General features: G+C 71.0%; 212 protein-coding genes, 4 tRNA genes, 3 pseudogenes and 2 riboswitches (1 of these 221 only partly in view). Of the genes and pseudogenes, 65 read left to right on the top strand and 154 right to left on the bottom strand.

All coding sequences use genetic code 11. The features are described 5' to 3' along the window. Window positions 1-1,044, bottom strand: the 5' portion of a protein-coding gene (locus tag ACGF8A_RS11310) for a glycosyltransferase family 29 protein (protein ID WP_393106609.1). The gene continues 462 nt to the left of window position 1, outside the view; 1,044 of the gene's 1,506 nt are visible here — the first part of the coding sequence; its start codon is at window positions 1,042-1,044; the stop codon falls past the left edge of the window. Between the two features lie 285 nt (window positions 1,045-1,329). On the opposite strand from ACGF8A_RS11310, the gene ACGF8A_RS11305 reads away from it, so the two are divergent. Further along, the gene (locus ACGF8A_RS11305) at window positions 1,330-2,493 is read left to right on the top strand and encodes an acyltransferase family protein (RefSeq protein ID WP_393106607.1); all 1,164 of its coding nucleotides are present in this window, start codon (window positions 1,330-1,332) and stop codon (window positions 2,491-2,493) included. Between the two features lie 872 nt (window positions 2,494-3,365). Beyond that, window positions 3,366-4,298, top strand: coding sequence for a class I SAM-dependent methyltransferase (locus ACGF8A_RS11300; protein ID WP_393106605.1), 933 nt, complete (start codon window positions 3,366-3,368; stop codon window positions 4,296-4,298). A 16-nt stretch (window positions 4,299-4,314) separates the two neighbouring features. Here the strand turns inward: ACGF8A_RS11300 and ACGF8A_RS11295 are convergent, their stop codons facing one another. Both ACGF8A_RS11295 and ACGF8A_RS11290 read right to left on the bottom strand, forming a co-directional pair. Further along, window positions 4,315-4,797 carry a Uma2 family endonuclease gene (locus ACGF8A_RS11295; RefSeq protein ID WP_393106603.1) on the bottom strand — a complete coding sequence of 161 codons (483 nt, stop codon included), beginning with the start codon at window positions 4,795-4,797 and terminating at the stop codon, window positions 4,315-4,317. Between the two features lie 69 nt (window positions 4,798-4,866). Next, window positions 4,867-6,447, bottom strand: a complete 1,581-nt coding sequence (locus ACGF8A_RS11290) for a methylmalonyl-CoA mutase (RefSeq protein ID WP_393106601.1) — start codon at window positions 6,445-6,447, stop codon at window positions 4,867-4,869. A 129-nt stretch (window positions 6,448-6,576) separates the two neighbouring features. On the opposite strand from ACGF8A_RS11290, the gene ACGF8A_RS11285 reads away from it, so the two are divergent. Next, window positions 6,577-7,416: a L,D-transpeptidase family protein gene (locus ACGF8A_RS11285; RefSeq protein WP_393106599.1), complete on the top strand. Its 840-nt coding sequence runs from the start codon at window positions 6,577-6,579 to the stop codon at window positions 7,414-7,416. 201 nt (window positions 7,417-7,617) lie between these two features. On the opposite strand, the gene ACGF8A_RS11280 is transcribed toward ACGF8A_RS11285, so the two are convergent. From ACGF8A_RS11280 to ACGF8A_RS11250, 7 genes are all read right to left on the bottom strand, one after another. Then, entirely contained in the window at window positions 7,618-8,748 is a 1,131-nt protein-coding gene (locus tag ACGF8A_RS11280) for a hypothetical protein (RefSeq protein ID WP_393106597.1), read from the bottom strand. Further along, on the bottom strand, window positions 8,748-9,416 hold the full coding sequence (locus ACGF8A_RS11275; RefSeq protein ID WP_393106595.1) for an RNA polymerase sigma factor: 669 nt from the start codon (window positions 9,414-9,416) through the stop codon (window positions 8,748-8,750). The genes ACGF8A_RS11280 and ACGF8A_RS11275 overlap by 1 nt, the downstream gene beginning before the upstream one ends. Window positions 9,417-9,846: 430 nt before the next feature. Then, on the bottom strand, window positions 9,847-10,029 hold the full coding sequence (locus ACGF8A_RS11270) for a hypothetical protein (RefSeq protein WP_393106593.1): 183 nt from the start codon (window positions 10,027-10,029) through the stop codon (window positions 9,847-9,849). A gap of 20 nt (window positions 10,030-10,049) precedes the next feature. Next, window positions 10,050-10,664, bottom strand: coding sequence for an RNA polymerase sigma factor (locus ACGF8A_RS11265; protein ID WP_393106591.1), 615 nt, complete (start codon window positions 10,662-10,664; stop codon window positions 10,050-10,052). A gap of 160 nt (window positions 10,665-10,824) precedes the next feature. Then, window positions 10,825-11,226, bottom strand: a complete 402-nt coding sequence (locus ACGF8A_RS11260; RefSeq protein WP_393106589.1) for a hypothetical protein — start codon at window positions 11,224-11,226, stop codon at window positions 10,825-10,827. Window positions 11,227-11,614: 388 nt separating this feature from the next. Next, window positions 11,615-12,223 carry a hypothetical protein gene (locus tag ACGF8A_RS11255; RefSeq protein WP_393106587.1) on the bottom strand — a complete coding sequence of 203 codons (609 nt, stop codon included), beginning with the start codon at window positions 12,221-12,223 and terminating at the stop codon, window positions 11,615-11,617. 167 nt (window positions 12,224-12,390) lie between these two features. Then, window positions 12,391-13,965 (bottom strand): glycoside hydrolase family 20 protein, encoded by a 1,575-nt coding sequence (locus ACGF8A_RS11250; RefSeq protein ID WP_393106734.1) that lies wholly within the window; start codon window positions 13,963-13,965, stop codon window positions 12,391-12,393. 308 nt (window positions 13,966-14,273) lie between these two features. Here ACGF8A_RS11250 and ACGF8A_RS11245 point away from each other — a divergent pair, with 308 nt between their 5' ends. The 10 genes from ACGF8A_RS11245 to ACGF8A_RS11200 all read left to right on the top strand — a co-directional run bounded on the left by ACGF8A_RS11245 (window position 14,274) and on the right by ACGF8A_RS11200 (window position 22,082). Continuing rightward, complete coding sequence (locus ACGF8A_RS11245; protein WP_393106585.1) at window positions 14,274-14,726, top strand: 2-oxo-4-hydroxy-4-carboxy-5-ureidoimidazoline decarboxylase; 453 nt, start codon at window positions 14,274-14,276, stop codon at window positions 14,724-14,726. Window positions 14,727-14,916: 190 nt separating this feature from the next. Further along, a complete protein-coding gene (gene sdhC / locus ACGF8A_RS11240) occupies window positions 14,917-15,297 on the top strand; it encodes a succinate dehydrogenase, cytochrome b556 subunit (protein WP_393106583.1) in 381 nt (126 codons plus the stop codon). A gap of 5 nt (window positions 15,298-15,302) precedes the next feature. Next, window positions 15,303-15,785, top strand: a complete 483-nt coding sequence (locus tag ACGF8A_RS11235; RefSeq protein WP_393106581.1) for a succinate dehydrogenase hydrophobic membrane anchor subunit — start codon at window positions 15,303-15,305, stop codon at window positions 15,783-15,785. Between the two features lie 22 nt (window positions 15,786-15,807). Next, window positions 15,808-17,562 (top strand): succinate dehydrogenase flavoprotein subunit, encoded by a 1,755-nt coding sequence (gene sdhA / locus ACGF8A_RS11230; RefSeq protein ID WP_393106578.1) that lies wholly within the window; start codon window positions 15,808-15,810, stop codon window positions 17,560-17,562. Beyond that, window positions 17,562-18,332: a succinate dehydrogenase iron-sulfur subunit gene (locus ACGF8A_RS11225; protein ID WP_393106576.1), complete on the top strand. Its 771-nt coding sequence runs from the start codon at window positions 17,562-17,564 to the stop codon at window positions 18,330-18,332. Before sdhA ends, ACGF8A_RS11225 begins: the two co-directional genes overlap by 1 nt. A gap of 726 nt (window positions 18,333-19,058) precedes the next feature. Next, on the top strand, window positions 19,059-19,469 hold the full coding sequence (locus ACGF8A_RS11220) for a VOC family protein (protein WP_393106573.1): 411 nt from the start codon (window positions 19,059-19,061) through the stop codon (window positions 19,467-19,469). Window positions 19,470-19,583: 114 nt separating this feature from the next. After that, window positions 19,584-19,991 (top strand): hypothetical protein, encoded by a 408-nt coding sequence (locus ACGF8A_RS11215; protein WP_393106570.1) that lies wholly within the window; start codon window positions 19,584-19,586, stop codon window positions 19,989-19,991. Window positions 19,992-20,101: 110 nt separating this feature from the next. Then, window positions 20,102-20,593, top strand: coding sequence for a thiol-disulfide oxidoreductase DCC family protein (locus ACGF8A_RS11210; RefSeq protein ID WP_393106568.1), 492 nt, complete (start codon window positions 20,102-20,104; stop codon window positions 20,591-20,593). A gap of 9 nt (window positions 20,594-20,602) precedes the next feature. Then, window positions 20,603-21,373, top strand: a complete 771-nt coding sequence (locus tag ACGF8A_RS11205) for a TetR/AcrR family transcriptional regulator (protein WP_393106566.1) — start codon at window positions 20,603-20,605, stop codon at window positions 21,371-21,373. A 91-nt stretch (window positions 21,374-21,464) separates the two neighbouring features. Then, window positions 21,465-22,082 (top strand): Uma2 family endonuclease, encoded by a 618-nt coding sequence (locus ACGF8A_RS11200; RefSeq protein ID WP_393106564.1) that lies wholly within the window; start codon window positions 21,465-21,467, stop codon window positions 22,080-22,082. Here the strand turns inward: ACGF8A_RS11200 and ACGF8A_RS11195 are convergent. Then, the gene (locus ACGF8A_RS11195; RefSeq protein ID WP_393106732.1) at window positions 22,075-24,477 is read right to left on the bottom strand and encodes an MMPL family transporter; all 2,403 of its coding nucleotides are present in this window, start codon (window positions 24,475-24,477) and stop codon (window positions 22,075-22,077) included. The two genes, ACGF8A_RS11200 and ACGF8A_RS11195, sit on opposite strands and share 8 nt — an antisense overlap. A gap of 167 nt (window positions 24,478-24,644) precedes the next feature. On the opposite strand from ACGF8A_RS11195, the gene ACGF8A_RS11190 reads away from it, so the two are divergent. Then, window positions 24,645-25,334, top strand: coding sequence for a response regulator transcription factor (locus tag ACGF8A_RS11190; RefSeq protein ID WP_393106562.1), 690 nt, complete (start codon window positions 24,645-24,647; stop codon window positions 25,332-25,334). Then, the gene (locus ACGF8A_RS11185) at window positions 25,331-26,797 is read left to right on the top strand and encodes a sensor histidine kinase (RefSeq protein WP_393106560.1); all 1,467 of its coding nucleotides are present in this window, start codon (window positions 25,331-25,333) and stop codon (window positions 26,795-26,797) included. Before ACGF8A_RS11190 ends, ACGF8A_RS11185 begins: the two co-directional genes overlap by 4 nt. Before the next feature lie 172 nt (window positions 26,798-26,969). Here the strand turns inward: ACGF8A_RS11185 and ACGF8A_RS11180 are convergent, their stop codons facing one another. From ACGF8A_RS11180 to ACGF8A_RS11170, 3 genes are all read right to left on the bottom strand, one after another. Next, entirely contained in the window at window positions 26,970-27,371 is a 402-nt protein-coding gene (locus ACGF8A_RS11180) for an ATP-binding protein (protein ID WP_393106558.1), read from the bottom strand. Window positions 27,372-27,858: 487 nt separating this feature from the next. Next, entirely contained in the window at window positions 27,859-29,307 is a 1,449-nt protein-coding gene (locus ACGF8A_RS11175) for a metallophosphoesterase (RefSeq protein WP_393106556.1), read from the bottom strand. Between the two features lie 34 nt (window positions 29,308-29,341). Beyond that, window positions 29,342-29,581, bottom strand: a complete 240-nt coding sequence (locus ACGF8A_RS11170; protein WP_393106554.1) for an SCO4848 family membrane protein — start codon at window positions 29,579-29,581, stop codon at window positions 29,342-29,344. 148 nt (window positions 29,582-29,729) lie between these two features. On the opposite strand from ACGF8A_RS11170, the gene ACGF8A_RS11165 reads away from it, so the two are divergent. Next, entirely contained in the window at window positions 29,730-30,998 is a 1,269-nt protein-coding gene (locus ACGF8A_RS11165) for a D-alanyl-D-alanine carboxypeptidase family protein (RefSeq protein WP_393106730.1), read from the top strand. Between the two features lie 279 nt (window positions 30,999-31,277). On the opposite strand, the gene ACGF8A_RS11160 is transcribed toward ACGF8A_RS11165, so the two are convergent. Beyond that, window positions 31,278-32,207, bottom strand: a complete 930-nt coding sequence (locus ACGF8A_RS11160; protein WP_393106552.1) for a YihY/virulence factor BrkB family protein — start codon at window positions 32,205-32,207, stop codon at window positions 31,278-31,280. Window positions 32,208-32,825: 618 nt separating this feature from the next. Here ACGF8A_RS11160 and ACGF8A_RS11155 point away from each other — a divergent pair. Beyond that, window positions 32,826-33,581 (top strand): decaprenylphospho-beta-D-erythro-pentofuranosid-2-ulose 2-reductase, encoded by a 756-nt coding sequence (locus ACGF8A_RS11155; protein ID WP_393106550.1) that lies wholly within the window; start codon window positions 32,826-32,828, stop codon window positions 33,579-33,581. A 61-nt stretch (window positions 33,582-33,642) separates the two neighbouring features. Here the strand turns inward: ACGF8A_RS11155 and ACGF8A_RS11150 are convergent, their stop codons facing one another. The 3 genes from ACGF8A_RS11150 to ACGF8A_RS11140 form a co-directional block, all read right to left on the bottom strand. Then, complete coding sequence (locus ACGF8A_RS11150) at window positions 33,643-34,221, bottom strand: 2'-5' RNA ligase family protein (RefSeq protein WP_393106548.1); 579 nt, start codon at window positions 34,219-34,221, stop codon at window positions 33,643-33,645. 200 nt (window positions 34,222-34,421) lie between these two features. Further along, on the bottom strand, window positions 34,422-35,435 hold the full coding sequence (gene trpS, locus ACGF8A_RS11145; protein WP_393106546.1) for a tryptophan--tRNA ligase: 1,014 nt from the start codon (window positions 35,433-35,435) through the stop codon (window positions 34,422-34,424). A 395-nt stretch (window positions 35,436-35,830) separates the two neighbouring features. Then, window positions 35,831-37,279 (bottom strand): glycine hydroxymethyltransferase, encoded by a 1,449-nt coding sequence (locus tag ACGF8A_RS11140; protein WP_393106544.1) that lies wholly within the window; start codon window positions 37,277-37,279, stop codon window positions 35,831-35,833. Between the two features lie 41 nt (window positions 37,280-37,320). Next, window positions 37,321-37,412, bottom strand: a riboswitch (ZMP/ZTP riboswitch). 92 nt (window positions 37,413-37,504) lie between these two features. Between ACGF8A_RS11140 and rocD the strand changes: the two genes are divergently transcribed. Beyond that, on the top strand, window positions 37,505-38,749 hold the full coding sequence (gene rocD / locus ACGF8A_RS11135; RefSeq protein ID WP_393106542.1) for an ornithine--oxo-acid transaminase: 1,245 nt from the start codon (window positions 37,505-37,507) through the stop codon (window positions 38,747-38,749). 52 nt (window positions 38,750-38,801) lie between these two features. Beyond that, complete coding sequence (locus tag ACGF8A_RS11130) at window positions 38,802-38,981, top strand: hypothetical protein (RefSeq protein ID WP_393106540.1); 180 nt, start codon at window positions 38,802-38,804, stop codon at window positions 38,979-38,981. A gap of 3 nt (window positions 38,982-38,984) precedes the next feature. Here ACGF8A_RS11130 and ACGF8A_RS11125 read toward each other — a convergent pair whose 3' ends face one another. From ACGF8A_RS11125 to ACGF8A_RS11105, 5 genes are read right to left on the bottom strand one after another with little or no spacing between them, the layout of a single operon-like run. Next, entirely contained in the window at window positions 38,985-39,938 is a 954-nt protein-coding gene (locus ACGF8A_RS11125; protein WP_393106538.1) for an ABC transporter substrate-binding protein, read from the bottom strand. A gap of 1 nt (window position 39,939) precedes the next feature. After that, window positions 39,940-41,874: an ABC transporter permease gene (locus ACGF8A_RS11120; RefSeq protein ID WP_393106536.1), complete on the bottom strand. Its 1,935-nt coding sequence runs from the start codon at window positions 41,872-41,874 to the stop codon at window positions 39,940-39,942. Then, the gene (locus tag ACGF8A_RS11115; RefSeq protein ID WP_393106534.1) at window positions 41,874-42,965 is read right to left on the bottom strand and encodes a glycine betaine/L-proline ABC transporter ATP-binding protein; all 1,092 of its coding nucleotides are present in this window, start codon (window positions 42,963-42,965) and stop codon (window positions 41,874-41,876) included. Before ACGF8A_RS11115 ends, ACGF8A_RS11120 begins: the two co-directional genes overlap by 1 nt. Continuing rightward, a complete protein-coding gene (locus ACGF8A_RS11110; protein WP_393106532.1) occupies window positions 42,965-44,494 on the bottom strand; it encodes a GMC family oxidoreductase in 1,530 nt (509 codons plus the stop codon). Before ACGF8A_RS11110 ends, ACGF8A_RS11115 begins: the two co-directional genes overlap by 1 nt. A gap of 47 nt (window positions 44,495-44,541) precedes the next feature. Beyond that, window positions 44,542-46,077 carry an aldehyde dehydrogenase family protein gene (locus ACGF8A_RS11105; protein WP_393106530.1) on the bottom strand — a complete coding sequence of 512 codons (1,536 nt, stop codon included), beginning with the start codon at window positions 46,075-46,077 and terminating at the stop codon, window positions 44,542-44,544. A gap of 186 nt (window positions 46,078-46,263) precedes the next feature. On the opposite strand from ACGF8A_RS11105, the gene ACGF8A_RS11100 reads away from it, so the two are divergent. Continuing rightward, window positions 46,264-47,145, top strand: coding sequence for a GNAT family N-acetyltransferase (locus ACGF8A_RS11100; RefSeq protein ID WP_393106528.1), 882 nt, complete (start codon window positions 46,264-46,266; stop codon window positions 47,143-47,145). A 153-nt stretch (window positions 47,146-47,298) separates the two neighbouring features. On the opposite strand, the gene ACGF8A_RS11095 is transcribed toward ACGF8A_RS11100, so the two are convergent. From ACGF8A_RS11095 to ACGF8A_RS11080, 4 genes are all read right to left on the bottom strand, one after another. Beyond that, window positions 47,299-48,288, bottom strand: coding sequence for a malate dehydrogenase (locus ACGF8A_RS11095; RefSeq protein WP_393106526.1), 990 nt, complete (start codon window positions 48,286-48,288; stop codon window positions 47,299-47,301). Between the two features lie 773 nt (window positions 48,289-49,061). Beyond that, complete coding sequence (locus ACGF8A_RS11090; RefSeq protein ID WP_393106524.1) at window positions 49,062-50,198, bottom strand: DUF2690 domain-containing protein; 1,137 nt, start codon at window positions 50,196-50,198, stop codon at window positions 49,062-49,064. Window positions 50,199-50,577: 379 nt separating this feature from the next. After that, window positions 50,578-51,033 (bottom strand): DUF3017 domain-containing protein, encoded by a 456-nt coding sequence (locus tag ACGF8A_RS11085; protein ID WP_393106728.1) that lies wholly within the window; start codon window positions 51,031-51,033, stop codon window positions 50,578-50,580. 169 nt (window positions 51,034-51,202) lie between these two features. Beyond that, window positions 51,203-52,057 carry a bifunctional methylenetetrahydrofolate dehydrogenase/methenyltetrahydrofolate cyclohydrolase gene (locus tag ACGF8A_RS11080; RefSeq protein WP_393106522.1) on the bottom strand — a complete coding sequence of 285 codons (855 nt, stop codon included), beginning with the start codon at window positions 52,055-52,057 and terminating at the stop codon, window positions 51,203-51,205. Window positions 52,058-52,318: 261 nt separating this feature from the next. Between ACGF8A_RS11080 and ACGF8A_RS11075 the strand changes: the two genes are divergently transcribed. Beyond that, the gene (locus tag ACGF8A_RS11075; RefSeq protein WP_393106520.1) at window positions 52,319-52,912 is read left to right on the top strand and encodes a hypothetical protein; all 594 of its coding nucleotides are present in this window, start codon (window positions 52,319-52,321) and stop codon (window positions 52,910-52,912) included. A gap of 307 nt (window positions 52,913-53,219) precedes the next feature. On the opposite strand, the gene purH is transcribed toward ACGF8A_RS11075, so the two are convergent. After that, complete coding sequence (gene purH / locus ACGF8A_RS11070) at window positions 53,220-54,785, bottom strand: bifunctional phosphoribosylaminoimidazolecarboxamide formyltransferase/IMP cyclohydrolase (protein ID WP_393106517.1); 1,566 nt, start codon at window positions 54,783-54,785, stop codon at window positions 53,220-53,222. Further along, a complete protein-coding gene (gene purN, locus ACGF8A_RS11065) occupies window positions 54,782-55,420 on the bottom strand; it encodes a phosphoribosylglycinamide formyltransferase (RefSeq protein ID WP_393106515.1) in 639 nt (212 codons plus the stop codon). Before purN ends, purH begins: the two co-directional genes overlap by 4 nt. Before the next feature lie 357 nt (window positions 55,421-55,777). Here purN and ACGF8A_RS11060 point away from each other — a divergent pair, with 357 nt between their 5' ends. After that, the gene (locus ACGF8A_RS11060; RefSeq protein ID WP_393106513.1) at window positions 55,778-56,569 is read left to right on the top strand and encodes a hypothetical protein; all 792 of its coding nucleotides are present in this window, start codon (window positions 55,778-55,780) and stop codon (window positions 56,567-56,569) included. Window positions 56,570-56,667: 98 nt separating this feature from the next. Here ACGF8A_RS11060 and ACGF8A_RS11055 read toward each other — a convergent pair whose 3' ends face one another. Continuing rightward, window positions 56,668-58,845, bottom strand: a complete 2,178-nt coding sequence (locus tag ACGF8A_RS11055) for a DUF6350 family protein (protein ID WP_393106511.1) — start codon at window positions 58,843-58,845, stop codon at window positions 56,668-56,670. Between the two features lie 96 nt (window positions 58,846-58,941). Here ACGF8A_RS11055 and ACGF8A_RS11050 point away from each other — a divergent pair, with 96 nt between their 5' ends. Beyond that, entirely contained in the window at window positions 58,942-60,129 is a 1,188-nt protein-coding gene (locus ACGF8A_RS11050) for a helix-turn-helix domain-containing protein (RefSeq protein WP_393106509.1), read from the top strand. A 153-nt stretch (window positions 60,130-60,282) separates the two neighbouring features. On the opposite strand, the gene sucD is transcribed toward ACGF8A_RS11050, so the two are convergent. The 5 genes from sucD to ACGF8A_RS11025 all read right to left on the bottom strand — a co-directional run bounded on the left by sucD (window position 60,283) and on the right by ACGF8A_RS11025 (window position 70,246). Then, on the bottom strand, window positions 60,283-61,167 hold the full coding sequence (sucD, locus tag ACGF8A_RS11045) for a succinate--CoA ligase subunit alpha (protein WP_365445882.1): 885 nt from the start codon (window positions 61,165-61,167) through the stop codon (window positions 60,283-60,285). Window positions 61,168-61,194: 27 nt separating this feature from the next. Further along, window positions 61,195-62,373, bottom strand: coding sequence for an ADP-forming succinate--CoA ligase subunit beta (gene sucC / locus ACGF8A_RS11040; protein ID WP_393106507.1), 1,179 nt, complete (start codon window positions 62,371-62,373; stop codon window positions 61,195-61,197). A 2,982-nt stretch (window positions 62,374-65,355) separates the two neighbouring features. Beyond that, window positions 65,356-66,537 (bottom strand): VWA domain-containing protein, encoded by a 1,182-nt coding sequence (locus ACGF8A_RS11035; RefSeq protein WP_393106505.1) that lies wholly within the window; start codon window positions 66,535-66,537, stop codon window positions 65,356-65,358. 34 nt (window positions 66,538-66,571) lie between these two features. Continuing rightward, window positions 66,572-69,016, bottom strand: coding sequence for a DUF5682 family protein (locus tag ACGF8A_RS11030; protein WP_393106503.1), 2,445 nt, complete (start codon window positions 69,014-69,016; stop codon window positions 66,572-66,574). Between the two features lie 90 nt (window positions 69,017-69,106). After that, window positions 69,107-70,246 (bottom strand): AAA family ATPase, encoded by a 1,140-nt coding sequence (locus tag ACGF8A_RS11025; protein ID WP_393106501.1) that lies wholly within the window; start codon window positions 70,244-70,246, stop codon window positions 69,107-69,109. 133 nt (window positions 70,247-70,379) lie between these two features. Here ACGF8A_RS11025 and ACGF8A_RS11020 point away from each other — a divergent pair, with 133 nt between their 5' ends. Further along, a complete protein-coding gene (locus ACGF8A_RS11020) occupies window positions 70,380-71,732 on the top strand; it encodes an SWIM zinc finger family protein (protein WP_393106499.1) in 1,353 nt (450 codons plus the stop codon). Between the two features lie 277 nt (window positions 71,733-72,009). Beyond that, the gene (locus tag ACGF8A_RS11015; RefSeq protein WP_393106726.1) at window positions 72,010-73,581 is read left to right on the top strand and encodes a DUF5691 domain-containing protein; all 1,572 of its coding nucleotides are present in this window, start codon (window positions 72,010-72,012) and stop codon (window positions 73,579-73,581) included. A 400-nt stretch (window positions 73,582-73,981) separates the two neighbouring features. On the opposite strand, the gene ACGF8A_RS11010 is transcribed toward ACGF8A_RS11015, so the two are convergent. Continuing rightward, a complete protein-coding gene (locus ACGF8A_RS11010; protein ID WP_393106497.1) occupies window positions 73,982-74,398 on the bottom strand; it encodes a cobalamin B12-binding domain-containing protein in 417 nt (138 codons plus the stop codon). Between the two features lie 647 nt (window positions 74,399-75,045). Between ACGF8A_RS11010 and ACGF8A_RS11005 the strand changes: the two genes are divergently transcribed. Together ACGF8A_RS11005 and ACGF8A_RS11000 are read left to right on the top strand one after the other, a co-directional pair. Continuing rightward, entirely contained in the window at window positions 75,046-75,939 is an 894-nt protein-coding gene (locus ACGF8A_RS11005) for an esterase/lipase family protein (protein ID WP_393106495.1), read from the top strand. 323 nt (window positions 75,940-76,262) lie between these two features. After that, complete coding sequence (locus ACGF8A_RS11000; RefSeq protein WP_393106493.1) at window positions 76,263-77,894, top strand: M23 family metallopeptidase; 1,632 nt, start codon at window positions 76,263-76,265, stop codon at window positions 77,892-77,894. A 64-nt stretch (window positions 77,895-77,958) separates the two neighbouring features. Here ACGF8A_RS11000 and pcrA read toward each other — a convergent pair whose 3' ends face one another. Beyond that, window positions 77,959-80,442: a DNA helicase PcrA gene (pcrA, locus tag ACGF8A_RS10995; protein ID WP_393106491.1), complete on the bottom strand. Its 2,484-nt coding sequence runs from the start codon at window positions 80,440-80,442 to the stop codon at window positions 77,959-77,961. Between the two features lie 366 nt (window positions 80,443-80,808). After that, window positions 80,809-80,978, top strand: a riboswitch (cyclic di-AMP (ydaO/yuaA leader). 7 nt (window positions 80,979-80,985) lie between these two features. Between pcrA and ACGF8A_RS10990 the strand changes: the two genes are divergently transcribed. Continuing rightward, on the top strand, window positions 80,986-82,167 hold the full coding sequence (locus ACGF8A_RS10990) for an NlpC/P60 family protein (RefSeq protein WP_393106489.1): 1,182 nt from the start codon (window positions 80,986-80,988) through the stop codon (window positions 82,165-82,167). A 102-nt stretch (window positions 82,168-82,269) separates the two neighbouring features. Here ACGF8A_RS10990 and ACGF8A_RS10985 read toward each other — a convergent pair whose 3' ends face one another. Next, a complete protein-coding gene (locus tag ACGF8A_RS10985) occupies window positions 82,270-82,623 on the bottom strand; it encodes a hypothetical protein (protein WP_393106487.1) in 354 nt (117 codons plus the stop codon). Window positions 82,624-83,083: 460 nt separating this feature from the next. Here ACGF8A_RS10985 and ACGF8A_RS10980 point away from each other — a divergent pair, with 460 nt between their 5' ends. Next, window positions 83,084-84,151, top strand: coding sequence for an NlpC/P60 family protein (locus tag ACGF8A_RS10980; protein ID WP_393106485.1), 1,068 nt, complete (start codon window positions 83,084-83,086; stop codon window positions 84,149-84,151). A 34-nt stretch (window positions 84,152-84,185) separates the two neighbouring features. Here the strand turns inward: ACGF8A_RS10980 and ACGF8A_RS10975 are convergent, their stop codons facing one another. Further along, the gene (locus ACGF8A_RS10975; protein ID WP_393106483.1) at window positions 84,186-84,380 is read right to left on the bottom strand and encodes a DUF397 domain-containing protein; all 195 of its coding nucleotides are present in this window, start codon (window positions 84,378-84,380) and stop codon (window positions 84,186-84,188) included. Beyond that, the gene (locus tag ACGF8A_RS10970) at window positions 84,377-84,871 is read right to left on the bottom strand and encodes a Scr1 family TA system antitoxin-like transcriptional regulator (protein WP_393106481.1); all 495 of its coding nucleotides are present in this window, start codon (window positions 84,869-84,871) and stop codon (window positions 84,377-84,379) included. Before ACGF8A_RS10970 ends, ACGF8A_RS10975 begins: the two co-directional genes overlap by 4 nt. A 165-nt stretch (window positions 84,872-85,036) precedes the next feature. Between ACGF8A_RS10970 and ACGF8A_RS10965 the strand changes: the two are divergent. Next, a pseudogene (locus tag ACGF8A_RS10965) lies at window positions 85,037-85,393 on the top strand (ATP-binding protein); the annotation flags it as partial. Between the two features lie 102 nt (window positions 85,394-85,495). Here the strand turns inward: ACGF8A_RS10965 and ACGF8A_RS10960 are convergent. Beyond that, window positions 85,496-86,242 (bottom strand): LuxR C-terminal-related transcriptional regulator, encoded by a 747-nt coding sequence (locus ACGF8A_RS10960; RefSeq protein WP_393106479.1) that lies wholly within the window; start codon window positions 86,240-86,242, stop codon window positions 85,496-85,498. Next, window positions 86,239-87,573, bottom strand: coding sequence for a PspC domain-containing protein (locus ACGF8A_RS10955; protein WP_393106477.1), 1,335 nt, complete (start codon window positions 87,571-87,573; stop codon window positions 86,239-86,241). Before ACGF8A_RS10955 ends, ACGF8A_RS10960 begins: the two co-directional genes overlap by 4 nt. 161 nt (window positions 87,574-87,734) lie before the next feature. Between ACGF8A_RS10955 and ACGF8A_RS10950 the strand changes: the two genes are divergently transcribed. Beyond that, window positions 87,735-89,210, top strand: coding sequence for a PspC domain-containing protein (locus tag ACGF8A_RS10950; protein ID WP_393106475.1), 1,476 nt, complete (start codon window positions 87,735-87,737; stop codon window positions 89,208-89,210). Beyond that, window positions 89,197-89,412, top strand: a complete 216-nt coding sequence (locus ACGF8A_RS10945) for a hypothetical protein (protein WP_393106473.1) — start codon at window positions 89,197-89,199, stop codon at window positions 89,410-89,412. The genes ACGF8A_RS10950 and ACGF8A_RS10945 overlap by 14 nt, the downstream gene beginning before the upstream one ends. A gap of 245 nt (window positions 89,413-89,657) precedes the next feature. Here the strand turns inward: ACGF8A_RS10945 and ACGF8A_RS10940 are convergent, their stop codons facing one another. Both ACGF8A_RS10940 and ACGF8A_RS10935 read right to left on the bottom strand, forming a co-directional pair. Further along, window positions 89,658-90,194 (bottom strand): DoxX family protein, encoded by a 537-nt coding sequence (locus ACGF8A_RS10940; RefSeq protein ID WP_393106471.1) that lies wholly within the window; start codon window positions 90,192-90,194, stop codon window positions 89,658-89,660. A gap of 147 nt (window positions 90,195-90,341) precedes the next feature. Continuing rightward, window positions 90,342-91,637, bottom strand: a complete 1,296-nt coding sequence (locus tag ACGF8A_RS10935; protein ID WP_393106469.1) for a hypothetical protein — start codon at window positions 91,635-91,637, stop codon at window positions 90,342-90,344. 213 nt (window positions 91,638-91,850) lie between these two features. Between ACGF8A_RS10935 and ACGF8A_RS10930 the strand changes: the two are divergent. Further along, window positions 91,851-92,548: pseudogene (locus ACGF8A_RS10930) on the top strand (DUF4429 domain-containing protein). On the opposite strand, the gene ACGF8A_RS10925 reads toward ACGF8A_RS10930, so the two are convergent. Further along, the gene (locus ACGF8A_RS10925; protein ID WP_393106467.1) at window positions 92,496-93,350 is read right to left on the bottom strand and encodes a class II aldolase/adducin family protein; all 855 of its coding nucleotides are present in this window, start codon (window positions 93,348-93,350) and stop codon (window positions 92,496-92,498) included. The pseudogene ACGF8A_RS10930 and the gene ACGF8A_RS10925 sit on opposite strands and share 53 nt — an antisense overlap. 143 nt (window positions 93,351-93,493) lie before the next feature. On the opposite strand from ACGF8A_RS10925, the gene ACGF8A_RS10920 reads away from it, so the two are divergent. After that, window positions 93,494-93,967, top strand: a complete 474-nt coding sequence (locus tag ACGF8A_RS10920; RefSeq protein ID WP_393106465.1) for a pyridoxamine 5'-phosphate oxidase family protein — start codon at window positions 93,494-93,496, stop codon at window positions 93,965-93,967. Between the two features lie 3 nt (window positions 93,968-93,970). Here ACGF8A_RS10920 and guaA read toward each other — a convergent pair whose 3' ends face one another. Further along, entirely contained in the window at window positions 93,971-95,545 is a 1,575-nt protein-coding gene (guaA, locus tag ACGF8A_RS10915) for a glutamine-hydrolyzing GMP synthase (RefSeq protein ID WP_393106463.1), read from the bottom strand. A 307-nt stretch (window positions 95,546-95,852) separates the two neighbouring features. Between guaA and ACGF8A_RS10910 the strand changes: the two genes are divergently transcribed. Together ACGF8A_RS10910 and ACGF8A_RS10905 are read left to right on the top strand one after the other, a co-directional pair. Continuing rightward, on the top strand, window positions 95,853-96,146 hold the full coding sequence (locus tag ACGF8A_RS10910; RefSeq protein ID WP_393106461.1) for a chorismate mutase: 294 nt from the start codon (window positions 95,853-95,855) through the stop codon (window positions 96,144-96,146). A gap of 612 nt (window positions 96,147-96,758) precedes the next feature. Then, window positions 96,759-97,784 (top strand): LAETG motif-containing sortase-dependent surface protein, encoded by a 1,026-nt coding sequence (locus ACGF8A_RS10905; protein ID WP_393106459.1) that lies wholly within the window; start codon window positions 96,759-96,761, stop codon window positions 97,782-97,784. 102 nt (window positions 97,785-97,886) lie between these two features. Here the strand turns inward: ACGF8A_RS10905 and ACGF8A_RS10900 are convergent, their stop codons facing one another. The 9 genes and pseudogenes from ACGF8A_RS10900 to ACGF8A_RS10860 all read right to left on the bottom strand — a co-directional run bounded on the left by ACGF8A_RS10900 (window position 97,887) and on the right by ACGF8A_RS10860 (window position 113,259). Continuing rightward, a complete protein-coding gene (locus ACGF8A_RS10900) occupies window positions 97,887-99,665 on the bottom strand; it encodes a GMC oxidoreductase (protein WP_393106457.1) in 1,779 nt (592 codons plus the stop codon). A 45-nt stretch (window positions 99,666-99,710) separates the two neighbouring features. Continuing rightward, window positions 99,711-101,336: a succinic semialdehyde dehydrogenase gene (locus tag ACGF8A_RS10895; RefSeq protein WP_393106455.1), complete on the bottom strand. Its 1,626-nt coding sequence runs from the start codon at window positions 101,334-101,336 to the stop codon at window positions 99,711-99,713. Between the two features lie 172 nt (window positions 101,337-101,508). Next, a pseudogene (locus ACGF8A_RS10890) lies at window positions 101,509-101,733 on the bottom strand (serine/threonine protein kinase); the annotation flags it as partial. Window positions 101,734-101,776: 43 nt separating this feature from the next. Beyond that, entirely contained in the window at window positions 101,777-103,552 is a 1,776-nt protein-coding gene (locus ACGF8A_RS10885; RefSeq protein WP_393106453.1) for a serine/threonine-protein kinase, read from the bottom strand. A gap of 81 nt (window positions 103,553-103,633) precedes the next feature. After that, window positions 103,634-104,692 carry a serine/threonine-protein kinase gene (locus ACGF8A_RS10880; protein WP_393106451.1) on the bottom strand — a complete coding sequence of 353 codons (1,059 nt, stop codon included), beginning with the start codon at window positions 104,690-104,692 and terminating at the stop codon, window positions 103,634-103,636. A gap of 122 nt (window positions 104,693-104,814) precedes the next feature. Beyond that, the gene (locus tag ACGF8A_RS10875; RefSeq protein ID WP_393106724.1) at window positions 104,815-106,425 is read right to left on the bottom strand and encodes a serine/threonine-protein kinase; all 1,611 of its coding nucleotides are present in this window, start codon (window positions 106,423-106,425) and stop codon (window positions 104,815-104,817) included. Between the two features lie 152 nt (window positions 106,426-106,577). After that, a complete protein-coding gene (locus ACGF8A_RS10870; RefSeq protein WP_393106449.1) occupies window positions 106,578-109,289 on the bottom strand; it encodes a protein kinase in 2,712 nt (903 codons plus the stop codon). Between the two features lie 172 nt (window positions 109,290-109,461). Beyond that, on the bottom strand, window positions 109,462-111,468 hold the full coding sequence (locus ACGF8A_RS10865) for a serine/threonine-protein kinase (RefSeq protein ID WP_393106722.1): 2,007 nt from the start codon (window positions 111,466-111,468) through the stop codon (window positions 109,462-109,464). An 84-nt stretch (window positions 111,469-111,552) separates the two neighbouring features. Next, a complete protein-coding gene (locus ACGF8A_RS10860) occupies window positions 111,553-113,259 on the bottom strand; it encodes a glycerol-3-phosphate dehydrogenase/oxidase (RefSeq protein ID WP_393106447.1) in 1,707 nt (568 codons plus the stop codon). Between the two features lie 329 nt (window positions 113,260-113,588). Here ACGF8A_RS10860 and ACGF8A_RS10855 point away from each other — a divergent pair, with 329 nt between their 5' ends. Together ACGF8A_RS10855 and ACGF8A_RS10850 are read left to right on the top strand one after the other, a co-directional pair. After that, window positions 113,589-114,797 carry a nucleotide sugar dehydrogenase gene (locus tag ACGF8A_RS10855; protein ID WP_393106445.1) on the top strand — a complete coding sequence of 403 codons (1,209 nt, stop codon included), beginning with the start codon at window positions 113,589-113,591 and terminating at the stop codon, window positions 114,795-114,797. A 121-nt stretch (window positions 114,798-114,918) separates the two neighbouring features. Further along, the gene (locus ACGF8A_RS10850) at window positions 114,919-115,410 is read left to right on the top strand and encodes a hypothetical protein (protein WP_393106443.1); all 492 of its coding nucleotides are present in this window, start codon (window positions 114,919-114,921) and stop codon (window positions 115,408-115,410) included. Window positions 115,411-115,469: 59 nt separating this feature from the next. Here the strand turns inward: ACGF8A_RS10850 and ACGF8A_RS10845 are convergent, their stop codons facing one another. The 4 genes from ACGF8A_RS10845 to ACGF8A_RS10830 form a co-directional block, all read right to left on the bottom strand. Next, window positions 115,470-116,594: a GuaB3 family IMP dehydrogenase-related protein gene (locus ACGF8A_RS10845; protein ID WP_393106441.1), complete on the bottom strand. Its 1,125-nt coding sequence runs from the start codon at window positions 116,592-116,594 to the stop codon at window positions 115,470-115,472. Window positions 116,595-116,710: 116 nt separating this feature from the next. After that, window positions 116,711-118,216, bottom strand: a complete 1,506-nt coding sequence (guaB, locus tag ACGF8A_RS10840; RefSeq protein WP_393106439.1) for an IMP dehydrogenase — start codon at window positions 118,214-118,216, stop codon at window positions 116,711-116,713. Between the two features lie 144 nt (window positions 118,217-118,360). Further along, window positions 118,361-118,948, bottom strand: a complete 588-nt coding sequence (locus ACGF8A_RS10835; protein WP_393106437.1) for a sigma-70 family RNA polymerase sigma factor — start codon at window positions 118,946-118,948, stop codon at window positions 118,361-118,363. A 618-nt stretch (window positions 118,949-119,566) separates the two neighbouring features. Beyond that, entirely contained in the window at window positions 119,567-120,178 is a 612-nt protein-coding gene (locus ACGF8A_RS10830; protein WP_003948568.1) for a response regulator transcription factor, read from the bottom strand. Between the two features lie 380 nt (window positions 120,179-120,558). On the opposite strand from ACGF8A_RS10830, the gene ACGF8A_RS10825 reads away from it, so the two are divergent. Continuing rightward, window positions 120,559-120,885 (top strand): WhiB family transcriptional regulator, encoded by a 327-nt coding sequence (locus ACGF8A_RS10825; protein WP_393106435.1) that lies wholly within the window; start codon window positions 120,559-120,561, stop codon window positions 120,883-120,885. Between the two features lie 90 nt (window positions 120,886-120,975). On the opposite strand, the gene ACGF8A_RS10820 is transcribed toward ACGF8A_RS10825, so the two are convergent. Beyond that, entirely contained in the window at window positions 120,976-121,872 is an 897-nt protein-coding gene (locus tag ACGF8A_RS10820; RefSeq protein WP_393106433.1) for a LysR family transcriptional regulator, read from the bottom strand. Between the two features lie 79 nt (window positions 121,873-121,951). Here ACGF8A_RS10820 and ACGF8A_RS10815 point away from each other — a divergent pair, with 79 nt between their 5' ends. The 3 genes from ACGF8A_RS10815 to ACGF8A_RS10805 all read left to right on the top strand — a co-directional run bounded on the left by ACGF8A_RS10815 (window position 121,952) and on the right by ACGF8A_RS10805 (window position 124,242). Next, the gene (locus ACGF8A_RS10815) at window positions 121,952-122,620 is read left to right on the top strand and encodes an MOSC domain-containing protein (protein ID WP_393106431.1); all 669 of its coding nucleotides are present in this window, start codon (window positions 121,952-121,954) and stop codon (window positions 122,618-122,620) included. 82 nt (window positions 122,621-122,702) lie between these two features. Continuing rightward, window positions 122,703-123,476, top strand: coding sequence for an SDR family NAD(P)-dependent oxidoreductase (locus ACGF8A_RS10810; protein WP_393106429.1), 774 nt, complete (start codon window positions 122,703-122,705; stop codon window positions 123,474-123,476). A gap of 58 nt (window positions 123,477-123,534) precedes the next feature. Further along, a complete protein-coding gene (locus tag ACGF8A_RS10805) occupies window positions 123,535-124,242 on the top strand; it encodes an ester cyclase (RefSeq protein WP_393106427.1) in 708 nt (235 codons plus the stop codon). Window positions 124,243-124,308: 66 nt separating this feature from the next. On the opposite strand, the gene groL is transcribed toward ACGF8A_RS10805, so the two are convergent. The 4 genes from groL to ACGF8A_RS10785 form a co-directional block, all read right to left on the bottom strand. Then, window positions 124,309-125,937, bottom strand: coding sequence for a chaperonin GroEL (gene groL / locus ACGF8A_RS10800; protein ID WP_393106425.1), 1,629 nt, complete (start codon window positions 125,935-125,937; stop codon window positions 124,309-124,311). Between the two features lie 116 nt (window positions 125,938-126,053). Further along, a complete protein-coding gene (gene groES, locus ACGF8A_RS10795) occupies window positions 126,054-126,362 on the bottom strand; it encodes a co-chaperone GroES (RefSeq protein ID WP_201876789.1) in 309 nt (102 codons plus the stop codon). A 269-nt stretch (window positions 126,363-126,631) separates the two neighbouring features. Continuing rightward, the gene (locus ACGF8A_RS10790) at window positions 126,632-127,429 is read right to left on the bottom strand and encodes a polysaccharide deacetylase family protein (RefSeq protein ID WP_393106423.1); all 798 of its coding nucleotides are present in this window, start codon (window positions 127,427-127,429) and stop codon (window positions 126,632-126,634) included. After that, window positions 127,426-128,283 carry a polysaccharide deacetylase family protein gene (locus ACGF8A_RS10785; protein ID WP_393106421.1) on the bottom strand — a complete coding sequence of 286 codons (858 nt, stop codon included), beginning with the start codon at window positions 128,281-128,283 and terminating at the stop codon, window positions 127,426-127,428. The genes ACGF8A_RS10790 and ACGF8A_RS10785 overlap by 4 nt, the downstream gene beginning before the upstream one ends. Window positions 128,284-128,436: 153 nt before the next feature. Here ACGF8A_RS10785 and ACGF8A_RS10780 point away from each other — a divergent pair, with 153 nt between their 5' ends. After that, window positions 128,437-129,600: a methyltransferase domain-containing protein gene (locus tag ACGF8A_RS10780; protein WP_393106419.1), complete on the top strand. Its 1,164-nt coding sequence runs from the start codon at window positions 128,437-128,439 to the stop codon at window positions 129,598-129,600. Window positions 129,601-129,869: 269 nt separating this feature from the next. Here ACGF8A_RS10780 and ACGF8A_RS10775 read toward each other — a convergent pair whose 3' ends face one another. The 5 genes from ACGF8A_RS10775 to tsaB all read right to left on the bottom strand — a co-directional run bounded on the left by ACGF8A_RS10775 (window position 129,870) and on the right by tsaB (window position 133,570). Further along, window positions 129,870-130,967, bottom strand: coding sequence for an LCP family protein (locus ACGF8A_RS10775; protein ID WP_393106417.1), 1,098 nt, complete (start codon window positions 130,965-130,967; stop codon window positions 129,870-129,872). 102 nt (window positions 130,968-131,069) lie between these two features. After that, complete coding sequence (locus tag ACGF8A_RS10770; protein WP_393106415.1) at window positions 131,070-131,327, bottom strand: hypothetical protein; 258 nt, start codon at window positions 131,325-131,327, stop codon at window positions 131,070-131,072. Then, window positions 131,324-132,409: a tRNA (adenosine(37)-N6)-threonylcarbamoyltransferase complex transferase subunit TsaD gene (gene tsaD / locus ACGF8A_RS10765; protein WP_393106413.1), complete on the bottom strand. Its 1,086-nt coding sequence runs from the start codon at window positions 132,407-132,409 to the stop codon at window positions 131,324-131,326. Before tsaD ends, ACGF8A_RS10770 begins: the two co-directional genes overlap by 4 nt. Next, window positions 132,402-132,911 (bottom strand): ribosomal protein S18-alanine N-acetyltransferase, encoded by a 510-nt coding sequence (gene rimI / locus ACGF8A_RS10760; RefSeq protein WP_393106720.1) that lies wholly within the window; start codon window positions 132,909-132,911, stop codon window positions 132,402-132,404. Before rimI ends, tsaD begins: the two co-directional genes overlap by 8 nt. A 5-nt stretch (window positions 132,912-132,916) precedes the next feature. Beyond that, window positions 132,917-133,570: a tRNA (adenosine(37)-N6)-threonylcarbamoyltransferase complex dimerization subunit type 1 TsaB gene (gene tsaB / locus ACGF8A_RS10755; protein WP_393106411.1), complete on the bottom strand. Its 654-nt coding sequence runs from the start codon at window positions 133,568-133,570 to the stop codon at window positions 132,917-132,919. A 174-nt stretch (window positions 133,571-133,744) separates the two neighbouring features. Between tsaB and ACGF8A_RS10750 the strand changes: the two genes are divergently transcribed. Continuing rightward, a complete protein-coding gene (locus ACGF8A_RS10750; RefSeq protein ID WP_393106409.1) occupies window positions 133,745-134,299 on the top strand; it encodes a hypothetical protein in 555 nt (184 codons plus the stop codon). Window positions 134,300-134,366: 67 nt separating this feature from the next. Here ACGF8A_RS10750 and ACGF8A_RS10745 read toward each other — a convergent pair whose 3' ends face one another. From ACGF8A_RS10745 to ACGF8A_RS10715, 7 genes are all read right to left on the bottom strand, one after another. Next, the gene (locus ACGF8A_RS10745) at window positions 134,367-134,525 is read right to left on the bottom strand and encodes a hypothetical protein (protein ID WP_393106407.1); all 159 of its coding nucleotides are present in this window, start codon (window positions 134,523-134,525) and stop codon (window positions 134,367-134,369) included. Window positions 134,526-134,703: 178 nt separating this feature from the next. Then, on the bottom strand, window positions 134,704-135,216 hold the full coding sequence (gene tsaE / locus ACGF8A_RS10740) for a tRNA (adenosine(37)-N6)-threonylcarbamoyltransferase complex ATPase subunit type 1 TsaE (RefSeq protein WP_393106405.1): 513 nt from the start codon (window positions 135,214-135,216) through the stop codon (window positions 134,704-134,706). Next, entirely contained in the window at window positions 135,182-136,429 is a 1,248-nt protein-coding gene (locus tag ACGF8A_RS10735) for an alpha/beta fold hydrolase (protein ID WP_393106403.1), read from the bottom strand. Before ACGF8A_RS10735 ends, tsaE begins: the two co-directional genes overlap by 35 nt. Window positions 136,430-136,563: 134 nt before the next feature. Next, window positions 136,564-137,766 carry an alanine racemase gene (gene alr / locus ACGF8A_RS10730; RefSeq protein ID WP_393106401.1) on the bottom strand — a complete coding sequence of 401 codons (1,203 nt, stop codon included), beginning with the start codon at window positions 137,764-137,766 and terminating at the stop codon, window positions 136,564-136,566. 216 nt (window positions 137,767-137,982) lie between these two features. Next, window positions 137,983-139,422: an NAD(P)H-hydrate dehydratase gene (locus tag ACGF8A_RS10725; RefSeq protein ID WP_393106399.1), complete on the bottom strand. Its 1,440-nt coding sequence runs from the start codon at window positions 139,420-139,422 to the stop codon at window positions 137,983-137,985. A gap of 175 nt (window positions 139,423-139,597) precedes the next feature. After that, window positions 139,598-139,969, bottom strand: coding sequence for a holo-ACP synthase (locus ACGF8A_RS10720; RefSeq protein ID WP_393106396.1), 372 nt, complete (start codon window positions 139,967-139,969; stop codon window positions 139,598-139,600). A 255-nt stretch (window positions 139,970-140,224) separates the two neighbouring features. Further along, complete coding sequence (locus tag ACGF8A_RS10715) at window positions 140,225-140,395, bottom strand: hydrophobic protein (RefSeq protein WP_393106394.1); 171 nt, start codon at window positions 140,393-140,395, stop codon at window positions 140,225-140,227. On the opposite strand from ACGF8A_RS10715, the gene ACGF8A_RS10710 reads away from it, so the two are divergent. After that, window positions 140,394-140,705, top strand: a complete 312-nt coding sequence (locus ACGF8A_RS10710; protein ID WP_393106392.1) for a CsbD family protein — start codon at window positions 140,394-140,396, stop codon at window positions 140,703-140,705. The two genes, ACGF8A_RS10715 and ACGF8A_RS10710, sit on opposite strands and share 2 nt — an antisense overlap. Before the next feature lie 84 nt (window positions 140,706-140,789). On the opposite strand, the gene ACGF8A_RS10705 is transcribed toward ACGF8A_RS10710, so the two are convergent. After that, complete coding sequence (locus ACGF8A_RS10705; protein WP_393106390.1) at window positions 140,790-141,185, bottom strand: ATP-binding protein; 396 nt, start codon at window positions 141,183-141,185, stop codon at window positions 140,790-140,792. Between ACGF8A_RS10705 and ACGF8A_RS10700 the strand changes: the two genes are divergently transcribed. Together ACGF8A_RS10700 and ACGF8A_RS10695 are read left to right on the top strand one after the other, a co-directional pair. Then, window positions 141,103-141,939, top strand: a complete 837-nt coding sequence (locus tag ACGF8A_RS10700; RefSeq protein ID WP_393106388.1) for a helix-turn-helix domain-containing protein — start codon at window positions 141,103-141,105, stop codon at window positions 141,937-141,939. The two genes, ACGF8A_RS10705 and ACGF8A_RS10700, sit on opposite strands and share 83 nt — an antisense overlap. A gap of 8 nt (window positions 141,940-141,947) precedes the next feature. Next, a complete protein-coding gene (locus tag ACGF8A_RS10695) occupies window positions 141,948-142,172 on the top strand; it encodes a DUF397 domain-containing protein (protein ID WP_393106386.1) in 225 nt (74 codons plus the stop codon). Here the strand turns inward: ACGF8A_RS10695 and glmS are convergent. Continuing rightward, window positions 142,133-143,980 carry a glutamine--fructose-6-phosphate transaminase (isomerizing) gene (gene glmS, locus ACGF8A_RS10690; protein ID WP_393106384.1) on the bottom strand — a complete coding sequence of 616 codons (1,848 nt, stop codon included), beginning with the start codon at window positions 143,978-143,980 and terminating at the stop codon, window positions 142,133-142,135. The two genes, ACGF8A_RS10695 and glmS, sit on opposite strands and share 40 nt — an antisense overlap. Window positions 143,981-144,199: 219 nt before the next feature. Between glmS and coaA the strand changes: the two genes are divergently transcribed. Further along, the gene (gene coaA, locus ACGF8A_RS10685) at window positions 144,200-145,186 is read left to right on the top strand and encodes a type I pantothenate kinase (protein WP_393106382.1); all 987 of its coding nucleotides are present in this window, start codon (window positions 144,200-144,202) and stop codon (window positions 145,184-145,186) included. Window positions 145,187-145,202: 16 nt separating this feature from the next. After that, window positions 145,203-146,144, top strand: a complete 942-nt coding sequence (locus ACGF8A_RS10680; protein ID WP_393106380.1) for a DUF389 domain-containing protein — start codon at window positions 145,203-145,205, stop codon at window positions 146,142-146,144. A gap of 149 nt (window positions 146,145-146,293) precedes the next feature. Here ACGF8A_RS10680 and glmM read toward each other — a convergent pair whose 3' ends face one another. From glmM to ACGF8A_RS10660, 4 genes are all read right to left on the bottom strand, one after another. Further along, complete coding sequence (gene glmM / locus ACGF8A_RS10675; protein WP_393106378.1) at window positions 146,294-147,652, bottom strand: phosphoglucosamine mutase; 1,359 nt, start codon at window positions 147,650-147,652, stop codon at window positions 146,294-146,296. 207 nt (window positions 147,653-147,859) lie between these two features. Next, a complete protein-coding gene (gene rpsI / locus ACGF8A_RS10670; RefSeq protein WP_010036632.1) occupies window positions 147,860-148,372 on the bottom strand; it encodes a 30S ribosomal protein S9 in 513 nt (170 codons plus the stop codon). A gap of 41 nt (window positions 148,373-148,413) precedes the next feature. Next, window positions 148,414-148,857 carry a 50S ribosomal protein L13 gene (gene rplM / locus ACGF8A_RS10665; RefSeq protein ID WP_076087999.1) on the bottom strand — a complete coding sequence of 148 codons (444 nt, stop codon included), beginning with the start codon at window positions 148,855-148,857 and terminating at the stop codon, window positions 148,414-148,416. 274 nt (window positions 148,858-149,131) lie between these two features. After that, window positions 149,132-149,380, bottom strand: coding sequence for a hypothetical protein (locus ACGF8A_RS10660; RefSeq protein WP_393106376.1), 249 nt, complete (start codon window positions 149,378-149,380; stop codon window positions 149,132-149,134). 74 nt (window positions 149,381-149,454) lie between these two features. Between ACGF8A_RS10660 and ACGF8A_RS10655 the strand changes: the two genes are divergently transcribed. Beyond that, the gene (locus ACGF8A_RS10655) at window positions 149,455-150,339 is read left to right on the top strand and encodes a hypothetical protein (RefSeq protein WP_393106374.1); all 885 of its coding nucleotides are present in this window, start codon (window positions 149,455-149,457) and stop codon (window positions 150,337-150,339) included. 9 nt (window positions 150,340-150,348) lie between these two features. Here ACGF8A_RS10655 and truA read toward each other — a convergent pair whose 3' ends face one another. The 34 genes from truA to ACGF8A_RS10485 form a co-directional block, all read right to left on the bottom strand. After that, on the bottom strand, window positions 150,349-151,209 hold the full coding sequence (gene truA, locus ACGF8A_RS10650) for a tRNA pseudouridine(38-40) synthase TruA (RefSeq protein ID WP_393106372.1): 861 nt from the start codon (window positions 151,207-151,209) through the stop codon (window positions 150,349-150,351). A gap of 140 nt (window positions 151,210-151,349) precedes the next feature. After that, on the bottom strand, window positions 151,350-151,850 hold the full coding sequence (rplQ, locus tag ACGF8A_RS10645; protein ID WP_393106370.1) for a 50S ribosomal protein L17: 501 nt from the start codon (window positions 151,848-151,850) through the stop codon (window positions 151,350-151,352). A gap of 181 nt (window positions 151,851-152,031) precedes the next feature. Continuing rightward, the gene (locus ACGF8A_RS10640; RefSeq protein ID WP_003966937.1) at window positions 152,032-153,054 is read right to left on the bottom strand and encodes a DNA-directed RNA polymerase subunit alpha; all 1,023 of its coding nucleotides are present in this window, start codon (window positions 153,052-153,054) and stop codon (window positions 152,032-152,034) included. Between the two features lie 140 nt (window positions 153,055-153,194). Beyond that, window positions 153,195-153,599 carry a 30S ribosomal protein S11 gene (rpsK, locus tag ACGF8A_RS10635; RefSeq protein ID WP_003956432.1) on the bottom strand — a complete coding sequence of 135 codons (405 nt, stop codon included), beginning with the start codon at window positions 153,597-153,599 and terminating at the stop codon, window positions 153,195-153,197. Window positions 153,600-153,666: 67 nt separating this feature from the next. Continuing rightward, the gene (gene rpsM, locus ACGF8A_RS10630; RefSeq protein ID WP_189703407.1) at window positions 153,667-154,047 is read right to left on the bottom strand and encodes a 30S ribosomal protein S13; all 381 of its coding nucleotides are present in this window, start codon (window positions 154,045-154,047) and stop codon (window positions 153,667-153,669) included. A 192-nt stretch (window positions 154,048-154,239) separates the two neighbouring features. Continuing rightward, window positions 154,240-154,353: a 50S ribosomal protein L36 gene (gene rpmJ / locus ACGF8A_RS10625; protein WP_003974245.1), complete on the bottom strand. Its 114-nt coding sequence runs from the start codon at window positions 154,351-154,353 to the stop codon at window positions 154,240-154,242. A gap of 63 nt (window positions 154,354-154,416) precedes the next feature. Further along, window positions 154,417-154,638: a translation initiation factor IF-1 gene (gene infA, locus ACGF8A_RS10620; RefSeq protein ID WP_003948620.1), complete on the bottom strand. Its 222-nt coding sequence runs from the start codon at window positions 154,636-154,638 to the stop codon at window positions 154,417-154,419. A 154-nt stretch (window positions 154,639-154,792) separates the two neighbouring features. Next, window positions 154,793-155,629, bottom strand: a complete 837-nt coding sequence (gene map / locus ACGF8A_RS10615; protein ID WP_393106368.1) for a type I methionyl aminopeptidase — start codon at window positions 155,627-155,629, stop codon at window positions 154,793-154,795. A 130-nt stretch (window positions 155,630-155,759) separates the two neighbouring features. Beyond that, window positions 155,760-156,422, bottom strand: coding sequence for an adenylate kinase (locus tag ACGF8A_RS10610; RefSeq protein WP_393106366.1), 663 nt, complete (start codon window positions 156,420-156,422; stop codon window positions 155,760-155,762). After that, the gene (gene secY, locus ACGF8A_RS10605; RefSeq protein ID WP_393106364.1) at window positions 156,422-157,735 is read right to left on the bottom strand and encodes a preprotein translocase subunit SecY; all 1,314 of its coding nucleotides are present in this window, start codon (window positions 157,733-157,735) and stop codon (window positions 156,422-156,424) included. Before secY ends, ACGF8A_RS10610 begins: the two co-directional genes overlap by 1 nt. A gap of 243 nt (window positions 157,736-157,978) precedes the next feature. Continuing rightward, window positions 157,979-158,434, bottom strand: a complete 456-nt coding sequence (gene rplO / locus ACGF8A_RS10600) for a 50S ribosomal protein L15 (protein WP_023547373.1) — start codon at window positions 158,432-158,434, stop codon at window positions 157,979-157,981. Window positions 158,435-158,436: 2 nt separating this feature from the next. Continuing rightward, on the bottom strand, window positions 158,437-158,619 hold the full coding sequence (rpmD, locus tag ACGF8A_RS10595) for a 50S ribosomal protein L30 (RefSeq protein WP_003974250.1): 183 nt from the start codon (window positions 158,617-158,619) through the stop codon (window positions 158,437-158,439). Window positions 158,620-158,622: 3 nt separating this feature from the next. Beyond that, complete coding sequence (gene rpsE, locus ACGF8A_RS10590) at window positions 158,623-159,228, bottom strand: 30S ribosomal protein S5 (RefSeq protein ID WP_009190144.1); 606 nt, start codon at window positions 159,226-159,228, stop codon at window positions 158,623-158,625. Window positions 159,229-159,268: 40 nt separating this feature from the next. Then, a complete protein-coding gene (gene rplR, locus ACGF8A_RS10585; protein WP_393106361.1) occupies window positions 159,269-159,652 on the bottom strand; it encodes a 50S ribosomal protein L18 in 384 nt (127 codons plus the stop codon). A gap of 3 nt (window positions 159,653-159,655) precedes the next feature. Next, a complete protein-coding gene (gene rplF / locus ACGF8A_RS10580; RefSeq protein WP_393106359.1) occupies window positions 159,656-160,195 on the bottom strand; it encodes a 50S ribosomal protein L6 in 540 nt (179 codons plus the stop codon). Between the two features lie 24 nt (window positions 160,196-160,219). Then, on the bottom strand, window positions 160,220-160,618 hold the full coding sequence (rpsH, locus tag ACGF8A_RS10575; RefSeq protein WP_015658459.1) for a 30S ribosomal protein S8: 399 nt from the start codon (window positions 160,616-160,618) through the stop codon (window positions 160,220-160,222). Window positions 160,619-160,828: 210 nt separating this feature from the next. After that, the gene (locus ACGF8A_RS10570; RefSeq protein ID WP_003948630.1) at window positions 160,829-161,014 is read right to left on the bottom strand and encodes a type Z 30S ribosomal protein S14; all 186 of its coding nucleotides are present in this window, start codon (window positions 161,012-161,014) and stop codon (window positions 160,829-160,831) included. 5 nt (window positions 161,015-161,019) lie between these two features. Further along, window positions 161,020-161,577 (bottom strand): 50S ribosomal protein L5, encoded by a 558-nt coding sequence (gene rplE, locus ACGF8A_RS10565; RefSeq protein WP_030788262.1) that lies wholly within the window; start codon window positions 161,575-161,577, stop codon window positions 161,020-161,022. Beyond that, window positions 161,577-161,900 carry a 50S ribosomal protein L24 gene (gene rplX, locus ACGF8A_RS10560; RefSeq protein WP_030671805.1) on the bottom strand — a complete coding sequence of 108 codons (324 nt, stop codon included), beginning with the start codon at window positions 161,898-161,900 and terminating at the stop codon, window positions 161,577-161,579. The genes rplE and rplX overlap by 1 nt, the downstream gene beginning before the upstream one ends. Window positions 161,901-161,902: 2 nt before the next feature. Beyond that, entirely contained in the window at window positions 161,903-162,271 is a 369-nt protein-coding gene (rplN, locus tag ACGF8A_RS10555; RefSeq protein WP_003998823.1) for a 50S ribosomal protein L14, read from the bottom strand. 102 nt (window positions 162,272-162,373) lie between these two features. Continuing rightward, window positions 162,374-162,658, bottom strand: coding sequence for a 30S ribosomal protein S17 (gene rpsQ / locus ACGF8A_RS10550; RefSeq protein ID WP_004984524.1), 285 nt, complete (start codon window positions 162,656-162,658; stop codon window positions 162,374-162,376). Further along, the gene (gene rpmC / locus ACGF8A_RS10545) at window positions 162,658-162,882 is read right to left on the bottom strand and encodes a 50S ribosomal protein L29 (RefSeq protein ID WP_007494763.1); all 225 of its coding nucleotides are present in this window, start codon (window positions 162,880-162,882) and stop codon (window positions 162,658-162,660) included. The genes rpsQ and rpmC overlap by 1 nt, the downstream gene beginning before the upstream one ends. Then, window positions 162,882-163,301: a 50S ribosomal protein L16 gene (gene rplP / locus ACGF8A_RS10540; RefSeq protein ID WP_029380975.1), complete on the bottom strand. Its 420-nt coding sequence runs from the start codon at window positions 163,299-163,301 to the stop codon at window positions 162,882-162,884. The genes rpmC and rplP overlap by 1 nt, the downstream gene beginning before the upstream one ends. A gap of 5 nt (window positions 163,302-163,306) precedes the next feature. Further along, the gene (gene rpsC / locus ACGF8A_RS10535) at window positions 163,307-164,140 is read right to left on the bottom strand and encodes a 30S ribosomal protein S3 (RefSeq protein ID WP_393106356.1); all 834 of its coding nucleotides are present in this window, start codon (window positions 164,138-164,140) and stop codon (window positions 163,307-163,309) included. Beyond that, window positions 164,140-164,487: a 50S ribosomal protein L22 gene (gene rplV / locus ACGF8A_RS10530; protein WP_003974262.1), complete on the bottom strand. Its 348-nt coding sequence runs from the start codon at window positions 164,485-164,487 to the stop codon at window positions 164,140-164,142. Before rplV ends, rpsC begins: the two co-directional genes overlap by 1 nt. Window positions 164,488-164,528: 41 nt before the next feature. After that, on the bottom strand, window positions 164,529-164,810 hold the full coding sequence (gene rpsS, locus ACGF8A_RS10525; protein WP_053759516.1) for a 30S ribosomal protein S19: 282 nt from the start codon (window positions 164,808-164,810) through the stop codon (window positions 164,529-164,531). Between the two features lie 12 nt (window positions 164,811-164,822). Beyond that, window positions 164,823-165,659: a 50S ribosomal protein L2 gene (rplB, locus tag ACGF8A_RS10520; protein ID WP_217143312.1), complete on the bottom strand. Its 837-nt coding sequence runs from the start codon at window positions 165,657-165,659 to the stop codon at window positions 164,823-164,825. A gap of 51 nt (window positions 165,660-165,710) precedes the next feature. Further along, window positions 165,711-166,130 (bottom strand): 50S ribosomal protein L23, encoded by a 420-nt coding sequence (rplW, locus tag ACGF8A_RS10515; RefSeq protein WP_393106353.1) that lies wholly within the window; start codon window positions 166,128-166,130, stop codon window positions 165,711-165,713. Then, window positions 166,130-166,786, bottom strand: coding sequence for a 50S ribosomal protein L4 (gene rplD / locus ACGF8A_RS10510; protein WP_393106351.1), 657 nt, complete (start codon window positions 166,784-166,786; stop codon window positions 166,130-166,132). Before rplD ends, rplW begins: the two co-directional genes overlap by 1 nt. 8 nt (window positions 166,787-166,794) lie before the next feature. Further along, entirely contained in the window at window positions 166,795-167,439 is a 645-nt protein-coding gene (gene rplC / locus ACGF8A_RS10505; RefSeq protein WP_107465881.1) for a 50S ribosomal protein L3, read from the bottom strand. A gap of 17 nt (window positions 167,440-167,456) precedes the next feature. Then, complete coding sequence (gene rpsJ, locus ACGF8A_RS10500) at window positions 167,457-167,765, bottom strand: 30S ribosomal protein S10 (RefSeq protein ID WP_003948644.1); 309 nt, start codon at window positions 167,763-167,765, stop codon at window positions 167,457-167,459. A gap of 445 nt (window positions 167,766-168,210) precedes the next feature. Further along, window positions 168,211-168,927, bottom strand: coding sequence for a YoaK family protein (locus ACGF8A_RS10495; protein ID WP_393106349.1), 717 nt, complete (start codon window positions 168,925-168,927; stop codon window positions 168,211-168,213). A gap of 30 nt (window positions 168,928-168,957) precedes the next feature. Further along, window positions 168,958-169,251, bottom strand: a complete 294-nt coding sequence (locus ACGF8A_RS10490; RefSeq protein ID WP_393106347.1) for a hypothetical protein — start codon at window positions 169,249-169,251, stop codon at window positions 168,958-168,960. A 115-nt stretch (window positions 169,252-169,366) separates the two neighbouring features. Beyond that, window positions 169,367-169,897, bottom strand: coding sequence for a hypothetical protein (locus ACGF8A_RS10485; protein ID WP_393106345.1), 531 nt, complete (start codon window positions 169,895-169,897; stop codon window positions 169,367-169,369). Between the two features lie 6 nt (window positions 169,898-169,903). Between ACGF8A_RS10485 and ACGF8A_RS10480 the strand changes: the two genes are divergently transcribed. Then, window positions 169,904-170,377 (top strand): hypothetical protein, encoded by a 474-nt coding sequence (locus tag ACGF8A_RS10480; protein WP_393106343.1) that lies wholly within the window; start codon window positions 169,904-169,906, stop codon window positions 170,375-170,377. Between the two features lie 77 nt (window positions 170,378-170,454). On the opposite strand, the gene gdhA is transcribed toward ACGF8A_RS10480, so the two are convergent. Further along, the gene (gdhA, locus tag ACGF8A_RS10475; protein ID WP_393106341.1) at window positions 170,455-171,822 is read right to left on the bottom strand and encodes an NADP-specific glutamate dehydrogenase; all 1,368 of its coding nucleotides are present in this window, start codon (window positions 171,820-171,822) and stop codon (window positions 170,455-170,457) included. Window positions 171,823-172,288: 466 nt separating this feature from the next. Here gdhA and ACGF8A_RS10470 point away from each other — a divergent pair, with 466 nt between their 5' ends. Next, window positions 172,289-173,236: a LysR family transcriptional regulator gene (locus ACGF8A_RS10470; protein WP_393106339.1), complete on the top strand. Its 948-nt coding sequence runs from the start codon at window positions 172,289-172,291 to the stop codon at window positions 173,234-173,236. A 115-nt stretch (window positions 173,237-173,351) separates the two neighbouring features. Beyond that, the gene (locus ACGF8A_RS10465; RefSeq protein ID WP_393106337.1) at window positions 173,352-174,752 is read left to right on the top strand and encodes an alpha-lytic protease prodomain-containing protein; all 1,401 of its coding nucleotides are present in this window, start codon (window positions 173,352-173,354) and stop codon (window positions 174,750-174,752) included. A 709-nt stretch (window positions 174,753-175,461) separates the two neighbouring features. Here ACGF8A_RS10465 and ACGF8A_RS10460 read toward each other — a convergent pair. The 5 genes from ACGF8A_RS10460 to rpsL form a co-directional block, all read right to left on the bottom strand. Further along, the gene (locus ACGF8A_RS10460; RefSeq protein ID WP_393106718.1) at window positions 175,462-176,607 is read right to left on the bottom strand and encodes an acyltransferase family protein; all 1,146 of its coding nucleotides are present in this window, start codon (window positions 176,605-176,607) and stop codon (window positions 175,462-175,464) included. A gap of 336 nt (window positions 176,608-176,943) precedes the next feature. Beyond that, window positions 176,944-178,137: an elongation factor Tu gene (gene tuf / locus ACGF8A_RS10455; RefSeq protein ID WP_393106335.1), complete on the bottom strand. Its 1,194-nt coding sequence runs from the start codon at window positions 178,135-178,137 to the stop codon at window positions 176,944-176,946. A 155-nt stretch (window positions 178,138-178,292) separates the two neighbouring features. Beyond that, entirely contained in the window at window positions 178,293-180,419 is a 2,127-nt protein-coding gene (fusA, locus tag ACGF8A_RS10450) for an elongation factor G (RefSeq protein ID WP_393106333.1), read from the bottom strand. Window positions 180,420-180,458: 39 nt separating this feature from the next. Beyond that, window positions 180,459-180,929 (bottom strand): 30S ribosomal protein S7, encoded by a 471-nt coding sequence (gene rpsG, locus ACGF8A_RS10445; RefSeq protein ID WP_009330725.1) that lies wholly within the window; start codon window positions 180,927-180,929, stop codon window positions 180,459-180,461. A gap of 2 nt (window positions 180,930-180,931) precedes the next feature. After that, window positions 180,932-181,303, bottom strand: a complete 372-nt coding sequence (rpsL, locus tag ACGF8A_RS10440) for a 30S ribosomal protein S12 (RefSeq protein WP_003948652.1) — start codon at window positions 181,301-181,303, stop codon at window positions 180,932-180,934. A 421-nt stretch (window positions 181,304-181,724) separates the two neighbouring features. Between rpsL and ACGF8A_RS10435 the strand changes: the two genes are divergently transcribed. Together ACGF8A_RS10435 and ACGF8A_RS10430 are read left to right on the top strand one after the other, a co-directional pair. Then, the gene (locus tag ACGF8A_RS10435) at window positions 181,725-183,023 is read left to right on the top strand and encodes a hypothetical protein (protein WP_393106331.1); all 1,299 of its coding nucleotides are present in this window, start codon (window positions 181,725-181,727) and stop codon (window positions 183,021-183,023) included. A 474-nt stretch (window positions 183,024-183,497) separates the two neighbouring features. Next, window positions 183,498-183,620 (top strand): hypothetical protein, encoded by a 123-nt coding sequence (locus tag ACGF8A_RS10430; RefSeq protein WP_393106329.1) that lies wholly within the window; start codon window positions 183,498-183,500, stop codon window positions 183,618-183,620. Window positions 183,621-183,724: 104 nt separating this feature from the next. Here ACGF8A_RS10430 and ACGF8A_RS10425 read toward each other — a convergent pair whose 3' ends face one another. From ACGF8A_RS10425 to ACGF8A_RS10385, 9 genes are all read right to left on the bottom strand, one after another. Beyond that, window positions 183,725-187,624, bottom strand: a complete 3,900-nt coding sequence (locus tag ACGF8A_RS10425; protein WP_393106327.1) for a DNA-directed RNA polymerase subunit beta' — start codon at window positions 187,622-187,624, stop codon at window positions 183,725-183,727. Between the two features lie 101 nt (window positions 187,625-187,725). Next, window positions 187,726-191,211: a DNA-directed RNA polymerase subunit beta gene (gene rpoB / locus ACGF8A_RS10420; protein ID WP_393106325.1), complete on the bottom strand. Its 3,486-nt coding sequence runs from the start codon at window positions 191,209-191,211 to the stop codon at window positions 187,726-187,728. A 624-nt stretch (window positions 191,212-191,835) separates the two neighbouring features. Then, complete coding sequence (rplL, locus tag ACGF8A_RS10415) at window positions 191,836-192,225, bottom strand: 50S ribosomal protein L7/L12 (protein ID WP_393106323.1); 390 nt, start codon at window positions 192,223-192,225, stop codon at window positions 191,836-191,838. 114 nt (window positions 192,226-192,339) lie between these two features. Beyond that, entirely contained in the window at window positions 192,340-192,870 is a 531-nt protein-coding gene (rplJ, locus tag ACGF8A_RS10410; RefSeq protein WP_053762845.1) for a 50S ribosomal protein L10, read from the bottom strand. 611 nt (window positions 192,871-193,481) lie between these two features. After that, a complete protein-coding gene (gene rplA / locus ACGF8A_RS10405) occupies window positions 193,482-194,207 on the bottom strand; it encodes a 50S ribosomal protein L1 (protein ID WP_393106319.1) in 726 nt (241 codons plus the stop codon). A gap of 77 nt (window positions 194,208-194,284) precedes the next feature. Then, window positions 194,285-194,719, bottom strand: a complete 435-nt coding sequence (gene rplK / locus ACGF8A_RS10400) for a 50S ribosomal protein L11 (protein WP_006130605.1) — start codon at window positions 194,717-194,719, stop codon at window positions 194,285-194,287. A 168-nt stretch (window positions 194,720-194,887) separates the two neighbouring features. Beyond that, window positions 194,888-195,718 (bottom strand): transcription termination/antitermination protein NusG, encoded by an 831-nt coding sequence (nusG, locus tag ACGF8A_RS10395; RefSeq protein ID WP_393106317.1) that lies wholly within the window; start codon window positions 195,716-195,718, stop codon window positions 194,888-194,890. A 78-nt stretch (window positions 195,719-195,796) separates the two neighbouring features. After that, a complete protein-coding gene (secE, locus tag ACGF8A_RS10390; RefSeq protein WP_393106315.1) occupies window positions 195,797-196,081 on the bottom strand; it encodes a preprotein translocase subunit SecE in 285 nt (94 codons plus the stop codon). A gap of 105 nt (window positions 196,082-196,186) precedes the next feature. Continuing rightward, window positions 196,187-196,259 (bottom strand) — tRNA-Trp (locus tag ACGF8A_RS10385). A gap of 307 nt (window positions 196,260-196,566) precedes the next feature. On the opposite strand from ACGF8A_RS10385, the gene ACGF8A_RS10380 reads away from it, so the two are divergent. Both ACGF8A_RS10380 and ACGF8A_RS10375 read left to right on the top strand, forming a co-directional pair. Then, window positions 196,567-197,793, top strand: a complete 1,227-nt coding sequence (locus ACGF8A_RS10380; RefSeq protein WP_393106313.1) for a pyridoxal phosphate-dependent aminotransferase — start codon at window positions 196,567-196,569, stop codon at window positions 197,791-197,793. Between the two features lie 148 nt (window positions 197,794-197,941). Then, the gene (locus ACGF8A_RS10375; protein WP_393106311.1) at window positions 197,942-198,997 is read left to right on the top strand and encodes an adenosine deaminase; all 1,056 of its coding nucleotides are present in this window, start codon (window positions 197,942-197,944) and stop codon (window positions 198,995-198,997) included. Here ACGF8A_RS10375 and ACGF8A_RS10370 read toward each other — a convergent pair. The 6 genes from ACGF8A_RS10370 to ACGF8A_RS10345 all read right to left on the bottom strand — a co-directional run bounded on the left by ACGF8A_RS10370 (window position 198,987) and on the right by ACGF8A_RS10345 (window position 201,826). After that, complete coding sequence (locus ACGF8A_RS10370; protein ID WP_393106308.1) at window positions 198,987-200,042, bottom strand: UDP-N-acetylmuramate dehydrogenase; 1,056 nt, start codon at window positions 200,040-200,042, stop codon at window positions 198,987-198,989. The genes ACGF8A_RS10375 and ACGF8A_RS10370 overlap by 11 nt on opposite strands. 222 nt (window positions 200,043-200,264) lie before the next feature. After that, on the bottom strand, window positions 200,265-200,693 hold the full coding sequence (locus tag ACGF8A_RS10365; RefSeq protein WP_393106306.1) for a MaoC family dehydratase: 429 nt from the start codon (window positions 200,691-200,693) through the stop codon (window positions 200,265-200,267). Window positions 200,694-200,697: 4 nt separating this feature from the next. Continuing rightward, window positions 200,698-201,150 carry a MaoC family dehydratase N-terminal domain-containing protein gene (locus tag ACGF8A_RS10360; protein WP_393106304.1) on the bottom strand — a complete coding sequence of 151 codons (453 nt, stop codon included), beginning with the start codon at window positions 201,148-201,150 and terminating at the stop codon, window positions 200,698-200,700. 230 nt (window positions 201,151-201,380) lie between these two features. Beyond that, entirely contained in the window at window positions 201,381-201,545 is a 165-nt protein-coding gene (gene rpmG / locus ACGF8A_RS10355) for a 50S ribosomal protein L33 (protein WP_003948671.1), read from the bottom strand. Window positions 201,546-201,634: 89 nt separating this feature from the next. Beyond that, window positions 201,635-201,707 (bottom strand) — tRNA-Met (locus ACGF8A_RS10350). 46 nt (window positions 201,708-201,753) lie between these two features. Then, window positions 201,754-201,826: transfer RNA gene (locus ACGF8A_RS10345), tRNA-Thr, on the bottom strand. 285 nt (window positions 201,827-202,111) lie between these two features. Between ACGF8A_RS10345 and ACGF8A_RS10340 the strand changes: the two genes are divergently transcribed. After that, window positions 202,112-203,398, top strand: a complete 1,287-nt coding sequence (locus tag ACGF8A_RS10340; protein WP_393106302.1) for an amidohydrolase family protein — start codon at window positions 202,112-202,114, stop codon at window positions 203,396-203,398. Window positions 203,399-203,662: 264 nt separating this feature from the next. After that, window positions 203,663-204,319 carry an SDR family oxidoreductase gene (locus ACGF8A_RS10335; RefSeq protein WP_393106300.1) on the top strand — a complete coding sequence of 219 codons (657 nt, stop codon included), beginning with the start codon at window positions 203,663-203,665 and terminating at the stop codon, window positions 204,317-204,319. Between the two features lie 185 nt (window positions 204,320-204,504). On the opposite strand, the gene ACGF8A_RS10330 is transcribed toward ACGF8A_RS10335, so the two are convergent. Together ACGF8A_RS10330 and ACGF8A_RS10325 are read right to left on the bottom strand one after the other, a co-directional pair. Beyond that, window positions 204,505-204,726 carry a hypothetical protein gene (locus ACGF8A_RS10330; RefSeq protein ID WP_393106298.1) on the bottom strand — a complete coding sequence of 74 codons (222 nt, stop codon included), beginning with the start codon at window positions 204,724-204,726 and terminating at the stop codon, window positions 204,505-204,507. Window positions 204,727-204,842: 116 nt separating this feature from the next. Then, a complete protein-coding gene (locus ACGF8A_RS10325; protein ID WP_393106296.1) occupies window positions 204,843-205,844 on the bottom strand; it encodes a hypothetical protein in 1,002 nt (333 codons plus the stop codon). A gap of 243 nt (window positions 205,845-206,087) precedes the next feature. Here ACGF8A_RS10325 and ACGF8A_RS10320 point away from each other — a divergent pair, with 243 nt between their 5' ends. After that, complete coding sequence (locus tag ACGF8A_RS10320; protein WP_393106294.1) at window positions 206,088-206,618, top strand: nuclear transport factor 2 family protein; 531 nt, start codon at window positions 206,088-206,090, stop codon at window positions 206,616-206,618. A gap of 74 nt (window positions 206,619-206,692) precedes the next feature. Here ACGF8A_RS10320 and ACGF8A_RS10315 read toward each other — a convergent pair. After that, window positions 206,693-206,774 (bottom strand) — tRNA-Tyr (locus ACGF8A_RS10315). A gap of 224 nt (window positions 206,775-206,998) precedes the next feature. Between ACGF8A_RS10315 and ACGF8A_RS10310 the strand changes: the two genes are divergently transcribed. Beyond that, window positions 206,999-207,487: a YajQ family cyclic di-GMP-binding protein gene (locus ACGF8A_RS10310; RefSeq protein WP_393106292.1), complete on the top strand. Its 489-nt coding sequence runs from the start codon at window positions 206,999-207,001 to the stop codon at window positions 207,485-207,487. Window positions 207,488-207,626: 139 nt separating this feature from the next. Here the strand turns inward: ACGF8A_RS10310 and ACGF8A_RS10305 are convergent, their stop codons facing one another. From ACGF8A_RS10305 to ACGF8A_RS10240, 14 genes are all read right to left on the bottom strand, one after another. Further along, window positions 207,627-207,893, bottom strand: coding sequence for a GlsB/YeaQ/YmgE family stress response membrane protein (locus ACGF8A_RS10305; protein WP_393106290.1), 267 nt, complete (start codon window positions 207,891-207,893; stop codon window positions 207,627-207,629). Window positions 207,894-208,135: 242 nt separating this feature from the next. Next, window positions 208,136-208,702 (bottom strand): SMI1/KNR4 family protein, encoded by a 567-nt coding sequence (locus ACGF8A_RS10300; protein ID WP_393106288.1) that lies wholly within the window; start codon window positions 208,700-208,702, stop codon window positions 208,136-208,138. A 96-nt stretch (window positions 208,703-208,798) separates the two neighbouring features. Further along, window positions 208,799-209,194 carry a YccF domain-containing protein gene (locus ACGF8A_RS10295; RefSeq protein WP_393106286.1) on the bottom strand — a complete coding sequence of 132 codons (396 nt, stop codon included), beginning with the start codon at window positions 209,192-209,194 and terminating at the stop codon, window positions 208,799-208,801. Beyond that, complete coding sequence (gene htpX / locus ACGF8A_RS10290; protein WP_393106284.1) at window positions 209,191-210,054, bottom strand: zinc metalloprotease HtpX; 864 nt, start codon at window positions 210,052-210,054, stop codon at window positions 209,191-209,193. The genes ACGF8A_RS10295 and htpX overlap by 4 nt, the downstream gene beginning before the upstream one ends. A gap of 348 nt (window positions 210,055-210,402) precedes the next feature. Then, complete coding sequence (locus tag ACGF8A_RS10285) at window positions 210,403-211,926, bottom strand: NADH-quinone oxidoreductase subunit N (RefSeq protein WP_393106282.1); 1,524 nt, start codon at window positions 211,924-211,926, stop codon at window positions 210,403-210,405. Continuing rightward, window positions 211,923-213,497: a NuoM family protein gene (locus tag ACGF8A_RS10280; protein ID WP_393106280.1), complete on the bottom strand. Its 1,575-nt coding sequence runs from the start codon at window positions 213,495-213,497 to the stop codon at window positions 211,923-211,925. Before ACGF8A_RS10280 ends, ACGF8A_RS10285 begins: the two co-directional genes overlap by 4 nt. 6 nt (window positions 213,498-213,503) lie before the next feature. After that, the gene (locus tag ACGF8A_RS10275; protein WP_393106278.1) at window positions 213,504-215,498 is read right to left on the bottom strand and encodes an NADH-quinone oxidoreductase subunit L; all 1,995 of its coding nucleotides are present in this window, start codon (window positions 215,496-215,498) and stop codon (window positions 213,504-213,506) included. Next, window positions 215,495-215,887: an NADH-quinone oxidoreductase subunit NuoK gene (gene nuoK / locus ACGF8A_RS10270; RefSeq protein WP_393106277.1), complete on the bottom strand. Its 393-nt coding sequence runs from the start codon at window positions 215,885-215,887 to the stop codon at window positions 215,495-215,497. The genes ACGF8A_RS10275 and nuoK overlap by 4 nt, the downstream gene beginning before the upstream one ends. Beyond that, entirely contained in the window at window positions 215,887-216,498 is a 612-nt protein-coding gene (locus ACGF8A_RS10265) for an NADH-quinone oxidoreductase subunit J (RefSeq protein WP_393106276.1), read from the bottom strand. Before ACGF8A_RS10265 ends, nuoK begins: the two co-directional genes overlap by 1 nt. Continuing rightward, on the bottom strand, window positions 216,495-217,169 hold the full coding sequence (locus ACGF8A_RS10260) for a NuoI/complex I 23 kDa subunit family protein (RefSeq protein WP_393106275.1): 675 nt from the start codon (window positions 217,167-217,169) through the stop codon (window positions 216,495-216,497). Before ACGF8A_RS10260 ends, ACGF8A_RS10265 begins: the two co-directional genes overlap by 4 nt. A 2-nt stretch (window positions 217,170-217,171) precedes the next feature. Further along, a complete protein-coding gene (locus ACGF8A_RS10255; RefSeq protein ID WP_393106273.1) occupies window positions 217,172-218,140 on the bottom strand; it encodes an NADH-quinone oxidoreductase subunit H in 969 nt (322 codons plus the stop codon). Further along, window positions 218,137-219,864 carry an NADH-quinone oxidoreductase subunit C gene (locus ACGF8A_RS10250; RefSeq protein WP_393106271.1) on the bottom strand — a complete coding sequence of 576 codons (1,728 nt, stop codon included), beginning with the start codon at window positions 219,862-219,864 and terminating at the stop codon, window positions 218,137-218,139. Before ACGF8A_RS10250 ends, ACGF8A_RS10255 begins: the two co-directional genes overlap by 4 nt. Continuing rightward, window positions 219,861-220,517 carry an NADH-quinone oxidoreductase subunit B gene (locus ACGF8A_RS10245; RefSeq protein ID WP_393106269.1) on the bottom strand — a complete coding sequence of 219 codons (657 nt, stop codon included), beginning with the start codon at window positions 220,515-220,517 and terminating at the stop codon, window positions 219,861-219,863. Before ACGF8A_RS10245 ends, ACGF8A_RS10250 begins: the two co-directional genes overlap by 4 nt. Next, window positions 220,508-220,915: an NADH-quinone oxidoreductase subunit A gene (locus ACGF8A_RS10240; protein ID WP_393106267.1), complete on the bottom strand. Its 408-nt coding sequence runs from the start codon at window positions 220,913-220,915 to the stop codon at window positions 220,508-220,510. The genes ACGF8A_RS10245 and ACGF8A_RS10240 overlap by 10 nt, the downstream gene beginning before the upstream one ends. 231 nt (window positions 220,916-221,146) lie before the next feature. Between ACGF8A_RS10240 and ACGF8A_RS10235 the strand changes: the two genes are divergently transcribed. From ACGF8A_RS10235 to ACGF8A_RS10220, 4 genes are all read left to right on the top strand, one after another. After that, window positions 221,147-222,337 (top strand): sensor histidine kinase, encoded by a 1,191-nt coding sequence (locus ACGF8A_RS10235; RefSeq protein WP_393106265.1) that lies wholly within the window; start codon window positions 221,147-221,149, stop codon window positions 222,335-222,337. 416 nt (window positions 222,338-222,753) lie between these two features. After that, on the top strand, window positions 222,754-224,118 hold the full coding sequence (locus tag ACGF8A_RS10230; protein ID WP_393106263.1) for a sensor histidine kinase: 1,365 nt from the start codon (window positions 222,754-222,756) through the stop codon (window positions 224,116-224,118). Window positions 224,119-224,224: 106 nt separating this feature from the next. After that, a complete protein-coding gene (locus tag ACGF8A_RS10225) occupies window positions 224,225-224,902 on the top strand; it encodes a LuxR C-terminal-related transcriptional regulator (protein ID WP_393106261.1) in 678 nt (225 codons plus the stop codon). A gap of 336 nt (window positions 224,903-225,238) precedes the next feature. After that, window positions 225,239-225,423, top strand: a 185-nt coding sequence (locus tag ACGF8A_RS10220) for a hypothetical protein (protein ID WP_393106259.1), incomplete at its 3' end; no start/stop codon positions are given.

The following is a 225,423-nucleotide window of genomic DNA, read 5'->3' as shown; positions in this document are numbered from 1 at the left end:
GTTGAAGCGCACGACCAGGTCGTAGGCGTCGATCTCGGCGCCCTTGCCGCTCTCGCCGACCTTGCCGGAGTTGGCGATCAGGGCGATGGACTTGCCGGCGATCAGGTTGCGGAACTCACCGAGGCTGATCCACTGCAGGCCGCCGAAGGTCGGATCGTCCACCGGGCCGCGCATGCGGTCGCGCCGCTGCTCCGCGAAGAGGCCGATGGCCTCGGTCAGCTCGGGGCTGGGCCGGTGGGCGACTTTGGTGCTCAGGTCCAGGTAGTGGCTGAGCGCCTCCTGGAACTCCTGCTCGGGCGCCTCCGTGCGGTCGAGTGCGACCAGGGCGCCCACCAGCTGCGCCTGGGCTCGGTCCCAGTCCCCGGCGGCGTGCGCCGCGAGGCCCTCGGCCCACACGTCGGTCGCGTGCCCGGCGGCGTACGCGGCGGCGTCCGGGACGGTGCGCTTGAGCAGGGCGAGCAGTTCCCCGCGCTTCTCCTGCGCGGTGCGCAGGCCGGCGATCTTGGCCCGGACGCCGAAGCCGTCCTCCTGGGTGAGCCCCAGGTAGCGCTCGAAGGCGTCGACGGCGGCGGCCGGGCGGCCCATGGCTTCCAGCAGCCGGCCGCGCAGCCGCCAGCCGGCGCGCGAGTTCTTGCGCTGCGACAGCACCGTGTCCGTGATGAGCAGGGCGAGGTTCAGCTCGTCGTCGTAGCCGCAGTCGAGTGCCTTGTTGCCGACGGCGAGGAGCGCGTCCAGCAGTTCGTTGCCCAGGGCGGCGCCGCCGACGGACTTCGCACCGCGCCGGATGAGGTTGCCCGCACCCGCGGCCGCCGACTGGGGCTGGTCCTGGGCGGCCCAGCGGGCGAGCAGCTCACGCAGCTTCTCGGCCAGCGCGATCCGCCGGGGGTCGAGGCTGCCCACGAGCTTGCCGCTGTGCACCGCGCAGGCGCGCAGGCAGTCCTCCACCTCGACCGGAGTGATCTGAGCGGTCGGCGGACCGGCGTCAGTGGCCGCCGATGCCGTGTCCCCTGTTCGGGAACGTGACCATCTGCTGCGAACCGTCATGGTGCTCCTGCTCTGGATGTGACGAAGCAGGCAAGGATCTGCCTCGGTAAACCTGGTGGGTTGGAGAACACTAAGAAACCAATACGACGAAAAGGTGAACCGCTCGGGGCCGGTGGGCAAATCGTCTTTCCGTCGAACGGAATTCCGTCAACCGACGTCCTAGGGTGGCGAGGGCGTCGCAGGGCGTTGACACACATCTCCGGGGTTATGACGGTTGCGGGCGCTTTGGACAGGATGGCGCCCGTGCAGACCCACGGACAGACGAGGTAGCCGAGGTATTCCAGCGTGACCGAGACGGTCGTCAGTACAGCCAAGCCCCACACCGCCGCCGCTCCCTCGCAGCCGCGCGAGGTCACCGGCGTCCGGCCGCGGCCCAGAACGACGGGGGGCAGGCTGCGGGCCCTGGACGGGCTGCGACTGCTGGCCGCGCTGATGGTGGCGCTGTACCACTACGGCGGCCGGGGCGGTGAGGTCACCCACGCCTGGGGGTCCTCGCCGAAGGTCCAGTTCCCCTCGCTGCACTCATGGTTCGCCTACGGCTGCCTCGGCGTCCAGATCTTCTTCGTGATCAGCGGCTTCGTCATCTGCATGAGCGGCTGGGGCCGGCCCCTGCGCTCCTTCTTCGCCTCCCGTGTCGCCCGCCTCATGCCCTCCTACTGGGTGGCCGTCGCCTTGGTGACGGCCGTGTTCGCACTGCCCGGCGTGGCCTACGAGGCGGTGTCACCGAGTGACGCGCTGGTGAACCTGACCCTGCTCCAGCAGCCGCTCGGCGCCGACCGGGTGCTCGGCGTGTGCTGGACGCTGTGGGTGGAGATCCGCTTCTACGCGCTGTTCGCCGTGTGCATCGTCCTGCCGGGGGCCAACCGGCAGCGGGTGGTCATGCTGTGCGCCGGCTGGACGCTGCTCGCGGCCATCACCCAGGCCGCCGGCCAGCCGTTCCTCGACCTGGTCGTGATGCCGGAGTACGCGCCCTTCTTCATCGGCGGCATGGGCATCTACCTGCTGCACCGCAACCGGCGGGACGTCACCGCGTGGGGCATCGTCGTGGTGAGCTGGCTGACGGGGCAGCACCAGGCGGTGTCCAACCTCTGGCACAGTCCGCAGCCGGACCAGTTCTCGTACCGCTCCGCCTCGGTGATCATCCTGATCGTCACCTTCGGCTTCGTCGCGGTGCTCGCGGTGGCGCTCGGCTGGCTGAACTGGGCCGACTGGCGCTGGCTGACGGTCGCGGGCGCGCTGACGTACCCCTTCTACCTGGTCCACGAGCACCTGGGGTGGCCGGTCATCGAGGTCCTGCACCAGGACTTCGGGCTCGCCTCATGGCTGACGATCACCGCGACGCTGACGACGATGCTGGCGCTGGCGTGGCTCTTCAACCGGTATGTGGAGGAGTGGGCCACACCGTTGCTGCGGCGCTCGCTGACGCGGATTCAGGCACCGAAGGGCTGATCCCGGCTCAGCCGGACGACGCGGCGGCCGTGCGCAGGGTCGCCGCGACGCCCTCGGTCACCGCGCGCAGGCCCGCTCCGAAGCCACGGTCGCGGTCCCGGAACATCCGACTTCCGGCCGCGGCCGGCACTGCGGACCGGTTCCGCGAGGGGCGGATATTCCTCGCCGGGGACACCGGCGCACGTCCATTCGCCGGCCGGCGCGGCAGGACACCGCACGCTGGGCCGGAAGGCCGCCGCGTCGCTGCGCGGCCACGCCCCGGACGCACTGCCCGACACCTGTGAGGAGGAGCGGCGCCCCGATGCCGCCCGGATGCCCGGCCTGCCCACCGGCGTCCACCGCGGCGAGGTGCGGCGCGGCGACCCGCCGGCCCGGCATCGGCCACCGCGCCTCCTCGCTGAGCGAGGAGACCCGCACCGACGCCGGCAGCGGGGTGCGGCGACCGGGCAGTGCACGGAACCCCGGACCAAGTACCGCTGTTCGACGCCTGCCGGGGGCCGTACCGGACACCGCCGGCCGTGGGCACCGGGGCGGAAATCCCGGCGCTGCCCGTTCCCACGCTGCGGATTCCGGCGTACGGTCCCTACGGCTCCGGCGTGTGCTGATCCGGCCCGACGGTCATGCCGGCCGGGCGGGCGCCTCGGGCGCGGGACTCGCCGAGTACGCGGCGCGTACGGGGGGTAGCCGAAGCATCCCGGTAATCGTTCACCGGGCGTGGCGCCGTTCGCGTCACGGGCACGGCCGAGAGCGCGTACCTTACGTAGGGAATTGTCCCGGTATTCACCTTGTCCGTGCTTTGGGCTGGTTGTCCGCCCGGGCAGGCGCCGGGCAGCTCCTGACCGCACACCGCAACGAGGAAGTGCTCGCCTTTCATGACCACTGCACATGAGGCGCCCCCGCGGCCCCGTCGGCTCGACGACGTCCCAGGCTGGTTCCCCGTACTCGACCAGGTGCTCTTCGACTGGCTTCTGAGCCGGCAGGAGGCCGCGGGCTTCCGCGGTGACCTGCTGGAGGTCGGGGTCTACATGGGCAAGAGCGCGATCTTCCTGGGCCGCCATCTGCGGGAGGGTGAGCGGTACACCGTGTGCGACCTCTTCGAGGGCGACGCCCCGGACGACGCGAACCGGGCCGAGTCGACGAAGTCGTACAGCGCGCTCACCCGCCAGGTCTTCGAGACCAACTACCTCTCCTTCCACGACGAACTGCCGCGCGTCGTGCAGGGCCCCAGCTCGCTCGTGCCCGGCGAGGTCGAGCGGGACTCCTGCCGGTTCGTCCACGTCGACGGCTCGCATCTGTACGAGCACGTGTACGACGACATCGGTGCCGCACGCGATGTCCTGCTGCCGGACGGGATCGTCGTCCTGGACGACTTCCGCTCCGAGCACACTCCCGGTGTCTCGGTCGCCGTCTGGGAGGCCGTGCTCAGCCGGGGACTGCGCCCGATCTGCCTGACCACACAGAAGCTGTACGGCACCTGGGGCGACCCGGAGCCGGTGCAGGAGGAGCTGCTGGCGATGGTCCGCGGGCGGGACGACTGCGCACTCAGCGTTCAGCAGGCCGCCGGGCACCGGCTCGTCCGGCTGAAGTCCAAGGGCATGAAGGCGCCCGGCTTCCCGCCGTCCCGGCACGCGGAAGAGGCCTCCGAGCCCACCGTGCCCAAGCCCGCCGCTCCCGAGGTGACGCGCCCCGCCCCGCCCCGCCGCCCCCGCAGCCGCGCCCGCCGCCTGGCGGCCGACCTGCTGCCCCCGCTGCTGACCCGGGCGATCCGCAAAGCCCGCGCCGCCGGACCGTCGGCAAAGCGCTGAGCGGACGAGGAGACGGTCAGCCGTCGAGGAGGGTGTCGACCGGGAGTTCGACGTGAACGCCGACGGACTCCGGCACCGGCACCCTCTGACCGCGCTCGAAGCACTGGGGGTGGGGGTACTTGCCGTCGGCCAGGTCGGGGTGGAGGAGCACCTCGTCGTGCTTGCGGTCGGCGACGAGGTAGGCCGGGACACCGGCCTCCGCGTAGCACTCGACCTTGGGACCGAGGTCGTCGGACCAGTTGGAAGACGTCACTTCGACGAGCAGCCGGAAAACGTTCGGGGCGTAGTAGTTCTTCGTGACGTGAGCGTCGCGGAGGTCCTCGTCGACCACGGAGAAGTCGGGGATCGCGAAGTCCTCGGGCGATGTCGGCAGCCAGAGACCGACGCCCTGGACATGGTCGTACCCAGCCTCGACGATCCGGGCAAGCTGGTCGGCAGCCTCGCCCAGGGTCAGCTCCTGCTGCCGTACGGCTATGGCGTCCTCCTTTTCGGGGTCCACTCCGCGACGAGCGTAACCGTGGGTCGAAGGATGCGACTCATGACCACTCATACGGTGTAGCCGCCCAGCTCAGAACGCGTCCGCCGGCACATGGATCCCCCAGACGTCCCGCAGGGCGTTGCACACGTCGCCCACGGTCGCCCGCGCCCGCAGCGCCTCCTTCATCGGCCACAGCACGTTGTCCTGACCCTCGGCTGCCTCGCGCAGTGCCGACAGGGCCGCGTCCACCGCCCGCGAGTCCCGTCCTGCGCGCAGCCCGGCCAGGCGTTCCGCCTGCCGTGTCTCGATGGCGGGGTCGACGCGCAGCGGCTCGTACGGTTCCTCCTCGTCGACGGTGAAGCGGTTGACCCCGACCACGACCCGCTCGCCGGCCTCGGTCTCCCGGGCGATCCGGTACGCGTTGCGCTCGATCTCGCTCTTCTGGAACCCGCGCTCGATCGCGGCGACGGAGCCGCCCAGCTCCTCGACCTTCGCCATCAGCTCGACGGCGGCCGCCTCGACGTCGTCCGTCATCCGCTCGACGGCGTAGGAACCGGCGAAGGGGTCGACGGTCGCGGTGACGTCGGTCTCGTGGGCGAGCACCTGCTGGGTGCGCAGGGCCAGCCGCGCGCTCCTGCCGGTGGGGAGGGCGAGCGCCTCGTCGAAGGAGTTGGTGTGCAGGGACTGGGTGCCGCCGAGTACCGCGGCCAGGCCCTGGACGGCGACCCGGACGAGGTTCACCTCGGGCTGCTGGGCGGTCAGCTGCACCCCGGCCGTCTGGGTGTGGAAGCGCAGCATCGTCGACTTGGGGTTCTTCGCGCCGAACTCGTCCCGCATCACGCGTGCCCAGATCCGGCGGGCGGCGCGGAACTTCGCGACCTCCTCCAGGATCGTCGTACGGGCGACGAAGAAGAAGGACAGGCGCGGGGCGAAGTCGTCGACGTCCATGCCCGCGGCGACGGCCGTGCGGACGTACTCGATGCCGTTGGCCAGGGTGAACGCGATCTCCTGGACGGGGGACGCGCCGGCCTCGGCCATGTGGTAGCCGGAGATGGAGATGGTGTTCCACCTCGGGATCTCGGTCCGGCAGTACTTGAAGATGTCGGCGATCAGCCGCAGGGACGGCTTCGGCGGGAAGATGTACGTCCCGCGCGCGATGTACTCCTTCAGGACGTCGTTCTGGACGGTGCCCGTCAGCTGGTCCGCGCGGACCCCCTGTTCCTCCGCGACCAGCTGGTACAGCAGCAGGAGCAGCGCGGCCGGGGCGTTGATCGTCATCGACGTCGACACCTTGTCCAGGGGGATTCCGCCGAACAGCACGCGCATGTCGTCGATCGAGTCGATCGCGACGCCGACCTTGCCGACCTCGCCGTGCGCGAGGGGCGCGTCGGAGTCGTGGCCCATCTGGGTGGGCAGGTCGAAGGCCACCGACAGACCGGCGGTGCCGTGCTCGATCAGCTGGCGGTAGCGGGCGTTGGACTCCGTCGCCGTGCCGAAGCCCGCGTACTGGCGCATCGTCCAGGGGCGGCCCGTGTACATCGTGGGGTACACGCCGCGCGTGTAGGGGTACGCGCCGGGCTCGCCCAGCCGGACGGCCGGGTCCCAGCCTTCCAGGGCCTGCGGCCCGTACACCGGTTCGATGGGCAGTCCGGACTCCGACTCGCGCGCCATGGTGGTGCCTTCCGCCGAGCAGTGACTCACTCCTTGCCCACCACGATGCCGCGCCGTTCGCGACCCGTCATGCGCGGGAAGGCATCTCAGGTGACACGGCTGCACTTCGGTGAGAAGGCGGGGACTGGTATGCGCAGTGCTGCTGCGAGGAGAGCGGCCGCCGCGCTGGCGGCGCTGGTGACGATGTGCGGCTGCACCGCGCAGGCCGTGGACGCGAACGGAGACCCACGCGGGCCGATCCACATCGACATCACCCGCACGGCGCCCGCGCCGCCGCCCGCCGCCACTTCCAAGGCCCCCGGCCGTCCGGCCGCTCCGGCGCCGGCTCCGGCTCCGCCCCGGGTGCTCTGGGCACCCGGCGACCGTGGCCGGGACGTACGCGAGCTCCAGGCCCGGCTGCGGCAGATCGCCTGGCTGTTCGACGGCCCGACGGGGACGTACGACGACCTGACCCAGCAGGCCGTCCGGGGGTTCCAGGGCAAACGGGGGCTGGCGAGGACCGGCACCACGGACACCGTCACCTGGCAGCGGCTGCTGCGGATGACCCGCGAACCCGGCCGCTGGGACCTCTACCTGATGGGCGGTCAGCCCGCCGACGCGCCCGACCCGCGATGCCTGACCGGGCGGGTGCTGTGCATCAGCAAGTCGAGCCGTACGCTGCGCTGGATGGTCGACGGCCGCACGGTGACGACCCTGCCGGTGCGCTTCGGCTCGCAGTACACACCCACCCGGGAGGGTGCGTTCAAGGTGTTCTGGAAGTCCCGCCGCCACCACTCCACGCTGTACGACTCGCCGATGCCGTACGCCATGTTCTTCAGCGGCGGTCAGGCCGTGCACTACTCGCCGGACTTCGCCGCCCGCGGCTACGCCGGATCCTCGCACGGCTGCGTCAACGTCCGGGACGAGGCGGCGATCGCGCAGCTGTTCGGCGAGGTGAGGAAGGGCGACAAGGTCGTCGTCCACTGGTGAGGTTCGGGGCGCGGGCGGGACCGGGGGAACGTGTCCCGCCCGCGCTCAGGTGCACGAGCCGTAGGTACGGGGGGAACCCCGGCTCAGTGCGACAGCCGATGACCAGTCGGCTCACTCAGTACTGCGCCGGCACGGCCGAAAGTGTCACACCCCTGGAGCAGAAATATCTACGGCACTCTCGGCAGCCTGCGAAACCGCAGGTCAGCGAGGCGGCCAGGGGCGTTTCGGCGTCGGCGGCAGCGACTGTGCCGTGCTGCGCAGCTTGAGGCGCGCGGCCGGCGACCCCGCCGAGGCGCCAGGGGCGAGGGCACCGTCGCGGCCAGGTGCCGTGCCGCCGTCCCCTGCGTTCCGGTCGTCGGTGTCCTCGTCGCCGCCGTCACCGCCGTCACCGCCGTCGCCGCCGTCACCGCCGCGACCGCCGTGCCCTTCGCCGTCGCCCCTGTCGTCGCCCTTGTCGTTCGCGTTGCCGTCGTCGTCCTTGCCGCCCGCGTCCTCGTCGCCGCCCTTGCCGACCCGGTCCCAGCCCTTGTCCCGCCTGCCGTCGAAGTCGCCCAGCACGGCGTCGCAGTACCTGCGCACACTCGTGTGACCGCCCGCCGCCTCCTTCAGGGCACGCCTGCGGTCGCGGTCCAGGCTCCGGCCCTCGCGCAGATCACGGCAGGCCGAGGTGAGCGCGCTCCACCCGCTGCCGGCGGGTCCCGACTGCTCCTCGCGGTCCCCGCCCGTGGACGGGGCGCTCTCGCCGGACGGGCCGGGGCCGCCGTTGGCGGGGCCACCCGTGGTGCCGTCCGGCGTGGCCGTGCCGGGCTGCCCGCGCCGCGTCGGCGGGGACGAGACCTGCGGCTGTCCGGGCGGCTCGGCGGCCGAGACGGATGCGGCGGGGCGCGGCTCGTCCTGGTGGAAGGGCGTCTCCAGCACTCCGGTTCCGGCCGCGACGGCCACACCGCCGACCATGGCGACGGCCAGCGCCGCGGCCAGCCCGAGCCGTACGGGACGGCCCGCGCGCAGGCGGCGGACGGCGGTCGTACGGCAGCCCGTGCGTCCGCCGATGCGCACCAGCCCGGCGTCGGACACCTCCCCGTCACCGGGCGTGCCGAGGGCGCCGAGCTCGCTGTCGCGGTCCGCCCGCACCTTGCGGAAGGCGGCCAGCGCGGCGGCCTCGCCGGGGAGTTCATCGCCGGTCAGCGCGGGTTTCGCGGAGAGTGTGCCGAGGGTGCGGGCGAGCCGGGCGGCCTGTTCGCGGGTGGCGTCGTCGGCAGCCTCCAGTGGCTCTCCGCTCAGCAAACGCTCCGCCGTTTCGAGGTCCAGCCACCTGTACTGCTCGTCGGCCATCACATGTCCTTCTGCGTCCGCGTGCGCGCAGGCGTCACAGTCGCGGACGTCACCGCGCGACGGCGCGGTTCTCGCTGGGGCGGCAGGGCGTCGAGCACCCCGGCAGATTCCGGATCCTCGCCGAGGTCGCCGAGCAGCTCGGCGAGCCGTTTCAGCCCCCGGTGCGCCGCGGTGCGCACCGCGCCCGCCCGTTTGCCGAGCGTCTCGGCCGCGGTGTTCGCGTCCAGGCCGACCACCACCCGCAGCACCACGGCCTCCGCCTGGTCCTGCGGCAGCCGGGCGATCAGCGAGAGGGCGTGGTCGGTGGCCAGGGCCTCGATGGCCTCCCCCGCGGTGTCGGACTCCGCGGCCCGCCCGGTCAGCTCGGTCTCGTCACCGCCGATCGCGGGCCGCCGCCCGCGCATCCGTATGTGGTCCAGGGCGCGGTTGCGGGCTATCCGGGCGGCCCACCCCCGGAACCGGTCCGCGTCGCCGCTGAACCGCTCCAGGTCCCGGGCTATCTGCAGCCAGGCTTCGGACGCCACGTCCTCGGCGTCCGGGTCGCCGACCAGTGTCCGTACGTATCCGAGCAGCCGTGGGTGCACCGCGCGGTACACCGTACGGAACGCGGTCTCGTCCCCGCTCTGTGCCGCGAGCACCGCGGCCGTCAGCTCCGCGTCGTCCCCCACCGCGCGCGCCCTTCTTTGCGCCCAAGCCGGTGCCGCTCTCACGGACCGGGTTCGCACCTCGTCCACGCCCGAGCCGGTGCCGCTCCCGCGGACCGGGTTCTCGCCGTCGTGTTCCCTCAACCGATGGTCGCGGTTCGGGGACCGCTGCGGTCGCGGTGGTCTTCCTGCCCCGCGCTGCGGCGCGAAAGGCACGTTACGTCTTGAAACCGCCTCCCGTCCATGCAGGTAGTCGACGATGCAACTAACTCGTGACGCAGTGAGGTGTGACAGAAAACGCACTCATGACGCTGAAGGAAGTACGGGCCGCCGCGCGGCCCGTGCCGCGCGACGGCCGGGGCCTCTCCTGTGGGGGGTGGCGGCCCCGGCCGTTGCCTTGGCCCCGGCCTCCTCGCGCACCGCGGCCCCGTCTCGTCCCACTCCGCGCCACGCCTCATCGCCCGTCGCCCCGCGACCGCCAGTCGTCCCGGCGGCGGGTACGGGCCCGGAGGGCGCCCGCGTCCCGGACCGCGCGGAAAGCCGCCAGGGCCTGCCGCTCGGCCTCCGGGTCCACAGCGCCGTCACCCGCCATCACACCCAGCAGCGCCGCGAGGTGGCCGCCGCCCTGTCCGTCCACGGACCGTCGTCCACCCGACCTCATGACTCCCCCAGCCTGCGGGGACCGTCCTGCGTCACGCCCTCGGCGCCGAGCCGGCGGGCGAGTTGCCGAAGCCCACGGTACGCGGCCGTCCGCACCGCACCGGGCCGCTTGCCCAGCACCCGGGCGGCGGCCGGGCCGTCGAGACCGACGACCACCCGCAGCAGCACGGCCTCGGCCTGCTCGCGCGGCAGTTCGCGGACCAGGGCCAGGGCGCGCTCGGTGGTGATGGACTCCAGAGCCTGGTCGTGCGTGCTCTGCGGGCCGGGCAGGTCCAGTACGTCCGGCTCGAGCGCCGCGGGCCGGGGCCGTACCCGGGTGCGTCGCAGATGGTCCAGCGCCCGGTGGCGCGCGATGGTCGCGGTCCAGCCGCGGAAGCCCGCCCCGTCGCCCTTGAACCGGCCCAGGTCCCGGGCGATTTCCAGCCAGGCGTCGGACGCCACGTCCTCGGCGTCGTCGCCGACCAGCCCGCGCAGATAGCCGAGCAGTCCCGGCTGCACCAGCCGGTAGGCGACCGCGAAGGCGTCCTCGTCCCCGTCCTGCGCCCGCGCGACCGCGGCACCCAATTCCCCGTCGTACGCCTGGGCGCGACGGGGTTCCCCTCCCTGGCCCACAACCGCCCTCGTTCGCACCGCGTTCGTAGGAAGTCGGCACCGTGCGACACGATCCGGCCCGTGTCGACGCCCCCACGGTCATCAGCGTCGGGTCTCACAGAAGTGTCACAGCTCGTCAGACGCCCCGCGGTCCCCCGACTCACGAGAGCGCGGCTGCCTTTCAGTTCCCGGCGGTCGCGTCCCGGCACAGCAGCCGCAGCGAGCCGTCGCCCGCGAAACAGCGGCGGGCCTCGTCGATGGGGTCCCACAGGCGGCCGTCCGGCGTGCGCACCCAGTGTTCGCCGCCGGCCGTCCACCACTCGGCACCGGCCTGACGGGCGATCACCTCACCCGCGTAGGCCCCGAGCCCGCGCAGGATGTGCTCCACGGCGGCGTACGGCGTGCCCTCCCGGCGCAGTTCGTCGATCATCCGGTCGGCACGCCACAGGGACTGCGCGGAGTAGTCGAGCCGCAGCCGCGCCCCCTCACGCAGGGTCGCCACCGCGTCCGCGGCCCACCGCACCGGCTTCGTCGCGGCCGAGGGCCTGTTCTCGGGGGTCGCCCCCGCCTGGGTCGTCGTCACAGTCTGGGTCGTCACATTCGGAAAAGCGCCCTGCAGCAACGATTCGTCACGCGCATTCGGCCACTGCCCGCAACCGGCGCAGAACCGCCCCACCGCGCCCTGAGGACGGTCACAGGATCCTTGCGCAAGCGCGGGTTTACGATCCCGGATCCGGGGCTCAGGCCCCTGCCCGGCCAGGGTCACCGCACGCACTCACCATCTCCGGGCAGGACCATCCCACCGGGCCGCCGACGCCTCGCCGAACGCACGGCTCCGGGGCCCGAACCCACCGCCCTGGCCGCCATGCCGCCAGGCCCGGATCACCACGCCCACATGCCGAATCCGCCCGAGGTCACAGCGCCGGGGCGTCGGGCCCGGCGCTCGGGCCGCCGCCGGCGCCGCGCGCCGCTCAGGCCTTCCTGGCACGGCGGGAGACCACCGCGCGCAGGACCCTGCGGCCCTCTGTCGACACCTCCAGGGCGCGGCGCAGGCCGGCCGAGCCGTGTTCGGCGAGGAGTTCCAGGACGGCGATCTGGCGGCGCAGTTCGGCGGCGACGAGCGGGGACATGGCGTCCGGACGGCCCGCCACGGGAGCCGTGCCCGCCCGCACGGCGTCCAGGGCCTGCGGGAACGTTTCGGCGGAGGATCCGCCGTCCTCCGCCGGGTCGAGCAGGCGGTGGATCTGGAGCGACGCCACCGAGCAGCCGTCGGCCCACACCCGGGCCTCGGCGGCCGACCGCACGGCGGGGGCGGCGGCCAGCATCCGCCGGACCAGCAACGCGGCCTCGTCCTCGACGTCCTCCGCGTCCATGACGTCGGCGACGCCCAGCTGCACTCGGGCCTTGTCCAGCAGCGCGCCCCACTCGCCGGTGTCCCCGTTGTCCGCCAGGTTCGCCCACAGCGGCCGCAGCACTTCGTCGTCACCCCCAAGGAGGGGAACGCACCGATCCAAACAAGCCAGGGCACTCACGGCCAGCCCGCGTTCGTCGGCCTGCGCGATCAGTTCCACCAGGCTCATCCACGCCTCCCGTTCCGGGGCGCCATTGCTTACGGAGCCCGCACTTCCCCTTACTGCGCGCCATACTGCCGTACTGTCACACCGGCACAACAGCGAGTCGGTGAAGGAACGGGAAGAAGAGCTTTTCGGCCAACGGACAGGATCGCGGCCGGTGCGCCGGGCGGCCCTCAGCCGAGCCGGTCGGCCAGTTCGCTGAACTCCGCCCAGGAGAGCTCCGGTTCGCCCGCGTCCCACAACTTCTGGACGGTCGCCCGCAGCGGCATCCGGATCCCGGCCGCCACCTGCGCCTGCGTCTGGGAGTTCGCGAGATCGCACCACACCGCGAACGAACCGCCGAGAATCTGCCCGTCGTAGTCCGTCGCGACCGGCTGCGTCCCGCGCAGCACCCGCGGCGTCCACTGCTCGTATATCCGCTGTCCCGTCGGATAGACGAAGGTCTGCGGCTGACCGAGGACGTAGTAGAGGAACTCGTCGTTGTAGTTGATGACCTTCCGCCCCGCGCTCAGGTACTCCGCCGGCTGCCGCGCCCCGATCTCCTTGCCCGTCCAGTACGCGACCTCGATGTCCTGGTCCGGCTGGACGGACGTCCCGGCGTAGAAGCCGTCGTTCCACGCGCGCGGCGTGCGGTCGAGGGCCCGGACCGCGGCGGCCCGGTCGTTGAGCCAGCCGGTGGCGAGGTCGGCGACGGTCCCGCCGGGGCCGTACGCCTCGCGCGCGGCGGCCGCGAGCTGCGGGTAGGAGGCCTGCGGGTCGGACACGGTGAGCGCCCGGTACTCGTCGCCGCCGAGGTGCCACCGGGTGCCGGGGAAGAGACCGGCGTACTCCTCGAACAACTCGTCGACGAGCTTCCCGGCCCCGGGGTTCGAGATGTCCACGGCCCCGGTCGCCGCCACGCCCTGCGCGTTGCGCAGCTGCAGGTCCGGGTGTGCGGCGATCACCGCGCCCAGGTGCCCCGGAGAGTCGATCTCCGGGACGATGCTGATGTGCCGGCTCTCGGCCAGCTGGACGATCCTGCGGACCTCGGCCTTCGTCAGGTGCTGCTGCGACACGACCTCGGGATGCGAGTCGGACTCGATACGGAATCCCTGGTCGTCGGAGAAGTGCAGCCCCAGTTCGTTGAACTTGAGGTCGCCCAGCTCCCGCACCCGGTCCTCTATCCAGTCGGCCGTGAAGTGCTTGCGGGCGATGTCCACCATCAGCCCGCGCCGCTCCTTGGCCGGCTCGTCCCGCACGACGCCCTCCGGCGCCGTGCCGCCGTCGCTCACGGTCTGCTTCAGCGTGCGGGTCCCGTAGAAGACCCCCGCCTCGCCGGGCCCGCTGATGCCGACCCGCCCGTCGCGGACGGTCATGGTGTACGACTCCGGGTTCGCCCCCTCGGCCCCGCTCAGCGACAGCCGGACGTCCCCCGCCCGGCTGTCGCCCTTCTCGCCCGCGTAGGCCAGCCCCAGCTCTCCGGCGATCAGCCGCCCCTCGTCCGCCAGCCCCGCGTCGCTCACCACGACCCGCGAGCTTTGCGCGGGACGCCAGCCCGGACCGCGCGCGGGAGAGTGGTCACCGACGGCCGGAATGGTGCGCGGGGCCGTGGACAGGGGGTAGGAGCGGGTGGGCGTCGGGGTGGGGGTCGGTGCCGCCGCGGCGGGTGCCGACGGGTTCGCCGACGTACCGCCCGGCGCCCCTCTGCCGGTCCACAGCCCCAGGCCGAGGCCGACGAGCACCACCGCGGCGGCGACCACCACGATCAGCCACCGCGTCCGTATGTCGCTGCGCGCCGCCGCCCGGCGCCTGTGCTGGCTCACCCTGCCAACGTACGACTTCGAGCGTCCACAGCGCGTCTTCAAACTCTCCCGTCCGGGTGAAACTCAGGCATCGCTCGGACACGCCGTGAACGCTCTCGATAGCGTGACGGCACATCTCCCACCACATCCCCTGCCGACACACGCGACGCCCACGAGGACCCACGCTGCCCGCGCACCGACTCCCAGACCTCCCCGGCCGAGTCGCCATACCGGTGGGGCCCTTCAACACCGCCCCCGCCGAGGACATACGGCGCATGCTGCTGAGCTGCCTGCACAGCGTCCGCTGGGCCCGGCGGGTCGCCGACCACCGCCCGTACCCCGACGCGGACGCCCTGCTCGCGGCGGCGGACGAGGCGGCGTACGACCTGACCGCGGCGGATCTCGGGGAGGCCCTGGCAGCGGAGTCCCTGCCCGAGCTGCCCGACGGCGCGTACTCGGCGGCCCACACGGCACTCGGCGCGGCCCACGCGGCATACGAGGCCCGCTTCGGGCATGTGTTCGTCATCTGCCTGGACGACTTCACCCCGGACGAGGTCCTCGACCAGCTCCTGGCGGCCATCCGGTCACGATTGACGAACGATCCGGAAGAGGAACGGGGGGTCACGGCCGAAGAACTCCGCCGCCTGGCGAGGGGCCGTCTGGTGACGTCCCTCAGGGGCGCGGGGAACCGCGCGACCAGCCCGAACGACACCGCGCCCGGCGCATAGGAAGGACACTCCACCCCGGAAGCCGCAATCCTCGCGCATCCGCGTGCCACATTGATCACACCGCCAGACCCCGGCTCAGCCCGGCGGCAGCGCGTCGCTACGATGCTGGGGGCCGGTGGACCGTACCCGGCCGGGCCCGTCCGACACCGAAGCCGGCAGGCCCCAGTCCCCGCTCCCGGAGGGTTCTTCCGTGCCGGCTGGAACGCTGTACCGCGGCCGGGAAGGAATGTGGTCCTGGGTGGCTCACCGAGTCACCGGCGTCCTCATCTTCTTCTTCCTGTTCGTACATGTGCTGGACACCGCACTCGTCCGTGTCTCCCCCGAGGCGTACGACGAGGTCGTGGCCACCTACAAGACGCCGCTCGTCGCCGTACTGGAGTACGGCCTGGTGGCCGCCATCCTCTTCCACGCGCTCAACGGCCTGCGCGTCATCGCCGTCGACTTCTGGTCGAAGGGCCCCCGCTACCAGAAGCAGATGCTCTGGTCCGTCGTGGCCGTCTGGGTCGTGCTGATGCTCGGGGCGATCTACCCCGTCCTCGGCCACGCCGCTCGTGAAGTCTTCGGGAGCTGACGCGCATGTCCACCACTGAGAAGACCGCTTCCGGCATCGGCCCCGTCGAGGGCACCTCCGTTTACACGGTCGACAACCCTGCGCCGCTCATCGAGCCGCCGCGCCTGCGCACCAGGAAGACCCCGCGGACCACGCGCGGCAACTTCGAGATGGCCGCGTGGCTCTTCATGCGGCTGTCCGGCATCGTGCTGGTCGTCCTGGTCATCGGCCACCTGCTGATCCAGCTCGTGCTGGACGGCGGCGTCTCCAAGATCGGCTTCGCCTTCGTGGCGGGCCGCTGGGCGTCCCCGTTCTGGCAGGTCTGGGACCTGCTGATGCTGTGGCTGGCGATGCTGCACGGCGCCAACGGCCTGCGCACGATCATCAACGACTACGCGGAGCGCGCGAACACGCGCCTGTGGCTGAAGGGCCTGCTGTACACCGCCACGGTGTTCACCATCCTGCTGGGCACGCTGGTGATCTTCACCTTCGACCCGAACATCCGCTAGGCACGGGGCTGAGGTACTACTGATGAAGATCCACAAGTACGACACCGTCATCGTCGGCGCGGGTGGCGCGGGTATGCGCGCCGCCATCGAGGCGACCAAGCGCAGCCGCACCGCCGTGCTGACCAAGCTCTACCCGACCCGCTCCCACACGGGCGCCGCGCAGGGCGGCATGGCCGCCGCGCTGGCCAACGTGGAGGAGGACAACTGGGAGTGGCACACCTTCGACACGGTCAAGGGCGGTGACTACCTGGTCGACCAGGACGCCGCCGAGATCCTGGCGAAGGAGGCCATCGACTCGGTCCTCGACCTGGAGAAGATGGGCCTGCCGTTCAACCGGACCCCGAACGGCACGATCGACCAGCGCCGCTTCGGCGGTCACAGCCGCAACCACGGCGAGGCCCCGGTCCGCCGCTCCTGCTACGCGGCCGACCGCACCGGCCACATGATCCTCCAGACGCTGTACCAGAACTGCGTCAAGGAGGGCGTGGAGTTCTTCAACGAGTTCTACGTCCTCGACCAGCTGATCACCGAGGTCGACGGCGTCAAACACTCGGCCGGTGTCGTGGCGTACGAGCTGGCGACCGGCGAGATCCACATCTTCCAGGCGAAGGCCGTGATCTACGCCTCCGGCGGGACCGGCAAGTTCTTCAAGGTGACGTCGAACGCGCACACGCTGACCGGTGACGGCCAGGCCGCCGTCTACCGCCGGGGCCTGCCGCTGGAGGACATGGAGTTCTTCCAGTTCCACCCGACCGGCATCTGGCGCATGGGCATCCTGCTGACGGAGGGCGCCCGCGGTGAGGGCGGCATCCTGCGCAACAAGGACGGCGAGCGCTTCATGGAGAAGTACGCGCCGGTCATGAAGGACCTCGCGTCCCGTGACGTCGTCTCCCGCTCCATCTACACCGAGATCCGTGAGGGCCGCGGCTGCGGTCCCGAGGGCGACCACGTCTACCTCGACCTCACCCACCTGCCGCCGGAGCAGCTGGACGCGAAGCTCCCGGACATCACCGAGTTCGCGCGCACCTACCTGGGCATCGAGCCGTACACGGACCCCATCCCGATCCAGCCGACGGCGCACTACGCGATGGGCGGCATCCCGACGAACGTCGAGGGTGAGGTCCTGGCGGACAACACCACGGTGGTCCCGGGCCTGTTCGCCGCCGGCGAGGTCGCCTGCGTGTCCGTGCACGGCGCCAACCGCCTCGGCACCAACTCGCTGCTGGACATCAACGTGTTCGGCAAGCGGGCCGGCATCGCGGCCGCCGCGTACGCGCGGAAGGCCGCCTTCGTCGAACTGCCGGAGAACCCGGAGTCCCTCGTCGTGGAGCAGATCGAGCGGCTGCGGACCTCGACGGGCAACGAGCGGGTGGCGACCCTGCGGCGTGAGCTGCAGGAGACCATGGACGCGAACGTCATGGTGTTCCGCACCGAGCAGACGATCAAGACGGCCGTCGAGAAGATCGCCGAGCTGCGCGAGCGGTACAGGAACGTGGCGATCCAGGACAAGGGCAGGCGGTTCAACACGGACCTGCTGGAGGCCGTCGAACTCGGCAACCTGCTCGACCTGGCCGAGGTCATGGCGGTCTCCGCGCTGGCCCGCAAGGAGTCCCGCGGCGGTCACTACCGCGAGGACTACCCCAACCGCGACGACGTCAACTTCATGCGCCACACCATGGCGTACCGCGAGGTCGGCGCCGACGGGTCCGAAACCGTCCGTCTCGACTACAAGCCGGTCGTCCAGACCCGCTACCAGCCGATGGAGCGTAAGTACTGATGGCTACACCCGTTCTGGACAAGGCCGAGACCCCTGGCTCGGAGTCCGCGGCCTCCCCTTACATCACCGTCACCTTCCGGATCCGCCGCTTCAACCCGGAGGTCTCGGCGGACGCGACCTGGGAAGACTTCCAGCTGGAGATCGATCCCAAGGAGCGTGTCCTCGACGGTCTGCACAAGATCAAGTGGGACGTGGACGGCACCCTGACGTTCCGCCGCTCCTGCGCGCACGGCATCTGCGGCTCGGACGCCATGCGGATCAACGGCAAGAACCGCCTTGCCTGCAAGACGCTGATCAAGGACATCAACCCCGAGAAGCCGATCACGGTCGAGCCCATCAAGGGCCTGACGGTCCTGAAGGACCTGGTCGTGGACATGGAGCCGTTCTTCCAGGCGTACCGGGACGTGATGCCCTTCCTGATCACGAAGGACACCAACGAGCCGACGCGTGAGCGGCTGCAGTCCGCGGAGGACCGCGAGCGCTTCGACGACACGACGAAGTGCATCCTGTGTGCGGCCTGCACCTCGTCCTGCCCGGTGTTCTGGAACGACGGCCAGTACTTCGGCCCCGCGGCGATCGTCAACGCCCACCGGTTCATCTTCGACTCGCGTGACGAGGCCGGTGAGCAGCGCCTGGAGATCCTCAACGACCGTGACGGCGTGTGGCGCTGCCGCACGACCTTCAACTGCACGGACGCCTGCCCGCGCGGTATCGAGGTCACCAAGGCGATCCAGGAGGTGAAGCGGGCGCTCATCACGCGCCGCTTCTGACCTCCGTCCCACGCCGTGGGTGAGGGCCCCGTCTGGAGGTGACGCACCGCAGGCGGGGCCCTCGCGCGTCCACAGCCGGCTCAGGACGGTCGGATCGGTGATCCTGGAGTCGTCCGCCGGCATCATGGCCGTGCTGAGGATGACCGTCGGCCTGCGGACGCCCTCGCAGGGCAGGCAGCCGGTAGGTGTGGCGCTCGCCCTTCACCTGGCGGAAGCGGCCCTCCGGCGGGCAGCGGTCGGCCATCGCGAGCCTCGGTATCAGGCGTGCGAGCAGCGCTCGGCGCGTCCCGGCGCTCCGGCCCAGCTCCCCGGAGCCGTACGAGGCCCGGTACGCGCGGAACCGGCCGCCGGGGCCGCCGTCCCGCCACCTCGGGTCGTTGCCGGCGCTGGCGGCACCGACGGACAGGCCGACGGCGCGCAGGGCTTCGGACAGGACGAGGGGCGGGATGCCGGCGAGGGGGACCGGGCCGGCCGGACCGGCTCCGTCGCGCAGCCACATGCGGTACTCGCCGTCGCAGCAGTGCGCCGAGTTCTCCGTGGCGTCGATCGGGTGGAAGCGGACCTGGCCGGTGCGCGGCCGAAGGTAGCTGCCGGACTCGGTGGTGTCGACGCCGTACTCGTCGCCCTCGCCCTCGATCCACTACGTCACGGTTGCCATGCCGACGGCAGTACGGGCCACCACTGACAATGCCGGGGTTCGGCCGCTCGCCCGCCTACGCTGACGGCATGTCAGATGACGAGTCGTACGAGCTGCTCGGTTTCGACAACGTGCTGTTGCCCGTCGGGGACCTGGGCGAGGCGGTGGCCTTCTACGAGCGGGCCGGATTCACGACGGGGTTCCGGATCGACGAGGCCGGGATCGCATTGCTGAGGGTCGGGGGTGAGACGCCCGGCCTCCTGCTGCGCGAGGAGGAGGAGTTCGGGCACCGGCCGCCGCCCTGGCCGTCCCCGCGGGTGTGGCTGGAGGTGCCGGACGCACGGATGGCGGCCGAGGCGCTGACCGCCGCGGGCATCCCGCTGCTCGACGCCCCCTCTCCCGCGGTCACCGGCTGGACGGTCGAGATCGCCGACCCCTGGGGGAACGTCGTCGGGTTCACGGACTACAGCAAACGGCCGGAGCTGGGCCGGATCTCCTGACCCGGGCACATCCGTCGGCGGACGGGGCGCCCACCCGTCTTGAACACGTTCAAAAACAGGGCTAGAGTCACCCCTGTCAGCATTTTGAACGCGTTCAAGAAAGGGTGGGGGGACATGGACCGCACGGTCGTCGCCTACGTCATCTATCTGGTCGTCAGCATCGCCCTGACCGTCTGGGTGGCCCGCACGCTCAGCCGCAACGGGCGGATCTTCCTGGCCGACGTGCTGCACGGCAACGAGAAGCTCGCCGACGCCGTGAACCACCTCCTGGTGGTCGGCTTCTACCTGGTCAACCTCGGGTTCGTCGCGCTGTACCTCAGTGACGACGGGACCGTCACCGACACGCGTGGCGTCTTCGAGGCACTGTCCACCAAGCTCGGTGTGGTGCTTCTGGTGCTCGGGGTGATGCACCTGGGCAATGTGTACGTCCTCAACCGGATCCGGCGGCGGGGTGCGATGGAGCGGGAGCAGCAGCCGCCGGTCCCGCCGCAGGGCTGGGTGGCACCGGCGCCGGGGGCCTGAGCACCGTGGGGGCCACGCAGAGGGGCCGGGACGGGGGCGGCGCCTCCGTACCGCGGGAAGGTCGCGTCGGTGGGGCTTCCGCCTCGGACGGGGGTCGGGACGGAAGCGGCGTGGCCAGGGCCGCCTCGGTGGGCCGGGGCGCGGCACGCGTCCCGGTTCGCCGGCTGACCGTGCTCTACGACGCCGAGTGCGCCCTGTGCGCGTTCCTGCGCGACTGGCTCGCACGGCAACGGCAGCTGGTGCCGCTGGACCTGGTGCCGGCCGGTTCCGCCGAGGCCCGGCGGCGCTTTCCCGGCCTCGACCACCCAAGGACCCTGGCCGACATCACCGTCGTCGGGGACGGCGGGCAGATCTACCAGGGCCCCGCCGCCTGGATCGTCACCCTGTGGGCGCTGCGCGAGCACCGGCCGCTCGCCCACCGCCTGAGCACCCCGGCGGGGATGCGGGTCGCCAAGGGGGCCGCTCTGGCCGCCGCGAAATGGCGCGACGGGCAGGGGGGCGGACAGGCGTACCCGCGCGCGGAAGGGTGGGCGTACGACCCTTCCCTGGGCTGGACGTACCTCACCAAGGGGTGCGCGGACGGCGCCTGTCCCACTGACTAGGCTCTCTTCGTGCCCGCGAACAACGACAGCCCGAACGAACGCCCCGGTGCGGGCGGCGGTACGCCGGCCGAGTCCGAGCTGACCAAGTCCGAGCAGACCCGTGCGCTGATCCTGGAGACCGCGATGCGGCTGTTCCGGGAGCGCGGGTACGACAAGACCACCATGCGGGCCATCGCCCAGGAGGCCGGGGTCTCCGTCGGCAACGCGTACTACTACTTCGCCGGCAAGGAACACCTCATCCAGGGCTTCTACGACCGGGTCGCCGCCGAGCACCAGGCGGCGGTCCGGGACGTACTGAACCGGGAGACCGACCTGGAGGCACGGCTCGCGGGCGTCCTGAAGGCCTGGCTGGACGTGGCGATGCCGTACCACGAGTTCGCGGTGCAGTTCTTCAAGAACGCCGCCGACCCCGACAGCCCGCTCAGCCCCTTCTCCCCGGAGTCGGAGCACGCGCGCGTGGAGGCCATCAGTGTCCACAGGGAGGTGCTCTCGGGTGCGAAGGCGAAGGTGCCGGCGGAACTCCGCGACATCCTCCCGGAGCTGATGTGGCTGTCCCAGATGGGCCTCGTCCTGTACTGGATCTTCGACCGCACGGAGGGACGGGAGCGCAGCTACCGGCTGGCCGAACGGGGCGCGCGCCTCACCGCGCGCGGGGTGGCGCTGGCCCGCTTCCGGGTGCTCCGGCCCCTGGTGCTGGAGGTGCACGAGCTGTTCACGGACTTCCTGCCCGGGATGACCAAGGTGCTGCCGGATCCGGGGGGCAAGGGCCGGGCAGGGTGATCCACGATCGGGTGAAGCCTCGTGACCGGGACGTTCGGATCCTCACCGGCCTACGATGATGCTCTCGACACCTGCCCCTAGGAGGCACGCGATGTCCGCTGCATCCGTCGAGCAGCCCTTCGACGACGACGAGCCGTTCTCGCTCACGGCCATCGCCGACGAGATCATGGAGCGCCATCCGGGCTACCGCGTCGAGATCATCGGAGGCCACCTCCTCGTGACCCCATCACCGGATGCCCCGCACGCCCGTGCTCTCACCGGCCTCATGCTGCCGTTCATTGCCGCTGGACTGCACGGCGCGGAGACCGAAGTACTCCAGAACGTCGGTCTCTGGCTGCCCACCGGGAGCGAGGACTACGCCATCCCCGATCTCGTGGTGGTGGATTCCGACATCGATGATCACTTCGTCGAGAACAACGCGTACGACCCGGTCTGCTTCCGCCTCGTCCTGGAGGTCACGTCCAGCAACTGGAAGGACGACCTGAGGACCAAGCCCGGCGCCTACGCCCAGGCCAAGATCCCCGTCTACCTCGTCGTCGACCGCAAGCATCAGCGGCTCCACGTCCTCACGGAGCCGGCCGGGAGCGAGTACGCGAACCACCGCGTCCACGCTCCCGGCGAGACGATCACGCTGCCCGAGACGATCGGCGCCGAGGTCACCCTCGACGTGGAGCAGATCATCAAGGCCGGGCAGCGGAAGGCTAACTGACGGCGTCCACCTCACCCTCCGCCAGCTCCACGTCGTACACCAACGGCCCCTCACCGACCGCCACATGACCCGCGCGTGAGGGGTGCGTCGCCGCCGTCACCGCCAGCAGATACGTCCCCGGCCCTGGCACCGCCACGATGTACGAACCGTCCGCCAGCGACGTCACCCGGTCCAGCTGACGGCCGCCGCGCGACACCAGTGTCACCACCGCTTCCGGCACCGGCCCGCCGTCCGCCGCGCGGATGAAGCCGTGGACCACCGAGGCGGGGCCGCCCGCATCCTCGGCGGACTCCTCCTCCCGTGGTTCCACCGCCAGATGCGGCAGCCGCTTCTCCAGCCCGGCCGGCAGCCACCAGTTGGCCTTGCCCAGCAGGTGCATCGCGGCCGGCACCAGCGCCGTACGCAGGATGAACGCGTCGAGTGCGACCGCCGCCGCCAGGCCGATACCGGCCATCGCGCCCTCCATGTCGCCGCTGAGCACGAACGCGGAGAAGACGCAGATCATGATCAGGGCGGCGCAGTTGATGACGCGGCTGGTCTCCGCGAGGCCGACGCGCACCGCGCGCGCGTTGTCCTTGGTATGCACCCACTCCTCGTGCATCCGGCTCACCAGGAACACCTGGTAGTCCATCGACAGGCCGAACAGCAGCGACAGCATGATGACGGGCAGGAACGCCGTGATCGGGCCCTCCTTGCCGATGCCGAGCAGTTCCGTGCCCCAGCCCCACTGGAAGATCGCCACCAGGACGCCGAAGGACGCGGCCGCTGCGATCAGGTTCATCAGCGCCGCGGTCAACGGCACCACCAGCGAGCGGAAGGCCACCAGCAACAGAAGGAAACCGAGCGCGATGATCGTCGCGACGAAGTACGGCAGCCGGTCGCCCGTCACCGACGCGAAGTCCTTGAAGACCGCTGTCACACCGCCCACATGGGCCTCGGCGCCGGACGCCGGGATCACCTCGTCACGCAGCACGTCGATCAGCCGGTCCGTCTCCTCGGACTGCGGTGAGGTCGCCGGCACCACCTGGATCACCGTGACGTCGTTCGCGGGCGGCAGCGCGGCCACCTGGGCGACGCCCTCGGCGGATTCGATGCGCGACACCAGCGCGTCGGGTGCCGTGCCGTCCACCACGACCTGGAGCGGGCCGTTGAATCCGGGGCCGAAGCCCTCGGCGAGCAGGTCGTAGGCCTGCCGGGTGGTCTGCGTCTCCTGGTGGTTGCCCTGGTCGGTGGCACCCAGCCGGATGGACAGCACGGGCAGCGACAGCACCACCATGACCGCGAGTGCGAGCGCCGCGATCGCCCGCGGGCGCCGCTGGACGTACGCCGACCAGCGCGCCGCCAGGCCGCTCGCCTCCTCCGGCTCCGGCCCCGCGTGGGCCAGCCGGTGCCGCTGCCGGCGGCTGAGCACCCGCATGCCGAGCAGACCGAGCAGGGCGGGCAGCAGCGTGACGGCCGCGAGGACGCTGAAGACGACGGTGAGGGAGGTCGCGATGACCACACCGTCCAGGAAGCGCAGGTTCATCACCAGCATGCCGGCCAGCGCGATGCAGACCGTGCCGCCGGCGAACAGCACCGCGCGGCCGGAGGTGTTGAGGGCGGTGACGGCGGCCTCCTCCGGCGTCGTACCGCGCAGGATGCCCCGCCGGTGCCGGGTGACGATGAACAGCGCGTAGTCGATCCCGACGCCGAGGCCGATCAGTGAGCCCAGCAGCGGCGCCACGTCGGGCACGTCCGTGGCGTGGCTGAGCAGCATCGTCGTGAGCATGCCGGTACCCACGCCGAAGATCGCCACGACGATCGGCAGCAGCATCGCGAACAGTGAGCCGAAGGCCAGGAACAGCACGATCGCCGCCGCCGCGATCCCGACCAGTTCGGCCGTGCCGGTGGGCGGCTCCTGGGTGCGCGCGATCGCCTGCCCGCCCAGCTCGACCTGGAGCCCGTCCCGTTCGGCCCTCTGCGCGGTCCCGACGACGTCCTCGATCAGCTCCATCGGGACGGCGTTCGCCTGCTCGGTGAAGGTGATCTGGGCGTACGCGATCCGCCCGTCCCGGCTGATCTGGGCCGCGCCCCGCTCACCGGCGTAGGGGCCGACGACCTGGCCGACGCCGTCCATGCCGCCGATCTCCGCCAGCGCCGGCTCGATCCGGGACCGTACCTCCGCGTCCCGGACCGTGCCCTCCTCGACCTTCCACACCACGGTGCCGGTGTCGCCGGCGCTCTCCGGGAAGGCCTTCTCCATCAGGTCGTACGCGCGCTTCGAGTCGGTGTTCGGCAGGGAGAAGACGTTCGCGTAGTCCGTGCCCGCCGTCGTCGCCGTGAAGCCCAGCCCGAACAGTGCCCCCACCCACAGCACCAGGACCACCAGCCGGTGCCGATAGCACCAGCGTGCCAGTGTCGCCACGCTCAACGCTCCTTCGTCGCGGATCGATTGGTCCCCCAGGTCCTGGGCAACAGGATCGGCCGTGCGGCGTGGGTGTGGGCACGACCCGCCCATGACTCTCAAGGAACTCCAAAGCGCATCGGGGCCCCGATGTCAGTGGCCGCGCCGATACTGGGGGCATGACGACGGCTCCCGGCACCGTGCTGGTCGTGGAGGACGAGGTGAGCATCGCCGACGTCCTCGCGATCGCCCTGCGCTACCACCGCTTCGAGGTCATGACCGCGGGCACCGTCCGCGAGGCGCTCACCCTGGCCGAGCGCACCCGGCCCGACGCGGCGCTGCTCGACGTCATGCTCCCGGACGGCGACGGCCGGGCACTGGGCCGTGAACTGCGCGAGCGGCGGCCCGGCCTGGCGCTGGTCTTCCTCACCGCCCGCGACTCACCCGCGGAGATCGTCGGGGCCCTCGGCTTCGGCGACGACTACATCACCAAGCCGTTCAACATCGACGAGGTGGTCGCCCGGGTCACCGCGGTGCTGCGCCGCACCCGCCCCGCCGACGTCCTGCCGCAGCACCCGCCCCTTCGGTACGGCGACCTGGAACTGGACGAGACGACGTACTGCGTGCACCGCGCGGGCAGATCCGTCGAACTGACCCCGACCGAGTACGCGCTGCTGCGCTTCCTGGTGCGCAACGGCGGCCGGATCGTCCCCAAGGAGCAACTCCTGCGGCACGTCTGGCAGTACGAGCACGTGCCGTCCGAGTCGACCGTCGTGGAGACCTACATCAGCTATCTGCGGCGCAAGCTGGACACACTGGGACCGCCGGTGATCACCACCCGGCGCGGCGTGGGATACGGCCTGGCATGACGCGGCCCAGGTGGCGCCGCGCGCGCGGCCCGCGCTCGCTGCGGGGCAAGCTGACGATGGCGAACGTGCTGCTGCTGGCCCTCGGTGTGGTCGTGGCGACGTGTGTCAGCGTGGTGGGCATGCGGCTGTATCTGCTCGACGCCGTCGACCGGGAGCTGATGGTGTCCCGGGACTCGATCGGTGAGACTCCGCTGACCTTCGAGCAGGTCGACTCGCTGACCACGCTGTTCGCCCTGAGCGAAAAGATGGGACCCGGCGCCTCCGGCGCCCCGGCCGACTCCACCGTGCAGGGCTCGCTCTTCGTGGCCGTGGACCGTGACGGACAGGCCCGGACCATCGGCGGCCTCGCCCCGAGCGGCACCCAGCGCGCCCTGGCCGCCGCCGTGGACGACCCTGCGGCCCTCGCCGCCGACACCGAGCCGCACGACCTGCAGGTGCGCGGCGACCACTACCGCGTCACCGCCGGACAGCTCGCCGACGGCACGACCGTGCTGCTCGCCGCCTCGACCGAGCCCCTGCGGGAGGTCGTCGCCCGCGCCCTCAAGCTGGACATCGCCGCCGGCGTCCTGCTGCTGGCCATGCTGGCCTGGCTGACGATGTTCAGCGTGCGCCGCCGGACGCAGCCGCTGGAGGACATGGTCGAGACGTCCACGGCCATCGCCGAGGGCGACCTGACCCGGCGGGTGCCGTCCAGCCGCGAGCCCACCCTGGAGGTCGAGCAACTGCGGCTCGCCCTCAACTCCATGCTTCACCAGGTGGAGTCGGCGTACCGCACCCGCGAGCACAGCGCGGCCCAGTTGCGCCGCTTCGTCGCCGACGCCTCGCACGAACTGCGCACACCGCTGTCCGCGATACGCGGCTATCTCCAGCTGTACGACAAAGGCATGCTGCGCGACCCGGCCGACCGCAAGCGCGCCTGGGAGCGGGTGCTCACGGAGGCCGACCGCATGGGCCGCCTCGTCGACGAGCTCCTCACCCTCGCCCGCCTCGACCAGCAGCCCCAACTGCGGTTCCGCAACGTCGACGTGAGCCGCCTGGTGCGTGAGGCGGCCGAGGACCTGCGGGTGCAGCAGCCGGAGCGGCCGATGTCCGTCCACGCCGACGGCTCGGTGCTGGTGCACGCCGACGAGTCCGGGCTGCGCCAGATACTCGGGAACCTGCTGGCCAACGTACGCATCCACACGCCCGCCGACGTGCCGCTACGGCTCGCGGTGGAGCGGGCGGACGACGGAGCGGTGCGGCTGTGCGTCGCCGACGAGGGGCCCGGACTGGACGCCGAGGACGCGGCCCGGATCTTCGACCGCTTCTTCCGCGCGGGCGGCGGCGCGGGCAGCGGGCTGGGGATGGCGATCGTGCAGGGCGTGGTCCACGCCCACGGGGGCGAGGTGGGGGTGCGTACGGCGCCGGGTGAGGGGCTCTCGGTGACGGTGACACTGCCGCTGCGGGCGCCGGTTCCGGCGTAGGGGTGGGCGGGGCGGTGCGCTCGGCTGGCTCGGCTGCGCAGAGGCGCGGTGCCGGCGCGCTCAAGCGCTGGGCGGGGTACGGGGCGGTGCGCTCGGCGGGGGCGGGGAAGCGTGGTGCCGGGGGGCTGGGCCGGGGCGGCGTGCGTTCGTGCCTGCTGGGGCGTTGCGCGGCCTACCCGTCGGAGTGCACCAGTGCCCACACCGTCTTGCCGTGGCTGCCCCGGCTCCACACGCCCCAGGCCGTGGCGATGTGCTCCACCAGGTGCAGGCCCCGTCCCGCCTCCTGCGCGTCGTCGACCGGGCGGAGGCGGGGTACGCGGCTGCCCTCGTCGGAGACCTCTATGAGGCAGGAGCCGTCGGCGAGCGCGGTCACCGCGATCTCGAACTCGGCCTCCGTGCGTGGCCCGTGACGTACGGCGTTGGTGACGAGCTCGGACACCAGCAGTACGGCGTCGGCCAGCGCCGGGGTGCCTGAGCCCAGCCCCCAGTCGATCAGATGGTCCCGTACCCGGCGCCGGGCGAGACCGACGGAGGCCGGATGCCGGGGCAGCCGGAAGGCGTAGCGTCTCACCACGTTTGCTCCTCACCACGCGCACACCTGCGTCACATGGTGCTGGGTCCGAGGGCTGTCCGGCGTACCTTGGGCGGAACCGGCGGTTGTCAAGGCCGTGGGAACACGCCAGTTCGCGTCAGTGCGCGGGCGACGCCCTGCCGGCGCAGTCGGTGTTCATGGTGGAGCCGCTGCCCGCGGGCAGCGAACCGAAGGTGCTGCGGGCCGGGGTGGCCGGCGACCCGGCCGACGGTGTAAAGGGCACCTCGTGTCCCGGGCACCCCGGGCAGTTGCCGAAGAAGGACGCGGCAATCCGTGAGCGGACCGATCGCATCGGCGCCCTCCCGAAGGCCCACGTGCCGGCTCCCCATGGCGCGGCTCACTCCATCACGGGGCCTCTCGGCGAGGAAGGCGACTTCGCGGAGAGCAGGACGAACATGCCGGTCGGCTTCCTCCCGGGGGTTTCGCACGCTGTTCACGAGGAGACGGCTGCGCGGGAGTTCGCGGACACCTACGTCTGGGCCGACGCCAGCTCGATGACCGTGATGTCCGAGGGGGCACCCACGCGGGTGGGCGGCCCCCAGGCCCCCGCGCCCCGGCTGACGTACAACTGGGTGTCGCCGTAGCGCTCCAGGCCCGCGAGGGTCGGGTTCGCGGCCGCCGCGACGAGGCCGCCGGGCCAGAGCTGGCCGCCGTGGGTGTGACCGGAGAGCTGGAGGTCCACGTGGTGTTCGACGGCCTCGTGGATCTGGACCGGCTGGTGGGCGAGGAGCACGCACGCACGCGTGGTGTCACGATCGCCCAGCGCACTGGTGAAGTCGGGGCCCTGACCCTCGCTCTCGCCCGCGACGTCGTTGACGCCCGCCAGGTCGAACCAGGGCAGCTCCGTCCGCGCGTTCTCCAGCGGGCGCATGCCCAGCCGCCGCACCTGCTCGACCCACTGCCCGGCGCCGGAGAAGTACTCGTGGTTGCCGGTGACGAAGTAGGTGCCGTGCCGGGCGCGCAGTTGGGCCAGGGGCGCGGCGGCGGGACCCAGGTCCTGCACGCTGCCGTCGACCAGGTCACCGACGACCGCGATCAGGTCGGGCTGCGTGCCGTTGATCGTGTCGACCACCTTCTGGGCGAAGCCCCGGCCGAGGACCGGGCCCAGGTGGACATCGCTGACCACCGCGATCCGGAATCCGTGTGCCGCGCGCGGGAGCTTGGCCAGCGGGACGGTCACACGCTTCACCCCGGGGCCGTTGAGAACGCCGTAGGTGCCGGTGCCGACCGTGCCGGCGGCCACCGCGGCGGCGGCACCCGCGACGACCCGGGAGACGAACAGACGGCGGGAAGGCGCGGGGTGCCGCGGTTCGTCGGCCGGGGGCCGCGGTTCGTCGGCCGGGGGCCGCGGTTCGTCGGCCGGGGGCCGCGGTTCGTCGGCCGGGGGCCGCGGTTCGTCGGCGTGGGCGGGCGCCCCCGTCTCCGTCGCGGCGGCCTCCTGGGGCGGCTCGTCGGAGACGGTCCCCGTGGACGGCTGTTCGCTCACGGTCCCTGTGGACGGCCTGTCGCAGACGCCCCCCAGGGGCGGTGCTCCCGCCGGTATCGGCTCGGGCCACCGCTGCGGCCGCGTCACGCCGGCCGCGGCCGGCCCCCGCTGCCGCGCGTCCCGGCGCTCCAGGAAACGCAGCAGCAGCGGTCGTACGACCTCACCGGCGACGACGGCGAGCAGCAGATAGATCGACAGCGCGAGCCACAGGAAGCCCGGCCAGGCGAGGGTGCGCTGGAGCCAGAAGGGGGCGCCGGCGCGTTCGGCCACCAGAGCGGCGATCGCCAGCACCCAGCCTCCCGCGATCAGCACCGCACCGGCACGGCGCAGCGCGCCCGGACTCCGGGTCGTGTCGCGGAACAGGCGGCGCCACAGGTACCAGTTCGCCACGACGAGGACGCTCACCACGACGAGCAGGAAGACGATCACCATGCCGTTGTTCTCTCCTTGGCCGGGGTGCGGATCGCTATGACTTGCGGCGCAGAGCGCGTACTCCGCGCAACCCGATGACCCCGATGACCGTCCCCAATACGAGGGAGACGACGGCGAGCGTGAGATGCACCCAGAAGTACGCCGTCGGTCGGTCGTCCTCGAACGCCAGCCCGCTGCTGTCCTTGATCAGGTTGTTGACGAAAGTGACCCAGATGACCCAGCTCCACACCCCGAAGGCGAGCAGGAACCAGGAGATCGGGTGGCTGAGTTTCATGCGTTCAGTATCACCGCCGAGTGTCCGGTTCGTGCGCCGGGGTGGGGAGGGCGACGGGACTTCCGGGGACCGTACATGTACGTTCTCGGTCGTGCCCGCACCGAAGAAGACCGCCCGCGCACCACGGATGACCGCCCGTGCACCGCAGATGACCGCCAGGCGTTCCCTGCTGCTCGCTTCCGCGACCCTGTTGTCCGTTTCACTGACCGCGCCCGCCGCTTTCGCGGCGCCACGCCCCTCACCGAGTTCCTCACCCAGCCCGTCGGCCACTCCCCCGGCGAACATGTCGACCGTGGGCGGCACGCGACTGGGCCGTCCGGGTACGCAGGTGAACCTTGCCGACGGGGTTCCGGTGCTGCCCAAGGACGTCACCGCACGGTCCTGGATCATCGCCGACGCCGAGTCCGGCGAGGTGCTCGCCGCACACAACTCGCACTGGCGGCTGGCCCCCGCGAGCACCCTCAAGATGCTGTTCGCGGACACGCTGCTGCCGAAGTTCCCCAAGACCATGACCCGCAAGGTGGTCCCCGCGGACCTGGCGGGCATCGGCTCGGGTTCCAGCATGGTCGGGATAAAGGAGAACGAGACGTACACCGTCCACGACCTGTGGCTCGGTGTCTTCCTGCGCTCCGGCAACGACGCCGTGCACGTGCTGTCCGCGATGAACCAGGGCGTCGGCAACACGGTCAAGGAGATGAACCAGCACGCCGAGGAACTCCAGGCCCTCGACACGCACGTCGTCAGCCCCGACGGCTACGACGCCGCCGGCCAGGTCTCGTCCGCCTACGACCTGACACTGATCGCCCGCTCCGGGCTGCAGAAGAAGGACTTCCGCGAGTACTGCTCGACGGTGACCGCGAAGTTCCCGGGTCAGACGACGAAGAACAAGAAGGGCAGGCCGGTCCGCGAGACATTCGAGATCCAGAACACCAACCGCCTGCTGACCGGCGACTTCGGCCTCTCGCAGTACCAGGGCATCGCGGGCGTCAAGAACGGCAACACCACCAACGCCGGCGCCACCTTCACCGGCGTCGCCGAACGCGGCGGCAAGGTGCTGCTCGTGACCGTGATGAACCCTGAGAAGGACGAGCACAACGAGGTCTACAAGGAGACCGCACGACTGTTCGACTGGGGCTTCAAGGCGGCCGGGAAGGTGGAGCCGGTGGGTGAGCTGGTGCCGCCCAAGGGCGCGGCGGGAGCCCCCTCCGGCGCCACCCCCCCGGGCCAGGCGAACGCCGGTGAGGCGGGCGGCGGCTCGGGAACCGAGGGTGAGTCGGACAAGCCCGTGACGAGCGCGACCGCCGGCGAAGGCTCCACCGGCGTCGGGATCGCCTTCGCCGTCACGGCCGGCCTGCTGGCTCTGCTCGCGGGCGGCGCGTTCCTGGTGAACCGGCGGTGGCCACTGCGCCGGCGGTGATCCGAGAAGCGGGGACCGCTGCCTGAACGGGGATCCGAGGGCGACGGGACTGCGGTCCGGACGGCGATCCGAACGCCGCCAGGACTGCCGCCCGGACGGCGATCCGAACGCCGCCAGGACTGCCGCCCGGACGGCGATCCGAACGCCGCCAGGACTGCCGCCCGGACGGCGATCCGAGGGCCGCGGGGTCAGCCGCCCCGGCGGTGCGGCGCGCCCGGGAGTCGTGCTCGGTCCCGTTCCGCTGAGCCCCGGCTCCCCTCCCTCCCCCGGCCGCTCCCCTCATCCCCCGCTCGCCGCAGCCGCGCCCGTCATGCCGTCCGGGCCGATCCCGTCGGCCCCTTCGGCCTCCGCCCGTTCGGCCTCCTTGCTCGGCGTCGCGGTCCAGGCGGCGCAGAAGAGGACGAGCTTCGAGGTGAAGTTGATCCACAGCAGCAGGGCGACGGGGACGCCGAAGGCGCCGTACATGCTCTTCGCGGCCACACCCTGGACATAGCCGCTCAGCAGCAGCTTCAGCAGTTCGAACCCGACCGCGCCGACCAGCGCGCCCACGATCAGCCGCCGCCGGGACGGCTCGACGCCGGGGAGCAGCGTGAGGACGTAGAGCAGGAGCAGGAACGCGGCGAGCACGGCCACGGCGAACGCGGCGGTGCGCAGCAGCAGGGTCCCCCAGCCCTGCTCTTCGAGGCCCAGCCGGCGGGCGCCCCAGCCGACGGCGGCCGAGGCGACGGTGGACGCGGCGAGGGTGACGAGCAGCGCGCCGCCGAGCCCCAGGAGGACGCCCGCGTCCTTGACCTTGCGCAGGACGGGATTGTCCTCCTCGTCCGGCAGCTCCCACACCGCGCGCAGACAGTCGCGCATCGAGCCGACCCACCCGATGCCGGTGAACAGCAGCAGCGCTCCGGCGATGATCCCGATGGTGCCGGCGTTGTCCACCAGGGCGCCGATGTTCAGCTGGTCGGAGATGCCGGGGATCTGCTCGGCGATCTTGTCCTGGATCTCCTTCTGCTGTTCCGTGCTGAGCGTGGCGGCGGCGATCGCGGCGCCCACGGTGAGCAGCGGGAACAGTGCGACGAAGCTGGTGAACGTCATCGCGGCGGCCAGGCGTGTCCACTTCACCCGGTCCAGCCGCTCGAACGACCGCCACGCGTGCGTGGCCATCAGCCGGGTGGCCGCAGGGCCGATGAAGGGGAGCTTCTTCAGCCAGTCCATGATCCGAGCCTGCCCTCCGCCTCACCGCCGATACGGCCGACGCGGCCGCCGGTCTCCCCGGCCCGTGCCGGAACCACTTGTCCTAGTGCCCCGGAACCGCCGGAACGTGACCGGCACCGGCCTCCTGTCCGCATCGACATCCCGGAAATACCGCACGACGGGACGACATCCCATTAATCACCCATTCCGGGTAGTTACCGGATGTTTCGGAATCAATGCGACGCATAGGGCGTTACGGTCACCACCATGCCTGCCGACGCCGCCCCCGACGCGGCCTGCACCCCGGCCCGCATCCCTCGTGCCCCCAGCAGCCCGTCCTGTACACCGCCGGTGGTCCTCCCTCCGCACGGACGGTGTTCCTCCCTGTACGCGGCCGGTGGCCCCCCATGTCCCGCCCTGTGCACGGCCGGTGGCCCGCGCCGTGTCCCGCCCGGTACCCGGTCCGTGGCCGACGGCCCGCCCCGTATCCGGCCGCCGGCCCTCCCGGTATCCCGCCCTGTCACCCGGCCCGTGGCCCGGCCTGCGCCCCGCCCCATGGTCGGCCTTCGACCGGCCCATCGCGATGTGGGTCGGCCTCGCCCCGCCCGCCCCAAGCCCGTCCCTCCCCCAGGAGCTGTCATGAAGGACGCCTTCGGTCTGCCCCGGTCCCTCCTCGTCCTCGGCGGTACGTCCGAGATCGCGCTGGCCACCGCACGCCGTCTGGTCATGCGGCGCACGCGCACGGTGTGGCTGGCCGGACGCCCCTCGCCCGCCCTGGAGAAGGCGGCCGACGGTCTGCGCGCCCAAGGTGCGCGGGTGCACACCGTCGCCTTCGACGCGCTGGACCCCGGGTCCCACGAGACGGTGCTCGGCAAGGTCTTCGCCGAGGGCGACATCGACATGGTGCTGCTCGCGTTCGGGATCCTCGGCGACCAGGCGCACGACGAGCGCGAGCCGGTGAGCGCGGTACGTGTCGCGCAGACCAACTACACGGGAGCCGTCTCGGCGGGTCTGGTCGGCGCACGGGCGTTGCAGTCCCAGGGCCACGGCTCGCTGGTCGTCCTCTCCTCGGTCGCCGCCGAGCGCGCCTGCCGCTCGAACTTCATCTACGGCTCCAGCAAGGCCGGCCTCGACACGTTCGCCCAGGGTCTGGGTGACGCGCTGCACGGGACGGGCGTGCACGTCATGGTCGTACGCCCCGGATTCGTCCGCTCCCACAAGACCAGCGGCCTCGCGGAACCCCCTCTCGCCACCACCCCGGAAGCGGTCGCGACGGCCGTCGAACTGGGCCTGCGCCGCCGCTCGGAGACGGTGTGGGTACCGGGAGCGCTCCGCGTGGTGACGGCGGCCCTGCGCCACCTGCCGCGTCAGGTGTTCCGGCGTATCCCCCTCTAGCCACCGGACCGGCACGCCTCCGTCGGAGGCCGTCCGCAGGTCGTCGCCTGCCCCGGGAGAGCTAGCGGCTGGAGATGGTGCCCCGCTCCACATGCCCCGCCTGCGGAGGCACCACCGCGCCGCCGAACGCGAAGTCCCGCAGCTTGCGCCAGACGTCGTCGGCGCCCTGTTCGTAGAGGGCGAAGCCGGTGCAGGCCCACTCGGCCCGGTAGTCGGCGAGTTCCTCGAAGGCGCGGTCCATGGCCGCCTCGTCGATGCCGTGGGCGACGGTGACGTGCGGGTGGTAGGGGAACAGCAGTTCGCGTGCCATGGGACCCGAGGCGTCCCGGACCTGCTTCTGCAGCCACGTGCAGGCCTGGGCGCCGTCGACGACCCGCACGTACACGACGGGCGACACGGGCCGGAAGGTCCCGGTCCCGGACAGCCGCATCGCGAAGGGGCGCCCGGCGGTGGCGACCCCGGCGAGGTGCGCCTCGACGGCGGGCAGCCGCGAGTCGTCGATCTCCGTCGGCGGCAGCAGGGTGACATGCGTGGGGATGCCGTAAGCCGCGGCGTCGCCGAAGCCCGCGCGCCGCTGCTGGAGCAGGCTGCCGTGCGGCTCCGGGACCGCGATCGACACACCGATCGTTACGGTCCCCACGTCGTCTCCTGTCGTCGTGTCGGGTACGGGTCCCGGGCGGGCACAGGTGGCCGCGATCGCGGCCTTCCGGCTTCGACTGTACGGCTCCGGCCGTCTCCTGGGCAGGCGCAGCCGCAGTGATGTGCAGCGCTGTGCGGGGGTACGGGTGTACGGCCCGGGGTTGGGGGTGTACGGCCGGTTGTACGGGTGTACGGCCCGGCTCAGTGCTTGGCCGGCAGGAAGCCCACCCGGTCGTAGGCCTGTGCCAGGGTCTCCGCGGCGACGGCGCGCGCCTTCTCCGCGCCCTTGGCCAGGATCGAGTCCAGCGTCTCCGGGTCGTCGAGGTACTGGTTGGTCCGCTCCCGGAAGGGCGTCACGAACTCGACCATGACCTCGGCGAGATCCGTCTTGAGCGCACCGTAGCCCTTGCCCGCGTACTTCTCCTCCAGTTCCGCGATTCCCGCCCCGGTGAGGGTCGCGTAGATCGAGAGGAGGTTGCTGACGCCCGGCTTGGCCTCGGGGTCGAAACGGATCACGGTGTCCGTGTCGGTGACCGCGCTCTTGACCTTCTTCGCCGTGGACTTGGGCTCGTCGAGCAGGTTGATCAGGCCCTTCGGCGTGGACGCCGACTTGCTCATCTTGATCGTCGGGTCCTGAAGGTCGTAGATCTTGGCCGTCTCCTTGAGGATGTACGGCTTCGGGACCGTGAACGTCCGGCCGAAGCGGCCGTTGAAGCGCTCGGCGAGGTCACGGGTGAGCTCGATGTGCTGGCGCTGGTCCTCGCCGACCGGGACCTCGTTGGCCTGGTAGAGAAGGATGTCCGCGACCTGCAGGACCGGGTAGGTGAACAGGCCGACGGAGGCGCGGTCCGCGCCCTGCTTGGCGGACTTGTCCTTGAACTGGGTCATGCGGGAGGCCTCGCCGAATCCGGTGAGGCAGTTCATGACCCAGGCGAGCTGGGCGTGCTCGGGGACGTGGCTCTGGACGAACAGCGTGCAGCGCTCGGGGTCGAGTCCGGCCGCGAGCAGCTGGGCGGCGGCGAGCCGGGTGTTGGCGCGCAGGTCCGCCGGGTCCTGCGGCACCGTGATCGCGTGCAGGTCGACGACCATGTAGAACGCGTCGTGGGTCTCCTGCAGAGCCACCCACTGGCGGACGGCGCCGAGGTAGTTGCCGAGGTGGAACGAGCCTGCGGTGGGCTGGATTCCGGAGAGCACACGGGGTCGATCAGAGGCCATGCTCACCATTCTCTCAGAGCTCGGGGACCGCTCGGGGACCCCTCCGGCTCTGGTCGGGAGCTGACCCCGCACGGGTGGGAACCGAATCGCCTTCCGCGGTGCAACGAGAGTGCGGGGACGCGGGAGGGGGCCGCACCGTCGAGGAGGCCGCGGTGATCGCTCGCGTACGCGCCGGAGAGCCGGATACGTACCCGGAGCTGGTGCGGACCCGTATGACGAGGAGCACCGTGGGCACGGCGGCCCGCCCGTGCACGCTCGCCGGCCGCGAGGCGGCGTTCGCCGGGGCCGGGCCGCTGACAGCGGATGCGGCCGGCCCCGCGGTCGCGACGCCCGTGACGGCAGCCGACGTGGCTGTCGCTGGACGGGGTGCCCGTCGCCGCGGCGCGGCGCAGGCGTCAGCCGAGGTCGACCTCCGGGTAGAGGGGGAAGCCGGCCACGAGGTCGGTGGCGCGGTGGGAGATCTCGTCCGCCACCTTCGGGTCCAGCACGTGCTGGGCCTTGGAGGGCGCGCCCTTGCTGGTGGTGCCGGACTCGGTGCTGGTCAGCACGCGGTCGATGAGGCCGGCGACCTCGTCCATCTCGGCGGTGCCCAGGCCCCGGGTGGTCAGGGCGGGGGTGCCGACGCGGATGCCGGAGGTGTACCAGGCGCCGTTCGGGTCGGCCGGGATGGCGTTGCGGTTGGTGACGATGCCGGACTCGAGCAGGGCTGCCTCGGCCTGGCGGCCGGTGAGGCCGTAGGAGGAGGCGACGTCGATCAGGTTGAGGTGGTTGTCGGTGCCGCCGGTGACCAGGGTGGCGCCGCGCCGCGTCAGGCCCTCGGCGAGGGCGCGGGAGTTGTCGACGATGCGCTGGGCGTAGTCGCGGAAGGAAGGCTGACGGGCCTCGGCGAGAGCCACGGCCTTGGCGGCCATGACGTGCGGGAGCGGGCCGCCGAGGACCATCGGGCAGCCGCGGTCGACCTGGTCCTTGAGGGAGTCGTCGCACAGGACCATGCCGCCGCGCGGGCCGCGCAGCGACTTGTGGGTGGTGGTGGTGACGATCTGGGCGTGCGGGACCGGGTCGAAGTCCCCGGTGAGGACCTTGCCGGCGACGAGTCCGGCGAAGTGGGCCATGTCCACCATGAGCGTCGCGCCGACCTCGTCGGCGATCTCGCGCATGATCCGGAAGTTCACGAGCCGGGGGTAGGCGGAGTAGCCGGCGACGATGATCAGCGGCTTGAACTCGCGGGCCTGGGCGCGCAGGGCCTCGTAGTCGATCAGGCCCGTGGCCGGGTCCGTGCCGTAGGAGCGCTGGTCGAACATCTTGCCGGAGATGTTCGGGCGGAAGCCGTGGGTGAGGTGACCTCCCGCGTCCAGGGACATGCCGAGCATGCGCTGGTTGCCGAAGGCCCGGCGCAGTTCGGCCCAGTCGGCCTCGGAGAGGTCGTTGACCTGGCGGACGCCGGTCTTCTCCAGGAAGGGGGCCTCGACACGGTCGGCGAGGACGGCCCAGAAGGCGACGAGGTTGGCGTCGATGCCGGAGTGCGGCTGGACGTAGGCGTGGCGCGCGCCGAAGAGCTCGCGCGCGTGTTCCGCGGCCAGCGATTCGACGGTGTCGACGTTGCGGCAGCCGGCATAGAAGCGACGGCCGACGGTGCCCTCGGCGTACTTGTCGCTGAACCAGTTGCCCATCGTCAGCAGGGTGGCCGGCGAGGCGTAGTTCTCCGAGGCGATCAGCTTGAGCATCTCGCGCTGGTCGGCCACCTCCTGGCCGATCGCGTCGGCGATGCGCGGTTCGACGGCGCGGATCACATCGAGAGCGGAACGAAAGGCGGTGGACTCGGTGGAGAGGGGCTGCTCTGACATCTCGGCCTCCGGGCGGCGTGGCTTGCAGCGGTCACGGTTCACGGTTCGGCCCAGGCGCACGGCACTCGCTCACTGCTCAAGGCCGCTCCCCGATGGTCGGTCCCATCCCAGCGCGCCAGTCACGGCCCGCGATCAGCCTACCGGGCGCGCCGGAGGGTCCGGTTCCCCGGTCCACCATGCGAGCGACGATAAGAAGGGGGTTCAGCCTCATGTTCGGGAGTTGCCGTGACCGCTACGGAAAGCCACGTCGCCGAAGCCGAAGCGCACAGCGCGCACACGTATCACCCGCTGCCCGTGGTCGTGGCCACGGCCGACGGCGCGTGGATGACGGATGTGGAGGGCCGGCGCTATCTGGATCTGCTGGCCGGTTACTCCGCGCTCAACTTCGGGCACGGCAACCGGCGGTTGATCGAGGCGGCGAAGGCGCAGCTGGAACGGGTGACACTGACGTCGCGTGCCTTCCACCACGACCGGTTCGCGGCGTTCTGCGCGGAGCTCGCCTCCCTGTGCGGGATGGAGATGGTGCTGCCGATGAACACCGGCGCGGAGGCGGTGGAGACGGCGGTGAAGACCGCCCGCAAGTGGGGGTACCGGGTCAAGGGCGTGCCCGCGGAGATGGCGAAGATCGTGGTGGCGTCGGGCAACTTCCACGGCCGTACGACGACGATCATCAGCTTCTCCACCGACCCGGAGGCGCGGGCCGACTTCGGGCCGTACACGCCGGGCTTCGAGATCGTGCCGTACGGGGATCTGACCGCGATGCGGGCGGCGATGACGGAGAACACGGTCGCCGTGCTGCTGGAGCCGATCCAGGGCGAGTCGGGGGTGATCGTGCCGCCGGCCGGTTATCTCCCGGCGGTGCGGGAGCTGACCCGGGAGCGGAACGTGCTGTTCGTCGCGGACGAGATCCAGTCGGGGCTGGGCCGGACGGGGCGGACGTTCGCGTGCGAGCACGAGGGTGTGGTGCCGGACGTCTACGTGCTCGGGAAGGCGCTGGGCGGAGGGATCGTGCCGGTGTCGGCGGTGGTGTCGTCGGCGGAGGTGCTGGGCGTGTTCCGGCCCGGGGAGCACGGATCGACGTTCGGCGGGAGCCCGCTGGCCTGCGCCGTGGCGCTGGAGGTGATCGCGATGCTCCGCTCGGGCGAGTACCAGGCACGGGCCGCGGAGCTGGGCGCGCATCTGCACCGGGAGCTGGCGGCGCTGACCGGCACCGGACGGGTGTCGCAGGTGCGGGGACGTGGGCTGTGGGCGGGTGTGGACATCCATCCGAGGTTCGGCACCGGCCGGGAGGTGTCCGAGAAGCTGATGGACCGGGGTGTGCTCGTGAAGGACACGCACGGTTCGACGATCCGGCTCGCGCCGCCGCTGGTGATCAGCAAGGACGACCTGGACTGGGGGCTGGCCCAGCTGCGCGGGGTGCTCGGCGTGGAGGGTTCCGGCGCCGTGGGCTCCGGGCGCGACCGCGGCTAGGTGGGTGCGGCCTCGGCGCAGGCCGGGTCCGGAGGGTTCCAGGTGCGGGTCGATGCCCGGAGGCCGGCTCGACGCGACCGCACACGCGTTCGCCCCGCTGGACGGCAGCGGCCCCTCCCCCGCCGAGCTCGGCAGGAGAGGGGCCACGCGGATCACGTCCGGACCGGGACTCCAGCGCCGCGCCACCGAGGCACTGCGAGGCATCGCGGCCGGGCGCACCGAACGGCGGTGACGGTCACGACAGCCACTGCTTCCACGTGGACTCGTGGCTGTCCGCCCACCTCTTCGCCGCCTCCTCCGGCGTCAGCTTCTGCTCGGCGATCATCAGGGAGACCTCGTTCTGGTCCTCGGTCGTCCACTGGAACTTCTTCAGGAACGAGGCCGCCGCCCCGCCGTCCTTCGCGAAGTCCGCGTTCAGGTACTTCTGCAGGGGCGTGTGCGGATAGGCGCAGGCGACCTTCGCCGGATCGGCGTCGCAGCCCTCCTTGTACGCGGGCAGCTTCACCTCGGTCATCGGGACCCTCTTGAAGAGCCACTGCGGCGAGTACCAGTACGTCAGGAAGGGCTTCTTCTCCTTCGCGAACTGCTTGATCTGCGTGATCTGGGCGGCCTCCGAACCGGCGAAGACCACCTTGTAGTCCAGGTCCAGGTTCTTCACCAGCGCCTTGTCGTTGGTGACGTAGGACGGCGAGCCGTCCATCAGCTGGCCCTTGCCGCCGCTCTCCGGGGTACGGAACCGGTCGGCGTACTTGTTGAGGTTCTTCCAGTCGGTGACGTCCGGGTGCTGCTCGGCGAAATACGTCGGGACGTACCAGCCGATGTGCCCGGTGACCCCGAGGTCGCCGGCGTTCACGATCGTCTTCTTGTCCTTGACGTAGCGCTGCTCCTCCTCCGGGTGACCCCAGTCCTCCAGGAGCGCGTCGACGCGGCCCTGGCTGAGGGCGTCCCAGGCGGGGACCTCGTCGATCTGGACGGTGTCGACGCGATAGCCGAGCTCGCGTTCGAGCAGATACTTGGCGACGGCGACGTTCGCCTGTGCGCCCACCCAGGACTGCACGGACAGGGTCAGGCTCTTCGTACCCTGCGCGTTGGCGAAGGGGGAGGCCTGCCGGGTCATGTCGGCGGCACCGCAGCCGGTGGTCAGGGCGAGCAGCCCCGCCGCCGCGACGACGCTCGTACGCGTACGCATCTCAGGCTCCCTTCTTGGCACGGCGTTCCGTGGGCTGTGTCACCCGGTCGAGCATCAGGCCGAGGCACACGATCGCGCCGCCGGCCACCAGACCGGTCGCCAGATCGCCCTGTGCGAGGCCGAAGACGACGTCGTAGCCGAGGGCACCGCCGCCGACCAGGCCACCGATGATGACGACGGCGAGCACCAGCACGACCCCCTGGTTGACCGCCAGCAGCAGCGCCGGGCGGGCGAGCGGGAGCTGGACCTGGCGCAGCTGCTGTCCGCCGGTCGCGCCGAGCGAGCGGGCCGATTCCAGCGCGGCCGGATCGACCTGCCGCAGTCCCTGGGCGGTGATGCGGACGACGGCGGGCAGCGCGTAGACGACGGCCGCGGCCACCGCCGGTGCGCGGCCCACGCCGAACAGGGCGACGACCGGGATCAGGTACACGAACTGCGGCATCGTCTGGAAGACGTCCAGCACGGGCCGCAGGGCACGCTCGAAGCGCTCGCTGCGGGCTGCCGCGATACCGGTCGCGAAGCCCAGCACCAGGGTCACGGCGACCGCGGCGAGGACCTGGGAGAGGGTGTCGAGGGACGGCTCCCAGACGCCGAGCACGCCGATCGCGGCCATGGCGAGGACGGCGGTCAGCGCGGTGCGCCAGGTGCCGATCAGCCAGGCCAGGGCGGCGACGACGAGCAGCACCGACCACCAGGGCAGCCACTGCAGTCCGTCGCGCAGCGGGTCCAGCACCCAGGTGGTGAAGTGGCCGGCCCAGTCGGCGGTGCCGCCGAACACCGGCACCCCCGAATACAGGTGGTCGGTCATCCAGTCCACGGCGCGGTTGACCGGCTCGGCGATGTTCACGTTCCAGGTCGCGGGCCATTCGCCACGGCCGAGCAGGCCCGCGGCGACCGCCACCGCGACGGCCCCCGCCAGGAGGTAAGGCCCTGCGGCGCGCGGACCTTGACCGGTGCCGCCGCCCGCGGCCGCGGTGACGCGGTCCAGCACGACGGCCAGGAGCACGATCGGGATGCCCGCGGCGAGGGCGGCGCCGACGTCGACCGAGGCCAGCGCCTGGTAGACGCGGTCGCCGAGGCCGCCGGCGCCGATCACGGAGGCGATGACCGCCATGGACAGCGCCATCATGATCGTCTGGTTGAGGCCGAGCAGGAGTTCCTTGCGGGCCAGCGGGATGCGGGCGGTCAGCAGGCGCTGGCGCGAGGTCGCGCCGAGCGACTCGACCGCCTCCAGGACGCCCTTGTCGGCGCCGCGCAGGCCTAGGGCGGTGAGGCGGGCCATGGGCGGGGCGGCGTAGACGACGGTGGCGAGGACCGCGGCGGGGACACCGATGCCGAAGACCAGGACGACGGGGAGCAGGTACGCGAACGCCGGGAGCACCTGCATGGTGTCCAGCAGCGGCCGCAGCGCGCGGTCCATACGGTCGGACAGGCCGGCGGCGAGGCCGAGCAGGGCGCCGACGACGACGGACGCCAGCACCGCGACGACCATCAGGGCAAGGGTCTGCATGGTCGGCACCCACATGCCGAGCACGCCGCAGGTCAGGAACGCGGCGGCCGTGCCGAGCGCGAGCCGCACTCCCGCGACGCGCCAGGCCACGAGGGCGCCGAACGCGGTGACGCCCACCCAGCCGATCGCGAGCAGGCCGAGGTAGACGGCGCGTACGGACAGCACGACCGCGTTGCTGATGTGGCCGAAGAAGTACAGGAACAGGGGGTGGCTGTCCCGGTTGTCGATGATCCAGTCACTGACGCCGGTCAGCGGCCGGGTCAGGTCGACGGTGAGCGCGTCGGGCCAGCTCCCGCTCGCCCAGCGGGCGGCGGCCAGCGGTACCAGGACCGCGGCGGCCAGCGCCAGCAGGGCGAGCTTGGCGACGACGCGGTTCTTCAGCACGGCGGGCACGGTACGGGGAGCCGCGGCTGTGACGGTGGCCATCAAGCCACCTCCTTACGGGGCTCCGGGACCTTACGGGGCTCCGTGCCGGCCACCACCCCCAGCAGCCGCTCGTGGTCGACGACGCCCAGGCACCTGCCCTGCTCCACGACGCGCACCGGGCCGCCGCTGCGCGCGACCGCCTCGATGGCCTCGGAGACCGTCGCCGCCGGGGCCACCGCCGGGCCGGCCCCCGCCTCCTCCGCGGACGCGGGCCGCATGGCGGTGCGGACGGTCATGACCTGTTCGCGGGGCACGTCGCGGACGAACTCGCGCACGTAGTCGTCGGCCGGCGAGCCGACGATCTCCTCGGGGGTGCCGAGCTGGACGATCCGGCCGTCGCGCATCAGGGCGATCCGGTCACCGAGCTTGAGCGCCTCGCTCAGGTCGTGGGTGATGAAGACCATGGTGCGGCCCTCGTCGCGATGCAGCCGGACGACCTCCTCCTGCATCTCCCGCCGGATCAGCGGGTCGAGGGCGCTGAACGGCTCGTCGAAGAGCAGCACCTCCGGGTCGACGGCCAGCGCGCGCGCCAGGCCGACCCGCTGCTGCTGGCCGCCCGACAGCTGGCCGGGCCTGCGCTGCTCCATGCCCGCGAGGCCCACCTTGGCGACGACCTCCGCCGCCTTCTCCCGCCGCTCGGCCTTGCCCACGCCCTGGATCTCCAGGCCGTAGGCCACGTTGTCAAGGACGGTGCGGTGCGGGAGCAGGCCGAAGTGCTGGAAGACCATCGCGGCGCGGTGCCGGCGCAGTTCGCGCAGCCGGGCCTTGTCCATGGCGCGGACGTCCTCGCCGTCGATGGCGATGTTCCCGGCCGTCGGCTCGATCAGCCGGGTCAGACAGCGCACCAGGGTGGACTTGCCGGAGCCGGACAGGCCCATGACGACGAAGACCTCGCCCTTGCGCACGTCGAAGGAGACGTCCCGGACGGCGGCGGTGCAGCCGGTGCGGGCGCGCAGTTCGTCGGCGGGCAGGGCGGTCAGCTCCGGATCGCCGGGCACGCGGTCGGCCTTCGCGCCGAAGACCTTCCACAGCCCGTCCACCGAGAACACCGGGTCGCTGCCGGCGGCATTGCTCACAGTGGCGTTACTCATCACGCACCACCTCCGATCAGTTCAACGGCCCGTTCCCCGACCATCAGCACCCCGATCATCGGATTCACGGCGGTCATCGTCGGGAACACGGACGCGTCGGCGACCCGGACGCCCTCCAGGCCCCGGATCCTCAACTCGGGGTCCACCACGGCCAGTTCGTCGTCGGCGGCGCCCATCCGGCAGGTGCCCGCGGGGTGGTACACGGTGTGCGCGACCTTGCGGGCGTACTCGCTGAGCTCCTCGTCGCCCACGACCTGAGGGCCGGGGCACACCTCGCGCTTCAGCCAGCCGGCCAGCGGTTCGGTCTTCGCGATCTCGCGGGCGACGCGGATGCCGTCGACGAGGGTGCGGCCGTCGTAGTCGTCCTCGTCGGTGAAGTAGCGGAAGTCGAGCGCGGGCTTCTCGTCCGGGTCGGCGCTCGTCAGGTACAGCCGGCCCCGGCTCTTCGGCTTGGGGATGTTGGGGGTCATCGAGACGCCGTGCGCGGGGCGTTCGTAGCCCAGGCGCTCCGGGTTGTCCGTGAAGGGGATCTGGTAGAAGTGGAACATCAGGTCGGGGCCGGCGTGTTCGGGGTCCCGGCGCACGAACAGGCCGGCGTCGGAGTCCATCGCCGAGTTCTCCGGGATGGGTCCGTCGGTCTCCCAGACGATCACCGACTCGGGGTGGTCGAGGAGGTTCTCGCCGACGCCCGGCAGATCGTGCGCCACGGGTATGCCGAGCGCCTCCAGGTCGGCCTTCGGGCCGATGCCGGAGTGGAGCAGCAGCCGGGGCGAGTCGACAGCGCCCGCGCACAGCACGACCTCGTTGCGGGCGCGTACGAGGATCTCCTCGCCGTCCTTGGTGCGCACATGGACGCCTTCGGCGCGGGTGCCGTCCAGCTCCAGCCGGTACGCCCAGGTCTCCAGCATGACCGTCAGGTTGGGCCGCTCGTCCATCACCGGGTGGAGGTACGCCACCGAGGCCGAGGAACGCTTGTTGTTCTCGGGATGGTAGGCGAGGTCGAAGAACCCGGCGCCCTCGGTGAACGGCTTCTTGTTGAAGCCCTCCACGCGGGGGACGCCCAGCGCGGCCTGGGCGGCGTCGACGAAGTCGCGGGCGATGGCGTTGCGGTCCTTCTCGTCGACCGGGACGATGTTGTTCCGGAGCCGGGCGTAGTACGCCTCCATCTGCACCGCGCCCCAGCCCTGGGCGCCGGCCGCCTCCCACTCGTCCCAGTCGGACGGCAGCGGCTTGAAGGCGATGAGGGTGTTGTGGGACGAGCAGCCGCCGAGGACGCGGGCGCGGCTGTGCCGGATGTGGGAGTTGCCGCGCGGCTGTTCGGTGGTGGGGTAGTCGTAGTCGAGCTCGCCGCCGAGCAGGCCCATCCAGCGGCGCAGGGTGAGGACGTCGTCGCGGTCCACGTCACTCGGGCCGCCCTCGATGACGGCGACGGTGACGTCGGGGTTCTCGGTCAGACGGGAGGCGATGACGGAGCCGGCGGTCCCGCCGCCTATGACGACGTAGTCGTAGATATGGGTGTTCTCGGGCATGGGGTGGTACTCCGGTGTTCCGGTGGGGGGTGGGGACAGGGGCGGGCTCAGCCCGCGAACCAGCGCACCGGCTTCGGCGCCAGGTTCTGGTAGACGTGCTTGCTCTCGCGGTACTCGGCGAGCCCCGCGGGTCCGAGTTCGCGGCCGACGCCGCTCTTGCCGAAGCCGCCCCACTCCGCCTGCGGGAGGTAGGGGTGGAAGTCGTTGATCCAGACGGTGCCGTGCCGCAGCCGGCCCGCGACCCGGCGGGCCCGCCCCGCGTCGGCGGTCCACACGGCGCCGGCCAGCCCGTACTCGGTGTCGTTGGCGAGCGCGACGGCCTCGTCCTCGGTGCGGAAGGTCTCGACGGTCAGGACGGGTCCGAAGACCTCCTCGCGGACGACCTTCATCTCGCGGTGGCACTGGTCGAGCACCGTCGGCTCGTAGAAATAGCCGGTGGCGGGCCGGGACTCGGTGGGTTCCGGACGCTTGCCGCCGCAGCGCAGCACCGCGCCTTCCGTCAGCGCGGAGGCGACGTACGACTCCACCTTGGCGCGCTGCTGCTCGGAGACGAGAGGTCCGCACTCGACGCCGGAGCCGGTGCCACGGCCGAGGCGGATCTTCGTGGCGCGGTGGGCGAGTTCGGCGACGAACCGTTCCCTGACCGACTCCTCGATGATGAGGCGCGCGCCCGCGGAGCAGACCTGGCCGCTGTGGATGAAGGCCGCGTTGAGGGCCTGGTCGACGGCGGTGTCGAAGCCCTCGTCGGTGGCGCAGGCGTCGGCGAAGACGACGTTGGGGTTCTTGCCGCCGAGTTCGAGAGCGACCTTCTTGACGGTGGGCGCGGCGGCCGCGGCGACCTTGGTGCCGCTCACCAGGCCGCCGGTGAAGGAGACCAGGTCGACGTCGGGGTGCTCGGCGAGGCGGGCGCCGACCGTGTGGCCGGGGCCGGTGACGATGTTCGCGGCCCCGGCGGGCAGCCCGGCCTCGGCGAGCAGGCCGATCAGGGCGACGGTGGTCATCGGCGTGATCTCGCTCGGCTTGACCACGAAGGTGTTGCCGGCCGCGAGTGCGGGCGCGATCTTCCAGCTGGCCTGGAGCAGCGGGTAGTTCCAGGGCGTGATCAGCGCGCAGACGCCGACCGGCTCGTGCACGACGACGCTGTGGATGTCGGGCGAACCCGCGTCGACGATCCGGCCGGCGCCTTCGGCGGCCACCAGGTCGGCGAAGTAGCGGAATGCGTCGGCCACGCAGTCGATGTCGGCCCGGCCCTCCTCGGCGGTCTTGCCGGCGTCCCGGCTCTCCAGCAGGCCGAGTTCCTCCCGGTCGCGGACCAGCAGGTCGGCGACGCGGCGCAGCACCGCGGCGCGCTCGGCGACGGAGGTGCGGGGCCACTCGCCCTGCCCACCGTCGAAGGCGCGCCGCGCGGCCGCGACGGCCAGGTCCGTGTCCTTCTCGTCCCCCTCGGCGACCACGGCGAACGGCAGTGCGTCCACGGGGTCGAGGATCTCGCGCGTGGCACCGGAGACGGCGGCCCGCCATTCCCCCGCCACGTGGATCGTGTCGCGCGCCTGAGGCACCTGGTTTTCCGCTCTGTCCGACATGCTCGGTCTTGCCTTCCATTCCTGTCCAGGAGTGTGAGCGCCTGCCCGTACCCCTTTCAGGCATGCGCAATCGAGGGTCGAAAGTGTGCTGCCTCACTGATAATCCGGACAAAAGTCGGGAAATCCCTACGTCGGCTCCATGGACCTGCCCGGGTTCCTTTGACTAAAGTCAAAGGAATGCAGGCAGTGTCAGAGAACGTCGCGGCCTTCCGCCGCTTCAACCGCTACTTCACCCGCCGTATCGGCGCTCTGGACGACCACTACCTGGGCCAGAGCCGCCCCCTCGGCGAGGCCCGCCTGCTCTTCGAGATCGGCGACGGCGCCTCCCTGCGCGACCTGCGCGCCCGGCTCGGCCTCGACGCCGGCTATCTCAGCCGGATGGCGAAGGCGCTGCACACACAGGGCATGGTCCGGCTGAGCGTGCATCCCGGCGACAGCCGGCTGCGCATGATCGAACTCACCCCGGCCGGACGTGCGGAGGTCGAGGAGCAGAACCGCCGGTCCGACGCCCTGGTCTCCGGCCTGCTCGACGGGCTCACCCCGGCCCAGCGCGCCCGCCTCACCGAGGCCATGACCACCACGGAACGTCTGCTGCGCCTGGCCGGCATCACCGTCGAACGCGTCGACGGCGCCTCCCTGGACGCCCGTGCCGCCCTCTGCGCCTACGCCGCCGAACTGGACGAACGGTTCCCCGAGGGTTTCGACGCCGATGATCTCGTACGCCCGGAAGAGGTGTCCGGCGACCAGGGCGCCTTCTTCGTGGCGTACGAGGACGCCCGCCCCGTCGGCTGCGGCGGGCTGCGCCGGCTCGCGCCCGGCGTCGGCGAGATCAAGCACGTGTGGGTGCACAGGGACGCCCGGCGTCTGGGGCTCGCCCGCAGGATCCTGGCGGAGCTGGAACGCGAGGCGGGCGCCCGCGGCTTCGGCGCGGTACGGCTGGACACCCACTCCGTGCTCACCGAGGCACGGACGATGTACCGGGCGTCCGGCTACACCGAGATCCCGGCGTACGCCGAGCACGTCTACGCCGGTCACTGGTTCGAGAAGCGGCTCCGGCGGACCGGCTGACCTCGGGCGAGGCCTCCGCGTCCCGCGCCGCCGCCGAGCGCAACCGTCCGACTCGGCGTACGCGGCGGGAAAGCGACGACCCCCGGTCCGTGGCGGCGGACCGGGGGTCGTACGGCTGGTGGCGCCGCAGGTCATACGGCGTGGCGCCGTAGGTCAGATGAGGCCGAGGCCGCGGACCGCCTCGCGCTCCTCCTCCAGCTCCTTGACGGAGGCGTCGATGCGGGCGCGGGAGAAGTCGTTGATCTCCAGGCCCTGCACGATCTCGTACTTGCCGTCCTTGCAGGTGACCGGGAACGAGGAGATCAGGCCCTCGGGGACGCCGTAGGAGCCGTCCGACGGGATGCCCATGGAGACCCAGTCGCCCTCGGGCGTGCCGTTGACCCAGGTGTGGACGTGGTCGACGGCGGCGTTGGCGGCGGACGCGGCCGAGGAGGCGCCGCGGGCCTCGATGATGGCGGCACCGCGCTTGGCGACGGTCGGGATGAAGTCCTCGGCCAGCCACTTCTCGTCGTTCACGACCTCCGCGGCGTTCTTGCCGGCGACCGTGGCGTGGAAGATGTCGGGGTACTGGGTGGCGGAGTGGTTGCCCCAGATCGTCAGCTTCTTGATCTCGGAGACCGGGGTGCCCGTCTTCTTCGCCAGCTGCGTCAGCGCGCGGTTGTGGTCCAGGCGGGTCATGGCGGTGAAGCGCTCCGCCGGTACGTCCGGGGCTGCCGCCTGCGCGATCAGGGCGTTGGTGTTGGCCGGGTTGCCCACCACCAGGACGCGGATGTCGTCCGCGGCGTGCGCGTTGATGGCCTGGCCCTGCGGCTTGAAGATGCCGCCGTTGGCCTCCAGGAGGTCACCACGCTCCATGCCCTTGGTGCGCGGACGGGCGCCCACGAGGAGGGCGACGTTGGTGCCGTCGAAAGCCACGTTCGGGTCGTCGCTGATGTCGATGCCCTGGAGGAGCGGGAGCGCGCAGTCGTCCAGCTCCATCGCGGTGCCCTCGGCGGCCTTGAGCGCCGGGGTGATCTCCAGGAGGCGGAGCTTGACCGGCACGTCCGCGCCGAGCAGCTGGCCGGAGGCGATGCGGAAGAGCAGGGCGTAACCGATCTGGCCGGCCGCGCCGGTGACGGTGACGTTCACGGGAGTGCGGGTCATGGCGTTCTCCGTATGACAGCTGGCGGTGGGGCGTCCCTGCCCCGGCTTTTTGATCGATCTCTTGGCGTCAAGAGATCGATCCAGCGGTCAGGCTATCGCGCCTCCGGTATCGCCGACGTCCGGGTCGATGTGGCCCGGCCCACAGAACAGCCTCCGGAAAGAAGGGCGGCGGCCGCCCGTCCGGGAGAGGAGAGACGGGGCGACCGCCGGGTGGGGGTGCCGTTGCCGGACTCCCGTGGGGGTACTGTGCGCGTGCCCGGGAACGCGGACCGCATGCGCCCTGGACGGCGACTTTTCGACGGCGCCTTCCCCGGCACCCGCGCGGCGCCCTTCCCCGGCACCCGCGCGGCGCCCTTCCCCGGCACCCGCGCGGCGCCCTCCCGCGGCACCCGCGCGGCGCCCTCCCGCGGCACCCGCGCGGCGCCCTTCCGCGGCACTTCCTCCGGCGCCGTCGCGGCACGTCAGCCGGCGCCGTCGCGGCACGTCAGCCGACGCCGTCGCGGCGCGTTCGCCGGCATTCTTGCAACGCCCTCCCCGGCGCGCCAGCAGGCATCCTCGCAGGGCCCCCGCGGCGCGTTCGCCGGCATCCTCGCAGCGCCCCCGGCGCGTCAGCAGACACCCTCGCGGCGCCCTCCCCGGCGCGTTCGCCGCGACCTCGCAGGGCCGCCGCGGCACGTTCGCGGCGCGTTCGCCCGTACCTCTTGCGACTGACTCCCTGCGCAAGGTCACCCGACATGCGCCGCGCCCTACTCGGCACCCCGGTGGCCCCTTCGCTACGGCGTGCAGCCCCGCTCCCCCGACGCGAGTGTCGCGCACGCCGTGGCCTCGCCCGCGTCCCGCACGGCGATCATCGGGGTGTACGCGATGGTGTCGCCCACGGTGGTGACGGAGCCCTTCTCCTCGGCGGTACCCACGGTCACCCGGACCTCGTCGCCCGGTCCGGCCTGGGTGACGCGGCCCCATGCCGTGCCGCAGGTCCTGCTGTGGCGGACCTCGACGACGGTGGTGCCGACGGTCGCCGACCGGGCCGTGGTGACCAGGTTGTCGCTGCACCCCGTGGCCTCCGCGTCCTTGCCCGTGCACCCGTCGCCGACGCACTTCACGCCGGGTGGCAGACCGGCGCCGGCGCTGACGGACGGTGACGGCGAGGGGCCCTTGGTGCCGGTGGCGTCACCTCGGTCGCCGGTGACGTAGTACGCGGCGCCGGCGGCGGCGGCCACTACGGCGGCTCCGGCGAGGAACATCACGAGCCGCCGCCCGCCCGGCGCACCGCCGGAGGGAGCACCCGGCGGGACCGGTGCCGGCGCGCCGGGGCCCGCTGCCCGGCCGGCCGTCGGCGGCCTGACCCCGGTGCCGGCACGGCCGCCCGCCCGGGACGGTCCGGTGTAGCCCGCGAGCCCCCACGAGTTGACGGCCGGCCGGGCCTGGGCGTCCCGGGCGTCGGCGTCGGGCGCCGCCGGCTGGGGCGGCACCGTGGGGGCCACGCCCGCCGGGCCCGCGATGCCCGGTGCCGCCGTGGCACCGCCGCCCCGGCGTGCCGTTCTGCTCTTGGCGGCACCCGGTGGCGCGCCGAACTCGCCGAGCGCCGCTCGCGCCTGCGAGATCCGGATCGCCTCCATGGTCATGTCGTGGCGCATCTCCGAGCGGCTCCAGGCCCGTTCGGCGAGTTCCCACATGGTGGTCAGATGGATCGGGTTGGTCCCGGTGACCTCGGCCAGCGCGACGATCGCGCCCTTGGGCGCGAGCAGGCGCCCGTTGAGATAGCGCTCCCAGGACGTCCTGCTGTATCCGGTGCGGTCGGACAGCGCGGAGACGTTCAGGCCGCTGCGGTCCACGAGCCGCCGCAACTGTCCGACGAACTCCCCGATCTGCGGATCGAGTTCTTCCGGCAAGGGCTTCCAACGAGGCATCTCTTCCCCCTGATTCCCCCTGTGTGTGCCGCTGCACGCGTGGGACGTCCCGGACCATCCCGATCGGGCAGATTAGCCCCGCTGTGCAGTGCCTTGGACCGGCTTTCCCGAAGCTGTCGACACATCGACACAACGGGCACACACCGGTGACCTCCGGCGTCCCGGCGGTACGCGGGGCACACAGACGCAACCGGCCCCCGGCTGTGGCGGGGCGCGGACACCGTAGCGGAACGGTCACTTCCGTGCCACAGCGCACGGACAGCCGTTGAACAGGCCGTTCGTCGTGCGGGAGTTTGGGTGCGACGGCGGCCCGTCCTGACTCGGGGGAGGGGATGGGCCGCCGTTCCGTGCGGGTGACCGGCTGCCGGTCGAGGCACCCCTAGCTGCTGACGGTGAAGTGCAGGGTGTCCTTCAGGAAGGGGACCTCCAGCCAGGGCTTCGGCTGGGCCATCAGCGCCAGGAGGACGATCGCCAGACCCAGGACGCCGTAGGTGGCGATGTCCGTGAAGCGGGATCGGACGGCCAGCATGCCGACGCCGGGCAGCATCCAGCGCATCACGGCGCCGCCGACCAGCGCCACGCCCACCAGCATGGTGCCGATCCTGAACACGTCGAACGCCGTCAGCAGCAGACCGAGACCCACCAGCCCCAGCACGGCGAGCATCGGCCACTGACGCGCGGGCGCGGGCGCGTCCCCGGGCGCCGCCCGGCCACCGCCTTCGGGCCGCGCGGTGTCCTTGGTGAACAGGGGGAAGCGGCGGGTGGCCCGCCGGGGCGTCCCGTCCTCGTCCACGACACTGATCGCGTCCCGCACCACGAGCCCGGCGTCCTCCACGGCACCGTCGTCGTCCTCACGGTCCGGGCCCGGCGCCGGCACGGACCCGTTCTGCGACACGCCGTTGCGTGCCGGGCCGGCGGCCCGCGTCGCGACGCCCTCCTGCGCCGCGGCGCCGTCGCCCGCCGTGGTGCCGTGGCTCTCGGTGGTCCCGTTCTCCTCGGGCGACTCAGCCGGCACTGCGCTCGGCCGCCTCGACCACGTTGACGAGCAGCTGGGCCCGGGTCATGGGACCGACACCGCCGGGGTTCGGGGAGATCCAGCCCGCGACCTCCGCGACGTCCGGGTGGACGTCACCGACGATCTTGCCCTCGGCGCTGCGTGAGACGCCGACGTCGAGGACGGCCGCGCCCGGCTTGACGTCCTCGGGCCGGACGAGGTGGGCGGACCCGGCGGCGGCGACGACGATGTCGGCGCGCTTGAGGTGGGCGGACAGGTCACGCGTACCCGTGTGGCACTGCGTCACCGTCGCGTTCTCGCTGCGCCGGGTGAGCAGCAGCGGCATCGGGCGGCCGATCGTCACGCCGCGGCCGACGACCACGACCTCGGCGCCCTTGATCTCCACGCCGTAGCGGCGCAGCAGCGTCAGCACGCCGTTCGGGGTGCAGGGCAGCGGCGCGGGCTCGTTCAGGACCAGGCGGCCCAGGTTCATCGGGTGCAGCCCGTCCGCGTCCTTGTCCGGGTCCATGAGTTCCAGGACGCGGTTCTCGTCGATGCCCTTGGGGAGCGGCAGCTGCACGATGTAACCGGTGCACGCCGGGTCCTCGTTGAGCTCCCGTACGACCGCCTCGATCTCGTCCTGCGTCGCCGTGGCCGGCAGTTCGCGCTGGATGGAGGCGATGCCGACCTGCGCGCAGTCACGGTGCTTGCCGGCGACGTACTTCTGGCTGCCGGGGTCGTCCCCGACGAGGATCGTGCCGAGGCCGGGCGTGACGCCCTTCTCCTTCAGCGCCGCCACGCGGGCGGTCAGATCGGACTTGATCGCGGCTGCGGTGGCCTTGCCATCGAGAATCTGGGCGGTCATGACCCCATCCTCCCGGATGACCGCCTCCCGGTTCCAATCCGGGTCTCCGGGGGGCCCGGCCCGGCGTATCCCCCATGATCGGCGATGTTGCACTTGCACAACACATAGGGAATGCGGCTGGACAAGCGGACCACGGCTGAAGAACGATTGACGCCACAGTGCCGCGGGCTGTACCGGGGGGACGAACCGCATCTGTAGCAACCTTCCTCCGCATCCGCCGCGCGTCGTCCCCGCACACCAGGCAACGGAGGAAAGACCGCCATGAGCTTCGGCGACCCGAACAACCCCTACGGCGCGCCGCAGGGCCAGCAGCAGGGCTACGGCTACCCCCAGCAGCAGCCCCAGACCCCCGGCTACGGCTACCCCGCCGCTCCGCCGGCCCAGCCCTACGGGGGCTATCCCCCCGCTCCGGCGGTCATGCCCGGCAGCGTCAAGGCCGCCCGCGTGATGCTCTTCGTGCTCGGCGGATTCCAGGCGCTCGGCGGGGTGCTGATGATGGTCGCCAGCGCCTGGTTCGCCGACTACTTCGAGGACGCCGTCTCCTCCGACCCCAGCATCTCCTCGGAGGACGCGGACACCGTCGCCAGTCTCGGTGCGGGCGTCATGATCGTCCTCGGCGTGATCGTCCTGGCGTTCGCGTTCTGGGCGATATTCACGGGCGCCAAGTTCACCACGGGCCGCGGCGGGGTCCGTGTCTCGGCGATCGTCTACGCCTCGCTGGTCGTCCTGTTCAGCCTCGTCAGCCTGCTGGGCGCCAATGTCTTCGCCCTGCTCAGCCTGGTCCTCGGCATTCTGATCATCGTCTTCTGCGCGAACAAGAACGGCAGCTTCTGGTTCAACCGCCCGCGCTACTGAGCGCCCGCGCGGCCTCGCACACGCCCGGTCCGCGCACGTCACACCCGAGGGCCGTGTCCCACCCGCACGAGGGCGGACACGGCCCTGGTGCGTCGCCCTGGCCCTGGCCCTGGCGCACGGCTTCCCTTCGGCCACGTCCCACCCACGGCGCCGGCGACGACGTGGGTGATCACCCGTGAGGCGTGGCGCGAACGCCTCGACCGCGAGGCCGAGTCGCACCGCCGGCGGCAACGGCCGCGGCCTGCGGACCTCCCCGGGGGAGGCCCGCAGGCCGCGGGCCACCGTCACGTCGGTACTCGGCGGGAGGTCAGTGGAAGAAGTGGCGCGTGCCCGTGAAGTACATGGTCACGCCCGCCTTCCGGGCGGCCTCGACGACCTGCTCGTCACGGACCGAGCCGCCCGGCTGCACCACGGCCCGCACGCCCGCCGCGGTGAGGATCTCCAGCCCGTCGGGGAAGGGGAAGAAGGCGTCGGAGGCCGCGTAGGCGCCCTGCGCCCGCTCGGCGCCGGCCCGCTCGACCGCCAGCTTCGCGGAGTCGACCCGGTTGACCTGTCCCATGCCCACGCCGACCGAGGCGCCGTCCTTCGCGAGCAGGATGGCGTTGGACTTCACCGCCCGGCACGCCCGCCACGCGAACGCCAGCTCCCGCAGCTCCTCCGCGCCCAGTGCCTCGCCGGTCGCCAGCGTCCAGCCCTCGGGGTCGTCGCCCTCGGCCTGGAGGCGGTCGGTGACCTGGAGCAGGGCGCCACCGTCGACGGCCTTGACCTCGACCGGGTTCGACGGACCCTCGGGGCAGCGCAGCACGCGGATGTTCTTCTTCTTGGTGAGGGCGTCGAGCGCGCCCTCCTCGTAGCCGGGCGCGACGATGACCTCGGTGAAGATCTCCGCGACCTGCTCGGCCATCTCCTTGCTGACCGGCCGGTTCACCGCGATGACGCCGCCGAACGCCGACAGCGGGTCGCAGGCGTGCGCCTTGCGGTGCGCCTCGGCGACGTCCGCGCCGATCGCGATGCCGCACGGGTTGGCGTGCTTGATGATCGCGACGCAGGGCTCGTCGTGGTCGTACGCGGCACGGCGGGCGGCGTCCGTGTCGGTGTAGTTGTTGTACGACATCTCCTTGCCGTGCAGCTGCTCCGCCTCGGCCAGTCCGCCGCCCGTGCCGTCCACGTAGAGGGCGGCGGGCTGGTGCGGGTTCTCGCCGTAGCGGAGGGTGTTCTTGCGCTCCCAGGTGGCGCCGAGGAAGTCCGGGAACCGCGAGTCGTCGACCGGCGCGTACTCGTCGGCGAACCAGGAGGCCACCGCCACGTCGTAGGCGGCCGTGTGCTGGAAGGCCTCCGCGGCGAGCCGCTTGCGGGTGGCGAGGTCGAAGCCGCCCTCCTCGACCGCGGCCAGCACGTCGCCGTAGCGGGCCGGGCTGGTGACGACGGCGACGGACGGATGGTTCTTGGCGGCGGCGCGCACCATGGAGGGGCCGCCGATGTCGATCTGCTCGACGCACTCGTCGGGGCTCGCGCCGGAGGCGACGGTCTCGCGGAACGGGTAGAGGTTGACCACGACCAGGTCGAACGGCTCGACGCCGAGCTCCTGGAGCTGCTGCCGGTGGTCCTCCAGGCGCAGGTCGGCGAGGATGCCCGCGTGCACCTTCGGGTGCAGCGTCTTGACCCGGCCGTCCAGGCACTCGGGGAAGCCGGTCAGCTCCTCGACCTTGGTGACGGGGACGCCGGCGGCGGCGATACGGGCGGCGGTGGACCCGGTGGACACGAGGGCGACACCTGCCTCGTGCAGGCCGCGCGCGAGGTCTTCGAGGCCCGTCTTGTCGTAGACGCTGACGAGCGCCCGGCGAAGGGGCCGCTTGTTGCTCTCGGCGGTCACTGGATAACTACCTTTCGTCCCTCAATGCGATGGCCGCTGCGGGCGAGCCGCCCCACGACCTCGACGAGCAGCCTTCGCTCGACTTCCTTGATGCGCTCGTGCAGCGCGCTCTCGTCGTCCTCGTCCCGGACCTCCACCACGCCCTGAGCGATGATCGGCCCGGTGTCGACACCGTCGTCGACGAAGTGGACGGTGCAGCCGGTGACCTTGGCGCCGTACGCGAGCGCGTCACGGACGCCGTGGGTACCGGGAAAACTGGGGAGCAGGGCGGGGTGCGTGTTGACGCACCGGCCGCCGTAACGGGTCAGGAAGGCCTTGCCCAGGATCTTCATGAACCCGGCCGAGACGACGAGATCGGGCTCGTACGCGGCGGCGGCGTCGGCCAGGGCGGCGTCCCACTCCTCACGGGTCGCGAAGTCCTTGACCCGGCACACGAAAGTGGGCAGCCCGGCGCGCTCCGCGCGCGCGAGCCCCTCGATGCCGTCACGGTCGGCTCCGACAGCCACGATCTCGGCGCCGTACGCCTCGGCGCCCTCGGTCGCGATCGCATCCAGCAACGCCTGGAGATTGGTGCCGGATCCGGAGACCAGCACGACGAGGCGCCTGGTGCTCCTGGCCACGGGCTTGGCGGCCACGGTGGAGCCCTTTCTCGGGGAAGCGTTTGTATGATCGTACGAATGCTTCGCGCCCCCGGATACGGGGAAGCCTACGAAGCGGTCGACCGTCAGCAACGATACCGGCACACCGGGCGGCCCCCCCGGGACGGGGGCGTGGCCGGGAGGTAGCGTCTGGCACAGCGGTCTCGGGAACGCGGGAGGTGCGCGACGCGTTCATGAGGCGACGGGTTCCGTCGCGATCCGGTCGGTTCCACTCCGGATCCACCGCCGGATCCAGCCGCTCCGGTTCCGCAGATCCACTCGTATCCAGTTGTTTCCAGTTTTTCCAGTTGCCCAGTTGTCCAGTTGTTTCCACAAGGGGAAGACGCTCACTTGATGTCTGTCCGCAGCCTGCGATTCCTCACGCTCCCCCAGCAGCCGGCGCCGCGGGGGGTGCGCGCCGGCGTGCTGCTGCGGGAGCGGCCCACCTCGTCGCCCGACGCCCCCTCGGGCGACGCCGGCGGCGGCCGGCAGGGCGGTTCGGGCCAGGACGACAACCCGTTCGCACCGCCGCCCGAGGGCACGCCGGACCGGCCGTGGCAGCCGCGACGGCCGTCGGGTGACAGCGGCGACTCCGCCGGCTCGGACGGCTCACCAGGCGACGGCGGGCGTCCGGCGTGGGGCAGCCAGTGGAGCGACCGGCAGCCCGGCCGCGCCTCCGGCGGAGGCTTCGGTGACCGGCCCGGGGGCAGCCCCGAGGGCTCCGGCGGCCCGGCCCCGGGTATGCGCTGGGACCCCACGGACCCCGCACAGCGCCGGGCGCGCTACGCACTGCTGGCAGGCATGTGGGCCTTCTTCTTCGCGCTGTTCAGCTGGACGTACGTGGCGCTGCTGCTGGGCGCGCTGGCGCTGTACTGGGGCATCAGCGCCCTGCGCACCAAGCCGCGCACGCCGTCGCCGGACACCCCGGGCGCCGCGACACCGGCCCGCCCGCAGACCGCGGCGGCCGTGAGCGGCCTGGTCACCGCCTCGCTGGCGATCGCGCTCGTCGGCGCGTCGTTCGCGGCGCAGCTCGTGTACCGCGACTACTACACGTGCACCAACGACGCCCTCACGAACGAGGCGCGACAGGCATGCAGCACGCTGCTGCCGGAGCACCTGCGCGAGGTGCTGGGGGCCAACGCATAGGCAGGTGGGGCCAACGCCCGGGGCCGGTGGGGCCAACGCCTCGGCTGGTTCAGGTCTTCAGGTTCGGGTCTTCAGGTTCGGGTCTTCAGGTTCGGTCTTCAAGGGCCGTCTTCGGGCTTTGTGTCCGGCTTGGTGACGTCGGGGGTCTGGGCGGGGGCGGGGGTCTGAGTCGGTTCCGGGGCCTGAGTCGATTCGGGGGTCTGGGATGGGTCGGGGACCTCTGAGGGGTGAATGATCCCTGTGGGGTCGACGGGCCCTGTGGGGTCGATGGCCCCTCTGGGGTCGATAGCCACTGTCGGGGCCGGCCCGTCTGTGGGGGCAACGGCTTCCGGCGATGCCCGGCTTTCCGGGGGTTCGAAGGCTTCCGGGACTTCAGGGGGTTCGGCGCGGTCCGGGAATCCGGTCAGGTCCGGTCGTCCGGTGAACTCGGCGAGCTTGGACGGGGCGGAGGGGTCGGGCCGGGCGGAGGGGTCGGGCCGGGCGGAGGTGTCGCGCAGGTCGGGACGTTCGGGCAGATCGGGGAAGCCTGGGAGGTCTGGGAGGTCAGGCGACTCCGTAGGCTCCAGTGCCTCCGTCCTCGCGGAGACCTCACGCAACGCCGCCCAGCGGGCCTCGCGGGCCGCGTCGCCGTGGGGCCAGGGGGACGGGGGGTCGAAGAGGAAGGGTTCGTAGAGCTCGTAGGCGCTGTCCGCATCGCCCGTCCCGCCCGCGAGAGCGAGGGTGTCGGGGTCGAGGGTGTCGGGGTCGAGGGCCCCGGAGTCGAGGGCGTCGGATCCGGGGGCTTCGGGGGCCTCCGCGTCGGGGCCCTCCGGGTCGGATGCTTCCGGGTCGGGGGTCGACGCCGTGCGGGACGCGGGGAACCGAAGCAGGTCGGGCTGCTTGTCGCCCGGCCCGTTGCCGGCATCCGGCTGCGCCTTCGGCCGCGGGCCCCGTCGCGTTCCCGCCTTGGCCGCCTCCTCTCCCTCCTCGGCCCTCCCCCGGCATTCCCACCACCGCACCACCAGCGCCACCGGCACCCCCACGACCGCCGCCCACACCAGGGTCGCGAGTCCCACCTGCCACCACACCGGCCCGAACCGGGCCAGCGAGTCCACCCCCAGCGGCCCTCCCGCCAGTCCCGCGAGCAAGGCGAGCCAGGCCCCGCACAGCACCGCGGCCAACCCGGCGCACCCCGCGGTACGCCCCCGCGTCCACGCCCCGGCGCCCTGCCGGTCCCTCACCGCCCCCTTGGCCGTGAACCACCCCACCGTCACCCCGGCCGCCACCGGCACCGCGGCGACCGCCCAGTGCGGCGGTGTCATGGCGCCCCCTCCCGGCACCGCCGCGAGCAGCGGGAACGTCGGCAGGGCAGGTGCCGGTCCGGAGGACAGCGGTCCGGCCATATGGCCGGCGCCCAGCGCGAAGCCGGGCCCGAGGGCGTACGCCGCGCCCCACACCGCCGCGTTCGGCACCAGCGCCAGGCACAGCAGGAGCACCGCGAACCGCCCCGACCAGCCCTCCGTCAGCTCCGCGAACGCCACCCGTGCGGCCGTGCCGTGCCACACCAGCGAGACCGCCACCAGCATGGCTCCGCCCCCGACCAGCACCGCGGTCCCGGCCGTCGCCGCCCGCGCCGCGAGGCCGAAACGCTCCCGGGCTCGCGCGCCGAGGAAGGCCCGGCGCAGCGGCCCCAGCAGATTCAGCACGGCGTGCACCGGCCGGCGCGGATGCCCGTACGCGGTCCACGCCCCTGCCCCCGCCGCCCCCACGGCGAGGAGCGGCACGCACACGGCCGTCCCCTCCCAGTCGGGCCGCAGCACACCCCCCGCCGCATACGCCGCGACCGCTCCCCCGACGGCGAGATAGCCGAGCACCACCCCGGCCCAGGCCGTGCGCCCGGCCACCAAGGGGGCCGGTCCGTCCCCCGCGTAGGCCCCGTCCACGGCCTCCCGGGCCGCCCGGTACACCAGCCACATGGGCAGGGCGAGCAGCAGCATGGGAGTGACTCCGACGGGCGCGGGGACGCCGGAGAGTGTCTCGGTGCGGACGAGTTCCGCGCCGTGCGCCAGGAGCCACAGCGCCGCGGCCACGCGCAGCGCGCCGCCCGGCCCGCTGTCGGGGTAGGGCGAACTGATCCACAGCACCATCACCAGCACGGCGAACGAACCCAGCCCAAGCCCCGCCGCCACCACGCCGCCGAGAACACTGGCGGCAAGTCCGGGCGACCGGCGGCGCATCCGGCCGTACCGGGGGGAGAGCGGCGTTCTGCGGTCGGTCATCAGTGTCACGACGGCCATGCTCCCAACGACACGCGCTTTCCCGGCGTAACAGGCGAACCGCCGATGTGTCGCCCAATATGTGCTTATGTGTTTTTTCGTACGAAGGGGGGATCTGTGAAACAGAGCCCTGCAACTCCGCTTCCCCCTCCCGAGGAGCGCCGACGCCTACGGGAGGCAGGTTCCCTGACGCGGGCTCAGGTGGCGGCCCGGGTGGGCGTCTCCAAGGCGACGGTGCGGGCGTGGGAGTCCGGTCGTACGACGCCCGACGGCCAAAAGGCGCAGGTGTACGCGAAACTGCTCGCCTCCCTCGGCGACGAGCCGGTGGAGCAGGTACGCCAGGACGGCACGCCGGCCGTCGCGACCGGGACCGCCGCCGTACGAACCGCAGACCCCACGGCCGACACCGAGCGCGTACCCTTCCCCGACACCGACACCGACACCGACACCGACACCGACACCGGCCCCGACCCCCATCCGCCACCCCGGCCCGAACCGGCGTCCGAGCCTCTGACGCCCGATCAGGCTTTCGACGCGCTCTACGCGTTCTGCGCGCCCGGCCTCGTCCGGCAGGCCTACGTGCTCACCGGGCGGCGCGAGCTGGCACGCGAGGCGGTCGAGCGGGCCTTCCAACTCGCCTGGCAGCGCTGGCCCGAGGTGGCCGTCGACCGGGACCCGGCGGGCTGGGTGCGGGCGGCGGCGTACGAGTACGCGCTCTCCCCCTGGCACCGCTTCCGCCCCCGGTACCGCCACCCGGAGCCCCCACCGGTCGAGCTGCGCGACCGCACACTGCTGAACGTCATCCTGAAACTCCCGCCACCACACCGCCGCACCCTCCTCCTCTACGACGGTGTGGGCCTCGGCCTGCCGGAGACCGCGGCGGAGACGGAGGCGACCACCCCGGCGACGGCCAACCGCCTGCTCTACGCGCGCCAGGCCGTCGCGTCCCGGCTGCCCGACCTCGCCGACCCGGAGAAGCTGCAGCGGCGGCTCGGCGAACTGGCCTCCACGGAGCGGTTGCGCGCGGCCAGACCCCTGGCGGTCCGCACCGGAGGCGAACGCCGGGCACAGTTCTGGACGCGGGCCGCCATCGCCTTCACGGTCACCCTGATCGGCGCCACGGCACTGACCCTGCGGACCGCTCCGACGCAGTACGAGCCACCGGTGGCGCCTGGTGAGACGGTGCGGGGCGTGCCCCCGCGGGCGGCGCCGGGACCGCTGTCGTACGAGCAGCTGGAGCTGCGGGAGAAGCTGCGGCAGGCGGCGGAGAACGGGCCGGAGCGCCTCGTGCCGGAGCCGAGATGAGATGAGATGAGGCGAAGGTGAGATGAGATGGAGGTGAGGTGAGGTGAGCGGGGACGCATGCGGAAGGGCCCGCTCCCGTGGCTGAGGGCCATGGGTGCGGGCCCTGCTGCCGCGCCCTGTTGTGCGCGCGGCGAGCGCTCCTGCGGTGCGGTCTCAGCCGGCGAGGATCTCGCGGGCCAGCTTCGCCGTCTCGGTCGGGGTCTTGCCGACCTTGACGCCCGCGGCCTCCAGGGCCTCCTTCTTCGCCTGGGCGGTGCCCGACGAACCGGAGACGATGGCGCCCGCGTGGCCCATGGTCTTGCCCTCGGGGGCGGTGAAGCCCGCGACGTAGCCGACGACCGGCTTGGTCACGTTCTCCTTGATGAAGGCCGCGGCCCGCTCCTCGGCGTCGCCACCGATCTCACCGATCATCACGATCAGGTCGGTGTCGGGGTCGTCCTGGAAGGCGGCCAGCGCGTCGATGTGCGTGGTGCCGATGATCGGGTCGCCACCGATGCCGACGGCGGTGGAGAAGCCGATGTCACGCAGCTCGTACATCATCTGGTACGTCAGCGTGCCGGACTTCGAGACCAGGCCGATACGGCCCGGCTTGGTGATGTCGCCCGGGATGATGCCGACGTTGGACTGGCCCGGGGTGATGATGCCGGGGCAGTTCGGGCCGATGATGCGGGTCTTGTTGCCCTTCTTGCCGGCGTACGCCCAGAACGACGCCGAGTCGTGCACGGCGATGCCCTCGGTGATCACGACGGCCAGCGGGATCTCGGCGTCGATCGCCTCGACGACCGCGTCCTTCGTGAACTTCTCCGGCACGAAGATCACGGAGACGTTCGCGCCGGTCTTCTCGATGGCCTCCTTGACGGTCCCGAAGACGGGTACCTCGGTGCCGTCGAAGTCCACGGACTGACCCGCCTTGCGCGGGTTCACGCCGCCCACGACGTGCGTGCCGTCGCCGAGCATGAGCTTGGTGTGCTTCATGCCGGTGGCGCCCGTCATGCCCTGGACGATGACCTTGCTGTCCTTGTTGAGCCAGATAGCCATGGTGTGTTGTGTCCTCGTCCTGAGTGCTTACTTGGCGGCGTGGGCCAGTTCGGCGGCCTTGTCGGCCGCGCCGTCCATGGTGTCGACGCGCTGGACCAGCGGGTGGTTGGCGTCGGTGAGGATCTGCCGGCCGAGCTCGGCGTTGTTGCCGTCGAGGCGGACGACGAGCGGCTTGGTGACCTCCTCGCCACGGTCCTCCAGCAGCTTCAGGGCCTGGACGATGCCGTTGGCGACCTCGTCACAGGCGGTGATGCCACCGAAGACGTTGACGAAGACGGACTTGACGTCCGGGTCGCCGAGGATGATCTCCAGACCGTTGGCCATCACCTGGGCGGAGGCGCCGCCGCCGATGTCCAGGAAGTTGGCCGGCTTGACGTTGCCGTGCTTCTCACCGGCGTACGCGACGACGTCCAGGGTGCTCATCACGAGACCCGCGCCGTTGCCGATGATGCCGACCTCGCCGTCGAGCTTGACGTAGTTGAGGTTCTTCTCCTTGGCGGCGGCCTCGAGCGGGTTGGCCGCGGCCTTGTCGTGCAGATCGTCCCAGTCGTGACGGAACTCGGCGTTGTCGTCCAGCGACACCTTGCCGTCCAGGGCGATGACGTCACCGGAGGCGACCTTCGCGAGCGGGTTGACCTCGACGAGGAGGGCGTCCGACTTGATGAAGGTGTCCCACAGCGTGACGAGGACGTTCACGACCTTGTCGGCTACCTCGGCCGGGAACTTGGCGGCCTCGACGATCTCGCGGGCCTTGGCCTCGTCCACACCGTCGATGGCGTCGATCGCGATCTTGGCGACGGCCTCCGGACGGGTGGCCGCCACCTCCTCGATCTCCACGCCGCCCTCGACGGAGGCGATGGAGAGGAAGGTGCGGTTGGCGCGGTCGAGGAGGAAGGAGACGTAGTACTCCTCGACGATCTCCGGAGCGGTCTCGGCGATCATGACCTTGTGGACCGTGTGGCCCTTGATGTCCATGCCGAGGATGTCCGTCGCGCGGGCGACGGCCTCGTCCGGGGTGGCGGCCAGCTTCACGCCACCGGCCTTGCCGCGGCCACCGACCTTCACCTGCGCCTTGACGACGGACTTGCCGCCGAGCCGCTCGGTGATCTCGCGCGCCGCCTCAGGCGTGTCGATGACTTCACCGGCCAGCACCGGTACATCGTGCTTGGCGAAGAGGTCCCTCGCCTGGTACTCGAACAGGTCCACGCGCTTCCGTCCCTATCAGTGATCTCGCGGTTCGTTGGATGCGTGGGCGTGCCGCGAAGGGCAACGTGACGACCGCATGTGTCACAGGGGAAGCGCACACGGTGTCCGAGCGCGCGGCATGTCCGTCTCGCAGGTTATCTCTGCTTGCGGGGGGCCTCTAAATCGCGCGTCACATGTGAGCGGTGATACCTGTCACATGATGTCGGGCTTACTGGCACGGAGTGCCGGTGACGAGCGGCGGGGTGGGGAGCGGGTTGGGGTGGAGCGGGTGGAGGCGGAGTGGGCGAACGGGTCGGGTCGGGTTGGGTCGGGTCGGAGAACGGGGGTGGCGGCGGCTGGGAGAACGGATCGGGTCGGGTCGGGTTGGGTCGGGTCGGAGAACGGGGGTGGCGGCGGCTGGGAGAACGGGTTGGGGGTGGCGCGGAAGAACGGATCGGCTGGGGGCGGGGGAACGGACGGGTCGAGGGGAAGGGCGGGTGCGGGGAGGCCGAGGCGGCACGTGCGGGGCGCGCGGAGGGGTGGATCCGGGGACGCGCAGAGTAGTGGATCAGGGGCTTGGTGAGGGCTCGGGAGAAGGGTGCCGGGTGCGTGCGGGAAGGGTGTAGGCGGGCGGAGGGGGCCGGGGCCGGTACGGCGGAAGCGGGGACCGCCCGGTCGGGGTCAGAAATGGGGGCGCCGGGACAGAGCCGGGCGTGCCTCGGGCGGGACGTGCGTGCCTCGGGCCGGACGTGCCCCGTGCCGGACGTGCCCCGGGCCGGGGAAGGGCGCAGGGCCTCACCGGGCTGGGGTTGACCCGGTGAGGCCCCTTGAGCTGCCCCGACAGGAGACCATCGGGCCCCAGCGGGGCGTCGATCCGGCGATCCCCACCCCAATGGGGACCGCCGGACCCCCTCCGCAGGGGTTCCGTCCGGGCGGCCGACGGTTTTCGACCGCCCGTGCCGGGTGCCTGCGGGGTCGAACGGCACGCCTGAGGGCGTACCGCGTCCTGGGTGCGCGTCTGACGCGCCTTGCGAGGGTCAGCCGCGGTGCCCGCCGCCGCGACGCGCGGCGGGGACTTGATGCCGGTGCTGGGCCTGCCCTGCGCGCCAGAAGCGCGCGACGCCCGCACGACGGAGCACGGCGGAGACGGCCTCACCGGCCACGCGGCCCGCGACGGGTCTGCCCTATCCGGGGAACAGGGGGATGTCCCGATGCCGGTCCCGCGTCCCGTACGCCTCGACACGCACAGCCGTCCCCGGCACGAGCCACACCTTCATGCACTGGCTCACGGCCACCGCGCAGGCGTCACCGTGCCGCAGCGAACCACCGTCCGCCGCAGACCGACTGCGCAGCGCCGCGTCGCCGCCCCCACCGCCGGGAGCCGGAGGCATGGGCGCGTACTCCGCACCGGCTCCCGCACGCTGCCGCACCGCGCTCCGGTCCACCCCGGCACCAGCAGCACCGGAAGCGCCAAGCCCCGGACCGCGATCCCCGAGCGCCCCCACCGCGCCGCCCCGTCCCTCCGGACCACCGCCATGCGAGGCCGAATCCCAGCCACCACCGGAACGCGGCTCCCCCACGCCCGGAAGCGGCGGTATCCGCCCCGGAACAACGAAGACCCCGGGCCGCCCTGGCCCCCCGGGCACCACGGATAGCCCAGGCCCCCCGGGCGCTATGGGAAGCCCAAGGCCCCCAGGGACTACGGAAAGCCCGGTAGCCGTCGGCGCCCCAGAAAGCGCCGGGATCGCAGGAAGCGCCGGGACCGCAGGAAGCGGCAGAACGCCGAGAAGCCCTGGAGCGCCGGCAAGCCCTGTTGCGCTGGGAATCCCCGGCAGGCTCAGGAACCCGCGAACGCCGGAAAGCCCGGCCATACCGGAGGGTCCTGCAAGATCGGGCAGCACGGGAGGACCCGAGACCACGGGCCCCTCGGACAGCCCACCAGCCGACCCGGCCACCTCGGACAGCCCTCCGGCTCGCTCCGAAAGTCCCGGCAGGCGAGGCAGGACGGCCACGGGAACCAAGTCAGGCACGTGAGACGGCTCCGGCACCCGGGACGGCTCCGGCACAACAGGCCGCCGAGGCCCGCCAGACGGCTCAGGGATCAGCTCAGGCACACGAGGCACCTCCGCCACGACAGACCGCCGAACCCCATCAGACCGCTCCGCCACGTGAGCTACCTCAGGCAGCCCTCCAGCCCCGTCATGCCCCCGAGGCACCTCACGCAAGCCGCCCGCCCCGGGCCGCACCGGCGACTCCAGCGACTCCGGCGACTCCAGCGACTCCGGCGGCTGCGGCGGCTGCGGCGGCTGCGGCGACTCCAGCGGCTCCGGCCGCAAAAGCACCCCGTGCGACGCCGGCGCGCCACCCGCGACCCCGGCCGACCGACCTCTTACCGAGTTCCCGGCATCCACTACCGGCCGCACAACCCGTTCGCCCACGGACCGCCCGACGCCCTCGACAACGGGATGGGCAACAGCCCGGCCCGCAGGCCCATCCGCCTCGCCCCGCGGGCCACGCAGCCGGGCCTCGGCACTCGCCCGCTCCCGCCCGGGCTTCAACTCCCCAACGTGGTCACCCGGGCCCGCGCTCACCGGCGCGGCCATCCGCGTCAAAGCCCCCGTACCCGGCGCCCCTTCAGCCGCGTGCGTCCGCTGCCCGCACAACACCCCCAGCACGAGCAACCCACCCACCAGCAGCGCCAAATGCAGCGCACGCGGCCCCGCCGCCACGCGCGTCACACGCGTGGCGGCGCCGGACACTGCGGCTGACCAGATCACAAGGGGGAGGATCCTCCGTGCGGCGGAACTAGTCACGCGTCGACGACTACGCATCGCCGAGTGCGCAGCAACGACCGGGCGGTACCGGCAAGCGGAGCCACCGCGCCGCTGGTGAGGCGTCGATACTTGCACGTGACTCCCGAGGTTGCGCAAGCCCCGCGTTACCAATGGGTAGTCACATCCCCTTCCCGCAGCGTGTCTGCCGAACCCGCTCACCTCGGGCGCATCACGCGGTGTCCGGTATCGGCAGCGGGCGCTTCTCGATCGCCGCCGCCATCACCAACGGGAACAGATCCGGCGTGCAGGCGAACGCCGGCGCCCCGAGCGCCCCCAGCGCGGCCGCGTGCTCCCGGTCGTAAGCGGGCGCGCCCTCGTCGGACAGCGCGAGCAGCGTCACGAACTGAACCCCCGCCCCCTTCATCGCCGCCACGCGCTTGAGCATCTCGTTCCGGATCCCCCCTTCGTAGAGGTCGCTGATCAGCACGACCACCGTCTCCGCGGGCCGGGTGATCTGCGACTGGCAGTACGCCAGCGCCCTGTTGATGTCGGTACCGCCGCCGAGTTGCGTGCCGAAGAGCACGTCCACCGGGTCGTCAAGCTGGTCGGTCAGGTCGACGACCGCGGTGTCGAACACCACGAGTCGCGTGTTGATCGTCCGCATGGAGGCGAGCACCGCCCCGAACACCGACGCGTACACCACCGAAGCCGCCATGGATCCCGACTGGTCGATACAGAGGATGACCTCCTTCTTCACTGACTGGGACGCCCGGCCGTAACCGATCAGCCGCTCCGGTACGACCGTTCGGTACTCCGGCAGGTAGTGCTTGAGGTTGGCCGCGATGGTGCGGTTCCAGTCGATGTCGTGGTGTCGCGGCCGGTTGATGCGCGCACTGCGGTCGAGGGCACCGCTCAGGCTGGCCCGGGTACGAGTGGCGAGCCGCTTCTCCAGGTCCTCGACGACCTTGCGCACGACCGCCCGCGCCGTGTCCTTCGTCGTCTCCGGCATCGCCTTGTTCAGCGACAGCAGCGTGCCGACGAGATGGACGTCCGCCTCCACGGCCTCCAGCATCTCCGGCTCCAGCAACAGCGCGGACAGCCCGAGCCGGTCGATGGCGTCCCGCTGCATGACCTGCACGACGGACGACGGGAAGTACGCCCGGATGTCCCCGAGCCAGCGCGCCACGGACGGCGCCGACACCCCCAGCCCCGCCGAACGCTCCCTGCCCGTCCGCGGCTTGTCCCCCTTTCCGTAGAGCGCGGTCAGCGCCCCGTCCATCGCGGCGTCCCGCCCACCGAGCGCACACCCGGTCCCGTCCGCCGTGTCACCCCCCAGCACCAGCCGCCAGCGCCGCAGCCGCTCCCGCCCGGCATCGTCCAGCTCAGCCCTCACCAGCGCCTCCGTGGTCATAGGACCTCCTCCCCACGCACCACTTGGATCCTCCTCATGACGCCACCCCCGACAACGCGGCGCCGTTCTGTTCCGCCGCCCCTCCGTCCAGCCCCAGGAGCAACCGCACCACCGGCAGCACGGCATCGGCCCGCTCGGTGTCGAGGCCCAGGCCGAAGCCCGCTGTCCCCGCCCCGGCCCTCTCCGTGCCGGCGCGCTGTCCCGGCCCCCGGCGCACCAGCTCACCGAGCGTTCTGCGGACCCCCGGCTCATACGCGGAGAAGGTGCGCCGAATTAGCGGCAGTACGTCCGTGAAGGCCTCCGCCGGGACCCCCGTCAGCCAGCCGTCGACCAGCCCCAGCAGCCGCTCGTCGTGCACCAGCAGCATCCCGCCGCCGCCCCCGCCGACGAACCCCTCGATCCACGCGGCCGCGTCCCCCGGCGGCGTCCCCGGCGAGAGCACCAGCCCCATCAGCCGTGCCGCCTCGTCCCGCGCCAGCTCCCCGTCGTCCAGCAGCAGCCGCACCGCACGCCCACGGATCAGGCCGGGCACCGTGTCCCGCCCGGAGAGAACCCCCAGCACCGTGTGCCACCGGCGCCGCAGATCGCCATGTCCGGCCGCCGGCGCCTCACCGAGCAGCCCCACCGCCGTGTGCACGGCGTCCACATGACGCCGCATCTCCTCGGCCGCGTCGATGTCGAGGGCGGCACAGGCCGGTGGCAGCCCGACGAAGATCCGCTCGGCGAGGCCGGCGGCGACCTCGGCGAGAGCACCCGTGTCCGTGCCGCGTACATCGCCGTAGCGCAGCGAGCGGACCAGAGCCGGCAGTGCCTGGGCGAGATGACCGACGTCCGTGTCGAGCGCGGCACGGTCGGCGAGGATCCGCATCACCACCGGGAGCGCATCCGGCAGTTCGGCCAGCAGACAGCGCTCGGCGAGGCCCGTGACCTCGGCGAGGCCCTGCGCCACCGTGGCGTCCGTCTCCGCCTTGGCGGTCGCGGCGGCGAGGACGGCCGTCCCCCACACCCCCGCCTCGGCCACCCGCACCGACAGCTCCGGCTCCCAGCGCAGCCGCCAGGTCTCCCGGAACGTCCCTGTGCTGCCCCTCGAGGTCACCGGTTCGCCCCACGCCACACCCAGCAACCCCAGCCGATGCAGCAACCTGCTGCGCCCGGCATCGGTCTCCTTGCGCAGATCGAGCTCCAGCTCCAGCTCCCGCTCCAGCGCCTCCGGCTTCAGCCGCAGCCGCCGTTGCAGCCGGGCGAGGTCCCGTTGCAGTGGCACGGCGGGCGCCGCCTCCGGCACCTCCCCGAGATCGTCCCCCACCACCAGCCGGTCGTGCACCAACGCCAGTGGCACGTCCGATCCCTCACACATCACCGCCCGCACGGCGTCGGTCGTCTCGCCGAGCCCCGCCAGCGGACGGCCGCGCATCGCGGCGAGCGTCTCGGCCAGCCGCACCGCCTCGATGACATGCGCCGAGGAGACGGCCCGGTCCTCGGCCCGCAGCAGCCCCGCCACCTTGGTCATCCACCGCTCGACGGGCCGGTCCGTCGCCGAGAACAGATGCCCGTACCAGCCGGGCGAGTCGATGCCCGCGCCGTAACCGCTCACCCGGGCCAGCCGCCGGTTCGTCCACGGCACCCAGGTCATGTCTACTTTGACCTTGGGCAGCCCCTTGACCAGCGCGCGATCGGCCGCGACGGTCACCTTCCGCCGCAGCGCCGGGACGTGCCACGCCCCGCAGACCACGGCGACACCGCTCCCGAAATCCCGCTGTGCGGCCCTCATCTGCAACCGCATGCAGGCCTCCCGCACGAGGTCCCGGTCGTGCCCCCCACTCCCGTACACCTCACGCAGCGCCCCCATCGCCTCCTCGACCACGGCGAACGGAGCGAAGGCGTCGCCCGCGCCCGGCCCGCGATGCTCGACGACGTCCTCCCACCAGCGCTCGGCGTCGTCATGACCGGCGGCCTCCGCAAGCACACCGAGCGGGTCGATCCGCACCTCGGCCTGGTCATCGGCGCCGCCACCGGAGTCGGCGTCCGCACCGGCGTCGCCGCCCGCCGCGGCGGGGGTGCCCTCGACCGCAGGTCCCAGATCCCCCTCCCCGGCCCGCTCCGTCTCCGGCCCCCTCCCCCACACCAGCGTGTGCGTGGCCGGCAGGTCGATGAAGCGTGCCGGTACGTCGTGCTCCAGAGCCCACCGGATCGCCACCCACTCCGGCGAGAACTCGGCCAGCGGCCAGAACGCCGAACGCCCGGGCTCGTCCACGGCGTGAGCGAGCAGGGCGACCGGCGGCCGCATGTCCTCGTCGCCGGCCAGCGGAATCAACGCGTCGGCCTCCGGCGGGCCCTCGATCAGCACCACCTTCGGCCGGGCCGCGTCCAGCGCCGCCCGCACGGAGCGCGCCGACCCCGGTCCGTGATGCCGTACGCCGAGCAGCAGCGGTTCAGTGCCGGTCCCCCCGCTGCTCCGGGCGCCTTCAACCGCCGTCACGCCGTCCCCCTCGCCTCCGAGGCCACCCCAAGTCGTCGTCACCCGCGGCGCCGCCGTGCTTCCCGTACGGTGCATCCCATGTCGTGACGCTCATGCGCTCACCTCCCGGCAGGCCCGGTAGAAGTCCTTCCAGCCGTCCCGCTCCCGCACGACCGCCTCCAGGTACTCCTGCCAGACGACCCGGTCCGCCGCCGGGTCCCGGACGACCGCGCCGAGAATGCCGGCGGCGACATCGCCCGGCCGCAGAACGCCGTCGCCGAAATGGGCGGCCAGTGCGAGCCCGTTGGTGACGACGGAGATCGCTTCGGCGGTGGACAAGGTGCCGCTGGGCGACTTCACCTTCGTACGGCCGTCGGCCGTGATTCCGTCCCGCAGCTCACGGAACACCGTCACCACGCGCCGGATCTCGTCGGCACCGTCCGGCACGGCCGGCAGGTCGAGGGACCGACCGAGCTGTCCGACGCGCCGCGAGACGATGTCGACCTCGGCCTCGACGCTGTCCGGCAGCGGCAGCACCACGGTGTTGAAGCGCCGGCGCAGCGCGCTGGACAGCTCGTTGACCCCGCGATCACGGTCGTTGGCCGTGGCGATCAGGTTGAAGCCGCGGACGGCCTGCACCTCCTGCCCCAGCTCCGGTATCGGCAGCGTCTTCTCCGACAGGATCGTGATGAGCGTGTCCTGGACGTCGGCCGGGATCCGGGTCAGCTCCTCGACCCGCGCGGTCATCCCTTCGGCCATGGCGCGCATGACGGGGCTGGGCACCAGGGCGTCCCGGCTGGGGCCGTGGGCCAGCAGCTGCGCGTAGTTCCAGCCGTACCGGATCGCCTCCTCCGGGGTACCGGCGGTGCCCTGCACCAGCAGGGTCGAGTCGCCGCTGACCGCCGCCGCCAGGTGCTCGGAGACCCAGGTCTTGGCGGTGCCGGGCACACCGAGCAGGAGCAGGGCACGGTCGGTGGCGAGCGTGGTGACGGCGACCTCGACGATGCGACGCGGTCCCACGTACTTCGGCGTGATCACCGTGCCGTCGGGCAGGGCCCCGCCCAGCAGGTAGGTGGCGACGGCCCACGGTGACAGCCTCCAGCGGGCCGGACGCGGCCGGTCGTCCTGCGCGGCCAGCGCCGCGAGTTCTCCCGCGTAGGCGTCCTCGGCATGCGGCCGCAGCACTTCCGGTTCTTGTTCTGACGTGGTCTCGGTCAGCTCGACGGATGTCGGTTCCACGGACACAGGCATGGCTGAGTCCCCCTCCAGCTCGGCCGGTTCGGATCTGGCATCCACGTTGCACCACACCACTGACAATGCGTTCTGACCTGCACAAACGCGCTCGCCGGACCGATTGTCAGTGGGGGGATCTACCTTCGATGTCATGACTCAGCAGGGGGTGCGCTGGACGGCGGATCAGGTGCTGGCACTGGCGCCTGACGTCACGTCACGCAAAGCGGGAAGCAAACTCGGAGCGGCCGGGCCGTGGTCCGGGACGGGGAGTTCGGACGAGGGGACGGTATGGGGACTGTGCAAGGGCAGTGGCAGCAAGCCGTACCAGACGGTCATCGACATCGCGGACGCGTCCGGCCCCGCGTACAAGTGCAGTTGTCCGAGCCGGAAGTTCCCGTGCAAGCACGCGCTCGGTCTGCTGTTGCTCTGGTCGGGCGGCGACGGCGCGGTGCCGCCGGGCCAGGCACCGGACTGGGCGGAGCAGTGGACAGCGGGCAGACGGCAGCGGGCCGAGGAGAAGCGAACGCCCGGCACGGCGGGTTCGCCGGCTGCCGCCGCCCCGGAGGCGGCCCGGCGGCGGGCCGAGCGCCGCGCCGAGCGGATCACGGCGGGCGCGACGGAGCTGGAACACCGCCTGGCTGACCTGCTGCGCGGCGGGCTGGCCGCGGCCGAAAGGACGGGGTACGGACTCTGGGAGGAGACGGCGGCCCGTATGGTCGACGCCCAGGCACCCGGACTGGCGGCACGCGTGAAGGAGTTGGGGGCGATCCCGGCCTCGGGGCCGGGCTGGCCGGTGCGGCTGCTGGAGGAGTGCGCGCTGCTCCACCTCCTCGACCAGGGCTGGCTGCACCGCGACCGGCTGCCGGAGAGCCTGTCGGCGACGGTGCGTTCCCGTATCGGCCTGCCCGCCTCGGCGGACGGACCGCCGCTGCGCGACCGCTGGCTGATCCTCGCCCAGTACGACAGGGCGAACCCGCGGCTCACGACGCGCCGGATCTGGCTGTACGGCGCGGACTCCGGCCACACCGCCCTTCTCCTCTCTTACGGGGCGGCCGGCCGCGCCCCCGAGCTGGCGTTGCCGGTCGGCCTGGCCTTGGATGCGGAAGTGTCGGCCTACCCCGGCGCGGGCGAGGCGCGCGTGTCCCTGGGCGAGCAGTTCGCCCCTCCGGCGCCGGCGTCGACAAGGCCGCCGGGCGTCACGACGACCCGGGCCGCCTCCCGCTACGGCGAGGCGCTCCGCACCGACCCGTGGCTCGACTCGGTCCCGGTGACCCTGGAGCGAGTCATACCGACCCCGGACGGCGACTCCTGGCAACTGGCAGACGCCGACGAGGACGCCGCGCTGCCCCTCGCCCCGGCCGCCCGCTCCCGTCCCGGCCTCTGGCGTCTCGTCGCGCTCTCGGGCGGCACGCCCGTCAAGGTCTTCGGCGAATGCGGCCATCAGGGCTTCACGCCACTGACGGCGTGGCCGCAGGGGGCGGGACCGGCGGTGTCACTGTGCTGACCCTTCCCCTCTCAACCGCATGCCGGCGCACCGGGGGGAACGCCACGCGTGCGAAGGCACTGCCGTCCTCCGAGAGGACAAACGCGAACTCCATGGGCCTGCAACGGAAAGGACTCTCGTGAACACGATCGCTACTCCTGCGAACCCGCCCGCCACGGGCGCCTCGCCCGGGCACCCCCACGAGGCCGCCACCCCCTCACAGACCGGCACGGCCTGCGAGGCCGCCACCCCCTCACAGACCACCACCCCCTGCGAGGCCGCCACCCCCTGGGAGGACCTGGTCACCACCGCCCTGCTCGGCACCGACCGGCGCACACCGCCCCCATCGGCCTGCGCATCCGGCAGGGAGGCACCCGTGGCCCTGCTGGACGCCGCCGCCGCGGAGACCGTACGGCGCCGGGCCGGCGTGCGCCCCGCCCGTCCGGCAGCCCGTTTGGAGCCGGCTCCTGCGGACCCGCGCACGCCTCTCCCCGCCGCCGCTGCCCGCAGGCTCGCCCTGCTGCTGGCCGACCGCCCAGGCGCAGGCGGCGGGGGCCGCAGAGGCACGGCACCAGACCTCATGGAGCTGTTGCCCCAATGGCTCGCGCTGGCCAACGCCCGCCATTACACGGCGCCCCCGGAGGCGCTGCCCGCTCTGCTGGACGCCGCCCGCGGCCGTACGGACATCCGCCCCGCCGTGCTGACCTTCGCCGGTCCGCGTGCCCTGTGGCTGGCCCGCCTCAACCAGGACTGGCGCTTCGCCCTGCGCGCGACCCCGGGCGGTGGCACGACGCTGCCGCACCTGGAGGAGATGGAAGAGGTGCGTCAGCTCTGGCAGGAAGGCCTGTTCGCCGAACGAGTCTCCCTCCTGGCCGCCCTCCGCGCCCGGACGCCCGCCACCGCGCGGGAACTCCTCGCATCGACCTGGGCGACGGAACGTGCCGAGGACCGACTGATGTTCCTCGACTCCCTTCGTACGAATCTCGCGGCCGAGGACGAGCCGTTCCTCGAGCAGGCCCTGGCCGACCGGAGCCGCAACGTACGGGCCACCGCGGCAGAACTGCTCTCCGCACTGCCGGGCTCGGCGCTGGCCGCGCGGATGGCGGTCCGGGCGGGCGCGTGTGTGGTCGTGGACCACACGGGGGCGACGCCGACGCTCACCGTCGAGGCACCGCACGAGTGCGACGCCGGCATGGAGCGGGACGGTGTGGTCGCCAAGGCTCCGGCCGGACGCGGTGAACGTTCCTGGTGGTTCGGTCAGTTGGTGGAGGCCGCGCCACTCACCACCTGGCAGGCCCGGCTGGGCGGTCGCACGCCCCAGGAGATCGTCTCACTACCGGTGGCCGATGACTGGCAGGCCGAACTGCACGCCGCCTGGTGCCGGGCGGCGTGCCGGCAGGGCGACGCCCAGTGGTCCCGCGCTTTGCTCGGTACGCCCTCGGCCCCGGAGGCCGGCGGCCCCGGCGCGGTGTCGCTGGCCGAGCGGGCCAAGCTGCTGGACACCCTGGGGGGCGGGGAGCGGGCCGACTGGGTCGCGGGATTCATCGGTACGCATGGGCTGTCCGAGGCGTTCCAGCTGCTGGGGGTCTGCTCGGTGCCGTGGTCCGCCTCGCTCGGGCGTGCGGTCGTCGAAGCCCTGAACATCGCGCGGGACGCGGGGAGTTACCCATGGAGCTTCAGCGGAGTGATGGGCCTGGCCGAGCGCTGCCTCGACCCGGCCGAGGCGAACCACCTCGACGGCCTCCTGGCGATACCCGAGGAACCGGAGAACGCGTCACCAGGGGCGGGGGGCTACTGGGCCGAGGCCTTCCAGCGCCTGGTCACGACCCTGCGCCTGCGAGCGGCGATGGCGCAGGAGCTGGAGCCGTGACGGGAGCGGACCAGGATGGCGAGATGACCTGCCCCATCACGCGAACGGAGTACGCGCCACGCCCCGACAGCGACCCACTCCACGCGCGTCACCACCCACACCACTGAAAAGGAGCACCGAGGAGAGCACCGAGGCACCACCTGACCCCACTCCCACCCCCGGCCCCGTCGCAGAAGACGGACCACGGAGCTGTCGAGGAGACAGCCGCCTCACAGACCCCGGCCACGCCTGCAAGCACTCAGCGAGCCCACCGAGCACTCACCGGCCTCAACCCCACCCCATCACCCGAACGGAGCAACCTCCCGGAACGAACCTCACCGCCCCGGTACGCATCCGCCCGGCCGCAGGCGGCGGAAGCGCGGCGCCAGATCACCCGCACCCCGCCTCACCGGCGCAGACGTCACGCCCCCGCGGGCTGCCGTACGTTCGCCCGTACCCACTCCACGATCGACGCGGTCGTCGCCCCGGGCGTGAAGATCTCGGCGACACCCTTCTCCTTCAGCGGAGCGATGTCCCCCTCGGGGATGATGCCGCCCCCGAAGACCAGGATGTCCGCCGCATCACGCTCCTTGAGGAGGGCGATCACGGCAGCGAAGAGCGTGTTGTGCGCCCCGGAGAGGATCGACAGGCCGATGGCGTCGGCGTCCTCCTGGATCGCCGTGTCGACGATCTGCTCGGGTGTCTGGTGAAGCCCGGTGTAGATGACCTCCATACCGGCGTCCCGCAGCGCGCGGGCGATCACCTTCGCCCCGCGATCGTGGCCGTCGAGCCCCGGCTTTGCCACCACCACGCGGATCGGACCGGCTGCCACACCCATCACTGCCTCCATGAAGCGAATACATCCATCCGTACCGACAAGTACCGCACAGATCCCTCATGCCCGTACGCGTGGCGCGCCACCCGCGCCCACGGCCCCGGCACGCTCGCCGGACCGCACCTCCACCGAGGAAGTGAACGAACGTTATCGCTAGCAGCCCATCACCGGCAGTTTTACGATGTGGACCGAGGGGGAAATCACATAGTGGGACACATTCATACGCGCGGAGTTCCACGGAACCCGCGCCACGGGAGCCGCAACGAGGCGCCCCACCCCCCGCGCCGCGAGCCGCGCGCCACGGGCGGTGAGGCACATCGACGCAGGTCGAAGGGCATCAACGGCACGTAGCGCAGGCCATCGAATCCATCATCGAAACCACACCAGCCTCACAGCGCACACAAGGCCTCACTCAACGGCACGACCCCGCACAACAGCAGACAGCCGGCCCGGAGCGCACACCCCGCGACCCGCCGTCGGCCCACCAGGACATCCGAACCTGCACACCCCGTACCACCCGTACCCGGCGCACATCCCGAACCACCCAGCGCTTCGCCCCACCCTTCGCGCCCCGTCGATCCTCCACCGCGACTCCCACGGACGCACACGAGGGACAAGGCCGTCCACCGTGTGCCGACGGGAGGTCGGCCATGAAGGTCACGCAGGTCACCAGGGCTCTGCAGCCCCTTGAACCGCTCTACCGGCAGCTGCTCCCGATCCCAGGCAGCCTCGCGGGACTCTCATTGGCCCTCCTGAAAGCAACCGCGCTGGAGATCGCGATCCTGGCCGGGCACCTGATCCTGTACCCCTCCGGCATCATCCAGGAGCGCCGTGCGCAGGTTCCCCGGCTCCCCCCAGAAGGCGCCGCCGCCCAGCTCCCGACGGAGAGCAAACCCCCGGTCGTACTGCTGCACGGCTTCATCGACAACCGCTCGGTCTTCCTGCTCCTGCGCCGCTCCCTGGCCCAGCACGGCAGGCAGCAGGTCGTATCGCTCAACTACTCGCCGCTGACCTGCGACATCCGGACGGCCGCCAAACTGCTGGGCCGGCACATAGAGGAGATCTGCGAGCGCACCGACAGCAGGCAGGTCGACATCGTGGGCCACAGCCTCGGCGGACTGATCGCGCGCTACTACGTGCAGCGACTCGCCGGCGACACCCGCGTCCGCACACTCGTCACACTCGGTACGCCGCATTCCGGCACCCGGGTCGCGCCCCTGGCGAACGCGCACCCCATAGTGCGCCAGATGCGCCCCGGCTCCGCCGTCATCGAGGATCTGGCGCTGCCCACGCCGGGGTGCCGTACCCGGTTCGTGAGCTTCTGGAGCGACCTCGACCACCTGATGGACCCGCTGGAGGCGGCCTGCCTGGAGCACCCGGACCTGCAGGCGCGAAACGTCCGGGTGACCGGCATCGGCCATCTCGCGCTTCCGGTGCATCCCGCCGTCGCGTCCGGGATACGCCAGGCCCTCGACGGCATCTACCACGGCACCACGGAAGACGCCCAGCCCGCCGCGCACGACGGCGGCCTCACCGTGGCCTGACGCGCCCGGCCGTTCCCACCCGATGACCGCCCGCATACCGCCGCCCGGTCACCTGTCGGCCACCCGCCGGTCCCGTCCGGTCACTCGCTGGTCATGCGACGGCAACGGGACCACTCGGCCAACTCATCGCCTCAACAGGGCCATCCGCGTCGAACAGTCTTCGAACAAAAGGCCAAAGCCGTGCCCGCAGTCCGCCGAAACACGGCCGATTGCCCGTTTCCTGCGCGCGCGAAACCTGCAGAAGATTGTCGTGCCCGCGTACCGCCGGGTACAGTCGCCGCACTGCTCTGCCAGCCCCTGTTGTCGAGGCGAAAGAGAAGTTGGTGAACGACCGTCACCCGTCGGGGGCCATGACCTCCCCGGCTCCGGCTTCCGAAGCCGCCGCGACGCATTACGCGTCGTACGGCACCCAGGAAGTCCAGTACGGCGACTTCACCACGTATTCCGCCTACCCCGCCAACGGATTTGACGCCGGCGGCCACGCGGCCCCGGCCGCCCCGACCGCCACCACCACCTTCGAGGCCGACCCCCTCTTCGGCGATCTCGCGGGCACCGGGCACGGCACCGGCACGTACGACGCCACCCAGTGGTCCAGCGGCGCCCACCACACGGTCGCCTACGACGCCTACGCGGCCCAGCACCAGGCCGCCTACGGCACCGGCACCCACGACACGTCCTCGTGGACCGGCGACCACCAGCAGCTCCCCCTCATCCCGCCGCAGGCCGGCTCGGTCGACGCCAGCGGTCAGTGGGACGCGAGCGCCTGGCTCCAGCCCGAGCAGGGCGGCCCGGCCGACCGGACCCAGCAGTGGGAATGGGGCACCCAGGTCTTCGACACCGGCGCCTACGACGCCACGCAGTGGAACTCCGACGGCGGCCAGGGCACCACCCACGCCGCCGACGAGTACGAGCAGCACACCGAGGCCTTCCACCACCAGGCCGAGTCGTTCCCTCCGCAGGCCGGATCCTTCGACCAGCACACCGGCGAGTTCGATCCGCACACCGGCGAGTTCACCCAGCAGAACAACGACTTCACGCAGCACTCCGTGCCCTTCGACCAGCAGGCGACCGCGACGTTCGAGCAGGTCGACCCCGGCGAAACCGGCCACGACGACGAGCCGGACAGCGCCGGTGAGGCACCGGCCGCGCCCGCCCTCCTCGACGACCAGGAGGAGGTCACCGCCGCCCCGGCCGGCCGGGCGGCAGGCCGGAGCGGCGCCCGGTCCCGTCGCCGTACGCCCGCCAAGCGCTCGGCGCTGCTCACCGTCGCCGTGCCCTCGGCCTGTGTGATGGGCGTGGCGGGGATCGCCGCCGCCTCCGTCGGCACCTTCACCGGAGACGAGCAGGACGCGACCACGACGGCCGCGGACGCGCAGCCGGTGAAACCGTCCGCCGCCAACAACCAGCTGGACACCCAGCTCGCAAGCCTCACCGCGGAGGCGGACGACTTCGGCGACCGCGTCAGCCGTACGCAGGAGCGCATCGACCTCAAGGCGCAGCAGGAGGCCGAGAGGAAGCGTGCGGCGGAGGAGGCGGCCCGCAAGGAGCGGCTCCGCCCGAAGTTCGCGCTGCCGGTCGCGCAGCACGGGCTCAGCGCCTACTACGGGCAGTCGGGCATCAACTGGATGTCCGTGCACACCGGCATCGACTTCCCCGTGGCGTACGGCACGACGGTGATGGCCGCGACGGACGGCACGGTCCGCACGGAGTACAACAGCGCGTACGGCAACATGATGATCGTGACGGCGATGGACGGCACGGAGACGTGGTACTGCCACCTCTCCAGCTACCAGGTCGCCTCCGGTACGACCGTCAAGGCCGGCGACGCGATCGCGTACTCCGGCAACTCCGGCAACTCGACCGGCCCCCACCTGCACTTCGAGGTGCGCCCGGGCGGCGGTGCGTCGATCGACCCGCTGTCCTGGCTGCGCAGCCACGGGATCGACCCCTCGTAACCGGCGACGCGTCGGCGGGCGGGGGCTCCGTGACGAAACCCCCGGACCCGCCCGGCCCGTAGCGCTACAGCTTCTCCACCGGCGCGTACCGCAGCAGCAGCCGCTTCGGCTTCGCGTCCCCGAAGTCGATCGTCGCTTCCGCGTTCGCTCCCGTGCCCTTCACCGCGACGACGGTGCCGAGCCCGAACTGGTCGTGCGTCACCCGGTCCCCCACCGACAGCCCGGCCACCGGCTGTTCGGCCGTCCGCCGGGTGGCGAAGCCGGACGCGCCCGACGCCGAGGAGCGCGAGCGGGACGAGGACAGCGAGGCCGCCACGCCCGAGACCGGGCCCGCGGGTGCCGCGGGGGCACCCGTCCGCTTCCAGTCCACGTGCGCCCCGGGGATCTCCTCCAGGAAGCGGGACGGCGGGTTGTACTGCGGCTGGCCCCAGGCGCTGCGCATCACCGACCGCGTCAGATACAGCCGCTCCCGCGCGCGGGTGATACCGACGTACGCGAGCCGCCGCTCCTCCTCCAGCTCCTTGGTCTGGCCGAGGGCGCGCATGTGCGGGAAGACGCCGTCCTCCATGCCGGTGAGGAAGACGACCGGGAACTCCAGGCCCTTGGCGGTGTGCAGGGTCATCAGCGTGATGACGCCGTCGCCGTCCTCCTCGTCCGGGATCTGGTCGGAGTCGGCGACCAGCGCGACCTGCTCCAGGAAGTCCGCCAGCGTCCCCGCCTCGCCCTCCGCGCGCTCCTGCTCGAACTCCAGGGCGACGGCGGCGAGTTCCTGGAGGTTCTCGATCCGGGTCTCGTCCTGGGGGTCGGTGGATGACTGCAACTCGGCGAGATAGCCCGTGCGTTCGAGCACCGCCTCCAGGATCGTGGCGGGCCCGGCTCCGGACTGGACGATCGTACGGAGGTCCTCCATCAGCGTGTTGAACCGCTTGACCGCGTTCGTGGAGCGGGCGGCCATGCCGTACGCCTCGTCGACCCGCTTGAGCGCCTGCGGGAAGCTGATCTTCTCGCGCTGGGAGAGCGCGTCGATCATGGCCTCCGCACGGTCGCCGATGCCCCGCTTGGGGACGTTGAGGATGCGGCGCAGCGGGACCGAGTCCTCCGGGTTGGCCAGCACCCGCAGGTAGGCCAGGACGTCCCGGACCTCCTTGCGCTCGTAGAAGCGGACGCCGCCGACGACCTTGTAGGGCAGTCCGACGCGGATGAAGATCTCTTCGAAGACACGGGACTGGGCGTTCGTACGGTAGAAGACGGCGACGTCGCCCGCCTTCGCGTCGCCCGCGTCGGTGAGACGGTCTATCTCGTCGGCGACGAACTGCGCCTCGTCGTGCTCGGTGTCGGCGACGTAGCCGGTGATACGCGCACCCGTGCCCGCCTTGGTCCACAGGTTCTTGGGGCGGCGGGACTCGTTGCGCTCGATGACGGCGTTGGCCGCGGAGAGGATCGTCTGGGTGGAGCGGTAGTTCTGCTCCAGCAGGATCGTCGTCGCGTCCGGGTAGTCCTCCTCGAACTGGAGGATGTTGCGGATGGTCGCGCCGCGGAAGGCGTAGATCGACTGGTCGGCGTCACCCACCACGCACAGCTCGGCGGGCTCGAGGTCGCCCTCGGCGGGCGGTACGTCGATGTCCTCAGGGGCGCGCTCGCCGGTGCCGACGAGTTCGCGCACGAGGGCGTACTGGGCGTGGTTGGTGTCCTGGTACTCGTCGACCAGGACGTGCCGGAAGCGGCGGCGGTAGTGCTCGGCGACGTCCGGGAACGCGCGGAGCAGATTGACCGTCGTCATGATCAGGTCGTCGAAGTCGAGGGCGTTCGCCTCGCGCAGGCGGGACTGGTACAGCGCGTACGCCTGGGCGAGGGTCTTCTCGAAGCCGTCGGTGGCCTGGGCGGCGAAGTCCTCCTCGTCGATCAGCTCGTTCTTGAGGTTGCTGATCTTGGCGCTGAAGGACTTGGGCGGGAACCGCTTGGGGTCGAGGTCCAGGTCGCGGCAGACCAGCGACATCAGGCGCTTGCTGTCGGCGGCGTCGTAGATCGAGAAGGACGAGGTGAAGCCGAGCTTCTTGGACTCCCGGCGCAGGATGCGCACGCACGCGCTGTGGAAGGTCATCACCCACATCGCGTTCGCCCGGGGGCCGACGAGCTGCTCGACGCGCTCCTTCATCTCACCCGCGGCCTTGTTGGTGAAGGTGATCGCGAGGATCTGGCCCGGGTGCACCCCGCGCTCGGCGAGGAGATGGGCGATGCGGTGGGTGAGGACGCGCGTCTTGCCGGAGCCGGCGCCGGCCACGATGAGCAGGGGGGATCCGGAGTGGACCACGGCGGCACGCTGGTTGTCGTTCAGCCCCTCCAGAAGCGCGGCGGAGTCCAGGGCGGGGCGCGGGGCGCCGTCGCGGTAGTAGGCGTCCCGGTCCGGGGGTGCGTCGAACTTCCCGCCGAACAGATCGTCCGGAAGCGGCTCCGGAGCGTGATCGTCCTCGGGCGGCGGCGGAGGCTCCCCGTGGGCCCGTGGGGCCTGGAGGTCCGCCAGGAAGCTGTCGTCAAAGAGGCTGCTCATCGCTCTCCGAGTCTAGGGCGCCCCACCGACAACCCGCGGCCACCCCGAAAAGATCCCGGGCCCTGAAGCTGGATGATCTCTCCGGGGGGCCGGATCCGGACACGAGAAGGGCGGGCTCCCCACGGGGACGATCTCGCGCACCCGCACCCGCACCGGCACCGGCACTCACCCGCACCCGCACCCGCACCCGCTACGCCCTCACCATGCCCTCACCGTCCGAACACGCTCTCACGCGGGCCGTGACGGCTGACTGAAGGTCACGAAAATGTATCGGGCATATCACCCACCAACCTTCACAGGGACCACACGAGTTGGCTAGCGTGCCGGGCAGGCCGCCCGACCCCAACCGGCGAACGTCGCCGGGCCGTGCGGCCTCCGCCGAGTCCGGTGCGCCCAAGGCAGCCGGAGCCGGGGACCCAACCGAACTTGGGGTGAATCGGCCCATATCCCTCGCTGGAGCGGGCCGTAGGGCAACCCTTCCGAACCACCCGCCCGAACCCGACAGCTAACCCGGTAGGCGGCAGATGGAAGGAGTCGCCTCCTTTGGCGTCGCACCGCAAGTCGCGCTCCACCGGCGCGCGGGTAGCAGGCATACGCACCCCGGCCCTCGCCACCGCTGCCCTGACCTCCGTGGCCCTGCTCTCCCAGACCGCCAACGCCGAGCCCTCGGCCGACGACAGGCCGAGCCTCGAGGAGGTCGAGAAGAAGGTCGACGATCTCTACCGCCAGGCGGAGTCGGCGACCGAGAAGTACAACGCGGCCAAGGAGAAGACCGCGAAACAGCGCAAGCGCGTCGACACCCTCCTCGACGACGTGGCCCAGCGCACACAGAAGCTGAACGAGGCGCGTGAGGAACTGGGGACGTACGCCGCCGCCCAGTACCGCACCGGGGCCTCCGTCCCCGACACCGCCACCTTCCTGCTCGCCGACTCGCCGCAGGACTACTTCGACCAGAGCCAGCTGATGGGCCGCCTGACCAGCCATCAGAAGAGCGCGGTCGACGAGTACTTCACCGAGCAGTCGGCGACGATGAAGAAGCGGCAGGAGGCCACCCGGAGCCTGGACGCCCTCACCGAGTCGCAGAGCGATCTGCGGACGGCCAAGGCCACCGTCCAGAAGAAGCTCGCCGACGCCCGGACCCTGCTGTCGGAGCTGACCGCCGAGGAGAAGGCCCGCCTCGCGGCGATCGAGAAGAGGAAGCAGGAGGAGGCCGAGCACAAGGCCGCCGAGCTCGCCCGGCAACAGGCGGAGGAGCAGCGGCGCCAGGAGGCGGCGCAGCAGGAGCAGGAGTCCGCGGGCGGCGGCAGCTCAGCGGGCGCGGGCACCGAGGCCGGCTCCGGCACCTCCGCGCCGGACTCCGCGTACGGCACCAAGGCGGAGAAGGCGCTCGCCTTCGCCCGCGCACAGATCGGCAAGCCGTACGTCTGGGGCGCCACCGGCCCCGAGTCCTACGACTGCTCCGGCCTGACCCAGGCCGCGTGGAAGGCCGCCGGCGTCTCGCTCCCCCGCACCACCTACGACCAGGTCAACGCCGGAACGACGGTCTCCGTCGCCGCCGCCCGGCCGGGCGACCTGGTCTTCTTCTACGACGACGTCACCCACGTGGGCCTCTACATCGGAAACGGCATGATGATCCACGCCCCGAAGCCGGGCGCGTACGTCCGCGAGGAGTCGGTCTTCTACGACGGCGAGTCCTCCCTCCACAGCGTCGTCCGCCCGGCCTGACACCGGCGCCTCCAGGCGCTCCGGGATGCGTTCCGGGGAGGCCGTCGAAGGGCACGCGCGCGTGCGGCGGTCTTCCGCGGCACGCGCGCGTGGAGCGGATCGTCAGGTCCAGAGCACGGCGATGAAGACGTTCGCCGTGGTCAGCAGCCCCACCAGGCCGAACATGCCCTTGTCCACCTTCTCCTCGTCCCGCTTCACATAGACGAGGCCGAGGATCACGATCAGCAGCGCCAGCTTCACGCCGATCTTGATGTTGTCGACGGGCTGGTCGTCGGCCTGGTTGAGGCCGACCAGGATCACGCCGGTGACCAGCATGGTCAGCGCGCCGTGCAGCATCGCGGGGACGAATCGCGCGGTGCCCTGTCCCATCGCCTTCATCTGGGTGAGGAAGCCACCGAGCAGGGAGGCGATGCCGATGATGTGCAGGCCGACGAAGAGGTGGATGAGTACGTCCATGGGGCCGGAGCCTAATGAGGGGGTCCGGGGCCCCCGACACCGGGCCACCCGCGGTGCGCGCACCCGACGGCTGCATATATGCGCCCCATAGCACCCCGGGCTTCCACCCGCCCCGGAATCGCCGCATCGGTCATCGCGCTGCGTGAAGACGACGGCCCCGAATCGCGATTTCGATCACAAACGGTCACCTGTCGCTTCCCTGCCGTCACTTCCGCACAAGGCGTCACCGTGCCGACACGCCCGGGTTTAGCGTCCTCCACCAGGTGACCGGCGCCCCACCACCGCCCCTGACCAGAGGCGGCAGCCGGGCACCACCGCCGAGAAGGTCCGGCGGTGCCCCGCATCCCCTGTGCGGGGCACCGCCGGACGCGTCAGCCGCCCCCGAGCGGTCGTACCTCCACCCGGTGGCCGCACAGAACCGGCGGTCGCCCCGAGTCGTACGAAAGGACGTGCAGTCCACGTGGCAGCGCACCGCAAGCCCCGACCACGCTCGGCCCCCGGCACCAGGGCCCGCACGGCGGCCACGATCGCCCTGGCGGGCGCGGCGACCGCGACAGGTCTCGACGGGACCGGTCACGCCGAGCCTCAGCTGACGCCGGGGCAGGTCAGAGCCAAGGTGGACCAGCTGTACCAGGAGGCGGAGGTCGCCACCGAGAAGTACAACGGCGTGAAGGAGCAGACCCGGGCGGCACAGAAGCGGCTCGGCAGCCTGCAGGACGAGGCGGCCCGCAAGGAGGACCGGCTCAACTCCGCCCGGGACGCGCTCGGTTCGTATGCCGCCGCCCAGTACCGGGACGGCGGCCTCGACCCCGCGCTGCGACTCGTCCTCTCCGACGACCCCGACCGGTATCTCGACGGCGCCGCCTTCGCCGAACGCGCGGGCGACCGGCAGGCGGCAGCCGTCACACGCGTCCGCCGGGAGCTGCGGGAGATCGAGCAACTGCGCGGCGCCGCACGCGTCGAACTGAACTCGCTCCAGTCGCGGCGGGCCGAGCTGAAGCGGCACAAGAAGACCATCACCGGAAAGCTGGACGAGGCACGGCGGCTGCTGTCCCGGCTGACGGCCGAGGAGCGCGCGCGGCTCGCCGAGGGCGACGGCACGGACCGCGCCTCGCGCGCCTCGGTGGCCGGCCGCGACACGCTCCAGGCTCCCGGCTCCGCCATGACGACGGCGCCCAGCTCACGCGCCGCCGCAGCCGTGTCGTACGCCTACCAGAAGCTCGGCAGCCCCTACGTCTGGGGCGCCACCGGCCCCAACGCCTTCGACTGCTCGGGCCTGACCCAGGCCGCGTACCGCTCCGCCGGGGTCGCCCTGCCCCGCACCACCTACGCCCAGATCGACGCCGGCCGCCGCGTCTCGCGTGCCGAACTGGCCCCCGGCGACCTGGTGTTCTTCTACTCCGGCATCAGCCACGTCGGCCTCTACGTCGGCAACGGCCAGATGATCCACGCTCCCAACCCCTCGGCCCCGGTCCGGCTGGCCCCGATCGACCAGATGCCGTTCGCGGGGGCGACGCGGGTGGTGTAGCGCGTCGCCCCGCCGCGGACCTCGCCCTCGAAGCTCAGGCGCCGGTACGGGCGTACGCGACGAAGGCGGCCCAGGCGTCCCCCGCGACGGCGAGTTGGGGACTCCGCGCGCCGAGCTTCGAGTCCCGGAGGTGGATGGTGCGGGGCTCGGTGTCGAGGGCGGCTTCCAGGCAGTTGCTGCCCTCGCTGTCGCTGTAGCTGGACTTGAACCATGTCAGGCGGTCACTCACTGCTTTTCCGCCACCCCTCTGATGAATTCGGCAGACTCCTCAACACTGAGCGCGTGCATCACGCCGACCTTCCGCCTCAGCGCATCGGCCCTGCGCAACCTAACGGCAACACGCTCGCTCACCGTCTCGTCGTCCAGCGGCGGGCAACTCCCCCCGATCAGCGCCTGCGCGTCAGCCTCCGTCTGCAGCAGCCCTGGAATCGGAAGAGGCTCGTAACAGGAGAAGCTGACCGCCTCCGCCTCGATGGCCATGAACGCCTGCGACCGCGCGGGAAACGGCTCCGGCTTCAGATACTCCTGTGCCGCGACGAGCTTTCCACCCGCCCCGCACACCTGGTCCGCGACCTGCAACAGCCGCAGCGTGGGCCGACGGCGGCCGTTCTCCATCGACTTGACGTACTGGTAGTCGTAACCGGCCTCTTTGGCCAACGCCTCCCTGCCGACGCCGGCCTCCGTGCGCCACTCTTGATCTGGCTGCCGCAGTACCGCCACGCGATCGGCGGCTGGGAGTTCACCTCGGTCGTCACGCACACCTCCGCCGGGACCACCCCGGGTACGGACACACGCTGGACCCGCTTCGTCACTCGTGAGGCTACGCGCGAGCCGGGACCGTGATCTCGCCAACCGCGAAACAGTGACGCAAGGGATGAACAGCGCATGCAAACTCCGTGGCCGCTGCCCACGACCGCCCCGAAGGACATCGAGTGGCGGCTGCCCCGTCACGCCCGCAGCGTCGGCCGGGCACGCCGTCTTTTCCGCGAACAGGCGGCTTCCTGGGCGCTGCCGCCGGATCTGACCGACACGGCGGAACTCCTTCTCAGCGAGCTGATGACGAACGCCTACCGCCACGCGAAGGTCACGGCCGGCCGCGAGATCCGGGCCCGCTGCCTCCTCACGGCGGACCGCCTCCGCATCGCCGTGACGGATGGCGACCGCACGCTGCCGGCCGCGGCGGAGGCCTCCGCGGAGGACGAGTCGGGCCGGGGCCTGGTGCTGGTGTCGGTGCAGGCGCAGGACTGGGACGCTCAGGAAAGGGAGTGCGGCATCGGCAAGGAGGTGTGGTGCGAACTCACCTACGCGCCCTCCCCTTGGCCACCGGGGACGGCTGACCGGCGATCACACCAGCCGCCGCGCCGTCGCCCACCGCGTCAGCTCGTGCCGGTTGGAGAGCTGGAGCTTGCGCAGCACCGCCGAGACGTGGGACTCGACCGTCTTCACCGAGATGTACAGCTGCTTGGCGATCTCCTTGTAGGCGTAGCCGCGGGCGATGAGCCGCAGGACCTCCCGCTCGCGCTGGGTGAGCCGGTCCAGGTCCTCGTCGACCGGCGGGGCGTCGGTGGAGGCGAAGGCGTCGAGCACGAAGCCGGCGAGACGCGGCGAGAAGACCGCGTCGCCCTCCTGGACCCGGAAGATCGAGTCGACCAGGTCCGTGCCGGTGATCGTCTTCGTGACGTATCCCCGCGCGCCGCCGCGGATCACACCGATCACGTCCTCCGCCGCGTCCGAGACGGACAGGGCGAGGAACCGGACCGGCTGCTCGGCGTCCGCCATCAAGGGGGCGCAGCGGCGCAGCACTTCGACGCCGCCGCCGCCCGGCAGATGCACGTCGAGGAGGACGACCTCGGGGCGGGTCGCGGTGATGACCGTGACCGCCTGGTCGACGTCCGCGGCCTCGCCGACGACCTCGACGCCTGTCTCGTCGGTCCGGCCGATCTCGGCCTGCACGCCCGTGCGGAACATGCGGTGGTCGTCGACGAGCACCACACGCACGTGCCGTCCTGCCACGCCGCCGCCCGGTGTCTGCGCGGGCTCGGCCGACTCTTCCGCTCCCGCCGTCCCGTTCGCCTCGGTCGGGTCGCTCATGACGTCTTCTCCGCCCTCTCCATCTCCAGCTCGACCTCCGTACCGCCGCCCGGCACCGCCCGCAGCCGGGCCGTACCGCCGTTGCGCTCCATACGGCCGATGATCGATTCTCTGACGCCCATGCGGTCCGCGGGTATCGAGTCGAGGTCGAAGCCGGGACCGCGGTCCCGGACGGACACGAAGACGGTCTTTCCCTCGACCTCGGCGTAGACCTGCACGGCGCCGCCGTCGCCACCGTACTTGGCGGCGTTCACCATCGCCTCGCGCGCGGCCTGCATCTGCGCGCCGAGCCTCTCGTCGAGCGGGCAGTCCCCGACCACGACGACCTCTATGGGGACACCGTGCTTGTCCTCGATCTCCGCGGCGTTGCGCCGTACCGCCTCGGCGAGGGTGGCAGGCTCGTCCGCCTCGTCCTTCCCGGTGCCCTCCGGTTTGTACAGCCAGGTGCGCAGATCGCGCTCCTGGGCGCGGGCGAGGCGGCGCACCTCGCCGGGGTTGTCCGCGTTGCGCTGTATCAGCGTCAGGGTGTGCAGCACCGAGTCGTGCACGTGGGCGGCGACCTCCGCGCGCTCCTGGGCGCGGATACGCATCAGGCGCTCCTCGGAGAGGTCCTGGGTCATCCGGACCAGGTAGGGACCGGCGAGGAGGGTGATTCCGACGAGCACCGCGAGGGCCGCCTGGAGCACGGAGCCGAGGTGGGCGGCGGAGCCCTGGAGCACGAAGACACCCGTGACACCGGCCGTGACCAGCAGGACGCCGCCGACCGCGCGCAGGAGGTTCAGGGTGCGCTTGCGGCGGCCGACCTCGACCCAGCGTGCCCGGCGGGCGTTGTCCGCCTGGCGCCAGACCAGGGCGACCCCGGCGCCGACCAGCACGGCCGGCAGGAGGTAGGCCTGGGCACCGCCGCCCAGGTTCACATTGCCCACGAAGACCATGGCCACGACGACCATGAGCAGCAGGGCGACGATCTGGCCCTTGTCCGGTCTGCGGGCCACGAGCTTCTTGCGCCCGTCGGGAGAGGTCTCGGTGGCGACCGGGGAGGGCGGCTTCTGCGCCTCGACGCCGCCGACGCCCAGCGGCACGAAGAACCAGAAGGCGGCGTAGAGCAGCGCGCCGAGACCGTCCGCCGTGAACAGGCCGACGAACACCAGGCGCACCCAGATCACGGGCAGGCCGAGATGACCGGCGAGCCCCCGCGCCACGCCACCGAGCCAGCGTCCGTCACTGCTGCGGTAGAGCTTGCGCGGCGGCCGCGGCTCGTCGAGTGGCGCTGCTGCGGTTGCGGCTTCCGGCATGCCATTGATGGTCACACGGCCGGCGGGCCGGAGCATCAGGGTCGACCCCCGAGACTGCCCTGATCTTCGAACTGCGGACCGGTCGAAGACCGCGGACCGGTCGAACGCCTCCCCCGCATGGACTCAGGGGTGATATCAGGGTCCGGCCAGGGTCGTACCGACTCCCGCGGCGGGGGCGCGCCCGTCACCATGGACCCATGACTGATCACCAGCACGCCGCGGATGCCGTGCCCGACGCGGGCGCCGCGTCAGACGCCGCGGCCGCGAGCGCCGCAGGTGAGGAACCGCGCGCGCACGGGGGCACGGGCGCGCCCAGAGGAAATGACGCGCCCACCGCTGGCGGGACCGGCGTGCCCGGAGATTCCGGCGTGCCCGGAGCACCCGGGGAGCCCGCCCCCCCGGCGCCTGCGCACAGGTTCCGGCGGGACCGGCGGCACAAGATGTTCGCCGGGGTGTGCGCCGGGCTGGGGCGTCAGTGCGACATGGATCCGGTGATCTTCCGCATCACCCTCGCCGTGCTCTCCGCGACCGGCGGCATCGGTCTGATCTTCTACGGCTTCGCCTGGCTCTTCGTCCCGTACGACGACGAGGACGAGAACGAGGTCCGCAAGCTTCTGACCGGCCGCGTCGACGGACAGGCCCTCACCGCCGTGCTGTTCGCGCTGGTCGGCTGCGGGGTCTTCCTGGCAATGCTGAAGAACGGCGGTGTGCTGACCTTCGCCGTCATACTCTCCCTCCTCCTCGCGGGCGCCGGTTACTGGTCGCAGCGCCGGGACGCCCCCGGTCCGGACCCGCTGGCCGCGCAGGCCGCCGCGGACGCCCCGCCGGAGGCGCAGGCACCGCCGGTCTCCGCCGTCTGCCCCTCCTGGTGGCGGGACCCGATCGTCAAGGACGGCACCCACGTCGGTGGCACCGGATACCTGTGGGGCCCGAGCGACTCCGCCGACCGCGACATCGCCGCCGCCGTCAACATCAGCTTCGGCCCGGACACCGGCCCCCCGGCCCCGCTCCCCCCGCGCACCGCGCGGCCCAGGCAGCGCGGCCCGCGCTGGATAGGCGGCTGGGTCTTCCTGTTCGCCCTGCTCGCGGGAGCCGTCGGCACCCGCCTGACATGGCAGGAGCAGCCGCTGGGGACCAGCCTGCAGACCGGCCTGGCCTGCGCGCTCGCCGTCATCGGTCTGGGCATCGCCGTCAGTTCGTTCCTGGGCCGCACGGGAGCGGGGTCGGTCTTCCTGGCGGTCCTCACGGCGGGGCTGCTCGCCGCGGCGGCGGCACTGCCCAAGAACATCGGCACGGAGTGGATCAGGACGACATGGCGACCGGCCGCGGTGGCCGAGGTGGAGCCGGGATACGACCTCGGCACCGGCGTCGGCACGCTGGACCTGACCCGGCTGAATCCGGCCACGGGCACAACGGTGTCCACGGACGCCGAGGTGGGTGTGGGCCGGCTCCTGGTGATCGTGCCGCCGGACGTCACGGTGCGGGCGCACATCGACGTGGGGGTCGGCGACATCCAGTTGCCGGGCGAGCAGAAGCAGGACGTGGACGTGGAGCCCGGCAAGTACCGGGAGGTGACACTGGCTCCGGCGCCGGGTGAGAAGCGCGCCGGCACGGTCGATCTCGATCTCAAGGTGGGCGTCGGTCAGGTGGAGGTGCGTCGTGCCGCGTCATGAGTTCCAGCCGGGCCGGCTGGTGGCGGGGGTGGTCGTCACCACGGCAGGTGTCCTGTACGCCGGTGACGCGAGGGGCGCCTGGGAGACGCCGTGGTTCGCGTTGCTCCCCCTGATGGTGGGCGGCCTGTGCCTGGCCGCCCTGGCGGGAATGGTGGGCCGTGGCGTACGCCGCCGCCGCGGCGCGGGCCATCGACGTTCCTGATCAGCACGGCCGGGAGCGCCGACCGGGCAGCCGAGGGGGGAACTGGCCGACCGGGTGACGTCATGGACCGGATACCCGGCGCGTGGCAGGGGACCGCCGCCGGGGCCCGGTCGCCGTCGGGCCGGAGGCCGGCTCAGCGGGCATGGTGACGTCCTGTGCCGCGGTCCTGTGCGGCCGAGTCGGCGGCGCGGGCCGAGTCGGCAGCGGCCGAGGACGACTGGCGAGGCGGCGGCCCCCACCACCGGTCACCAGGCGCCCGTCCGGCCCCGTCCCCGCCGTCGGCTCCGGATCAGGGCGTCCAGCGACCAGTAGGGCGCCCCAGCCAGCACGATGGGCACCCAGCAGAACAGGTACGGGAGGTCGTTGCCGTAGTAGTACGGGTCCGAGGCCCAGCTCATGGTGAGCCAGAGGCTGAGGGAGATGAGGGCGCCGCCGAGGGCGGCGAGGCGGGTCAGGAAGCCGAGGAGGACGCCGATACCGACGGCGAGTTCACCGAAGGCCATGGCGCAGCCGAAGCCGACGGGGTTCTCCAGTGCCATGTCGACCAGCGCCGGGACGGCCGAGGAGTCCCGGACGGCACGCATCGTGTCGCCGATGGAGCCCGATCCGGCTTCCTGGAGGAACGCGCTGTCGGTCAGTTTGTCGAGCCCGGCGTAGACGAAGGTGATGCCGAGGAAGACGCGCAGGGGGAGGAGAGCGTAGCGGGTGGCCGTGTCCCGCCAGTCCGTGCGGCCGCCGTCGTGATGGGTGCTGTCGGTCTCGGTACGAACACTGTGAGTCATCGATGTGTAGCCGCCTCTCGCACGCCGTGCCGTGGCCTTCAAATGACCATACGCAGGAAAGGGGGAACCCGCTCGAGCCCGTTCAGGCCCGATTGCGGGAACATTCGGCGCTTCGTTCGAGTCGCGCCCGCCGCAGGGACGTACGCGCTACTCCGTGACGTCGATGACGTACGCGTTCGTCTCCACCCCGGCCGCCGTGACCACCCGCACCTCCACCCGTCCGGGCTCCACCTCCGCGGGTACCGGCACGGTCAGGAGGCTGTCGGTGGGGTTGCTGAAGCCGCCGGTGATCGGGACCAGCGGGACATGGACGTGGACCGGGCCGATGCGGACGACCATGCGGGAGAGGCGGTCGGCGGTGCCGGCGCCCGGAGGGACGAAGCCGGCGCCCCGGATCTCGATGTCCTCGCCGGTGCGGATGGGCGCGTCCAGGTCACCTGCCTCGCGGGCACGGACGACGGAGAGGACGACAGGGCGGCCGCCCTCGGCGTACTTGGCCGCGAGGTAGGTGGCCGCCGACACCAGGACCACCACCGCCGGCCCCCAGGGCAGGTCGGGCAGCTGCTCGGGGTGGCGGGCCAGCCGTACCGCCGCGAACACCAGGGCGACGGCACTGATGACGACGTACTGGATGTCGGCGAAGGTGCCCCGCCCCGAGTCGTCCGTGAGCAGGTCGGCCGCCCTCGGCCGGTCCGCGCGGACCTTCTGCAGCCGTTGCCCGAGGACGCGCAGCCCGACCACCCGCCGCACCAGCACGGCGATCCCGCAGACCACGGCGAGGACGGTCACCACCCCGGCGCCCCGGGCGAGTTCGAGGCCGGCGATCAGCTCGTCGCGGGCGCCGGGCGAGGAGGCGGCGGCCAGTTGCCCCGCCAGCACCAGCACGGCGTAGGCCATGAAGAGCACCCACGTGGCGGCGACCGCCCGGGAGGTCGACAGGCGGTTGTCCTCGCCGACGACCGGGGCCAGTACGCCACCCCGGGCGCGGTGGAGGAAGGAGGCCGCCGTCAGGGCCACCGCGACCAGCACCGCCGCGAGCAGTCCCGCCGTGCGTGCCGTCGTCCAGCCCGTGCCGATCGCGGTCAGCGACTGCGCGAGCAGCAACAGCAGGACCAGCGCCCAGACCACGCACGCCGTACGGCGCCACAGGCGGGACAGCCAGGCCTCGCCCTCGGCGCGGGCGCGCTCGGCGACCGCCGCCGCTGACTGGGTCAGTTCGTCGGAGACCCACTGACGGGAGGCCGAAGGCGAGTGGGCGACGGCCGCGGGCAGGTTCTGCCCGGCCGCGAACTCGTCACGCTTCAGCAGGAACGCGGCCACCGCCCGCCGGTGCCCCGCACGCGCCCCGTGCGGACAGTCCCCGCAGGTGCAGCCACCGTCATGGGCGCTCCCGAACGCGCCCGTGCGCTCCTGTGCGCCCTGCCTCGCCTCCTGCACCGCCACGCCCGACGCCCGCCTTCCGCGAATCCCCGTGCCGCATTCGTCCGCCCCGCTCGTCGGTGAGTCGGGGCCCTGCCGGGCGTCCCGTGCAACTCCCGTGCGATGTCAGCGAATTGTGCCCTACGGCACCCGGTACGCGTCCGGCAGGTCGGGGCAGCTCTGTCGGCGTGGGTGAACGCAGGGTCGCCGTGTTGACCCGGCTGCGGGACTTTTCGTATGGCCAACCTCATCCAGCGTGACCGGACCTGGGCTTCGACGGCGGTTCGGTCCGCGTCACACCGGGACGGCACCGCTGCGTGCCGCTGTTCCGGCGGTCGTACGCGCAGGTCGTCGTGCCCCTGGAGGCCGTCTCCGGGGTGGTGTACGAGCCCGGCCGCAGGCGGGGGCGGCTCAGGTTACGGCTGCGTGAGGGCGCGGATCCGCTGCTCCAGACGGCCGCCGGGCGGCTGCCCGGGGCGGCCGATCCCTATCGGCTGACGGTGGATCCGGACGGTTCGGGGGTCGCCGAGTACGTGGCGGAGGAGATCCGCCAGGCCCTTGCCGGGCTGCCGCCGGGGAAGGACCCGTACGCCCTGGACCTGTGGGGCAGTACCCGCCGCGATCTGCTCACCGCCCTGGACCTGTGGGGCAGTACCCGCCGCGATCTGCTCACCGCCCTGGACCTGTGGGGCAGTACCCGACGCGATCTGCTCACCGCCCTGGTCGCGACCGCGGTCACCGCGCGGCTGCCGCACCCGTCCACCCACACCGCCGCCGGCGGCCCGCCGCGCACCAGGCCGGCCGGGCCCGCGCCGGCCGGCCTCACGACGTACTGTTGCGACGCCTTACGGGAGTTGGGCGAACTGCACCGGGAAGGGGTACTCACGGACGAGGAGTTCGCGACGACGAAGGCGGCGGTGCTCCGGGGGTTCTGAGCGCCTCCTGGGTCAGCAGGTCGGGCTCCCGGCGCGTGATGTCCTGCCACAGCGGCTGGTAGTTGATCCACGCGACCAGGTCACCGCCGAGCTGTTCCCGGGTCGCGACCGCCAGTTTGTGGTCGATCAGGATCGGGCGGCCCGCGGCCTTGGCGGTCAGCTGCACCTGGCAGGAGCGTTCCATGGACAGGAACCACCAGGCCGCCGCGTCCACCGAGTCGCCGACGGTCAGCAGGCCGTGGTTGCGCAGCACCAGGGCCTTGCGGGAGCCGAGCGCGGCGGCGATCCTGCGCCCCTCCTCGGCGTTGACGGAGACGCCGGTGTAGGCGTCGTACAGCGCGTGGTCCTCGTAGAAGGCGCAGCTCTCCTGGGTGATCGGGTCGAGCAGATCGCCCAGCGCGGCCAGGGCGCGGCCGTGCACGGAGTGGCAGTGGGCGACGGCGACGACGTCGGGGCGGGCGTCGTGCACCTGGGCGTGCACGGTGAAGGCGGCCTGGTTGACGTGGTAGCGGCCCTCCACGACCTGCCCGTCCTGGTTGACCAGCACGAGGTCGCCGACGGTGACGTGACGGAAGGGCATGCCGAACGGATTGACCCAGAAGCAGTTCGTGTACTCGGGGTCGCGGGCGGTGATGTGCCCGGAGACGCCGTCCTCGAAGCCGTACCGGCCGAAGACGCGCAGCGCACCCGCGAGCCGTTCCTTGCGGTGCCGGCGCTCGTCGTCGACCGATTCGTACATCGGCGGCATGGCGAACTGAAGCCGGTCGGTGGGCAGCGGCTGGGGCGGGGTGGGCGCGGGCATCGGTCCTCCGGCGCTGGGTTCCGGTACGGAGCGGAAGTTACCCGCGGTCAGCGCGGGAGAACAGGGCTTCGGTGACACGGGCGGCACTCCGGCACCGCGCATACCCGACAGAAGATGTCCGGTTTCGGCACCAGACTCGTCGTATGGCAGCGAACTGGGCAACCTTCACCACCGCCGAACCCGATCTGGCGAAGACCGTCGAGGCACGCTTCGGCGCCTGCACCCACCATGTCCTGGCGACCCTGCGCAAGGACGGCTCGCCGCGCACGACGGGGCTGGAGGTGCGGTTCACCGGCGGTGAGCTGTGGCTCGGCATGATGCCGGACTCGCTCAAGGCCCTCGACCTGCGCCGGGACGCGCGCTTCGCGCTCCAGGCGAACCCGGGGGAGGGTACGTCGATGGGCGGCGGCGACGTGCGGATCGCCGGGCGGGCGATCGAGGTCGAGGACCCGGCGACGAAGGCCGGGTACCGCGAAGAGGTGGAACCGCCGGAGCCGTTCCACCTCTTCCGCACCGAACTGACGGAGGTCGTACGGACCTACGTCGAGGACGACACGTTCCTCGTCGTCCAGGTCTGGAAGCCCGGCACTCCCCTACGGACGGTCAGACGCACGTAGGGTTCACTCCCACTCGATCGTCCCCGGCGGCTTCGACGTCACGTCGAGCACGACCCGGTTGACGTCGCGCACCTCGTTGGTGATCCGGGTGGAGATCCGGGCGAGGACGTCGTACGGCAGACGCGACCAGTCGGCCGTCATGGCGTCCTCGGACGAGACGGGGCGGAGCACGATCGGGTGGCCGTACGTCCGGCCGTCACCCTGGACGCCGACGGACCGGACGTCCGCGAGCAGGACCACCGGGCACTGCCAGATGTCACGGTCGAGGCCGGCGGCCGTCAGCTCCTCGCGGGCGATGGCGTCGGCCTCGCGGAGCAGGTCGAGCCGCTCCTTGGTCACCTCGCCGACGATACGGATGCCCAGACCCGGCCCCGGGAACGGCTGGCGCTGGACGATCTCCTCCGGCAGGCCGAGTTCCTGGCCGACCATCCGGACCTCGTCCTTGAACAGCTTGCGCAGCGGCTCGATCAGCTGGAACTCGAGGTCCTCGGGCAGCCCGCCGACGTTGTGGTGGGACTTGATGTTGGCGGTGCCGGTGCCGCCGCCGGACTCGACCACGTCGGGGTAGAGCGTGCCCTGGACCAGGAACTCCACCGCCGGACCCTGGTCGGCGATGATCTCGGCCTGCGCCTGTTCGAAGACGCGGATGAACTCCCGGCCGATGATCTTCCGCTTCTCCTCCGGGTCGGAGACGCCCTTGAGGGCGTTCAGGAAGCGCTCCTCGGCGTCGACGACCTTCAGCTGCACGCCGGTCGCGGCGACGAAGTCCTTCTCGACCTGCTCGGTCTCGCCCTTGCGCATCAGTCCGTGGTCGACGTACACGCAGGTCAGCTGGGAGCCGATGGCCTTCTGGACCAGGGCGGCGGCCACGGCGGAGTCCACACCGCCGGACAGCCCGCAGATGGCGCGCCTGTCGCCGACCTGCGCGCGGATCGCCTCGACCTGCTCCTCGATCACGTTGCCGGTCGTCCAGTCCGGCTTCAGGCCCGCGCCCCGGTAGAGGAAGTGCTCCAGGACCTGCTGGCCGTGCGTGGAGTGCATGACCTCGGGGTGGTACTGGACGCCGTACAGCTTCTTCTCGTCGTTCTCGAACGCGGCGACCGGGACGACGTCCGTGGACGCCGTGACGCTGAAGCCCTCGGGGGCGGCGGAGCAGGCGTCGCCGTGCGACATCCACACGGCCTGCTCGGCCGGGGTGCCCTCGAAGAGGGTGGAGGACGAACGCGAGACGTGCAGGTCGGTACGGCCGTACTCACGGGCGCCGGTGTTGTCGACGGTGCCACCGAGGCTCTGCGCCATCAGCTGGAAGCCGTAGCACATGCCGAAGACGGGGACGCCGGCCTCGAAGAGCTCGCGGTCCAGGCGGGGCGCGCCCTCCTCGTACACCGACGAGGGCCCGCCGGACAGGATGATCGCCGCCGGGTTCCTGGCGAGCATGTCCTTCACCGGCATGGTGCTCGGCACGATCTCGCTGTAGACCCGGGCCTCGCGGACGCGTCGGGCGATGAGCTGGGCGTACTGCGCACCGAAGTCGACGACCAGGACGGTGTCGGGGGCGGCGGGGGTCGCTGATGACACGGGTTGCCTTCCGGCGTCTTGAAAAGGGCTGTACCCCCGATTCTAACGGGGCTGCCGTACGTGACCGCCGTCTCAGGATGCGAACCGGATTGGCGACCGCCGGGGGCCGCGGCATACTGGCCCCATGCTCGCGTACTCGACCTTCCTCTTTACCTATGGCGACCGGCCCGCCGGCTGCCATGGTCGTGCTGCTTGAGCAACTGACAAGCGACTTCCCAGGCGCCCCGGGCCGACAAGGTCCGGGGCGTTCGGCGTTCCAGGGGCCTTGTCCGTGCCGGAGCCGCACCCCGACGAGGAGCCCCCGATCATGACCACCACCGCAGCGCCGGCCGACAGGACCGGCGCCCGCACCGACGAGGCCGCCGAGCTGATCGGCGGCGCGCGCGAACGCATCGACGCGCTCGACGACCGGATCATCGGCCTGATCCAGGAGCGGATGGCCGTCTCCGCCGTGATCCAGGAGGCCCGCATCACCTCCGGCGGCCGGCGCGTGAACCTCTCCCGCGAGATGGAGGTGCTCGGCCGCTACCGGCAGGAGCTCGGCAGGCCGGGCACCGCCCTGGCCATGACGCTTCTCGAACTGTGCAGGGGCCGCGTCTGAGCTTCGAACTGGACAGGCATCGCATCTGAGTTCGCACCCGCTCTCACCCGTACGGCGCGTGACCGCCGCCCGCGAGGCTTCGTTGGTCCCGGTGTCCGTGCCAGCCAGGGGCGGGCCCGAAAGAACCACGCGTGGCTCGCTGGGGCGATGAGACGTACGGATCGTGCCGTGCGTCGTGGGACCTCGCTCCAGAAAAGTGACCGGACGGCAGGGGACAGCAGCCCGGTCACCCAAGAGAACGGCCGGCTCCGGGGACGCCCGGGGCCGGCCGGCGGAACTGTCCGAAGCGACGACGTACCCGCGGTCGAGACCATCCGGAAGCAAGCGGCGCAACCCCCCGGCGCCGCTTCCAGGCACCGGCGCTGCCCTGACGCCGGTGCTGACGAGAGAAGGGCCCCGCGGCTCCGCCCCGCGGGGCCCTTCTTCATGCCCACTCACCCGTCCCCTCGGCTGCCCCGGACCTCCCGGCCCAACCAAGTGATCCAGCTCACATAAATTCTGTGTGAAGCGTGGACAACCATTCACAGGCCTTGGTGATCAAACCTGCAAGAACCCTGGGCCACACCCGTACCCCCATACGCGGAGCCCTTCCGACTCAGCAGGTAGGTCTTCATGAAGCTTCGCCGTGCCCTGGCAGTCGCCGCCGCGACAGCCGCGATAGCCCCGATGGCTCTGCTCGCGGCGCCGGGTGCCTACGCGACGGATTCCCCGAGCCCCAGCTCGTCGGCGTCCGCCACCGAGACGGCGACCGTCTCCCCGCCCCCGTCCGACACCCAGTCGCCCACCGCGAGCGACCCGGGTACTCCGTCCGGCGACCCGAGCCAGTCGGTCACCACGGACCCGACCGCGACGGGCAGCGCCCCGGCGACGGCCACCACCGAGCCGACCGGCTCCACCTCGCCCTCGGCCTCCACCTCCGTGAGCCCCTCCCCGAGCAGCTCCGCGCCGGAGGAGGACCTCTGCGAGAGCGCCGACGAGGAGTCGCTCGGCCTCAGCGACGACCTGACCAGCGGTCTGTCGGGCCTGCCCGAGACGATCGTGGCCGGCAGCGGCTGGACCGAGTTCTCCTTCGACGTCTCCAACAACGGTGACGAGCCGATCAAGAAGATCAAGCCGCTGATCGGTGTCGCCGCGTTCGGCTGGGACGAAGAGGACTACTCCGGCGAGATCGTCGTCCAGGTCTTCGACAAGGCCGCGGGCAGCTGGCACACCCTGGCGGACGCGGCCGGCGAGGGCGCGACCTTCCCCGCGTTCGACCTCGGCGCGGGCCAGTCCACCTCCTACCCGCTGCGCCTGAGCGTCAGCGGCAAGGTGCCCGAGGCCATCGGCCTGACCGGCGGCTTCGCGCAGTACTCGGACGCCGAGGGCTGCTGGATGGCCGACGACCCGAACGGCTGGTTCTACATCTTCGACATCCTCGCCGCGGGCTCGGACGCCGGTGACCCTCAGGACGCCAAGCCGCAGGGCGGGATGGCCGAGCTGGACGAGGTCAACGACGTGGACGCCACGGGCAGCCTCGCCGAGACCGGTTCCAGCTCCGCGCTGCCCATGATCGGCCTGGCGGGCGGGGTCGCCGTCGTCGCCGGTGCGGGCGCGCTGTTCGTCGTCCGGCGCAAGAAGGCCGGTGCGCAGGCGTAACCACGCCTGAACCAGACAAAGGGAGAGGGAGCTGCGCTCGGAGGGGGGCGCAGGTCCCTCTCTCTTCTTTCTCTCCTCTTTTCCTTCCGGCCCTGACCGGTCCTACTTCTTCGGCGGGACGGCCGGGATCCCCAGGAACGGCAGCCGCAGCGCGCCGAACGCGTCCGCCGGGACCGCCGGGGACCTCGGCTCGACCGGCTTCAGGCGTTCGTAGGCCGTCCCCTGCCGCGGGCGTGGGTCGGCCTCGCCCTTGTTGGGCCAGTACGACATGGCGCGCTCCGCCTGCGCGGTGATGGTGAGGGACGGGTTGACGCCCAGGTTGGCGGTGACGGCCGCACCGTCGACGACGGAGATGCCCGGGTGGCCGTACAGCCGGTGGTAGGGGTCGATCACGCCGGTTTCGCGGGAGTCTCCGATCGGGCAGCCGCCGAGGAAGTGCGCGGTGAGCGGGGTGCCCATCAGTTCGCCGACGTTGCTCCCGGCGAAGCCGCCTATCTCGGCGGCGATCGCCGACGCGCCCTCGGAAGCGGCCTTGATCTGCTTGGGGTTGGGCGCGCCGTGCCCCTGCTTGGCGGTCAGCAGGCCCTTGCCGACGCCGTCCGGCTTCAGATACGTCGTCAGCGAGTTGTCCAGCGACTGCATCACCAGGCCGATGATGGTCCGCTCCGACCAGCGGTGGTTGCTGAGGGAGCGGAGCATCTGCAGGGGATGGCGGGCGGCGTTGCGCAGGAACGCCAGGGCGCGGGAGGAACCGTCCGCATAGGGGATCTGGAGGATCGCCATGCCGCCCATCGCATTGGAGCCCTTGCCGTAGCGGACCGGCTCGATGTGGGTGTCGGCGTCCGGGTGGATGGACGACGTGATGGCGACGCCGCGGGTGAAGTCGGCCTTCCGCTCGCCGGTGACCTTGCGGTAGCGGCGGTTGGTGGTCTGGGCGCCGACCAGGGCCTCGGAGTTGGTGCGGGTGAGTTCGCCCAGGCGCTCGGAGAGGTACGGCAGTTGACCGCCGGCCTTCATCCGGTGCAGCAGGGTCTGGGTGCCGTAGGTGCCGGCGGCCAGGACCACGCGCCGGGCCCGGAAGGTGCGGCCGCCGCCCTTGCCGCGCCTGCCGGTGGGCAGGGTGGTGACGGCGTACCCGCCCTGTGAGTCGTCCGTGACGGAGACGACCGTGGTCATGGGGTGGACGACCGCGCCCGCCCTCTCAGCGAGGTACAGGTAGTTCTCGCACAGGGTGTTCTTCGCGCCGTGGCGGCAGCCGGTCATGCACTCGCCGCACTCGGCGCAGGCGCGGCGGGCCGGCCCGGCACCGCCGAAGTACGGGTCGGCCGCCTCCTCGCCGGGGCGCGCCCTGACCTTGCCGTCGGCGTCCTTGCCGTCGCCGAAGAAGACCCCGACCGGCGCCATGTGGAAGCTGTCGCCGACGCCCATCCGCTGAGCGGCGGCCTTCAGATGGACGTCGGAGGGGGTCATCGTCGGGTTCAGCCGCACGCCGAGCATGCGCTGGGCCTGGTCGTAGTAGGGCGCCAGCTCCTGCTGCCAGTCGGTGATGTGGCCCCACTGCGGGTCCTCGAAGAAGGGCTTCGGCGGTACGTAGAGGGTGTTGGCGTAGTTGAGCGAGCCGCCGCCGACGCCCGCGCCGGCCAGCACCATGACGTTGCCGAGCAGATGGATGCGCTGGAGCCCGTACATGCCGAGCCTGGGGGCCCACAGGTAGTTCTTCAGGTCCCAGGAGTTCTTGGGGAGGGTGGCCCGGGTGAAGCGGCGGCCTGCTTCCAGGACGCCGACGTCGTAGCCCTTCTCCGTGAGGCGCAGGGCGGTGACGGAACCGCCGAAGCCGGAGCCCACGACGATGACGTCGTGGTCATAGGCGTCCTGTGGCACGTATTCTCCTCGTCGAGTGTGCGTGCGGGGCCTGAGGGGAGGGACTCAGCGGAACCTGAGTGACTTCATCACCCGCAGGCTGCGGCTCATGAACGCCGCGTACTTCTCGTCGTCCATGCCCAGCGACGGGGCCATCGGCAGCAGGCGCTGGTGCGCGATCGTCTGGGCCTCGGTGTACTTGAGGATGCCCTCGGAGCCGTGGCGGCGGCCCAGGCCGGAGTCCTTCATGCCGCCCATCGGGGACTGGACGCTGCCGTAGGCCGGCGCGTAGCCCTCGTTGATGTTGACGGTGCCGGTACGCAGCCGGGCGGCGACCTCGCGGCCACGGCGGGCGTCCTTCGTCCAGACCGAGGAGTTCAGGCCGTACGGCGTGGAGTTGGCGTGCTCGACGGCCTCGTCGTCGGACGAGAAGCGGTAGAGGGAGACGACCGGGCCGAAGGTCTCCTCGGTGCAGACGGCCATGGGCGGCTCCACGCCGTCGAGGATGGTCGGCTCGTAGAAGTAGGGGCCGATGTCCGGGCGGGCCGTGCCCCCCGCGACGAGCTTCGCGCCCTTGGCCACCGCCTCCTCGACGTGCCGCTTGACGGTCTCCAGCTGGCGCTCGCCCACCAGCGAGCCCATGTCGGCGCCGTACGCGAGGGACCTGCCCAGCCGCATGGCCTTCGTGCGGGCGGCGAAGCGCTCCACGAAGGCGTCGGCGACCGACTCGTGGACGTACAACCGCTCGATGGAGATGCACAGTTGACCGGCGGAGGAGAAGCAGGCGCGGACGGCGCCCGCGGCGGCCTTCTCCACGTCCGCGTCCTCCAGCACCACCATGGCGTTCTTGCCGCCCAGTTCGAGGGAGACGCCGACCAGACGTGCGGCGGCGCCCTGCGCGACCTCGCGGCCGGTGCGGGTGGAGCCGGTGAAGGAGACGTAGTCGGCGTGTTTGACGACCTCGGGGCCGACGACCGGGCCCTCGCCGAGCACGACCTGGAAGACCTCGGCGGGCAGCCCGGCCTCGATGAGCAGGTCACGGGCCCAGAGCGCGGTGAGGCAGGTCTCCGTGTCCGGCTTCATCACCACGGCGTTGCCCGCGACGAAGGCCGGCAGGGCGTCGCCGACGGAGAGCTCCAGCGGGTAGTTCCACGGGGCGATCTGGCCGACCACACCACGCGGGTGGCGCAGTTCGGTGACCTTGGTGAGGGCCGGGACGGCGCCGGTGTGCCGCTTGGGTCTCAGGTAGGCGGCGGCCTTGCGGCCGTAGTGCCGGGCCGCGACGGCCACGGCCTGCACCTCCTCGTGGGCGTGCAGCCGGGCCTTGCCGGTCTCCAGCTGGATCAGGTCGAGGACCTCGGCCTGACGCTCCAGCACCAGGTCGTGGAAGCGGAGCAGGACGGCCGCGCGCCGCCGTACCGGCGTCTGCGCCCACACGGCCTGTGCGGCGCGTGCCGCGGCGAACGCCTCCTGAACGTCCTGCGGCGTGGACTCGGGCAGGTCGGCCAGCTTCTCCCCGGTCAACGGCGAGTGGCTGGCGGTGCGGCCGGAACCTGCCACGCCCCGGGTGAGCTGGGCGACCAGCTCGGGGGTGACCACGTCCTCGGCGGTGCGGGCGCCCTCGGGTGCGGGGGCGAGAGGGTTGGTGCCGGTGGTGTGCGTGGCCTGCTCCAGGGCCTGCGAGTCCGTCATGAGCCGCAGGGTATGCCGCGCCGAAGGCTTTGTGTACCCGTCGGTAATGGGGATTCACCGAGTACACACATGCCGCCAGTGATCACTGGCAACAAACCAGCTGATCAGGGCGTTGCTGAGCCCGGACCCGTCTCGATCTGCAGCCGGCCGCGGGCGCCCCTGAAAGCGGCGGTGCCGCGGCACGGGCCTCGTGGTACAGACGGTGGGCGGCCCGGCGGTGGGACTCGTCCTTCGGGCCGCCCGGCAACCGGGGCTCCTTGACGGCGACTTCGCGTCCGGCGCGTTCGTCACGCGCGCGCCAGACGGTGCCCGTGCGGCCGGATCCGATGGGTTCGCTCAACCGGTAGCGCCGGCCGACCAGACGTCCGTCGCGCTGCTGTTCGCCGCCGTCACCCATGCCCCATGACTACCCCGCGCGACATGTGTTTGCCGGCGTGCGTTCAGAGCTTGTCGACGTCCAGGTTGGCGATCGCGACCCGGGCCACCTCGCGGCCGCGTTCGGTGAAGTCGCCCTTGCCCGGGTAGCTGATCGTGAGCTTGTACATGTCCTCGTCGCGGTTCATGTAGTAGAAGATCTGCACCTCGCGGGGGCGCGGATGCCGGCTGTCGGTCGTCGTGTACACGATCGTGTTCCGCGCGGCGTCCCTGCCCTGGTACCTGATCGCGTCGTCCGGCTCGGTGACGGGGTTCTCCGGCATGCCGAAGTCGTAGCTGCCGCTCTCCTCGAAGACGCGGTTGTCCTCGTACATCTCGGCGCCCGCGGACGCCTGGATGGAGTTGCCCGTGTCCTCTGACTTCTTGTCGAGGCGCAGCCCGATCCATATGGCGCCGCTCGGGTCGGTGTACGTCACCCAGTGGCTGTCGTCGGTGCCCTCGGGCACCGTCCTCACGTAGCCGTCGGGATGCGCGAGCGTCGCGGCGACGTCCTTCTCCGCCCTGGTCCTCCAGCCGTCGGGCAGCGGGCCCGCGAACGGGTCGGCGAGCACCAGGTACGCCGCCACCACGGCCGCCACGACCGCCGCGCCCAGCCCGAGCAGCGCCTTGCGGCCGACCCGGATGCCGCCCCGCCCGCTGTCACCGCCGCCCGCCGTCACGACCTGCGTGGCAACGGGAGCCGGCGGGTCGGCGGCCGCCTCCAGCAGGGAACGCACCTGGGCGGCGTTCGGGCGGCGCGCCGGGTCCTTCTGGAGCAGGCCGTTGATGACCTCGGCCAGCGGCCCGGACGCCGAAGCGGGCGACGCGGGCGTGGCGTTGAGGACGGACTGAAGGGTGGCCGGGGTGTTGCTGCGGCGGAACGGCGACACGCCCTCCGTGGCCGCGTAGAGCACGACGCCCAGCGACCACAGGTCCGACGCCGGGCCGGGGCGCTGGCCCAGCACGCGCTCCGGGGCGATGTACTCGGGCGAGCCGACGAAGCCGCCGGTGTCGGTCAGGTTCGTCTCGCCCTCGATCTGCGCGATGCCGAAGTCGGTGAGGACGACGCGGTCGTGCCGGCCGAGCAGGACGTTGTCCGGCTTGACGTCCCGGTGCAGGATGCCGGCGGCGTGCGCGGCCTGCAGCGCGCCCAGCACCTCCAGGCCGACGGTGGCCGCCTCACGGGCGGAGAGGGTGCCCTCCTGGAGCGCGTCACCGAGGGAACGTCCCTGCACCAGCTCCATCACGATCCACGGCCTGCCGTCCACCACGGCGACGTCGTGCACGTTGACCACCGCCGGGTGGTCCAGCCGGGCCGCGGCCCGGGCCTCGCGGCGCATCCGCTCGAACGCGTTGGCGCGTTCACGCTCGGGAAGGTGGTCCGGAACGCGGGGTTCCTTGACGGCGACCTCCCGGTCCACCGTCTCGTCCTTGGCGCGCCACACCGTGCCCATGCCGCCGTGCCCGAGCTTGGCGAGCAGCCGGTAGCGGCCGGCGATCAGCCGCCCAGCACCGGGTTCGCCGTGCGCCGGCTGGTGCGGCGGCTCATGCGGTGCCCGGTGCGCGGGCTGCTGGGGCGTGTGGTGCGGCGGCTGCTGGGGCGGCTGGTGTGCGGGCTGTTGCTGCGCCTGGTGTGCGGGCTGTTGCGGCGGCTGAACGGGCGGCTGCTGCTCCGGCACGACGGCGGCGGGCGACGCGTACGGGTTGTTCGGAAGCGGTACGGCGGCCGGCCGCGCCGGCGGTTGCAGACCGAAATGCGTTGGCTCGTCGGCCCCGTGGTGGGCTCCCCCGTTGTTGCTCATGCATCCATGCATATCGCGGCGGGCGCCTTCGCATCCACCACGGGGGCCCACCGGTCACAGACCCGTGACCCAGGTCGCCGCTCATCTGCTGTTCGGCGCGGAGTGTGAAGCACCGGCGGACGGCGACGCGGACGTGCTCGACGACGTGCTCGGCGCCGGACTCCCCGGCGGACCGTCACCGCCCCCGTGGCCCCCGTTCACGAACAGCGCCGCCGCCGACACCCCCGCCGCCACCATCGCGACGACCAGCAGCGCGATCACCAGCCGGTCCCGGGGGGTGCGTTGCAGGCGGGACGGCTCCCGGGTGCGGCCCGTTTCCAGGAAGTCCCGCAGCATCCGCTCGGCCTGCGCGGCGTCCAGCCGCCGCTCCGGATCCCGTTCCAGCAGACCGCGTACGACCGGCAGCAGCGGGCCTGCCTGCTCGGGCGGCCGGATCGGCGCGGCGACCACGGCGTGCAGCAGGCCGCCCAGCGAATCGCGGTGGAACAGCGACTCACCGCTGACCGACGTGCACAGCAGCACGCCGAGCGACCACAGGTCGCAGGCCGGCCCCGTCCCCGACCCCGACATCCGCTCGGGCGCCGTGTATTCGGGCGAGCCCACGAACGTCCCCGACTCGGTCAGCGTGGTCGCGCCCTCGACCTGGGCGACGCCGAAGTCGGTGAGGACGACCCGGCCGGTGCCGGACTCGATGAGGACGTTCGCCGGCTTCAGGTCGCGGTGCAGTACACCGGCCTCGTGCGCCGCGCGCAGCGCCCCGAGCAGGGCGACGCCGATCCGGGCGGCCTCGCGCGCGTCGACCGGGCCGTCCGTGGCGAGCCGGTCGGCGAGGGAGCCGCCGTCGATCAACTCCATGACGATGTACAGGCGTTCGTCGTGCTCGACGACGTCATGGACGACGCTGATGTGCGGGTGGCGCAACTGGGCCAGCGCACGTGCCTCGCGCAAGGTGCGGTCGCGTGAGGAGCGGGCACGGGCGGCCGACGGGGAGTCGTCCGTGACGAGTTCCTTGACGGCCACCTCACGGCCGAGAAGTTGGTCGGTGGCACGCCAGACGACGCCCATGCCACCCCGTCCGACCGTCGCCTGAAGGCGGTAACGGCCCGCGATGACACGCTCGTCGGACCCCTCGCTCCCCATGAGCACATCATGCCCCAGCCGGAGCGGGACCCTCCGGGCCGAACGGGTGGCGTGGCCGACAAACGCCCATGTCGCGCGGGTGCCGTTGCGCACTCAGCTGTCCGGCCTGGCAGTCCCGCCCGTCAGGACGGAGCTCGCGGCCGCCACCCCTGCAGCAGGGTGCCGAACTGCTCCCGCGTCGTCTCCCAGTCCGCCGCGGGCGCCGACATGTAGATCGCGTACTCGACCCCGTCCCGGGTCATGTACATCTCCTCGATCGCCCGGCGCGGCCCCGCGTACGCGCCGGGGTCGCTCTCCAGCGCGGTCCACGTGTACTCCCACCGGGCACTCTCGCGGTCCCGGTAGGTACTCCTCTCCAGGGTCACGCGCTGATACTGCGCGAGCCGCTGCAGCTGCTCCTCCAGGTCCAGCTGGTGCTCGTAGGGGTCGTCGAAGTCCGGCGACTTGTCGACGGCGATACGGATCAGGTGCGTGCCGTCGTCGGGCGTGTAGTCGATCTGTGTGAGGTCGCCCTGGACGCCGTACACCTTGCGCTGCCAACTGGCGTCGGGCAGCGAGAGGCCGAAACCCGCCGGGTCGTCCCTGCGCACCCAGGTGGCCGGGACGGACTCCTGGGGGTCCGGTGAGTCCGAGGGGGTGACGGACGAGGTGGCCGACGGGGACGGGCCGTTCCCGGAGTGGCCCTTGTCCCACTGCTGCACCACCACCGCCCCGGCCCCGCCGACGACGGCCGCCATGGCCAGGACGAGGGCCGGCGTGCGCAGCCGGAGCCGCCGGCGCGTCGGCACGGCCGCCGGTACGGGCGCGGCCGGGGGGCCGGGCGGGCCCGGCCGGGAGTGCTCGCGTGTCTCCTGCCGGCCGGGGCCTGCTTCCGGCTGCCGCGCCGGGGGCAAGAGCACCTCGGTCACCTGCGGCCGGCCCCCGCCGGCCACCTCGGCGAGCAGCCGCTCCGCCTCGTCGGAGGCGGGCCGCGCGGCCGGTTCCTTGCGCAGCAGGGCGGTGATCACGGGGCCGAGCGGACCGGCGTACCGGGGCTCGGCGGGGTGCTCCTCGACGACGGCCTGCATGGTGGACAGCGGCGAGGTGCGGCGGAACGGCGAGGTGCCCTCCACCGCCGTGTACAGCGTCGCGCCGAGCGCCCACAGGTCGGAGGCGAGTCCCGGGTCGTGTCCGCGGACCCGCTCGGGGGCCAGGTAGTCGACCGACCCGACGACCTCTCCGGTGCGGGTGATCGTCGTGTCGCCGTCGATCTGCGCGATGCCGAAGTCGGTGAGCAGGACACGGCCGTCGTCGGCGAGCAGGACGTTGCCGGGCTTGACGTCGCGGTGCAGGACACCCGCGGTGTGCGCGGCGCGCAGGGCACGCAGCACCCACATGCCGATCCGGGCGGCCTCGGCCGGTTCGACCCGGCCCTGCGCCGTGACCACGTCGGCCAGCGAGCGGCCCTCGACCAGCTCCATCACGATCCATGGCCGGCCGTCGTGTTCGAGCACGTCATGGACGGTGACGACGGCCGAGTGGTTGATCCGCGCGGCCGCCCGCGCCTCCGCCCGGGTGCGGGCCAGCAGGACGGCCTGGTCGCTGTCGGAGACATAGAGCGCCGCGGTCAGCTCCTTGATCGCGACGGCCCGGTGCAGCACCTCGTCGTGGGCGCGCCACACTCGTCCCATGCCGCCGCTGCCGATGGCGTCGGTGAGCCGGTAGCGGCCTCCGATGAGCCGGCCGCCCTGCATCTGATTCACGTTTCCCCGCAATGTTCTTGACAGGTGCAGCGTAGGGACCGGCCCGCGAACGGGGAACCACGGGAGACCCACGGAGACCGCACTGTGACGGTTGTCGCTTTCGGTGACGACAGGCAACCATCGGGCCAACTGCCCGGATGAGCTCAGCCGGTGGCCTGGTAGGTGGCCGCCGCCTGCTCGTAGAGCCTGGTCACCTGGTCCCGCTCGGCCTCCGGGCCCCGCACCTGGAGCACGTGGTAGCGCCCGTCGACCAGCATCGCGAGGTTGCGCACGAACAGGTCGCGCCCCGCGTCGTCACTCCAGGTGAACTGCCCCTCGGCCATGGTCCGCCCGCCGACCTCGATGGTCTTCAGCCCGGTGGAGGTGGCCCAGCTCGACTCCCGGTAGGGCCGCAGCTCCGGCTCCCGCTCCCGCTGGTACGCCATCGGGTCGCTGCCGTACTCGTCCGCACCGTCCCGGCCCGGTGCGAGGATCAGTTCGAAGTCGCCCTGGGAGTAGACGACCTGGCCGCTGCCGTTCTTCGGCGCGCGCTGCCAGCCCTCGGCGACGGCCACGCGGAAGCCCTCCGGGTCGTCGTGCAGGGTGAAGCCCTCGGCGGCGCCGGACCGGGAGCCCGCCGGTCCGTCGTCCGGCGAGTTCTGGTCCGGCCGCGGCTCGCTGCTCGCCTCCGGCGTCGGCCCGGGTGCCTCGCCGGTCTGCCCGGCGGCACCGGTCCTGTCGGGACTCGGCCCACCGGCGCCGCCCTCGCCTGCCTTGGGCATGAACAGCATGGCGTACGCGATCGCGCCGGCCAGCGCGAGCAGTATCAGCAGGAGCAGCGTGCGGCCCAGGCTGCGCGGCGAACGCGTCTTCTCCCGGTCCCGCTTGTGCCGCCCGTGCCGCGCGGGCAGCCCGGCGCGGCGCCTGCGCACCAGCTCCCCCCTGCGGCGCACGATCGGCAGCCGGCTCGCGTCGGGCGGCGGTGCGGCGACCACATGCAGACCGGCCTCAGGCTCGGGCGCGGACCGCACCAGAGAACGCAGCCAGCCGCGCAGCTCCTCGAAGTCCAGCCGCTCGGTGGGGTCCTGACGCAGCAGCGACTCCACCACGGGCCGCAGCGGGCCGCACTCCTCGGCGAAGGCGGGCGGCTCCGCGCACACCAGCTGCACCAGCTCGGCCGTCGAATCCTCCGGGTAGGGCGCATGCCCCTGCACGGCCCGGAAGAGCAGCGCCCCGAGCGCCCACAGGTCGGTGGAGGGGCCGATGGGCGGAGCGAGCTGCCAGTTCTCGTGCACCGGCCCGGCCTGCTCCGGCGCCCACCGCTCGGTCACCGGTCCGACCACGGCCATCCGCGCCTGCCGTGCGCGCTCCGCGGCCAGCGCCGTGGCGGGACCACGGCGGGGCGCGGGGGTGTCGGCCACGAGATCGCCCCAGCGGGTGCCGTCCTGGGCGGCGGCACGGCCCAGGGGTGCCTGGGGCGCCACCTCCCGGGCGGGGGCGGGTACGCCGGGATGAGCGGGGCCGTTGCCACGGGCGGGGAACGTCCCCGGCCGCGGAGGACCGTCGCCCTGTGCCGGTAGGCCTGGTGAGGTGAGTCTGCCGCCGTGCGGCGCCAGGCCCGGCTGGGCGAGGCCGCCCGTGTACGGCGGCCCGCCCGGCTGGGCGAGGCCGTTGCCGTGCGGTGGCAGCACCGGCTGGGCGCGGCCGTTGGCCTGGGACTGGCCGGGGTGTCCGGGACCTGCCACGGTGTCGCGCGGTGTCGCGCCGTGCCAGGGCGTGGCGCGCACGCCGTACGGGTCGGCGATCTGCCCCGGCGGGTTGCCGTCGGGGCCGCGGGTGTGCGGCTGCTCAGGGCCGCCTTCGGGCGCCGGGCGCGCGCCGGGCAGGGCCGCACGGCCGCTCTGCCGGGTCTCCTGGACCCGGGCCGCGGCACGTGCTCCCGCCCGGTAGGCGGCGATCGCCCCGGCCCGCGCCGCCCGGATGTCCCCGCCGCTCTCCTGCGCCCTGCGGGCCGGCGCCGCCGAACCGCCCACGCCGCCGGACGCGTCCACAGCGGGGACCGGCAGGCCTCCGGCCGCCCGCGCCTCGATGGCGGCCCGCCGCGCCGCCTCGGGATCACCGCCGCCGAGCGCACCCGCTCCGGGGGTACCGGCCTCGTTCAGCTCGTGGACCCCGGCGGCCGCGAACGTCCCCCGGGCCGGTCCCAGAGCCCTGGCCGGCCCGCCACCGTCACCGCCGTCGTCGTCGTAGGGCGGCGCCGGCACCGGGTCGTACCCGCACAGGGCCTCCTCCGCGGCCCCCACCGCGAGGCCGGTCAGCATGATCCGTCCGTCGTCGCAGACGAGCACCGTCCGCGCGGTGATGTTCCGGTGCACCCAGCCGTGCGCGTGCAGCACCCGCAGCGCGGTCAGCACGTCGGAGGCTACCTCGGCCGCCCGGTAGGGCGTCAGCGGCTGCTCGGCGAGCAGCGCGGCGAGCGGTCGCGCGGCCACCAGCTCACTCACCACCCACAGCGACCCGCCCTCGGCGAACACGTCGAAGACCTGGTCCAGCCGCGGGTGGTCGGGGATCGCGGCGGCCGCCTGAGCGGCCTCCACCGCGCGCCGCACCGCCGGGTCCGTGGGTCTGCGGACGGCCCCCGCGCGTCCGGCCGCCGGGCGCCGGGCCGCACGGTCACGCGCTGTGAAACCCTCGGGCAGCCCCTCCGCGTCGAGCACCTCCGCCTCGACGACCTCCGGCAACGGCACCTGCCGCACCAGGACTTCCTGTCCGCTGTAGGTGTCGAAGGCCCGTGTCTCGGTGAGTTCGTACTCGTCGGACGGGGGCAGCGGCAGGCGGTAGCGGTCGGCGAGCACGCGCCCCGCGTAGTCGTCCACGTTGCCTCCCCGGCCGCCGGGTGGTCAATTCCGTTCGTGCGGCGTCCCGTTCCGGATGCGTTCCCGATGCGTACGGTTCGCAACCACTCACGATACGTGCCGGAGGCAACCCGCACGGAGGGGATGGGAGATCTCACGAGATCTCATGCGCCCAACCCGCTCCCGGGCCCGCTCACGCCTTGGGGCGGAAGGTCTCGGTCAGCGTCCGCCAGGTGCTCTCGCGCGACGCGCCGCCCCATGTCGCGGCCTTCGCCGTGTACATCAGCGCGTAGCCCTGACGGTCGTTCACGACGAACCCGCGGTCGATCGTCCGGTACTTCGTGCCCCCGTCGACATAGGTGAACTCCCAGTCGGCCGTGTTCCAGCCGCGGTAGTCCACCTGAGCTATCCGGATCCGGTCGTACTGCGAGCGCGTCATGTACCGCTCCTGGTTCTCCCAGTCCTGGACGGGGTCGTCCTTGGGCGTGGAGGTCCAGGCGATCAGCAGCTTCTGACCGCCCGGCCCGGTGAACCGGTCGCCCGCGGCGTCCGACGACCCGTACTTCCAGCCCTTGGGCAGCCCGATGGAGTAGCCCTGGCCGCCCTGGTACGTCGACTGCGCGGCGGTGCCGTCCGAGGAGCCCTGCCCGTCGGACGGGTCGTCCGGGTCCTCACCGCCGTCGCCGGCCGCCGGCCCGCCACCGGCACTCGGCGTGCCGTCCGGCGTGGCCCCCGCGGACCCCGTCGCCGCACCGTCCGTGTGGGCGCCCTCGTCGTCCGACTTGGTGTCACCACTGCTGCTCGCGCCGGGAGCCGTCCGGTCGCCACCGCCGCTCGACCGGTCGGCTCCGTCGCCGCCCGCGTTGAGCGCGACGGCCAGCACGACACCGAGCACGGCGAGCGCGACGGCGACGGCGATGACCACCAGCGTCCGCCGCGGCACCACGTCGGTGAGCGGCGCCCTCGGCACCGGCCGCGGCGGCAGGTCCGGCGGCGTCATCACGGGCCACCCGGAACTCCGGCCGGCCGAAATCGCGTTGCCGCCCTGCGCACCGGAGTCCGACGGCGACCCGGTGGACGTGCGCCCGGCGGCCGCGCCGGAACCGCCCGCGTCCCCCGTGCCCTTCGCGGTGGCCGTACGAGCCCCGGCCGCCGCGCCCGTCGCCGCGCCCGTCGCCGCCGCGGTCTTGCGGGCCGACCGCAGCGCCCCGCGCAGCCGGTCGGCCCCCTCCTTGCCCTCGCCGCGCGCCGGAGGCCCGCTCCTCGCGGGCTGGTCCGGCTCCGGGGGCAGCGGCACGACCTTGGTGGCGTCGGCCGGCTCGGCCGTCTTCGGATCGGGGGCGCTGATGACGGACTTGAGCATGGCCCGGGCACCGGCGTCGTCGATGCGCTTGTCGGGATCCTTGGTGAGCAGCCCGTAGATGACGTCCTTGAGCGGGCCGGCGTGCTTCGGCTCCTCCAGCGGCTCGGTCATCACCGCGGTGAGCGTGGCGATCGCGGAGCCCTTGTCGTACGGCGGGACGCCCTCGACGGCCGCGTACAGCAGACCGCCCAGCGACCACAGGTCCGCGGCCGGGCCGGGCTTGTGGCCGCGGGCGCGCTCCGGGGAGATGTAGGAGGGCGCGCCGACGAGCATGCCGGTGGAGGTGATGGAGGGGTCGCCCTCGACCTGTGCGATGCCGAAGTCGGTGAGCACGACCCGGCCGTCGTCGGCGATCAGCACGTTCGACGGCTTCACGTCGCGGTGCAGGATGCCCTCGCGGTGCGCGGAGCGCAGTACGTCGAGGACGGCGAGGCCGACCTCGGCGGCGCGCCGGGGCTGAAGGAGGCCGTCCTCACGGATGACCTCGGCGAGGGACTTGCCCTCGACCAGCTCCATCACGATCCACGGCCGGTCGTCCTCGTCGACCACGTCGAAGACCGTCACCGCGCTGGTGTTGCGGATCCGCGCGATGGCCTTGGCCTCGCGCAGCGTGCGCGTGATGAGCCGGCGCTTCTCGTCCTCGTCGATGTTGGACGGGAACCGCAACTCCTTGACGGCGACCGTCCGGCCGAGGGTCTCGTCCTCGGCGCGCCACACCGTGCCCATGCCGCCGCGACCGAGCACGTCTCCCAGCCGGTACCGCCCGGCGAGAAGACGCTCGTTGTTGTCCTGACGAGTGTCCTGACGGTTTGTCCCCGCCCGCTCCGCCTCCGACATGCGTCCCCTCATGCAACCCGCCCTGACAGAGCCTCCATTGTCCCTCACCCGACAAGCGGCTCTCGCCCCGGGTGCCCACAGCTCCTACAACGGAACGATGTCGGGCGCCCCCAGTCTCGCCGCGTCCGCCGTGAGGTCGTCCGGCTGGCGCTGCGACTCGCGCTCGGCCTCCACCCGCTTCTCGTAGTGCTGCACCTCGCGCTCGATCTGGTCCTTGTCCCAGCCGAGCACCGGCGCCATCAACTCGGCGGCCTCGCGGGCGCAGCGGGTGCCCCGGTCGAAGGTCTCGATGGAGATGCGGGTGCGCCGCGTCAGCACGTCGTCCAGATGCCGCGCGCCCTCGTGCGAGGCGGCGTACACGATCTCGGCGCGCAGGTAGTCCTCGGCGCCCGTGAGCGGCTCGCCCAGCGAGGAGTTGCCTCCGATGAGTTCGAACAGCTCCTCCGCCATCGACCCGTACCGGTTCAGCAGGTGCTCCACGCGCACCACGTGCAGGCCGGTGCGCGCCGCGATCCTCGCCCGCGCGTTCCACAGTGCCCGGTAGCCCTCCGCGCCGATCAGCGGCACGTCCTCGGTGACGCACTCGGCGACCCGCAGGTCGAGGCCGTGCACCGCCTCGTCCACGGCGTCCTTGGCCATCACCCGGTACGTCGTGTACTTGCCGCCGGCCACCACGACCAGGCCCGGCACCGGGTGCGCGACGGTGTGCTCGCGGGACAGCTTGCTCGTGGCGTCGGACTCCCCGGCGAGCAGCGGCCGCAGACCGGCGTACACGCCCTCGACGTCGTCCCGCGTGAGCGGCACCGCGAGCACCGAGTTCACGTGCTCCAGCAGGTAGTCGATGTCGGCGCTGGACGCGGCGGGATGGGCCTTGTCGAGGTCCCATTCGGTGTCGGTGGTGCCGATGATCCAGTGCCGGCCCCAGGGGATGACGAACAGCACCGACTTCTCGGTGCGCAGGATCAGCCCGGTGCTGGAGTGGATGCGGTCCTTCGGCACGACCAGGTGGATCCCCTTGGACGCCCGGACGTGGAACTGGCCCCGCTCGCCCACCATGGCCTGGGTGTCGTCGGTCCACACGCCGGTGGCGTTGACTATCTGCTTGGCGTGGATCTCGTACTCGCCGCCCCCTTCGACGTCCTGCACGCGGGCCCCGACCACCCGCTCGCCCTCGCGCAGGAAGCCGGTCACCCGCGCCCGGTTGGCCGCCTTCGCCCCGTACGACACGGCGGTGCGCACCAGGGTGGCGACGAAACGGGCGTCGTCCATCTGGGCGTCGTAGTACTGCAACGCGCCGACCAGCGCGTCCTTCTTCAGCGCGGGCGCCACACGCAGGGCCTGACGGCGGCTCAGGTGCCGGTGCACCGGCAGGCCGCGGCCGTGCCCGCGGGCCATCGACATGCCGTCGTAGAGCGCGACGCCCGAGCCGGCGTACAGCCGCTCCCAGCCCTTGTGCTGCAAGGGGTAGAGGAAGGGCACCGGCTTCACCAGATGCGGCGCCAGCCGCTCCAGCAGCAGTCCGCGCTCCTTCAGCGCCTCGCGGACCAGGGAGAAGTCGAGCATCTCCAGGTAGCGCAGGCCGCCGTGTATCAGCTTGCTCGACCGGCTGGACGTGCCGGACGCCCAGTCACGCGCCTCGACCAGGCCCGTCGACAGACCGCGGGTCACGGCGTCCAGCGCGGTGCCCGCGCCGACCACTCCGCCGCCCACGACCAGCAGGTCGAGCTCCCTGTCGGCCATCGCCGCGAGCGACTCGGCGCGCTGCGCCGGCCCCAGTGTCCCTGTCCTCACCGCTGCCTCCCGCACATCGCCTCGCGTCGGCCGCACCCGTCGGGCGAGACCCGGTCCACATCCCCCACGCTCAAAGTGTGACCGCGTCGTCCGGCTTCAGCCACCACACACCTCCAGCCTGTGGACAACCTTCCCGGACCACGTGTGGACAACCTGCCCCGACAACGGCGGCCGAAGCGGCCGGGAGGCGGACACGAGCACGGACACGAGCGAGCGCAATACCGCAAAACGGTCATATTTACTCCTAGTCTGACAGTGCGCTCGCCCGTCCTGTCCACAGGGCTTGCGCACCTGTCCCGCTTCGGTTACTGGGAAGGACGGCCCACGCCATGCCCGCAGATCTCGCCGTCATCGGACTCGGCCCGCTCGGCCTGCCGCTGGCCCAGGCCGCTGTCGCCGCCGGCATCCCCACCGTCGGCTACAAGACCGGTCCCGAGCCCGGCTCGCTCAGCCCCGCCGAACTGCGCCGGATGCTCTCGGGGGGCTTCCGGCACGCCGTGGGCCCGAGCGAGCTCGGCCGGGTGCGTACCGCGGTCATCTGCGCCCCGGCCCCCAGGAACGCGGACGGCGGACTGGACCTGAGCCAGGTGGAGGCGGCCGCCCGCACCCTCGCGGCCCGGCTGCGCCCGCACACCACGGTCATCCTGGAGTCGCCGGTGTACCCCGGCACGACCGAGGAATTCCTCCGTCCGCTGCTCGAGGAGTGCTCACGGCTGCGTGCCGGCCGCGACTTCCACCTCGCCTACTCCCCCAGCCGCGTCGATCCCGGCAATCGCGACTTCACCCCTGCCAACACCCCCAAGGTGATCGGCGGCCTGACCCCCGCCTGCACCGAGTCGGCCGCCGCCTTCTACGGCCGCCTCACCGACAAGGTCGTCCGCGCGCGCGGCCCCCGCGAGGCCGAGACCGTGCAGCTCCTGGAGACCAACTACCGGCATGTCAACATCGCCCTGGTCAACGAGATGGCGGTGCTCTGCCACGACTTGGGCGTCGACCTGTGGGACGTCATCCGCTGCGCGGAGACCAAGCCGTTCGGCTTCCAGGCCTTCCGCCCCGGCCCCGGCGTCGGCGGCCACGCCGTCCCGCAGGACCTGACCGGCCGCGCGGGCCGCGGCCTGCGGATGGTGGAACTGGCCCAGCAGGTCAACAGCCGGATGCCCCGCTACGTCGTCCAGCGCGCCGCCACCCTCCTCAACGAGCACGGCAAGTCGGCCCGCGGCGCGCGCGTGCTCCTGCTCGGCGTCACCTACAAGCCCGACCTCGCCGACCAGCAGGCCACTCCCGCCCAGGAGATCGCGATCCGCCTGATGGAGCTCGGCGCCTCCGTCAGCTACCACGACCCGCACATCCCGTCCTGGAACATCCTCGACCGCCCGGTACCGCGCGCCGACTCCCTCTACGAGGCCGCCGCCGAGGCCGACCTCACGATCCTGCTACAGAACCACCGCACCTACGACCTGCAGGGCCTGTCCGTGAAGGCGCAGCTCCTGCTCGACACCCGGGGCACGACTCCGACCGGCGCGGCACACCGGCTCTGATCACCGAGGGCGGGGAATTCGCTGGTGGAACGGGCCGGTGCGGCTGTTACTCTTCGGCGTCCCGGTCGCCCACCGGTGCGCGGGACTCCGCTCGTCCACCAGTCCCGTGGGGGAATCTGTCATGACCCAGTCAGTACCGCCGCGGCCGGCCGGGGGCAACCCGTTCGCCCAGCCGCCGGCCCCCGTCCCGCCGGCCCCGCCCGCTCCCGCGCGCGGGAACGTCGCCCTCGGCGCGCTCACCGCCGTCGTGGTGGCCCTGGTCACCGCCGGGATCTACGGCGCCGTCGTCGGCGCCACCGAGTACGAGATCGGCTTCGCGGCCATCGGCGTGGGCTTCCTCGTCGGTTTCGCGGCCGGCAAGGTCGGCGGCGCCAACCCGGTGCTGCCCCTGCTGAGCGCCGCGCTGTCCCTGGGCGCCGTCTGCCTCGGCCAGCTCATCGGCACCGCGATCCTCGCCGCCGACCTGCTCGGCGTCCCGGCGCCCGAGATGTTCACCGGCCACCTGGACCTGCTGACGGAGGCCTGGCAGGAGTCCGCCGACGCGATGACGTTCCTGTTCCTCGCCATCGGCGCGTTCGCCGCGTACTCCGGCGCCAGGAAGGCGGCGGCCTGACGACACGGCCGAAGGGCCCGTCCACCGAGCGGTGGACGGGCCCTTTCGCGTCGTACGGCCTACCGGCGGTGCTGCGAGTCCGCCACCGTGACCTCGACCCGCTGGAACTCCTTGAGCTCGCTGTAGCCGGTGGTGGCCATGGCGCGGCGCAGGGCTCCGAAGAGGTTCATCGAGCCGTCCGGGGTGTGGGAAGGGCCGGTGAGGATCTCCTCGAGCGTGCCGACCGTGCCGAGGTCGACCTTCTTGCCGCGCGGCAGCTCCTCGTTGACCGCCTCCATGCCCCAGTGGTGGCCCTTGCCCGGGCCGTCCGTGGCGCGCGCCAGCGGGGAGCCCATCATCACCGAGTCCGCGCCGCAGGCGATCGCCTTGGGCAGGTCGCCGGACCAGCCGACACCGCCGTCCGCGATCACGTGCACATAGCGGCCGCCGGACTCGTCCATGTAGTCCCGCCGGGCAGCCGCCACATCGGCGACCGCCGTGGCCATCGGCACCTGGATGCCCAGCACGTTGCGCGTGGTGTGCGCGGCACCGCCGCCGAAGCCGACCAGGACGCCGGCCGCGCCGGAGCGCATCAGATGCAGGGCGGCGGTGTAGGTGGCGCAGCCACCGACGATCACCGGGACGTCCAGCTCGTAGATGAACTGCTTCAGGTTCAGCGGCTCGTGCGAGGACGAGACATGCTCCGCCGAGACCGTCGTGCCGCGGATGACGAAGATGTCCACGCCCGCGTCCACCACGGCCTTGGAGAACTGCGCCGTGCGCTGCGGGGACAGCGCGGCCGCGGTGACCACGCCCGAGTCGCGCACCTCCTTGATGCGCAGCCCGATCAGCTCCTCCTTGATCGGCGCGGCGTAGATCTCCTGGAGGCGGCGGGTGGCGGACTCGGAGGGCAGCTCGGCGATCTCGTCGAGCAGCGGCTGCGGGTCCTCGTACCGCGTCCACAGCCCTTCCAGGTTCAGCACGCCCAGGCCGCCGAGCTCGCCGATACGGATGGCCGTGGCCGGCGAGACGACCGAGTCCATGGGGGCGGCCAGGAAGGGCAGCTCGAAGCGGTAGGCGTCGATCTGCCAGGCGATCGAGACCTCCTTCGGGTCCCGCGTACGGCGGCTGGGGACGACGGCGATGTCGTCGAAGGCGTACGCCCGGCGGCCGCGCTTGCCGCGCCCGATCTCGATCTCAGTCACGTGTGTGGCCTTTCCCTGATGCGTTTCAGCGCCTTCCAGTATCCCCGACGGGCACGGCAAGGGCGGCCCCGGAACCCCGGGACCGCCCCTGAGCAGGCTTCACGCGCGCGCGTGCGTCACTTGCGGCTGTAGTTCGGCGCCTCGACCGTCATCTGGATGTCGTGCGGGTGGCTCTCCTTCAGGCCCGCCGAGGTGATCCGGACGAACCGGCCGCTGGCCTGGAGTTCCGGAACGGTCCGGCCGCCCACGTAGAACATCGACTGGCGCAGACCGCCGACCAGCTGGTGGACGACCGAGGACAGCGGACCCCGGTAGGGCACCTGCCCCTCGATGCCCTCGGGCACCAGCTGCTCGTCGGAGGCGACGCCCTCCTGGAAGTAGCGGTCCTTGGAGAAGGACTTGCGGTCGCCGCGGGACTGCATGGCGCCGAGCGAGCCCATGCCGCGGTACGACTTGAACTGCTTGCCGTTGATGAACATCAGCTCGCCCGGCGACTCCTCGCAGCCCGCGAGCAGCGAACCCAGCATCACCGTGTCGGCGCCCGCGACCAGGGCCTTGGCGATGTCGCCGGAGTACTGCAGACCACCGTCGCCGATGACCGGGATGCCGGCCTCCTTGGCGGCGAGGGAAGCTTCGTAGATGGCCGTGACCTGGGGTACGCCGATGCCGGCGACCACCCGGGTGGTGCAGATGGAGCCGGGGCCGACGCCGACCTTGATGCCGTCCACGCCGGAGTCGATCAGGGCCTGCGCGCCGTCCTTCGTGGCGATGTTGCCGCCGATGACGTCGACGCCTGAGGAGTTCGACTTGATCTTGGCGACCATCTCGCCGACCAGCCGGGAGTGACCGTGCGCGGTGTCGACGACGATGAAGTCGACACCGGCCTCGATGAGCGCCTGGGCGCGCTCGAAGGCGTCACCGGCGACACCGACGGCCGCGCCGACGAGAAGGCGGCCCTCGTCGTCCTTGGCGGCGTTCGGGTACTTCTCCGCCTTGACGAAGTCCTTGACCGTGATCAGACCCTTGAGCACGCCCTCGTCGTCGACCAGCGGCAGCTTCTCGATCTTGTGCTTGCGCAGCAGCTCCATGGCGTCCACGCCCGAGATCCCGACCTTGCCGGTGACCAGCGGCATCGGCGTCATGACCTCGCGGACCCGGCGGGCACGGTCGGTCTCGAACGCCATGTCGCGGTTGGTGACGATGCCGAGCAGCTTCTTGTCGCCGCCGGTGACCGGGACGCCGCTGATGCGGAACTTGGCGCACAGCGCGTCGGCCTCGGCGAGCGTGGCGTCCGGGTGGATGGTGATCGGGTCGGTCACCATGCCGGACTCGGAACGCTTGACCAGGTCGACCTGGTTGGCCTGGTCCTCGATGGACAGGTTCCGGTGCAGCACGCCGACGCCGCCCTGGCGGGCCATCGCGATCGCCATGCGCGACTCGGTGACCTTGTCCATGGCGGCGGACAGCAGCGGGATGTTCACCCGCACGTTCTTGGAGACGTACGAGGCGGTGTCGATCTCGTCGGGTGCCATGTCCGACGCGCCCGGCAGCAGCAGCACGTCGTCGTAGGTCAGCCCGAGGGTCGCGAATTTTCCGGGCACTCCGTCGACGTTGGCAGTCATGACACCTTCCCCAAATGGCCTTGCTCGGTGCGGATGTCCATGCTAACGGGAAGCACGGTGGGCAAATTCCACGGTTGTGGCCGATCGCGGGCTTCGTATGTTCGTACGGAACACCGCTCTCGCGTGTTCATCCGCCGGGCCCGACTACTGCTCGGCCAGCGCCCGCAGTCTGCTCAGCGCGCGGTGCTGGGCCACCCGGACGGCCCCTGGTGACATTCCCAACATCTGGCCGGTCTCCTCCGCCGTGAGGCCCACGGCGATGCGCAGCAGCAGCAGCTCGCGCTGGTTCTCGGGCAGGTTGGCCAGCAGCTTTTTGGCCCACTCGGCGTCGCTGCTGAGCAGCGCCCGCTCCTCGGGGCCGAGCGAGTCGTCCGGCCGCTCGGGCATCTCGTCGGACGGGACCGCCGTCGAGCCGGGATGCCGCATGGCCGCCCGCTGGAGATCGGCGACCTTGTGCGCGGCGATGGCGAAGACGAAGGCCTCGAAGGGGCGCCCGGTGTCCCGGTAGCGCGGCAGCGCGAGCAGGACGGCGACGCAGACCTCCTGGGCCAGGTCCTCCACGAAGTGGCGCGCGTCCCCCGGGAGCCGGGACAGCCGGGTGCGGCAGTAGCGCAGCGCCAGCGGGTGTACATGGGCGAGCAGGTCGTGCGTCGCCTGCTCGTCCCCGTCGACCGCGCGATGGACGAGGGCACCGATCGCCCCTCGGGCTGTGGCCGCCTCGTCGTCACGCATCGGTCCATGGTGCCTTGCGGCCGGATGGTCCGCGGCACTGCCTCCGTTGTTGTGCACCGAAGCGTTATGAGTAGGTGCGCCGGAAGTCATCCCCTGCGCCCTCCCCTTCCGCTCGACCGACTCGTCCCCGAGGAACTCCACACCTCAAGGATGCGGCATCCGCGCCGAAACGAGCAGCGGCCGCCCACCGGCCGGCCCCGCCGCACCCGCCGTCGACGCCCGTCCCGCCCCGGCCCGGGCTCCCGGCGCGGCGGCTGTGACCACGCACGACGGCGCTCCGGGCGACGCGATCACCCGCACGCCCGCCTTCCGCCCACGGCGTTCGGAAATCCCCGGCCCGCGAGGTACCCGGACCGGCACACGGCGAACCCGGGTAGCGGGTGCGCGCGGAGCGAGCCGACGGCTGACGAACGCGGCCGTGACCGGCCCGTCGCAGCACCGGCACTCGGGCGCGCCGGCGGCGCGGACCACCGGTCGTCGTCGGCGGTCGCACGTGCCCGGCACATGCGGCGCCGGGCCGTGGTCCGGCGCTCCGGGCCAGGCTGGGAGGTACCGCCATCGTGTCGCCTCCTCCGCACCCGAGCGGGGACTCGCCGCCCCCCCTCGCCGGGACGCGCGTCAGCGCACCAGGCCCCAGCGGAAGCCGAGCGCCACCGCGTGCGCCCGGTCCGAGGCGCCGAGCTTCTTGAACAGGCGACGGGCGTGCGTCTTGACGGTGTCCTCGGAGAGGAACAGCTCGCGGCCGATCTCGGCGTTGGAGCGGCCGTGGCTCATGCCCTCCAGCACCTGGATCTCCCGTGCGGTGAGCGTCGGCGCCGCCCCCATCTCGGCGGACCGCAGCCGCCGCGGGGCGAGCCGCCAGGTCGGGTCGGCGAGTGCCTGCGTGACCGTGGCGCGCAACTCCGCCCGGGAGGCGTCCTTGTGCAGGTACCCCCGGGCGCCGGCGGCGACCGCGAGGGCCACGCCGTCGAGGTCCTCGGCGACGGTGAGCATGATGATGCGCGCACCGGGGTCGGCGGACAGCAGCCGCCGCACCGTCTCGACGCCGCCCAGTCCGGGCATGCGTACGTCCATCAGAATCAGGTCCGAGCGGTCGGCACCCCAGCGGCGGAGGACTTCCTCGCCGTTGGCCGCCGTCGTCACACGCTCGACACCGGGCACGGTCGCGACCGCGCGGCGGAGCGCCTCTCGGGCAAGCGGGGAGTCGTCGCAGACGAGGACGGAAGTCATGGCCGCCCTCCGCAGCTGATGCGCGTCACCTTGAGCCTCCAGGCTGGTACGAAATCGTCACCTGTGCGGTCGACCGTCTCGGACGCCTGCCCGAGCGCTTGTGTTTTCAACCGCCTCGCACTCTCAACGACGGTCACTCGAAAGAGTTACGGGGCTGTGCGCCGTCTTCGGCACTCTACGTGAGGGCACGGACACGGTGCAGACATGCGCGGGAGACCCACAATCTTTCATCACAACCCATGCCCCATTTAGACCCATTTCTTCCCATCTGCTGGTGTCTGAGGCTAGATTCGCAATGAGTCATATTTTCATCTCCTTAGATCGTAGATGTACGGTCGTGGGCACCGTATCCGCTCAGAACGGCTACAAGGGGTCACGCAATGGCAGATTTCTCCCGCCTTCCCGGACCGAACGCGGACCTTTGGGACTGGCAGCTCCTGGCCGCCTGTCGCGGGGTGGACAGTTCGCTCTTCTTCCATCCGGAGGGTGAGCGCGGGGCGGCGCGGAGCGCTCGCGAGAACTCGGCCAAAGAGGTCTGCATGAGGTGCCCGGTCCGCGCGCAGTGCGCGGCACACGCCCTGGCGGTGCGCGAGCCGTACGGCGTGTGGGGCGGGCTGACCGAGGACGAGCGCGAGGAGCTCATGGGGCGGGCACGCCACCGGCTGGTGCCGGCGTCGACAGGCGGCAATGCCGCTTCGAACACCTGAAGGAACGTTTCTCCAGATGGAGCACACCTGCGCCTGCTCCCACCCTTGACCACGGGGTGCCCAAGACCCTCCGGGACCTGACGGGCGTGGCTACCGGGCCGCCGCCCGCGCCAGCTGGTCCAGCGTCGCCCGCACCGCCGGCACCTGCGCCAGATCGGGCAGCGTCAGCGCGACGATCTCCCTCCGCACCGCCGGTTCCAGCGTCACCGCACGCGCCCCCCGGGGCCGTACGGACTCGATCGCCAGCTGTGGCAGTACCGCCACCCCCAGGCCCGCGCCCACCAGGCCGACCACCGCCGGATAGTCGTCGGTGGCGAAGTCGATGCGCGGTGTGAAGCCGGCGCCCGCGCACACCTCGATCAACTGGCCGCGGCAGCGCGGGCAGCCCGCGATCCACGATTCGCCGTCGAGTTCGCCGATGGCGACGGACCGCGAGCGCGCGAGCCGGTGCCGTTCGGGCACCAGCGCCACCAGGCGGTCGGTCAGCAGCGGCCGTACGACCAGGTCGTCCCACTCCTCGGCGCCCGCCGCCCCCTCGTAACGGAACGCGAGAGCGACATCGCAGTCGCCGGCCCGCAGCTTGTCGACGGACTGCGGCGGCTCGGACTCCTCCAGGGAGACCCGGGTGCCCGGGTGCGCGGCGCGCAGGGCGGCGAGGGCGGTTGGCACGAGAGTGGAGCTGCCGCTGGGGAAGGACACCAGCCGGACCCGACCGGCGCGCAGCCCGGCGATCGCGGCGACCTCCTCCTCGGCGGCGGTGAGCCCGGCGAGGATGCCCGCGGCGTGCCGGACGAGCGCCTCGCCCGCCTGCGTCAGGCGCATCTCCCGGCCGGTGCGCACCAGCAGGGGCGTCCCCACGGACGCTTCCAGCGCCTTCATCTGCTGACTGACGGCGGGCTGTGTGCAGCCCAGCTCGCGTCCAGCGGCGGAGAACGAACCGGTGGCTGCGACGGTGCGCAGGACGCGCAGATGACGGGCCTCGATCACGGACCAAGCATAAGCGAGCCTTGGATACGACGTCGAATAATTCGTCGACACTTTGACTGCCGTCGCCTACCGTTCCGGCATGAGGCTTCTGTCTGTGAACCTGGGCCGAGTGCAGGCCGTCCCCTGCACGGACAACCCCGAAGGCGTGACCGGCATCGACAAGCGCCCGGTCGACCAGCCCGTCCGGGTGGCGGCGCCCGGACCCAAGGGCGTCGGGGGCAGCGGACTGGCCGGCGACGCGGTGTGCCACACGCGGCACCACGGAGGCGACGACCAGGCCGTGTACGCGATGGCACGCGAGGACCTCGACGCGTGGGAAGGGGAACTGGGACGCCCGCTGGCCAACGGCTGCTTCGGCGAGAACCTCACCACGACGGGGATCGACGTCTCCGGCGCGCTGATCGGCGAGCGCTGGCGGATCGGGCGGCAGGTGCTGCTGGAGATCACCTCGCCCCGGATCCCCTGCCGGACGTTCCAGAGCCATCTGGGGGAACGGGGATGGGTGAAGCGGTTCACCCGGCAGGCCGCTCCGGGCGCCTACCTGCGCGTGCTCGAGCCCGGCGAGATCCGTGCGGGTGATCCCGTGGAGATAGTGCACCGGCCCGCCCACGAGGTGACCGTCTCGCTGGCCTTCCGCGCGCGGACGACGCAGACGGCGCTGCTGCCGCGGCTGCTTCAGGCGGGCGACGCCCTGCACCCGGAGTGGCTGGCGAGGGCGCGCGGGTACGCGGCACAGCAGGACGCCTGACCGCAGGTCACGAGGGCATAACCCGCGAAAACTTCACCCTCGGCCGCCGTCGTCCGCCCTTCCGGGTCACTACCCTTGGCCCATGACAACGGCTCTGATTACGGGATCGACCGCGGGAATCGGCGCCGCGTTCGCGCGGCGGCTGGCGGCGGACGGGCACAACCTCGTCCTGGTGGCGCGCGACACCAAACGCCTCCGCGAGCAGGCGACCGAACTGCACGACCGGCACGGCATCGAGGCGGAGGTCCTCACCGCGGACCTGGCGGCGGACACCGGCATCGAGGCGGTCGCCGCCCGCCTCGTCGACCGCAAGAACCCCGTCGACCTCCTGATCAACAACGCCGGCTTCGGCAACAAGGGCCGCTATCTCGACGTCTCCATGGCCGACGAGCTGAAGATGCTCAAGGTGCACTGCGAGGCCGTGCTGCGGCTGACGTCGGCGGCGACCGGGGCGATGCGGGAGCGTGGACGCGGGGGTGTCGTGAACGTCGCCTCGGTGGCTGCCTTCCTCCCCCGCGGCACCTACGGCGCGTCCAAGGCCTGGGTCGTGCAGTTCACCCAGGGCGCGGCCCGCGACCTGGCGGGCAGCGGCGTGCGGCTGATGGCACTGTGCCCCGGCTTCGTCCGGACCGAGTTCCACGAGCGGGCGGGCATGGGCACGGACAACATCCCGGGCTGGATGTGGCTCGACGCGGACAAACTGGTCGCGGCGGCCCTCGCCGACCTGGCCCGCGGCAAGACCGTCTCGATCCCGGACCCCCGCTACAAGGCCCTCATGGGTGTGGTGAAGGTGGCACCCCGCGGACTGCTCGGCGGGGTCAGCTCACGGGCGGGACGCAAGTACGGGCCGCAGTAGGCCGCCCGGGGGACAATGGAGGCGTGCACCGGGCCCAGGGGGGACGGGAGGCGGCGCCATGACATTCGTGCAGGTCATCGACTGCAAGACCAGCCGGTTCCAGGAGCTGGACCGGCTGATGGACGCGTGGGTCGAGCAGACCAGGGGCAAACGGACGGCGACGCACAGTCTGATCGGCAAGGACCGGACCGACGCGTCGCACTTCATCGAGATCGTGGAGTTCCCGTCGTACGAGGAGGCGATGCGGAACTCCACGCTGCCGGAGACCGACCGGATCTTCCGGGAGATCGTCGCGCTCTGCGACGAGGCGCCGAAATTCACCGACCTGGACGTGGTGCGGGACGAGCAGCTGTCCAGCACGACGGTGCGGCGGTTCTTCGCCCTGGCGTCGGCGCCAGGGGAGCTGGCCCCGCTCGACGAGGTCATGGTCGAGCACCATCACCACCACGATCCGGCGAACGTGGAGGACGTGGTCGGGATGGATCACGTCCGGCGCGAGCTGCGCGTGTGGCGGGACGGCTTCGACTTCGAGTTCACCGTCGAGGACCTGATCGCGGAGGGCGACCGGGTGTGCGCGCGATGGTTCTGGAAGGGCACGCACAAGGGCGATTTCCTCGGCATCCCGGCCACGGGCAAGGACGTCACCATGACGGGGACGACCGTCTTCCGCTGCGCCGGTGACGGCAGGCTCGCCGAGGCCTGGTGGGAGTACGACCGGCTGGGGCTGATGGAGCAGCTGGGCGCGTTCGAGGAGATGGAACGGTAGACCCGCGAGGGGAAACGGGGAGGCCCGGCACCCTCCGGTGCCGGGCCTCCTCGGTGCGGTCGTGCGTCAGTGCGCGTGGCCGTGACCGTGGCCGTGGCCCGCGGCCTCCGGCTCCTCTTCCTTCTTCTCGACGACCAGGGTCTCGGTCGTCAGCAGCAGGGAGGCGATGGAGGCGGCGTTCTCCAGGGCGGAGCGGGTGACCTTGACCGGGTCGATGACGCCGGCCTTGACCAGGTCGCCGTACTCGCCGGTGGCGGCGTTGTAACCGCTGCCCTTCTCCAGCTCGGCGACCTTGGAGACGATGACGTATCCCTCCAGGCCCGCGTTCTCCGCGATCCAGCGCAGCGGCTCGACGGCGGCGCGGCGGACGACGGCGACACCGGTGGCCTCGTCGCCCTCCTTGCCGAGGTTGTCGTCCAGCACCTTCACGGCGTGGACGAGCGCGGAGCCACCACCGGAGACGATGCCCTCCTCGACCGCGGCGCGGGTCGCGGAGATGGCGTCCTCCAGACGGTGCTTCTTCTCCTTCAGCTCCACCTCGGTGGCGGCGCCGACCTTGATCACGCACACGCCGCCGGCCAGCTTCGCGAGGCGCTCCTGGAGCTTCTCGCGGTCCCAGTCGGAGTCCGTGGCCTCGATCTCGGCCTTGATCTGCGCGATGCGGCCCTCCACGTCCTCCTTCTTGCCGGCGCCGTCGACGACCGTGGTGTCGTCCTTGGTGACGGTGACGCGGCGGGCGGAGCCGAGGACGTCCAGACCGACCTGGTCGAGCTTGAGGCCGACCTCCTCGGAGATGACCGTGGCGCCGGTGAGGGTCGCCATGTCCTGGAGCATCGCCTTGCGGCGGTCGCCGAAGCCGGGGGCCTTCACCGCGGTGGCGTTGAAGGTGCCGCGGATCTTGTTCACGACGAGGGTGGAGAGGGCCTCGCCCTCGACGTCCTCGGCGATGATCAGCAGCGGCTTCGAGGCGTTGGACTGGATGATCTTCTCCAGCAGCGGCAGGAGGTCCGCGATCGCGGAGATCTTGCCCTGGTGGATCAGGATGTACGGGTCGTCGAGGACGGCCTCCATACGCTCCTGGTCCGTCACGAAGTACGGGGACAGGTAGCCCTTGTCGAAGGCCATGCCCTCGGTGAAGTCCAGCTCCAGGCCGAAGGTGTTGGACTCCTCGACGGTGATGACACCGTCCTTGCCGACCTTGTCCATCGCCTCGGCGATCAGCTCGCCGACCTGCTGGTCCTGGGCGGACAGCGCGGCGACGGCGGCGATGTCGGACTTCTCGTCGATCGGGCGGGCCGAGGCCAGCAGGTCGTCGGAGACGGCCTTCACCGCGGCGTCGATGCCCTTCTTCAGGGCGGCCGGGGAGGCGCCGGCGGCGACGTTCTTCAGGCCCTCGCGAACCAGCGCCTGGGCCAGGACGGTCGCGGTGGTCGTACCGTCACCCGCGATGTCGTTGGTCTTGGTCGCCACCTCCTTCACCAGCTGGGCGCCGAGGTTCTCGTACGGGTCCTCGACCTCGACCTCGCGGGCGATGGTGACGCCGTCGTTGGTGATGGTGGGGGCGCCGAACTTCTTGTCGATGACGACGTTGCGGCCACGGGGGCCGATCGTCACCTTCACCGTGTCGGCGAGCTTGTTGACGCCGCGCTCGAGGGCGCGACGGGCGTCCTCGTCGAACTTCAGGATCTTCGCCATGGCAGCGGGAGCCCTCTCGGAAAGTCTGCGGTAAATGAACTGCGCCCCGGACGCCCGGCTTCGTTATCGGTCGCGGGTGCCAGGGGCGCAGCTCAAAGCGGTGTGCTGTGGGTGAACTACTTCTCGATGATCGCGAGGACGTCGCGAGCCGAGAGGACGAGGTACTCCTCGCCGCTGTACTTCACCTCGGTGCCGCCGTACTTGCTGTACAGAACGACATCGCCGACGGCGACGTCGAGCGGAAGGCGGTTGCCGTCCTCGAAGCGGCCCGGGCCCACGGCCAGGACGACGCCCTCCTGGGGCTTCTCCTTGGCGGTGTCCGGAATGACCAGGCCAGAGGCGGTGGTCTGCTCGGCGTCGAGCGGCTGGACCACGATGCGGTCCTCGAGCGGCTTGATGGCAACCTTGGAGCTGGTGGTCGTCACGATCCGACCTCCCCCTTCGGAGATCTCACGGGGTTAACTGTCTGAGGTGGCGACCAGGTCGATCCGTCGTCGCGGGTGCCGGACCTGCCCGTCGCTGTGTTGGCACTCTCCAGTGGGGAGTGCCAGACCCGAGACTATGACTGTGGTTAGCACTCGGTCAAGCGGAGTGCCAGTTGCCCGTGGCGCGTCGGCCGTACGGCGCCCCCGTACGGCGGTTCGCGCGGCGTGCCGGGCGCCCCGGAGCCGCCCCGCACTCCCCGGCCTTCCCCTCAGAGGTAGTCCTCCAGCCGTCCCACGGTCAGGCCCGCCTCCTGGACCCGGCGGAGCAGGCGGGCCGTGCGTTCGCGCAGCATGGGCTCGGGGCTCTCGGTCGAGGGGACCGAGACGATGTCGCCGGGGCGCAGGCGGGCGGGGCCCTTGGTGAAGGTGAGGTCGGCGGCGTTCATCGTTGCGCGCCAGAGCACGATCGCCGTGATGCCGCAGTCGGCGGCCGCCTTGCGGGTCGTCGTGTCGTACGTGCCGTAGGGCGGCCGGAACAGATGCGGGCGGACACCGAAGCGGGCGCGGAGTTTCTGCTGCTGACCGCAGATCTCGGCGCGCTGCCCGGCGTACGGGAGCCCGCGCAGGGCGGCGTGGTCGAGGGTGTGGTTCTGCACGCTCGCGCCGACCGAGCGCAGGCGCGCGAAGTGGCCGTAGCCGGGGCCGACGACGCTGTCGGTGAGGAACATGCTGACGGGCAGGCGCAGTTCGCGGACCATGTCGACGAAGCGCGGGTCCTTCTCGGCGCCGTCGTCGAAGGTGAGGAAGACGACCTTGCGGGAGGTCGTGATGCGGTCCAGGACCGGGGCGAGCCCGTCCGCCGGCCTGGCGGGGTGGCGCAGCGGCGAGGGCGGCGGGGAGAGCGGCGCGGACAGCCCCCAGCGGCGGTACGGCGGGGGCTGTGTGGCGGTCGAGCCGGGTGCCGCCCCCGCCTCCGCGGACCGCCCGCGCGGGGGGTCGGGCAGGGCGCAGCCGGCGAGCAGGGCCAGCAGCACCGCGGCCCCGGCCGTCCACCCGCGCCGAGTCACAGGTAGTCCTCCAGGCGTCCCACCGCGTATCCCTTCGCCGTGATCTTGTCGAGGAAGACGCGGATCATGTCGGGCATCTCGCCCGCCCAGTCGTCCGTGCCCCGGAAGTGGCTGAGGACGATGTCGCCGGGGTGGATGTCGCGGTCCCACTCGCGGTAGTCCCAGCGGTCGACGAAGACCTCCTCGTTCCACAGCGGGACGTGCGTGATGCCGCAGTCCTTGGCGGCGTGCAGGGTGTCGGAGTTGTAGTTGCCGTAGGGCGGGCGGAACAGGAGCGGGCGTTTGCCGTAGCGCTGCTCGATGACGTCCTGCATGCCGCAGATCTCGTCCCTCTGCTCGGTGTAGGACAGGCCGGGCAGATAGGGGTGGCTGAGGGTGTGGTTGTTCAGGGTCACCCCCCTGGCCTGCATCTTCTTGAAGTAGCCGTAGTCCTCGCTCACCAGGTAGTCGCTGAGGAACGCGGTGTACGGGATCTTGAGGTCGGTCATCATCCGCAGGAACGCGGGGTCCTTCTCGGCGCCGTCGTCGATGGTGAGGAAGACGACCTTCTCCTTGGTGGGGACGGTCGTGAAGACCGGCGGAAGCCCCTGCTCCTCGTGTCCGTCCACCTCGAATCCCTCGCGGGTGGTGATGTGCGGCTTGCGCGCGGGCGGCGCCGGCGCCCTCAGCGGGGTCTGCTTCAGGCCCCAGCGCTTCGCGGCGGCGACCCGCGCGGCGTGCTCGGCGCGGAGTTCGGCGGCGTATTCGTCGAGGGCGCGGGCCGGTGGCGCCTTGAGGGGCGGCGGGGGCGCCTCGTCGCTCCGCGCGCAGCCCGAGGCGAGGGCGGCGGCGGTCAGTACGGCGACTCCCGCCATGGTCGTCGAGGCCCTGTGGCGGCCATTCGGCCCTTTTTTGTCATTTTGTACTACTAGTCCCATGGGGCCGGATCATCCCAGGCCCCACCCCCCGGCCCGCGCTGACACCGCCGCCGGAGGCGGACCATCCACCGACTGGCCGACAATGTCCCGGTGAACGACCTCGCCCCTCTCCTCACCCCCGAAGGCCAGGCCCTCCTCGACGAGGTGCGCGGCACCGACCCCGCCCAGGAACTCGCCGTCGCCACCCGGCTGCGCCGCGACCACCCGGCCGGCCTGGTGTCGGCGGCGCTCGGTCAGGCGCGGCTGCGGCAGCGGGCGGTGGCCAAGTTCGGGGCGGCGGACGCCGGGCGGATGTACTTCACGGCGGACGGGGTCGAGCAGTCGACTCGGGCGAGCGTGGCGACGTACCGCGCCCGGCGTTTCGCCGAACTGGGCGTGACCTCCGTGGCCGACCTGTGCTGCGGCATCGGCGGTGACGCGATCGCCCTCGCCCGCGCCGGGATCCGCGTCCTCGCCGTGGACCGCGACGCGCCGACGGCGGCCGTCGCGCGGGCGAACGCCGAGGCGCTGGGGCTGGACGCGCTGATCGAGGTGCGCGAGGCGGACGTCACCGAGGTGGACTTCTCGGCGTACGACGCGGTGTTCGTGGACCCGGCGCGGCGCGGCGGCCGGGGCCGGATCTTCGATCCGGAGGCGTACTCGCCCCCGCTCTCCTGGGCCGTCCGGGCCGCGGCGACCACCCCGCACGCCGCCCTGAAGGTCGCGCCCGGCATCCCGCACGAGGCGGTTCCCGACGCCGCCGAGGCGGAGTGGATCTCGGACGGCGGGGATGTGAAGGAGGCGGTGCTGTGGTTCGGCACCGAGCCCGGCCTGGTGCGCGCCACCCTCCTCCCCGGCCCCCGCACCCTGCGCTCCCGCGGCCTGCCCGATCCGGCGGTTCGCCCCGTCGGGCGCTATCTGTACGAGCCCGACGGGGCGGTCATCCGCGCCCATCTGGTCGCCGAGGTTGCCGCGGAGCTCGGCGGCGGGCTGATCGACGAGACGATCGCGTACGTCACCGCCGACGAGCGGCACCTCGCACCGTATGCCTCCGCCTACGAGATCACCGACCAACTCCCCTTCAACGTCAAGAAGCTGAAGGCCCTGCTGCGGGAGCGGGAGGTGGGGATCCTGACCGTGAAGAAGCGGGGCTCGGCGGTGGAACCGGAGGAACTGCGCAAGAAGGTGAAGCCGCGGGGACCGCACTCCGCGACGGTGTTCCTCACCCGGGTGGCGGGGGCCCCGACGATGCTGATCGGCCACCCGGCGAGCTGACGGGAGCCCCCAGGGCGCGACGACGGCCTCGCCGATCGCGGAGCCCTCGGCCGGCCCGGGGCTCACCGCGTCGGTGCCGTAGGGAACCCGGTGCTCGCCGGTCGGGTGCGGGGCGCGGGCGCCACTGCGGCACGAGCGACACCGCCGCGACGGTACGGGGGAACGGCTCCTGACGGGGCGTAACCGATGCCGATCAGCCGTACGGGTGATCGGCATCGGCCGCATGAAGCGCCCCGCGGGGTTCCGCCGCCCCGGCCGGCCGCCCCGGCCTACCGCAGCGACTCCCACAGCTGCGCCGCCTCCGGCTCCTGCGCCACCACCCGGTTGCGGTCCGAGGCCGCCGGCACCACCGGCATCGTCACCGTCTCCATGGCGTTTGCCGACAGGCCGCTCAGGCTCTCGCCGAGCGCCGTCAGCTCGGGCAGCGAGTCGAGGCCGGTGTCGGTCGTCAGGCTCCCGGTCACCGCGTCCGCGACCTCGTACAGACGGGCCGGGTCCGACAGCAGGTCGCTCGACGCGGCCTGCTCCAGCAGCGCCTTCACGAGCTGGTGCTGAAGGCCTATGCGCCCCAGATCGCTGCCGTCCCCGATGCCGTGCCGGGTGCGGGCCAGCGCCAGGGCCCGCTCGCCGTCGAGGTGGTGGGTGCCGGCCGCCAGGGTCAGCCGGCTGTCCTCGTCCTCGATGTCCGCCCCGGTGGTGACGGTGACCCCGCCGAGCGCGTCCACCAGCTGGGCGAATCCTGCGAAGTCGATCTCGATGTAGTGGTCCATACGGACGCCGGTCATCACCTCGACGGTCTTCACCGCGCACACCGGACCGCCCAGCTCGTACGCGGTGTTGAACATGACGCCCTGGGCCTCGGCCGCCTCCCCGCCCGACTCCAGCGGGCAGGACGGGCGGGTGACCAGGGTGTCGCGCGGGATGCTGACCACGGTGGCCTCGGTGCGTCCGGCGTCGAGGTGCACGACCATCGCCGTGTCGGACCGGGCTCCGGTGCTGTCACCGCCCCCGAGGGCCTGGTTCTCGGCGCCGGCCCGCGAGTCCGAGCCCAGCACCAGGATGTTCAGCGCCTCGCGGTGCGCCGGGGGGACGGACACGGAGGCGGAGGGCGTCGGCTTCGCCGGGCGGTCGTCCCCGAGGGCGCTGTTGATGTCGACGCTCTTGATGTTGTCGTTCAGCTGCCAGTAGAGCCAGCCCGCCCCGGCACCGCCGAGCCCCAGCACGCCGGCGAGGACGACACCCGCGGCCTTCAGCGGTCCTTTCCGCCGGCTCCCCCTTCCGCCTCCTCGGCCTCCCCGGCCTCCCCGGCCTTCAGGACTCCCGTCGCCGTCCCCGTTCCCGCCATGTTCCGTTATGTGTCCCGTCACGAACAGGAACGTACGTCCGAATTGTTTCGCGTGGGGGCGCGAACCCCGTTTTCTTCGGAGAATCTAAGACTTCATCCGACGCCCGGCAGTCCGGACGCGCCCTCACTCCTCGGCCACCGACTCGAACCGCCACCGGTGCACCGCCCGCGTGACCAGCTCCCCGTCCGGTTCCGGCAGTTCCGGGAGGACGGCGTCGTGGGCCGCGTCCCACCAGGTGATGACGAGGACCCGGTCCTGCGGGGCGCGGAAGGTCTCCCGGCGCAGCGGGCCAGGGACGAGACGCTGGGCGCGTGCCCACGCCAGCAGGTCCTCGCCCCGCCCGGGTACCGCCCGCGCCTCCCACATCAACGCGACCGTCACGAGTACAGGTTCTCCCTGCTGACCTCGTGCACATGGTCGTGCCCGGGCACGTGCGGGTCCGTCACCGGCAGCGACGAGTCCGCCGACAGGTCCCAGCCGGACGCCGACCGGTTGCGGGCCACCATCTCCGCGCCCAGCGCCGCGACCATCGCGCCGTTGTCGGTGCACAGCTTGGGCCGGGGCACCCGCAGGCGGATGCCGGCGGCCTCGCAGCGCTCCTGGGCGAGGGCGCGCAGCCGGGAGTTGGCAGCGACTCCGCCTCCGATCATCAGGTGGTCGACGCCCTCGTCACGGCAGGCCCGCACGGCCTTCCGCGTCAGCACGTCCACGACCGCCTCCTGGAAGGACGCCGCCACGTCCCGCACCGGCACGTCCTCGCCGGCCGCCCGCTTGGCCTCGATCCAGCGCGCCACGGCGGTCTTCAGCCCGGAGAAGGAGAAGTCGTACGCCGGGTCGCGCGGGCCGGTCAGGCCGCGTGGGAACGCGATCGCCTCCGGGTCGCCCTCGCGCGCGTAGCGGTCGATGACCGGGCCGCCGGGGAAGCCCAGGTTCAGCACCCGGGCGATCTTGTCGAAGGCCTCGCCGGCCGCGTCGTCGATGGTGGCGCCCATCGGCCGCACGTCGGAGGTGATGTCGGAGGAGAGCAGCAGCGACGAGTGGCCGCCGGACACCAGCAGGGCCATCGTCGGCTCGGGCAGCGGCCCGTGCTCCAGCTGGTCCACGCAGATGTGCGAGGCGAGGTGGTTGACGCCGTACAGGGGCTTGCCGAGCGCGTACGCGTACGCCTTCGCTGCCGACACGCCGACCAGCAGCGCGCCCGCCAGACCCGGCCCGGCCGTCACCGCGATGCCGTCCAGGTCCTTCGCGCCGACCCCCGCCTCCTTCAGCGCCCGGTCGATGGTCGGGATCATCGCCTCCAGGTGCGCGCGGGACGCGACCTCGGGCACCACGCCGCCGAAGCGGGCGTGCTCGTCGACGCTGGAGGCGACGGCGTCCGCGAGCAGTGTGGTGCCGTGCACGACGCCCACACCGGTCTCGTCGCAGGAGGTCTCGATCCCCAGCACCAGGGGTTCGTCAGCCATGTCGGATCTCGGTTCCTTGTACGGAGGTTGCTGGGTCGGTCAGGCGCATCACCAGGGCGTCCACGTTCCCCGGCTGGTAGTAGCCGCGCCGGAAACCGATGCCCTCGAAGCCGAAGCGCTCGTAGAGCTTCTGCGCGCGGACGTTGTCGACCCGGCATTCGAGCATCACCTCGGTGCACTCGAACGCGGTCGCCGCCCGCAGCAGTTCGGTCAGCAGCCGCCCGCCGAGGCCGCTGCCCCAGTAGGCGCGGGCGACGGCGATGGTCTGGACGTCGGCGATGTCACCGGCGGCGGCGAGCCCGGCGTACCCGGCGATCCGGTCGCCGTCCTGGGCGACGAAGTACCGCCGGGACGCGCCGGGGCCGCGGGCGTGGGCGAGTTCGGACCAGAACATGCCGCGCGACCAGGCGTCGTCGGGGAACAGGTCCCGCTCCAGCTCCAGCACGGCGTCGATGTCCCACCAGCGCATCTCCCGCAGCACGGGCGTCACGGGCTCGGTCACCTCGGTCACTTGGGCGTGACCACCTTGTAGTTCTTGGGCACCTGGGCGTCCGGGCGGCGCAGGTACAGCGGCCGGGCGGGGGGCAGTTCCCCGCCCTCGTCCAGCCGCTCGACCGCGAGCCGGGCGAGTGCGGCGGCCGAGACGTGCTCGGGCTCGTGCGCCACCGGGAAGGTGTCCGGGTAGAGCAGCGCGCCCGCGCCGACGGCGGGCAGGCCCTCGACCTGTCCGGCGATGTCGGCGGGCCGGTCGACGGCCGGGTCGGTGACGCGGGTACGGGAGTCCTCGTACCGCGCCCAGTAGACCTCCTTGCGCCGGGCGTCGGTCGCCACGACGAAGGGGCCCTCCATGTCGGTCGCGTAGGCGAGCCCGTCCAGCGTGCACACGCCGTGCACGGGGACCCCGAGGGCGAGCCCGAAGGTGTCGGCGGTCATCAGCCCGACGCGCAGCCCGGTGTACGGCCCCGGGCCGATCCCTACGACGATCCCGGTGACGGCGTCGAGTTTCGTTCCGGCGTCGGTCAGGACGCGATCGACGGCCGGAAGCAGCAGCTCACCGTGCCGGCGGGCGTCCACCTGGCTCGACGAGGCGATGACGTCCGTGCCGTCGTGCAGGGCGACGGTCACGGCGGGGGTGGCGGTATCCAGAGCGAGCAAGAGCACGCAATCAGCGTACGGCTCCTCGCGCCCGGTGGCCGACGCCATGGCACCGACGGCCCCCGGCGGCCCCGACACGGTGCCCGGTCACGGCCGCGGCCGCCCCGATCCATCCCCTGAGTACTGCTACCGTCACCTAACGTAACCATACCCAGGACGGACGACGCGGAGGTGGGCGCCGTGGCCAGCACCAGCGCCGGAATCGTGACCGGGCTGACGGCGGCCGCCCTCACGGCGGTCGGCTTCCTCGCCTACCAGGCGGCGGCGACCGTCCCCGCCGGGATGTCGCCGGACGGCGCCGGCGGCTCGCCCGCGGCGGTCGCGTCCAAGGCCCCCCGGGACAAGCGGCACCCCACCGCCCTGCCCGGCGGCTCCGGCACCGGCGAACGGGTCGTGTACTCGCTCGACGACGACCGGGTGTGGCTGGTCGGCCCGCGCGACACGGTCCAGCGCACGTTCAGGGTCATGCCCAGCGCGGTCGACCCGGCACCGGGCACCTACGCGGTGACGTCCCGCTCCGGCGAGACCACCGGATCCGACGGCATCCCCGTCGAGCACGTCGTCCGTTTCACCAGCGTCGACGGGGTGGTCATCGGCTTCAGCGCCGCGGTCGACGGCTCCACGCTGCCCCCCGACCCCGCTGTGCGCACAGGGGGCATCCGGCAGACGCAGGAGGACGGGGACGCGATGTGGATGTTCGCGACGATCGGGCAGAAGGTCGTCGTCATCCGCTAGACCCAACCTGCGAAGTCCGGGGCCAGACGCCGGCGTCGTGCGTCGCCAGGCGCTCGTCCGCTCCCCGCTATGCGGCCTCGCGGTGCTCCACCCGCTGCCGGGGCGCCGGCGGCTCGGGGGCGCGCGGCGGGGTGGAGATCGCGGCCGCGGCGGCGCAGGACGCCAGCAGATCGCGCATGGACGGCCCGGCGGGCGGGCGCTGCGGTGTGCGGTCCGTGGTCGGCATGACGCCTCCTGAGGGCGGGGGCGGAGCTGGCCGGACGTAACTTAGGTACACCTAACCAGCGACTGGATACCATGTGACCACGTCCGGGTCACCGGACGCAACATCTTGCCGACGTCTTGTCGGAACCTCTTGCCGGAACGTCTTGCCGGAACGTCTCATGAGGTGACGTCCCGTGACGTCACGCCGACAGCGACGCCAGGTCCACCGCCGCCCAGCGCTCACCGAGCCCCGTGAGCGTCACGTGCCGTACCTCGTCCGTCGTGTCGCCCACGGCGCGGTGGACGGTGAGGTGCAGCCGGTCCTCGGTCAGCTCCTCGACCTTGCCCTCGCCCCACTCCACGACGACCACGGACTCGGGCAGCGAGACGTCGAGGTCGAGGTCCTCCATCTCGTCCAGCCCGCCGCCCAGGCGGTACGCGTCCACATGGACGAGCGGCGGCCCGTCCTCCAGGGACGGGTGGACGCGGGCGATCACGAACGTCGGCGAGGTCACCGCCCCGCGTACTGCGAGACCTTCACCGAGCCCCCGGGTCAGCGTGGTCTTGCCCGCGCCGAGCTCCCCGCTGAGCATGACCAGGTCTCCGGCGCGCAGCAGTTTGGCGAGCCGGCGGCCGAGGTCGCGCATCTGCTCGGGCGAGTGGACGATCAGCTCGGTCTCAGCCGGGTTGTGCGGTGCCGCTGGTGCTTCCATAGCCACCCACGGTAGCCCCTGCCGGCACGGCACCCGCGCGGGTGAGCAGGTCGGCGAGCCGGTCGGTGACCACTTCCGGGTGCTCCAGCATCACCAGGTGCCCCGCGTCCGGTACGAGGACCAGCTCCGCGTCCGGCAGCAGACCGGCGATGGCCTCGCTGTGCTCGCTCGGCGTGACGAGATCCTTGAGCCCGGCCAGCACCAGAACGGGCAGATCCGCGAAGTGGGCGAGCGCCTCGGTCTTGTCGTGGTCGGTGAACGCCGGGTAGAACTCGGCGACGACGTCGATCGGAGTGCCCTCGATCATCCGCTCGGCGAACCGTGCCACGGCCGGATCGATGTCCCGGGAGGCGAACGAGTACCGCTTGATGATCCCGGCGAACAGATCGGCGACCGCCCGCCGCCCCTTCTCCACCAGCTCCGCCTGCTGTCCCAGCGCCCGCAGCACGCCGGGCAGCACCCGCCGCACCGCGTTGACGCCGGCGACCGGCAGCCCGAAGTTGACCTCGCCGAGCTTCCCCGACGACGTACCGACGAGGGCGACCGCGACCACCCGGTCACGGATCAGCTCGGGACACTGCTCGGCCAGCGCCATCATGGTCATGCCGCCCATGGAGTGCCCGACCAGCACGATCGGCCCCTCGGGCACGGCCGCGTCGAGCACGGCCCTCAGATCCCGCCCGAGCTGGTCGATGGTGACCGGCGCACCGTCCTGGACCTGCGCCGCCCCGCGGCCGGACCTGCCATGGCTGCGCTGGTCCCAGTGCACGGTCCGGACGACGCCCCGCAGTGCCGCCCGCTGGAAGTGCCAGGAGTCCTGGCTGAGGCAGTAGCCATGGCTGAAGACGACGGTGACGGGTGCGGGGGCCTTGCGCCCGAACAGCCGGCGCCGCCGTGGCGAGACGCCCGCCTCGGCCTCGACCTCGTCCACCTCGTAGTACAGCTCCGTGCCGTCGTCGCCGTACGCCCGGCCGGGTGTGCCGCGCAGCGCGCCGTACGGTCCCGTCGAGTCGAGGGCGAGCCGGGCCCTTCTGCGCATGCCGCGCCCGACGGTCATCCGTTCTATCGCGACGCCGGCGGCCGCGCCGGCCGCGATCACGCCTATGGCGGCGCCGGCGACACCGGTCACCTTGCGCCAGTTTCCGGCCACCCCCGTGGCGGAAGCGACGGCCGCGGCGGCGTCGGCAACGCCCCCCGCACTGCTCTCGCTCACGTACCGCTCCTCTTCGCCGGATCGTCGTCGTTCGTCTGTGGGTCGGTGGGTCTGGTGGAACTGCTGGGTCCGTCGGGCCTGTTGACCGCTCTGTGGAGTTCGCCCCCCGGCCGGTTACCCGTACTGTTCCCCGTTCACCTACCCATGAGGGGCAGTTCCCGGCCGACCTCGGTATCGACATAGACGCGCGGGACGCGCGTTCCGATGCGGGTCACGATCTCGTACGCGATCGTCCCCGCGGCCTGCGCCCAGTCCTCGGCGGTGGGCTCCCCCCGGTCACCGGGGCCGAAGAGCACCGCCTCCGCACCCGCCGGTGGCTCGTCTCCCCCCAGGTCGACGACGAACTGGTCCATCGCGATCCGCCCCGCGACAGTGCGCCACTTACCGCCGATCAGCACCGGCCCGTTCCCCGAGGCGTGCCGCGGGATGCCGTCGGCGTAACCCAGCGGGACGAGGCCGAGGGTGGTCTCGCCGGGGGTGGTGTAGCGGTGGCCGTAACTGACGCCGTGCCCGCCCGGCACCTGCTTCACCAGCGCCAACGACGCCGAGAGCGTCATCACCGGCCGCAGCCCGAGGTCGGCCGGCGTGCCGATCTCGGGGCTGGGCGAGATCCCGTAGAGCGCGATTCCCGTGCGTACCAGATCGAAGTGGGCCTCGCGAAGGGTGAGGGTGGCGGGCGAGTTGGCGATGTGCCGCACCTCGGGCCTGACGCCCTCGCCCTCGGCGTACGACACCATCTCCCGGAAGCGGCCGAGCTGGAGGGCGATGGACGGATGCCCGGGCTCGTCGGCGCACGCGAAGTGCGACCACAGTCCCGTGATCCGGACGAGCCCCTCGGCCTCCGCCTGCACCGCCGCCTCGACGAGTTCGGCCCAGTCGTCGCCGGGCTGGCACCCGTTGCGCCCGAGCCCGGTGTCGGCCTTGAGCTGCACGCGCGCGGGCCGCCCCGCCTGCCGGGCGGCCTCCAGGACCTCGCGCAGGGCCCACATCCCGCTCACGGACATGTCGATGTCGGCCTCGACGGCCGCACGCCAGGGCCCCCCGGGCGTCCACAGCCAGCACATGATCCGCACGTCCGCCGGGATGCCCTCCGCCGCCCGCAGCGCCAGGGCCTCCTCGGGCGTGGCGGTGCCCAGCCAGCCGGCTCCGGCCGCCACGGCCGCCCGCGCGCACGGCAGCGCGCCGTGCCCGTAGGCCTCGGACTTCACCACGGCCATCAGGGCCGCGCCGGGCGCATGGGCGCGCAGGGCCCGCACGTTGGCGCGCAGCGCGCCAAGATCGATCTCAGCCCGACCGCGCAACGGGGCGGTGCTCGGCAACTGTGCAGTGGTACTCATCGCGCCCAGTCTCTCAGAGCGGTCGGACAGCCCTTCGACCCCGACCCCCACCGCCCCGCCGGCGCTCCGCCCCTGTCAGTGGCGGACCGGCCCGGGGGCGCGAGGGCCGCCCGGGCCCTGACCGGCCCGTACCCACCCCGCCGCACGGGCCCCGGACCCGACCCCGCGCCCCTGCTGGTTCCGCGCCCCGCGACAGGCCCGGGCCGGGGTCCCTGCTCACTCCCGCCGTACGTCCCGCCAGGCCCCCGGAATCGCCCCCGCCACGTCCAGCGCCCCCACCGGCGCGCCGTCGGCGGCGAACCTCCCCGCCAGCCCGTGCAGATACGCCCCCACGCTTCCCGCGTCCCGGGCCGAGAGCCCCGCCGCCAGCAAGGACCCGGCGAGTCCCGAGAGCACGTCCCCGCTCCCTGCCGTGGCCAGCCACCCCGTCCCGGTGGCGTTCACCCGCACGGCCACGCCGCCTTCCGGGTCGGCCACCAGCGTCGTCGACCCCTTCAGCAGCACGGTCGCCCCGTACCGCCCCGCCAACTCCCGCGCCGCTGCGAGCCGGGCCCCCTCGACCTCCTCCCGGCTCACCCCCAGCAACGCCGCCGCCTCCCCCGCGTGCGGAGTCATCAGCGTCGGCGCGCTCCGCCCCCGCACCGCCCCGGCCTCCGCCAGCCGCAGCCCGTCCGCGTCCACCAGCACCGGCACATCGGCCCTCAGCACCTCGGCCACCGTGCCCGCGTCGTCCCCGGCGCCCGGCCCCACGACCCACGCCTGCACACGCCCCGCCCGCCGCGGCCCCTGATCCGACACCAGCGTCTCGGGGAACCGCGCGATCACCGCGTCCGCGGCCGGCCCGACGTACCGTACGGCCCCCGCCCCGCCCCGCAGCGCGCCGGCGACCGCCAGCACGGCGGCCCCCGGATACCGGGCCGACCCGGCGGCGATCCCGACGACCCCGCGCCGGTACTTGTCGCTCTCCGGAGCCGGCACCGGCAGCAGAGCGGCCACATCCGAGTGCTGCAGGGCCTCCAGCTCGACGCCCGCGCGAGGCAGCTCCAGCCCGATGTCGACGAGCCGCACCGACCCGGCGTACTCCCGCGCGGGATCCACCAGCAGTCCCGGCTTGTGCGTCCCGAACGTCACCGTCAGATCGGCCCGGACAGCCGCACCCCGCACCTGCCCGGTATCGGCGTCGACCCCACTCGGCAGGTCGACGGCGACCACGGCCGCCCGCGCCCGGGTGGCGGCCGCCGCCAGCGGCACGGCCTCGGCCCGCAGCCCGCCCTTCCCCCCGATTCCCACGATCCCGTCGACGACCAGGCCGGCCCGCTCGATCAGCCCCTCCGCCCCGTCCGGCCCGGCCGCGGAGCCCCCCGCCCGCCGTAGCGCCGCAAGCCCACCCGCATGGGCCCGCTCAGGGGACAGCAACACGGCCGTCACCCCTGCCCCCCGCCGCGCCAGGCGCGCGCCCGCGTAGAGGGCGTCGCCCCCGTTGTCACCGCTTCCCACCAGCAGCACCACGCGGCTGCCGTACACCCGCCCCAGCATCTCCGCGCAGGTGACGGCGAGCCCGGCCGCGGCCCGCTGCATCAACGCCCCCTCCGGAAGCCGCGCCATCAGCTCCCGCTCGGCCGCCCGAACCGACTCCACGTTGTACGCAGTACGCATACGCCGAGTCTCCCGCACACCACCGGCACCGTCGCACCCCTCGCCGGGTTGCCACCCCATTGCCGGGAGCGGCGGAACGCGGCCGACCGGCTGCCGCGCGAGCCGGCGCCGGGACCCGCCCCGCGAACTGGCCGGGGTCACGGACCTCCGCCGGGCCGGTCCGTGGCGGCGGGTCTCACCCTTCCGCGACGACGACGGCCGAGGCGACACCGGCGTCATGACTGAGCGACACGTGCCAGGACCGAACGCCGAGTTCCGCCGCCCGCGCCGCCACGGTCCCGGCCACCCGCAACCGGGGCTGCCCGCTGTCCTCGACGTAGATCTCGGCGTCGGTCCAGTGCAGACCGGCCGGGGCGCCGAGCGCCTTGGCGACCGCTTCCTTGGCGGCGAACCGGGCGGCCAGCGAAGCGATGCCCCGCCGTTCCCCGCTCGGCAGCAGCAACTCGCTCCGCAGGAAAAGCCGGTCGGCCAGCGCGGGCGTACGCTCCAGCGACGCCCGGAACCGATCGATCTCGGCCACGTCGATCCCGACCCCGATGATGCTCATGCCGAGCACCCTACGGGCGGGGCCGGGCGCCGGCCTGGAGGCGCTGGTTCCCTTGCGCACCGGCGCCCGGTGCGACGCGGGTGCCCGCCGGGCGGGAAGTGATGCCCGATTTCACGTGTTCCGCGCACTGTGCGCCCTGGTGGGTCACATCTCCCGGGGCCGGACGCACGCACGAGGGGCCGGGGCCTGAAGCACGAAAGGGCCCGGTCGGCGACCGGACCCTTTCGTGTCGACGCGCACCCGCGACGAGACGGCCTACCAGCGATACCAGCGGCCGCGCCGGCCACCCGCGCCTGTCGGCCGGACCACGAAGCCCAGCAGCCACAACACGATCACGATGATCGCGATCCACCACAGCACCTTCAGCGCGAAGCCGGCACCGAAAAGGATCAGGGCCAGCAGAAGAACAAGAAGAAGGGGAACCATGTTTATCAACCTCCAGGACGACGGGTTCCCCGCTTCCGGGCGGACAAGCACACGAGAATTCGGGTTGTTTGGCCCTCGCCGGAGCGGTAACCCGGACATCACCAAACGCCGTGACGACGTTGGGATGTGGAAACTCATGACTGGCAACCAGAAGGCGAAGGCCAAGGCGGAGCAGCTTGTGGGCATGGCGAAGGAGGCCCTCGGCCGCACGTCCGGCAACCGCCGGATGCATGCCGCGGGGCGCTCGCATCGCGCCCACGGTGATGCGCGCCAGGCCTGGGAGAAGGCGAAGGACGCCTTCCGCCACTGAGCCCGGAAGGGACGCCGGGACAGGGACGGTAATCGGGTGCGGGCCCTCTCTTGGAGGTGTCCCGCACCCATTACCGTCCCTCTTTTACGCCGCGCCGAGCTCACACCACACGAATTTCCCCCGATTTCCCTCCCGCGCCGACGGCTGCCACCCCCACACATCGGCGCACGCCCGCACCAGCGCCATCCCCCGTCCCGCCTCCACCTCCTCGAGTTCACCCCGGGACCGTGGCGGCTCGGGCGGCTCCGGATCGGCGTCCCAGGCCCCGATCCGCAACACCCCTTCCGCCCACTTCACCCTCATCGCGGCAGGCCCCTTGGTGTGCCGTACGGCATTGGAAACCAACTCGGCCGCGAGCAACTCGGCGACGTCGACGTACCGGATCAGCCCGCAATCGATGGTCCTGAGGCGTGAACCAACGGCACGCCAGGTGCGCCTGGGTGTCGAGTTGCGCAAACTCCGCGAGGCGGCGGGCCTCACCGCCCGCGAGGCCGCAGCACTGCTCGGGACGGGCCGCGTGCAGATCAGCCACATCGAATCCGGGCTCACGGGTGTGAGCGAGGAGCGGGTCCGCCGCCTCGCGTCCCACTACGCGTGCACGGACGAGAACTTCATCGACACCCTGGTCGCCATGGCCACCGACCGGACACGCGGTTGGTGGGAGGAGTACCGGGGTCTCCTTCCCACGTCGTTCCTGGACCTCGCCGAACTCGAACATAACGCCACATTCCTGCACGAGGTGGCGATCATGTACGTACCGGGCCTGCTGCAGACAGAGGACTACGCCCGCGCGGTCTTCTCTTCCAGGATCCCGGAACTCACATACGCGGAACTGGAGTTGCGCGTCCGCCATCGACTGAGGCGCCAGCAGATCCTTCAACCGTACGAGTTGGTGATCCACGAGTCGGCCCTACGGATCAGGGTCAGCGACCGTCCCGCCACCCGAGCTCAGCTCACGAAGGTCCTGGAACTCTCCGACGCGGACAACATCACCGTGCGCGTCATCCCCCTCGACCGGGACGGCTTCGCCAGAGCCTCGAGCACGATGACGTATGCGTGTGGCCCGCTACCCAAGCTGGACACAGTGATCCGCGACGCACCCCATGGCTCGGCCTTCCTCGAATCCGAGGCTCAACTCAACGCCTATCGAACGCGCTTCCGTAGGGTAGAAGCTGTGTCACTCGAACCCGAACGGTCGCGTGACTTCATCCACGAGCTGACGAAAGAGCTGTGAGGCACTCCATGACCATGCCCGACAACTGGCGGAAGTCGTCCTACTCAGGCGAGGGCGACGGCAACGCCTGCGTGGAAGTCGCCAACTCCCCCACCCGCACAGCCATACGCGACTCCAAGGCCCCGGCCAGCGCAATCCTCACCTTCCCGGCCGGAGCCTTCGCCCCCTTCCTCGACGCCCTGAAGGCGAGGCCCTACTCCACGGTCACCGACTTGGCCAGGTTCCGAGGCTGATCCACCTCGTTCCCCCGCGCCGTCGCCAGCTCGCACGCGAACACCTGCAACGGCACCGCCGCCACCAGCGGCTGAAGCAGTGTCGGCGTCACGGGGATCCACACCAGGTGGTCGGCGTACGGCACCACCGCCTCGTCGCCTTCCTCGGCGATCACGATGGTCCGCGCGCCCCGGGCCCGGATCTCCTGGATGTTGGACACGATCTTGTCGTGGATCAGGGACCGCCCCCGGGGTGAGGGGACGACGACGACCACGGGCAGGTCCTCCTCGATGAGGGCGATCGGCCCGTGCTTGAGCTCGCCCGCAGCGAAGCCCTCGGCGTGCATGTAGGCCAGTTCCTTGAGCTTCAGGGCTCCTTCGAGGGCCACCGGATACCCGACGTGCCGCCCCAGGAACAGCACGGTGTTCTTCGCGCCGAGCGAGCGCGCAAGCTCCCGAACCGGCTCCATGGTCTCCAGGACCCGCTCCACCGCACCCGAGATGTGCGACAGATCCCGGATGACGTCCTGGATCTCGTCTCCCCACTTGGTGCCCCGCACCTGGCCCAGGTACAGCGCGACCAGATAGCAGGCCACCAGCTGGGTGAGGAACGCCTTCGTGGACGCCACCGCGACCTCCGGCCCGGCGTGCGTGTAGAGCACGGCGTCCGACTCACGTGGGATCGTCGAGCCGTTGGTGTTGCAGATCGCCAGCACCCGGGAGCCCTGCTCACGGGCGTGCCGCAGCGCCATGAGGGTGTCCATGGTCTCGCCGGACTGGGAGATGGCGATGACGAGCGTCTGCTGGTCGAGGATCGGATCCCGGTACCGGAACTCACTCGCCAGCTCCACCTCGCACGGGATCCGGGTCCAGTGCTCGATGGCGTACTTGGCGATCAGCCCCGCGTGGAAGGCCGTACCGCACGCGACGATGACGACCTTGTCGGCCTCCCGCAGCACCCCGGGAGGGATCCGCACCTCGTCCAGCGTCAGCGAGCCGGACGCGTCGATGCGCCCCAGCAACGTATCGGCGACAGCCTTGGGCTGCTCGGCGATCTCCTTGAGCATGAAGTAGTCATAACCCCCCTTTTCCGCGGCCGACGCGTCCCAGTCGATGTGGTACGAACGCACGTCCGCCGGCCGGCCGTCGAAGCCCGTCACCGTGACCCCGTCCCGGCGCAGCTCCACCACCTGGTCCTGCCCCAGCTCGACCGCCGACCGCGTGTGGGCGATGAACGCGGCGACGTCCGAGGCGAGAAATGCCTCGCCTTCTCCAACGCCCACCACCAGCGGCGAGTTCCGCCGGGCCCCCACCACCACGTCCGGCACGTCCGCGTGCACCGCGACCAGCGTGAACGCCCCTTCCAGCCGCCGGCACACCCGCCGCATCGCCTCCGCGAGGTCCGCGCAGGCCGAGAACTCCTCGGCGAGCAGATGAGCGACGACCTCGGTGTCGGTCTCGGACGCCAGGTCGTGGCCACGCTCCGCCAGCTCGGCCCGCAGGCTCGCGAAGTTCTCGATGATCCCGTTGTGAACCACGGCGACCCGCCCGGCGTTGTCCAGATGCGGATGCGCGTTCGCATCCGTCGGACCGCCGTGCGTGGCCCACCGCGTGTGCCCGATCCCCGTCGAACCGGCCGGCAACGGCCGCTCCACCAGTTCCTTCTCCAGGTTGAGCAGCTTCCCGGCCTTCTTCGCCGACACCAGCCCACCGTCCGCGAGCACGGCGACGCCCGCCGAGTCGTACCCCCGGTACTCCAGCCGCTTCAGCCCCGCCGTCACCACATCCAGCGCCGACTGCGACCCCACGTATCCCACGATTCCGCACATGCCGGGCAGCCTACGATCCGGCGGCCACCCAAAAAGCCTTCCGCGTGCCCGAAATCGGAAATTCCCACGAGAGTACGAACGCATCAGCGGCGACTACCACGGCCAGCCGCCCACGCGAGCGAGGGGCGACAATCAGCCACTCCCGCACCTCCTTCGGCGGACCCGGTGACGTGACCCACCCCACCCCCCACCTCGTTCAAACTCCGTTAACAATGGACTGTGATCTCTCCGGTCTCCCCGACACGGAGCGCCCACCGGCCCCGCCCGGAGGCGACTCCCTACGTCGATCTCACCCGCGCCGAGTGGAGCGCGCTGCGCGACAAGACGCCGCTGCCTCTGACGGCGGAGGAAGTCGAGAAGCTGCGCGGCCTCGGTGACGTCATCGACCTCGACGAGGTGCGGGACATCTACCTCCCGCTCTCCCGCCTCCTGAATCTCTACGTCGGCGCCACCGACGCCCTCCGCGGCGCCCTCAACACCTTCCTCGGCGAGCAGGGCTCCCAGTCCGGCACGCCCTTCGTCATAGGCGTCGCCGGCTCGGTCGCCGTCGGCAAGTCCACGGTCGCCCGCCTGCTCCAGGCCCTGCTCTCCCGCTGGCCGGAGCACCCGCGCGTGGAGCTGGTCACGACCGACGGCTTCCTGCTCCCCACCAAGGAGCTGGAATCCCGCGGCCTGATGTCCCGCAAGGGCTTCCCCGAGTCCTTCGACCGCCGCGCCCTGACCCGCTTCGTCGCCGACATCAAGGCCGGCAAGGACGAGGTCACCGCCCCCGTCTACTCCCACCTCATCTACGACATCGTCCCGGGCGAACGACTCGTCGTCCGCCGCCCCGACATCCTGATCGTCGAGGGCCTGAACGTGCTCCAGCCCGCCCTCCCCGGCAAGGACGGCCGTACCCGGGTCGGCCTCGCCGACTACTTCGACTTCAGCGTCTACGTCGACGCGAGCGCGGAGGACATCGAGCGCTGGTACCTCAACCGCTTCAAGAAGCTCCGCCAGACGGCCTTCCAGAAGCCGGACTCCTACTTCCGCAAGTACACCCAGGTCTCCGAGGAAGAGGCCGTCGAGTACGCCCGCACCCTCTGGCGGACCATCAACAAGCCCAACCTCGTGGAGAACATCGCCCCCACCCGCGGCCGCGCCACCCTGGTCGTCCGCAAGGGCCCTGACCACAAGGTGCAACGCCTCCGGCTGCGCAAGCTCTGACCGTTACTCTGCCGCCATGCTGCATCTGAGGGTGATCACACCGTCCGGCAAGACCGACGACGTGGTCCGCACGATCGAGCAAACCGTCGGCACCACCCATCTCTGCGTGCTGACGGGCGTCGCCCGCAACCCTGCCGGAGATGTGGTGACCTGTGACGTGGCCCGCGAGGCGGGTGACGAACTCCTCGACAGACTCCAGGAACTGGGCATCGAGGACTGCGGTTCGATCGCCGTCGAGGACATCGATCTGTCGCTGTCCGAGCGTGCCGTCAAAGCCGAGAAGGACGCCCCCGGCGAGGCCGCGGACGCGGTGCTGTGGGAGCACCTGACCGAGGCGACCCACGAGGAGTCGACGCTCTCGGTCACCTACCTCGCGTTCATCACGCTGGCCACGATGATCGCGGCCTGCGGTGTCGTCCTGGACAACGCGATCCTGATCGTGGGCGCGATGGCGGTGGGCCCGGAGTTCGGCCCGCTCACCGGCATCAGCACCGCCCTGATCCAGCGCCGCCCCCGCCTCGCCCTGCGCTCGCTGATCGCCCTGCTGGTCGGCTTCACCGTGGCGATGGCGGTGACCGTCGGCTTCAGCCTCTTCATGGACGCCGTCGGCCTGTTCACCGAGGACCGGCTGGAGGGCGACCGGCCGCAGACCGGGTTCGTCTGGGCCCCCGACTGGTTCTCCTTCGTCGTGGCGGTCCTGGCCGGCATCACGGGCACTCTCTCGCTGACGTCATCGAAGTCGGGCGCCCTGGTGGGGGTCGCGATCTCGGTGACCACGATCCCCGCCGCGGCGAACGCCGCCGTGGCCCTGAGCTACGGCGACACCGAGCAGACCGTCGGCTCCATCGAACAGCTCCTGCTCAACCTGCTCGGCATCGTCCTCGCGGGCAGCCTCACGCTGATGGCCCAGAAGTGGTTCTGGTCGTCCCGCCGACCCCGGATGACCGAGGCCGGATGACCGATCCATGATGACCGCCCCCAGATGGCCGACGCCGTTGTAAGGGGCGGGGCTTCCCGGCAGCCACGGCCGACCCGCGGTAGACACCGGCACGAGCACAGGCCCCGGCCCCGGCCCCGGCCCCGGCGGCACCCCACCCCGACCCGGCGCTAACCCAGCGCCGACTTCACCGCATCGGCCAGCCGGCCGGCCACGGACCGCGCCTGGTCGATGTCCGCCGCCTCGACCATGACCCGCACCAGCGGCTCGGTCCCCGACGGCCGCAGCAGCACCCGCCCGGTCGCCCCCAGCTCCCGCTCCGCCTCCCCGACGGCGGCAGCCAGGTCCGCGGACGTGCGCACCCGCGACTTGTCCACGTCCGGCACATTGATCAGCACCTGCGGCAGCCGCTCCATCACACCGGCCAGCTCCCGCAGCGACCGCCCGCTCTGCGCGACCCGCGCCGCCAGCAGCAGCCCCGTGAGCGTGCCGTCCCCGGTCGTCGCGTGGTCGAGGATGATCACGTGCCCGGACTGCTCGCCGCCGAGGGCGTAGCCGTGCTCCTTCATCTCCTCCAGCACGTACCGGTCGCCCACCGCGGTCTGGACCAGCTGAATGCCCTCGCGCTCCATGGCCAGCTTGAAGCCCAGGTTCGACATCACGGTCGCGACAACGGTGCCGGAGCGCAGTGCGGAACGCTCCCGCATCGCCAGCGCGAGCACGGCCAGAATCTGGTCGCCGTCCACCTCCTGACCGGTGTGGTCCACGGCGAGGCACCGGTCCGCGTCACCGTCGTGCGCGATGCCGAAGTCGGCCCCGTGCTCGACGACCGCGGCCTTCAGCGGTCCCAGGTGCGTCGACCCGCACCCGTCGTTGATGTTCAGCCCGTCCGGCTCGGTCCCGATCGTGACGACCTCGGCCCCGGCCTGTGCGAAGGCCTCCGGCGACACCCGCGCCGCCGCCCCGTGCGCCTCGTCGAGGACGATCTTCAGCCCGTCCAGCCGGTTCGGCAGTACGTCGAGCAGGTGGCCGACGTACTGGTCGGCCCCCTCCTCGTAGTCCCGGACCCGTCCGACGCCGGACCCGGTCGGCCGCTCCCAGGGCTCACCGCGCCGGTGCTCCTCGTAGACGGACTCGATCCGGTCCTCGAGGTCGTCCGGCAGCTTGTGCCCACCGCGCGCGAAGAACTTGATGCCGTTGTCCGGCATGGCGTTGTGGCTGGCGGAGAGCATGACGCCGAGGTCGGCCCCCAGCGCCCCGGTCAGATGCGCCACCGCCGGCGTCGGCAGCACGCCGACCCGCAGGACGTCCACGCCGGCGCTGGCGAGGCCCGCGACCACCGCGGCCTCCAGGAACTCTCCGGAAGCGCGCGGGTCCCGCCCGACCACCGCCGTCGGCCGGTGGCCGGCGAAGGTGCCCGCCTCGGCCAGTACGTGGGCCGCCGCGACGGACAGACCGAGCGCCATCTCGGCCGTCAGATCCGCGTTGGCGACACCGCGCACGCCGTCCGTGCCGAAGAGTCGTCCCACTTGTCCTCCTGAGGAAACGTCAGTCCCGGTAGCCCCGCGGGTGCGTCCCGTGCTCGTGGCTCCCGGGTCCCAGGCATATGCTGCCTGGCCATCCCATCACACAAGACTTTGAGCGTCTTGTGCCGTTATACGCCTGTGCCAGTTGATAAACGAACGCCCCGGCGGCACAGTGGCGTGCCGTCGGGGCGTTCGGAGTACAGCCCGCGATTAGCGCTTGCTGTACTGCGGAGCCTTGCGGGCCTTCTTCAGACCGGCCTTCTTGCGCTCGACCGCACGGTCGTCGCGGCGCAGGAAGCCCGCCTTCTTCAGCGCACCGCGGTTGTTGTCGACGTCGGCCTCGTTCAGCGCACGGGCGACACCGAGACGGAGCGCACCGGCCTGGCCGGAGACGCCGCCACCGGCGATACGGGCGATGACGTCGTAGCGGCCCTCGAGCTCGAGCACCTTGAAGGGCTCGTTGACCTCCTGCTGGTGCACCTTGTTCGGGAAGTAGTCCTCGAGGGTGCGGCCGTTGATCTTCCACTTGCCGGTGCCCGGAACGATCCGGACGCGGGCAATGGCGTTCTTGCGACGGCCCAGGCCGGCGGCCGGCTGGGGCTCGCCGAAGCGGGAGGCCATGGACTCCGAGGTGTACTCGCCCTCGACGGGGACCTCGGACTCGGTGGTGTAGCTGTCGATGTCAAGCTCTTCGAGCGGCTGCTCGGCAGTGGTCTCGGCCACGATTCTCCTCAGATTCTCTTCAGTCTTAGGGGTGGCCGGACTTACTGCGCGACCTGGGTGATCTCGAACGGAACCGGCTGCTGGGCAGCGTGGGGGTGGTTCTCGCCGCGGTAGACCTTCAGCTTGGAGAGCATCTGACGGCCCAGGGTGTTCTTGGGGAGCATGCCCTTGACGGCCTTCTCGATGGCCTTCTCGGGGTTCTTGTCGAGCAGCTCGTCGTAGCGGACGGAGCGCAGACCACCCGGGTAGCCCGAGTGGCGGTACGCCATCTTCTGGGTCCGCTTGTTGCCGGAGAGGTGCACCTTGTCGGCGTTGATGATGATGACGAAGTCACCAGCGTCGACGTGCGGCGCGTAGATCGGCTTGTGCTTGCCCCGGAGGAGGGTGGCGGCAGTGGTGGCGAGTCGGCCCAGGACGACGTCCTGAGCGTCAATGACGTGCCACTGGCGCGTCACATCGCCGGGCTTGGGGCTGTACGTACGCACGGTTCGTAGCCTTCGCTTCGAGTGAATGGTCCTGAACAGGTCACCGAAACGATCACGACAGCCCTGACCGCACAGCGGTTGACGCAAACCGCGTGCTGGTCGCTGGTCATCGGCCCGGTGGACCGGTGTAAGGGCCCGTCCCGTGAGAATGAGCAAGCCAATACACAACGAAGAAGCAGGATACCCGTGGCGTGTCCACCCGGTCAAAACGGGTGCGCCGCGACCCCGCAATCCCGTCCCGCAGCCTGTTCGAAAGCGCGGCACCCCCTCCTCCTCAAGACCTCACCCGCTCGCACCGCACGGTCACGGCCGCCACACAGAACGTGAACAACCGTCGGGCACACCCTCGCGGTCCGGCCGAGCAGCAACGGGGCACGACCAGCAGCAGAAGGTCGTACGGCGGCCCCTGCACCCGTGTCCCCGAGAGCACCAGGCCGGCCGCGACCTCGCCGAGCACCCCCCACAGGCCGCCCGCGACCCTTCGTACCAACCACCCGGAGATGCCGTATTTGCCCGTGCTCATGGAGCGAACGCTAGGGCTTCCAGGGCTCGTTGAGACGGACCAGCACACCCCTCGGCCCGTCTAAACTGCGCCCCATGAGCTATGGGCAGGGGGGACCCCAGTCCCAGTGGGATCCCTGGAAACCGCATTCGCAGCAGCAGCCCTGGAGCGGCGGCAGCGACCAGACGCCGGACTGGGCGGCGCTCGCCGAGGCGTCCGAGGCACGCCACAAGCGGCGCCGGCTGCTGTTCATCGGCGGCGGCGCGCTCGCCACCGTCGCGGTGGGCGCGGCCGTCGCGGTGGCCGTCGTCTCCGCGAACGGCAGCAGCCAGGCGTCGAACAAGCCGACCTCCCAGCTGCCCGCGACCGCCGACATCCCCGGCGAGTCCACCCCGCCGGCGCCGTCCTTCGCGCCGACCAGCGCGCCGCCGCCGCTGGACCCGAAGGACTTCGTCTCCAGCAAGACCAAGGACACCGCCCCGCTCAGCGCGGCAGGCCTCTTCCCGGGCACCCAGCTGACCATGGGCGACACCGTCTACAAGAAGGGCCCGACGGCCGACACCGAGAACTGCGCCACGGCCGCCGCGGGAAGCCTCCCGAAGGTCCTCACCGCCAACGACTGCACCCGGCTGCTGCGCGTCACCTACACCAAGGACGGCATCGCCGTGACGGTCGGCGTGGCCGTCTTCGACACCGAGGCCAAGGCCGCCAGGGCCAAGAAGCAGGCCGACAGCAAGAGCATCGTGGAGTCGCTGTCCGGCGGCGGCGTCAAGGAGTTCTGCAATGCCGCGGTCTGCCGCTCCACCACCAACTCCTACGGCCGCTACGCCTACTTCACCCTCGCCGGATTCACCAACGGCAACGACGTGACGCCCAAGGACACGGCCGTCTTCTCCACCGGCGACGACCTGGCCGAGTTCACCTTCCGCCAGATCCGCAGGCGGGGCGAGGCCCAGGCCTCGGCGGCGGCCAACGAGTAGGGCGCCGGCTCAGCAGCACCCCGCCGTACCCGGCAGCGACCGCTTGTTGCGCGCCTCCCTGTTGCGCGCGGCGAGCTGGTCGTCCGCCGGGTAGCCGACCTCCTCCAGCGTCAGCCCGTGCGGCCGTACGACGTGCACCGCCGAGTCCCGTACTCCGGCGGCGAGCACCTTGCCCGGCCAGTCCGCCGGGCGGTGCCCGTCCCCCACGAACAGCAGCGCGCCGATCAGCGAGCGCACCATGTTGTGGCAGAAGGCGTCGGCCCGCACGGTCGCGGTGACGATCCCGTCGTCACCGCGCACCAGGCTCAGCTCCTGCAAGGTGCGAATGGTCGTGGCACCCTCGCGCTTCTTGCAGTAGGCGGCGAAGTCGTGCTCCCCCAGCAGCCTGCGCGCCGCCTCGTTCATCACGCCGACGTCGAGCGGCCAGTCGTGCCACAGGACGTGGCCCCGCAGCAGCGGGTCGACACCGCCCGGGTTGTCGGTGACCCGGTAGGCGTAACGGCGCCAGACGGCGGAGAAGCGCGCGTTGAAACCTGGCGGGGCCTCCCGCAGGGCCCACACCCGCACATCCTTCGGCAGCCGCCCGGCGAGCCGCTTGAGCAGCTTCTCCTTCTGCTCCGCCCACACGTCCCGGGGCAGATCGACATGTGCCACCTGCCCCCGCGCGTGTACACCGGCGTCCGTCCGGCCGGCCACGGTCAGCTCGTACGTCGTGTGGCGCGACCGTGTCACGGTCCGCAGCGCGTCCTCGATCTCCCCCTGCACCGTCCGCTTCCCACCGGCCTGCTTGGCCCACCCGTGGAACGCGCCGCCGTCGTACGACAGGTCGAGCCGGATACGCATGTAACCGGGTGCTGCTTCATCACTCACGTACAGATCCTCTCAGCAACACAAGAGCGGGCCCGCTCCTCGAAAGGAACGGGCCCGCAACGCCCTGAAGGGGGCGGGGAACTGCGCGACAAGCCACAACGAACCCGCAGCCGCCGGCCGAACAGCCCCCGGCAGAACGCTTACGCGTCCTTCGACTCCTCGGCAGGAGCCTCGACGGCCTCGTCGGACTTGGCCTCGGTGGCCTCCTCCTTCTTGAGGGCGTCTTCCTTGACCGCACGCTTGGTGGCGGCCTCGGCCTCACCCGTCGCCTGCTGCGCGACCGTCAGCGCCTCGACCAGCTCGATGACAGCCATGGGCGCGTTGTCGCCACGACGGTTACCGATCTTGGTGATGCGGGTGTAGCCACCCGGACGGTTCTCGTATCGCGGGCCGATCTCGGTGAAGAGCGTGTGGACGACGCTCTTGTCCGTGATGACCTGGAGCACCTGGCGGCGGTTGTGAAGGTCGCCCTTCTTCGCCTTGGTGACCAGACGCTCGGCGTACGGGCGCAGGCGGCGGGCCTTCGCCTCGGTGGTGGTGATCTTGCCGTGCTCGAAGAGCGACTTCGCGAGGTTCGCGAGAAGCAGCTTCTCGTGCGCGGCGCTGCCGCCCATGCGGGCACCCTTGGTGGGCTTCGGCATTTTCCATCTCCTGTGTCTCTGCCCCGGCCGTATCAGGTACCGAGGTCAGTATCCGAGCGGGCGGTTGCCCGTCGAAGATCCGGGAGCCGCCCCGGAAGGGGCGGTCCCGGAAGGGGCGCGGGGAACTGCGTGACCAGCCACAACCGGTCCGCAGACACAGTACGGCCTCCCCGCGGAGCGCTCAGTACTGCTCGGTCTCCACGAAGCCGGCGTCCGCGTCGTCGTCGGCGCCGAAGGCGTCGGCGGCCGCCGTGGGGTCGAATCCGGGCGGGCTGTCCTTCAGGGCCAGGCCCATGCCGGCCAGCTTCGCCTTGACCTCGTCGATCGACTTCGCACCGAAGTTGCGGATGTCGAGCAGGTCGGCCTCGGAACGCGCCACGAGCTCACCCACGGAGTGGATGCCCTCACGCTTGAGGCAGTTGTACGACCGGACGGTGAGCTCCAGCTCCTCGATCGGCAGCGCCAGATCGGCGGCGAGCGCGGCGTCCGTCGGGGACGGACCCATGTCGATGCCCTCGGCGTCGATGTTCAGCTCACGCGCGAGACCGAACAGCTCGACCAGCGTCTTACCGGCGGACGCCATGGCGTCACGCGGCCGCATGGCCTGCTTGGTCTCGACGTCGACGATCAGCTTGTCGAAGTCGGTGCGCTGCTCGACACGGGTGGCCTCGACCTTGTACGTGACCTTGAGCACCGGCGAGTAGATGGAGTCGACCGGGATACGGCCGATCTCCTGGCCGACCTGCTTGTTCTGCACGGCGGAGACGTAACCACGGCCACGCTCGACCGTGAGCTCCATCTCCAGCTTGCCCTTGCCGTTGAGCGTGGCGAGGACCAGGTCGGGGTTGTGCACCTCGACACCGGCCGGCGGCGCGATGTCGGCGGCGGTGACCAGACCCGGGCCCTGCTTGCGCAGGTACATCACGACCGGCTCGTCGTGCTCCGAGGAGACGACCAGCTGCTTGATGTTGAGGATCAGGTCGGTGACGTCCTCCTTGACGCCCGGCACGGTGGTGAACTCGTGCAGCACGCCGTCGATGCGGATGGACGTGACCGCCGCACCCGGGATCGAGGACAGGAGGGTACGGCGGAGGGAGTTGCCGAGGGTGTAGCCGAAGCCCGGCTCCAGCGGCTCGATCACGAACCGGGAGCGGAACTCGTCGACGACCTCTTCGGTCAACGAGGGACGCTGAGCGATCAGCATGTTGCGTTCCTTCTGTCAGGGGCGCCCGCTATTTGACGCCCTGAGCCACCGGGCGGCAGCCCGATGCCGATTTCCTTACAAGGGTACGGGCGATACGACCCGAAGGGGCCGTACCGCCCGGATACCTCAGCGAAGCGGGGTCAGACGCGACGACGCTTCGGCGGGCGGCAGCCGTTGTGCGGGGTCGGCGTGACGTCCTGGATGGAGCCGACCTCGAGACCGGTCGCCTGGAGCGAACGGATCGCGGTCTCACGACCGGAACCCGGGCCCTTCACGAACACGTCGACCTTGCGCATGCCGTGCTCCTGGGCGCGGCGGGCGGCCGACTCGGCGGCCATCTGCGCGGCGAACGGCGTGGACTTCCGGGAGCCCTTGAAGCCGACGTGGCCGGCGGAGGCCCAGGAGATCACGTTGCCGGACGGGTCCGTGATGGAGACGATCGTGTTGTTGAACGTGCTCTTGATGTGCGCGTGGCCGTGAGCGACGTTCTTCTTTTCCTTGCGGCGCACCTTCTTGGCAGCGCCCTGACGTCCCTTGGGGGGCATCTCTTAACTCCTACGGGAGGTGGTCGGTCCTACAGCGAAGACCGCTGGACGGCGAGTCCGCTGCGGACTACTTCTTGCCCGGCTTCTTCTTGCCGGCGATGGCGCGACGCGGGCCCTTGCGGGTGCGGGCGTTGGTGCTGGTGCGCTGACCGCGGACCGGCAGGCCACGGCGGTGACGCAGACCCTGGTAGCAGCCGATCTCGACCTTGCGGCGGATGTCGGCCTGGATCTCGCGACGGAGGTCACCCTCGGTCTTGATGTTGTTGTCGACGTACTCGCGGATCGCGACGAGCTGCTCTTCGCTCAGGTCACGGACGCGGGTGTTCGGGTCGATGCCCGTGGCAGCCAGCGTCTGCTGCGAGAGGGTCCGGCCGATGCCGAACACGTAGGTGAGGGCGACCTCCACGCGCTTTTCGCGCGGGATGTCGACACCGGAAACGCGTGCCATTCAATGGCTCCTGGTGATCTTCGGAGGTCTTCCGCAGGACCGGTTCCCAGCCGCCGTGTCAGGTACGAACTGGGTCCCCGGCCTCCGACCGGGGGTGTCGAGCCGTGGCGCGGCTCGGGCCCTGCGTATGAACAAATTCAGCTCGCGTCGCGCGAATCTCTGCGAAAGCGGTGCAGAGGGAGAGGTCCTGCGTCAGCCCTGGCGCTGCTTGTGGCGCGGGTTGTCGCAGATGACCATGACCCGGCCGTGACGGCGGATCACCCTGCACTTGTCGCAGATCTTCTTGACGCTCGGCTTGACCTTCATGGGGTGAGGTTCTCCGGGTCAGTTGCCGACGGCCCCGCGCGGGACGCGGGGCGTGGGCAAGATCTACTTGTACCGGTAGACGATCCGGCCACGGGTCAGGTCGTACGGAGAAAGCTCCACCACGACCCGGTCGTCAGGGAGGATGCGGATGTAGTGCATGCGCATCTTGCCGCTGATGTGTGCCAGGACCTGGTGGCCGTTCTGGAGCTCGACCTTGAACATGGCGTTCGGCAGAGACTCGACGACAGTGCCCTCGATCTCGATGGCACCTTGCTTCTTGGCCACGCTTCGCCCTTCGGAATCGACTACCTTGATCGACCCCTGGACTTTTCCCTTACGGGCGCATGCAGACATGCGGGTACACAAGAGCCGACGAGTCAGTCTACGTCAGCGCACCCGGAAAGACGAATCGAGGCAGTCTGCCCCAACCCCGAGATCATCATGCGACCGGGTCCGGCGCCGTGGTGATCCCGTACTCCGCCAGCTTCGCCTTGCCGCCGTCGGGGGCCGTCAGGACCAGCGGGCCCTGCTCGGTCAGGGCGATCGAGTGCTCCCAGTGGGAGGACCAGGTGCCGTCGGTCGTGATGACCGTCCAGTCGTCCTTCAGGACCTGGGTCCTCGGGGTGCCGAGCGACACCATCGGCTCGATCGCCAGGCAGAGACCGGGCACCAGCTTCGGGCCCTTGCCCCGGCGCCGGTCGACGTAGTTCAGCAGGTGCGGATCCATGTGCATCTCGCTGCCGATGCCGTGGCCGCCGTAGTCCTCGATGATCCCGTAACGCCCGCCGCCGGGCTTCGGCTGGCGGCGGATGTACGTCTCGATGGCCCGGGAGATGTCGACGAGCCGGTTGCCCGGCTTCATGGCCGCGATGCCGGCCCACATCGACTCCTCGGTGACCCGCGACAGCTCGATCAGCTCCGGGGCGTGACCTGAGCCCACGAAGGCCGTGTACGCCGCGTCGCCGTGCCAGCCGTCGATGATCGCGCCGCAGTCCACGGAGATGATGTCGCCGTCCTTGAGGACGACGTCCTCGGACGGGATGCCGTGGACGACGACCTCGTTGACGGAGGTGCAGATGGTCGCGGGGAAGCCGCCGTACCCCAGGAAGTTCGACTTGGCCCCGTGCTCCGCGAGCACCTTGCGAGCGACCTCGTCCAGATCCTTCGTGCTGGCCCCGGGCACCGCCGCCGCCCGCGTGGCCGCGTGGATGGCGGCGACCACCAGCCCGGCCTCACGCATCTTGGCGATCTGCTCGGGACTCTTGATCTGCACCATGAAGACGACGGCCTTTCTTGGACCGGGAAGGAACGGACTGCTTCCACGATACGGGGCCGCCGCGGCTGCCCACCCACGCAGCGGCCGCGGCCCCTGTGAGGGAACCGCGGCCGTGACCACGTACGAACGACTACTGGGCGTCGTCCTCGCGCTTGAGCGCCTCCAGGGCGCGCCCCGTGACCTCGTCGACCGCACCCATCGCGGAGATGGTCACGACCAGGCCCTGCGCCTTGTAGTAGTCGATGATCGGCTCGGTCTGCGTGTGGTAGACCTCGAGCCGCTTGCGCACGGTCTCCTCGGAGTCGTCGTCACGCTGGTACAGCTCGCCGCCGCAGACGTCGCAGACGCCCTCCTTCTCCGGCGCGCTGTACGTCACGTGGAACACGTGCGCGGAGTCCTTGCGGCAGATCCGCCGCCCGGCGATCCGCTTCACGACCTCTTCCTCGGGGGCCTCCAGGTCGAGCACGGCGTCCAGGGTGATGCCCTCGCTCCGGAGCAGCTCGTCCAGCGCCTCGGCCTGCGAGACGTTGCGCGGGAAGCCGTCCAGCAGGAAGCCGTTCTGCGCGTCCGGCTGCTCCATGCGGTCCTTCGCCATGGCGATGGTGACCTCGTCCGGCACCAGGTTGCCGGCGTCCATGTACGACTTCGCCAGCTTGCCGAGCTCCGTCTGCCGACTGATGTTGGCCCGGAACAGGTCGCCCGTGGAGATGTGCGGGATCGACAGGTTCTTGGCCAGGAACGCGGCCTGCGTTCCCTTCCCGGCACCCGGCGGCCCGACGAGGACGATTCGCATCAGCGGAGGAACCCTTCGTAATTGCGCTGCTGGAGCTGGCTCTCGATCTGCTTCACCGTCTCGAGGCCCACACCCACGATGATCAGGATGCTGGTCCCGCCGAACGGGAAGTTTTGGTTTGCCCCGAAACCAGCCAACGCCGTCGTCGGCACGAGAGCGATCAGACCCAAGTACAGCGAGCCCGGCCAAGTGATCCGGTTGAGCACGTAGGAAAGGTACTCAGCGGTCGGTCGGCCAGCCCGGATGCCCGGGATGAAGCCACCATACTTCTTCATGTTGTCCGCGACTTCCTCGGGGTTGAACGAGATGGCCACGTAGAAGAAGGCGAAGAAAATGATCAGGAAGAAGTAGAGAACGATGTGCAGCGGGGCGTCCGGCAGCGCGAGGTTCTGCTCGATCCACGTCTTCCATCCGGCGTTCCCACCGGAGAACTGCGCGATCAGTGCCGGGATGTACAGCAGCGACGACGCGAAGATCACAGGGATGATGCCCGCCTGGTTGACCTTCAGCGGGATGTACGTCGACGTACCGCCGTAGGCCCGGCGGCCGATCATGCGCTTGGCGTACTGCACCGGGATGCGGCGCTGGGCCTGCTCGACGAAGACCACCAGGCCGACCATGAAGAGGCCGACGAGGACGACCGTGCCGAACTCGATCCAGCCGTCGGCCAGGGAGCCCTGCTGCTTGATGGCCCACAGCGCGGAGGGGAAGGTGGCGGCGATCGAGATGAACATCAGGATCGACATGCCGTTGCCGATGCCGCGGTCGGTGATCAGCTCACCGAGCCACATCACGACGGCCGTACCGGCGGTCATCACGATGACCATGGTGACGGTCACGAAGATCGACTGGTCGGGGACGATCTGGCCGGCCACCGGGCAGCCGGAGAAGAGGGCGCCGCTGCGGGCGGTGGCGACGAGGCCGGTGCCCTGGAGGATGGCGAGCGCCACGGTCAGATAACGGGTGTACTGCGTGATCTTCGCCGTACCGGTTTGGCCCTCCTTCTTGAGGGCTTCGAGGCGCGGGATCACCACCGTCAGGAGTTGCAGGATGATGCTCGCGGTGATGTACGGCATGATGCCGAGCGCGAAGATCGTGATCTGCAGCAGGGCGCCGCCGCTGAACATGTTGACCAGACCGAACAGACCCTGGTTGCCCTTGGCTACGTCGATACAGGTCTGGACGTTCTGATAGTCGACGCCCGGAATCGGAATGTGCGTGCCGACCCGGTACACCACGATGATGCCGAGCGTGAAGAGCAGCTTCTTGCGCAGGTCGGGCGTCTTGAACGCCCGGGCGAACGCGGTGAGCACGGTGCCTCCTGCGACCCCCGCGCATCTGCGTCAAGGGTGACGGTCTTGAGGTTCCAATAGAACAACGACATGGATAACGGTCAACTGCCGCTCAAAGTGCCCGAGGTGCGGCAGCTGTGAAAGTTGGCAGTGCAGGCCACCTTACCCGCGGGACTGCCACCCTTGGAACGACCAACCGGGGATACCCCATTTGTGGGGTATCCCCGGTCGGGATCGTTCAAGTCATCGAGACGCCTGTTGCGTTCAGACGAGCTCGGTGACGGTACCGCCGGCGGCGGTGATCTTCTCCTTGGCGGAGCCGGAGACGGCGTCGACCGTCACCTGCAGCGCCACGGAGATCTCGCCCTGGCCGAGGACCTTGACGAGGCTGTTCTTGCGAACGGCACCCTTGGCCACCAGACCCTCGACGGTGACCTCGCCACCCTCGGGGTAGAGCGCGGCCAGCTTGTCGAGGTTCACGACCTGGAACTCGGTCTTGAACGGGTTCTTGAAGCCCTTCAGCTTCGGAAGACGCATGTGGAGCGGCATCTGGCCACCCTCGAAGCGCTCCGGAACCTGGTAACGGGCCTTCGTACCCTTGGTACCACGACCGGCCGTCTTACCCTTCGACGCCTCACCACGACCCACACGGGTCTTGGCGGTCTTGGCGCCCGGGGCGGGACGGAGGTTGTGGATCTTGAGCGGGTTCTGCTCCGCCATGATCAGTCGACCTCCTCGACCGTCACGAGGTGGCGGACGGTGTGCACCATGCCGCGGAACTCGGGGCGGTCCTCCTTGACGACCTGCGTGTTGATGCCCTTGAGACCAAGGGAGCGCAGGGTGTCACGGTGGTTCTGCTTGCTGCCGATGTAGGACTTGACCTGCGTGATCTTGAGCTGCGCCATGACCTACGCACCCGCCCCGGCACGCGCACGGAGAAGAGCCGCGGGGGCGACGTCCTCGAGCGGCAGACCACGGCGGGCCGCGATCTCCTCGGGACGCTGCAGGCCCTTCAGGGCCTCCACGGTCGCGTGCACGATATTGATGGCGTTGTCGGAGCCGAGCGACTTCGACAGCACGTCGTGGATACCGGCGCACTCGAGCACGGCACGCACGGGACCACCGGCGATAACACCGGTACCCGGCGACGCCGGCTTCAGGAGCACGACACCGGCAGCCTTCTCGCCCTGGATCGGGTGCGGGATGGTGCCCTGGATACGGGGGACCTTGAAGAAGTGCTTCTTGGCCTCCTCCACACCCTTGGCGATGGCGGCCGGCACCTCCTTGGCCTTGCCGTAACCGACACCCACGGTGCCGTCACCGTCGCCCACCACGACCAGCGCGGTGAAGCTGAAGCGACGACCACCCTTCACAACCTTGGCGACGCGGTTGATCGCGACGACGCGCTCAACGTACGCGGTCTTCTCGGCGGCAGCTGCGCCGCCGTCACGGCCCTTCCGGTCCCGCCGCTCGCCGCCACCGGCACCGCCACCGCGGCGCTGGGGTCCAGCCATTGGAATTACCTCTCTCTGTTTCCGCTAGGACGGAACCGGCTCAGAACTTGAGCCCGGCCTCGCGGGCGGCGTCCGCCAGAGCGGCGATGCGCCCGGCGTACTGGTTACCACCACGGTCGAACACGACAGCCTCGACGCCGGCGGCCTTTGCGCGCTCGGCGACCAGGGCACCGACCTGCTTGGCCTGCGCGGACTTGTCGCCCTCGGCACCACGGATCGAGGTGTCCAGGGTGGAGGCCGACGCCAGGGTGTGGCCCTTCAGGTCGTCGATCACCTGCGCCACGATGTGGCGGTTGGAGCGGGTCACGACCAGACGGGGACGCTCGGCCGTACCCGAGATCCGCTTGCGGATCCGGATGTGACGGCGCTTGATCGAGGCGCGCTTGTAGGCGTCGCCCTTGAGGATCTTCTGCCCGTATGCCATGGCTTACTTACCCGCCTTTCCGACCTTGCGGCGGATGACTTCGCCCTCGTACTTGACGCCCTTGGCCTTGTACGGGTCGGGCTTGCGCAGCTTGCGGATGTTGGCCGCAACCTCGCCGACCTTCTGCTTGTCGATGCCCTCGACCGAGAAACGGGTCGGGTTCTCCACCTTGAAGGTGATGCCCTCGGGGGCCTCGACCAGGATCGGGTGGCTGTAGCCGAGCGCGAACTCGAGGTTCGAGCCCTTGGCCTGGACGCGGTAACCGACACCGCTGATCTCGAGCTTCTTCACGTAACCCTGGGTCACGCCGGTGATCATGTTCGCCACCAGCGTGCGGGACAGGCCGTGGAGGGCCTTGTTCTGACGCTCGTCGTTCGGGCGGGTGACGTTCAGGACGCCGTCCTCACCCTTGACGATCTCGATCGGTGCCACGACGGTGTGGGTCAGCTCGCCCTTGGGGCCCTTGACCTTGACCGTACGGCCGTCGATGGTGACGTCCACGCCGGCGGGAACCGCGATGGGGAGCTTGCCGATGCGCGACATAGCTGTTTCCTCCGTTCCCTTCCGTTACCAGACGTAGGCGAGAACTTCTCCGCCTACGCCCTTCTTGCCGGCCTGCTTGTCGGTGAGAAGCCCGTGCGACGTGGAGATGATCGCCACGCCGAGGCCGCCGAGCACCTTCGGCAGGTTGGTGGACTTCGCGTACACCCGGAGACCGGGCTTGGAGATCCGCTTGATGCCCGCGATGGAGCGCTCACGGTTGGGGCCGAACTTCAGCTCCAGGACGAGGTTCTTGCCGACCTCGGCGTCCTCGACCTTCCAGCCCGTGATGAAGCCCTCCTGCTGGAGGATCTCCGCGATGTGCGACTTGATCTTCGAGTGCGGCATCGCCACGGTGTCGTGGTACGCCGAGTTCGCGTTCCGCAGACGCGTAAGCATGTCTGCGATCGGATCAGTCATGGTCATGAATTGGCCTTCGGCCTCTCTCGCCGGGGTTTCCTGGTGCGCCATCCCTCTCCCCGATCCGAGACGGGACGGGTGCGGCGCGGTGGACCTACGGCGTAGTAAGTCGTACGGGCGGCAGACGCCCAACCCCACAAGCCTAAGGCATGCGGAGAAGGGCCTCTGCCGACCCAGATGCTTACCGAGAGCTTCAGGAATCCCCTATTACAGGGATTACCAGGAGCTCTTGGTCACGCCCGGCAGCTCGCCACGGTGAGCCATCTCACGAAGGCACACGCGGCACAGGCCGAACTTGCGGTACACGGAGTGCGGACGGCCGCAGCGCTGGCAGCGGGTGTAGCCACGCACACCGAACTTGGGCTTGCGAGCAGCCTTAGCGATCAGAGCCTTCTTCGCCATCTCGCTCACGCCTCCTTGAACGGGAAGCCGAGGTGACGAAGGAGCGCGCGGCCCTCAGCGTCGTTGGTCGCCGTGGTGACCACGGTGATGTCCATACCCCGGACGCGGTCGATCTTGTCCTGGTCGATCTCGTGGAACATGACCTGCTCCGTGAGACCGAAGGTGTAGTTGCCACGGCCGTCGAACTGCTTGGGGGACAGGCCGCGGAAGTCGCGGATGCGCGGCAGCGCGAGCGACAGGGTGCGGTCCAGGAACTCCCACATGCGGTCGCCACGGAGCGTGACGTGGGCACCGATCGGCTGACCCTCACGCAGCTTGAACTGCGCGATGGACTTGCGGGCCTTGGTGACGGCCGGCTTCTGACCGGTGATCGTGGTGAGGTCGCGGATGGCGCCCTCGATCAGCTTGGAGTCGCGGGCGGCGTCGCCCACACCCATGTTGACCACGATCTTGACGAGGCCGGGGATCTGCATGACGTTCTCGTAGGAGAACTCCTCACGCAGCTTGCCCGCGATCTCCTCGCGGTACTTCGTCTTCAGACGCGGAGTGGTGGTGGTAGCCATCAGATGTCCTCACCCGTCCGCTTGGCAACGCGGATCTTGTTGCCCTCGTCGTCGAAGCGGTAACCGACGCGGGTCACGACCTTGTTGCCGTCCTTCTCCACGACCAGCTGGACGTTGGAGACGTGGATCGGCGCCTCGGTGGTGACGATGCCGCCGGCCTGCGAACCGCGAGCCGTGGGACCGGCCTTGGTGTGCTTCTTGACCCGGTTGACACCCTCGACCAGGACGCGGTCCTCGCGGGGGTAGGCCGCGATGACCTTGCCCTGCTTGCCCTTGTCCTTACCGGTGATGACCTGGACCAGGTCGCCCTTCTTGATCTTCATGCTTACAGCACCTCCGGCGCGAGCGAGATGATCTTCATGAACTTCTTCTCGCGCAGCTCACGGCCGACGGGGCCGAAGATACGGGTGCCGCGAGGGTCGCCGTCGTTCTTCAGAATGACGGCGGCGTTCTCGTCGAAGCGGATGTACGAGCCGTCCGGACGGCGGCGCTCCTTGACGGTGCGAACGATGACCGCCTTGACGACGTCACCCTTCTTCACGTTGCCACCGGGGATCGCGTCCTTGACGGTGGCGACGATGACGTCACCGATACCCGCGTAGCGGCGACCGGAGCCACCGAGCACACGGATGCAAAGGATCTCCTTCGCACCAGTGTTGTCGGCGACACGCAGTCGCGACTCCTGCTGGATCACGTCTATCTCCTGGTTGTCTGCCGGTTCCCGGGGCGGGTGTCACAGTCGCACACCCGCCCCGAGCCTGGCGGAACGATGCCTAGGGGGTCCCCCTAGGAGGGATTACTTGGCCTTCTCGAGGATCTCGACGACGCGCCAGCGCTTCGTCGCGGACAGCGGCCGGGTCTCCATGAGGAGGACACGGTCGCCGACGCCCGCGGCGTTCTGCTCGTCGTGCGCCTTGAGCTTGTTCGTACGGCGGATGACCTTGCCGTACAGCGCGTGCTTGACGCGGTCCTCGACAGCGACGACGACGGTCTTGTCCATCTTGTCGCTGACGACAAGACCCTCACGGGTCTTACGGAAGCCGCGTGCCTCGGTGTTCTCAGTCACGTTGTTCTCGCTCATCAGGCGTTCTCCACCGTCTCGATGCCGAGCTCACGCTCACGCATGAGGGTGTAGATCCGGGCGATGTCCTTGCGGACCGCCTTGAGACGGCCATGGTTCTCGAGCTGGCCGGTCGCCGCCTGGAAGCGGAGATTGAACAGCTCTTCCTTGGCCTCGCGGAGCTTCGCCAGAAGCTCCTCGTTGCCCAGCTCGCGCAGCTCGGACGCCTTGGTACCGGCCGACATCACGCTTCACCTGCCTCGCGCTTGACGATCCGGCACTTCATCGGCAGCTTGTGGGCCGCACGGGTCAGCGCCTCACGGGCGATCTTCTCGTTGGGGTACGAAAGCTCGAACATCACGCGTCCGGGCTTGACGTTGGCGACCCACCACTCCGGGGAACCCTTACCGGAACCCATGCGGGTCTCGGCAGGCTTCTTGGTGAGGGGGCGGTCCGGGTAGATGTTGATCCAGACCTTGCCGCCACGCTTGATGTGACGGGTCATGGCGATACGAGCCGCTTCGATCTGGCGGTTCGTCACGTACGCCGGGGTCAGCGCCTGGATGCCGTACTCGCCGAACGCAACCTGCGTTCCACCCTTGGACATACCGTTGCGCTTCGGGTGGTGCTGCTTGCGGTGCTTGACCCTACGGGGGATCAGCATGTCGGTCAGGCCTCCGTTCCGGTGCTCTCAGCCGGAGCGGCAGCCGCGGGGGCCTCGGCCTTGGGGGCCTCGGAACCGGCAGCCTGCTGCGGCTTGCGACCGCGCCCGCCACGCTCGCCGCCACGGCCACCACGGGCCGGGCGGTCGGCGCCGCCACCGCGAGCCGGGCGGTTACCCGCACGGGCGGCAGCGTTCTCGGCGCGGACCTCGGCGATGTTCTTGACGTCGCCCTTGTAGATCCAGACCTTCACACCGATGCGGCCGAAGGTCGTCTTGGCCTCGAAGAAGCCGTAGTCCACGTTCGCGCGGAGCGTGTGCAGGGGCACACGGCCCTCGCGGTAGAACTCCGAGCGGGACATCTCGGCGCCGCCGAGGCGGCCACCGCACTGGATCTTGATGCCCTTGGCGCCGGCCTTCATGGCGGACTGCATGCTCTTGCGCATGGCCCGGCGGAAGGAGACGCGGGAGGAGAGCTGCTCGGCGACAGCCTGGGCGACCAGCTGGGCATCGGTCTCGGGGTTCTTGACCTCGAGGATGTTCAGCTGGACCTGCTTGCCGGTCAGCTTCTCCAGGTCGCCGCGGATGCGGTCGGCCTCGGCGCCGCGGCGGCCGATGACGATGCCCGGGCGAGCGGTGTGGATGTCGACGCGGACGCGGTCACGGGTGCGCTCGATCTCCACCTTGGAGATACCGGCGCGCTCCATGCCGGACGTCATCATCCGGCGGATGGCGACGTCTTCCTTGACGTAGTCCTTGTACAGCTTGTCGGCGTACCACCGGGACTTGAAGTCCGTGGTGACACCGAGCCGGAACCCATGCGGGTTAACCTTCTGGCCCATTACCGGGTTCCTTCCTTGCTGCTGACGACCACGGTGATGTGGCTGGTCCGCTTGCGGATCCGGTAGGCACGGCCCTGGGCGCGCGGCCGGAACCGCTTCAGGGTCGGGCCCTCGTCGACGTACGCCTCGGAGATGAAGAGGCTGTCGGCGTCGGTGTGGTCGTAGTTGTGCGCGGCGTTGGCAATGGCGCTGTCGAGCACCTTGCCTACCGGTACGGAGGCGGCCTGCGGAGCGAATCGCAGGACCGCCTGGGCCTCCGTGGCGTCCATGCCACGGATGAGGTCCACCACACGGCGGGCCTTCATGGGCGTGACGCGGATGTACCGCGCCTGGGCCCTGGCTTCCATGGTTGTCCCTTTCAGGTTTCTTTGTCTGAATGCGATCCGCGTTAGCGGCGCTTCGACTTCCGGTCGTCCTTGACGTGGCCCCGGAAGGTGCGCGTCGGCGAGAACTCGCCGAGCTTGTGGCCGACCATCGACTCGGTGACGAACACCGGGATGTGGGTCTTGCCGTTGTGCACCGCGAGCGTGTGGCCGAGCATGGCCGGCACGATCATCGAGCGACGGGACCAGGTCTTGATGACGTTCTTGGTGCCGGCTTCGTTCTGGGCGTCCACCTTCTTCATCAGGTGGTCGTCGACGAAGGGCCCCTTCTTCAAGCTACGAGGCATCTCAACCCGTCCTTAGCGCTTCTTGTTCGTCTTGCGGCGGCGGACGATGTACTTGTTCGACGCCTTCTTGGGCGAACGAGTACGGCCTTCCTTCTTGCCCCACGGGGACACGGGGTGACGACCACCGGAGGTCCGGCCCTCACCACCACCGTGCGGGTGGTCCACCGGGTTCATGACCACACCACGCACGGTCGGGCGAACGCCCAGCCAGCGCTTGCGGCCCGCCTTGCCCCAGTTGATGTTCGACTGCTCGGCGTTGCCGACCTCGCCGACGGTGGCGCGGCAGCGCACGTCGACCAGGCGGATCTCTCCGGACGGCATGCGCAGGTGGGCCATCGAGCCCTCCTTCGCGAGCAGCTGCACGGAGGCACCGGCGGAGCGGGCGAACTTGGCACCGCCACCGGGACGGAGCTCGATCGCGTGGATCGTGGTACCGACCGGGATGTTGCGCAGCGCCAGGTTGTTGCCCGGCTTGATGTCGGCCCCGGGACCGTTCTCGACGCGGTCACCCTGCTGCAGGTTGCGCGGGGCGAGGATGTAGCGCTTCTCGCCGTCGGCGTAGTGCAGCAGCGCGATACGCGCGGTGCGGTTGGGGTCGTACTCGATGTGCGCGACCTTCGCCGGCACGCCGTCCTTGTCGTGACGACGGAAGTCGATCACGCGGTAGGCGCGCTTGTGTCCGCCACCCTGGTGGCGAACGGTCACACGACCGGCGTTGTTACGGCCGCCCTTGCTGTGCAGCGGGCGGACCAGCGACTTCTCCGGCGTGGACCGCGTGACCTCGACGAAGTCGGCGACGCTGGAGCCACGACGGCCCGGAGTCGTCGGCTTGTACTTGCGGATTCCCATTGTCTCTCAGTCCTCGGAAGATTCCGATTATCTGGACGCTCCAGACCTCCGTCAGGAGGCCGGACCGCCGAAGATGTCGATACGGTCGCCCTCGGCGAGGGTCACGATCGCGCGCTTCGTCGCGGCTCGCTGGCCGAAGCCGGTGCGGGTCCGCTTGCGCTTGCCCTGGCGGTTGATCGTGTTCACGCCGGTGACCTTGACCGAGAAGACCGCCTGGACGGCCTGCTTGATCTGGGTCTTGTTGGCGTTCGGGGCCACGATGAACGTGTACTTGCCCTCGTCGAGAAGCGCGTAGCTCTTCTCGGACACGACCGGCTTCAGCAGGACGTCACGGGGGTCCGTGAAGGCCTTGCTCGCCGGGGTGACGACGGTGTTCTTGCCCTCGGCCTCGTGGCGGCGCGCCTTGGCGACGCGCGCGGCCTTGGCGGCCTTGGCGGCCTTCGAGGCAATGGCGGGGTGACGGATAGCCATCAGGCCTCGCTCCCTTCGGTGTCATCGGCCTTCGGGCCCGACACGAAGGACTCGAAAGCGGCCTTGGTGAAGACCACGTCGTCCGAGACGAGAACGTCGTACGTGTTCAGCTGGCCCGGCTCCAGGATGTGGACCTGGGGCAGGTTACGGGCGGACAGCCACGCGGCCTCGTCGGCGCGGTCGACGACCAGGAGCAGGTTCTTGCGCTCCGAGATCTTGCCGAACAGCGTCCGGGCGGCCTTCGTCGACGGGTTCTCACCCTCGACGACGCCGGAGACGACGTGGATGCGGTTGTGGCGGGCCCGGTCGGTGAGGGCGTGACGCAGGGCGGCAGCCTTCATCTTCTTCGGGGTCCGCTGCGAGTAGTCACGCGGCACGGGACCGTGCACGACGCCACCACCGGCGAACTGCGGCGCGCGGGTCGAACCCTGACGGGCGCGACCGGTGCCCTTCTGGCGGTACGGCTTCTTGCCACCGCCGCGGACCTCGCCACGGGTCTTGGTCTTGTGCGTGCCCTGACGGGCCGCGGCCAGCTGCGCGACGACGACCTGGTGGATCAGCGGAATGCTGACCTTCTCAACGCCGAAGATCTCCGCGGGGAGCTCGACGGAACCGGCCTTGTCGCCCGCCGGCGAAAGGATGTCAACAGTGCTCATCGGTTACCTCAGGCCCCCTTGGCCGCGGTGCGGACCAGGACGAGGCCGCCGTTCGGACCGGGAACCGCGCCCTTGATGAGCAGCAGACCCTTCTCCGCGTCAACGGCGTGGACGGTCAGGTTCTGGGTGGTGACCCGCTCGTTGCCCATGCGACCCGCCATGCGGAGGCCCTTGAACACGCGGCCCGGGGTGGCGCAGCCACCGATGGAACCGGGCGAGCGGTGCTTGCGCTGGGTGCCGTGTCCGGCGCCGAGGCCACGGAAGTTGTGGCGCTTCATGACACCGGCGAAGCCCTTGCCCTTGCTCTTGCCGGTCACGTCGACCTTCACGCCGGCCTCGAACACCTCGGCGGTGATCTCCTGGCCCAGCGTGTACTCGGAGGCGTCCGCGGTGCGGATCTCGACGAGGTGGCGACGGGGGGTGACGTCGGCCTTGGCGAAGTGGCCCTTGAGGGGCTTGTTCACCTTGCGCGGGTCGATCTCGCCGAAGGCGATCTGGACGGACTCGTAGCCGTCGGCGTCGTTCGTACGGACCTGGGTGACGACGTTGGGCCCGGCCTTGACGACGGTGACCGGAACAACACGGTTGTTCTCGTCCCACACCTGCGTCATACCGAGCTTCTCGCCCAGGATGCCCTTGATCTGCTTAGCCATCTCTCAGATCACCGGCCTCAGAGCTTGATCTCGATGTCGACACCGGCCGGGAGGTCGAGTCGCATCAGAGAGTCAACGGTCTTGGGGGTCGGGTCGAGGATGTCGATCAGGCGCTTGTGCGTGCGCATCTCGAAGTGCTCGCGCGAGTCCTTGTACTTGTGCGGCGACTTGATGACGCAGTACACGTTCTTCTCAGTGGGCAGCGGCACCGGGCCCGCGACCGACGCACCAGTGCGGGTCACCGTCTCGACGATCTTCTTCGCCGAGGAGTCGATGACCTCGTGGTCGTAGGCCTTGAGCCGGATGCGGATCTTCTGTCCCGCCATGGCTACTTCGTAGTCCTGTCTCTCTACAGCTCTGGAACCCGGTGTTCCCGTCCTCTTCTCCGACCCACGCGGTCGGGCGTGTCGCACTCTCGCTGACACAGATGTCCCTTGTTCGAACATCCCTGCGGGATTGCACACAGCCCTGCCGGAACCGTGAACCGGGGGCGAGAGGCCCACCGGGCGCCTGGCCGGTGCCGCGCCCACGCTTCCCGGAAGATTCCCGTACGTCCGTCCCACATGGGGACGACGAGTACTGTGGGACTCGCTTCCGGTCCTCCCGGCGGGAGGCGCGCAGCATCAACACTCGACCGAGCAACTCGGACAGTCTGCCATATGGGGCAGCACCGACGCCAATCGAGCCGGAGAGAATACCCCGGGCGTGACGCGGGTCAAACCCCCGTCCGCGGCGCCCCCGCCCGCTCGGCCGCGCGCCTGCGGCCGCCGCTCACCCGGTCTCCCACACCCGGTGCCGGGGCAGCGCCCAGAACGTCAGGCCCAGGGCCAGGACCAGCGCGGCGGGGATGAGCAGGACGATCGCCGGGCGTACCTCCGCGTACAGGAGCCAGGCTCCCAGCAGGCCGCCGGCGAACATGGCGGCGACCGACGCGAAGCGGCGGCCCTCGTGACGCAGGCCCGACCCGATGCGGTGGCCCGCGGCCGGAGTGAGCCCGCCGAGCAGGGCTGTCAGGGCGCGGGTGGAGACGGTGGTGGGTACGTCGGGCACCTTGACCCGCATGGTCGTGACGTTGCGTACGCCCATGGCCGCGGCCACCAGGGCGATCGCGGCCAGGTGGTGACGGGTGACGGGTCCCCCCGGATCGACGGCGCCGACGCGCCACGCGACCAGGCCGCCGCACACCAGGAGCAGCGCCTCGGTGATCAGGCCGGGCACCAACCAGCGGCGGCCCCGGACGTCGACGACCGCCTCGAACAGGGAACCGGCCACCGCGCCGGCCACGAAGCCCGCGCACGAGACGGCGGCCGGTGCCGGGGGGAGGTCGGCCGCGCCGGCGAGCGCGAAGGCGAGGAAGAGGATGTTGCCGGTCTGCACGGCCGTGAAGGCCGGGCCCAGCACGAGAAAGCTGACCGCCTCGATCATGCCGGTCGTCAGGGTGAGCACGACCATGGCGGAGGTGAGCCCGACGCCGCTCCTGGGCTTCATGCGGGGGTCCACGTCATGCCGGGGTCCTCTTCATACGGGGACCGTAAGGCGCGACCGATCCGTCCGCCCGCCCCGGCCGCGCGCCGCTACGCCGATCAGGTACGACGCCCCGCGCCGGGGCCGGTCCGCGCCGCCGCCCCCGCCTCGGCGGAACGGCGTCTTCCGCTTACCGCCCGCGTGGATCATGGTCGCCATGTCGACCGCCTCCCGGCGCGGCCTGCTCGCCGCCCTCGCTGTCTCGGCCGCGTCCGTCCCGTTCAGCGGCCTGGCCGCCGCCCCGGGGCGCGAGCCGCCGAGCCGCTGCATGCCGTCGAGCCGCTGCATACGCGCTGTCCTTCGGCTACCAGGACACCCACAACAACTACCGGGCGCGGCTGTCCTTCCTCACCACCGGCGCGGTCGAACTGCGGGTCGAGAAGGAGGTCGACGACGCGGTCAGTCAGCTGACCTCCGCCGTCACCCTCGCCACCGGTGTCCCCGCGGGCACCGACTGGACGATCCGGGTCCGCCGCGAGGGCACCCGTATCCGGGTCAAGGCCTGGCGCTCGGCCCGAGCGGAACCCTCCGGATGGGCCGCCGACGTCACCGACGCCACCTTGGGCAAGGGGCGGACCGGCCTGCGCGCGCTTGCCAACGACGGCTGCACCAACCTGCCGATCGGACTGCTCGTCAGCCACTTCGAGGTGAGCGCCGCGACCTGGGCGGCACCGCCGACCGTCACCCACGGCGACTGGGTGCGGGTACTGCCGGAGCCCTTCGACGGCACCTGGACGCCGGAGCTCGAAAGGACCGTGCGCGGCTGGGCGGGCTCCACCGCGCCGGACGTCCTGGCCCACGCGGCGATGTTCCTCACCGGCGCCCCGCCGTCGTCGCGGGCTCCGGACCGGCCGAGGGCAGGCAGGTCCTCGGCGAGTCCGGCCACGGCCACCTCGACCCGCAGGGCAACCGCTACGGGGGCGCCGACTTCCACGAGTACATGGACATCGGCTGGACCTTCCCCGACGGCGCCCACACGGGCCCGTCCGGCAAGCAGGCCGGCAACCTGGACCGCTCGGGCTGCACGCGGATGGTGTACGGCTACCACCTGGGCATACCGTTGGCCGCGGGCCGGGACACCTCCGGCACGCGGATACCCCGCAAGTCCCGCGACATGGCGGAGTACGCGCCCGGCGTACGCCTCGCCCGCACCGACGGCACGCACCCGCCCGCGGCGCCCCTGCTCCAGCCCGGCGACCTGGTCCTGTTCAACGCCGACTCGGGCGACGACACCACGGCGGCCACGGTCGACCACGTCGGCATCTACCTCGGCGAGGACGCGGCGGGCGGGCGCCGCGCCCTCTCCAGCCGCAAGACGGTCAACGGCCCCACCATGTCGGACCTCGGTGGCGCGTCGCTCCTGGACGGCACGGGCACGTACGCCACCAGGCTGCACACGGCCCACCGCATCTGATGCCGCCTGACCACGCCTGATCCCGCTTGATCCGCCTGCGCCCGGCCGGGGACAGGGACCCGCTCGCCCGCGTCCCCTCAGACGACTCCCTGAGCCACCATCGCCTCCGCCACCCGCTCGAAGCCGGCGATGTTCGCGCCCGTGACGTAGTCGCCGGGGCTGCCGTAGCGGGCGGCGGTCTCGCGGCAGGTGGTGTGGATGCCGGTCATGACGCGGGCGAGCTCCTCCTCGACGCGGGCCGCGGGCCAGGACGTACGGGACGCGTTCTGGGCCATCTCCAGGGCGCTGACCGCCACGCCGCCGGCGTTCGCCGCCTTGGCGGGACCGAACGCGACCCCGGACTGCTGGAACAGCTGGACGGCCCCCGGCGTCGCCGGCATGTTCGCGCCCTCCGAGACCGCCTTCACGCCGTTGCGGATCAGGGTCGCGGCGTCGTTCTCGTCGAGTTCGTTCTGGGTCGCGGACGGCAGGGCGACGTCGGCCGGGACCTCCCAGACCCGGCCGTCCGGCACGAACCGCGCGGAGGCGCCCCGCCGCTGCGCGTATGTGCCGACCCGGCCGCGCTCCACCTCCTTGACCTGCCGCAGCAACTCCAGGTCGACACCCTTGTCGTCGACCACGTAGCCGGAGGAGTCCGAACATGTGAGGGGGTTCGCGCCGAGGGCCGTCAGCTTCTCGATGGTGTGGATCGCGACGTTCCCCGAGCCCGACACGACCACCGTCTGGCCTTCCAGGTCCTCGCCGCGTTCCCGCAGCATCGCCGCCGTGAACAGGACGTTGCCGTAACCCGTCGCCTCCGGGCGGATCAGCGAGCCGCCCCAGCCCGGCCCCTTGCCGGTGAGCACTCCGGCCTCCCAGCGGTTGGTGATCCGGCGGTACTGGCCGAAGAGGTAGCCGATCTCCCTGCCCCCGACGCCGATGTCACCCGCCGGCACGTCCGTCTGCTCGCCGATGTGGCGGTGCAGTTCCGTCATGAAGGACTGGCAGAAGCGCATGACCTCCGCGTCGCTGCGCCCCCTCGGGTCGAAGTCGCTGCCGCCCTTGCCGCCGCCGATGCCGAGACCCGTCAGCGCGTTCTTGAAGATCTGCTCGAAGCCGAGGAACTTGACGATGCCGAGGTTCACCGAGGGGTGGAAGCGCAGGCCGCCCTTGTACGGACCCAGTGCGCTGTTGAACTCCACGCGGAAGCCGCGGTTGACGTGCACCCGGCCCCGGTCGTCGTGCCACGGCACCCGGAAGATGATCTGCCGCTCCGGCTCGCACAGCCGCTCGACGAGACCCGGCTCCGCGTACTCCGGCCGGGCCGCGAGCACCGGCGCCAGCGTCTCCAGCACTTCGGCGACGGCCTGGAGGAACTCCGGCTGCGCGGGGTTGCGGTCCTCGATCTCGGTGCGCAGGCGGTGCAGCACGTCCGCCGTCCTGGTCTCGTCGCGTCGCTTCGTCACGGGCTCCCTTTCCTGTCCGGCACGCCGCTGTCCGACGTACCGCTGTCCGGCACGGCCGGTGGCACGGCGCGATGCTGATGGGCCACGGACGGCACAGCACCACCGCGTCCACGGCACCACAGCACCACGGCACCACGGCACCACAGCACCACGGCACCACGGCATCACGGCATCAGGGCACACACGGCACACACGGCACGATCACAGGTACCGCACCACCGCTCGCCCGCACCACCGCTCGCGTCCGGCACGATCACTGATTCCGGCACCATCGCGGATCGAGCGCGCCCGCAGCCACGGCGCGCCCGTTGATCCGGCACGATCGCTGGTACGGCCTACCCGCCGCGTACGTTCAGGAACAGGCGGCCCGAGCCGGCCGCGGCTGTCCGATCCGGCACCAGGAGACCGCCCAACTGGTCTGTACCAACCCCTTGCCCCCACCCCGCCCCCGCCGCAAGCTCGGCTCATGGAGCTGGAGTTGCGGCATCTGAAGACGGTCCGTGCCATCGCCGACGCCGGGAGTCTCACCAGGGCGGCGACGGCGCTCGGGCTCGCACAGCCCGCGCTGAGCGCACAGCTCAAGCGCATCGAGCGGGCCCTGGGCGGTACGTTGTTCGAGCGAGGCCGGCACGGGGTGCGGGCAACGCCGCTCGGTGAGCTGGTGCTCGAACGCACCCGTGTCGTGCTGCCCGCGGTGACCGAACTGCAGCAGGAGGCGGCGCGGTTCGCCCGCTCCCCGGGCGGGGCGGCCGCTTTCCGGCTGGGCGGCACCCACGGGCCGCTGCTGGGTGCCCTGGTGGACCGGCTGGCAGACGTGATGCCCGAGGCCCGTGTGACGACCTGCGCCTCGTGGTCCGAGCGGCAGCTGGCCGATCTGCTCGCCGAGGGGCGCCTGGACTTCGCGCTCGCCGGGACCTGCGGATCGGCCGCGCCGCCCGGCGCCGACGGGCTGGCCTGGTGCGAGGTCGCCGTCGATCCGGTGTTCGTCATGGTGTCCGAGGCGCACGCCCTCGCCGCCGCGCGCGAGGTCGGGCTGAACGAGCTCTTTGACGCGCAGTGGGCGTGCGTACCCGGCGACGGGTGTTTCGGGGACTGCTTCACCGCATCCTGCGCCCGAGCGGGGTTCACACCTCGCCGGATGTACGAGACGGACACCTCGTCGGTGGTGCATTTGGTGCAGGTGGGGCGGGCGGTGGGGCTGTGCCGGGCCACGTTCCCGAGCACGCCGGGGATCGTCACCCGGCCACTGCGCGATACGCCGCTGGCCTGGCGGCATCTGCTCGGCTGGCATGCGGTGGCGCAGGACGCGGACACCGCCGCCACCGTGCTCGCGCAGGCGCGGACGGCGCACGCGAGCGTGGCGGCACGCAGCGACAGCTACACCGAGTGGCTGGCCGCGCGCCGCATGCCCTGACGCTGTTCCATAACGCCGGGGAGAGGGTCAACCGACGTCTTATGCAGGCCTGTTGACCCTTCCTACGGTTTCGGCACCTCCCCACCGAGCGAGACCGAGACCGAGGAGATCCCCCATGCTCCAGCGACACACCCGTGCCAGAGCCGCGGGTGCCGCCGTGGCGGCGACGGCCGCCCTGCTCGTGGCCGGGCTCAGCGGCTCCGCGAGCGCGGGCGCCGCCGTACCGCCCGTCCCCTCAGCCCCTCCGGCCCCGGCCGCCCCGGCCGCCCCGGCCCCCTCGGCCGCCGAGACGCTGCGCACCGACGCCGCTCCCCCCGCCCTGCTCCGTGCCATGGCGCGCGACCTCGGCCTGGACAGGCGGCAGGCGGAGCGGCGCCTTGCCAACGAGGCGGAAGCCGGGTCCACCGCGGGCCGCCTGCGCGCCGCGCTCGGCGGCGACTTCGCGGGCGCCTGGGTGGGCGGCGCCGAGTCCGGCACCCTCACCGTGGCCACCACGGACGCCACCGACGTACGCCTGATCGAGGCGCGGGGCGCGAAGGCGACGGTCGTCCGACACTCCCTCGCCGACCTGGACGCCGCCAAGGCCCGCCTGGACCGGGCGGCCGGACAGCAGGGCACCACCGACGCGCCGGTCTGGTACGTGGACGTGCGCGGCAACACCGTCGTGGTGCAGGCCGTACGCCCGGCAGCGGCCCGCACCCTCCTGGACGCGGCCGGCGTCGACCGCTCCCTCACCCGCATCGAGAGGACCGCCGAGATGCCTCGCACCCTGTACGACCTGCGTGGCGGCGAGGCGTACTACATCAACAACAGCGGGCGCTGCTCGATCGGCTTCTCCGTCACCAGAGGCACCCAGCAGGGCTTCGCCACCGCCGGCCACTGCGGCCGGACCGGCGCGAGCACCACCGGCCACAACCGGGTGGCGCAGGGCACCTTCCAGGGCTCGATCTTCCCCGGCCGGGACATGGCGTGGGTCGCCACCAACTCGCAGTGGACGGCGACGCCCTACGTGAGAGGCGCGGGCGGCCAGAACGTCCAGGTCACCGGCTCCACACAGGCCCCGGTGGGTGCCTCCGTCTGCCGCTCCGGCTCCACCACCGGCTGGCACTGCGGCACGATCCAGCAGCACAACACCAGCGTCACCTACCCGGAGGGCACCATCACCGGCGTCACCCGCACCTCGGTCTGCGCCGAACCCGGCGACTCCGGCGGCTCGTACATCTCCGGCAGCCAGGCCCAGGGCGTGACGTCGGGCGGCTCGGGCAACTGCAGCAGCGGCGGTACGACATTCTTCCAGCCGATCAACCCGCTGCTCCAGAACTACGGCCTCACCCTCAGAACCACGACGGACCCGGGAGACCCCGGCGACCCCGGCGGCACCTGGACGGCCGGCACCGTCTACCAGGCGGGCGACACGGTGACGTACGGCGGCGCCGGCTACCGCTGCCTCCAGGGCCACCAGGCACAGGTGGGCTGGGAGCCGCCGAACGTCCCGGCTCTGTGGCAGCGGGTGTGAGCCACTGACCAGTTGGCGGGTCCGGGCGCCGACCCCGGACCCGCCCACGTTCAGCCACCGGAGCCGGCCCTACGTCACCTGCGCGCCACCGCCTCGGACCGCGTACGGCGCCGGCCAGCTCCGGGTGATCGTCGCGCACTCGTCTCCGCCGGCCATCTCCCCCAGGGGTGTCTCCGGTCGTACGGATCGCGGGCCTGAGCCGTGGGCACGGGGCCGGCGGGAGCGGTCGCCGGGAAGGACGGGTGCAGGAACCGTCGTTCTCGCAGGCGACGCTGAAGTACGCCTCGCCGCCGCGCCCAGCGTGCCTCTTCGGCGGGCCCGCCCGTCGGCCTCGTGCCAGGCAGGACCTCTACGCCATCCCGGAGGGGTCGCCGGCTGGCCCTGCTCGCGCACCCGCCGGACCACCATCCGTGCTCGCGCGGACGGTTCCTTCGCGGCGTCGCGGCCCCCGTCCTCGGCGGCGTCGCGGAGCAACGCTTCCAACTGCTCGTCGGTCATCGAGGGTTCCTCGCCTGGCTGCGGGGAGGACGGGGCTCACGGGCTCACCCTCGGGGAAGGATCTGATGCGGCACGACAACGTGCGTGATCACTCCAGACGCCGGCATCCCCTCGTACAAGTGTGCCTACGCCCTGCCGGACCCCGGCACCGCCCGGCCTACCTCGCCTCCGGCATACGCACAACCGCGCATACGCACAACCGCACAACGGCTCAAGCCGCCCGCTGAAAACTCCGCAACCGCGCGAACGACGACTCCAGCCCCCGCTTCAACGCCCGCGCCACCGGCCGCTCCACGAACCGGTGCACCAGCCAGCTCAGTACCAGGAACCCCGCGACCAGGACCGCGACCAGCAGGCGGGGGTCCATGGTGCCGCGGAGGTGGTGGATGAGGACGATGCCGGCGAGGTAGTGCGTGAGGTAGAGCGGGTACGTCAGGCAGCCCGCCGTCACCAGCCACTTCCAGCGGATGCGGTCGGTCCAGCCGAGCGCGATGCCCACCATCAGCAGCATGAAGAGGGTGAAGAGGACGACCGCGCCGCGCCAGCTGCTGACCTGCTCGTACTCGACCCGCTCCCCCAGCTCCAGCTGGCCCATCAGCCACGACATCGCGAGGATGCCCCACAGCAGCAGGTCCTGGCCGAAGCGGTGCATCAGGTAGAGGGCGAGACCCGCGATGAAGTACCAGGCTGCGCTCGGGTCGGCCACCAGCGTCAGCAGCGGGAACTTGGAGATCGGGGCCAGCATCGCCGCCGCGCCCCAGACGCAGCAGAAGACGACGACCCGGCGGTACGTCAGGCCCATGGCGACGACGACGAGGAACAGCAGGTAGAAGCGCAGCTCCGACCAGAGCGTCCAGTACACGGGGTCGACGTTCGGGACCTTTGAGCCGGCCTGCAGCATCGTCAGGTTGAACAGGACCTCCCGCAGCCGCAGCCGCTCCTGCACACCCGGCAGCAGCACCAGCACGGCCGTGGTGAAGAAGACGGCGAACCAGTACGCGGGGTACAGGCGGATCACGCGCGAGACGAAGAAGTCCTTCGGCGTGCGGCCCCAGCACGACATGCAGATCACGAAGCCGCTGATCACGAAGAAGATCTCGACGCCGATCCAGCCGAAGGAAGCGACGCGGAACACGGTCGGCATGAGCTCCGAGACCGGGCGGTCCCAGATGACGTTGCCCGGCTCATTGGCCCGTCGGGTGCCGGCGAAGTGGTGCAGGACGACCATCAGCGCGGCGACGAGTCGGATGCCGTCGACGACGTACAGCCGGGGTCGCCGCCTGGGGGCGCGCGCCGAGGTGTCCACCTTCGACGCGCCCGCCGGCTGTGGCGGGCGTTCGGCCACCGCCACCGGCATGGGTATCGACAATCCGCTGCGCGCACCCTGCATAGGGAAGTCCTAGCCATCCTCGGGAGAGACTCGGGGCCCGACGGCCACTGAACGACGGTTCACGCTACGTCGGCACTTTCCGCCCCACGGGGACAGAAAAGAACAATCCCCCCGTGCGCGCGGGGAAGTTGAGATAACCCTCGCCAATTCGCCGCACAGTGTTCGACCAGGTTTCACTCGGGTTCAGGACACCCTTCCGCATTGTTCGAGCGTGGCCGGGCACGGCAAAGGGGCCCGTACGACCGAAGTCGTACGGGCCCCTTCAGGCCTTGTCAGGTCAGGCGACCCTCAAGCAAGCGGTACTTACTTGACGATCTTGGTGACCTGGCCGGCGCCCACGGTCCGGCCACCCTCACGGATGGCGAACTTCAGGCCCTCCTCCATGGCGACGGGCTGGATCAGCTCGACGCGCATCTCGGTGTTGTCGCCCGGCATGACCATCTCGGTGCCCTCGGGGAGGTGCACGACACCGGTCACGTCAGTCGTACGGAAGTAGAACTGCGGGCGGTAGTTGTTGAAGAACGGGGTGTGGCGACCACCCTCGTCCTTCGACAGGATGTAGGCCTGGGCCTCGAACTCGGTGTGCGGGGTGACAGAGCCCGGCTTGATGATGCACTGGCCGCGCTCGACGTCCTCGCGCTTGATGCCGCGAAGCAGCAGACCGACGTTCTCACCGGCCTGGCCCTCGTCGAGGAGCTTGCGGAACATCTCGATACCGGTGACCGTGGTGGTGGTCTTCTCGGTCTTGATGCCGATGATGTCGACGGTCTCGTTGACCTTGAGGACACCACGCTCGATACGGCCGGTGACGACCGTACCGCGACCGGTGATCGTGAAGACGTCCTCGATCGGCATCAGGAACGGCTTGTCGACGTCACGCTCGGGCTGCGGGACGGACTCGTCGACAGCCTTCATCAGGTTGAGGACGGAGTCGACCCACTCCTGCTCGCCCTCGAGGGCCTTGAGCGCGGAGACCTTGACGACCGGCAGGTCGTCGCCCGGGAACTCGTACTCGGAGAGCAGCTCACGGACCTCGAGCTCGACGAGCTCCAGGATCTCCTCGTCGTCCACCATGTCCGCCTTGTTCAGGGCGACCACGATGTACGGCACGCCGACCTGGCGGGCCAGGAGCACGTGCTCCTTGGTCTGCGGCATCGGGCCGTCGGTGGCGGCGACCACCAGGATCGCGCCGTCCATCTGCGCGGCACCGGTGATCATGTTCTTGATGTAGTCCGCGTGACCCGGGCAGTCGACGTGGGCGTAGTGACGCGCCTCGGTCTGGTACTCGACGTGCGCGATGGAGATGGTGATACCGCGCTGACGCTCTTCCGGCGCCTTGTCGATGTTGTCGAACGGGGTGGCCTCGTTCAGCTCCGGGTACGCGTCGTGCAGCACCTTGGTAATGGCGGCCGTGAGGGTCGTCTTACCGTGGTCGATGTGACCGATGGTGCCGATGTTGACGTGCGGCTTAGTCCGCTCGAACTTCGCCTTCGCCACTGGGGTCCTCCTGTGGAGTGGTTCTGTACGCCTTACTTCATCGGCGCCAGGTGATCTTTGCTGTTAAGTCCCGGGCCCCGGGACATTCACCCGCGAATGGGGTGAATGTCCCGTGAGGCTCCGGAGTCAAGCCTACGGCGTATGAACGCGGTGCGTTACTCGCCCTTGGCCTTCGCGATGATCTCCTCGGCGACGTTCCGCGGAACCTCGGCGTAGGAGTCGAACTGCATCGAGTAGCTTGCGCGACCCGACGTCTTGCTGCGGAGGTCCCCGACGTAGCCGAACATCTCCGAAAGGGGCACGAGGCCCTTCACGACGCGGGCACCGGCCCGCTCCTCCATGGCCTGGATCTGGCCACGGCGGGAGTTGATGTCACCGATGACCTCGCCCATGTAGTCCTCGGGCGTGGTGACCTCGACGGCCATCATCGGCTCGAGCAGCACGGGGCTGGCCTTGCGCGCGGCCTCCTTGAAGGCCTGCGAACCGGCGATCTTGAACGCGAGCTCGGAGGAGTCGACCTCGTGGTAGGCACCGTCGAGCAGGGTCACGCGCACACCGGTCATCTCGTAACCGGCGAGGATGCCGAACTGCATGGCCTCCTGCGCACCGGCGTCGACCGAAGGGATGTACTCCTTCGGCACACGGCCACCGGTGACCTTGTTGACGAACTCGTACGAGGCGTCGCCGCCCTCGATCGGCTCGATCGCGATGATCACGCGAGCGAACTGGCCGGTACCACCCGTCTGCTTCTTGTGGGTGAACTCGACCTTCTCGACCGACTTGCGGATGGTCTCGCGGTACGCGACCTGCGGCTTGCCGACGTTGGCCTCGACCTTGAACTCACGGCGCATACGGTCGACCAGCACCTCGAGGTGCAGTTCGCCCATGCCGCCGATGATGGTCTGGCCGGTCTCCTCGTCCGAGTGGACCTGGAAGGACGGGTCCTCCTCGGCCAGGCGCTGGATCGCGACGCCCAGCTTCTCCTGGTCGCCCTTCGACTTGGGCTCGATGGCGACCTGGATGACCGGCGCCGGGAAGTCCATGGACTCCAGGATGACCGGGTTCTTGTCGTCGGACAGCGTCTCACCGGTGGTGGTCTGCTTCAGGCCCATGACGGCGACGATGTCACCGGCGCCCACCGACTCGATCTCCTCACGCTTGTTCGCGTGCATGCGGTAGATCTTGCCGATGCGCTCCTTCTTGCCCTTGACGGAGTTCAGCACCGAGGTGCCGGACTCCAGGCGGCCGGAGTACACGCGGACGAAGGTGAGCTTGCCGAGGTGCGGGTCGCTCATGATCTTGAACGCCAGCGCGGCGAGCGGCTCTTCGTCCGACGGCTTACGGGCGATGACCTGCTCCGCGTCCTTGACGTCGTGGCCCTCGATGGCCTCGACGTCGAGCGGGGAGGGCAGGTAGCGCACGACCGCGTCGAGCAGGGGCTGAACGCCCTTGTTCTTGAACGCGGTACCGCAGAAGACGGGGGTGACGGTGGTGCCGCCGCCCTTGCCGGACGCGATGGTGATCCGGCGGATCGCCGCGTAGAGCTGCTCCACGGAGGGCTCGGTGCCCTCCAGGTACAGCTCCATCAGCTCCTCGTCGTTCTCGGCCACGGCCTCGAGCAGCTTGCCGCGGTACTCCTCGGCAGCCTCGGCGTGGGTGTCCGGGATGTCGACGGTGTCGTACATCTCACCCTTGGTCGCCTCGGCGGACCAGACGAGGGCCTTCATCGTCACGAGGTCGATGACGCCCTTGAAGTCGGCCTCGGCGCCGATCGGCAGCTGCATGACCAGCGGCTGCGCGCCCAGACGGTCGCTGATCATGTCGACGCAGCGGTGGAACTCGGCACCGGTGCGGTCGAGCTTGTTCACGAAGCAGATGCGCGGAACGCCATAGCGGTCCGCCTGACGCCACACCGTCTCGGACTGGGGCTCGACGCCGGCGACGCCGTCGAACACCGTCACGGCACCGTCGAGCACACGCAGGGAGCGCTCCACCTCTACGGTGAAGTCGACGTGCCCCGGGGTGTCGATGATGTTGATGGTGTGGTCGACGTTCTCCAGCGGCCAGTGGCAGGTGGTGGCAGCCGAGGTGATCGTGATGCCACGCTCCTGCTCCTGCTCCATCCAGTCCATGGTGGCAGCGCCGTCGTGGACTTCACCGATCTTGTAGGAGACACCGGTGTAGAACAGGATCCGCTCGGTGGTGGTCGTCTTGCCCGCGTCGATGTGGGCCATGATGCCGATGTTGCGCACCCTGGCCAGGTCAAGCGAAGTGGTAGCCATAAGGCTTCAGTCTTCTCTCGGTCTCGATGTGGGTAGCGACTACCAGCGGTAGTGCGCGAAGGCCTTGTTGGACTCGGCCATCTTGTGCGTGTCCTCGCGCTTCTTCACAGCGGCACCGAGGCCGTTGCTGGCGTCGAGGAGTTCGTTGAGCAGACGCTCGGTCATGGTCTTCTCGCGACGGGCGCGGGAGTAACCGACCAGCCAGCGCAGCGCCAGGGTGTTGGCACGGCCGGGCTTGACCTCGACCGGGACCTGGTAGGTGGCGCCACCGACACGGCGGGACTTGACCTCGAGGGTCGGCTTGATGTTCTCAAGAGCGCGCTTGAGCGTGATGACCGGGTCGTTACCGGTCTTGTCGCGCAGGCCCTCCATGGCGCCGTACACGATGCGCTCGGCGGTGGAGCGCTTGCCGTTCAGCAGCACCTTGTTGATCAGGGAGGTCACCAGAGGGGAGCCGTAAACCGGGTCGATGATGACCGGGCGCTTCGGGGCGGGGCCCTTACGAGGCATTCTTACTTCTCCTTCTTGGCGCCGTAGCGGCTGCGGGCCTGCTTGCGGTTCTTGACACCCTGGGTGTCGAGCGAGCCACGGATGATCTTGTAGCGAACACCCGGCAGGTCCTTCACACGGCCGCCGCGCACGAGCACGATGGAGTGCTCCTGCAGGTTGTGTCCCTCACCCGGAATGTAAGCGGTGACCTCGATCCCGCTGGTCAGACGCACACGCGCGACCTTACGCAGGGCCGAGTTCGGCTTCTTCGGGGTGGTCGTGAACACACGCGTGCAGACGCCCCGGCGCTGAGGGGAACCCTCGAGTGCGGGCGTCTTGTTCTTCTCGACCTTGTCCTGCCGGCCCTTACGGACCAGCTGCTGGATCGTAGGCACTACTTCTCCGGTTTCTGTGTGCCGATGGGTACAGCTAACCTGGAACGTCGCCGACCCACGCGGTCGGGTGTGTCGAATCCAGCGGACTCCCACCGCGAGGCAGAAGGAAGCGCGGATTACGGTGGCCCCTCTCGGACTCCCCGTGCGGTTGAAGGCACGCACCAGAGCCAGGGCACACCCCAGGCACAAGGTCTGAGCGTACCTACCGCATACGCTGCGGTCAAAACAAATGCCCGGCACCCGCCGGGCGGCAATGACCACGCCAAATCTCCTGTTCGGCCGAGCCCGGCCGAACCCCGTCCCCAGCGGGCTTGCCCGCCTGTGCGACGCTGTGGGGATCTTATGGCAGATGTTTCACGATCACCCGGACTGTGACGCCCCGCCCGGGGCCCGGTGATCGGGCCGGAGGGGGACCACAGTCATGAGCACGGCTGCCAGTTCCGAGACGACGGATTCCGCAGTGACCGGCGACGAGGGCGCCAAGCCGTCCAGGACGCCCCGGATACCCCGGATACCCCGGCGCATCGCCGTCCCGGACGGACTCCGGCCCTACGGCGCACCCCTGCTCCTCTACGGCGCCACCAAGCTCGTCGGCACCGTCGTCTTCGCGATCCTGCTGATGGCCTCCGGCGAGTACCGCGGGAAGAACCCCCGCTTCGGCGGCGGCGCGCACTGGTGGGACGTACTCGCCACCTGGGACGGCTGGTGGTACCTCCAGGTCGCCGAGAAGGGGTACGACCCCGGACCGCTGCGGCGGCTCGATCCCGGCGGGATGTTCACGGTCGAGCAGAACTCCGTCGCCTTCTTCCCCCTCTACCCCGGCCTGATCCGGGGTACCTCCGAGGTCACCGGGCTCGGTCTGTACGGATCCGGGATCCTGGTCTCGGTCATCGCCTCCTTCGTCGCGGCCGCCGGCATCTACGCGGTGATCTCGCTGCTCGCGGGGGCCCGCGCCGGCACGATCGCCGCCGGGCTGTGGGCCGTGGCGCCCGGCTCCGGCGTGGAGTGGGCGGTGTACTCGGAGTCCGTCTTCGTGGCGATCGCCGCCTGGTGCTGCTACTGCGTGATGAAGGGCCGCTGGGTGGCCGCCGGGCTGCTCGCCTTCGTGGCCGGCCTCAACCGGCCCACGTCCGCCGCGCTGATCGGCGCCGTCGGTCTCGCGGCACTGGTGACGCTGGCCCGCCGGGAGAGCCGCCGCAAGCACGGGGTGGCGGGGCCGGTGTACGCCATGATCGCCGCGCCGCTCGGACTGCTCACCTACATCGTCTGGGTCGGCCTCAGCATGGGCGAACTCACGGCGTACTTCACGCTCCAGCGCGAGGGGTGGCTGCACTTCTTCGACTTCGGCGCGTACACCCTCGACGTGCTGGGCAACACCCTGATCGGGAAGCACGACTACGTCTTCGCGTTCTCCGTGCCCGACCTGCTGGCCGTCCAGCTGGTGCTGGCGCTGCCGTTCCTGATCGTGCTGATGCTGCGCAAGCGGCCGCCGCTGGTGCTGGTCGCGTACACGCTCGCCAGCGTCATCAGCGTCCTGGGCACCCAGCAGATCTTCGGCAACACCTCGCGCTATCTGCTCCCCTGCTTCCCCCTCCTGCTCGCCCCGGCCGCCGCGATGAGCAGGCTCGGGTGGCCGGCGCTGACGGTGTTCTTCGCCACCGCGGCCCCGGCGTCGGGGTGGTACGCGCACTACGTGCTGTTCGAACTCGGGATCCCGTAGCCGCCCGCCACCGACGCCCGCCGCGCCCTCGCCGGGCCCGGCCCTCGAAGTCCATCGCATCCCCTGAGCTGGGGTGTTGCAGCGACTACTGGAACTTGCGTGCCCGCCCGGCCACTCCCCCTCGTCCCGCAATCGGAGTCGGCGCAGCGGCAGGCCGGGTTGACGCGCAGCACGGCACGACGGCCGCGGAAGGCGCACGGCGAGACGGAGTCGCACCCGGGGCAGCGGCCGGCGATCCGCACGACGGTCTCGGTGTCCCCCGCGCGCGGGCGCAGCGGCGTGCCGTACGGCGGGTCTCGTCCCGGACGTGCGCGGCGAGGACGGCGTCCGCGGCGATGTCGTCGAGCAGGGCGGCTGAAGGCGCTGGGGCTGCCGGCGGGGCCGGATGGTCCGGGGAGCCGGAACGCGGAGCGCGTCCCGGCGCCGTGTGAGGGTCGCCGGGGGTCAGTTGGCGGCGTCGGCGCTCCAGGAGCCGTGGATCACGGCAAGGACGCGGCGCGGGAGGTGGACCGTGGCGACCGGCCGCTCGTCGGCATCGGCGCCTCGCCGCGCTCACCATGGCGGGCGGTGACCGTCGCGGAGCTGACCGGCCGCTGACGAGCCGCTGGAGGAACTCCTGAGAGAACGCCTGAAGGAGCACCTGGGCAAACGCCGAGGGGCGGCCCCGTGAAAGGGACCGCCCCTCGGTTCAAGCGACTCGCTTACTGGTTGTACGGACCGTAGTCGTAGTCCTCCAGCGGCACGGCCTGGCCGGAGCCCGTGCCGAACGGCGAGTAGTCGATGTCGTCGTAGCCCACGGCCGAGTACATCGCGGCCTTGGCCTCCTCGGTCGGCTCGACCCGGATGTTGCGGTAGCGGGACAGACCCGTACCGGCCGGGATGAGCTTACCGATGATGACGTTCTCCTTGAGACCGATCAGGGAGTCGGACTTGGCGTTGATCGCCGCGTCCGTGAGGACCCTGGTCGTCTCCTGGAAGGACGCCGCCGACAGCCACGACTCGGTCGCCAGCGAGGCCTTGGTGATACCCATCAGCTGCGGACGACCGGAGGCCGGGTGACCGCCCTCCTGGACCACACGACGGTTCTCGGTCTCGAACTTCGACCGCTCGACCAGCTCGCCGGGCAGCAGCTCGGCATCGCCGGACTCGATGATCGTCACGCGGCGCAGCATCTGCCGGATGATGATCTCGATGTGCTTGTCGTGGATCGACACACCCTGCGAGTTGTAGACCTTCTGGACCTCGCCGACCAGGTGGACCTGGACGGCACGCTGGCCCAGGATGCGCAGCACGTCGTGCGGGTTGGTGGCACCCACGGTGAGCTTCTGGCCCACCTCGACGTGCTCGCCCTCGCTGACCAGGAGCCGGGCACGCTTCGAGATCGGGTAGGCCGTCTCGTCGCTGCCGTCGTCCGGCGTGATGACGATCTTCTTGGTCTTCTCGGTCTCCTCGATCCGCACGCGGCCGGAGGCCTCGGAGATCGGGGCGACACCCTTCGGCGTACGGGCTTCGAAGAGCTCGACGACACGGGGCAGACCCTGGGTGATGTCGTCACCGGCCACACCACCGGTGTGGAAGGTACGCATCGTCAGCTGGGTGCCGGGCTCACCGATGGACTGGGCGGCGATGATGCCGACCGCCTCACCGATGTCGACCAGCTTGCCGGTGGCCAGCGAGCGGCCGTAGCACATGGCGCAGGTGCCGACGGCGGACTCGCAGGTCAGGACCGAGCGGGTCTTGACCTCAAAGACGCCGTGCCGGATCAGCTCGTCGATGAGCACGTCGCCGAGGTCGGTACCGGCCGGGGCCAGCACCTTGCCGTCCACGACGATGTCCTCGGCGAGGCAGCGCGCGTACACGGACGTCTCGGCGTCCTCCGCCTTGAGCAGCGCACCGTCGGCGCCACGATCGGCGATCGACAGCCGCAGACCACGGTCGGTGCCGCAGTCCTCCTCGCGGATGATGACGTCCTGGGAGACGTCGACCAGACGACGGGTGAGGTAACCCGAGTCGGCGGTACGCAGAGCGGTGTCCGCCAGACCCTTACGGGCACCGTGCGTGGAGATGAAGTACTCCAGCACGGACAGACCCTCACGGAACGAGGCCTTGATCGGACGCGGGATCGTCTCGTTCTTGGCGTTCGACACCAGACCACGCATACCGGCGATCTGACGCATCTGCATCATGTTGCCTCGTGCACCCGAGTTCACCATCATGAAGATCGGGTTGGTCTTCGGGAAGTTCTCGTTCATCGCCTCGGCGACCTCGTTGGTCGCCTTGGTCCAGATCGCGATGAGCTCCTGCGTGCGCTCGTCCTTGGTGATCAGACCGCGCTCGTACTGCTTCTGGACCTTCTCGTCCTGCGCCTCGTAGCCCTTGACGATCTCCTTCTTCGCCTCGGGAACGACGACGTCGGAGATGGCCACGGTGACGCCGGAGCGGGTGGCCCAGAAGAAGCCGGCCGCCTTCAGGTTGTCGAGCGTCGCCGCCACGATGACCTTCGGGTAGCGCTCGGCCAGGTCGTTGACGATCTGGGAGAGCTGCTTCTTGCCGACCTCGTAGTCGACGAACGGGTAGTCCTCGGGCAGCAGTTCGTTGAAGAGCGCACGGCCCAGCGTGGTCTTCAGCGTGAAGCTGTCACCCTGCTGCCACTCCGGCTCGCCCTCCTCGCGGACCGGCGGCACCCAGCCACGCGGCGGGATGGTGCCCACCGGGAAGCGGATGTCGACGGGCGCCTGCAGCGACAGCTCGCCGGCGTCGAACGCCATGATCGCCTCGGCGACCGAGGAGAACGGACGGTCGGCGCCCTTGATGTCGCGGCCCTCGGCGTCCGTGGTGAGGAAGTACAGACCCAGCACCATGTCCTGGGTCGGCATCGTCACCGGACGGCCGTCGGCGGGCTTGAGGATGTTGTTCGAGGACAGCATCAGGATGCGGGCCTCGGCCTGCGCCTCCGCGGACAGCGGCAGGTGGACGGCCATCTGGTCACCGTCGAAGTCCGCGTTGAACGCGGTGCAGACGAGCGGGTGGATCTGGATGGCCTTGCCCTCGACCAGCTGCGGCTCGAAGGCCTGGATGCCGAGGCGGTGCAGGGTGGGCGCACGGTTCAGCAGCACCGGGTGCTCGGCGATGACCTCTTCGAGGACGTCGTACACGACGGTGCGGCCGCGCTCGACCATGCGCTTGGCGCTCTTGATGTTCTGCGCGTGGTTCAGGTCGACCAGGCGCTTCATCACGAACGGCTTGAAGAGCTCCAGCGCCATCGCCTTCGGCAGACCGCACTGGTGCAGCTTCAGCTGCGGACCGACGACGATCACGGAACGCGCGGAGTAGTCCACACGCTTACCGAGCAGGTTCTGACGGAAGCGGCCCTGCTTGCCCTTGAGCATGTCGCTGAGGGACTTCAGCGGGCGGTTGCCCGGACCGGTGACCGGACGGCCGCGGCGGCCGTTGTCGAACAGCGCGTCGACGGCCTCCTGGAGCATGCGCTTCTCGTTGTTCACGATGATCTCGGGCGCGCCGAGGTCGAGAAGCCGCTTCAGCCGGTTGTTCCGGTTGATCACACGGCGGTACAGGTCGTTCAGGTCGGAGGTCGCGAAGCGGCCACCGTCCAGCTGCACCATCGGGCGAAGGTCCGGCGGGATGACCGGGACGCAGTCCAGGACCATGCCCTTGGGGCTGTTGGACGTCTGCAGGAACGCGGAGACGACCTTCAGGCGCTTGAGCGCACGGGTCTTCTTCTGCCCCTTGCCGGTGCGGATGATCTCGCGGAGGCGCTCGGCCTCCTCGTCGAGGTCGAAGGACTCCAGGCGCTTCTGCAGCGCCGCGGCACCCATCGAGCCGTCGAAGTAGGTGCCGAAGCGGTCACGCAGCTCGCGGTAGAGGAGCTCGTCGCCCTCCAGGTCCTGGACCTTGAGGTTCTTGAACCGGTTCCACACCTCGTCGAGACGGTCGATCTCGCGCTGCGCACGGTCGCGCAGCTGCTTCATCTCACGCTCGGCGCCCTCGCGCACCTTGCGGCGCACGTCGGACTTGGCGCCCTCGGCCTCCAGCTCGGCGAGGTCGGTCTCGAGCTTCTTGGCGCGGGCCTCCAGGTCGGCGTCGCGGCGCTGCTCGATCTGCTGGCGCTCGACGGAGACGTGGGCCTCCAGCGAGGGCAGGTCACGCGTACGGCGCTCCTCGTCCACGTACGTGATCATGTACGCGGCGAAGTAGATGACCTTCTCGAGGTCCTTCGGGGCGAGGTCGAGCAGGTAGCCCAGCCGCGACGGAACGCCCTTGAAGTACCAGATGTGCGTGACGGGAGCGGCCAGCTCGATGTGGCCCATCCGCTCACGGCGCACCTTGGCGCGCGTGACCTCGACGCCACAGCGCTCACAGATGATGCCCTTGAAGCGGACACGCTTGTACTTGCCGCAGTAGCACTCCCAGTCCCGGGTCGGACCGAAGATCTTCTCGCAGAAGAGTCCGTCCTTCTCGGGCTTGAGGGTGCGGTAGTTGATGGTCTCGGGCTTCTTGACCTCGCCGTGGCTCCACTGACGGATGTCGTCAGCGGTGGCCAGGCCGATCCGGAGCTCGTCGAAGAAGTTGACGTCGAGCACTATGCGTCAATCCCTCTCAGGGTCGTAAGTCTTGGGGTCTGAAACGGGGTCCCGGGGTCGGCGGGCCTTCTGCGGTTGTTCAGAAGGCCCGCCGGACTCCGTCAGACCTCTTCGACGCTGCTCGGCTCGCGCCGGGACAGGTCGATGCCGAGCTCCTCCGCTGCGCGGAAGACGTCCTCGTCGGTGTCACGCATTTCGATGGACATGCCGTCGCTGGACAGCACCTCCACGTTGAGGCACAGGGACTGCATCTCCTTGATGAGCACCTTGAAGGACTCGGGGATGCCGGGCTCAGGGATGTTCTCGCCCTTGACGATGGCCTCGTAGACCTTCACGCGGCCGGTGACGTCGTCGGACTTGATGGTCAGCAGCTCCTGGAGGGCGTACGCGGCGCCGTAAGCCTCCAGCGCCCACACCTCCATCTCGCCGAACCGCTGGCCACCGAACTGGGCCTTACCACCCAGCGGCTGCTGGGTGATCATCGAGTACGGGCCGGTCGAACGGGCGTGCAGCTTGTCGTCGACCAGGTGGTGCAGCTTCAGGATGTACATGTAGCCGACCGAGATCGGGTCCGGGAACGGCTCACCGCTACGGCCGTCGAACAGCCGCGCCTTGCCGGACGGGAGCACCATGCGCTCGCCGTCGCGGTTGGGGATGGTGTGCTGGAGCAGACCCGCGAGCTCGTCCTCACGCGCACCGTCGAAGACCGGGGTGGCGACGTTGGTGCCCGGCTGGACACTGTCGGCGCCGATGGCCTGGAGGCGCTGCGCCCACTCGTCCGCGAGGCCGGAGACGTCCCAGCCGCGGCTGGCGAGCCAGCCGAGGTGGATCTCCAGGACCTGTCCCGGGTTCATCCGGGAGGGCACACCCAGCGGGTTGAGGATGATGTCGACCGGGGTGCCGTCCTCCAGGAACGGCATGTCCTCGATCGGCAGGATCTTGGAGATGACGCCCTTGTTGCCGTGCCGGCCGGCGAGCTTGTCACCGTCGGTGATCTTGCGCTTCTGCGCGACGTAGACGCGGACCAGCTGGTTCACGCCGGGCGGCAGCTCGTCGCCCTCCTCGCGGTCGAAGACGCGCACGCCGATGACCTTGCCGGTCTCGCCGTGCGGCACCTTCAGCGAGGTGTCACGGACCTCACGGGCCTTCTCACCGAAGATCGCGCGCAGCAGACGCTCCTCGGGGGTCAGCTCGGTCTCACCCTTCGGGGTCACCTTGCCGACGAGGATGTCACCGGCGATGACCTCGGCACCGATACGGATGATGCCGCGCTCGTCGAGGTCGGCGAGGACCTCCTCGGAGACGTTCGGGATGTCCCGGGTGATCTCCTCGGGGCCGAGCTTGGTGTCACGGGCGTCGACCTCGTGCTCCTCGATGTGGATCGAGGAGAGGACGTCGTCCTGTACGAGGCGCTGCGACAGGATGATCGCGTCCTCGTAGTTGTGACCCTCCCACGGCATGAACGCCACGAGCAGGTTCTTGCCCAGCGCCATCTCGCCCTGCTGGGTGGCCGGACCGTCGGCGAGGACCTGGCCCTCGATGATCCGGTCGCCCTCGTGGACGATGACCTTCTGGTTGACCGAGGTGCCCTGGTTGGAGCGGGCGAACTTGGCCAGGCGGTACGTGATGTACGTGCCGTCGTCGTTGGCGGTGGTGATGTAGTCCGCGGAGACCTCCTGGACCACACCGGCCTTCTCGGCCTTGACCACGTCGCCGGCGTCGACCGCGGAGCGGTACTCCATGCCGGTGCCGACGAGCGGGGACTCCGCCTGGATCAGCGGCACGGCCTGGCGCATCATGTTCGCGCCCATGAGGGCACGGTTGGCGTCGTCGTGCTCCAGGAAGGGGATCATGGCGGTCGCGACCGACACCATCTGGCGCGGCGAGACGTCCATGTAGTCCACGTCGTCACCGGCGACGTAGTCGACCTCGCCACCACGGCGGCGCACCAGCACGCGGTTCTCGGCGAACCGCATGTCGTCGTTGAGCGTGGCGTTGGCCTGCGCGATGACGAAGCGGTCCTCCTCGTCGGCCGTCAGGTAGTCGACGTCGTCGGTGACCCGGCCCTCGACGACCTTGCGGTACGGCGTCTCGACGAAACCGAACGCGTTGACCCGGCCGTACGAGGCGAGCGAACCGATCAGACCGATGTTCGGGCCTTCGGGCGTCTCGATCGGGCACATGCGGCCGTAGTGGGACGGGTGCACGTCACGGACCTCGAAGCCGGCCCGCTCACGGGACAGACCACCCGGTCCGAGCGCGTTCAGGCGGCGCTTGTGCGTCAGGCCCGACAGCGGGTTGTTCTGGTCCATGAACTGGGACAGCTGGCTGGTGCCGAAGAACTCCTTGATGGAGGCGACGACCGGCCGGATGTTGATCAGGGTCTGCGGCGTGATCGCCTCGACGTCCTGCGTGGTCATGCGCTCGCGCACGACGCGCTCCATACGGGCGAGACCCGTACGGACCTGGTTCTGGATCAGCTCACCGACGCTGCGGATACGGCGGTTGCCGAAGTGGTCGATGTCGTCGGTCTCGACGATGATCGAGCGCCCGGACTCGCCGACCGTCTCGGTCTCGCCGGCGTGCAGCTTCACCAGGTACTTGATCGTCGCGATGATGTCCTCGACGGTCAGGACGCCCGCGTCGAGCGGGGTGTCCGTACCCAGCTTCTTGTTGACCTTGTAGCGGCCGACCTTGGCGAGGTCGTAGCGCTTGGGGTTGAAGTACAGGTTCTCAAGGAGCGTCTGCGCGGCCTCACGCGTGGGGGGCTCACCCGGACGCAGCTTGCGGTAGATGTCGAGCAGCGCGTCGTCCTGGCCCTGGGTGTGGTCCTTCTCCAGGGTGGCGCGCATCGACTCGTACTCGCCGAACTCCTCGAGGATCTGCTCGGTGGTCCAGCCGAGCGCCTTCAGGAGGACGGTGACGGACTGCTTGCGCTTGCGGTCGATACGGACGCCGACCATGTCGCGCTTGTCGATCTCCATCTCCAGCCAGGCACCCCGGGACGGGATGATCTTGGCGGAGAAGATGTCCTTGTCGGACGTCTTGTCGATGGAGGAGTCGAAGTAGACACCCGGCGAACGGACCAGCTGGGACACCACGACACGCTCGGTGCCGTTGATGACGAAGGTGCCCTTGTTGGTCATGAGCGGGAAGTCGCCCATGAAGACCGTCTGGGACTTGATCTCGCCGGTCTCGTTGTTGGTGAACTCGGCGGTGACGAAGAGCGGAGCCGCGTAGGTGAAGTCACGCTCCTTGCACTCGTCGATCGAGTTCTTCGGCGGCTCGAAGCGGTGGTCGCGGAACGTCAGCGACATCGACCCGCTGAAGTCCTCGATCGGGGAGATCTCCTCGAAGATCTCCTCGAGCCCGGACTTGGTGGGGACGTCCTGACCGTTCTCGAGAGCCTCCTCGACCCGACTCTGCCAGGCCGTGTTGCCGAGCAGCCAGTCGAAGCTCTCGGTCTGCAGCGCGAGCAGGTTCGGAACCTCGAGAGGCTCCTTGATCTTTGCAAAGGAGATGCGCAGCGGGGCAGTGCTGGCGCCGTTGTTCGTATTCGCGGTCGAGGCGTTGCGCGAGGCGGCCAAGAGGGGGTCCTTCCGAGGGCTCGGACTCACTACGCGCGTACCGGCCCCTCACCGATACACAGAGACAGATAGTCCCAGGTCAGGGACGGTCCGATCGTCGGTGCTCAAGCGAGGGCATGCCCCTGGTGACGGGCAGGGGACAGCTAACAGGCAGCGCAAAGGGTCAGTGTAGCCACTTGGCACACTGATGTCCAGTGCGGGTTTTCGAAGACCCTCGCTGCCCTCGTTGTCCTCAACCCCTGCGACAAGGCCACGCCCTCAACGCCACGGTGATACTGCCCTCTTCGCCGTCGATCCATGCCTCGGATTCGGATCCTTGTGACGACGCGTCCTGAGAATTGCGCGCTGCGTGCGGTTCGTCAAGGCCCTCTTACCCAAGCCGGGGTGCTGCGCTCGTCACGTGCGGCCTGCACCGGGGGCTCCGAGAGGCACGACGAAGATCACCTTACTCCTCGCGACCACAGGTGCAAGGCAGCCGCCGCCGGGCCCTCGGGAACGCCGAAGAGCGACCACCCGGATGGATGATCGCTCTTCGGTGCGCTCGCGTTACAGCCCCAGGGAGCTGTTCACGGCTCTACGGCCGCGATCGGCGCGCGCTGGAGTCCGTGCGGGACCCGTGAGGTCCTACTTGACCTCGACCGAGGCGCCGGCGCCCTCCAGGGCCTCCTTGGCCTTGTCCGCGGCGTCCTTGGCGACCTTCTCGAGGACGGGCTTCGGGGCGCCGTCCACCAGGTCCTTGGCCTCCTTCAGGCCGAGGGAGGTCAGCTCACGCACGACCTTGATGACCTGGATCTTCTTGTCGCCGGCGCCGGTGAGGACGACGTCGAACTCGTCCTTCTCCTCGACGGCCTCGGCGGCAGCGCCACCGGCGGCACCGCCGGCGACCATGACCGGCGCGGCAGCGGCGGCGGTGACGTCGAACTTCTCCTCGAACGCCTTCACGAACTCGGAGAGCTCGATGAGGGTCATCTCCTCGAACTGCGCGAGCAGGTCTTCCTGAGACAGCTTCGCCATGGTGGCGGTCCTTCCACTAATTCGGCTGGTGCCGGATGTACATGTCTGGCGGGCGTACGTCTGGCCCGCTGTGACCGTCGCGTTCAGGCCGCGGCGGTCAATGTGCGAGCCGAGTTACTCGGCACCGCCCTGCTCGGCCTGCTTGGCGCGCAGCGCGTCCACGGTGCGGACGAGCTTCGACGGCAGCGCCTGGAAGACGGAGGCAGCCTGGGACTGCTTCGCCTTGAAGGCACCGGCCAGCTTGCTGAGCAGAACCTCGCGGGACTCGAGGTCCGCAAGCTTCTTGATCTCATCGGCGGACAGCGCCTTGCCGTCAAGGACACCGCCCTTGATGATGAGGTTCGGGTTGTCCTTGGCGAAGTCACGAAGACCCTTCGCCGACTCCACCGGGTCACCGGTGACGAAGGCGACGGCCGTCGGACCAGCGAAGAGCTGGTCGTCGAGCGTGATCCCGGCCTCGTTGGCCGCAATCTTGGTCAGCGTGTTCTTCACCACGGCGTACTGGGCGTTCTCACCGAGCGAACGACGCAGCGTCTTGAGCTGCGCCACGGTGAGACCGCGGTACTCGGTCAGCACGGCGGCGTTGGAGCTGCGGAACTTGTCCGTCAGCTCGGCAACCGCGGCAGCCTTGTCGGGCCTCGCCATAGAGCCTCGGCCTCCTTCCGGGTGATTCGGACCGCGCGGACCCGAAGGAGGACTGGGGAAAACGAAACGCCCCGGCGCAGGCGCACGGGGCGGACTCGACCGGCCGTACGCACGCTGTCGTACGTACTCCGGGAGCACTTCCACAGTCACCTGCGCGGGTCGTCCGCCATTCAGCGGATCCTTCGGCCACCGCACCCTCTTCCGAGCGCACGGCAACGACCAGCGGTCTTTGGCTTCCGCAGCAGCGTACGGGAACGGATCCCCGGGAGGCAAATCCGTGCCCGTGGGAGCCGTTCAGGTGGTGAGGTGCGGGCGGCGAGGCCGGCTCGGCGTGCCGATCGCGGTCGTGGTCCGCACGCGCGCCGCGTGGGCCCGGCCCGTGAAGCGCTCAGCTGGAGTGCAGCGCGACGAGCGCCACGCTCCCGCGGGACGGCCCGTCGTCGCCGGCCGGACGGCCGCCAGGGGGCGCTGCGGTCCGGGCTGCCAGGCCTGCGACGAGCACGGGCGTGAACGCGACGGCCACGGCCCCACCGGCGCCACGGAAGACGACACGGGCCCCGCACCTACGAGAGGTGCGGGGCCCGTGACCGACTTCAGCGAGTCTTGACGGCTCAGACCGCGGCCGGGTCCTCCTCGACGAGGAGGTTGCGGGTGCGGTTCGGGTCGACCGGGATGCCGGGGCCCATCGTGGTGGTGATGGCGGCCTTCTTGATGTAGCGGCCCTTGGCGGCGGACGGCTTCAGACGGAGGATCTCCTCCAGGGCCGCGCCGTAGTTCTCCACCAGCTGGGTGTCGTCGAAGGACGACTTGCCGATGATGAAGTGCAGGTTCGAGTGCTTGTCGACGCGGAACTCGATCTTGCCGCCCTTGATCTCGGTCACGGCCTTGGCCACGTCCGGGGTCACGGTGCCCGTCTTCGGGTTCGGCATCAGACCACGCGGGCCGAGGACACGGCCGAGGCGGCCGACCTTGCCCATGAGGTCCGGGGTGGCGACGACGGCGTCGAAGTCCAGACGCCCCTTCGACACCTCGTCGATCAGCTCGTCGGCGCCGACGATGTCGGCGCCCGCGGCACGCGCGGCCTCGGCACGGTCGCCGGTCGCGAAGACCAGGACCCGGGCGGTCTTACCGGTGCCGTGCGGAAGGTTCACGGTGCCACGGACCATCTGGTCGGCCTTGCGCGGGTCGACACCCAGACGGAAGGCGACCTCGACGGTGCCGTCGAACTTGGTCGTGGAGGTCTCCTTGGCGAGACGGACGGCCTCGAGCGGGGCGTAGAGCTTGTCCCGGTCGACCTTGGCGTCCGCAGCGCGGAGAGACTTGCTGCGCTTGCTCACTACTGCTCCTGGGTTTCTTAGGAGTTGTGGTCCGGGCCGAGCGGGCCCTGCCACTACTGCTCTGGGGAGGTTGGGGCTCAGCCCTCGACCGTGACGCCCATGGAACGGGCGGTGCCGGCGATGATCTTCTCGGCGGCGTCCAGGTCGTTGGCGTTGAGGTCGGGCATCTTGGTCGTGGCGATCTCACGGACCTGGTCGCGCGTGATCTTCGCGACCTTGGTCTTGTGCGGCTCGCCGGAGCCCTTCTCCACACCCGCGGCCTTGAGGATCATCTTGGCGGCCGGCGGGGTCTTGGTGATGAAGGTGAAGGAGCGGTCCTCGTAGACCGTGATCTCCACCGGGATGACCCAGCCACGCTGCGACTCGGTCGCGGCGTTGTAGGCCTTGCAGAACTCCATGATGTTGACGCCGTGCTGACCCAGCGCGGGGCCGACCGGCGGAGCCGGGTTGGCGGCACCGGCCTGGATCTGGAGCTTGATGAGCCCCGTGACCTTCTTCTTCTTGGGAGGCATAGCTCTCCGGGTCCTTTCGATTCGGGTCTACCCTCCGCCGAGTCGCGTCTCGGCAGAAGGCATACCGCACAACGATAACGGGTATAGATGCGCGGCCAAAAACCGTGCAGGTCAGACAGGCCCCAAGAGCCCACCTGACCTGCGCGGAAGCGGTACGTCCAGAAGGCGTCAGTTCTTCTGGATCTGGTCGAACGAGAGCTCGACGGGCGTCTCCCGGCCGAAGATCTCCACCAGGCCCTTGACCTTCTTGGAGTCGGGGTTGATCTCGTTGATCGTCGCCTGCAGCGTGGCGAACGGGCCGTCGGTGACGGTGACCGAGTCACCGACCTCGAAGTCCAGCACCTGCACCTCGACCTTGCGCTGCGGCGCCGGCTTGCCCTCGGCCTCGGCGGCCTCGCGGGCGGCCTTCTCCTCCGCCTCCGGAGCGAGCATCTTGACGATCTCGTCCAGGGTCAGCGGGTACGGGTCGTAGGCGTTGCCGACGAAGCCGGTGACACCGGGGGTGTTGCGGACAACGCCCCAGGACTCGTTCGTCAGGTCCATGCGGACCAGGACGTAGCCCGGGAGCTTGTTCTGCTTGATGGTCTTGCGGTCGCCGTTCTTGATCTGGACGACCTCTTCCTGCGGCACCTCGGCCTGGAAGATGTAGTCCTCGACGTTCAGCGAGACGGCGCGCTGCTCCAGGTTGGTCTTCACGCGGTTCTCGTAACCGGCGTAGGTGTGGATCACGTACCACTCGCCGGGCAGTGTCCGCAGTTCCTCACGGAGCTTCTCGATGGGGTCGAGCTCGGACTCCGGCTCGGCCTCCTCCATGGGCTCGGCCTCGTCCGCGACCTCGTCCTCGACGTGCACGGCGGCCTCCTCGGCCGGCTCCCCCGCTGCGGCGTCGGCAGCCTCGGCCTCGTCCAGGTCCTCGTCCGCACCCTCGACGATGTCGAGCTCGTCTTCCACGGACTCGACCGGCTCGATGGCGTCGTCGTTCACGTTCGGGTCAGACACGGTGGCTGCTTCTTCCTGGATACATAGGGGTGGAACACGCGAAAGGGGCGCCGGATCCCGGCGCCCTTCGCTCTTGGCTCAGCCGAAGACGTACTTGGCGGCGTGGTCGAGCCCATAGTCAATCACGGTGATCAGTCCGATCATGACGACGACGAAGATGATCACGACAGTCGTGTATCGCGTCAGCTGCGTGCGCGTGGGCCAGACGACCTTGCGGAGCTCGGCGACGATCTGCCGGTAGAAGAGGGCGAGCCGCTTCAGCGGACCCTTCTTGGCACGCTTGCCACCCTTGCGGGTCTTCTTGGACTCCGGTGCCTCATCCTGAGCATCAGGCGTGTCGATGGAGCCCACGGCGTCCGTCATTCGTCCTCACCTGATCCCGGGTCGTGGCCGTGCCGCGCCCGGTTTGAGCCGCACGGCGGTGCATTGCTGTACGTACCTGCGCACACATCCTGGCGGTGTGTGTAGCAGGGCCGGAGGGACTTGAACCCCCAACCGCCGGTTTTGGAGACCGGTGCTCTACCAATTGAGCTACGACCCTTCGTGTGTCCCCCAACGTACCGCATCCGACCGGGTGCTCGGTGTGCACCGGTCGAGCGCGGGGCTCGGCGGAGGCCAACGAGGTGAGAGTGTACGTGGTCCTGAGCCGGGCGTCGAACAGAAATGGCCTGTGAGGCCCGCGCTCCCGGCGGTTGGCCGCCCCGCGGCGCGCGGACCTGACCGGGGACCGGCCGAAGATCGCCGGAGCCGCCCGAGGTATACGGACTGTTGTTCCACGGTTTGCCCTGGGCTGTTCAGTCCGTGAAACCAGTGTGCCGGGCCGGTTTGCGGTCTGAAACGATGGACCCATGAGCGCTGCAACCCCACCCACCGAGCGCCGGGTCTCGGCCCGCATCGGCGCGATCTCCGAGTCCGCCACCCTCGCCGTGGACGCCAAGGCCAAGGCCCTGAAGGCCGCCGGGCGTCCGGTGATCGGATTCGGCGCCGGCGAGCCCGACTTCCCGACCCCCGACTACATCGTCGAGGCCGCGATCGAGGCCTGCAAGAACCCCAGGTTCCACCGCTACACGCCGGCCGGCGGCCTGCCCGAGCTGAAGGCCGCCATCGCCGTGAAGACGCTGCGCGACTCCGGCTACGAGGTCGACGCGTCGCAGATCCTCGTCACCAACGGCGGCAAGCAGGCCATCTACGAGGCCTTCGCCGCGATCCTGGACCCGGGCGACGAGGTCATCGTGCCCGCGCCGTACTGGACGACGTACCCGGAGTCGATCCGCCTGGCCGGCGGTGTCCCGGTCGAGGTCGTCGCCGACGAGACGACCGGCTACCGGGTCGGCGTGGAGCAGCTGGAGGCGGCCCGCACGGAGAAGACGAAGGTCGTTCTCTTCGTCTCGCCGTCCAACCCGACCGGCGCCGTCTACTCCGAGGCCGAGACGGAGGCCATCGGCCGCTGGGCCGTCGAGCACGGCCTGTGGGTGCTCACCGACGAGATCTACGAGCACCTTGTCTACGGCGACGCCTCGGCCGTGTCGATGCCCGCCGTGCTGCCCGAGCTGCGCGACAAGTGCATCGTGGTCAACGGCGTCGCGAAGACCTACGCCATGACCGGCTGGCGGGTGGGCTGGATCATCGGCCCGAAGGACGTCGTGAAGGCCGCGACGAACCTCCAGTCGCACGCCACCTCGAACGTCTCCAACGTCGCCCAGGCCGCGGCGCTGGCCGCCGTCTCCGGCGACCTGGACGCCGTCGAGAAGATGCGCGAGGCCTTCGACCGCCGCCGCCGCACGATCGTGCGGATGCTCAACGACATCGAGGGCGTGTTCTGCCCCGAACCCGAGGGCGCCTTCTACGCGTACCCGTCGGTCAAGGCGCTGATCGGCAAGGAGATCCGCGGCAAGCGCCCGAAGGACACGGTCGAGCTGGCCGCGCTGATCCTGGAGGAGTCCGAGGTCGCGGTCGTCCCGGGTGAGGCCTTCGGCACGCCGGGCTACCTGCGGCTGTCGTACGCCCTGGGTGACGAGGACCTCGTCGAGGGCGTGAGCCGCATCCAGAAGCTGCTGGCGGAGGCGCGCGACTGACGTTCCGCGACAACTTCGTGGCGCACGCGCGCGTGACGGGCCGTTTCCCTCAAGGGAGACGGCCCGTTCTTTCGTGTTTTCGTGCGAGCAAGACCACTGACGGGGAAAGCGCTGGAGGGACGGGCAAGTCGTACGGCAGGATCCTGGAATGGAACGTGTACGTGATGTCTCCGACCTCCCGAAGGCCCATCTGCACCTGCACTTCACCGGCTCGATGCGGCCGGGCACCCTGCTGGAGCTGGCCGACAAGTACGGCGTCCGGCTGCCCGACGCGCTGACCGACGCCCTGGTCGGCGGGGAGCCGCCCAGACTGCGGGCGACGGACGAGCGGGGCTGGTTCCGCTTCCAGCGCCTCTACGACGCGGCGCGCTCGTGCCTGAGGCAGCCGGAGGACATCCAGCGGCTGGTGCGGGAGGCCGCCGAGGAGGACGTCAGGGACGGCTCGGGCTGGCTGGAGATCCAGGTCGACCCGACCTCGTACGCCCCGCGCCTGGGCGGTCTCATCCCGGCCCTGGAGATCATCCTGGACGCGGTGGAGACGGCCGCGCGGGACACCGGGATCGGGATGCGTGTCCTGGTCGCCGCGAACCGTATGAAGCACCCGCTGGACGCCCGCACGCTGGCCCGCCTCGCCGTGCGCTACACCGACCGGGGCGTGGTCGGCTTCGGGCTCTCCAACGACGAGCGGCGCGGCATGGCCCGCGACTTCGACCGCGCCTTCGCCATCGCGCGCGAGGGCGGCCTGCTGTCGGCCCCGCACGGCGGTGAACTGACCGGGCCCGCCTCGGTCCGCGACTGCCTGGACGACCTGCACGCCGACCGGGTGGGCCACGGCGTGCGCGCGGCGGAGGACCCGCGCCTGCTGAAGCGCCTGGCCGACCGCGGCGTCACGTGTGAGGTGTGCCCGGCGTCGAACGTGGCCCTCGGCGTCTACGAGAAGCCCGAGGACGTCCCCTTGCGGCGGCTCTTCGAGGCCGGCGTCCCGCTGGCGCTGGGCGCCGACGACCCGCTCCTGTTCGGCTCGCGGCTGGCGGCCCAGTACGAGATCGCCCGCGAGCACCACGCCTTCACCGACGCGGAGCTGGCCGAGGTCGCCCGCCAGTCGGTACGGGCGTCGGCAGCCCCGGAGGAGACGAAGAAGAAGCTCCTGGCGGGCGTGGACACCTGGCTGACCTCGGACGGGCCCGCCGGCGTCAGAGGCTGACGCCCACCGTCACCGGCTCGTTGACCAGGGTGATCCCGAAGGCCTCACGCACCCCGGCGACGACCTCGCGGGCCAGCGCCAGCAGGTCCTCCGTGGTCGCCTCGCCGCGGTTGGTGAGGGCGAGGGTGTGCTTGCTGGAGATCCGGGCGGGGCCGGTGCCGTACCCCTTGTGGAAGCCCGCCTTGTCGATCAGCCAGGCGGCGGACGTCTTGGTGTGACCGTCCCCGGCCGGGTACGCCGGCGGCGCCACGTCCGCGCCGAGACGCTCCCGCACGCGTGCGTGGAACGCCGTGAACTGGGCGTCCGTGAGGATCGGGTTGGTGAAGAAGGACCCGGCGGACCAGGTGTCGTGGTCCTCGGGGTCGAGCACCATGCCCTTGCCGGAACGCAGCTTCAGCACCATGTCGCGGGCGTCGCCGAGCGGGACCCGCTCGCCCGGTTCGACCCCGAGCGCGCGTGCGGTTTCGGCGTACCGCAGGGGCCCGGACAGCCCGCCCGCGTCCTCCAGCTCGAAGCGGACGCGCAGGACGACGTACCGCTCGGGGGCGGCCTTGAAGCGGCTGTGCCGGTACGAGAACCCGCATTCGGCGTTCGTCAGGGTGACCGTCGCGCCGGCCTCGCGGTCGTAGGCGATCACCTCGGTGATGGTGGAGGAGACCTCCTGGCCGTACGCCCCCACGTTCTGGATCGGCGTCGCGCCCGCCGAGCCGGGGATGCCGGCCAGGCACTCGACACCGGCGAGCCCGGCCTCCACGGTGCGCGCGACGGCGTCCGTCCACACCTCACCCGCGGCGAGCTCCAGCCGCGTACCGGACAGCTCGCATCCACGGGTGGCGATGCGCAGGGCTGTGCCGTCGAAGCCCTTGTCGCCGATGACCAGGTTCGATCCGCCGCCGACGACCAGCAGCGGCGTCCCGGCGGCGTCGGCCTCCCGCACGGACTCGACGACCTCGGCGTCGGTCGTCGCGGTCACCAGCCGGGTCGCGGGACCGCCCAGCCGGAACGTGGTCAGCGGGGCGAGGGGAGCGTCGTGGAGTACCTGCACGCGCCCAAGACTACGAGACGGCACTGACAGGGCCGCAGGCGCGCGCCCACCCGCGGCGCCGGTGGCGGGGCACGCGCGCGTGCGGCCCCGCCGCCGGCGGACGAGGCCGTACGCGCGCGTGCGGTTCGGTTCAGTGGACTGGCGAGCGCCCCTTACTTGCACGCGAGGGTCACTTCCCCGCGCGCGCATCCATGCGTGCATACGCGCCCGTCCGTGCGGGGCTCAGGCCAGCCGGACGACCGCCCGGGACATCCCCAGCACCTTCTGCCCGGCGCTCGTCGCCGTGAGGTCCACGCGGACCGTGTTGCCGTCGAGCTTGGCGGCCACCTTGCCGCTGACCTCGATCACGGCTCCCTCGTCGTCGTTCGGGACGACGACGGGCTTGGTGAAACGGACGCCGTACTCGACGACCGCGCCCGGGTCACCGGTCCAGTCGGTGACCACACGGATCGCCTCGGCCATGGTGAACATGCCGTGCGCGATGACGTCCGGCAGACCCACCTCCTTGGCGAACTTCTCGTTCCAGTGGATCGGGTTGAAGTCCCCGGAGGCACCCGCGTACTGGACGAGGGTGGCGCGTGTCACAGGGAAGGACTGCGCGGGAAGTTCGGTGCCGACCTCGACATCGGCGTACGCGATCTGGGCGGTCATCTGCTCACGCCTCCTCGGCCGCGCGGGCCACCAGCTTGGTCCAGGCGGTCACGACGTGCTCCCCGGCCTCGTCGTGCACCTCGCCGCGGACGTCCAGGATGTCGTTGCCGGCCATCGACTTGACGGCCTCGATGGTCGAGGTGACCGAGAGCCGGTCGCCGGCGCGCACCGGGCGGCTGTAGGCGAACCTCTGGTCGCCGTGCACGACCCGGCTGTAGTCCAGACCGAGCTGCGGGTCGGCGACGACCTCCCCCGCCGCCTTGAAGGTGATCGCGAAGACGAAGGTGGGCGGGGCGATCACGTCGGGGTGACCGAGGGCCTTGGCGGCCTCCGGGTCCGTGTAGGCCGGGTTGGCGTCTCCCACCGCCTCCGCGAACTCACGGATCTTCTCCCGTCCCACCTCATAGGGGTCGGTGGGCGGGTAGCTCCGCCCCACGAAGGACTGGTCGAGCGCCATGGCTCGGCACCTCCTGGTTTCTGCTCTGGTCGACCGGTGAAGGGCGGCCCCTCAAGGGGCTCTGCTCAACGAGCACCGCGGCGGGACAACGGTATAGAAGGCCGCCGCGGCCGATTGCGCTCGGTGGCCACGCCGGCCGAAAGGGTGACCGAAAAAAGCAACGAGGCCGCCCCCCTGAACAGCGGGGGCGGCCTCGTGTTGACGAGTCGTACGAGATGTACCGGCCTGCGTCAGCGCGTTTCGCGGTGCGCGGTGTGCGCGTTGCAACGCGGGCAGTGCTTCTTCATCTCAAGACGGTCCGGGTTGTTACGCCGGTTCTTCTTGGTGATGTAGTTCCGCTCCTTGCACTCCACGCAGGCCAGCGTGATCTTCGGGCGGACGTCGGTGGCAGCCACGTGAGTGCTCCTTGACGAACGGGTAGGTTAATTCAACGCAAGAAAGAGTAGCCGATCGAAGGACCGACCCCGCAATCGGCTACTGTCAGTAGCGGTGACCGGACTTGAACCGGTGACACAGCGATTATGAGCCGCTTGCTCTACCGACTGAGCTACACCGCTGCGATGCGATCGGGCCCCGCCTGGCGGCGGGAACCTCTCACACCAGAGCCCCAAAACGGAATCGAACCGTTGACCTTCTCCTTACCATGGAGACGCTCTGCCGACTGAGCTATTGGGGCGAGCGATGAAGACATTACACGCTCGGCCGCCGTTCACCCAAATCCGTTTCAGCGCCCCCGCCACGCCCCCGTCGCGCACCTCTCAGCAGCCCCGGAGGCCTCCGCGGCACCGCGCTCGACCGGCGGACCACACCGGTACGACTATTGCGCTCCTCCGCGCCACGGGCCGAACGCCGCCATAGGCTCGACTCACTCTGCGTGATCTTGCGTGATGGCACGGCGGTGGGTCATGACCCGCCGGTCCGGACCACGAGCCCCGACCCCGAGCCCGATCCCTGGAGCGCGATGCCCGACAGCCAGCCGCAGCCGCCCCCTTCGTCGTCGTTCCCGCCGGGCTCGGGTCAGGGCGACGTGACCTCCCTGCTGCTGTGCGGCGCACGACTGACCGACGGCCGGACGGTGGACGTCCGGTTGGGCGGCGGGCGCATTGAGGCGGTCGGCACGGCCGGCAGCCTGGGCGGTTCCCGGGGCGGCGCCGGCGGCAGCGGTGGCGGCGGCGACGGCGGCCGGGTGGACCTCGGCGGCTACCTGCTGCTGCCGGCCCCGGCCGAAGCCCACGCCCATGCCGACTCGGCCCTGTCCGCCGACGGTGGCGGCCCGCCCTCGTACGACACCCAGGACGTCCAGCGCCGGGCCACCGAGGCCACACTGCTGCAACTGGGGCACGGGGCGACCGCCCTGCGGGCGCACGTGCGCGTGGGTGACGTTCCGGGGCTGGGCGCGCTGACCGCCGTACTGCGGGCACGGCGGTCGCTGCGCGGGCTCGCGGAGCTGACGACGGTGGCGATGCCGCGGCTGCTGACCGGGGTCGCCGGGGCGGAAGGGCTCGCCATACTGCGGGACGCGGTGAAGATGGGCGCCTCCGTGGTGGGCGGCTGCCCGGATCTCGACCCCGATCCGACGGGCTATGTGGAGGCCGTCCTGGAGGTCGCCTCCGAACAGGGCTGCCCCGTCGACCTGCACACCGACGGCACCGACCCGGCCCGGCTCGCCCGCCTCGCCGCGATGGCCGGCGGCCTGCGCCCCGGCGTGTCGATCGGTCCCTGTGGCGGCCTGGGCGACCTGCCCACCGATGTGGCGTCCCGCACCGCCGACCAGCTGGCGGCCGCGGGCGTGACCGTGGTGTGCCTGCCACAGGGTGGCTGCGCGGGCTCCGACCGGCGCGGGACGGCGCCGGTACGGCTGCTGCGCGCCGCCGGCGTACGCCTCGCCGCCGGCAGCGGCGCCCTGCGGGACCCCTCCAACCCCGTGGGCAGGGGCGACCCCCTCGAGGCCGCCTACCTTCTCGCCTCCCACCACGGCCTGCGCCCCGAGGACGCCTACGACGCCGTGAGCACCTCGGCCCGCGCCGCCCTGGGCCTTCCCGAGGTCCGGGTGGAGGCGGGCTTCCCGGCCGAACTGCTCGCCGTACGCGGCGACCGGCTGGCCGGTGCCCTGTCGCTGGCGTACAGCCGGATCGTGGTGCACCGAGGGCGCGTGGTGGCACGGACGAGCGCGGTACGCGAGTACTGCAACTCGGCCGCGTCCGCGGAGCTGGGGCTGCCCCGGCAGGGGCGGGGGGAGCCGTCGTAGGGGTGTCGCCCGTACGCCCTCGACCACCGCCGCGCCCTTCAGACCACCGCCGCGCGCCATTGGCCACCGCCGTGCGCCTCAGACCACCGCCGTGCGCCTGACCACCGCCGTGCGCCTCAGACCACCGCCGTGCGCCTGACCACCGCCGTGGCCCCTTGGTCACCGCCGTGCCCCCTTGACCCGCTCCGCGGGAGCCGGCCCGGCACGCCCCACGCCACCCGCACCACGCGGCGGTTGCGGCCGTCCGGGCGTACGGTCGGAAGCATGCGCATTGTCATCGCTGGAGGTCATGGACAGATCGCGCTGCGGCTGGAGCGCCTGCTCGCCGCGCGCGGGTACGAGCCGGCGGGCATCATCCGCCGCCCCGAACAGGGCGACGATCTGCGGGAGGCTGGCGCCGAGCCGGTGCTGCTGGACCTGGAGTCGGCCACGGTCGAGCAGGTCGCGGCGCATCTGCAAGGTGCCGACGCGGCGGTGTTCGCCGCCGGCGCCGGCCCCGGCAGCGGGGTGGCGCGCAAGGACACGGTGGACAAGGGCGCGGCGGTGCTGTTCGCGGACGCGGCGGTCCGGGCCGGCGTACGCCGCTTCCTGATCGTCTCGTCCATGGGCGCCGACCCGAACCACCAGGGCGACGAGGTCTTCGACGTCTACCTGCGCGCCAAGGGCGAGGCCGACGCGCACGTCAGCCGCCAGGAGGCGCTGGACTGGACGATCCTGCGCCCCGGCCGGCTGACGGACGACGCCGGCACCGGCCTCGTCCGCCTGGAGGCCCAGACCGGTCGCGGCCCGATTCCGCGCGACGACGTGGCCGCCGTACTCGCCGAACTGCTCGAGACCCCGGCCACCGCCGGCCTCACACTGGAGCTGATCAGCGGATCGGCTCCGGTTTCGGTGGCGGTGAAGTCGGTGGCCGGGAACTGAGTTCGGACGGCTGCGGCCTTCTGCGGCGGGGCGGTCGCCCGGCCCGTCAGGCCGGCGGCGAGGGGGGCGGCCCGGGACCGGCCGGTCCGTCCGGCAGCATGAGGGCCGGACGGTTCACCCTCCTCAGAACAGCCCCGGGACCGGCCGGTCCGGTAGCAGCACGAGGGCCGGGCGGTTCACCGGCCTCAGAACAGCGGCAGCTGTCCGGGGAACTCCGGCACGACGTTACCGTCCAAGGACGGCTGCACAGCCCCCAGTTGCGCCTGGCGACGTGACCCGGGGCACGAGACGAGCCGGCCGCTCCCCCTGGCACCGGGCGGGTCGTGCCGGGCGAACCGTCCCGCGACGACGGCGATCTCCCGACGGCACTCGGGACAGGTCCTGCGGCGGGAGGAGCGGAAGCTCATGGGGCCAGTGTGCCCCGAACACCTCTTCGCACCCAGCACCCAGCACCCGGCACCCGGACACGCGCAGACCCGCGCGGGGGCCGACGCCCGGACCATACCGACAGCTTGAGCCGCCGTCAGCCGGTCCGGCGCCGGCGGTGCCGCCGCCACCGCCATGCCGCCGCCACACCGAACGACGCCGTCAGCAGCGTGACGGCCAGGACGGGCCAGCGGCTGTCCGCGACCCGCAGGTCGGCGAGGACGACCCCCACGACCAGGCCCACAGGAATCAGGAGCGAGACAAGCGCCTTGACCATGGCTGCCGCCATCCCGGGAGCCCCCCTCGTGCTCGGGCGGGGCCGCGCGACCCGCTCACCGAAGTAGAAGACGAGGGCACGGTCCAGAAGACGATCGGTCGCCCGGCTGTACGACCGGCCCACGTACGGCATCCAGACGAGCGGAGCGACCAGACCGACCAGGAACACGACTCCGAGCAGGACGTAACGCCCCGCCGCGACCAGCCATCGCCGCACACCCCCGGCCTTCGCCCCGCCCTTCGGCACGATCAGCCCCAGGACGCGCGCCATCCGCAGGGTCAGCTCGAACAGCGTCGCCGCGCGCCCTCCGCTCGCCCCGGCTTCCACGCCTCGCAGGGCCTTCTTCGCGGCTTTGCCCTGCTCGGCGAGAGCTGCGTCCGCAAGCGCGGTCCGCGCCCGGTCGACGTCCGCGTACACCCCTTGCAGGACGAGGAGTTCGGCACCGCGCACGGCAGCGGTGGGGTCCTGTCCTCCCAGAGCTGTGAGCTCCAGGCAGATACGCGCCTGGCTGAGCAGTGCCGCGCAGAACGCGAACGGCGCCATGATCGTCAGAGGCCCGCCGATGAGGGCCCCTTCGGAGACGACCCTGCGCTTTCCCCGGGTGAGCAGCAGGTCCTGCAGTTCGGCCATCGTGGCGTCGGGGTGCTCCGCCCGCATCAGGGTCACCGAGCGTGCGGCGGCCGGGCCCATCTGCCGGACGGCGTAGGACGCGAGGGTCTCGGGCAGTCGCTGCGGGTCCGCGACCGCTGCCTTCAGCACCGATCGAGTGAGAGCGGCGTCCTGGAGTGCGTCCGCGCCGTCGTCGGGAGTGGGGCGCGGCACGGGTCATCCCACCGCACGGGCGCCAGGCTGCCGCCGTGCGCGACCGGCAGGGCTGCGAACACGGAGCGCGAGAGGGTGGTGCGGCGGCACGAGGGTCCACGTAGACGACATAACCCGTATCTAGCACAAATAGGGCGCACGGACGGTCGGGGTACGGGCCGCCTTTCCCGTCGCATGGGCCCCGGTAGCGAGCGGACCCGTCCGCTCGGATACTGGAAAAGACCCGTCCCCGAGGAGACCCTCATGGCGGACCACGCGGCCATGGAGCGTTGCTGGACGGCCCACACGGACGGTGAGTTCGTGAATCTCGACCTGCGGGCCACGATGAGCACGATGACGGACCATCCGACCGTGCTTCATGTGCCCACCGCCATGGGCGCCAGCGGACGAGGCGAAGTCTCCGACTTCTACGCCCGCTGGTTCATCGGCCACAACCCCGCCGACTTCGCCGTCCGGTCGGTTTCCCGCACCGTCGGGGACGATCGGGTCGTCGACGAGCTGATCGTCTCCTTCACCCACGACAGCGAGGTCCCCTGGATCCTCCCGGGCGTGCGGCCGACCGGCCGGGCGGTGCAGATTCCTCTCGTGGCGATCGTGGCCTTCCGCGACGGCGCCATCGACAGCGAGCACATCTACTGGGACCAGGCGGCCGTACTCGCCCAGACCGGCCTGATCGACCCCGCCCTCACCGCGCGGCTGCCCCTACTGCCGGACCAGGTCACCGCCATCGACACCGGCTCCGGGTTCAACGAACTGGCTCTGCGTTCCGCGTGAAGCATCGTGCGACGAGCAACGAAAACCCCCTCCGACCTGCCGTGATGGCTGATCGGAGGGGGTTTTCCCCAGTGTGGCGGCGCCAGGATTCGAACCTGGGAAGGCTGAGCCGGCAGATTTACAGTCTGCTCCCTTTGGCCGCTCGGGCACACCGCCGGGGTTTACTGCCGATCGAACCGCCTTTCGGCGGCGCTCGCTGGCAACGACGTAAACAATACCCGATACGGAGGGGTGCTTCGCCACCCGATTGATCGCCGCTCGGACGACGGGGGGTGGCTAGTCTTGTGCGGATGCGGCCCCGGGTCCGAGCCGGGCCCGGCCGCCGCCGCGCGTACGCCGCGACGCACCGATTCGCCCTCTGATACAAGGAGCCACACCACATGGCCGACTCCAGTTTCGACATCGTCTCGAAGGTCGAGCGGCAGGAGGTCGACAACGCCCTCAACCAGGCCGCCAAGGAGATCTCGCAGCGCTACGACTTCAAGGGCGTGGGCGCCTCGATCTCGTGGTCCGGTGACAAGATCCTGATGGAGGCGAACTCCGAGGACCGCGTGAAGGCCGTCCTCGACGTCTTCCAGTCCAAGCTGGTCAAGCGGGGAATCTCACTCAAGGCCCTGGACGCGGGTGAGCCCCAGCTCTCCGGCAAGGAGTACAAGATCTTCGCGTCGATCGAGGAGGGCATCTCCCAGGAGAACGCGAAGAAGGTGGCGAAGATCATCCGCGACGAGGGCCCGAAGGGCATCAAGGCCCAGGTTCAGGGTGACGAGCTGCGCGTCACCTCCAAGAGCCGGGACGACCTGCAGGCCGTGATCGCCCTTCTGAAGGGCAAGGACTTCGACTTCGCACTGCAGTTCGTGAACTACCGGTAGTACGACGCCGCGTGCGGCGGGGGCATCGAGAAGGGGCGGGCGCCATGCGAAGGTGGCCCGCCCTTCTCGCCTTCCCGCGGGCGCAACTGCGGGAGCGACGGCCTCGCCGGCGCCACGCAGCCCGCCCCGGCGCGCCTGCTCAGTCGCGGGAGTGGCCGAACAAGAGGCGGTACGCGATCAGCAGGACCAGTGAGCCGCCTATCGCCGCCGCCCAGGTGGCGCCGTCATAGAAGTCCTTGGTGATCGGGTGGTCCAGCCAGCGGGCCGATATCCAGCCGCCGATGAACGCGCCCGCGATGCCGATCACAGTCGTGCCGATGAACCCGCCCGGGTCGCGGCCCGGCAGAAGGATCTTGGCTATGGCTCCGGCCAGCAGCCCCAAGATGATCCAAGCGATGATGCCCATGCCGTGAACCTGCCCTTTCGTGCCAGGTCTGCACCTCCGCCGAGAACCGTGATCTCGGCGATCTCGCCTCGGGCGGATGCAGCCGTGGTCGTGCTGTTCGCGTCTCGCCCTGCCGCGTCTCGCCCTGATCTGTCGCGGCATGCTGTTCTCTGCGGGAGGACGGCCCGGCTGTGCCTCGCGGTTGCACCGGCCGGCGGGATACGGCGCATGCCACACCGCCGGCTTGGGAGCGACGGGTGCGCTTATGTGGCCGGCGCCGGGGCCGTGCGTATGCGGAAGCCGGGCCAGGGCGCCAGATCCAATCCCTCGTTGCTCTCCTCGTACCAGCCCGTGCCCTCGATCCAGGCGTGCAACCAGGCGGTGAGGCCGGGAGCGTCCACGAACCAGGCGTGGCCGGCGTCGTCGGCGTTCGGTTCGAAGAGCAGGACGGGGGTATGCGGGTCGAGGCAGTCCACGCAGGCGTACATCCCACAGCCCCAGTGCGATATCGGCAGCACACCTTCGGGCCAGGGCCACTCCGGGTCCTTGCGGACGCTCTCGCGGTTGGCGAGGTACTGGACGACGGCGGCGGGCTCGTCGGCGGGTGGGCTGTCGAGCAGGGGCAGCAGGCCGTACTCCGGGCCGAAACCGCCGTCTCCTATCCGCATGTAGAGCTGCGCCAGCAGCGGCGGCAGCGGGAATCCGAGTGCGGACTCGGCGTGGGTCACCGTGGCGGGCTCCACGGGCACGGGAAGCGAAGTCCGGCCCCACGGAAGGGTGTCACGGGCCTTGCCCTCCACCCTTGCCAGCAACTGCTCGATCTCGGTCATGGATTCATGATGCAGGCCGGCACCGACAGTCGGGCTGGCCTGTGGACAACTCTGCGGTTGTGGACGACGGTCGGGGCGTCACCTCCCGGGCCGGCGTCACCAACCCGCCACGAACGGTTGGTCCGTGGAGACGATGTCGCGGCCGAAGGGCAGCAGCGACACCGGGATGAGCTTGAAGTTGGCGATGCCGAGCGGAATGCCGATGATCGTGACGCAGAGTGCGAGCCCTGTGACGATGTGGGCGAGGGCCAGCCACCAGCCCGCGAGGATCAGCCACAGGACATTGCCGACGCAGGAGGGGGCTCCGGCGTCGCGACGCTCGACCGTCGTGTACCCGAAGGGCCACAGGGCGTAGACGCCGATGCGGAACGCGGCGATGCCGAACGGGATGCCGATGATGGTGATGCACAACAGCACGCCTGCGAGCAGGTAGCCCAGGAACAGCCAGAAGCCGCTCAGGACGAGCCATATGACGTTGAGGATGGTCTTCATGGGCGACGACCTGCCATCTGTTCGAGGCGAGCGATGCGCTCCGCCATGGGCGGGTGCGTGGAGAACATCTTGGACAGCCCCTGCCCCGGGCGGAAGGGGTTGGCGATCATCATGTGGCTCGCGGTCTCGATCCGCGGCTCGGGGGGCAGCGGAAGCTGCTTGGTGCCGGCCTCCAGCTTGCGCAGGGCGCTGGCGAGGGCGAGCGGGTCGCCGGTGAGCTGGGCGCCGGAGGCGTCTGCCTCGTACTCGCGGGAGCGGCTGATGGCCAGCTGGATGACAGTGGCCGCGAGGGGGCCGAGCAGCATGATCAGCAGCATGCCGAGGATGCCGGGGCCGTCGTCGTCGTCGGAGCGGCCGATCGGGATCAGCCAGGCGAAGTTGACCAGGAACATGATCACGGAGGCCAGGGCGCCGGTGACCGACGAGATGAGGATGTCGCGGTTGTAGACATGGCTCAGCTCGTGTCCGATGACGCCCCGCAGCTCACGCTCGTCCAGGATGCGCAGGATGCCTTCGGTGCAGCACACGGCCGCGTTGCGCGGGTTGCGGCCGGTCGCGAAGGCGTTCGGCGCCTCCGTCGGGGAGATGTACAGGCGGGGCATGGGCTGGCGGGCCTGTGTGGAGAGGTCGCGGACCATGCGATACAGCGCGGGAGCCTCGAACTCGCTCACCGGGCGGGCCCGCATCGCGCGCAGGGCCAGCTTGTCGCTGTTCCAGTAGGCGTAGGCGTTCGTGCCCAGGGCGATCAGAACGGCGACGACGAGACCGGCCCGGCCGAAGAAGCTGCCGATGAGAATGATGAGCGCGGACAGCCCCCCGAGGAGTACTGCGGTCCTGAGCCCGTTGTGCCGGCGGTGCACGGTACGCCCTCCAAGTTGTGCAGCAGGGGAACCCTTTGCCAGTTGATCTTCGGTCCCGCTGGTGCCGTGGTGACACGTCCAGTGGACCCTCCCGATCTGGACAACGCGAGGCGAGGGCAAGCAGTTCCCTGGTACGGGCGGCGGTGCACGTCGGCCGTCCGGGTGAGGGCGCCCGGCCGTCCGGGTGGAGGCCGGGAAAGCCGCTGGTCCGGCCGCTGCGTGAGATGAGCCCCGCGGGGAGAACCGCGCGGTACCCCCGTGGTGACCCCTGGACGGGCTCCGTGAAGAACCCTGCGGTGCCCGTCCGGGAGGCCCCGCGCTGCAACCTGCGAAGAGCCCGCGCCGCCCCTAGAAGAGCCCCGTGTCGGCGAAGCGAAGGATCAGCTGCGGTGCCCCGGACAGACCGATGCCGAGGACGGCGGTCAGCCCGATGGCGGCAGTGAGGGGTGCCGGGACGAGGTGCTTGGCAGGCTCTCCCTCGGGGGCGCGGAACAGCAGGGCCGTCCACTGGAGGTAGTAGTACAGGGCGATCACCACGTTGACGGCCATCACCACGGCAAGCCATCCGAGGCCCGCGTCGACGGCCGCGGAGAAGACGGTGACCTTGGCGAACAGACCGATGATGCCAGGCGGCAGTCCGGCCAGGCAGAGCAGGAAGAAGGCCAGCAGAAGCGCTGTCACCGGGTTCGAGGCGTACAGGCCGCGGTAGTCGCTCACGCGGTTGAGGGACCTCGTACGGCCCACCAGTGCGGCGACCGCGAAGGCGCCCAGGTTCACGGCGGCGTACATGAGCGCGTAGGCGACCGTGGAGCCGATCGAGTGCTCGGGGTTGCCGGAGTACGCGGCGGCGGCGATCGGCACCAGGAGATAGCCGGCCTGTCCGACGGACGACCAGGCGAGCAGGCGGACCGCGCTGTACGCGCGCGTGCTCTGCTGCCGGAGGGCGCCGACGTTGCCGACGGTCATGGTGAGGGCGGCCAGGGCCACCAGTGCCGGGCCCCAGACGTCGGCGTACGACGGGAAGGCGATGACCGTGACGAGAATCAGCCCGGAGAAGCCGACGGCCTTGCCGACCACCGACAGATAGGCCGCGACCGGCAGCGGGGCACCCACATAGGTGTCGGGCACCCAGAAGTGGAAGGGCACCGCGGCCGTCTTGAAGGCGAAGCCGATGAGGGTGAGCGCGACGCCGGTCTGGGCGAGGGTGTGCAGCTGCCCGTCGACGCCCTGGATGCGTTCGGCGATCCGGGTCAGGTAGAGCGTGCCGGTCGCGGCGTACACGAAGCTGATGCCCATGAGGCTGACGGCGGTCGCGGTGACCGACGACAGGAAGAACTTCAGGGCCGCCTCGGAGGACTTCCGGTCGCCGTGCCGGAGGCCGACCAGGGCGAACGCCGGCAGGGAGGCGACCTCCAGGGCGACGATCAGCGTCGCGAGGTCGCGGGAGGCCGGCAGCAGGGCGGCGCCGGCCGCGGAGGAGAGCAGGAGGAACCAGAACTCCCCTTCGGCAAGTCCTCGGCGCGCGTCCTTGAGGGCCGTGACGGACAGCAGCGCCGCCAGGAGCGCGCCACCGAGCACCAGGAACTGGATGACGAGGGTGAACCGGTCCGCCGTGTAGCTGCACACGTCCGCGTCGCCGGTGAGGCAGAAGGTGGACCGGTCCCCGTCCAGGATCGGCAACAGCATCAGCGTGGACACCGCGAGACCAGCGACGGAAACCCATCCGAGGAGCGCCTTCCTGGCGTCCCCGACGAACAGGTCGGCGACCAGGACGGCGAGGGCGGTCACGGCCGCGACGGTGGGCGGCGCGATGGCCAGCCAGTCGACGGACTGGACCACGGACTCGGCCGGCGACTCGGCCAGGGAGCTCATCGGGTGCCTCCTGCGAGGAGCTGCTGCACGGCCGGGTCGGTCAGGCCGAGGAGGGCCTTCGGCCAGAGCCCTGCGACGACGGTGAGGGCGACCAGCGGGGTCCACGCCGCGTACTCGTACGTGTGTACGTCGGCGAGCTTGGGTGCCTCCTGCGGTACGACGCCCATGCAGACCCGGCGGACCACGACGAGCAGGTACGCGGCGGTGAGCAGGGTGCCGAACGCGCCGATCGCCATGAAGGTGAGGAAGGCCGGTCGGCTGAGGCCCGCGGCGGGCTGGAAGGCGCCGAACAACGCCAGCATCTCGCCCCAGAACCCGGCGAGGCCCGGCAGCCCGAGGGAGGCGACGGCGGCGAAGGCGAGCAGGCCGCCGAAGCGTGGGGCCTTGCCGTACAGCGCCGCGCCGGTCGTGTCGGCCAGGGCGTCGAGGTCGGTGGTGCCCGTGCGGTCCTTCAACGCGCCGACCAGGAAGAACAGCAGGCCGGTGATGAGGCCGTGGGCGATGTTGGCGAACAGCGCGCCGTTCACACCGGTCGGAGTCATCGTGGCGATGCCGAGCAGGACGAAGCCCATGTGACCGACGGAGGAGTAGGCGATGAGGCGCTTGAGGTCGCCCTTCGCGCCCTGCTTGGCGAGGGCGAGACAGGCCAGGGATCCGTAGATGATCCCGACGACGGCGAAGGCGGCGAGGTAGGGGGCGAAGGTGCGGAATCCGTCCGGCGCGACCGGCAGCAGAATGCGGACGAACCCGTACGTACCCATCTTCAGCATCACGCCGGCCAGCAGGACCGAGCCGACTGTCGGCGCCGCGGTGTGGGCGTCGGGCAGCCAGCTGTGCAGCGGCCACATCGGCGTCTTGACCGCCAGCCCGATCCCGACCGCCAGAACGGCGATGACCTGCACGGATGTGCTCAGCGACCGGCCGTTGTCAGTGGCGAGTGCCACCATGTCGAATGTGCCCGCCGTGATTCCGGTCAGGAGCAGGCCGAGCAGCATGACCACGGAACCGAGCAGCGTGTAGAGGATGAACTTCCAGGCGGCCTGGGCCCGCCCCTCGCCGCCCCAGCGGGCGATGAGGAAGTACATCGGGATGAGGACCATCTCGAAGGCGAGGAAGAACAGCAGCAGGTCGAGGACGGCGAAGGTGGCGAGGGTGCCGGACTCCAGGACGAGCAGCAGTGCGACGAAGGCCTTCGGGGCCGGGCCCGAAGGCATCTTGAAGTACGAGTAGAGCGCGCAGAGGAAGGTCAGCAGCGCGGTCAGGACGACAAGGGGGAGGGAAATGCCGTCGACGCCGAGGTGGATCCGCACGTCCAGTGCCGGGATCCAGCTGATGTCCGTGCTGGCCTGCATCTTCGAGGGCTGGTCGTGGTCGAAGCCGAGCGCCAGGACGATCGCGGCGATGAGAACCACGCCGGTCACGGTCACGCCGTGCCGCAGCACCGCCTGCTCTGGGGACTTCCCCTTCAACCCGGGCGGGGCGGGCAGAAGAGCCGCGACGGCGCCGAGGAGCGGGCCGACGACGGCGAACGCCAGAAGGAACTGCATCACGGACTCGCTGATATCGATCACGCCTGCTCACGCTCCCGTGGCGACGAGGACGGCGGCGACCACCAGGACGACGGTGCCGGCGAGCAGCGCGCTCACATAGGTCTGCACATTGCCGGTCTGAGCGCGCCGGACGGCGGCGCCGAGCCAGCGGGGCAGGGCGCCCGCCCCGCGTACGTAGGTGTCGACGACCTCGCGGTCGAGGAACCGCACCAGACTGGCGCCGCCCTGGACCGGGCGGACGAACAGCGCCGAGTACACGGCGTCGAGGTGGAAGCCGACGGCGGCGTGCCCGTGCAGCGGGCCGAGCAGCAGGCGTCCGGGATCCGCCGGGTCGGGTGCGTGCGCCACGTCGCCGTAGGCGGGTTCGTGGGTGGCGATGGCCTCGGCCTCGACCTGCCCGGCGTCGCCCTCCGGGTGGGCGGCGACCGCACCGAGCGGGACACGGGCCGCGCGTGCGCCGGTGTGCCGCCAGGCGGCGTAGGTGAGCAGGCCGCCGGTCAGTGCCAGGCCCGTGCCCAGGACGGACGTGGTGAGGGTCGGGGTCAGTTCACCGCCGTCGAACCAGCCGGGCAGCGACTGGTACGCCAGTCCGCCCAGGGCCAGGGCCGGGGCGGCGAGCACCCACAGCACCACGGTCATCGTCAGCGGCTGCCTGCCGTGGTCCGGTACCTCGGGGCCGTGGCCGCGGAAGGCGAGCAGCCACAGGCGCATCGCGTAGGCGGCGGTGAGGAGGGCCGTGACCAGTCCGGCGACGAGCACGATCCAGCCGGCGGCGCCGGGCACGTGCGCGGTGTGCCCGGTGGTGACGTGCTCGGCGGCGCCGAGGACGGACTCCTTGGAGAAGAAGCCGCTGAAGGGCGGGATGGCGGCGAGCGCGAGGAGCGCGACGGTCATCGTCCAGTAGGCGTCCGGGACGCGGTCGCGCAGGCCGCCCATGCGGGACATGGCTGCCAGCGAGTTGGTGCCGGCGGCGTGGATGATCACGCCCGCCGCGAGGAACAGCAGCGCCTTGAAGGCGCCGTGGGACAGGAGGTGGAAGACGGCGGCGCCGCGGTCACCGACGGCCAGCGCGCCGGTCATGTAGCCGAGCTGGCCGATCGTCGAGTAGGCGAGGACACGCTTGATGTCGTCCTGGGCGAGCGCGGCGATGCCCGAACCGGCCATGGTGACGGCGGCCATGACGGCCAGGACGACCATCGCGGCCGCGGAGGCCTGGAAGACGGGAAGGAGACGGGCGACGAAGTAGACACCGGCGGCGACCATCGTCGCGGCGTGGATCAGCGCGGAGACCGGCGTGGGGCCCGCCATCGCGTCGGGGAGCCAGGTGTGCAGCGGGAACTGCGCCGACTTGCCCGCCACGCCGGCGAGGAGCAGCAGGGCGATCACCGTGGGGTGGTCGAGCCCCCCGCTCGCGACCGCGCCGAGCACTCCTGTGATGCGGAAGGACCCGGCGTCCACGGCGAGCGCGAACAGGCCGATCAGGAAGGGGACGTCACCGAGCTTGGTGACGAGGAAGGCCTTGATCGAGGCGGCGCGGGCCTCCGGCGTCTCCCAGTAGTGCCCGACCAGGAAGTAGGAGCAGATGCCCATGACCTCCCAGCCGACCAGCAGCACCATCAGGTCGCCCGAGTAGACGACGAGGAGCATCGCGGAGGTGAACAGGGAGACGAGCGCGGCGTACGAGGGATAGCGCGGGTCGTCCTGCAGATAGCCCGTCGAGTAGATCTGCACGCAGAGCGCGACGAACACCACCAGGACGGCGACGAGGGCGGCGAAGCCGTCGATGTACAGGGCGAGTTCGATGGGGATCGAGCCGGTCGGCGTGAGCTCGGTGGCGGAGGTGATGGCCTCGTCGCCGCTCTGGCGCACGGCGACCAGCACGGCGAGGACGAGCGAGGCGAGCGTCGGCAGGACGGCGATGGGGCGGACGAACCCGGGAGCCGTGCGCCCCAGGAACAGCCCGGCGGCCGCGCCGAGGAACGGAAGGAGAGGAACGAGGTAAGCGAGGGTGGTCGTCGTCACGCGGCGGCCTCGGCCTTCTCGGCATCCGGCTCGGCCGCGCCGGCCTCGCCGTGGGGTCCGTCGTTCTCTTGGCCCTCGGCGGTGTCGCGGAGCTTGTCGATGTCCGAGGTGCCGCGACTGCGGTGGACGGCGAGGACGATCGCGAGGCCGATACCGATCTCGGCTGCCGCGATGGCGATGGTGAACAGGGTCAGGGCCTGGCCGGAGTGCAGGGTCTCCTGTGCGGTGCTGCTGAGCCAGACGTCGAAGGCGACGAGGTTGAGGTTGACGGCGTTGAGCATCAGCTCGACCGACATCAGGACCAGGATCGCGTTGCGGCGGGCCAGGACGCCGTACAGGCCGGTGCAGAAGAGGAGGGCGGAGAGTACGGCGGGGTAGGCGAGGTGCATCAGCGGGCACCGCCCTCGTCGCTCCGGTTGCCGGGGGCCGAGGGGCCGTTCGGAGCGCCGGCTGCCGCCGCGTCGGCCTTCGCCTTGCGGGACAGGACGATCGCGCCGACCAGCGCGGCGAGGAGGAGCACGGAGAGGGCCTCGAAGGGGAGGACCCAGTTCTGGAAGAGGGCCGCGCCGGTGTCCTTGGTGGAGCCGACGGGGGCGTCGTCCAGGTCGATCCAGGTCGTGCGGAAGGCGTCGACGACGACCCAGATCAGGGCGGCGGCCGCGGCGACGGCCACGGTGAGGGCGGCCCAGCGGTTGCCGGAGTCGGCGTCCGGGGAGCGGCCGATGGGGGCCCTTGTGAGCATCAGACCGAACAGGAGGAGGACGACGACGGAACCGACGTAGATCAGCACCTGCACCCAGGCGATGAACTCGGCGGTGAGCAGGAGGTACTCGACGGCGAGGCCGCCGAGCGTGACCACCAGCCACAGGGCGGCGTGCACCAGCTGCCGGGTGGTGACCGTGACGATCGCGGAGCCGAAGCTCACCACGCCGACGAGCAGGAAGGCGATCTCGACGCCGGTCGGGGACAGGAATCCGTGCTGGGTCGCGGCGAGGGTCACGAGGCTCCTCCCTGGGGGTCGGTCGGCTCGGCGCTTTCCGGACCGGCGGGCCGCGCGCCCTGCGGGCGGGACGGCCCGGCCGGCTCGGTGCGCACGCTGGGCTCCGGGGTGGGCGCGGCCTGAGCTGTGGCGGCCAGCTTCTCGGCGGTCTTGCGGGCGGCTGCGATCTCCTTCGGTTCCTCCGCGCCCGGGTCGAGGGCCGGTGGGGCGGGCACCGTCCACATCCACTCGCGGAGCTTGTCGCGCTCGTGGGTGAGGTCACGGATGTCGGTCTCGGCGTACTCGAACTCCGGGGACCAGAACAGGGCGTCGAAGGGGCAGACCTCGATGCAGATACCGCAGTACATGCACAGGGAGAAGTCGATGGCGAAACGGTCGAGGACGTTACGGCTGCGCTCGCGGCCGCCGGGGGCGGCGGGGGGCACCGTCTCCTTGTGGGAGTCGATGTAGATGCACCAGTCCGGGCACTCCCGGGCGCACAGCATGCAGACCGTGCAGTTCTCCTCGAACAGGCCGATCACGCCGCGGGTACGCGGCGGGAGGTCGGGCTGGACGTCCGGGTACTGCTCAGTGACGGTTTTCTTGGTCATCGTGCGCAGGGTGACGGCCAGACCCTTGGCGAGGCCGCTGCCGGGAAAGCGTGGCCGGGTGGGCGGGAGGGACTCTGCCATGGCTACTGGTTCACCACCTTGACGATGCCGGTGAGGGCGATCTGGGCGAGGGAAAGGGGGACGAGGAGGGTCCAGGAAAGCTTCTGGAGCTGGTCCTCGCGCAGCCGCGGGTAGGTGACGCGCAGCCAGATCACGAGGAACGCGAGGGCGGCCGCCTTGAGCAGCGTCCAGACCCAGCCGAGGCCGTCGGCGCCCCAGGGGCCGTGCCACCCGCCCAGGAAGAGGACGGTGGTCAGGCCGCACAGAACGACGATGCCTGCGTACTCGGCGAGGAGGAACAAGGCGAAGCGCAGACCCGTGTACTCGGTGTACGCACCGAAGATGATCTCCGAGTCGGCGACCGGCATGTCGAACGGGGGGCGCTGGAGCTCCGCGAGCCCCGCGACGAAGAAGACGATCGCGCCGACGATCTGCCAGGGCAGCCACCACCACTCGAAGGCGTCGAGGATGCCGGTGAGGGAGACCGTGCCCGCCGCCATCGCCACGGAGGCAGCGGTGAGGAGCATCGGGAGTTCGTAGGCGAGCAGCTGGGCGGCGGTGCGCAGGCCGCCGAGGAGGGAGTACTTGTTGGCGCTGGCCCAGCCGGCCATGAGCGAGCCCAGGACGCCGACACCCATGACGGCGAGCACGAAGAAGATGCCCGCGTCGATCAGCACCCCCACCGCGCCCTCGCCGGGGCCGATGGGGATGGCGAGCAGGACCAGCAGGTACGGCAGGAGCGCCACGGCAGGGGCGAGCTGGAAGATACGGCGGTCCGCGCCCGCCGGTACCACGTCCTCCTTCTGCGCGAACTTCACGCCGTCCGCGACGAGCTGGGCCCAGCCGTGGAAGCCGCCGGCGTACATGGGGCCGAGGCGGCCCTGCATGTGGGCCATCACCTTGTGCTCGGTCTGGCCGATGATCAAGGGGAAGGTGAGGAAGACGACGAAGAAGATCAGGAGTCGCAGAGCGACGTCGAGCACGTCGTTCACTGTCGGCCTCCTGGGGGGTCCTCGGGGGTGGGGGTGGAGGGTGGGGGGTCGTCGGGTGCGGATTCCTCCGGGTCGGATTCCTTTGAGTCGGAGTCCTTGGGGGCGGGGGGCGTCGGGGCCGGGGGCTTCGGGGAGTCCTGCGGCTCCGGGGAGGGCTGGGACGCCGGGGAGGGCTGGGACGCCGGGGAGTCCTGCGGCTCCGGGGAGGGCTGGGACGCCGGGGAGTCCTGCGGCTGAGGAGGGTTGCGTGGCTCCGGAGCGCCTTGTGGCTGAGCAGGGTGCCGCGGCTCCGGAGAATCCTTCGGCTCCTGAAGATTGTGTGGCTCCTGGGACTCCTGGGGGCCAGCGGCCCGTCCAGGATCTGCCTTCGGACCGGGTGCGGGCTCCGCGCGTCCCGGCGCATCGCCGTCCTCGGGGGCCGGCTCGTCGAAGGCAGGGCGGGCGTGGTGCCAAGGGGCGTCGGAGCTGCGCGGGGTGGCCGGGCGGGTGGGCTTCTCCGTCCCCTGTTCACGGGCGGCGCGCTGCGAGGCCGAGCCCTGTGATGCGCTGCGGGCACGCCGAGGGCGCGGGCCGGCAGGAGCCGCCGTATCGTCAGAAGCTACAGCTCCCGTAACTGTCCCTGCCTCGGGCCCTTCGACAGCACCCGTACGTGCGGCCTCCGGTCCCTCGACAGCACCCGTACCTGCCCCGGCCTCCGCCCCCTCGACAGCACCCGTACCTGCCCCGGCCTCCGCCCCCTCGACAGCACCCGTACCTGCCCCGGTCTCCGGTCGCTCCGCAGCTTCCGTCACGTTCGCGGGCCGCGCCTCCTGCGGGACGTCCTCCGTGCCTTGCGCCGCAGCCTCAGCGCCCTCCTCGCGACGCTCCCCGCGCTGGGAGGCCGAGCCCTGGCTCGCGCTTCGGGTCCGACGAGGAGTCGTGGGCGCTGCTGCGGGGGTTTCGGCGGAGTCCGCCGCGCGTTGCGAGGCCGATCCCGCGCTCGCGCTGCGGGCGCGGCGGGGGCCGGCCGTGGGCGGCGCCGGAGTTTCGGTCGGCGTGCCGGCGGCAGCCGGCTGGCCGGCGGAGCCCTCCGCCGTGGTGCGGGTCCGGCGCGCGGGGCGGTCGCCTGCGGCGCGGGCGGTGCCGCGGGCCGGGCGGGCGGGGGCCGGGGGGAGTTGGCCCTTGAGGGGGCCCCATTCGTTGGGATCGGGGACGCCCGGCGGGAGCATCTGGCGGCGCCGGGGGCCACCGTGCTCGGACTCGCCGGGCTCCTTCGCGCCGGGCCATGCCTTGGCGACCCGGGCGGCGAGAACGAAGTCCTTACGGAGAGGGTGGCCTTGGAAGGTGTCCGGCAGCAGGAGGTGGTCCAGCGCGGGATGACCCTGGAAGACGACGCCGAACATCTCGTGCGTCTCACGCTCGTGCCAGGCCGCGCCCGCGTACACGTCGACCGCGGAGGCGAGGACCGGAGCGTCGTACGGGACGGTGGTGCGCATCAACAGGCGGCGTACGGGGGCAAGGGCGACCAGGTGGGCGGCCACGCGAAAGCCCGTGCCCGGTTCGTCGACCGCGCTCAGCCAGTCGAAATAAGTGCAGCCGAGCTCGTCGCGGGCGGTGCGCAGGGCGGCCGTCCAGGACGCGGGGGGCACGTCCACGGTCAGCTGCCCGTAGGACTCCTCGGCCGTGGCATCCGTACCGAAGAGGTTCTCGGCGGGGGCGGGAAGCCAGCCGACGGCGCCGTTCATCGGGCCTCCCCCGTGCCGGTACCGCCGGTGGCCGGCGGTCGGACCAGGCCACTGCGCAGGGCCGCCGCCGACGGCCGGGCGGCACCGTACCGCTCCCCCAGCGACTCTCGGGCGATCTTCTCCTGCAGCTTGAGGATGCCCTGGAGCAGCGCCTCGGGACGGGGCGGGCAGCCGGGGACGTAGACGTCGACGGGGATGATCTGGTCGACACCCTTGGTGACGGAGTACGAGTCCCAGTAGGGGCCGCCGCAGTTGGAGCAGGCGCCGAACGAGATGACGTACTTCGGCTCGGGCATCTGTTCGTAGAGACGTTTGATGGCAGGCGCCATCTTGTCGGTGACCGTGCCGGACACGACCATCAGGTCGGCCTGGCGGGGGCCCGGCGCGAACGGGATCACGCCCAGGCGGATGAAGTCGTGGCGGGCCATCGACGCGGCGATGAATTCGATGGCGCAGCAGGCGAGGCCGAAGTTGAAGACCCAGAGCGAGTAGCGGCGGCCCCAGTTCAGGACGACCTTCATGGGCTCGGGGGCGAGGCGCGCGAGGGCGCCGAGGCGCTTCGGCTCCGGGAGCAGGACGGGCTCAGCGACGGGCCCGGCCTGTCCCGCGTCCACCGGCGGCACCGAAGGAGTCGTTTCTGGCGTCACGTCCATGCCAGGACACCCTTCTTGTATGCGTAGAGCAGGCCCACGGCAAGGAAGCCGAGGAAGATGAACATCTCGACGAGCGTCGTCGCTCCGTACCCGGGCTGGGCGAAGACCGTGGCCCAGGGGAACAGGAAGATCGAGTCGATCGCGAAGATGACGTAGAGGAACGCGTAGACGTAGTAGCGGACCTGAGTGTGGGCCCAGCCCTCCCCGACGGGGTCCACACCGCACTCGTAGGTCAGAAGCTTCTCGGGGGTGGGCGCGACGGGGCGCAGCAGCCGGCCCGCGCCGAAGGCGATGGCCACGAACAGCACGCCGACGGCGGCGAGCAGTCCGACGACCGAGTAGGACTGGAAGTAGTCCGCCGCGATGACTGCGGTCGGTCCGACGGTCGGTTCCCGCACGTCCGTCCCCTCGCTCCCCTGGCCTCGACCCTGACGACTGTTCGGGCGGCCTTCCGGCCCGGCGACGTCATGCCGCCGTTCGACGATCTGTACGCAACGTGAGTCTAGGGCCTGTTAAAGAAGCGGTAAGCAGCCCATCACGCCTCGCGGGGCAGGGGTGGGGTTTTCCCCAGCGGAACGTGGCGGTGCACCTCATGGCGCGGTCGCGCGCCGCCGGGCACGCTGGCCCATGTGACCGAACAATTCCCGCCCGGAAGCGCGGCGGCGGCCGACCGGGAGACGGACCGTCTGCCGCGGCCCCGCCTTGCCTACGACACCCACACCTGGAAGGAGATCGCACATCTCCTGGCGAACCTGCCGATGGCCCTGGTGGGCTTCGTCTACGTCGTCACCGTGCTGTCCACCGGTGTCTTCCTGACCGTCACGGTGGTCGGCTTCCCGCTGCTCGCCGCGGGTCTGCTGGGTGCCCGGCAGCTCGGCCGGCTGGAGCGGGCACGGGCGAGGAAGCTGCTCGGGGTCCACGTGGAGGAGCCGAGCCGTATGCCTGTGCGTGCCGCGGGCGGGCTCCTCCCAACGCTGTGGATGGCGCTGAAGGATCCGGTGGGCTGGCGGACCGCCCTGTACGACTTCATTCGGCTGCCGTGGGGCATCCTCACCTTCACTCTCACGCTGACCTCACTGTTCGTGCTGTGGCCGGTACTGCCGTTCATCGCGCGCGGGCTGGCAAATGCGGACCGGGCGATGGTGCGCGGGCTGCTGTCGCCCTCCGACGAGTTGGAGCGGCGGATCGCCGAGCTGGAGTCCGACCGGGGGGTCGTGGTCGACACGGCCGCCGCGGACCTGAGGCGCATCGAGCGCGACCTGCACGACGGGGCGCAGGCCCGCCTGGTCAACCTGGCGATGGGCCTCGGCCTGGCCAAGGAGAAGCTCCTCGAAGACCCCGTCTACGCGGCGGCGATGGTCGAGGAGGCGCACGGCGAGGTGAAGCTGGCCCTTCAGGAACTGCGGGACCTGGCCCGCGGCATCCACCCGGCGGTGCTGACCGACCGCGGCCTGGACGCCGCCCTCTCCTCGGTCGCCTCGCGCTGCACGGTGCCGGTGAAGGTGACCGTCGACCTGGAGGCCAGGCCGGCCGAGGCCATCGAGGGCATCGCCTACTTCACCGTCTCGGAGCTGCTGCAGAACGTCAGCAAGCACAGCGCCGCGAAGTCCGCGTCCGTCGACGTGTGGCGCGCCGAGGAGCGGCTCCTGATACAGGTCGCCGACGACGGCCGGGGCGGTGCCGACCTCGACGGCGGCACGGGAATGCGCGGTCTGGCGGAGCGCCTCGGCGCCGTCGACGGCCTGTTCGTCATCGACTCCCCGGCGGGCGGCCCCTCGGTCATCACCGCGGAACTGCCGTGGCGGGACCGCCGGGTCTGAGCTTCTGAGAGTGCTCGGGGTTCTGAGAGTTCTCAGGGTTCTCGGCGCTGTCAGGGTTCTCGGCCTCCAGGGGTTCTCGGCCTTCTCGGGGCTCTCACGGTTCCCGGCTTCGCACGCTTCTCGGGGTAGGGAAAACCCCCGTTCAAGATGCCGACGGCCTCCATGGTCCGTGGCCCCCGCACACAGCAGGCTGAAGCTACGACAGCGCTTCCACCCGACACCACACACCCCAGACACCACAGGCACCACAGGCACCACAGACACCACAGACACGCAAGAGCACCGCTAGGGCTAGCACCGCGAACACCAACGGGCACCGCGGACACAGGCCGGCCAGACCGGCGAGACCGGAGACCGGCCAGACCGGCCACGAACACAGCAGACGCTGCAGACCACGAAGAACGGGGACCAAGCCAATGGCCACGGAGTACGGGCACGGCTACGGACACCGGAACGGGACGTCCGACCGGGGTACGCGGGGAACCGCCGGACGGCGGCCCAGGCTGCCGGCCGGGCTGCGGGCGCCGTTCGAGGGCCGCACCTGGCGTGAGCTCGCCTATGTGCTGCTCAGCCTGCCGATCAGCGTGCTGATGTTCACGTACGCCGTGACGATGGTCGCGCTCGGCGCGGGCCTGCTGGTGACGTTCCTGGGGATACCGGTGCTGGCGGCGGGGCTGGCCGGCTGCCGTGGGCTCGGCGCGCTGGAGCGGGCGCGGGCGCGCGGGTTGCTCGGGCTCGACGTGGCCGCCCCGGAGCCGCTGCGGCCGCGCGAGAGCGGCCTGATGGGGTGGGTCGGCGCGGTCCTCAAGAGCGGCACGTCCTGGCGACACCTGCTGTACTCGGTGCTGCACTTCCCGTGGGCCGTCTTCTCCTTCGTCGTCGCGGTGAACTTCTGGGCGTACGGCTGGGCGCTGCTGACCTACCCGGTCTGGTACTGGGTCTTCCCCATGTACGGCGGCCAGGACGGGCTGCAGCTGTACGGCGACGAGACGCACCAGATCTACCTCGACAACCCGTTCGAGATCACGGTGACGGCGCTGGTGGGCCTGCTGTTCACACTGGCCACGCCGTGGATCGTGCGGGCGCTGACCCTGGTGGACCGGCTGCTGGTGCACGGGCTGCTCGGGCCGTCGCGGCTGGCGACGCGGGTGGTGGAGCTGGAGTCGGACCGCGGGGTCGTGGTCGACACCGCCGCCGCGGACCTGCGGCGCATCGAACGCGATCTGCACGACGGGGCGCAGGCCCGTCTGGTGGCGCTCGCGATGGATCTGGGCCTGGCGAAGGAGAAGCTGGCCGAGGACCCGCGGGCGGCGGCGCGCATGGTGGACGAGGCACACGGCGAGGTGAAGACGGCCTTGCAGGAGCTGCGGGACCTCGCGCGCGGCATCCACCCGGCGGTCCTGACCGACCGGGGCCTGGACGCCGCCCTCTCCTCGGTCGCCTCACGATGCGCGGTGCCGGTGCAGGTGGACGTGGACCTGGCGTCCCGTCCGGCGCCGGCGACAGAGGGGATCGCGTATTTCACGGTCTCCGAGCTGCTGCAGAACATCAGCAAGCACGCGCGGGCGACCTCGGCGACGGTGGACGTCTGGCGGTCGGAGGACCGGCTGATGCTGCAGGTCACGGACAACGGCGTGGGCGGGGCAGGGGCCGGTGCGGGCGGCGGTTCCGGGCTGGCCGGGCTCGCCGAGCGGCTGGACGCGGTGGACGGCATATTGGTGGTCGACTCCCCGGTGGGCGGCCCCACCCGGGTCACCGCGGAACTGCCCTGGCGGGGCTGAGCCGCCGACGACCTGACAACCAGGCTCCCCGCACCCACCCCACCCTCTTCCAAAACCTGGAATGCTTGACGGGTCTTTGGGGCGAAGTCGAGCAAACGGGGGGCCGATGATCGTGGAGGACAGGGTGCGGGTGGTCATCGCCGAGGATTCGGTGCTGCTGAGGGAGGGCCTGACCCGGCTCCTCACCGATCGGGGGCACGACGTCGTCGCCGGTGTGGGTGACGCGGCGGCGCTGATCAAGACCATCACCGAGCTGGACGCAGAGGGCGGCCTGCCCGATGTCGTGGTCGCCGACGTGCGGATGCCGCCGACGCACACGGACGAGGGCGTCAGAGCGGCGGTGCAGCTGCGGAAGGCCCATCCGGGGCTCGGCGTGCTGGTGCTGTCACAGTACGTGGAGGAGCGGTACGCCACCGAACTGCTGGCCGGTTCCAGCCGCGGCGTCGGGTACCTGCTGAAGGACCGTGTGGCCGAGGTGCGGGAGTTCGTGGACGCGGTCGTGCGGGTGGCCGAGGGGGGTACGGCCCTCGACCCGGAGGTCGTGGCGCAGTTGCTCGGCCGCAGCCGCAAGCAGGACGTACTCGCCGGGCTGACGCCCAGGGAGCGGGAGGTCCTGGGCCTGATGGCCGAGGGCCGGACCAACTCCGCCGTCGCCAAGCAGCTGGTGGTCAGTGACGGGGCGGTCGAGAAGCACGTCAGCAACATCTTCCTCAAGCTGGGGCTGTCCCCCAGCGAGGGAGATCACCGCCGGGTCCTCGCCGTGCTGACCTATCTGAATTCCTGAGTTCCAGAGGTCATGAGTTCTCGAAGTACTCGAAGTACTCGAAGTTCTGGATCTGGAAGTTCTGGAGGTTCTGGAAGTTTCTACCGGCTCCAGAGGTTGTAGAAGTTCTAAAGTTGTAGAAGTTCTAGAACGCCTCGAAGTTCTGGAAGCCGTCCGGCCCGCTTGCCTCTTCCCCACACCGCTCGGTGCGTCCGAACGGGAGGGGCGGAGGGCTACTCGGGCAGGTAGTCATCATGCAAATGGCCGAGGGATGGCGAGCCGTGCAGTCGTAGGGTTGGTCCTGGGAGGACCCTGTGGGGTCGGTCCCGACAGCCGCCTCGAAGGAGGTCCAGTTCAGTGACGAGCCAGGTCAGTAGCCCAGCGGAGCACGCCGACGGAGCGGTCGTGGGAGAGCAGCGCAAAGCGGCCGGCGTCAAGGACGTCCGCCGTCTGGAGCGGGTGATCATCAGGTTCGCGGGGGACTCGGGTGACGGTATGCAGCTCACCGGTGACCGTTTCACCTCGGAGACCGCGTCGTTCGG

The sequence above is a fragment of the Streptomyces sp. NPDC047706 genome (assembly GCF_043204795.1).
In the GTDB taxonomy this organism is placed as follows: domain Bacteria; phylum Actinomycetota; class Actinomycetes; order Streptomycetales; family Streptomycetaceae; genus Streptomyces.
This window is presented reverse-complemented; position numbering and strand designations above follow the sequence as displayed.

Excerpts from the sequence above, each read along its gene's own strand:
- trpS (WP_393106546.1), bottom strand. The coding sequence starts at position 35,435 with ATGGCCTCTGATCGACCCCGTGTGCTCTCCGGAATCCAGCCCACCGCA.
- ACGF8A_RS10285 (WP_393106282.1), bottom strand. The coding sequence starts at position 211,926 with ATGAGCTCCCTGGCCGAGTCGCCGGCCGAGTCCGTGGTCCAGTCCGTC.
- rpmJ (WP_003974245.1), bottom strand. The coding sequence starts at position 154,353 with ATGAAGGTCAAGCCGAGCGTCAAGAAGATCTGCGACAAGTGCAGGGTG.
- fusA (WP_393106333.1), bottom strand. The coding sequence starts at position 180,419 with ATGGCTACCACTTCGCTTGACCTGGCCAGGGTGCGCAACATCGGCATC.
- rplP (WP_029380975.1), bottom strand. The coding sequence starts at position 163,301 with ATGCTGATCCCCCGTAGGGTCAAGCACCGCAAGCAGCACCACCCGAAG.
- ACGF8A_RS10300 (WP_393106288.1), bottom strand. The coding sequence starts at position 208,702 with ATGACCGAGATCGAGCAGTTGCTGGCAAGGGTGGAGGGCAAGGCCCGT.
- ACGF8A_RS10335 (WP_393106300.1), top strand. The coding sequence starts at position 203,663 with ATGCGCATTGTCATCGCTGGAGGTCATGGACAGATCGCGCTGCGGCTG.
- rplD (WP_393106351.1), bottom strand. The coding sequence starts at position 166,786 with ATGAGCACTGTTGACATCCTTTCGCCGGCGGGCGACAAGGCCGGTTCC.
- ACGF8A_RS10710 (WP_393106392.1), top strand. The coding sequence starts at position 140,394 with ATGTTTATCAACCTCCAGGACGACGGGTTCCCCGCTTCCGGGCGGACA.
- ACGF8A_RS10835 (WP_393106437.1), bottom strand. The coding sequence starts at position 118,948 with ATGCGTGACGACGAGGCGGCCACAGCCCGAGGGGCGATCGGTGCCCTC.
- rpsJ (WP_003948644.1), bottom strand. The coding sequence starts at position 167,765 with ATGGCGGGACAGAAGATCCGCATCCGGCTCAAGGCCTACGACCACGAG.
- ACGF8A_RS11140 (WP_393106544.1), bottom strand. The coding sequence starts at position 37,279 with ATGTCAGAGCAGCCCCTCTCCACCGAGTCCACCGCCTTTCGTTCCGCT.
- ACGF8A_RS11225 (WP_393106576.1), top strand. The coding sequence starts at position 17,562 with ATGGCTACACCCGTTCTGGACAAGGCCGAGACCCCTGGCTCGGAGTCC.
- ACGF8A_RS11300 (WP_393106605.1), top strand. The coding sequence starts at position 3,366 with ATGACCACTGCACATGAGGCGCCCCCGCGGCCCCGTCGGCTCGACGAC.
- ACGF8A_RS11055 (WP_393106511.1), bottom strand. The coding sequence starts at position 58,845 with ATGGCCGTCGTGACACTGATGACCGACCGCAGAACGCCGCTCTCCCCC.
- ACGF8A_RS10875 (WP_393106724.1), bottom strand. The coding sequence starts at position 106,425 with ATGCAGGGCGGCCGGCTCATCGGAGGCCGCTACCGGCTCACCGACGCC.
- ACGF8A_RS10850 (WP_393106443.1), top strand. The coding sequence starts at position 114,919 with ATGACCCAGTCAGTACCGCCGCGGCCGGCCGGGGGCAACCCGTTCGCC.
- ACGF8A_RS10465 (WP_393106337.1), top strand. The coding sequence starts at position 173,352 with ATGCTCCAGCGACACACCCGTGCCAGAGCCGCGGGTGCCGCCGTGGCG.
- ACGF8A_RS10435 (WP_393106331.1), top strand. The coding sequence starts at position 181,725 with ATGAGCACGGCTGCCAGTTCCGAGACGACGGATTCCGCAGTGACCGGC.
- rpsG (WP_009330725.1), bottom strand. The coding sequence starts at position 180,929 with ATGCCTCGTAAGGGCCCCGCCCCGAAGCGCCCGGTCATCATCGACCCG.
- rplJ (WP_053762845.1), bottom strand. The coding sequence starts at position 192,870 with ATGGCGAGGCCCGACAAGGCTGCCGCGGTTGCCGAGCTGACGGACAAG.
- ACGF8A_RS10320 (WP_393106294.1), top strand. The coding sequence starts at position 206,088 with ATGGCGGACCACGCGGCCATGGAGCGTTGCTGGACGGCCCACACGGAC.
- rplC (WP_107465881.1), bottom strand. The coding sequence starts at position 167,439 with ATGGCTAAGCAGATCAAGGGCATCCTGGGCGAGAAGCTCGGTATGACG.
- rplE (WP_030788262.1), bottom strand. The coding sequence starts at position 161,577 with ATGGCTACCACCACCACTCCGCGTCTGAAGACGAAGTACCGCGAGGAG.
- ACGF8A_RS10865 (WP_393106722.1), bottom strand. The coding sequence starts at position 111,468 with ATGTCGGAGGCGGAGCGGGCGGGGACAAACCGTCAGGACACTCGTCAG.
- ACGF8A_RS10955 (WP_393106477.1), bottom strand. The coding sequence starts at position 87,573 with ATGCTCCGGCCCGCCGGCCGTGTGACCATCAATGGCATGCCGGAAGCC.
- ACGF8A_RS10960 (WP_393106479.1), bottom strand. The coding sequence starts at position 86,242 with ATGAGCGACCCGACCGAGGCGAACGGGACGGCGGGAGCGGAAGAGTCG.
- ACGF8A_RS11020 (WP_393106499.1), top strand. The coding sequence starts at position 70,380 with ATGACTCAGCAGGGGGTGCGCTGGACGGCGGATCAGGTGCTGGCACTG.
- ACGF8A_RS11160 (WP_393106552.1), bottom strand. The coding sequence starts at position 32,207 with ATGGACTGGCTGAAGAAGCTCCCCTTCATCGGCCCTGCGGCCACCCGG.
- ACGF8A_RS10725 (WP_393106399.1), bottom strand. The coding sequence starts at position 139,422 with ATGCGTACTGCGTACAACGTGGAGTCGGTTCGGGCGGCCGAGCGGGAG.
- rpsK (WP_003956432.1), bottom strand. The coding sequence starts at position 153,599 with ATGCCCCCCAAGGGACGTCAGGGCGCTGCCAAGAAGGTGCGCCGCAAG.
- ACGF8A_RS10810 (WP_393106429.1), top strand. The coding sequence starts at position 122,703 with ATGACAACGGCTCTGATTACGGGATCGACCGCGGGAATCGGCGCCGCG.
- rpsM (WP_189703407.1), bottom strand. The coding sequence starts at position 154,047 with ATGGCACGCGTTTCCGGTGTCGACATCCCGCGCGAAAAGCGCGTGGAG.
- ACGF8A_RS11120 (WP_393106536.1), bottom strand. The coding sequence starts at position 41,874 with ATGGCCACCGTCACAGCCGCGGCTCCCCGTACCGTGCCCGCCGTGCTG.
- rplK (WP_006130605.1), bottom strand. The coding sequence starts at position 194,719 with ATGCCTCCCAAGAAGAAGAAGGTCACGGGGCTCATCAAGCTCCAGATC.
- ACGF8A_RS11010 (WP_393106497.1), bottom strand. The coding sequence starts at position 74,398 with ATGGGTGTGGCAGCCGGTCCGATCCGCGTGGTGGTGGCAAAGCCGGGG.
- ACGF8A_RS10715 (WP_393106394.1), bottom strand. The coding sequence starts at position 140,395 with ATGGTTCCCCTTCTTCTTGTTCTTCTGCTGGCCCTGATCCTTTTCGGT.
- ACGF8A_RS11075 (WP_393106520.1), top strand. The coding sequence starts at position 52,319 with ATGAGCTTCGGCGACCCGAACAACCCCTACGGCGCGCCGCAGGGCCAG.
- ACGF8A_RS11190 (WP_393106562.1), top strand. The coding sequence starts at position 24,645 with ATGACGACGGCTCCCGGCACCGTGCTGGTCGTGGAGGACGAGGTGAGC.
- ACGF8A_RS10985 (WP_393106487.1), bottom strand. The coding sequence starts at position 82,623 with ATGGACGTACTCATCCACCTCTTCGTCGGCCTGCACATCATCGGCATC.
- ACGF8A_RS11200 (WP_393106564.1), top strand. The coding sequence starts at position 21,465 with ATGTCCGCTGCATCCGTCGAGCAGCCCTTCGACGACGACGAGCCGTTC.
- ACGF8A_RS11175 (WP_393106556.1), bottom strand. The coding sequence starts at position 29,307 with ATGGTGATCGTCTTCCTGCTCGTCGTGGTGAGCGTCCTCGTCGTGGCG.
- rplX (WP_030671805.1), bottom strand. The coding sequence starts at position 161,900 with ATGAAGATCAAGAAGGGCGACCTGGTCCAGGTCATCACCGGTAAGGAC.
- rpsC (WP_393106356.1), bottom strand. The coding sequence starts at position 164,140 with ATGGGCCAGAAGGTTAACCCGCATGGGTTCCGGCTCGGTGTCACCACG.
- ACGF8A_RS10940 (WP_393106471.1), bottom strand. The coding sequence starts at position 90,194 with ATGACTCACAGTGTTCGTACCGAGACCGACAGCACCCATCACGACGGC.
- rpsS (WP_053759516.1), bottom strand. The coding sequence starts at position 164,810 with ATGCCTCGTAGCTTGAAGAAGGGGCCCTTCGTCGACGACCACCTGATG.
- nuoK (WP_393106277.1), bottom strand. The coding sequence starts at position 215,887 with ATGCACCTCGCCTACCCCGCCGTACTCTCCGCCCTCCTCTTCTGCACC.
- ACGF8A_RS11035 (WP_393106505.1), bottom strand. The coding sequence starts at position 66,537 with ATGACCACGGAGGCGCTGGTGAGGGCTGAGCTGGACGATGCCGGGCGG.
- ACGF8A_RS11215 (WP_393106570.1), top strand. The coding sequence starts at position 19,584 with ATGGACCGCACGGTCGTCGCCTACGTCATCTATCTGGTCGTCAGCATC.
- ACGF8A_RS11170 (WP_393106554.1), bottom strand. The coding sequence starts at position 29,581 with ATGAAACTCAGCCACCCGATCTCCTGGTTCCTGCTCGCCTTCGGGGTG.
- sucD (WP_365445882.1), bottom strand. The coding sequence starts at position 61,167 with ATGGCTATCTGGCTCAACAAGGACAGCAAGGTCATCGTCCAGGGCATG.
- ACGF8A_RS10880 (WP_393106451.1), bottom strand. The coding sequence starts at position 104,692 with ATGGGGAGCGAGGGGTCCGACGAGCGTGTCATCGCGGGCCGTTACCGC.
- ACGF8A_RS10885 (WP_393106453.1), bottom strand. The coding sequence starts at position 103,552 with ATGAGCAACAACGGGGGAGCCCACCACGGGGCCGACGAGCCAACGCAT.
- rplV (WP_003974262.1), bottom strand. The coding sequence starts at position 164,487 with ATGGAAGCCAGGGCCCAGGCGCGGTACATCCGCGTCACGCCCATGAAG.
- ACGF8A_RS10905 (WP_393106459.1), top strand. The coding sequence starts at position 96,759 with ATGAAGCTTCGCCGTGCCCTGGCAGTCGCCGCCGCGACAGCCGCGATA.
- ACGF8A_RS10925 (WP_393106467.1), bottom strand. The coding sequence starts at position 93,350 with ATGCCCGCGCCCACCCCGCCCCAGCCGCTGCCCACCGACCGGCTTCAG.
- alr (WP_393106401.1), bottom strand. The coding sequence starts at position 137,766 with ATGAGTACCACTGCACAGTTGCCGAGCACCGCCCCGTTGCGCGGTCGG.
- ACGF8A_RS10380 (WP_393106313.1), top strand. The coding sequence starts at position 196,567 with ATGAGCGCTGCAACCCCACCCACCGAGCGCCGGGTCTCGGCCCGCATC.
- rplW (WP_393106353.1), bottom strand. The coding sequence starts at position 166,130 with ATGGCTATCCGTCACCCCGCCATTGCCTCGAAGGCCGCCAAGGCCGCC.
- ACGF8A_RS11130 (WP_393106540.1), top strand. The coding sequence starts at position 38,802 with ATGCCCGGAGGCCGGCTCGACGCGACCGCACACGCGTTCGCCCCGCTG.
- ACGF8A_RS11105 (WP_393106530.1), bottom strand. The coding sequence starts at position 46,077 with ATGTCGGACAGAGCGGAAAACCAGGTGCCTCAGGCGCGCGACACGATC.
- rplR (WP_393106361.1), bottom strand. The coding sequence starts at position 159,652 with ATGGCATACGGGCAGAAGATCCTCAAGGGCGACGCCTACAAGCGCGCC.
- ACGF8A_RS10570 (WP_003948630.1), bottom strand. The coding sequence starts at position 161,014 with ATGGCGAAGAAGGCTCTGATCGCTAAGGCTGCTCGCAAGCCCAAGTTC.
- ACGF8A_RS11080 (WP_393106522.1), bottom strand. The coding sequence starts at position 52,057 with ATGACCGCCCAGATTCTCGATGGCAAGGCCACCGCAGCCGCGATCAAG.
- ACGF8A_RS10855 (WP_393106445.1), top strand. The coding sequence starts at position 113,589 with ATGCCCGCAGATCTCGCCGTCATCGGACTCGGCCCGCTCGGCCTGCCG.
- ACGF8A_RS10825 (WP_393106435.1), top strand. The coding sequence starts at position 120,559 with ATGGCAGATTTCTCCCGCCTTCCCGGACCGAACGCGGACCTTTGGGAC.
- rplL (WP_393106323.1), bottom strand. The coding sequence starts at position 192,225 with ATGGCGAAGCTGTCTCAGGAAGACCTGCTCGCGCAGTTCGAGGAGATG.
- rplO (WP_023547373.1), bottom strand. The coding sequence starts at position 158,434 with ATGGCGGAGCAGAACCCGCTCAAGATCCACAACCTCCGTCCCGCCCCG.
- ACGF8A_RS11245 (WP_393106585.1), top strand. The coding sequence starts at position 14,274 with ATGCTGCTGAGCTGCCTGCACAGCGTCCGCTGGGCCCGGCGGGTCGCC.
- ACGF8A_RS10745 (WP_393106407.1), bottom strand. The coding sequence starts at position 134,525 with ATGCCGACCACGGACCGCACACCGCAGCGCCCGCCCGCCGGGCCGTCC.
- ACGF8A_RS11165 (WP_393106730.1), top strand. The coding sequence starts at position 29,730 with ATGACCGCCAGGCGTTCCCTGCTGCTCGCTTCCGCGACCCTGTTGTCC.
- ACGF8A_RS11155 (WP_393106550.1), top strand. The coding sequence starts at position 32,826 with ATGAAGGACGCCTTCGGTCTGCCCCGGTCCCTCCTCGTCCTCGGCGGT.
- ACGF8A_RS10230 (WP_393106263.1), top strand. The coding sequence starts at position 222,754 with ATGGCCACGGAGTACGGGCACGGCTACGGACACCGGAACGGGACGTCC.
- ACGF8A_RS11125 (WP_393106538.1), bottom strand. The coding sequence starts at position 39,938 with ATGCGTACGCGTACGAGCGTCGTCGCGGCGGCGGGGCTGCTCGCCCTG.
- ACGF8A_RS10365 (WP_393106306.1), bottom strand. The coding sequence starts at position 200,693 with ATGACCGCCCAGATCGCGTACGCCGATGTCGAGGTCGGCACCGAACTT.
- ACGF8A_RS10830 (WP_003948568.1), bottom strand. The coding sequence starts at position 120,178 with ATGACTTCCGTCCTCGTCTGCGACGACTCCCCGCTTGCCCGAGAGGCG.
- ACGF8A_RS10920 (WP_393106465.1), top strand. The coding sequence starts at position 93,494 with ATGGCAGCGAACTGGGCAACCTTCACCACCGCCGAACCCGATCTGGCG.
- ACGF8A_RS11115 (WP_393106534.1), bottom strand. The coding sequence starts at position 42,965 with ATGAGTAACGCCACTGTGAGCAATGCCGCCGGCAGCGACCCGGTGTTC.
- ACGF8A_RS10910 (WP_393106461.1), top strand. The coding sequence starts at position 95,853 with ATGACCACCACCGCAGCGCCGGCCGACAGGACCGGCGCCCGCACCGAC.
- ACGF8A_RS10480 (WP_393106343.1), top strand. The coding sequence starts at position 169,904 with ATGGACATCGGCTGGACCTTCCCCGACGGCGCCCACACGGGCCCGTCC.
- ACGF8A_RS10250 (WP_393106271.1), bottom strand. The coding sequence starts at position 219,864 with ATGAACGGCGCCGTCGGCTGGCTTCCCGCCCCCGCCGAGAACCTCTTC.
- rpsE (WP_009190144.1), bottom strand. The coding sequence starts at position 159,228 with ATGGCTGGACCCCAGCGCCGCGGTGGCGGTGCCGGTGGCGGCGAGCGG.
- ACGF8A_RS10655 (WP_393106374.1), top strand. The coding sequence starts at position 149,455 with ATGAGCTATGGGCAGGGGGGACCCCAGTCCCAGTGGGATCCCTGGAAA.
- ACGF8A_RS10245 (WP_393106269.1), bottom strand. The coding sequence starts at position 220,517 with ATGGACGTGACGCCAGAAACGACTCCTTCGGTGCCGCCGGTGGACGCG.
- ACGF8A_RS10490 (WP_393106347.1), bottom strand. The coding sequence starts at position 169,251 with ATGCAGCGGCTCGACGGCATGCAGCGGCTCGGCGGCTCGCGCCCCGGG.
- ACGF8A_RS10470 (WP_393106339.1), top strand. The coding sequence starts at position 172,289 with ATGGAGCTGGAGTTGCGGCATCTGAAGACGGTCCGTGCCATCGCCGAC.
- glmS (WP_393106384.1), bottom strand. The coding sequence starts at position 143,980 with ATGTGCGGAATCGTGGGATACGTGGGGTCGCAGTCGGCGCTGGATGTG.
- ACGF8A_RS10805 (WP_393106427.1), top strand. The coding sequence starts at position 123,535 with ATGACATTCGTGCAGGTCATCGACTGCAAGACCAGCCGGTTCCAGGAG.
- rplB (WP_217143312.1), bottom strand. The coding sequence starts at position 165,659 with ATGGGAATCCGCAAGTACAAGCCGACGACTCCGGGCCGTCGTGGCTCC.
- ACGF8A_RS11235 (WP_393106581.1), top strand. The coding sequence starts at position 15,303 with ATGTCCACCACTGAGAAGACCGCTTCCGGCATCGGCCCCGTCGAGGGC.
- ACGF8A_RS10360 (WP_393106304.1), bottom strand. The coding sequence starts at position 201,150 with ATGGCGCTCGACCAGTCCTTCGTGGGGCGGAGCTACCCGCCCACCGAC.
- ACGF8A_RS10695 (WP_393106386.1), top strand. The coding sequence starts at position 141,948 with ATGACCATGCCCGACAACTGGCGGAAGTCGTCCTACTCAGGCGAGGGC.
- ACGF8A_RS10295 (WP_393106286.1), bottom strand. The coding sequence starts at position 209,194 with ATGAAGACCATCCTCAACGTCATATGGCTCGTCCTGAGCGGCTTCTGG.
- ACGF8A_RS11005 (WP_393106495.1), top strand. The coding sequence starts at position 75,046 with ATGAAGGTCACGCAGGTCACCAGGGCTCTGCAGCCCCTTGAACCGCTC.
- groL (WP_393106425.1), bottom strand. The coding sequence starts at position 125,937 with ATGGCGAAGATCCTGAAGTTCGACGAGGACGCCCGTCGCGCCCTCGAG.
- rpmD (WP_003974250.1), bottom strand. The coding sequence starts at position 158,619 with ATGGCGCAGCTCAAGATCACGCAGGTCAAGTCCTACATCGGCAGCAAG.
- secE (WP_393106315.1), bottom strand. The coding sequence starts at position 196,081 with ATGACGGACGCCGTGGGCTCCATCGACACGCCTGATGCTCAGGATGAG.
- rplF (WP_393106359.1), bottom strand. The coding sequence starts at position 160,195 with ATGTCGCGCATCGGCAAGCTCCCCATCGCGGTTCCCGCCGGCGTGGAC.
- ACGF8A_RS10700 (WP_393106388.1), top strand. The coding sequence starts at position 141,103 with ATGGTCCTGAGGCGTGAACCAACGGCACGCCAGGTGCGCCTGGGTGTC.
- ACGF8A_RS10310 (WP_393106292.1), top strand. The coding sequence starts at position 206,999 with ATGGCCGACTCCAGTTTCGACATCGTCTCGAAGGTCGAGCGGCAGGAG.
- tsaD (WP_393106413.1), bottom strand. The coding sequence starts at position 132,409 with ATGGCTGACGAACCCCTGGTGCTGGGGATCGAGACCTCCTGCGACGAG.
- ACGF8A_RS10260 (WP_393106275.1), bottom strand. The coding sequence starts at position 217,169 with ATGGCAGAGTCCCTCCCGCCCACCCGGCCACGCTTTCCCGGCAGCGGC.
- ACGF8A_RS10720 (WP_393106396.1), bottom strand. The coding sequence starts at position 139,969 with ATGAGCATCATCGGGGTCGGGATCGACGTGGCCGAGATCGATCGGTTC.
- ACGF8A_RS11025 (WP_393106501.1), bottom strand. The coding sequence starts at position 70,246 with ATGCCTGTGTCCGTGGAACCGACATCCGTCGAGCTGACCGAGACCACG.
- ACGF8A_RS11290 (WP_393106601.1), bottom strand. The coding sequence starts at position 6,447 with ATGGCGCGCGAGTCGGAGTCCGGACTGCCCATCGAACCGGTGTACGGG.
- ACGF8A_RS10340 (WP_393106302.1), top strand. The coding sequence starts at position 202,112 with ATGCCCGACAGCCAGCCGCAGCCGCCCCCTTCGTCGTCGTTCCCGCCG.
- ACGF8A_RS10895 (WP_393106455.1), bottom strand. The coding sequence starts at position 101,336 with ATGACGGACTCGCAGGCCCTGGAGCAGGCCACGCACACCACCGGCACC.
- pcrA (WP_393106491.1), bottom strand. The coding sequence starts at position 80,442 with ATGAGCAGCCTCTTTGACGACAGCTTCCTGGCGGACCTCCAGGCCCCA.
- ACGF8A_RS10305 (WP_393106290.1), bottom strand. The coding sequence starts at position 207,893 with ATGGGCATCATCGCTTGGATCATCTTGGGGCTGCTGGCCGGAGCCATA.
- tsaE (WP_393106405.1), bottom strand. The coding sequence starts at position 135,216 with ATGGAAGCACCAGCGGCACCGCACAACCCGGCTGAGACCGAGCTGATC.
- rpmC (WP_007494763.1), bottom strand. The coding sequence starts at position 162,882 with ATGTCGGCCGGTACCAAGGCGTCCGAGCTGCGCGAGCTGGGCAACGAG.
- ACGF8A_RS10610 (WP_393106366.1), bottom strand. The coding sequence starts at position 156,422 with ATGCGAATCGTCCTCGTCGGGCCGCCGGGTGCCGGGAAGGGAACGCAG.
- ACGF8A_RS10495 (WP_393106349.1), bottom strand. The coding sequence starts at position 168,927 with ATGAAGCCCAGGAGCGGCGTCGGGCTCACCTCCGCCATGGTCGTGCTC.
- ACGF8A_RS11110 (WP_393106532.1), bottom strand. The coding sequence starts at position 44,494 with ATGCCCGAGAACACCCATATCTACGACTACGTCGTCATAGGCGGCGGG.
- ACGF8A_RS10225 (WP_393106261.1), top strand. The coding sequence starts at position 224,225 with ATGATCGTGGAGGACAGGGTGCGGGTGGTCATCGCCGAGGATTCGGTG.
- ACGF8A_RS11255 (WP_393106587.1), bottom strand. The coding sequence starts at position 12,223 with ATGAGCCTGGTGGAACTGATCGCGCAGGCCGACGAACGCGGGCTGGCC.
- ACGF8A_RS11185 (WP_393106560.1), top strand. The coding sequence starts at position 25,331 with ATGACGCGGCCCAGGTGGCGCCGCGCGCGCGGCCCGCGCTCGCTGCGG.
- ACGF8A_RS11285 (WP_393106599.1), top strand. The coding sequence starts at position 6,577 with ATGCGCAGTGCTGCTGCGAGGAGAGCGGCCGCCGCGCTGGCGGCGCTG.
- guaB (WP_393106439.1), bottom strand. The coding sequence starts at position 118,216 with ATGACTGCCAACGTCGACGGAGTGCCCGGAAAATTCGCGACCCTCGGG.
- rpsH (WP_015658459.1), bottom strand. The coding sequence starts at position 160,618 with ATGACCATGACTGATCCGATCGCAGACATGCTTACGCGTCTGCGGAAC.
- map (WP_393106368.1), bottom strand. The coding sequence starts at position 155,629 with ATGGTGCAGATCAAGAGTCCCGAGCAGATCGCCAAGATGCGTGAGGCC.
- ACGF8A_RS10375 (WP_393106311.1), top strand. The coding sequence starts at position 197,942 with ATGGAACGTGTACGTGATGTCTCCGACCTCCCGAAGGCCCATCTGCAC.
- ACGF8A_RS10950 (WP_393106475.1), top strand. The coding sequence starts at position 87,735 with ATGACTGATCACCAGCACGCCGCGGATGCCGTGCCCGACGCGGGCGCC.
- ACGF8A_RS10680 (WP_393106380.1), top strand. The coding sequence starts at position 145,203 with ATGCTGCATCTGAGGGTGATCACACCGTCCGGCAAGACCGACGACGTG.
- ACGF8A_RS11095 (WP_393106526.1), bottom strand. The coding sequence starts at position 48,288 with ATGACCCGCACTCCCGTGAACGTCACCGTCACCGGCGCGGCCGGCCAG.
- ACGF8A_RS11090 (WP_393106524.1), bottom strand. The coding sequence starts at position 50,198 with ATGCCTCGTTGGAAGCCCTTGCCGGAAGAACTCGATCCGCAGATCGGG.
- ACGF8A_RS11280 (WP_393106597.1), bottom strand. The coding sequence starts at position 8,748 with ATGGCCGACGAGCAGTACAGGTGGCTGGACCTCGAAACGGCGGAGCGT.
- ACGF8A_RS10330 (WP_393106298.1), bottom strand. The coding sequence starts at position 204,726 with ATGAGCTTCCGCTCCTCCCGCCGCAGGACCTGTCCCGAGTGCCGTCGG.
- sdhA (WP_393106578.1), top strand. The coding sequence starts at position 15,808 with ATGAAGATCCACAAGTACGACACCGTCATCGTCGGCGCGGGTGGCGCG.
- ACGF8A_RS10785 (WP_393106421.1), bottom strand. The coding sequence starts at position 128,283 with ATGGCGGGAGTCGCCGTACTGACCGCCGCCGCCCTCGCCTCGGGCTGC.
- rplQ (WP_393106370.1), bottom strand. The coding sequence starts at position 151,850 with ATGCCGAAGCCCACCAAGGGTGCCCGCATGGGCGGCAGCGCCGCGCAC.
- ACGF8A_RS10660 (WP_393106376.1), bottom strand. The coding sequence starts at position 149,380 with ATGAGCACGGGCAAATACGGCATCTCCGGGTGGTTGGTACGAAGGGTC.
- ACGF8A_RS10640 (WP_003966937.1), bottom strand. The coding sequence starts at position 153,054 with ATGCTGATCGCTCAGCGTCCCTCGTTGACCGAAGAGGTCGTCGACGAG.
- rpsQ (WP_004984524.1), bottom strand. The coding sequence starts at position 162,658 with ATGAGCGAGAACAACGTGACTGAGAACACCGAGGCACGCGGCTTCCGT.
- ACGF8A_RS11060 (WP_393106513.1), top strand. The coding sequence starts at position 55,778 with ATGTCTGTCCGCAGCCTGCGATTCCTCACGCTCCCCCAGCAGCCGGCG.
- ACGF8A_RS10460 (WP_393106718.1), bottom strand. The coding sequence starts at position 176,607 with ATGCCGGTGGCGGTGGCCGAACGCCCGCCACAGCCGGCGGGCGCGTCG.
- ACGF8A_RS10815 (WP_393106431.1), top strand. The coding sequence starts at position 121,952 with ATGAGGCTTCTGTCTGTGAACCTGGGCCGAGTGCAGGCCGTCCCCTGC.
- ACGF8A_RS11220 (WP_393106573.1), top strand. The coding sequence starts at position 19,059 with ATGTCAGATGACGAGTCGTACGAGCTGCTCGGTTTCGACAACGTGCTG.